This window comes from Lawsonibacter sp. JLR.KK007 (genome assembly GCF_036941135.1).
Lineage (GTDB): Bacteria > Bacillota > Clostridia > Oscillospirales > Oscillospiraceae > Lawsonibacter.
Window position 1 is genome coordinate 1,409,222 of record NZ_JAYWSY010000002.1, and the last position, 222,084, is coordinate 1,631,305.

At 59.1% G+C, this 222,084-nt stretch carries 239 protein-coding genes, 9 tRNA genes, 3 rRNA genes, 1 pseudogene, 1 riboswitch and 2 other annotated features (2 of these 255 only partly in view); of the genes and pseudogenes, 91 read left to right on the plus strand and 161 right to left on the minus strand.

Features of this window, described 5'->3' with window-relative positions; translation table 11 throughout:
• The 24 genes from VV088_RS16850 to VV088_RS16965 all read right to left on the minus strand — a co-directional run.
• Positions 1-181 carry the 5' portion of a cobyric acid synthase gene (locus VV088_RS16850; protein ID WP_334601848.1) on the minus strand. It extends 1,010 nt beyond the left edge of the window, so the window shows 181 of its 1,191 coding nt (coding positions 1-181); it begins with the start codon at positions 179-181; the stop codon falls past the left edge of the window.
• Positions 182-1,234 carry a threonine-phosphate decarboxylase CobD gene (cobD, locus tag VV088_RS16855; protein WP_334601849.1) on the minus strand — a complete coding sequence of 351 codons (1,053 nt, stop codon included), beginning with the start codon at positions 1,232-1,234 and terminating at the stop codon, positions 182-184.
• Positions 1,225-2,175, minus strand: coding sequence for an adenosylcobinamide-phosphate synthase CbiB (cbiB, locus tag VV088_RS16860; protein WP_334601850.1), 951 nt, complete (start codon positions 2,173-2,175; stop codon positions 1,225-1,227). The genes cobD and cbiB overlap by 10 nt, the downstream gene beginning before the upstream one ends.
• A 1-nt stretch (position 2,176) precedes the next feature.
• A complete protein-coding gene (locus tag VV088_RS16865; RefSeq protein ID WP_334601852.1) occupies positions 2,177-2,722 on the minus strand; it encodes a histidine phosphatase family protein in 546 nt (181 codons plus the stop codon).
• Positions 2,716-3,054: a bifunctional adenosylcobinamide kinase/adenosylcobinamide-phosphate guanylyltransferase gene (locus VV088_RS16870; RefSeq protein ID WP_334601853.1), complete on the minus strand. Its 339-nt coding sequence runs from the start codon at positions 3,052-3,054 to the stop codon at positions 2,716-2,718. The genes VV088_RS16865 and VV088_RS16870 overlap by 7 nt, the downstream gene beginning before the upstream one ends.
• A complete protein-coding gene (locus VV088_RS16875; protein ID WP_334601854.1) occupies positions 3,054-3,821 on the minus strand; it encodes an adenosylcobinamide-GDP ribazoletransferase in 768 nt (255 codons plus the stop codon). Before VV088_RS16875 ends, VV088_RS16870 begins: the two co-directional genes overlap by 1 nt.
• Positions 3,818-4,327: a bifunctional adenosylcobinamide kinase/adenosylcobinamide-phosphate guanylyltransferase gene (locus tag VV088_RS16880; RefSeq protein ID WP_334601855.1), complete on the minus strand. Its 510-nt coding sequence runs from the start codon at positions 4,325-4,327 to the stop codon at positions 3,818-3,820. The genes VV088_RS16875 and VV088_RS16880 overlap by 4 nt, the downstream gene beginning before the upstream one ends.
• Positions 4,328-4,336: 9 nt before the next feature.
• Positions 4,337-5,344: a nicotinate-nucleotide--dimethylbenzimidazole phosphoribosyltransferase gene (gene cobT / locus VV088_RS16885; protein ID WP_334601856.1), complete on the minus strand. Its 1,008-nt coding sequence runs from the start codon at positions 5,342-5,344 to the stop codon at positions 4,337-4,339.
• Positions 5,337-6,632, minus strand: coding sequence for a cobyrinate a,c-diamide synthase (locus tag VV088_RS16890; RefSeq protein WP_334601857.1), 1,296 nt, complete (start codon positions 6,630-6,632; stop codon positions 5,337-5,339). Before VV088_RS16890 ends, cobT begins: the two co-directional genes overlap by 8 nt.
• The gene (gene cbiT / locus VV088_RS16895; protein WP_334601858.1) at positions 6,629-7,774 is read right to left on the minus strand and encodes a precorrin-6Y C5,15-methyltransferase (decarboxylating) subunit CbiT; all 1,146 of its coding nucleotides are present in this window, start codon (positions 7,772-7,774) and stop codon (positions 6,629-6,631) included. The genes VV088_RS16890 and cbiT overlap by 4 nt, the downstream gene beginning before the upstream one ends.
• On the minus strand, positions 7,771-8,505 hold the full coding sequence (cobK, locus tag VV088_RS16900) for a precorrin-6A reductase (RefSeq protein WP_334601859.1): 735 nt from the start codon (positions 8,503-8,505) through the stop codon (positions 7,771-7,773). Before cobK ends, cbiT begins: the two co-directional genes overlap by 4 nt.
• Entirely contained in the window at positions 8,502-9,230 is a 729-nt protein-coding gene (gene cobJ / locus VV088_RS16905) for a precorrin-3B C(17)-methyltransferase (RefSeq protein ID WP_334601860.1), read from the minus strand. Before cobJ ends, cobK begins: the two co-directional genes overlap by 4 nt.
• Before the next feature lies 1 nt (position 9,231).
• Complete coding sequence (locus VV088_RS16910; protein ID WP_334601861.1) at positions 9,232-10,143, minus strand: cobalt-precorrin 5A hydrolase; 912 nt, start codon at positions 10,141-10,143, stop codon at positions 9,232-9,234.
• Complete coding sequence (cobM, locus tag VV088_RS16915) at positions 10,140-10,883, minus strand: precorrin-4 C(11)-methyltransferase (RefSeq protein WP_334601862.1); 744 nt, start codon at positions 10,881-10,883, stop codon at positions 10,140-10,142. The genes VV088_RS16910 and cobM overlap by 4 nt, the downstream gene beginning before the upstream one ends.
• A complete protein-coding gene (gene cbiD, locus VV088_RS16920) occupies positions 10,868-12,718 on the minus strand; it encodes a cobalt-precorrin-5B (C(1))-methyltransferase CbiD (protein WP_334601863.1) in 1,851 nt (616 codons plus the stop codon). The genes cobM and cbiD overlap by 16 nt, the downstream gene beginning before the upstream one ends.
• Positions 12,711-13,619 carry a FecCD family ABC transporter permease gene (locus VV088_RS16925; protein WP_442913183.1) on the minus strand — a complete coding sequence of 303 codons (909 nt, stop codon included), beginning with the start codon at positions 13,617-13,619 and terminating at the stop codon, positions 12,711-12,713. Before VV088_RS16925 ends, cbiD begins: the two co-directional genes overlap by 8 nt.
• Positions 13,620-13,660: 41 nt before the next feature.
• Entirely contained in the window at positions 13,661-14,764 is a 1,104-nt protein-coding gene (locus VV088_RS16930; protein WP_334601865.1) for an ABC transporter substrate-binding protein, read from the minus strand.
• Positions 14,765-14,772: 8 nt separating this feature from the next.
• On the minus strand, positions 14,773-15,657 hold the full coding sequence (locus tag VV088_RS16935; RefSeq protein WP_334601866.1) for a hypothetical protein: 885 nt from the start codon (positions 15,655-15,657) through the stop codon (positions 14,773-14,775).
• A complete protein-coding gene (locus VV088_RS16940; RefSeq protein WP_334601867.1) occupies positions 15,654-16,667 on the minus strand; it encodes a sirohydrochlorin cobaltochelatase in 1,014 nt (337 codons plus the stop codon). Before VV088_RS16940 ends, VV088_RS16935 begins: the two co-directional genes overlap by 4 nt.
• A gap of 125 nt (positions 16,668-16,792) precedes the next feature.
• Positions 16,793-16,994: riboswitch (cobalamin riboswitch) on the minus strand.
• Positions 16,995-17,040: 46 nt separating this feature from the next.
• The gene (locus VV088_RS16945) at positions 17,041-17,307 is read right to left on the minus strand and encodes a cysteine-rich small domain-containing protein (RefSeq protein WP_334601868.1); all 267 of its coding nucleotides are present in this window, start codon (positions 17,305-17,307) and stop codon (positions 17,041-17,043) included.
• Positions 17,308-17,646: 339 nt separating this feature from the next.
• A complete protein-coding gene (locus VV088_RS16950) occupies positions 17,647-18,234 on the minus strand; it encodes a hypothetical protein (RefSeq protein WP_334601869.1) in 588 nt (195 codons plus the stop codon).
• Positions 18,197-19,282 carry a hypothetical protein gene (locus VV088_RS16955; RefSeq protein WP_334601870.1) on the minus strand — a complete coding sequence of 362 codons (1,086 nt, stop codon included), beginning with the start codon at positions 19,280-19,282 and terminating at the stop codon, positions 18,197-18,199. Before VV088_RS16955 ends, VV088_RS16950 begins: the two co-directional genes overlap by 38 nt.
• A 128-nt stretch (positions 19,283-19,410) precedes the next feature.
• The gene (locus tag VV088_RS16960; RefSeq protein ID WP_160664829.1) at positions 19,411-19,641 is read right to left on the minus strand and encodes a helix-turn-helix domain-containing protein; all 231 of its coding nucleotides are present in this window, start codon (positions 19,639-19,641) and stop codon (positions 19,411-19,413) included.
• Between the two features lie 47 nt (positions 19,642-19,688).
• Positions 19,689-19,862, minus strand: a complete 174-nt coding sequence (locus VV088_RS16965) for a helix-turn-helix domain-containing protein (RefSeq protein ID WP_334601871.1) — start codon at positions 19,860-19,862, stop codon at positions 19,689-19,691.
• A gap of 209 nt (positions 19,863-20,071) precedes the next feature.
• On the opposite strand from VV088_RS16965, the gene VV088_RS16970 reads away from it, so the two are divergent.
• The 3 genes from VV088_RS16970 (at position 20,072) to VV088_RS16980 (ending at position 22,816) form a co-directional block, all read left to right on the plus strand.
• The gene (locus tag VV088_RS16970; protein WP_334601872.1) at positions 20,072-20,614 is read left to right on the plus strand and encodes a helix-turn-helix domain-containing protein; all 543 of its coding nucleotides are present in this window, start codon (positions 20,072-20,074) and stop codon (positions 20,612-20,614) included.
• Positions 20,615-20,628: 14 nt separating this feature from the next.
• On the plus strand, positions 20,629-21,825 hold the full coding sequence (locus tag VV088_RS16975) for a tyrosine-type recombinase/integrase (protein ID WP_334601873.1): 1,197 nt from the start codon (positions 20,629-20,631) through the stop codon (positions 21,823-21,825).
• Between the two features lie 670 nt (positions 21,826-22,495).
• Positions 22,496-22,816, plus strand: a complete 321-nt coding sequence (locus VV088_RS16980; protein WP_334601874.1) for a hypothetical protein — start codon at positions 22,496-22,498, stop codon at positions 22,814-22,816.
• Between the two features lie 601 nt (positions 22,817-23,417).
• Here the strand turns inward: VV088_RS16980 and VV088_RS16985 are convergent.
• The 3 genes from VV088_RS16985 to VV088_RS16990 form a co-directional block, all read right to left on the minus strand.
• Entirely contained in the window at positions 23,418-23,570 is a 153-nt protein-coding gene (locus VV088_RS16985; RefSeq protein ID WP_334601875.1) for a hypothetical protein, read from the minus strand.
• A gap of 1 nt (position 23,571) precedes the next feature.
• Positions 23,572-23,793, minus strand: coding sequence for a DUF3791 domain-containing protein (locus tag VV088_RS22880; RefSeq protein WP_442913169.1), 222 nt, complete (start codon positions 23,791-23,793; stop codon positions 23,572-23,574).
• Between the two features lie 179 nt (positions 23,794-23,972).
• Positions 23,973-25,223, minus strand: a complete 1,251-nt coding sequence (locus VV088_RS16990; RefSeq protein ID WP_334601876.1) for an S-layer homology domain-containing protein — start codon at positions 25,221-25,223, stop codon at positions 23,973-23,975.
• Between the two features lie 1,266 nt (positions 25,224-26,489).
• Between VV088_RS16990 and VV088_RS16995 the strand changes: the two genes are divergently transcribed.
• The 7 genes and pseudogenes from VV088_RS16995 (at position 26,490) to VV088_RS17020 (ending at position 31,352) form a co-directional block, all read left to right on the plus strand.
• On the plus strand, positions 26,490-27,233 hold the full coding sequence (locus tag VV088_RS16995) for a hypothetical protein (RefSeq protein WP_334601877.1): 744 nt from the start codon (positions 26,490-26,492) through the stop codon (positions 27,231-27,233).
• Positions 27,223-27,942 (plus strand): type IV secretory system conjugative DNA transfer family protein, encoded by a 720-nt coding sequence (locus VV088_RS17000; RefSeq protein ID WP_334601878.1) that lies wholly within the window; start codon positions 27,223-27,225, stop codon positions 27,940-27,942. Before VV088_RS16995 ends, VV088_RS17000 begins: the two co-directional genes overlap by 11 nt.
• Before the next feature lie 66 nt (positions 27,943-28,008).
• Positions 28,009-28,332 carry a hypothetical protein gene (locus VV088_RS17005; protein ID WP_334601879.1) on the plus strand — a complete coding sequence of 108 codons (324 nt, stop codon included), beginning with the start codon at positions 28,009-28,011 and terminating at the stop codon, positions 28,330-28,332.
• Positions 28,333-28,455: 123 nt separating this feature from the next.
• Complete coding sequence (locus VV088_RS17010; RefSeq protein WP_334601880.1) at positions 28,456-28,815, plus strand: hypothetical protein; 360 nt, start codon at positions 28,456-28,458, stop codon at positions 28,813-28,815.
• 123 nt (positions 28,816-28,938) lie between these two features.
• Positions 28,939-29,877 carry a rolling circle replication-associated protein gene (locus tag VV088_RS17015; RefSeq protein WP_334601881.1) on the plus strand — a complete coding sequence of 313 codons (939 nt, stop codon included), beginning with the start codon at positions 28,939-28,941 and terminating at the stop codon, positions 29,875-29,877.
• 149 nt (positions 29,878-30,026) lie between these two features.
• Positions 30,027-30,188, plus strand: a pseudogene (locus VV088_RS22885) (helix-turn-helix domain-containing protein); the annotation flags it as partial.
• Positions 30,189-30,320: 132 nt separating this feature from the next.
• Positions 30,321-31,352 carry a site-specific integrase gene (locus VV088_RS17020; RefSeq protein ID WP_334601882.1) on the plus strand — a complete coding sequence of 344 codons (1,032 nt, stop codon included), beginning with the start codon at positions 30,321-30,323 and terminating at the stop codon, positions 31,350-31,352.
• Between the two features lie 428 nt (positions 31,353-31,780).
• Here the strand turns inward: VV088_RS17020 and VV088_RS17025 are convergent, their stop codons facing one another.
• The 3 genes from VV088_RS17025 to VV088_RS17035 all read right to left on the minus strand — a co-directional run bounded on the left by VV088_RS17025 (position 31,781) and on the right by VV088_RS17035 (position 34,801).
• The gene (locus tag VV088_RS17025; protein WP_334601883.1) at positions 31,781-33,160 is read right to left on the minus strand and encodes an ImmA/IrrE family metallo-endopeptidase; all 1,380 of its coding nucleotides are present in this window, start codon (positions 33,158-33,160) and stop codon (positions 31,781-31,783) included.
• Entirely contained in the window at positions 33,157-33,477 is a 321-nt protein-coding gene (locus tag VV088_RS17030) for a helix-turn-helix domain-containing protein (protein WP_334601884.1), read from the minus strand. Before VV088_RS17030 ends, VV088_RS17025 begins: the two co-directional genes overlap by 4 nt.
• Before the next feature lie 169 nt (positions 33,478-33,646).
• On the minus strand, positions 33,647-34,801 hold the full coding sequence (locus VV088_RS17035; RefSeq protein WP_334601885.1) for a hypothetical protein: 1,155 nt from the start codon (positions 34,799-34,801) through the stop codon (positions 33,647-33,649).
• 269 nt (positions 34,802-35,070) lie between these two features.
• Here VV088_RS17035 and VV088_RS17040 point away from each other — a divergent pair, with 269 nt between their 5' ends.
• Positions 35,071-35,805, plus strand: a complete 735-nt coding sequence (locus VV088_RS17040; protein WP_334601886.1) for a hypothetical protein — start codon at positions 35,071-35,073, stop codon at positions 35,803-35,805.
• 44 nt (positions 35,806-35,849) lie between these two features.
• Positions 35,850-36,137 (plus strand): DUF6809 family protein, encoded by a 288-nt coding sequence (locus VV088_RS17045; protein WP_334601887.1) that lies wholly within the window; start codon positions 35,850-35,852, stop codon positions 36,135-36,137.
• Here VV088_RS17045 and VV088_RS17050 read toward each other — a convergent pair.
• Positions 36,103-36,438, minus strand: coding sequence for a helix-turn-helix domain-containing protein (locus tag VV088_RS17050; protein ID WP_334601888.1), 336 nt, complete (start codon positions 36,436-36,438; stop codon positions 36,103-36,105). The two genes, VV088_RS17045 and VV088_RS17050, sit on opposite strands and share 35 nt — an antisense overlap.
• A gap of 212 nt (positions 36,439-36,650) precedes the next feature.
• Here VV088_RS17050 and VV088_RS17055 point away from each other — a divergent pair, with 212 nt between their 5' ends.
• Both VV088_RS17055 and VV088_RS17060 read left to right on the plus strand, forming a co-directional pair.
• On the plus strand, positions 36,651-38,354 hold the full coding sequence (locus VV088_RS17055; RefSeq protein ID WP_334601889.1) for a hypothetical protein: 1,704 nt from the start codon (positions 36,651-36,653) through the stop codon (positions 38,352-38,354).
• A 58-nt stretch (positions 38,355-38,412) separates the two neighbouring features.
• On the plus strand, positions 38,413-38,889 hold the full coding sequence (locus VV088_RS17060; protein ID WP_334601891.1) for a hypothetical protein: 477 nt from the start codon (positions 38,413-38,415) through the stop codon (positions 38,887-38,889).
• Positions 38,890-39,711: 822 nt separating this feature from the next.
• On the opposite strand, the gene VV088_RS17065 is transcribed toward VV088_RS17060, so the two are convergent.
• The 7 genes from VV088_RS17065 to VV088_RS17095 all read right to left on the minus strand — a co-directional run bounded on the left by VV088_RS17065 (position 39,712) and on the right by VV088_RS17095 (position 45,660).
• Positions 39,712-39,855: a hypothetical protein gene (locus tag VV088_RS17065; RefSeq protein WP_334601892.1), complete on the minus strand. Its 144-nt coding sequence runs from the start codon at positions 39,853-39,855 to the stop codon at positions 39,712-39,714.
• Positions 39,856-39,903: 48 nt separating this feature from the next.
• Positions 39,904-40,689: an ATP-binding protein gene (locus tag VV088_RS17070; RefSeq protein WP_334598923.1), complete on the minus strand. Its 786-nt coding sequence runs from the start codon at positions 40,687-40,689 to the stop codon at positions 39,904-39,906.
• Positions 40,689-42,239, minus strand: a complete 1,551-nt coding sequence (gene istA / locus VV088_RS17075; RefSeq protein ID WP_161845261.1) for an IS21 family transposase — start codon at positions 42,237-42,239, stop codon at positions 40,689-40,691. Before istA (VV088_RS17075) ends, VV088_RS17070 begins: the two co-directional genes overlap by 1 nt.
• 65 nt (positions 42,240-42,304) lie before the next feature.
• Complete coding sequence (locus VV088_RS17080) at positions 42,305-43,438, minus strand: tyrosine-type recombinase/integrase (RefSeq protein WP_334601893.1); 1,134 nt, start codon at positions 43,436-43,438, stop codon at positions 42,305-42,307.
• Positions 43,439-43,518: 80 nt separating this feature from the next.
• On the minus strand, positions 43,519-43,728 hold the full coding sequence (locus VV088_RS17085; protein WP_334601894.1) for a hypothetical protein: 210 nt from the start codon (positions 43,726-43,728) through the stop codon (positions 43,519-43,521).
• Positions 43,729-43,768: 40 nt separating this feature from the next.
• Positions 43,769-45,400 carry a hypothetical protein gene (locus VV088_RS17090; protein ID WP_334601895.1) on the minus strand — a complete coding sequence of 544 codons (1,632 nt, stop codon included), beginning with the start codon at positions 45,398-45,400 and terminating at the stop codon, positions 43,769-43,771.
• 8 nt (positions 45,401-45,408) lie between these two features.
• Positions 45,409-45,660: a hypothetical protein gene (locus tag VV088_RS17095; protein ID WP_334601896.1), complete on the minus strand. Its 252-nt coding sequence runs from the start codon at positions 45,658-45,660 to the stop codon at positions 45,409-45,411.
• 205 nt (positions 45,661-45,865) lie between these two features.
• On the opposite strand from VV088_RS17095, the gene VV088_RS17100 reads away from it, so the two are divergent.
• Complete coding sequence (locus VV088_RS17100; RefSeq protein WP_334601897.1) at positions 45,866-46,138, plus strand: helix-turn-helix domain-containing protein; 273 nt, start codon at positions 45,866-45,868, stop codon at positions 46,136-46,138.
• 146 nt (positions 46,139-46,284) lie between these two features.
• Here VV088_RS17100 and VV088_RS17105 read toward each other — a convergent pair whose 3' ends face one another.
• The 5 genes from VV088_RS17105 to VV088_RS17125 all read right to left on the minus strand — a co-directional run bounded on the left by VV088_RS17105 (position 46,285) and on the right by VV088_RS17125 (position 49,791).
• Complete coding sequence (locus tag VV088_RS17105) at positions 46,285-46,458, minus strand: hypothetical protein (protein ID WP_334601898.1); 174 nt, start codon at positions 46,456-46,458, stop codon at positions 46,285-46,287.
• A gap of 17 nt (positions 46,459-46,475) precedes the next feature.
• A complete protein-coding gene (locus VV088_RS17110) occupies positions 46,476-46,982 on the minus strand; it encodes a hypothetical protein (RefSeq protein WP_334601899.1) in 507 nt (168 codons plus the stop codon).
• A 64-nt stretch (positions 46,983-47,046) separates the two neighbouring features.
• Positions 47,047-47,820: a hypothetical protein gene (locus VV088_RS17115; RefSeq protein ID WP_334601900.1), complete on the minus strand. Its 774-nt coding sequence runs from the start codon at positions 47,818-47,820 to the stop codon at positions 47,047-47,049.
• Between the two features lie 12 nt (positions 47,821-47,832).
• Positions 47,833-48,777 (minus strand): YqaJ viral recombinase family nuclease, encoded by a 945-nt coding sequence (locus VV088_RS17120; protein ID WP_334601901.1) that lies wholly within the window; start codon positions 48,775-48,777, stop codon positions 47,833-47,835.
• Positions 48,778-48,858: 81 nt separating this feature from the next.
• On the minus strand, positions 48,859-49,791 hold the full coding sequence (locus VV088_RS17125) for a DUF932 domain-containing protein (protein ID WP_442913170.1): 933 nt from the start codon (positions 49,789-49,791) through the stop codon (positions 48,859-48,861).
• 35 nt (positions 49,792-49,826) lie between these two features.
• On the opposite strand from VV088_RS17125, the gene istA (VV088_RS17130) reads away from it, so the two are divergent.
• The 4 genes from istA (VV088_RS17130) to VV088_RS17145 all read left to right on the plus strand — a co-directional run bounded on the left by istA (VV088_RS17130) (position 49,827) and on the right by VV088_RS17145 (position 52,732).
• Positions 49,827-51,377 (plus strand): IS21 family transposase, encoded by a 1,551-nt coding sequence (gene istA, locus VV088_RS17130; RefSeq protein WP_161845261.1) that lies wholly within the window; start codon positions 49,827-49,829, stop codon positions 51,375-51,377.
• Positions 51,377-52,162, plus strand: a complete 786-nt coding sequence (locus VV088_RS17135) for an ATP-binding protein (RefSeq protein ID WP_334598923.1) — start codon at positions 51,377-51,379, stop codon at positions 52,160-52,162. Before istA (VV088_RS17130) ends, VV088_RS17135 begins: the two co-directional genes overlap by 1 nt.
• Positions 52,155-52,355, plus strand: a complete 201-nt coding sequence (locus VV088_RS17140; protein WP_334598924.1) for a hypothetical protein — start codon at positions 52,155-52,157, stop codon at positions 52,353-52,355. The genes VV088_RS17135 and VV088_RS17140 overlap by 8 nt, the downstream gene beginning before the upstream one ends.
• Before the next feature lie 83 nt (positions 52,356-52,438).
• A complete protein-coding gene (locus VV088_RS17145) occupies positions 52,439-52,732 on the plus strand; it encodes a tyrosine-type recombinase/integrase (protein WP_334601902.1) in 294 nt (97 codons plus the stop codon).
• 132 nt (positions 52,733-52,864) lie between these two features.
• On the opposite strand, the gene VV088_RS17150 is transcribed toward VV088_RS17145, so the two are convergent.
• The 29 genes from VV088_RS17150 to VV088_RS17290 form a co-directional block, all read right to left on the minus strand.
• A complete protein-coding gene (locus VV088_RS17150) occupies positions 52,865-53,419 on the minus strand; it encodes a hypothetical protein (RefSeq protein ID WP_334601903.1) in 555 nt (184 codons plus the stop codon).
• Positions 53,412-53,636: a hypothetical protein gene (locus VV088_RS17155; protein ID WP_334601904.1), complete on the minus strand. Its 225-nt coding sequence runs from the start codon at positions 53,634-53,636 to the stop codon at positions 53,412-53,414. Before VV088_RS17155 ends, VV088_RS17150 begins: the two co-directional genes overlap by 8 nt.
• A 28-nt stretch (positions 53,637-53,664) precedes the next feature.
• Positions 53,665-54,621: a RelA/SpoT domain-containing protein gene (locus VV088_RS17160; RefSeq protein WP_334601905.1), complete on the minus strand. Its 957-nt coding sequence runs from the start codon at positions 54,619-54,621 to the stop codon at positions 53,665-53,667.
• A 140-nt stretch (positions 54,622-54,761) separates the two neighbouring features.
• A tRNA-Thr gene (locus tag VV088_RS17165) sits at positions 54,762-54,837 on the minus strand.
• 5 nt (positions 54,838-54,842) lie between these two features.
• Positions 54,843-54,919: transfer RNA gene (locus VV088_RS17170), tRNA-Asp, on the minus strand.
• A gap of 37 nt (positions 54,920-54,956) precedes the next feature.
• Positions 54,957-55,032, minus strand: a tRNA-Trp gene (locus VV088_RS17175).
• A gap of 5 nt (positions 55,033-55,037) precedes the next feature.
• A tRNA-Ile gene (locus tag VV088_RS17180) sits at positions 55,038-55,114 on the minus strand.
• 64 nt (positions 55,115-55,178) lie between these two features.
• Positions 55,179-55,254, minus strand: a tRNA-Asn gene (locus VV088_RS17185).
• A gap of 38 nt (positions 55,255-55,292) precedes the next feature.
• Positions 55,293-55,408 (minus strand): 5S ribosomal RNA (gene rrf, locus VV088_RS17190).
• A gap of 120 nt (positions 55,409-55,528) precedes the next feature.
• Positions 55,529-55,603: transfer RNA gene (locus VV088_RS17195), tRNA-Glu, on the minus strand.
• A 3-nt stretch (positions 55,604-55,606) separates the two neighbouring features.
• A tRNA-Lys gene (locus VV088_RS17200) sits at positions 55,607-55,682 on the minus strand.
• Between the two features lie 90 nt (positions 55,683-55,772).
• A 23S ribosomal RNA gene (locus VV088_RS17205) occupies positions 55,773-58,612 on the minus strand.
• 244 nt (positions 58,613-58,856) lie between these two features.
• Positions 58,857-58,932, minus strand: a tRNA-Ala gene (locus VV088_RS17210).
• Between the two features lie 17 nt (positions 58,933-58,949).
• A tRNA-Ile gene (locus tag VV088_RS17215) sits at positions 58,950-59,026 on the minus strand.
• 123 nt (positions 59,027-59,149) lie between these two features.
• Positions 59,150-60,680, minus strand: a 16S ribosomal RNA gene (locus VV088_RS17220).
• Together the 16S, 23S and 5S rRNA genes with 9 tRNA genes alongside form the textbook arrangement of a ribosomal RNA operon.
• Before the next feature lie 430 nt (positions 60,681-61,110).
• Complete coding sequence (locus VV088_RS17225; RefSeq protein WP_334601906.1) at positions 61,111-62,193, minus strand: GerAB/ArcD/ProY family transporter; 1,083 nt, start codon at positions 62,191-62,193, stop codon at positions 61,111-61,113.
• Positions 62,194-62,206: 13 nt separating this feature from the next.
• Entirely contained in the window at positions 62,207-63,286 is a 1,080-nt protein-coding gene (locus VV088_RS17230) for a Ger(x)C family spore germination C-terminal domain-containing protein (protein WP_334601907.1), read from the minus strand.
• Positions 63,283-64,791: a spore germination protein gene (locus tag VV088_RS17235; RefSeq protein WP_334601908.1), complete on the minus strand. Its 1,509-nt coding sequence runs from the start codon at positions 64,789-64,791 to the stop codon at positions 63,283-63,285. Before VV088_RS17235 ends, VV088_RS17230 begins: the two co-directional genes overlap by 4 nt.
• A 217-nt stretch (positions 64,792-65,008) precedes the next feature.
• On the minus strand, positions 65,009-65,521 hold the full coding sequence (locus tag VV088_RS17240; protein WP_334601909.1) for a Gx transporter family protein: 513 nt from the start codon (positions 65,519-65,521) through the stop codon (positions 65,009-65,011).
• Positions 65,505-65,873, minus strand: a complete 369-nt coding sequence (locus tag VV088_RS17245; protein ID WP_334601911.1) for a NusG domain II-containing protein — start codon at positions 65,871-65,873, stop codon at positions 65,505-65,507. The genes VV088_RS17240 and VV088_RS17245 overlap by 17 nt, the downstream gene beginning before the upstream one ends.
• Positions 65,870-66,931: an FAD:protein FMN transferase gene (locus VV088_RS17250; protein WP_334601912.1), complete on the minus strand. Its 1,062-nt coding sequence runs from the start codon at positions 66,929-66,931 to the stop codon at positions 65,870-65,872. The genes VV088_RS17245 and VV088_RS17250 overlap by 4 nt, the downstream gene beginning before the upstream one ends.
• The gene (locus VV088_RS17255) at positions 66,928-67,170 is read right to left on the minus strand and encodes an RNA-binding S4 domain-containing protein (RefSeq protein ID WP_334601913.1); all 243 of its coding nucleotides are present in this window, start codon (positions 67,168-67,170) and stop codon (positions 66,928-66,930) included. The genes VV088_RS17250 and VV088_RS17255 overlap by 4 nt, the downstream gene beginning before the upstream one ends.
• A 72-nt stretch (positions 67,171-67,242) precedes the next feature.
• A complete protein-coding gene (locus VV088_RS17260; RefSeq protein WP_334601914.1) occupies positions 67,243-67,518 on the minus strand; it encodes an HU family DNA-binding protein in 276 nt (91 codons plus the stop codon).
• A gap of 118 nt (positions 67,519-67,636) precedes the next feature.
• Positions 67,637-68,428 (minus strand): nucleoside triphosphate pyrophosphohydrolase, encoded by a 792-nt coding sequence (mazG, locus tag VV088_RS17265; RefSeq protein ID WP_334601915.1) that lies wholly within the window; start codon positions 68,426-68,428, stop codon positions 67,637-67,639.
• Positions 68,429-68,527: 99 nt separating this feature from the next.
• Complete coding sequence (locus VV088_RS17270) at positions 68,528-70,471, minus strand: putative polysaccharide biosynthesis protein (protein WP_334601916.1); 1,944 nt, start codon at positions 70,469-70,471, stop codon at positions 68,528-68,530.
• A gap of 27 nt (positions 70,472-70,498) precedes the next feature.
• On the minus strand, positions 70,499-71,179 hold the full coding sequence (locus tag VV088_RS17275; RefSeq protein WP_334601917.1) for a hypothetical protein: 681 nt from the start codon (positions 71,177-71,179) through the stop codon (positions 70,499-70,501).
• Positions 71,180-72,490 (minus strand): amidohydrolase family protein, encoded by a 1,311-nt coding sequence (locus tag VV088_RS17280; RefSeq protein WP_334601918.1) that lies wholly within the window; start codon positions 72,488-72,490, stop codon positions 71,180-71,182. It abuts the gene before it with no gap.
• Positions 72,491-72,511: 21 nt separating this feature from the next.
• Complete coding sequence (locus VV088_RS17285; RefSeq protein WP_334601919.1) at positions 72,512-73,336, minus strand: purine-nucleoside phosphorylase; 825 nt, start codon at positions 73,334-73,336, stop codon at positions 72,512-72,514.
• An 11-nt stretch (positions 73,337-73,347) separates the two neighbouring features.
• Positions 73,348-73,740 (minus strand): zinc ribbon domain-containing protein, encoded by a 393-nt coding sequence (locus VV088_RS17290; protein WP_334601920.1) that lies wholly within the window; start codon positions 73,738-73,740, stop codon positions 73,348-73,350.
• Positions 73,741-73,959: 219 nt separating this feature from the next.
• Here VV088_RS17290 and VV088_RS17295 point away from each other — a divergent pair, with 219 nt between their 5' ends.
• Genes VV088_RS17295 through murE form a run of 6 tightly spaced genes read left to right on the plus strand, consistent with a single transcriptional unit; the run spans position 73,960 to position 80,288 of the window.
• Positions 73,960-75,027 carry an alanine racemase gene (locus tag VV088_RS17295; protein WP_334601921.1) on the plus strand — a complete coding sequence of 356 codons (1,068 nt, stop codon included), beginning with the start codon at positions 73,960-73,962 and terminating at the stop codon, positions 75,025-75,027.
• A gap of 24 nt (positions 75,028-75,051) precedes the next feature.
• The gene (locus VV088_RS17300) at positions 75,052-76,269 is read left to right on the plus strand and encodes a carboxylate--amine ligase (protein ID WP_334601922.1); all 1,218 of its coding nucleotides are present in this window, start codon (positions 75,052-75,054) and stop codon (positions 76,267-76,269) included.
• Between the two features lie 4 nt (positions 76,270-76,273).
• Entirely contained in the window at positions 76,274-76,993 is a 720-nt protein-coding gene (locus VV088_RS17305) for an aspartate/glutamate racemase family protein (RefSeq protein WP_334601923.1), read from the plus strand.
• 23 nt (positions 76,994-77,016) lie between these two features.
• Positions 77,017-77,649 carry an EcsC family protein gene (locus VV088_RS17310; RefSeq protein WP_334601924.1) on the plus strand — a complete coding sequence of 211 codons (633 nt, stop codon included), beginning with the start codon at positions 77,017-77,019 and terminating at the stop codon, positions 77,647-77,649.
• Positions 77,650-77,706: 57 nt separating this feature from the next.
• Positions 77,707-78,303, plus strand: coding sequence for a DUF1294 domain-containing protein (locus VV088_RS17315; protein ID WP_334601925.1), 597 nt, complete (start codon positions 77,707-77,709; stop codon positions 78,301-78,303).
• Between the two features lie 29 nt (positions 78,304-78,332).
• The gene (gene murE / locus VV088_RS17320) at positions 78,333-80,288 is read left to right on the plus strand and encodes a UDP-N-acetylmuramyl-tripeptide synthetase (RefSeq protein WP_334601926.1); all 1,956 of its coding nucleotides are present in this window, start codon (positions 78,333-78,335) and stop codon (positions 80,286-80,288) included.
• 14 nt (positions 80,289-80,302) lie between these two features.
• Here the strand turns inward: murE and VV088_RS17325 are convergent, their stop codons facing one another.
• A complete protein-coding gene (locus VV088_RS17325; protein WP_334601927.1) occupies positions 80,303-80,473 on the minus strand; it encodes a ribbon-helix-helix domain-containing protein in 171 nt (56 codons plus the stop codon).
• 124 nt (positions 80,474-80,597) lie between these two features.
• On the opposite strand from VV088_RS17325, the gene VV088_RS17330 reads away from it, so the two are divergent.
• Positions 80,598-80,738, plus strand: a complete 141-nt coding sequence (locus VV088_RS17330) for a hypothetical protein (protein WP_334601928.1) — start codon at positions 80,598-80,600, stop codon at positions 80,736-80,738.
• Between the two features lie 340 nt (positions 80,739-81,078).
• Here VV088_RS17330 and pth read toward each other — a convergent pair whose 3' ends face one another.
• From pth to VV088_RS17360, 6 genes are all read right to left on the minus strand, one after another.
• The gene (gene pth, locus VV088_RS17335) at positions 81,079-81,672 is read right to left on the minus strand and encodes an aminoacyl-tRNA hydrolase (protein ID WP_334601929.1); all 594 of its coding nucleotides are present in this window, start codon (positions 81,670-81,672) and stop codon (positions 81,079-81,081) included.
• Between the two features lie 49 nt (positions 81,673-81,721).
• Entirely contained in the window at positions 81,722-82,705 is a 984-nt protein-coding gene (locus tag VV088_RS17340; RefSeq protein WP_334601930.1) for a ribose-phosphate diphosphokinase, read from the minus strand.
• A gap of 77 nt (positions 82,706-82,782) precedes the next feature.
• Positions 82,783-83,460 (minus strand): DapH/DapD/GlmU-related protein, encoded by a 678-nt coding sequence (locus VV088_RS17345; RefSeq protein WP_334601931.1) that lies wholly within the window; start codon positions 83,458-83,460, stop codon positions 82,783-82,785.
• Between the two features lie 177 nt (positions 83,461-83,637).
• The gene (locus tag VV088_RS17350) at positions 83,638-84,150 is read right to left on the minus strand and encodes an HD domain-containing protein (RefSeq protein ID WP_334601932.1); all 513 of its coding nucleotides are present in this window, start codon (positions 84,148-84,150) and stop codon (positions 83,638-83,640) included.
• A 107-nt stretch (positions 84,151-84,257) separates the two neighbouring features.
• Positions 84,258-85,505, minus strand: a complete 1,248-nt coding sequence (locus tag VV088_RS17355) for a glutamate-5-semialdehyde dehydrogenase (RefSeq protein ID WP_334601933.1) — start codon at positions 85,503-85,505, stop codon at positions 84,258-84,260.
• 22 nt (positions 85,506-85,527) lie between these two features.
• Positions 85,528-86,121: a LysE family transporter gene (locus VV088_RS17360; protein WP_334601934.1), complete on the minus strand. Its 594-nt coding sequence runs from the start codon at positions 86,119-86,121 to the stop codon at positions 85,528-85,530.
• A gap of 114 nt (positions 86,122-86,235) precedes the next feature.
• Between VV088_RS17360 and VV088_RS17365 the strand changes: the two genes are divergently transcribed.
• On the plus strand, positions 86,236-87,114 hold the full coding sequence (locus tag VV088_RS17365) for a LysR family transcriptional regulator (protein ID WP_334601935.1): 879 nt from the start codon (positions 86,236-86,238) through the stop codon (positions 87,112-87,114).
• On the opposite strand, the gene VV088_RS17370 is transcribed toward VV088_RS17365, so the two are convergent.
• The 4 genes from VV088_RS17370 to proC form a co-directional block, all read right to left on the minus strand.
• A complete protein-coding gene (locus VV088_RS17370; RefSeq protein ID WP_334601936.1) occupies positions 87,111-87,935 on the minus strand; it encodes a TIGR02452 family protein in 825 nt (274 codons plus the stop codon). The genes VV088_RS17365 and VV088_RS17370 overlap by 4 nt on opposite strands.
• Positions 87,936-87,947: 12 nt before the next feature.
• Positions 87,948-88,715 carry a glutamate 5-kinase gene (gene proB / locus VV088_RS17375; RefSeq protein ID WP_334601938.1) on the minus strand — a complete coding sequence of 256 codons (768 nt, stop codon included), beginning with the start codon at positions 88,713-88,715 and terminating at the stop codon, positions 87,948-87,950.
• A gap of 19 nt (positions 88,716-88,734) precedes the next feature.
• Entirely contained in the window at positions 88,735-89,121 is a 387-nt protein-coding gene (locus VV088_RS17380; protein ID WP_334601939.1) for a hypothetical protein, read from the minus strand.
• A 101-nt stretch (positions 89,122-89,222) separates the two neighbouring features.
• Positions 89,223-90,026: a pyrroline-5-carboxylate reductase gene (gene proC, locus VV088_RS17385; protein ID WP_334601940.1), complete on the minus strand. Its 804-nt coding sequence runs from the start codon at positions 90,024-90,026 to the stop codon at positions 89,223-89,225.
• A 146-nt stretch (positions 90,027-90,172) separates the two neighbouring features.
• On the opposite strand from proC, the gene VV088_RS17390 reads away from it, so the two are divergent.
• From VV088_RS17390 to VV088_RS17405, 4 genes are all read left to right on the plus strand, one after another.
• The gene (locus VV088_RS17390; RefSeq protein ID WP_334601941.1) at positions 90,173-90,544 is read left to right on the plus strand and encodes a GntR family transcriptional regulator; all 372 of its coding nucleotides are present in this window, start codon (positions 90,173-90,175) and stop codon (positions 90,542-90,544) included.
• A complete protein-coding gene (locus VV088_RS17395; protein WP_334601942.1) occupies positions 90,541-91,443 on the plus strand; it encodes an ABC transporter ATP-binding protein in 903 nt (300 codons plus the stop codon). The genes VV088_RS17390 and VV088_RS17395 overlap by 4 nt, the downstream gene beginning before the upstream one ends.
• Complete coding sequence (locus VV088_RS17400; protein WP_334601943.1) at positions 91,418-93,343, plus strand: hypothetical protein; 1,926 nt, start codon at positions 91,418-91,420, stop codon at positions 93,341-93,343. Before VV088_RS17395 ends, VV088_RS17400 begins: the two co-directional genes overlap by 26 nt.
• A 160-nt stretch (positions 93,344-93,503) precedes the next feature.
• Complete coding sequence (locus VV088_RS17405) at positions 93,504-94,760, plus strand: acetyl-CoA C-acetyltransferase (RefSeq protein ID WP_334601944.1); 1,257 nt, start codon at positions 93,504-93,506, stop codon at positions 94,758-94,760.
• Between the two features lie 526 nt (positions 94,761-95,286).
• Here the strand turns inward: VV088_RS17405 and tadA are convergent.
• Positions 95,287-95,730 carry a tRNA adenosine(34) deaminase TadA gene (tadA, locus tag VV088_RS17410; protein ID WP_334601945.1) on the minus strand — a complete coding sequence of 148 codons (444 nt, stop codon included), beginning with the start codon at positions 95,728-95,730 and terminating at the stop codon, positions 95,287-95,289.
• Positions 95,727-95,897 carry a hypothetical protein gene (locus VV088_RS17415; RefSeq protein ID WP_334601946.1) on the minus strand — a complete coding sequence of 57 codons (171 nt, stop codon included), beginning with the start codon at positions 95,895-95,897 and terminating at the stop codon, positions 95,727-95,729. The genes tadA and VV088_RS17415 overlap by 4 nt, the downstream gene beginning before the upstream one ends.
• 105 nt (positions 95,898-96,002) lie before the next feature.
• Here VV088_RS17415 and mnmG point away from each other — a divergent pair, with 105 nt between their 5' ends.
• From mnmG to secG, 4 genes are all read left to right on the plus strand, one after another.
• Positions 96,003-97,877 carry a tRNA uridine-5-carboxymethylaminomethyl(34) synthesis enzyme MnmG gene (mnmG, locus tag VV088_RS17420; RefSeq protein ID WP_334601947.1) on the plus strand — a complete coding sequence of 625 codons (1,875 nt, stop codon included), beginning with the start codon at positions 96,003-96,005 and terminating at the stop codon, positions 97,875-97,877.
• A 12-nt stretch (positions 97,878-97,889) separates the two neighbouring features.
• Positions 97,890-98,573 carry a DUF4304 domain-containing protein gene (locus tag VV088_RS17425; RefSeq protein WP_334601948.1) on the plus strand — a complete coding sequence of 228 codons (684 nt, stop codon included), beginning with the start codon at positions 97,890-97,892 and terminating at the stop codon, positions 98,571-98,573.
• Positions 98,570-99,469 carry an MBL fold metallo-hydrolase gene (locus VV088_RS17430; protein ID WP_334601949.1) on the plus strand — a complete coding sequence of 300 codons (900 nt, stop codon included), beginning with the start codon at positions 98,570-98,572 and terminating at the stop codon, positions 99,467-99,469. The genes VV088_RS17425 and VV088_RS17430 overlap by 4 nt, the downstream gene beginning before the upstream one ends.
• A 119-nt stretch (positions 99,470-99,588) precedes the next feature.
• Positions 99,589-99,825 (plus strand): preprotein translocase subunit SecG, encoded by a 237-nt coding sequence (gene secG / locus VV088_RS17435; protein ID WP_334601950.1) that lies wholly within the window; start codon positions 99,589-99,591, stop codon positions 99,823-99,825.
• Between the two features lie 46 nt (positions 99,826-99,871).
• Here the strand turns inward: secG and VV088_RS17440 are convergent, their stop codons facing one another.
• On the minus strand, positions 99,872-101,320 hold the full coding sequence (locus VV088_RS17440; RefSeq protein ID WP_334601951.1) for a nicotinate phosphoribosyltransferase: 1,449 nt from the start codon (positions 101,318-101,320) through the stop codon (positions 99,872-99,874).
• Positions 101,321-101,477: 157 nt separating this feature from the next.
• Here VV088_RS17440 and VV088_RS17445 point away from each other — a divergent pair, with 157 nt between their 5' ends.
• Genes VV088_RS17445 through rbr form a run of 3 tightly spaced genes read left to right on the plus strand, consistent with a single transcriptional unit; the run spans position 101,478 to position 103,834 of the window.
• Positions 101,478-102,029 (plus strand): RNA polymerase sigma factor, encoded by a 552-nt coding sequence (locus VV088_RS17445; protein ID WP_334601952.1) that lies wholly within the window; start codon positions 101,478-101,480, stop codon positions 102,027-102,029.
• Complete coding sequence (locus VV088_RS17450) at positions 102,019-103,176, plus strand: hypothetical protein (protein ID WP_334601953.1); 1,158 nt, start codon at positions 102,019-102,021, stop codon at positions 103,174-103,176. The genes VV088_RS17445 and VV088_RS17450 overlap by 11 nt, the downstream gene beginning before the upstream one ends.
• Positions 103,177-103,231: 55 nt before the next feature.
• Positions 103,232-103,834, plus strand: coding sequence for a rubrerythrin (gene rbr, locus VV088_RS17455; protein WP_334601954.1), 603 nt, complete (start codon positions 103,232-103,234; stop codon positions 103,832-103,834).
• A 106-nt stretch (positions 103,835-103,940) separates the two neighbouring features.
• Here the strand turns inward: rbr and VV088_RS17460 are convergent, their stop codons facing one another.
• Positions 103,941-104,399 carry a YbhB/YbcL family Raf kinase inhibitor-like protein gene (locus VV088_RS17460; RefSeq protein WP_334601955.1) on the minus strand — a complete coding sequence of 153 codons (459 nt, stop codon included), beginning with the start codon at positions 104,397-104,399 and terminating at the stop codon, positions 103,941-103,943.
• A 52-nt stretch (positions 104,400-104,451) separates the two neighbouring features.
• The gene (gene typA / locus VV088_RS17465) at positions 104,452-106,281 is read right to left on the minus strand and encodes a translational GTPase TypA (RefSeq protein ID WP_334601956.1); all 1,830 of its coding nucleotides are present in this window, start codon (positions 106,279-106,281) and stop codon (positions 104,452-104,454) included.
• 274 nt (positions 106,282-106,555) lie between these two features.
• Between typA and VV088_RS17470 the strand changes: the two genes are divergently transcribed.
• Together VV088_RS17470 and VV088_RS17475 are read left to right on the plus strand one after the other, a co-directional pair.
• The gene (locus tag VV088_RS17470; protein WP_289875442.1) at positions 106,556-106,852 is read left to right on the plus strand and encodes a hypothetical protein; all 297 of its coding nucleotides are present in this window, start codon (positions 106,556-106,558) and stop codon (positions 106,850-106,852) included.
• Between the two features lie 201 nt (positions 106,853-107,053).
• Complete coding sequence (locus VV088_RS17475) at positions 107,054-108,610, plus strand: M23 family metallopeptidase (protein ID WP_334601957.1); 1,557 nt, start codon at positions 107,054-107,056, stop codon at positions 108,608-108,610.
• Positions 108,611-108,784: 174 nt separating this feature from the next.
• On the opposite strand, the gene VV088_RS17480 is transcribed toward VV088_RS17475, so the two are convergent.
• The 4 genes from VV088_RS17480 to VV088_RS17495 form a co-directional block, all read right to left on the minus strand.
• Positions 108,785-109,567, minus strand: a complete 783-nt coding sequence (locus VV088_RS17480; RefSeq protein WP_334601958.1) for a DUF4037 domain-containing protein — start codon at positions 109,565-109,567, stop codon at positions 108,785-108,787.
• Positions 109,567-110,997 (minus strand): glycine--tRNA ligase, encoded by a 1,431-nt coding sequence (locus tag VV088_RS17485; RefSeq protein ID WP_334601959.1) that lies wholly within the window; start codon positions 110,995-110,997, stop codon positions 109,567-109,569. Before VV088_RS17485 ends, VV088_RS17480 begins: the two co-directional genes overlap by 1 nt.
• 21 nt (positions 110,998-111,018) lie before the next feature.
• Positions 111,019-111,402: a DUF7668 domain-containing protein gene (locus VV088_RS17490; protein WP_334601960.1), complete on the minus strand. Its 384-nt coding sequence runs from the start codon at positions 111,400-111,402 to the stop codon at positions 111,019-111,021.
• A 43-nt stretch (positions 111,403-111,445) separates the two neighbouring features.
• Positions 111,446-111,648: a binding site (T-box leader), on the minus strand.
• A gap of 54 nt (positions 111,649-111,702) precedes the next feature.
• Complete coding sequence (locus tag VV088_RS17495) at positions 111,703-111,861, minus strand: toxin-antitoxin system protein (protein WP_334601961.1); 159 nt, start codon at positions 111,859-111,861, stop codon at positions 111,703-111,705.
• A gap of 103 nt (positions 111,862-111,964) precedes the next feature.
• On the opposite strand from VV088_RS17495, the gene VV088_RS17500 reads away from it, so the two are divergent.
• The gene (locus VV088_RS17500) at positions 111,965-112,150 is read left to right on the plus strand and encodes a hypothetical protein (RefSeq protein WP_334601962.1); all 186 of its coding nucleotides are present in this window, start codon (positions 111,965-111,967) and stop codon (positions 112,148-112,150) included.
• A 348-nt stretch (positions 112,151-112,498) separates the two neighbouring features.
• On the opposite strand, the gene VV088_RS17505 is transcribed toward VV088_RS17500, so the two are convergent.
• Together VV088_RS17505 and VV088_RS17510 are read right to left on the minus strand one after the other, a co-directional pair.
• Entirely contained in the window at positions 112,499-113,026 is a 528-nt protein-coding gene (locus VV088_RS17505) for a GNAT family N-acetyltransferase (protein WP_334601963.1), read from the minus strand.
• A gap of 11 nt (positions 113,027-113,037) precedes the next feature.
• On the minus strand, positions 113,038-114,237 hold the full coding sequence (locus VV088_RS17510; RefSeq protein WP_334601964.1) for a vWA domain-containing protein: 1,200 nt from the start codon (positions 114,235-114,237) through the stop codon (positions 113,038-113,040).
• A 196-nt stretch (positions 114,238-114,433) separates the two neighbouring features.
• Between VV088_RS17510 and VV088_RS17515 the strand changes: the two genes are divergently transcribed.
• Genes VV088_RS17515 through VV088_RS17525 form a run of 3 tightly spaced genes read left to right on the plus strand, consistent with a single transcriptional unit; the run spans position 114,434 to position 115,144 of the window.
• The gene (locus VV088_RS17515; RefSeq protein ID WP_334601965.1) at positions 114,434-114,745 is read left to right on the plus strand and encodes a DUF6442 family protein; all 312 of its coding nucleotides are present in this window, start codon (positions 114,434-114,436) and stop codon (positions 114,743-114,745) included.
• 4 nt (positions 114,746-114,749) lie between these two features.
• Positions 114,750-114,959 (plus strand): helix-turn-helix transcriptional regulator, encoded by a 210-nt coding sequence (locus VV088_RS17520; RefSeq protein ID WP_160662676.1) that lies wholly within the window; start codon positions 114,750-114,752, stop codon positions 114,957-114,959.
• 14 nt (positions 114,960-114,973) lie between these two features.
• Positions 114,974-115,144: a hypothetical protein gene (locus VV088_RS17525; RefSeq protein ID WP_334601966.1), complete on the plus strand. Its 171-nt coding sequence runs from the start codon at positions 114,974-114,976 to the stop codon at positions 115,142-115,144.
• A 20-nt stretch (positions 115,145-115,164) separates the two neighbouring features.
• On the opposite strand, the gene rnhA is transcribed toward VV088_RS17525, so the two are convergent.
• The 11 genes from rnhA to dnaA all read right to left on the minus strand — a co-directional run bounded on the left by rnhA (position 115,165) and on the right by dnaA (position 126,530).
• Complete coding sequence (rnhA, locus tag VV088_RS17530) at positions 115,165-115,602, minus strand: ribonuclease HI (protein WP_334601967.1); 438 nt, start codon at positions 115,600-115,602, stop codon at positions 115,165-115,167.
• 418 nt (positions 115,603-116,020) lie between these two features.
• Positions 116,021-118,525: a DNA gyrase subunit A gene (gene gyrA, locus VV088_RS17535; RefSeq protein WP_334601968.1), complete on the minus strand. Its 2,505-nt coding sequence runs from the start codon at positions 118,523-118,525 to the stop codon at positions 116,021-116,023.
• Positions 118,526-118,546: 21 nt separating this feature from the next.
• A complete protein-coding gene (locus tag VV088_RS17540) occupies positions 118,547-119,020 on the minus strand; it encodes a hypothetical protein (RefSeq protein WP_334601969.1) in 474 nt (157 codons plus the stop codon).
• Between the two features lie 12 nt (positions 119,021-119,032).
• Positions 119,033-120,988 carry a DNA topoisomerase (ATP-hydrolyzing) subunit B gene (gyrB, locus tag VV088_RS17545; protein WP_334601970.1) on the minus strand — a complete coding sequence of 652 codons (1,956 nt, stop codon included), beginning with the start codon at positions 120,986-120,988 and terminating at the stop codon, positions 119,033-119,035.
• 46 nt (positions 120,989-121,034) lie between these two features.
• Positions 121,035-121,433 (minus strand): PH domain-containing protein, encoded by a 399-nt coding sequence (locus tag VV088_RS17550; protein WP_334601971.1) that lies wholly within the window; start codon positions 121,431-121,433, stop codon positions 121,035-121,037.
• Positions 121,434-121,508: 75 nt separating this feature from the next.
• On the minus strand, positions 121,509-121,772 hold the full coding sequence (gene remB, locus VV088_RS17555; protein WP_334601972.1) for an extracellular matrix regulator RemB: 264 nt from the start codon (positions 121,770-121,772) through the stop codon (positions 121,509-121,511).
• A 4-nt stretch (positions 121,773-121,776) separates the two neighbouring features.
• Entirely contained in the window at positions 121,777-122,880 is a 1,104-nt protein-coding gene (gene recF, locus VV088_RS17560; RefSeq protein WP_334601973.1) for a DNA replication/repair protein RecF, read from the minus strand.
• Entirely contained in the window at positions 122,871-123,092 is a 222-nt protein-coding gene (locus VV088_RS17565; protein ID WP_334601974.1) for an RNA-binding S4 domain-containing protein, read from the minus strand. The genes recF and VV088_RS17565 overlap by 10 nt, the downstream gene beginning before the upstream one ends.
• A 19-nt stretch (positions 123,093-123,111) precedes the next feature.
• Complete coding sequence (locus tag VV088_RS17570) at positions 123,112-123,861, minus strand: SUKH-4 family immunity protein (protein WP_334601975.1); 750 nt, start codon at positions 123,859-123,861, stop codon at positions 123,112-123,114.
• A 12-nt stretch (positions 123,862-123,873) separates the two neighbouring features.
• Entirely contained in the window at positions 123,874-124,980 is a 1,107-nt protein-coding gene (gene dnaN, locus VV088_RS17575; protein ID WP_334601976.1) for a DNA polymerase III subunit beta, read from the minus strand.
• Positions 124,981-125,216: 236 nt separating this feature from the next.
• On the minus strand, positions 125,217-126,530 hold the full coding sequence (gene dnaA, locus VV088_RS17580) for a chromosomal replication initiator protein DnaA (protein ID WP_334601977.1): 1,314 nt from the start codon (positions 126,528-126,530) through the stop codon (positions 125,217-125,219).
• Between the two features lie 426 nt (positions 126,531-126,956).
• Between dnaA and rpmH the strand changes: the two genes are divergently transcribed.
• The 9 genes from rpmH to VV088_RS17625 all read left to right on the plus strand — a co-directional run bounded on the left by rpmH (position 126,957) and on the right by VV088_RS17625 (position 134,821).
• The gene (rpmH, locus tag VV088_RS17585; RefSeq protein ID WP_040649988.1) at positions 126,957-127,091 is read left to right on the plus strand and encodes a 50S ribosomal protein L34; all 135 of its coding nucleotides are present in this window, start codon (positions 126,957-126,959) and stop codon (positions 127,089-127,091) included.
• A gap of 140 nt (positions 127,092-127,231) precedes the next feature.
• Positions 127,232-127,588, plus strand: coding sequence for a ribonuclease P protein component (gene rnpA / locus VV088_RS17590; RefSeq protein WP_334601978.1), 357 nt, complete (start codon positions 127,232-127,234; stop codon positions 127,586-127,588).
• Positions 127,585-127,803: a membrane protein insertion efficiency factor YidD gene (gene yidD / locus VV088_RS17595; protein WP_334601979.1), complete on the plus strand. Its 219-nt coding sequence runs from the start codon at positions 127,585-127,587 to the stop codon at positions 127,801-127,803. The genes rnpA and yidD overlap by 4 nt, the downstream gene beginning before the upstream one ends.
• A 36-nt stretch (positions 127,804-127,839) precedes the next feature.
• Positions 127,840-129,321, plus strand: coding sequence for a YidC/Oxa1 family membrane protein insertase (locus VV088_RS17600; RefSeq protein WP_334601980.1), 1,482 nt, complete (start codon positions 127,840-127,842; stop codon positions 129,319-129,321).
• 3 nt (positions 129,322-129,324) lie between these two features.
• Positions 129,325-130,332, plus strand: coding sequence for an RNA-binding cell elongation regulator Jag/EloR (gene jag, locus VV088_RS17605; protein WP_334601981.1), 1,008 nt, complete (start codon positions 129,325-129,327; stop codon positions 130,330-130,332).
• A 47-nt stretch (positions 130,333-130,379) separates the two neighbouring features.
• Positions 130,380-131,702 (plus strand): aminotransferase class I/II-fold pyridoxal phosphate-dependent enzyme, encoded by a 1,323-nt coding sequence (locus VV088_RS17610; protein WP_334601982.1) that lies wholly within the window; start codon positions 130,380-130,382, stop codon positions 131,700-131,702.
• A 53-nt stretch (positions 131,703-131,755) separates the two neighbouring features.
• The gene (locus tag VV088_RS17615) at positions 131,756-132,580 is read left to right on the plus strand and encodes a DNA polymerase III subunit (RefSeq protein ID WP_334601983.1); all 825 of its coding nucleotides are present in this window, start codon (positions 131,756-131,758) and stop codon (positions 132,578-132,580) included.
• A gap of 34 nt (positions 132,581-132,614) precedes the next feature.
• Positions 132,615-133,808 carry a PSP1 domain-containing protein gene (locus tag VV088_RS17620; RefSeq protein ID WP_334601984.1) on the plus strand — a complete coding sequence of 398 codons (1,194 nt, stop codon included), beginning with the start codon at positions 132,615-132,617 and terminating at the stop codon, positions 133,806-133,808.
• A gap of 68 nt (positions 133,809-133,876) precedes the next feature.
• Positions 133,877-134,821, plus strand: a complete 945-nt coding sequence (locus tag VV088_RS17625; RefSeq protein ID WP_334601985.1) for an AEC family transporter — start codon at positions 133,877-133,879, stop codon at positions 134,819-134,821.
• A gap of 31 nt (positions 134,822-134,852) precedes the next feature.
• On the opposite strand, the gene VV088_RS17630 is transcribed toward VV088_RS17625, so the two are convergent.
• The 15 genes from VV088_RS17630 to VV088_RS17700 all read right to left on the minus strand — a co-directional run bounded on the left by VV088_RS17630 (position 134,853) and on the right by VV088_RS17700 (position 148,175).
• Complete coding sequence (locus VV088_RS17630) at positions 134,853-136,058, minus strand: glycoside hydrolase family 3 N-terminal domain-containing protein (protein WP_334601986.1); 1,206 nt, start codon at positions 136,056-136,058, stop codon at positions 134,853-134,855.
• 55 nt (positions 136,059-136,113) lie between these two features.
• The gene (aspS, locus tag VV088_RS17635; protein ID WP_334601987.1) at positions 136,114-137,901 is read right to left on the minus strand and encodes an aspartate--tRNA ligase; all 1,788 of its coding nucleotides are present in this window, start codon (positions 137,899-137,901) and stop codon (positions 136,114-136,116) included.
• Positions 137,902-137,937: 36 nt separating this feature from the next.
• Positions 137,938-138,399 carry a hypothetical protein gene (locus tag VV088_RS17640; RefSeq protein WP_334601988.1) on the minus strand — a complete coding sequence of 154 codons (462 nt, stop codon included), beginning with the start codon at positions 138,397-138,399 and terminating at the stop codon, positions 137,938-137,940.
• Positions 138,396-139,766 carry a histidine--tRNA ligase gene (gene hisS / locus VV088_RS17645; protein WP_334601989.1) on the minus strand — a complete coding sequence of 457 codons (1,371 nt, stop codon included), beginning with the start codon at positions 139,764-139,766 and terminating at the stop codon, positions 138,396-138,398. Before hisS ends, VV088_RS17640 begins: the two co-directional genes overlap by 4 nt.
• A 153-nt stretch (positions 139,767-139,919) precedes the next feature.
• Entirely contained in the window at positions 139,920-140,336 is a 417-nt protein-coding gene (locus tag VV088_RS17650) for a methylglyoxal synthase (protein ID WP_334601990.1), read from the minus strand.
• Between the two features lie 44 nt (positions 140,337-140,380).
• Complete coding sequence (locus tag VV088_RS17655; protein ID WP_334601991.1) at positions 140,381-141,115, minus strand: nucleotide-binding protein; 735 nt, start codon at positions 141,113-141,115, stop codon at positions 140,381-140,383.
• Positions 141,116-141,235: 120 nt separating this feature from the next.
• Complete coding sequence (gene rsmG, locus VV088_RS17660) at positions 141,236-141,967, minus strand: 16S rRNA (guanine(527)-N(7))-methyltransferase RsmG (RefSeq protein WP_334601992.1); 732 nt, start codon at positions 141,965-141,967, stop codon at positions 141,236-141,238.
• Positions 141,968-141,981: 14 nt separating this feature from the next.
• The gene (locus tag VV088_RS17665) at positions 141,982-142,347 is read right to left on the minus strand and encodes a hypothetical protein (RefSeq protein ID WP_334601993.1); all 366 of its coding nucleotides are present in this window, start codon (positions 142,345-142,347) and stop codon (positions 141,982-141,984) included.
• On the minus strand, positions 142,348-142,749 hold the full coding sequence (mscL, locus tag VV088_RS17670) for a large conductance mechanosensitive channel protein MscL (RefSeq protein WP_334601994.1): 402 nt from the start codon (positions 142,747-142,749) through the stop codon (positions 142,348-142,350).
• 19 nt (positions 142,750-142,768) lie between these two features.
• Positions 142,769-143,521, minus strand: coding sequence for a PilZ domain-containing protein (locus VV088_RS17675; protein WP_334601995.1), 753 nt, complete (start codon positions 143,519-143,521; stop codon positions 142,769-142,771).
• A gap of 21 nt (positions 143,522-143,542) precedes the next feature.
• Positions 143,543-144,844: a serine--tRNA ligase gene (gene serS / locus VV088_RS17680; RefSeq protein ID WP_334601996.1), complete on the minus strand. Its 1,302-nt coding sequence runs from the start codon at positions 144,842-144,844 to the stop codon at positions 143,543-143,545.
• A 53-nt stretch (positions 144,845-144,897) separates the two neighbouring features.
• Positions 144,898-145,542 carry a hypothetical protein gene (locus VV088_RS17685; RefSeq protein ID WP_334601997.1) on the minus strand — a complete coding sequence of 215 codons (645 nt, stop codon included), beginning with the start codon at positions 145,540-145,542 and terminating at the stop codon, positions 144,898-144,900.
• The gene (locus VV088_RS17690) at positions 145,535-146,428 is read right to left on the minus strand and encodes a ParB/RepB/Spo0J family partition protein (protein WP_334601998.1); all 894 of its coding nucleotides are present in this window, start codon (positions 146,426-146,428) and stop codon (positions 145,535-145,537) included. Before VV088_RS17690 ends, VV088_RS17685 begins: the two co-directional genes overlap by 8 nt.
• 24 nt (positions 146,429-146,452) lie before the next feature.
• The gene (locus tag VV088_RS17695; RefSeq protein WP_334601999.1) at positions 146,453-147,217 is read right to left on the minus strand and encodes a ParA family protein; all 765 of its coding nucleotides are present in this window, start codon (positions 147,215-147,217) and stop codon (positions 146,453-146,455) included.
• A gap of 148 nt (positions 147,218-147,365) precedes the next feature.
• A complete protein-coding gene (locus tag VV088_RS17700; RefSeq protein WP_334602000.1) occupies positions 147,366-148,175 on the minus strand; it encodes a ParB/RepB/Spo0J family partition protein in 810 nt (269 codons plus the stop codon).
• A gap of 344 nt (positions 148,176-148,519) precedes the next feature.
• Between VV088_RS17700 and VV088_RS17705 the strand changes: the two genes are divergently transcribed.
• The 5 genes from VV088_RS17705 (at position 148,520) to VV088_RS17725 (ending at position 154,210) form a co-directional block, all read left to right on the plus strand.
• Complete coding sequence (locus tag VV088_RS17705; RefSeq protein WP_334602083.1) at positions 148,520-149,095, plus strand: xanthine phosphoribosyltransferase; 576 nt, start codon at positions 148,520-148,522, stop codon at positions 149,093-149,095.
• Between the two features lie 66 nt (positions 149,096-149,161).
• Positions 149,162-150,433: a BMP family ABC transporter substrate-binding protein gene (locus VV088_RS17710; protein ID WP_334602001.1), complete on the plus strand. Its 1,272-nt coding sequence runs from the start codon at positions 149,162-149,164 to the stop codon at positions 150,431-150,433.
• A gap of 86 nt (positions 150,434-150,519) precedes the next feature.
• Positions 150,520-152,103, plus strand: coding sequence for an ABC transporter ATP-binding protein (locus tag VV088_RS17715; RefSeq protein WP_334602002.1), 1,584 nt, complete (start codon positions 150,520-150,522; stop codon positions 152,101-152,103).
• Complete coding sequence (locus tag VV088_RS17720; protein ID WP_334602003.1) at positions 152,100-153,218, plus strand: ABC transporter permease; 1,119 nt, start codon at positions 152,100-152,102, stop codon at positions 153,216-153,218. Before VV088_RS17715 ends, VV088_RS17720 begins: the two co-directional genes overlap by 4 nt.
• Entirely contained in the window at positions 153,215-154,210 is a 996-nt protein-coding gene (locus VV088_RS17725) for an ABC transporter permease (RefSeq protein ID WP_334602004.1), read from the plus strand. Before VV088_RS17720 ends, VV088_RS17725 begins: the two co-directional genes overlap by 4 nt.
• Before the next feature lie 75 nt (positions 154,211-154,285).
• Here the strand turns inward: VV088_RS17725 and VV088_RS17730 are convergent, their stop codons facing one another.
• Positions 154,286-155,482 carry a peptidylprolyl isomerase gene (locus VV088_RS17730; protein ID WP_334602005.1) on the minus strand — a complete coding sequence of 399 codons (1,197 nt, stop codon included), beginning with the start codon at positions 155,480-155,482 and terminating at the stop codon, positions 154,286-154,288.
• Between the two features lie 151 nt (positions 155,483-155,633).
• On the opposite strand from VV088_RS17730, the gene VV088_RS17735 reads away from it, so the two are divergent.
• The gene (locus VV088_RS17735; RefSeq protein WP_334602006.1) at positions 155,634-156,419 is read left to right on the plus strand and encodes a DUF6882 domain-containing protein; all 786 of its coding nucleotides are present in this window, start codon (positions 155,634-155,636) and stop codon (positions 156,417-156,419) included.
• Between the two features lie 38 nt (positions 156,420-156,457).
• On the opposite strand, the gene VV088_RS17740 is transcribed toward VV088_RS17735, so the two are convergent.
• Positions 156,458-156,703, minus strand: coding sequence for a helix-turn-helix domain-containing protein (locus VV088_RS17740; RefSeq protein ID WP_334602007.1), 246 nt, complete (start codon positions 156,701-156,703; stop codon positions 156,458-156,460).
• Between the two features lie 119 nt (positions 156,704-156,822).
• On the opposite strand from VV088_RS17740, the gene VV088_RS17745 reads away from it, so the two are divergent.
• Entirely contained in the window at positions 156,823-157,737 is a 915-nt protein-coding gene (locus tag VV088_RS17745; protein WP_334602008.1) for a hypothetical protein, read from the plus strand.
• Between the two features lie 51 nt (positions 157,738-157,788).
• Here the strand turns inward: VV088_RS17745 and mfd are convergent, their stop codons facing one another.
• The 12 genes from mfd to VV088_RS17805 all read right to left on the minus strand — a co-directional run bounded on the left by mfd (position 157,789) and on the right by VV088_RS17805 (position 169,946).
• The gene (mfd, locus tag VV088_RS17750; protein WP_334602009.1) at positions 157,789-161,292 is read right to left on the minus strand and encodes a transcription-repair coupling factor; all 3,504 of its coding nucleotides are present in this window, start codon (positions 161,290-161,292) and stop codon (positions 157,789-157,791) included.
• A gap of 274 nt (positions 161,293-161,566) precedes the next feature.
• Positions 161,567-162,322, minus strand: coding sequence for a DivIVA domain-containing protein (locus VV088_RS17755; RefSeq protein WP_334602010.1), 756 nt, complete (start codon positions 162,320-162,322; stop codon positions 161,567-161,569).
• A 25-nt stretch (positions 162,323-162,347) separates the two neighbouring features.
• The gene (locus VV088_RS17760; RefSeq protein ID WP_334602011.1) at positions 162,348-162,959 is read right to left on the minus strand and encodes a hypothetical protein; all 612 of its coding nucleotides are present in this window, start codon (positions 162,957-162,959) and stop codon (positions 162,348-162,350) included.
• Positions 162,960-162,974: 15 nt separating this feature from the next.
• Complete coding sequence (locus VV088_RS17765; RefSeq protein ID WP_334602012.1) at positions 162,975-163,475, minus strand: cell division protein SepF; 501 nt, start codon at positions 163,473-163,475, stop codon at positions 162,975-162,977.
• Between the two features lie 50 nt (positions 163,476-163,525).
• Positions 163,526-164,239 (minus strand): YggS family pyridoxal phosphate-dependent enzyme, encoded by a 714-nt coding sequence (locus VV088_RS17770; protein ID WP_334602013.1) that lies wholly within the window; start codon positions 164,237-164,239, stop codon positions 163,526-163,528.
• A gap of 32 nt (positions 164,240-164,271) precedes the next feature.
• Positions 164,272-165,546, minus strand: a complete 1,275-nt coding sequence (locus tag VV088_RS17775) for an HlyD family efflux transporter periplasmic adaptor subunit (RefSeq protein WP_334602014.1) — start codon at positions 165,544-165,546, stop codon at positions 164,272-164,274.
• A 28-nt stretch (positions 165,547-165,574) separates the two neighbouring features.
• Entirely contained in the window at positions 165,575-165,802 is a 228-nt protein-coding gene (hfq, locus tag VV088_RS17780) for an RNA chaperone Hfq (RefSeq protein WP_334602084.1), read from the minus strand.
• A gap of 54 nt (positions 165,803-165,856) precedes the next feature.
• Positions 165,857-166,798, minus strand: a complete 942-nt coding sequence (gene miaA, locus VV088_RS17785; protein WP_334602015.1) for a tRNA (adenosine(37)-N6)-dimethylallyltransferase MiaA — start codon at positions 166,796-166,798, stop codon at positions 165,857-165,859.
• A 138-nt stretch (positions 166,799-166,936) separates the two neighbouring features.
• Entirely contained in the window at positions 166,937-167,125 is a 189-nt protein-coding gene (locus VV088_RS17790; protein WP_334602016.1) for a protein CrcB-like protein, read from the minus strand.
• Between the two features lie 118 nt (positions 167,126-167,243).
• The gene (mutL, locus tag VV088_RS17795; protein WP_334602017.1) at positions 167,244-169,169 is read right to left on the minus strand and encodes a DNA mismatch repair endonuclease MutL; all 1,926 of its coding nucleotides are present in this window, start codon (positions 169,167-169,169) and stop codon (positions 167,244-167,246) included.
• Between the two features lie 3 nt (positions 169,170-169,172).
• Positions 169,173-169,685 (minus strand): DUF3592 domain-containing protein, encoded by a 513-nt coding sequence (locus VV088_RS17800; protein ID WP_334602018.1) that lies wholly within the window; start codon positions 169,683-169,685, stop codon positions 169,173-169,175.
• Between the two features lie 6 nt (positions 169,686-169,691).
• Positions 169,692-169,946 (minus strand): helix-turn-helix domain-containing protein, encoded by a 255-nt coding sequence (locus VV088_RS17805; protein WP_334602019.1) that lies wholly within the window; start codon positions 169,944-169,946, stop codon positions 169,692-169,694.
• 47 nt (positions 169,947-169,993) lie between these two features.
• Here VV088_RS17805 and VV088_RS17810 point away from each other — a divergent pair, with 47 nt between their 5' ends.
• Positions 169,994-170,242, plus strand: coding sequence for a hypothetical protein (locus VV088_RS17810; RefSeq protein ID WP_334602020.1), 249 nt, complete (start codon positions 169,994-169,996; stop codon positions 170,240-170,242).
• Here VV088_RS17810 and mutS read toward each other — a convergent pair.
• Positions 170,239-172,857, minus strand: coding sequence for a DNA mismatch repair protein MutS (mutS, locus tag VV088_RS17815; protein WP_334602021.1), 2,619 nt, complete (start codon positions 172,855-172,857; stop codon positions 170,239-170,241). The two genes, VV088_RS17810 and mutS, sit on opposite strands and share 4 nt — an antisense overlap.
• Positions 172,858-172,981: 124 nt before the next feature.
• Entirely contained in the window at positions 172,982-174,394 is a 1,413-nt protein-coding gene (miaB, locus tag VV088_RS17820) for a tRNA (N6-isopentenyl adenosine(37)-C2)-methylthiotransferase MiaB (protein ID WP_334602022.1), read from the minus strand.
• Positions 174,395-174,465: 71 nt separating this feature from the next.
• Between miaB and VV088_RS17825 the strand changes: the two genes are divergently transcribed.
• The 3 genes from VV088_RS17825 (at position 174,466) to VV088_RS17835 (ending at position 178,539) form a co-directional block, all read left to right on the plus strand.
• A complete protein-coding gene (locus VV088_RS17825; RefSeq protein ID WP_334602023.1) occupies positions 174,466-174,588 on the plus strand; it encodes a hypothetical protein in 123 nt (40 codons plus the stop codon).
• A gap of 42 nt (positions 174,589-174,630) precedes the next feature.
• Positions 174,631-175,785: a stage II sporulation protein P gene (gene spoIIP / locus VV088_RS17830; protein ID WP_334602024.1), complete on the plus strand. Its 1,155-nt coding sequence runs from the start codon at positions 174,631-174,633 to the stop codon at positions 175,783-175,785.
• 111 nt (positions 175,786-175,896) lie between these two features.
• The gene (locus tag VV088_RS17835; protein WP_334602025.1) at positions 175,897-178,539 is read left to right on the plus strand and encodes a cation-translocating P-type ATPase; all 2,643 of its coding nucleotides are present in this window, start codon (positions 175,897-175,899) and stop codon (positions 178,537-178,539) included.
• Positions 178,540-178,628: 89 nt separating this feature from the next.
• Here VV088_RS17835 and VV088_RS17840 read toward each other — a convergent pair whose 3' ends face one another.
• The 14 genes from VV088_RS17840 to VV088_RS17905 all read right to left on the minus strand — a co-directional run bounded on the left by VV088_RS17840 (position 178,629) and on the right by VV088_RS17905 (position 194,747).
• Positions 178,629-180,482, minus strand: coding sequence for a glycoside hydrolase family 13 protein (locus VV088_RS17840; RefSeq protein WP_334602026.1), 1,854 nt, complete (start codon positions 180,480-180,482; stop codon positions 178,629-178,631).
• Between the two features lie 28 nt (positions 180,483-180,510).
• Positions 180,511-181,449 (minus strand): uridine kinase family protein, encoded by a 939-nt coding sequence (locus tag VV088_RS17845; RefSeq protein WP_334602027.1) that lies wholly within the window; start codon positions 181,447-181,449, stop codon positions 180,511-180,513.
• An 18-nt stretch (positions 181,450-181,467) separates the two neighbouring features.
• Positions 181,468-182,970 (minus strand): coproporphyrinogen dehydrogenase HemZ, encoded by a 1,503-nt coding sequence (gene hemZ / locus VV088_RS17850; RefSeq protein WP_334602028.1) that lies wholly within the window; start codon positions 182,968-182,970, stop codon positions 181,468-181,470.
• On the minus strand, positions 182,967-183,188 hold the full coding sequence (locus VV088_RS17855; RefSeq protein ID WP_334602029.1) for a helix-turn-helix domain-containing protein: 222 nt from the start codon (positions 183,186-183,188) through the stop codon (positions 182,967-182,969). The genes hemZ and VV088_RS17855 overlap by 4 nt, the downstream gene beginning before the upstream one ends.
• Before the next feature lie 207 nt (positions 183,189-183,395).
• On the minus strand, positions 183,396-183,998 hold the full coding sequence (locus VV088_RS17860; protein WP_334602030.1) for an MBL fold metallo-hydrolase: 603 nt from the start codon (positions 183,996-183,998) through the stop codon (positions 183,396-183,398).
• A gap of 14 nt (positions 183,999-184,012) precedes the next feature.
• Positions 184,013-184,414 (minus strand): hypothetical protein, encoded by a 402-nt coding sequence (locus VV088_RS17865; RefSeq protein ID WP_334602032.1) that lies wholly within the window; start codon positions 184,412-184,414, stop codon positions 184,013-184,015.
• Between the two features lie 12 nt (positions 184,415-184,426).
• Positions 184,427-184,870, minus strand: a complete 444-nt coding sequence (gene dtd, locus VV088_RS17870; protein WP_334602033.1) for a D-aminoacyl-tRNA deacylase — start codon at positions 184,868-184,870, stop codon at positions 184,427-184,429.
• 76 nt (positions 184,871-184,946) lie between these two features.
• The gene (locus tag VV088_RS17875) at positions 184,947-187,184 is read right to left on the minus strand and encodes a RelA/SpoT family protein (RefSeq protein WP_334602034.1); all 2,238 of its coding nucleotides are present in this window, start codon (positions 187,182-187,184) and stop codon (positions 184,947-184,949) included.
• A gap of 26 nt (positions 187,185-187,210) precedes the next feature.
• A complete protein-coding gene (locus tag VV088_RS17880) occupies positions 187,211-187,678 on the minus strand; it encodes a hypothetical protein (protein WP_334602035.1) in 468 nt (155 codons plus the stop codon).
• Positions 187,675-189,741: a single-stranded-DNA-specific exonuclease RecJ gene (gene recJ, locus VV088_RS17885; RefSeq protein ID WP_334602036.1), complete on the minus strand. Its 2,067-nt coding sequence runs from the start codon at positions 189,739-189,741 to the stop codon at positions 187,675-187,677. The genes VV088_RS17880 and recJ overlap by 4 nt, the downstream gene beginning before the upstream one ends.
• Positions 189,742-189,977: 236 nt before the next feature.
• Entirely contained in the window at positions 189,978-190,586 is a 609-nt protein-coding gene (lepB, locus tag VV088_RS17890; RefSeq protein ID WP_334602037.1) for a signal peptidase I, read from the minus strand.
• Between the two features lie 70 nt (positions 190,587-190,656).
• Entirely contained in the window at positions 190,657-192,897 is a 2,241-nt protein-coding gene (locus VV088_RS17895) for an ATP-binding protein (protein WP_334602038.1), read from the minus strand.
• Positions 192,894-193,967 carry a metallophosphoesterase family protein gene (locus tag VV088_RS17900; RefSeq protein WP_334602039.1) on the minus strand — a complete coding sequence of 358 codons (1,074 nt, stop codon included), beginning with the start codon at positions 193,965-193,967 and terminating at the stop codon, positions 192,894-192,896. Before VV088_RS17900 ends, VV088_RS17895 begins: the two co-directional genes overlap by 4 nt.
• Positions 193,968-193,970: 3 nt before the next feature.
• Positions 193,971-194,747 carry a TIGR00282 family metallophosphoesterase gene (locus tag VV088_RS17905; protein WP_334602040.1) on the minus strand — a complete coding sequence of 259 codons (777 nt, stop codon included), beginning with the start codon at positions 194,745-194,747 and terminating at the stop codon, positions 193,971-193,973.
• 195 nt (positions 194,748-194,942) lie between these two features.
• On the opposite strand from VV088_RS17905, the gene VV088_RS17910 reads away from it, so the two are divergent.
• Entirely contained in the window at positions 194,943-195,161 is a 219-nt protein-coding gene (locus VV088_RS17910; protein WP_334602041.1) for a helix-turn-helix domain-containing protein, read from the plus strand.
• A 437-nt stretch (positions 195,162-195,598) separates the two neighbouring features.
• On the opposite strand, the gene VV088_RS17915 is transcribed toward VV088_RS17910, so the two are convergent.
• The 3 genes from VV088_RS17915 to VV088_RS17925 form a co-directional block, all read right to left on the minus strand.
• Entirely contained in the window at positions 195,599-197,749 is a 2,151-nt protein-coding gene (locus VV088_RS17915) for a polyribonucleotide nucleotidyltransferase (protein WP_334602042.1), read from the minus strand.
• A 177-nt stretch (positions 197,750-197,926) separates the two neighbouring features.
• Positions 197,927-198,193, minus strand: coding sequence for a 30S ribosomal protein S15 (gene rpsO / locus VV088_RS17920; RefSeq protein ID WP_251317204.1), 267 nt, complete (start codon positions 198,191-198,193; stop codon positions 197,927-197,929).
• A 183-nt stretch (positions 198,194-198,376) separates the two neighbouring features.
• The gene (locus tag VV088_RS17925) at positions 198,377-198,523 is read right to left on the minus strand and encodes a hypothetical protein (RefSeq protein ID WP_334602043.1); all 147 of its coding nucleotides are present in this window, start codon (positions 198,521-198,523) and stop codon (positions 198,377-198,379) included.
• Between the two features lie 165 nt (positions 198,524-198,688).
• Between VV088_RS17925 and VV088_RS17930 the strand changes: the two genes are divergently transcribed.
• Positions 198,689-198,838 (plus strand): ribbon-helix-helix domain-containing protein, encoded by a 150-nt coding sequence (locus VV088_RS17930; RefSeq protein WP_334602044.1) that lies wholly within the window; start codon positions 198,689-198,691, stop codon positions 198,836-198,838.
• A 51-nt stretch (positions 198,839-198,889) separates the two neighbouring features.
• The gene (locus tag VV088_RS17935; protein ID WP_300692229.1) at positions 198,890-199,045 is read left to right on the plus strand and encodes a hypothetical protein; all 156 of its coding nucleotides are present in this window, start codon (positions 198,890-198,892) and stop codon (positions 199,043-199,045) included.
• 34 nt (positions 199,046-199,079) lie between these two features.
• Here the strand turns inward: VV088_RS17935 and ileS are convergent, their stop codons facing one another.
• The 8 genes from ileS to VV088_RS17970 all read right to left on the minus strand — a co-directional run bounded on the left by ileS (position 199,080) and on the right by VV088_RS17970 (position 207,386).
• Positions 199,080-201,863, minus strand: coding sequence for an isoleucine--tRNA ligase (gene ileS, locus VV088_RS17940; protein WP_334602045.1), 2,784 nt, complete (start codon positions 201,861-201,863; stop codon positions 199,080-199,082).
• Between the two features lie 27 nt (positions 201,864-201,890).
• Positions 201,891-202,334, minus strand: coding sequence for a PF20097 family protein (locus VV088_RS22890; RefSeq protein WP_442913172.1), 444 nt, complete (start codon positions 202,332-202,334; stop codon positions 201,891-201,893).
• Positions 202,220-202,975 (minus strand): hypothetical protein, encoded by a 756-nt coding sequence (locus VV088_RS17945; protein ID WP_334602046.1) that lies wholly within the window; start codon positions 202,973-202,975, stop codon positions 202,220-202,222. Before VV088_RS17945 ends, VV088_RS22890 begins: the two co-directional genes overlap by 115 nt.
• A 19-nt stretch (positions 202,976-202,994) precedes the next feature.
• The gene (locus tag VV088_RS17950) at positions 202,995-203,585 is read right to left on the minus strand and encodes a hypothetical protein (RefSeq protein ID WP_334602047.1); all 591 of its coding nucleotides are present in this window, start codon (positions 203,583-203,585) and stop codon (positions 202,995-202,997) included.
• Positions 203,586-203,644: 59 nt separating this feature from the next.
• Positions 203,645-203,868: a binding site (T-box leader), on the minus strand.
• A gap of 173 nt (positions 203,869-204,041) precedes the next feature.
• Positions 204,042-204,950, minus strand: a complete 909-nt coding sequence (locus tag VV088_RS17955) for an RluA family pseudouridine synthase (RefSeq protein WP_334602048.1) — start codon at positions 204,948-204,950, stop codon at positions 204,042-204,044.
• On the minus strand, positions 204,925-205,416 hold the full coding sequence (gene lspA, locus VV088_RS17960) for a signal peptidase II (protein WP_334602049.1): 492 nt from the start codon (positions 205,414-205,416) through the stop codon (positions 204,925-204,927). The genes VV088_RS17955 and lspA overlap by 26 nt, the downstream gene beginning before the upstream one ends.
• 13 nt (positions 205,417-205,429) lie before the next feature.
• Positions 205,430-206,434, minus strand: a complete 1,005-nt coding sequence (locus VV088_RS17965; protein ID WP_334602050.1) for an ATP-binding protein — start codon at positions 206,432-206,434, stop codon at positions 205,430-205,432.
• 1 nt (position 206,435) lies between these two features.
• Entirely contained in the window at positions 206,436-207,386 is a 951-nt protein-coding gene (locus tag VV088_RS17970) for a DnaD domain protein (protein WP_334602051.1), read from the minus strand.
• A 174-nt stretch (positions 207,387-207,560) separates the two neighbouring features.
• Between VV088_RS17970 and VV088_RS17975 the strand changes: the two genes are divergently transcribed.
• From VV088_RS17975 to VV088_RS18090, 24 genes are all read left to right on the plus strand, one after another.
• Positions 207,561-207,812, plus strand: a complete 252-nt coding sequence (locus tag VV088_RS17975) for a helix-turn-helix domain-containing protein (protein WP_334598898.1) — start codon at positions 207,561-207,563, stop codon at positions 207,810-207,812.
• Between the two features lie 21 nt (positions 207,813-207,833).
• On the plus strand, positions 207,834-208,058 hold the full coding sequence (locus VV088_RS17980) for a hypothetical protein (protein WP_334598897.1): 225 nt from the start codon (positions 207,834-207,836) through the stop codon (positions 208,056-208,058).
• Positions 208,031-208,315 carry a hypothetical protein gene (locus VV088_RS17985; protein ID WP_334598896.1) on the plus strand — a complete coding sequence of 95 codons (285 nt, stop codon included), beginning with the start codon at positions 208,031-208,033 and terminating at the stop codon, positions 208,313-208,315. The genes VV088_RS17980 and VV088_RS17985 overlap by 28 nt, the downstream gene beginning before the upstream one ends.
• Positions 208,312-209,010 carry a DUF5131 family protein gene (locus VV088_RS17990; protein ID WP_334598895.1) on the plus strand — a complete coding sequence of 233 codons (699 nt, stop codon included), beginning with the start codon at positions 208,312-208,314 and terminating at the stop codon, positions 209,008-209,010. The genes VV088_RS17985 and VV088_RS17990 overlap by 4 nt, the downstream gene beginning before the upstream one ends.
• Before the next feature lie 21 nt (positions 209,011-209,031).
• Complete coding sequence (locus VV088_RS17995; protein WP_334602052.1) at positions 209,032-210,669, plus strand: hypothetical protein; 1,638 nt, start codon at positions 209,032-209,034, stop codon at positions 210,667-210,669.
• Between the two features lie 4 nt (positions 210,670-210,673).
• On the plus strand, positions 210,674-211,426 hold the full coding sequence (locus VV088_RS18000) for a DNA cytosine methyltransferase (RefSeq protein WP_334598893.1): 753 nt from the start codon (positions 210,674-210,676) through the stop codon (positions 211,424-211,426).
• 11 nt (positions 211,427-211,437) lie between these two features.
• Positions 211,438-211,788, plus strand: a complete 351-nt coding sequence (locus VV088_RS18005; RefSeq protein ID WP_334598892.1) for a hypothetical protein — start codon at positions 211,438-211,440, stop codon at positions 211,786-211,788.
• 248 nt (positions 211,789-212,036) lie between these two features.
• A complete protein-coding gene (locus tag VV088_RS18010) occupies positions 212,037-212,282 on the plus strand; it encodes a hypothetical protein (protein WP_334598890.1) in 246 nt (81 codons plus the stop codon).
• A 107-nt stretch (positions 212,283-212,389) separates the two neighbouring features.
• Positions 212,390-213,169, plus strand: coding sequence for a radical SAM protein (locus tag VV088_RS18015; RefSeq protein ID WP_334598889.1), 780 nt, complete (start codon positions 212,390-212,392; stop codon positions 213,167-213,169).
• An 11-nt stretch (positions 213,170-213,180) separates the two neighbouring features.
• Complete coding sequence (locus tag VV088_RS18020) at positions 213,181-213,366, plus strand: hypothetical protein (protein ID WP_334598888.1); 186 nt, start codon at positions 213,181-213,183, stop codon at positions 213,364-213,366.
• The gene (locus VV088_RS18025) at positions 213,363-213,548 is read left to right on the plus strand and encodes a hypothetical protein (protein WP_334598887.1); all 186 of its coding nucleotides are present in this window, start codon (positions 213,363-213,365) and stop codon (positions 213,546-213,548) included. Before VV088_RS18020 ends, VV088_RS18025 begins: the two co-directional genes overlap by 4 nt.
• A gap of 273 nt (positions 213,549-213,821) precedes the next feature.
• A complete protein-coding gene (locus VV088_RS18030; RefSeq protein WP_334598886.1) occupies positions 213,822-214,076 on the plus strand; it encodes a hypothetical protein in 255 nt (84 codons plus the stop codon).
• The gene (locus VV088_RS18035) at positions 214,073-214,303 is read left to right on the plus strand and encodes a hypothetical protein (protein WP_334598884.1); all 231 of its coding nucleotides are present in this window, start codon (positions 214,073-214,075) and stop codon (positions 214,301-214,303) included. Before VV088_RS18030 ends, VV088_RS18035 begins: the two co-directional genes overlap by 4 nt.
• Entirely contained in the window at positions 214,300-214,707 is a 408-nt protein-coding gene (locus VV088_RS18040; RefSeq protein ID WP_334598880.1) for a hypothetical protein, read from the plus strand. The genes VV088_RS18035 and VV088_RS18040 overlap by 4 nt, the downstream gene beginning before the upstream one ends.
• Complete coding sequence (locus VV088_RS18045; RefSeq protein ID WP_334598879.1) at positions 214,691-214,891, plus strand: hypothetical protein; 201 nt, start codon at positions 214,691-214,693, stop codon at positions 214,889-214,891. Before VV088_RS18040 ends, VV088_RS18045 begins: the two co-directional genes overlap by 17 nt.
• 137 nt (positions 214,892-215,028) lie before the next feature.
• On the plus strand, positions 215,029-215,778 hold the full coding sequence (locus tag VV088_RS18050; protein ID WP_334598877.1) for a hypothetical protein: 750 nt from the start codon (positions 215,029-215,031) through the stop codon (positions 215,776-215,778).
• Between the two features lie 71 nt (positions 215,779-215,849).
• Entirely contained in the window at positions 215,850-216,251 is a 402-nt protein-coding gene (locus VV088_RS18055; RefSeq protein ID WP_334598876.1) for a hypothetical protein, read from the plus strand.
• A gap of 65 nt (positions 216,252-216,316) precedes the next feature.
• A complete protein-coding gene (locus VV088_RS18060; protein WP_334602053.1) occupies positions 216,317-216,577 on the plus strand; it encodes a helix-turn-helix domain-containing protein in 261 nt (86 codons plus the stop codon).
• 96 nt (positions 216,578-216,673) lie between these two features.
• Positions 216,674-216,973, plus strand: coding sequence for an HNH endonuclease (locus VV088_RS18065; protein ID WP_334598874.1), 300 nt, complete (start codon positions 216,674-216,676; stop codon positions 216,971-216,973).
• A gap of 306 nt (positions 216,974-217,279) precedes the next feature.
• Positions 217,280-217,669 (plus strand): hypothetical protein, encoded by a 390-nt coding sequence (locus tag VV088_RS18070; RefSeq protein ID WP_334598872.1) that lies wholly within the window; start codon positions 217,280-217,282, stop codon positions 217,667-217,669.
• Positions 217,666-219,318: a terminase large subunit gene (locus VV088_RS18075; protein WP_334598871.1), complete on the plus strand. Its 1,653-nt coding sequence runs from the start codon at positions 217,666-217,668 to the stop codon at positions 219,316-219,318. The genes VV088_RS18070 and VV088_RS18075 overlap by 4 nt, the downstream gene beginning before the upstream one ends.
• Before the next feature lie 4 nt (positions 219,319-219,322).
• Positions 219,323-220,648: a phage portal protein gene (locus VV088_RS18080; protein ID WP_334598869.1), complete on the plus strand. Its 1,326-nt coding sequence runs from the start codon at positions 219,323-219,325 to the stop codon at positions 220,646-220,648.
• 1 nt (position 220,649) lies between these two features.
• A complete protein-coding gene (locus tag VV088_RS18085; RefSeq protein WP_334598868.1) occupies positions 220,650-221,270 on the plus strand; it encodes an HK97 family phage prohead protease in 621 nt (206 codons plus the stop codon).
• Positions 221,271-221,275: 5 nt separating this feature from the next.
• On the plus strand, positions 221,276-222,084 hold the start of the coding sequence (locus tag VV088_RS18090) for a phage head-tail connector protein (protein WP_334602054.1). 883 nt of this gene lie beyond the right edge of the window; 809 of the gene's 1,692 nt are visible here — the first part of the coding sequence; the start codon lies at positions 221,276-221,278; the stop codon falls past the right edge of the window.

The following is a 222,084-nucleotide window of genomic DNA, read 5'->3' on the forward strand; positions in this document are numbered from 1 at the left end:
CCGCCTGGGCCCGGCTCATCTCCAGACCCTCCGGAGTGAGATAGCTGTTCAGCGCCATGTTCTGCCCCTTGAATGGAGCGGCTTTATAGCCGTCCTGCCGGAAAATCCGGCACAAAGCGGTGACTAGCAGGCTCTTGCCCACGTTGGACATGGTCCCCTGAACCATGATGCATTTTGCCATTTACAGTACCTCCCTCATGGTCCGCAGAAGAACCTGATTTTCTTCCCCCGTCCGCACTGCCGCCCGGTACCAGCCGGGGCCCAGACCGTGGTAGTTAGAGCAGTCCCGGAGCAGGACGCCCCGCTCACGCAGCCGCTCCCCCAGGTTAGACGCAGGGGAAAAGAACAGCAGATAGTTGGCCTCCCCCGGGCAGACCTGAAATCCCAGCACCTCCAACCCCGCCGCCAACCGGGGGCGCTCCCGCTGAATAAGCCGGCGCACCTGGGACAGATAGCCGTCTTCCTCCAGCGCCGCCAGCCCTGCCGCCTGCGCCGGGCCGGACACCGCCCAGGGCGGGCCGCTTGTCCGCATTTGCTCCAATAAACGTACATTCCGGCACAGGGCATACCCCAGCCGCAGACCGGCCATACCGTAACTTTTGGTAAAAGCCCGCAAAACCAACAGATTAGGAAAGCTGGAAAGCAGTTTCACCAGGGAGTGTTCCACAGGATTGTCCAGCAGATCGTTGAAGCATTCATCCACCACCAGCAGGGCACCCTGAGCAGCGCACCGCTCCAGGATTTTGACCAACAGCCGCCGGTCCGTGGTCCGCCCGGTGGGGTTGTTGGGCTCGCAGAGGAACATCATGTCCAGGCCGGGGGCAACTGCCGTCAAAATATCCTCCGACACAGCGTAATTATTATTATGGCGGAGCGGGAAGCGTGTCACGGAGCAACCGCACAGGGTCAGGGCGTTTTCGTACTCGGAAAATGTCGGGGCTGATACCAACGCCGTTTTGGGCCCCTTCGCCAGCGCCAGCCGGTAAATCAAGTCGGAGGCCCCGTTCCCGCACAAAATCCAGTCCGCCGGGACGCTGTGCCGCTCCGACAGCTTTTCCCGCAGTTCCCGGCACAGAGGGTCCGGGTAGCGGTCCGCCCTGTCCAGCGCCCGGACCGCCGCCTGCCTTACTTTTTCCGGAATCCCCAGCGGGCTGACATTGGCGGAGAAGTCCAGGAGCGGGACAGAGTACTCCCGCTCATAGCCCGCCCAATCGCCGCCGTGGCTCAGTTCCATACAAGAATCCCCCTCATCAGCGCCAGCAGAGCCATGCACAAAAAACTCCCCACGTACAGCATCCGGATGGCCCGACCAATATCCGACCGCTCGATCTTCCGCAGAGAGTCGCCGATAGTTGGTTTGTCGTGCAATTCCCCGAAGTAGAAGGCTGGCCCGCCCAACTGCACCCCCAGCGCCCCAGCCATGACGGCCTCCGTCTGGGCGGAGTTGGGGCTAGCGTGGTTCCGTCGGTCCCGTCGCCAGACACGCCAAGCCCCGAAGGCACTCTCCCCGGTCAATGCCGCCGCCAGAATCAGCAGGAGAGCGGACAGACGGGACGGAATATAATTTGCCAAATCGTCCAGCTTCGCCGCCGCCCGCCCGAAGTACAGATAGCGGTTATTTTTATAGCCAACCATGCTGTCCATGGTGTTGATCGCCTTGTAACACAGGGCCAGAGGCGCGCCGCCCAGGAACATGTACGCCATGGGGGCCGCCACGCCGTCGGAAAAATTCTCTGCCACCGTCTCCACAACGGCCCGGGCCACTCCTTCGGCGGACAGATGTTCCGTGTCCCGCCCCACGATCCGCCCCACTGCCCGGCGGGCCTTCTCTAGCGTCCCTGCGGTCAGCACCCGATAGACGTTTTTCGCCTCATCCCCCAGCCCCTTGACAGCCAGACACTGCCAGCACCAGACCGTCTCCAAAGCGAACCGCAGAGCTGGGTGGACCAGCCCGCACAGCCGCAGGGCCAGAGCGGACAGAGCCAGCGTCCCCAGAGGGAGGGTGATTGCCAGGATGCCCCCGCCCAGCAGCTCATTGGGGCAGATTTTCCGCAGAAAACCCTCCAATTTCGTGATGTACCGGCCCATGAACACCACCGGATGGGGCATCCAGGCCGGGTCCCCCAGCAACAGGTCCAGACCGAAGCCGCCCAACGCGGCATAAAAAATCCTCATTTTAAAAATGTACCTCGTCAATCAGTGTTTGCCCGTCCAGCACAAAACCGCCGCCGCAAGGGGATTGCCAGTGGAAGTAGCCCCGGTGGGGTCGGGCATACCGCTCCAGAATCGCCATCTGGACGCCTCCGTGGGCCACGATCACCAGCCGCTCCGCCTCAATTTCCAACAGGGGGACAAAGGCATCCCACACCCGGTCGGAAAACTCCGCCAGGCTTTCCCCGCCGGAGCAGCGCCCTGTACAGCCGCTTTCCACCCAGGCGCGATAGACCGAATCGTGTTCCATCTCTGCGGCGGTGCGGCCCTCGAAGACGCCGAAGTCCATCTCCCGAAAGCCCGGAACCACGATCTGCTCCGCTGTTGGAAACAGGATGGCGGCAGTCTCCCGGGCCCGGGAGAGGGGCGACACATAGACCACCTCCGGGGAAAAATCCGCCTGTCTCAATGCCGCCCGGCCTGCCGGGGAGAGGGGAACGTCGGTAAGGCCTTGGTAGCGGTGTTCCTCGTTGTATCGGGTGGCGCCGTGGCGGATCAGGTAGATCAGCACAGCAGTTTTCCCTTCAGTACCTGGGGCAGACCGCAGTACACCCGGACCACTGTGTCCGCACAACCGGCCAGCAGGCAGGCCAGCCGCCCCGCCGCCTCCCGTGCCGCCCGCTCTGCCGGGTCAATGGGCACCACCCCGCCGCCGATCTCGGTAGCAATGACGATTTCCTTTTGGGACAGCTCCTCCGCCAGGGTGGACAGGTTGGGGGCTTTTGCCGCCAAATCCTGCACGTCCCACACGGCCTTTTCGGCAAATTCCTCCCGAGACAGGCCCAGAGCCTGACGGATATACTCCCTTTTTCCCGCAAACAGCGGACCGGTGACGAAAATCATTAAAACGCCTCCCAATACTGCGCCAGACACACCACCCCCAGCATCCACAGTTCGGCTGTCTGTAAAAACCACCCCGCTAGGTCGCCAGACAGCCCGCCGAACTGCTTTTTCGCCATTCTGTGGTAACAGGCAAACACGCCGAGGGCCGCCAGGACCGCCGTTCCGCCATCCAGCCCCCGCAGACACAGCCCTCCGCCGAGAAGGACAACCAGCACGGTCAGCAAAAATTTCAGCCGCCCCCTGTCCGCCGCTGTGGCGAAGGCGTGGGCCAGCCCGGCGTCCTTTGCCAGGGGAAAGGCCACCACCGCCAGAGCGGACAGGGTCCGGGACAGGGGGAACATCAGCAGAAACAGCGGCCCGTCATACCGTGGCAGGGCGGTCCAGAGGGCGAAGGCCGTCGTGAAGTACCCGCACAGGTGGATGGCGGCGAAGGCCCCCAAGCGGGGGTCCTTTAAAATCTCCTGCTTTTTCTCCGGCGGGGCGTGGCTGGACAGAGCGTCCCAGGTGTCGGCATAGCCGTCCAGGTGAACGCCCCCGGTGAACAGGACGGGGATCAGGGTTAGCCCCGCCCCCCGCAGGATGTTGGGCAGGGCCAGCGTTCCGCATAGCGTGGCCCAGCCCCAGCAGGTTCCGCCGATGACTATCCCCACCAGTGGAAAGGCCGCCAGCAGCCAGCGGGTATTTTTCTCCGTCCATGCCACCTGTGGGGCGGGCAGAGCGGAAAACATGGAAAAGGATACCGCTATCGTCTCTAAAATTGTCCTCATATCGCTCCCTTCCAGAAATAGGGCAGGCCGCAGGCTACCTCCACCACCCTGTCCGCCTTTGTGGCCAGGGCGCGGTTGATTTGAGCCAGCTCCCGCATATAAGACAGCGTGCTCCCGTCGTAATCCGCCCCGCTGGAACACACCTCATTGGTTACCACGGTCAGGTGTTGGCACCGGGACAGCAGAACGCCGATACCATCCAGCACCGCATCCGAACCGCCGCCCCCGGGGCTGTATAACTCATTTGCCAACAGATTGCCCAGACACTCCAGCAGGATGTTGGCACCGTCCGGAATGGGCACACCCGACAGGTTTGTGTACCGTTCCACCGTCTCGAAGCCTTTGCCCGCCCGCTGGAGGTGGTGCTTTTCGATCCGGGACAGGCACTCTCCGTCGGAGGGCTGCATAGTTGCCAGATAGACCCGCCGCCTAGGGAGGGACAGGGCGTGGGCCTCGGCGTATTCGCTCTTTCCGCTAGCCGCGCCGCCAATCACAAGGGTGAACATGATTTCCTCCTAATTTTGTGGGATGTAGGGCTCCATCCCCATTTTTCCAAAGGTATGGCCGCTGTGGTAGACCGCCAAGGCCATATCCAGCAGAGGGAGGGCCGCTACCGCGCCGCTGCCCTCGCCCAGACGCATTTCCGCCGTGATGAGGGGCTTCAGTCCCAGCGCGTCCAGCACCAGCCGCCCCGCCGGCTCGGCGGAGACGTGGCTGGCCAGCATGGCGCTCCCGGCCTCTGGCTTCTGACGTACCGCACACAGGGCCGCCACGGCGCTGATGAAACCGTCCACCAGGACGGGAATGCGGTACTCCGCCCCGCCCAGAAACACCCCGCACAGCCCGGCAAGGTCCAGCCCGCCTAACTTGGACAGCACGTCGACAGGGTCGGCGGGGTCGGGACGGTTAATTGAAACGGCCCGCTCAATGGCAGCGATCTTCCGGGCCAGTCCCGCATCGGACAGCCCCGCCCCCCGGCCGGTCACCTGAGCGGGGGGCAGCCCCAGCAAGACACTGGCCACGGCACTGGAGGTGGTGGTGTTGCCGATACCCATCTCCCCGGTAGCCAGAATATCCGCCCCCGCCGCTTTCTGTTCTCTGACCAATTCCATACCAACCTCAATGGCCCGGAGACACTCATCCCGGCTCATGGCGGGGCCTTGGGTAATGTCGCCGGTACCGTTGCGGACCCTCCGGTCCAGCACCCCGGCGGTGCCGGGGAAGTCCAGAACGCCTATGTCCACTGGGACGACCCGGCAGTCGGCCGTCCGGGCCATGTGGCACACGGTGCTCTCCCCAGCCCCCAGGGTCCGGGCCACGGCGGCGGTGACCAAGCTGTCCGTCTGAGTCACCCCCTGGGCCACCACACCGTTGTCGGCGCACAGCACCAGCAAGGCGCGGTTGTTCAGATGCACGTCCGCATTGCCCGTCAATGCGGCGATTCTGACGACCACGTCCTCCAGCAGCCCCAGGCTTCCCAGAGGTTTTGCCAAGCTGTCCCAGCGCTTTCTTGCCTCATCCATGCTCTTTCCTCCATCGGACGACCCCCGCCACAAACCGCTCCGCCAAGGGCAGCACCCCGCCGAAGTGGAGGTGAGGGAAGCCAGCGTACATTGTCTCCGACAGCACCGTCCCGGGAACGGTGCTGTCCCAGTAATGGAACTCGTGGACGGGGACGGATTCCCCCGCCCGGAGCAACAGACTGTCCCCATCCGCCGTCAGGCTCTTGTACCCGAATCGCTGGAGGCAATTCGTCCTATATCCAGCCCCAAGCAGAGCGCCTGCCATGGGCCAGAGCTTTCCCTGTTCACCCTCCAGCGCCTCCTGCAAGTAGAGAAACCCGCCACATTCCGCCACAGTGGGCAATCCCGCTGTCACCGCCTGGCGGACGCGCTCCCGCATGGAGGTGTTCTCGCTGAGCGCTTGGGCGTACAGCTCCGGGTAGCCCCCCGGCAGATAGAGCCCGTCCACGCCGAGCGGGAGGTTTTGGTCATAAAGAGGGCTGAAAAATGCCAGTTCCGCACCGTTCTCCCGCAGGAGGTCTAAATTATCTTCATAGCAGAAGCAGAATGCCTCGTCCCGGGCCACCGCGATTTTACAGCGCACAGGCGGCAAAACGGACGGAGTCTGTCCCTCTGGAGCCTCCCCGGCTAGGGCCAGCAGAGCGTCGATGTCCACGGTCTGTTCCATCTGTCGGGTAATGGCCTCGAAACGGGCAGTCAAGTTTTCAATCTCCCCGGCGGTGAGCAGCCCTAGGTGGCGGCTTTCTAAAACAGCCTCCTCCATGGGCGGAAGATAGCCCACTACGGGCAAACCGGTTTCTCGCTCCAGGATGGGCTTGAGATAAGCATAGAGGGAGGGTTTACAGTCGTTGAGCAGCAGGCCCGCGATGTGGCTGGGGGTACGGAAGCTCTGCAATCCTCGGATTTGCGCCGCCAGGGTCAGGCTGGCTCCTTTAGGACGCAGGATCAACACCACGGGGACATCCGCCGTGCGGGCTATGTCCCAGGCGCTGGCCCGATCCGTCCCCTTCACGCCGTCGTAAAAGCCCATGGCCCCTTCAATCAGGGCCAGCTCCGCACTCTGACGGCCCAGCGTCCGGCGGACACCGGCCTCCCCCTGCAAAAACAGGTCCAGGTTCCGGCTGGGTACGCTCAGTACTCGGCTGTGAAACATGGGGTCGATGTAGTCCGGGCCGCATTTGAAAGACTGGACTGAAATCCCTTGGGCCTTTAGCGCGGCCAGCAGGGCGCAGGTGACCACCGTCTTGCCGCTGCCGCTGTTCATGGCGGCCAGCATCAGCCGCCTCATGATAGCGCCCCCGTGACGAGGAACACCGGATTCTGGGCGGTCAGCAGGTGGAGCTGTCCCGCAGGCTTGGAGCGACTGACGGCAATCTGGGTGATCTCCGGGTCCCGCAGCTCCGTCATGACAGTGTGGAGGGTTTCCAAAGAGATGGCGGAAACGCACACCCGGGCCTTGGGATTAGCCCGGCGGACAGCCCCCAGAATCTCGGGCAGTTCTCCGCCGCTGCCGCCGATAAAGACCGCGTCCGGGGCGGGAAAACCGTCCAGGGCTTCGGGGGCGCGCCCCTCTGTCAGGCGGAGGTTCCAGGCTCCAAACTTCTCCCGGTTGGCCCGGGCCAGGGACAATGCTTCCGGCTGGCGCTCCACCGCCCATACTGCCCGGCACTGGAGGGCCAGCTCCACGCTGACGCTCCCCGTCCCTGCGCCAATGTCCCAACAGGTATCCTCTGGTCTCACTGCCAGCTTGGACAGGATGGCCGCCCGGGCCTCCTGCTTGGTCATGGGGACACCCTCCGCCCGGAGAAATTCCCTGTCAGGGATACCGGGAACCCTGCGGGGATACCGGAGAGCCGACTCCGCCAGCAGAACGTTGAGGGGGGCAAATGGTTTCCCCGCACACTCCGCCGCCGTCATAAAGGAGACGGCCTCCCCATCAAATCCCAGGCTTTCACCTACAGTGACGGACAGCTCCCCCAGCCCCGCATGTACCAGTTCCTGACATAGAGTTGCCGGGCCGTCCGGGCCGCCGGTGAGGAAAAAAGCGGGGTTCCCCTGACAGACCGCCGCCACCGGGTCGCAGCTGGTCCCATGGGCGGAGTACAGCTCCCAGTCCTGCCAGGGCCGGCCCAGCCGCGCCGCCAGAAGCTGCACACTGGACAGGCCGGGCTTGACTTCCGTCTTGATGCCCCGCTCCTTTAACAACGGGAGCAGCGCCCGGGCCCCGGAGTAAAAGCCGGTGTCCCCGCTGTACAATACGGCGCAGTGCTCACAGCCAGAGTCCAGCAGCAGACGCAGAATGTCCTCCGCCTTTGTGGCCGCGTCCTTCCGTCCGGGAATCCCCTCCAGCAGACGTGCCGCGCCCACCACATAGTCTGCTCGGATTTCCGGGACAGGGCCGCAGCCCGTACCCATCAGCGTTACCTTCATTCTATCAGCTCCTTGATGCGGGCTAAAATCTCATCCAGGTTCTCCCCCTGATCCGAGGGACGCTCCACCAGTACCGTTTGAACGCCCACGGCCTGTGCGGCAGACAGCTTTTCCTCAAACCCTCCGGCTCGCCCGCCATCCTTGGTCACCAGCCAGGCGATCTGATATTGCTCTAAAATGGCCTCGTTCAGCTTTTGGGAAAAGGGCCCCTGGAGGGCTAGAATGTGGCTGTGGGGGATGTCTAAATCCTCACAGGCGGACAGCCCCTCGTGGGTGGGCAGGATTCGGATATACAACCGCTCCCTGTCCAGCTCTCCGAAGGCGGACAGTTCCTTAGCTCCGGTGGCCAGCAGGATATTCCCCGGCCTGTCCGTCAAAAACTCCGCCGCCGCCCGGCAGCTGGTGACGGCAATCACGCCCTCTGTCAGGCTGGCCGGGCGCAGGAGACGGAGCAGAGGCGTCCCCACACCCTCACAGGTCGCCCGGATTGTAGTGGTGGCAATATTTGCGTAGGGGTGGGTGGCGTCCACGCACAGGTCGAAGCGGGGGAGCAGGGCCTCCATCCCAGACTGATCCAGCCGCCCGGTGAGGACCTGGACATCGGATAGGCCGTCCAACTCCTCCGCGCCCAGTTCCGTGGCCACGCTGACGGTCACCTCCACCCCCAGCACACCGGCCTGTTGCGCCAAGACCCGGCCCTCGGTGGTGCCGCCGAATATGAGAAGTTTCATGGCTGGTAGCCTCTCGGCGTGACCATCCAGCCGTCCATACTCCGGGTGGTGCTGCTGCCGATGAAGACGGTGGTGAACATGTCCAGCCGCTCCTCCCGAAGCTGAGCTAGGGTGAGGATTTTTCGATTCTGACCCGTTCGACTGATGTTCCGCACCCAGCCGCACACCGTTTCAGGGCTTTTGTCCCGCAGGAGAATGTCACAGGCCCACCTCAAATGGTCCGCCCGTTTTTTGGACGCGGGGTTATAAAGGCAGATTGCAAAATCGCCTTTGGCGGCGCACGCCAGCCGCCGCTCAATGACCTCCCAGGGGGTGAGCAGGTCGGACAGGGAAATCACACAGAAGTCGTGGCCCAGGGGCGCGCCCAGCAGGGCTCCGCCGGACAGGGCCGCCGTCACGCCGGGGACAATTTCCACATCCACCTCGGGAAACTCGGGAACAAGCTCCAGCAGGGGGCTGGCCATCCCGTAGACGCCGGGGTCGCCGCTGCACACCAGAGCCACCGTCCGGCCGGACCGGGCCGTCTCCAACGCCCAGCGGCACCGTTCCAGTTCCTGCCGCATGGGAGTGGTGTAAGTCTCCTTACCGGGGTACAGCCCTTTTACCAGGTCAACATACACGGGATAGCCGCACAGCACCTCCGCTTGATCCATAGCCGCCCGGGCCTGTGGGGTAATCCCGTCCTCTCCACCCGGGCCGATGCCCACCACATAGACCTTATTCATTTTACCACCTCCAATCCGGGGTGAAGGGCGCCGCCGCCACAGCCATAGTGACCCCGCCCATTGCCCGCTTTTTCAAGCACAGCGTCCCGTTGCTGCCCAGCACCGCCGCCCGCTCGCAGACATTGTCCACGCCGGTGACCTGTTCCACAAACTCCGATGCTGAAAATTCACCTGTGACCGCTCCCAGCTGAGCAGCGGAGAAGGTCTCCAGCTCCAGCCCATGGGCACGGCAAAAGTCCAGCAGTCCGGGTTCGTTTCGCTTCAAGTCAATCGTACACACCTTGCAAAAGGAGGCCGGATGAACCGGCAGGGCGGCGAAGGCCTCCTCCAGCGCTTCTTGACTTGTTCCCCATTTACAGCCCACGCCCAATACAGCAATTCGGGGCATCAGGCGCAGAGACACCCCTGCCGGAGGCTCTCCCGTCACCGGCCAGGGAGAACAAATTTCCACCCTTCTGCCCGCCAGCAGAGCCCCAGACACCTTTTTAATGCTTTCCGGATTCAAAATGGCGCAGTTTTGCTTCTTGGCCCACTGGTCCACAGCGAACAGGCCATGAAGATCGGTGGCGGTGGTAATAACCGGGACGGCCCCGCAGACTGCTTCAATCTTCTTGGCCAGCTTATTGGCCCCGCCCAGGTGCCCGCTAAGGATGGGGATGGCAAACCGCCCCATTTCGTCCACCACCACCACGGCGGGGTCGGTAAGCTTACTGTCCACATAGGGGGCAATGGCCCGGACGGCAATGCCTACGGCCCCCACGAAGATCAGGGCATTTCCCGGCTGAAAATACTCTCGCGTCCAGCTGCCCAGGCTTTGCTTTTGGCCACATCTGATAGCCTGCCCGTCCAGTCTCCGGGCAAGTATTTCTGCCAGGGTTTGCCCCTGACCGGTGAAGGAAATCAGGAAAATCACGGCTGTCCCTCCCGAAAGCCGGTGGTGAAAGACGGGTCGTAGAGCTTACTGCGCCGGTAGTCCCTGCCCAGGAAATCTCCCACCAACACCAGGGCGGTCTTGCTGATCTGATGGTCCCGCCCCGTCCGGGCCAGGGTCCCCACGGTACAGCGCACCGCTCTTTCCTCCGGCCAGGTGGCCCTATACACCAGCGCCGCCGGGGTGTCCGGGGTGTAAGCTCCTTGTAAAAGCTCCGCTTGCAGCTCCTCCAGCATTCCCGCCGACAGAAAAATGACCATGCTGGCTCCGTGGGTGGCCAAGGCGGCGACGGACTCCCCCTCTGGGACTGCCGTCCGCCCGGCCATGCGGGTGAGGATTACGCTCTGGCTCACCCCAGGCAGGGTGTACTCCGCCCCCAGCGCCGCAGCCGCCCCGCAGAAGGAAGACACCCCGGGGGTGACGTCGTAGGGGATGCCCAGCTTATCCAGAGCGTCCATCTGTTCCCGGATGGCCCCATAGAGACAGGGGTCCCCAGTGTGGAGACGGACGATGTTCTCCCCCGTCTGCATGGCCTCCAATATCTGCTCCAGGGTCATTTGGGCGCTGTTATAAATGGCGCAGTCCGCCCCGCACAGCTCCAGCAGGGCGGGATTCACCAGACTGCCGGCGTAAATCACCACATCCGCCTGTCTGAGCAGTTCCGCCCCCCGGAGGGTGATCAGGTCCGGGGCTCCCGGCCCCGCCCCTACAAAGTGGACCATCTGTCCATCAGCTCCTTTGCCTGAGAAGTCTGGCCCAGCAGGCCGTATTGGTTGGAAAATACCACCGCTCCCATGGAAAATGTCCCGGAAGCCCGGCGGTCCAGGTGGTCCTGAATGGCAGACAGCAGGCTGCCCAGCACCGCCCTCCGCAGACCGGCCCCGTCCAGGACAGCAATACAGGCGTCGGAGGTGGGACAGTCCATCAAGGCCCGGCAGACCTCTCGCCCCGCCCCGCACAGGGCGGCGTGGGTGCAGAACAGCTCCGCGCGGCAGTCGGCGGTACGGCTGTGGGTGTTCATCACGCCTCCGGCCAGCTTGACCAGTTTTCCTATGTGCCCCACCAGCAGGACGCCCTGAAATTGTTCAGCGGCGCAGGCGTCCAGCGCATCCCCAATAAAATTGGAGCACTTCACCACCGGGATGCCCCAGCGGTCCATTCCCTGGTCCTGGAGGAAATCCAGGCCATAGTTCCCCGGGGTCAGGATGACATTTTTGTGCCCCTGGGCGGCCTTCTGCCTGATCTCCAGCGCGATGGTGTCAATCAGGGCCTGGGCGCTCATGGGCTCCACAATGCCGGAGGTGCCCAGGATGGAGATACCGCCATCGATCCCCATCTGGGGGTTGAAGGTCTTTTTTGCGGCCTCCTCCCCGCCGGGGACATGGATGGTCACCCGGAAGCCGCCCTCATAGCCCAGCTCGTCCCCTATGGACAGCACTTCCTGCTCGATCATCCGCCGGGAGACCCGGTTGATGGCCGCCGCCCCCACAGGTTGATCCAGACCTGGCTTCGTCACCTGGCCCACCCCCGCGCCGCCTTCAATGGACACGCCGGGTTCGTCCTGCCGCTCCACCTGGGCGGTAATCAGCAGGCCGTGGGTGGCATCTACATCGTCCCCGCCGTCCTTCCGGACGGAGCAGAAAGCGGAGCTGCCCTCCATATGGCAATCCTCCAGGGGCGCTTCGATTCTCGTCCCTTTGGGTGTAATGAGGGAGGCGGAAACCGGAGCCTGTCCGGTGAGCAGCAGCCGCGCCGCCCCCTGAGCCGCCAGGGCGGCGCAGGTTCCAGTGGTGCGCCCGCAGCGCAGACGTTTCCCGCCCCGGAGGACGAACAGGTCTTGACTTTCCTCCCGGATATCAAACAGCTTTTTGATGTAGTCCTCTGTAATGATTTCCTCCGGCGGGCCTGCGTGCTCAATCCTCCCGTTGTGGACGCAGACTACAACGTCGGAAATTTTTTCCGCCAGCTCCAGCTCGTGGAGGGACAGGAGCACCGCCAAATTACGCTTTTGGGCCATCTCCCGCAGGACGGACAGCAGCTCCAGCTTGTAGCGGATGTCCAGGAAGGTGGTGGGCTCGTCCAGCACAATCACCTCCGGCTCCTGGCACAGGGCCCGGGCCAACAGCACCCGCTGGCGCTGGCCGTCGCTGATCTGGGAAAAATCCAGAGGGGCCAGCTCCTCCCCGTGGACCAGAGCCAGAGCCTCCCGGACCTTCTCCCGATCAACCTCTGTCAGCAGGCCCAGCCGGCCGGTGTAGGGGTAGCGGCCCATGGCAACCACATCCCAGCAGGTCATCAGCTCCGGACGCACCCGGCCGGTCATAAGGACGGCCAGCTTTCGGGCCCGCTCCAGCGGGGACAGGTCCACTTTGCCGTCCAGAAAAACCATCCCCCGGAGGGGAGAGAGCTGGCCAATAATTGTTTTCAGGATGGTGGATTTCCCCGAGCCGTTGGGGCCGATGAGGGTCATGATCTGTCCCGGCTTCAGGTGGAGGCATATCTCTTCAATCAGGGGCGTTTTGCCGTAGCCCACCGACAGGTTTTCCGTCCTAATCATGCTCCCGCCTCCTCCCGGCCAGCATGGCAATCACTACCGGCGCGCCCAGCAGGGCAGTTACCGAGCTGATGCTCATCTCACGGGGTGCAAAGGCGGTACGGGCTATCAGGTCGCAGAACAGGCAAAAGGCCCCGCCCCCCAGAAAACAGGCGGGGATCATCAAAATGGGCCTGGCCGTCCCGAACAGCCGCTTCATCAAGTGGGGGACGGCGATGCCCACGAAGGACACCGGTCCGGCAAAGGCGGTGACGCAGGCGGACAGCAGGCTGGACAGCAAAATCAGCTCCACCCGGAACCGCCGGATGTTCACCCCCATGCTCCGGGCGTAGACCTCCCCCAGCTGGTAGGCCCCGATGGGCTTGGACAGCGCAAAGGCCAGGACCAGCGCCGCCCCGGTTACCAGGGCGATCACCCCCACGCTGTCCCAGTAGATGCCGGAAAAGCTGCCCATGGACCAGTTGTGGAGGTTGACAATGTTGGAGTCCTCGGCGAAGGTGACTACAAAGTCGGTGATGGCGGAGCAGATATAGCCGATCATCACTCCGCACACCACCAGCAGGGACATCCGCCGTACCCGCCGGGAGATGAGCAGGATGAAGCCCATGGACAGCATAGCCCCCAGAAAGGCCGCGCCGATGAGGGCCGCCGAGGTGGACGCCAGCCCCCGGCTCAGCAGGAAGATCATGGTCAGCGACACCGCCAGCTTGGCCCCGGAGGAGATACCCAGCACAAAGGGCCCGGCGATGGGGTTGGCGAAAAAGGTCTGGAGCAAAAAGCCGGACAGGGACAGCCCGCCCCCCAGGATGGCCGCCGCCAGCATCCGGGGGGCCCTCAGCCGCCAGACGATGGCCCCGTCGGGCTGACGGACGCTCCCCACCCTCAGATTCAGCACGGCCAGCAGGGCCAGCAGCCCCGCTAGCAGCAGAAAACAGACCGCGTATCTCAGGCCAGGGGATGGAGATAGGTCAGCGGCGGGTCTTCCTCCGTCATGACCCGGTGCAGGTCCACCATGAAGTCCCCCAGTCCCAGGCTCTCCTGGAAGAAATTTTTTCCGGTACACCACACGTTCCCCTCCTGTACGGCCTTGAAATCCCCCAGCACGGGGCTCTTTTCCAGCAGCTGGCCCAGCGTCTCCAGCTCCCCATCGATGGTGCTGTTGTAGATCAGGATATCGGCGTCCCGGGCTTTCTGGTAAAACTCCTCCGTCTGGATGTTCATGGTGGACTGGACGCCCCCCTCGCTGGTCAGCTCCGGGAAAGCGTAAACTCCCCCAGCCAGGCCGATGGCCTTGGCGATGTAGTCCCCGGAGCAGCGCACGTTTACCCCGCCGTTGGCGGTGATGAAGAAGAAAGCCACTCGCTTGCCGGTGTTCTCCTGCTCCAAAATGGGAGTGAGGCGCTCCAAAAGGCCGTCAAAATAAGTCCGGGCCTCGTCCTCCCTGCCCAGCAGGGCCCCGTAAAGCTTGACCCACTCCATCCGCCCTAGGGGGTGGCTCTCATAGCTGGAACATTCCACCAGTACGGGGACGCCGAAGCGCTCCAGCTGCTCCTTCACCTCCGGGCTGTGGTAGATCATGGTGGATTCAATGGCCAGATCACAGCCCTTGTCCAGAATCAGCTCGTAGTCTGGGGCGCTGTACTTACCGGCATAGACCATAGCGCCCGACCCCATGGCCTGTTTTGCCTCGTCGATGTACCAGCCGTTGACGTCGGTGCCCGACAAAGTGATCGCCCCGATGCCGTCCAACTCCCGAAACAGGTCCATGGCCGAGGTAGCCACCAGGTAGATGCTGTCCAGGGGCTGCTGGAGGACGGTGATGTCTTCCGGGATGCCCTCCGGGACCTTGCCGCCCTCCGGGATTACCAGATAGGCACCGTCCGTCCCGATGGTGATCTTCTGATAGCCGCCCTGGTAGCAGCTGATGGAAAACTGATCCGCATAGCGCAGCTCTACGCTGTGGTCCAATTCCAGGGCGTCCCAGGTCCCGCTCCACTGTTCCTGCGGGGCACAGGCACACAGAAACAGCAGAAGCAAGAAAAACCACATTCCTTGCTTCATGACGCGCTCTGGATGGTCCCGGAGTCGAACCGTAGGGCATATTCGATCTCGTGGGGGGTGCTCATGGCGGTGGTGTCGGCAAAGACGGTGAGCTTTCGGTCAAAAACGGGGACGGGAAGCTCAAAGGTGGAATTGCCCTCGGTCTGAACCGGAAAAAACTGTTTCTCTCCGATGCGCATATAGTCGTAGTTGGAGCTTCCCCACACGATGGTGGCCCAGGCCTGTCCGCCCTCCACCCGCAGGACGGCGGGGGACTGGACACTGGCCCGGCCCGAACCGCCGGACAGCTCCACCTCCACGGTGTAGCCGCCGTTCTCCAGCTCCAGGCTGTCCGCAGTGGGGTAGACGCCCTCCCGGAACGCCTCCAGGGGCAGGGAGTCCGCCCGGAATACCAGGGTGCGGTCGTACCAGATCTCTTTGTTCTTGCTGAAGGCCGCGCAGGGTATCCCCATGTCCAGGGCCTCTACCGGAATGGTGAAGGTGTGGTTTCCCGCCTCGTCCTCCTGGAAAAGAATTTCAGCGTCTCTGGAGGCCTCCGCTCTGGTCCCCATAAACACACTGAGGTAGCCTTTGCCGCCCATATGCATGACGGCGGTCATTTGGCCGTTCTCCACACTTAGCTTGCAGCTCTCGATCTTGAACATGGAGGAGCTGGAGTCCACAGTAATGGGATAAGTACCGTCTTTCAGGGAATCGCCGTAGATGGGGACCATGTTCGGGTCCACCACGTCCTCCACCGGAGCCATCTGGCTGGAGGAGGCCACCTGTCCCTGATTGGAGACGGTGGGCGGCTCTGATTGAGAGAAGCTCGCCGGACTTTTTCCCTGCTCGCAGGCGGTCAGGAGCAGGAGCAAGGCGCAGATGTAACACAGCTTCTTCATTTGGCGACCGCATCCTTTACATGGTCCACCAGCAGCTGCTGGATGGCCTCATACTCCCCCAGGCCCTTGAGGACGCACTCCACCTGATAGCCCGCCCCTTCAAAGGCGGTCTTCCAGGTGTCCTCGTCGTCCCCGGCCATATCGTTGTTGGCATGGTCCCCGGCCACGATCATCATGGGCTGAAGGATTACTTTCTCATAGCTGCCCGCTTTCACCAGCTCCAGCACGGTATCCAGGGAGGGCTCGGCCTCTATGGTGCCCACAAAGTAATTGGTGTGTCCGCCATCGGTGAGGACTTTTTGCATCTTGGCATAAATAGCATTGGATTCCGCCTCGGTGCCGTGGCCCATGAAGCAGATAGCGGTCTTGCTATCATCATACTGAGCGGTGGCGTCCACCATGGCCTGGGCAACGATCTGAAAATCCTCATCCGAGGTGAGCAGGGGGGCACCCATGATGATCTCGTCGAAAGCGTCGGCGTACTGGGCGACCTCATCCACCACGTCGTTGTATTCAAAGCCGTTCATCAGGTGGGTAGGCTGGACGATCAGCGTCTTAACGCCGTTGTCCACCGCCCGGTCCAGGGCCTGAGTCACGTTGTCGATGACCTCGCCGTCCCGGCGCTGAATGTGGTCGATGACGATCTGGGCGGTGAAGCCACGGCGGACAGAGTAGCCAGGAAACGCCTGCTCCATGGCCTCCTCAATGGCCCCGATGGTCAGACGGCGGTTGTCATTGAAGCTGGTGCCGAAGCTGACCACCAGCAGCTCGGTCTCCCCAATGCCATCCTGGTTGCGGGGGTTGTCCAGAGAGGCGTCGCCGGTGGTGTAGTCCTCGTCGTCCTCCGGCTCGCTGGCGGAGCCGGACGGGACCTGGGGCTGACTCTGGGACGCGTTCCCAGGGGCCTGGCTGGAGCTTCCGGGCGTGTTCTGCTTCCCGCTGCAGGCGGACAGCAGGGACAAAGTCACAGCCGCGGCAAGGGCCAGCGCAAGGATTTTTCTCGTTTTCATCTTCTTTACCTCCTGAAAATGCACAAAATAAAACGCAGTCACCCGAAGATGACTACGCCGCAAAACCCTGGGAATTTCCCAAGGTAAAACGGTACAGCCAATACCTCGTGGCCTGGAGCATACGCTCCTGTACCAGCAGTCCGGCAGGTCTCCTGACTCGTAAGTCAACACGCACCGCCGCCTTCCCGACTTTCGCCAGTGGCTGTCTTTTCCGACTCAGACGGCGCGCTCATTACATACAGTGACGAGATCGTACAGGCCTTTCACCTGTTTCCCTATTATCCGTGCCCCCCAAAGGAACACGGCACCGAACGCTTTCTATATTCAATTTTTCCGTATCATATCACGCAGCGACAAGATTTGCAACAGTTTTTTACTCGCTGGGCATAGCCTCCGCAATCTCACTGTACCGGCAGACGATCTCCCCATAGCTTTCCCGCTGGTGGGGGTAGAGGCAGCCGGTACAGTCCTTGCGGCCATCAGGGCGGATTACGAAGTTTCCTCCGCACCTGGGCCCCAGCAGGTATAGCGGGCACCAGCAGAACAGGCAGTTGAAATTCTCCGGGGCCGCGCCCGGATGGCAGGGGAAGTATTCACATTCCCGGTTGGAGAAATAAGAGCACTTTTTATCCGCAGACAAATATCTCAGTCCTTTGCTGATGAACGTGACAACAGTATAATCGACCTGTGTAAAAAACGCAAGGCAAAAAATATATGAAGCCTTGGCGCGAAAAAGGTATTTGTGTCGATGCCGACACAAATACCTTTTCCGCGCCTTCTCCCGTTCTGCTCGTCGTGTCTGCCCAGGCAGACACGACGAGCAGAACCCCTCTCTGTACCTGTTCCACCATGGCCAGTTTTGCTTTCGATTCACAACACAGCACAACCGATGGAGGTCCAAAAGAATCATACATTTTGCGCTTCGCCTCATTCACCATGACAATTTTCTAATCTCATAGTTTTACCCAAAAATCGACGTTCATGTGATGCCTCTGATTTGCCGTGATTTGTCAAAGTCCAAAATACGGATAATTGTGGCACCTTTTTCTCCCCACCTCCCGACCACCGAAAAGGCCATATGCTCCATATTGTCATCCTCAAAAAAGATCCCTTTCAGGTTGTTGATAATGACGTTGATGGCCCGATTAGAGGTATCCCACAACCTGGCATTGTCGCTCCCTCTTGGAGTGACTATCTCGATCTCAACCATCGCTTTATCAAAATAGAGGAGGGGCTCCTGCCGTGCTGCCTCCTCAATAGCTGCATGAAGCATAGCCTTCCAATGCTCCTCAACCGCCTCGGTCAGTCTCTTCATAGAAGGAAGCGGCTCGTTTATAATCAATGTAACGGATGTCCCGTTGTTCCTGCCGTTGATCTGCTCCTGGGCAAGACACTTTTCTGTATCGTTGCCGTCAAAGGTCTCCATATCGTAAATCACCGACAGCAGCTGGCTTTGTAGCCGCAGTGTCAAATCGTACATTTTGCGGAGCTGATTGGCGTCTGCTGCACTGTTATCCGGTAGGCATCGCTCAATCTGTGCTATCGTTTTCTTCAGACTGATATTCATAAAATTGCAATCCTTCCAACTCAAAAATATCCGGATACATTCGCAGAATCGGTCTGTCCAGTTTCCGATAGCAAATCGCATATCGAACCTGTGGCGGTGCCGGCATATCGCTTTTAAGCAGTTTAATCAGTCCCTTTACTGCTGAGAAGAAATAGACATATTTCAGCAAATCAGTTGCCGGGTTGACAAAAAAACGGTAGGGCCACTTTTCATAGTCGCCCTGGGCCGGGTCATGTAATCTGGTTCCATTTTTGCTTTGTGTACATACCTCGTTTTCCGCAGTCAATATGGCCTGTATATCTGTTCGAAACCACTTCGGCGTGGTCAGATAGACATGCTCATACTGCGCCCTTAGCTTGATGGGCGAATGGGACCAACAGGTAGGCTTGTTGCGTTCCAGACAAATATCGGAGAGGAGCTGCCGTCGGCTCCACATCGTCTGACGGATAATATTTTTCGCCGCCTTGTTTCCCTTTCCGTCCTGACAAATCAAGATCATTCCAGTAGCTTTTGTCTCATAGCTGCCATATTTCGTGTAGAACAGCGACCCCTCCGCCCGCACCTGCCACTCCATACTTCCATCCCCAATGTCGTAGACGGCCAGCCGTTCCTGCCCTGCCAGCACCATCCCGGTAAAGCGGGTGGTAGATAGGATACCCGATGCGATGTTCCGCCAACACGCTGAGGGAATAAAAACCGGATTCGGTGATTTCGGTATTTCTGCAACAGCGGGAATACCATGTTCCTCCATGAGCGCCGCCATGCGGGACACTTCTATCACGCGCTGAACAGACTGCGCCCCGCCTCCCGCAGAAATCAGAGGTTTGATATCGGGGAACAGCGCCTTTCCCTTCGCCAAAATCGCCACGCTTCCGTCTTTGCGCTTGATGAGGTACTTGTTCTTTGTCAGAGGCCGGAACACATAGGACAGCGCCACCTGATCCCCGGTTTCTGTCTCATCCAGCATGTGCAAACAGCCGGAATAATCCAGGAGATTGAACCGGGCTAGGTGATGGATAAGTTTTAATTGGTTTTCATGCAATCTCATTTGTTTCCTCCAAATAAAAATGTTGGGCGGTCAGGCCAGCGGCTTCTCTTAAAGCTGTTGACCTGCCGCCCGATTTTGTGACTGCCTTCACAGAAAACAATCACCCCCTCAATCACCAAAGCATTCGCTTAGTCCTCCAGAGAGTTGCCGTTGAGATATGCGATCAACCGCTCCGTGTAGATGCGGATATACCGCTGCCGGGTCCCGATGTTGGCACCCAGCAAACAGAAGGGCTCCCGGCCCTCTGCCACCAGCTTGGAAAGTTGACGGGGCGAGACACCCAGCAGCTCCGAGGCTACTTTCAGGGGTGTGAAGTTGGGGTATTCCCGACGCAGCTTGTTTGTCGCTTTGTTGTCCAAGACATTTACCTCCTTTCTCCGCGCAGCGCGATATTTTCCGCCGATATTCAATCGGCCTGTTCCTTTTGGCCCAACTGCTCCACAAGCGCCTGGACATTGATGTAGTACACGCCGCCACTCTTAATGTGCGGTATCGTGCCATTCTTACATCCCTGCCGCAAAAAATACTGCGATAGTCCTGTGGTCTTGCAAGCTTCTGTAATTTTCTGGAATGGAACCATAGGCATTACCTCCTTTCTCTGTTTTTGCATATTCGCTCCATATTTCTATATTGCCTATATGCGATATTCAAATCATACACCTGTACAGTGTCGCTGTCAATACTTATTTTTCTTATTTTGAAACTATTTTATTTCTATAAAATTTTATATTGCTTTTCCGCGACTCCCGTGGTATAATGAAGCCCTATTACAAAACAGGAGGGAACACCATGACGACTGGAGAAAGAATCCGCACCCGCCGTAAGCAGCTTGGTATGTCGGTGGATGACCTCGCCGCCAAGCTGGGCAAAAACCGCGCCACCATCTACCGCTACGAGAGCGACACCATTGAAATGCCAGCCAGTCTGCTGAAGCCTCTGGCGGACGCGCTGGATACCATCCCCGACGAGCTGATGGACTGGGGCGACCTGCTGGTCAGCGAAATGGAGCGTCAGGACAAAATGAACGAGTTCTTGCCGCTAATCGTGGACGGAATTTCTGTTGAGGGCAAGAACCAGAAATATATCTTGTTCAAGGCTCCCACACACGGCGGCCAACTGGAATCCAATTTCCGCTCCTTGCTCTCGACGCTCTATCATATCAATTTGGCTGATCAAGGCTCCAAAATGCGTACTATGCGGATTTTAAGCGAATTGGTATCCTCCCTCGATACCAAAACTCAGGAAAAACTGGTGTCCTACGGAGAATTTCTGGATGCACAGGACCAGAAAAAGAGAGGAACCTCTATTGAGCACCCTTACCAACGCGAATAAAAGAAAGGAACACTATGGCATCAACCAGAAAACGAACAACCAAAGACGGACAAACTTTTTATGAAATCCGGGTCAGCCGTGGACGTGGAAAGTCCTACCTGACCACTCGCTGGTATCCTCCGGAGGGATGGAGCCAGAAAGCTGTCGAGCGATCCCTAGCAAAAGAAGCTGCGGAGTTTGAGCGCCGTTGCCGGGAGGGTGAAGTCGTCAGCCGGGCAGAGCAAAAAGAAAGCGACCTCCAGCAAAAGCGGGAGGCCGCAAAAGTTCAGACACTACGCCAGTACGGCGAGACAGTCTTCATGCCTGCCAAAAGTGTCACCATGAGCGAAAATGGCCGCTGTACCTACCAGAGCAATCTCAATCACTGGATATATCCCACCTTGGGCGATTTGAAGATGCCCGACATCACCCCGGCCAATATCTCTGCTCTGCTGCTGTCCATGCAGTCTGCTGGCAAGGCCCACGCCACCTGCGTCAAGGTCTATACAATCTTACGCAGCCTGTTCAAGATGGCGTATATGGCAGATGTGGTCTCCATCAACCCGATGGACAAGGTGGAGCGGCCCAAACCGCGAAAAGGTGAAATCAAAGACAAGGATGTGGATGCCTACACAACTGATGAGGTCCAGCGTATTTTTGCTGCTCTGGAGCATGAGCCGCTGAAATGGCGTGTCCTGATGCGGCTGCTGATCGATACGGGTATCCGCCGGGGCGAGTGCTGTGGGTTACAGTGGAAAGATATCGACACCAAGTCTGGAACGATCACGATTCGAGGAAATCTCTGTTATACACCCCAAAAGGGTATCTACCTGGACACCCCCAAGAGCGGCAAGGTGAGAATGATTGACGTTGACCCGGAGATCATCGGCCTGCTCCAGCAACTCAGGTTAGAACAGGCAGGCCACGCCATCAGCACCTATGTCTTTACCCAGCAGGGTAGCCCGGAGCCCATGCACCCGCAATCTCCAGCCAGGTACATGCAAAAGTTCTCCAAGAAGTATGATGTACCGGGGCTCCATCCACATAAACTCCGTCACACATTCGCCAGCATCGCCATCACCAACGGTGCCGATGTCGCCAGCGTATCAGAAAAGCTGGGCCACAGCGACAAGGCCGTTACCCTCCGCATGTACACACACGCAGACCAGGAAAGCATGAAACGGGCCAGCCAGATCTTCAGAGATGCTTTGAAAAAAGCCGGTCAGGCGTAGTATGAATCAATCCCTAAAAACCTGTCGGTATGGGTTTCTGTATGGGTTTCCTGCCGGGTAGTTTCTTCTCTAGTCAAAAGTAAAAACCCGCTATCCCTTGCGGGACAACGGGTTTGAGTGGAGCTGCTACCCAGATTTGAACTGGGGACCTCATCCTTACCAAAGGAGTAAATCAAACATTTTCGCCCAATAATAGGCCAAAAACAAAAAATTTCGGCGTACAATCCGATTTTTGCGGTGTCAAAAAATTTGCAGGCGGGGGACCTCGGCCCCCTGTTTTTTCATGCCATTTTCCGCAAGGATACGCCCGCTACACACGGCATGACACTTGTACCAAAAGGCACAAAATAAAGAATCTGTGCAAAACAGACAAAATTAGCTCAGAGAATCAAGAAAGTTTAGCTAATATTGAAATAAATTTCTACTTGACATTCCCTGTGGGGGCTAAAACGTGTTTTTTCTTTTAATATTGGCAGGTTTTTTCGTCTGTTGAAAAAGAGCAAAATTGAGAATGCCCTCATGTTATTGATATTCTAATGAAAATACATATAGTTGGGCAGTAGGCCAAGCCCATTGCTAAATTTCGATTTTGCTATAATAGGAGTATAGCGAAATAGCGGTAAGTGTGCACTATGGGGAAGGAAACATATAATTATTGGAGGCGTTTTTTATGTATGAAAATATGATAAACCAAAATTTGTATATTCGAGAAATTGTTGACCCTGACAGCAAAAAACACTATCTTATTTACATCTATTTGTCAAGTGAAAAATATGGGCCGTTTAAAGATTTTCATTGTGCGGAGTATTATATTACGGACACCTACCCACATCATGATGTGCTTGTCAGATATAATCGGATAGAATTTTTGCCCGAGGAATATGACGAGGAAGAAGAGATTTATATTTTGACGGAGTGGCTGTTCTCAGCACTATCCGAAGGAGTCAAGCGTTTTGAGGCTATTATGTCTCAAGGGATAAAGGGAATCTAAGGAAAACCGCTTGCATTATTTCGCTATACAAGAAACAGGGAGCCAGCCCCGGCCCCCTGTTTTTTCATGGTCCCGATAATCCGCACCCGGCCCCGGAAGGAAATGCGAGAGCGTCAGCGGGTCGCATCGGAGCGACGGCAATTCCCACGGGGGCCAGCTATCAGGTTTTGCCAGCCTATCGGCGGGGAATTGCCATGGAGCGGAACCAACCTTTGACCCCGCCTTGCTCCCAGCCGCCGACAACCGCCCAGCCGCCAGCCGTGGCGGGCCACCCAGCCGCCGTCACCCCAGCAACGCCACTTTCAATACAAAATCTTGTCTTTTAGCGACATACATAACACACCTCTCTGCCGCTGATTTCTGCGACAACCGATATATATATACCACAACTCGGACACACCACACAGCCCTCTACTACCTCTGAGCCACAAAACTGACAAAACCGTTTCTCAGCATGGGGGGGGGGGGCTTGGTATCCGTCACTGTTATACACATTCTGAGTTTCCATGCGAAGTTCCTCCTTTATATAATAGGTTTGTTCAGTGAATATATTGAGATATGACGCTTTAGAATAAACGTATCATAAGTCAGAGTTACACAGTCATGGAATACGGGGTCTATACTGTGCTGGCCCATTATCCAGTACATCAACAACTGCAATGTATGCTGTATTATAATCTTTCGACAAAATCGTGACAACCATAGAAACTAAGTTACTTATGCAATACTGCTTGCCAGCCTTATCTACAGCCATACTAACGCCCTCCTACTATACCATCCAAGTGCTTAACTATATAATCTACCCCCATCAGATGAAGGTACTCAAAATGCTCCCGTATATAGCCAAAAAGACCGTATGCCTGAAATACCTTGGACGCACTAAAATTATCAAGTTTATACTTCTCCATATAGGCCATAAAACAACTGTTTTGCAGGAAGATAATATCATCGACCACTAAACTCACCTCACATACCATTAGTATGATAAATAGTTACCAGCTTAAACTGCAATTCATACGGAGGAATACAAAACTTTCTATACATTTCTCCCGAATAGTGATAAACACTATCCCACCTATATCAAGAAAGGGCGGCCCCAGCACATATAGTGCTGGGGCCTGTCGGCATATTACTGATTCCAACCTGTATTGCTAACTTACGCGCCCTCCAGCAGACGCTGAATCTCTTCCTCTGACAACTTATTGAAGCCAGAATTCTTGTCCTGCTCAGCCTGCCACTCATCTGGATAGAACTGTTTCATAACGTTAGTCCTATAAAGGGTCTCGTTGATAGAACCGTCAGCATTTCTTGTAGACCCATCTCCATTAGTAACATCAATCTTATACTCTACACCATCTAAGATTACTATATTCCATGCGTGTACAGCATCAATGTCACAAATAATCCTAACAGAAATTCCCTCAGCCTCTAGCAACATCGCATAAGCACCGGCTAAACCATCGCACACGCCCTTACCAAGAATCAACGGGCCAAAAGCAGTATGGGACTCCCAAGGAAGCTCGCCTGGAGAATACAGATGAAAGTCAATACTCACATCGGGATTTTCAGATGAGATGCAGCCATAGGTCGTATTCTCAAGCATCCAACGGAAATAAGCAATTGCCTTTTCCTTCTCACTCATACTTGAAGTGATTTTGCCAGAAGCCCACAACTCATCATGGACGGACTTCACTTTTGCTTCGACCTCAGCACCATGATATGCTTCATACATTTCTTGACTAATGTCATTCTTATCAGCTGTCGGATATACCCCCATGCCTGTGGACTGCGCTAAGCGAACTAAGGATACCGTACACTCAGACCTCGTGGCCTGCTTATGAGGATTGATATTACTGGCGGCATCTACCGGAAGGAGATTGTACTTCGCCATTGCTTCTACCCCAGATACCGCCCATGTGGATACAGAGGACATATCACTGTAGACCACAGGAGCCGCCTTCGGAGACAGAGACAGCTTGCTGATACAGTTGCTCACCATAACCGACATCTGCTCGACCGTGATTTTGTTGTCAGGGGCGAACTGCTTGGAACTGACACCGTTCACAATGCCAGTAGACCTCGCCCACTCCACATAGGGGCCATACCAACTCGTGATGTTCACATCCTCGAACTGAGTGGTCTTGAACTGGCTCACGTCAGCGTTGACCATTCTTCCCAGAATAGTGACAAACTGTCCACGAGTCACCAGCGCATCAGGAGCGAATGTCGTCTCGCTCGTCCCGCTGATATAGCCGTTGTGCAATGCGTAGGCCAACTCGTCCCTGTACCACGCATCCGCCGGAACATCAGTGAACTTGTCCACCGAAGCACCCTCCGCCGCAAACGCACTCGGCACCAGCGACAACGCCAACACCAACGCCAGAACACACGATATTAACTTTTTCATAATGTCCTCCCCTTTTTATTAAGGTTGTGTCTCAACGGTCTAGCCTTGGGGGTGGGACTTCCCGGCCCCCGTAGGCTTTTCCGTGAGACAACAAAAGCGGCGCAGGGGTTTTAATCCCTACACCGCCGAAGCTACGCACACAAGCCATAGATTTCCCCATTGATTATTGCCGGGAAAACCGTTATAATGGGCCTTGGGCGCAGAAAATTTCTGCTGTGTGGGACTGGACCTTAACGGGGTTTCCTGCATAGGGGCGTGGGGAGTTGGCCCTCTCCACGTCCTGCCTTATTGCTTCTGCTGTCTCTTAATCCTTATATTACACTAAACCGCTTGATTGTGCAAGCGGTTTTTTTATTTCTGCTCGCCTGTGCTATGCCCGTTGTACTGCGGACTGTTAGCGTGTTCGCTGGCTTGCACCTTATATGCCGCTCAACTATATCAGCTGCGATTATCCGTTTTGTCAGAATGATTTCTGGAACATTGATATCGCAGTACTCTTTGCGTCGGCCAGAAGTGTTTGTTTACACAGCAATCTCAAAATACTCCCAAATATGCGAATTGGCCTTGTTTTTGGGGCTGTCTGTCTCCGAACCCCTGAAACTGTCTGTAACGCAGAAGTTAGCCGCCTTTTGGGACAGAGTAGCTAGTCTGCGTCTTAACGTCTTTCAACTATATCATCTGCGGTTTTCAATTTGGTCAAAATTGATTTCTGGAACATTGATATCGCAGTACTCTTTGCGTCCGTGGGGATAGTGTTTGCTTATGCTGTAATGAGCGAAGCTTAAAAGTGCACTTTTAAAAAAGTCGTCGCTGTCAATCAGTTGTTCGAATACATCCACCATAATGGGCATGACAAGTAAATATCATCTTTTCTTCGTTATTTTGCCGAAATTAGATTTTAAAAAAAGAAAGAGAGCACCAAACCCCTCAGAAAAATTACCAAAATCAACACTGTTCAACGTGTGAAAAAGATGAACAAAAGATGAACAGAAATCATATGAGCAATTTTCAGCGTCAGCTTAAATTTTAGATGCTGACTTATGCAGTACCCGAGAGCAGTTGAAAGAATGTTAAAAAGTTATGAATTACTTATAATTTTGCGTAAAAACGGCAATTTGACATCAGAAAATGTTCATAGTAATATAAAGACAACAAGGGCCCTTGTTTAAATATAGTACCTATTCACTTTTGCCATCCGTTCGGGGACGCCCGGACAGAAGGCCCGCCATTAGAAAATATTTTTTTATTGTTAGGAGGCATTTTTCCATGAAAAATTCCAAAAAAAGGGAACTGTTCATTGCTGTTATGCTGTTAGTTTTTTCCTTTGCTTTTGCGGCGGTCATTATTGCCCTCGAAGTTGGCAACTTACTTATCCCTTTGGACGTGCTATTCATCAATACTTTTTGGATTCTTGTTTGTGAAGTTGCAATAACAGCTTTGACTGTATTTTTGATTATCTACGTTCATTGGTTGCAACGGCATCCATCATTTGGAAATCTCGAAACATCGGTAAATCTTTTCTTCCAGAAAATGCGGCAAAAATTAGCTTTGAAAAACGCACAGTATATTGCTCCTCCTCTCCAATTTTTCCTCTGGCAGACGCTTAATCGCAACAAATCCCTTTTGGGTATTGACCCCGGCCCCGACATGGGGTCACTTTCTCCCAATGGCTGGCGTACTGTCTATCGGAATAGAACGGTCTATTATGTGTTCGAGCTGGTAACGAAGAATGTGCCGGAACAGGACGAAAAAATCTTACAGCAACTTATTAACCAGTTTATCGTTGCTGAATTGAACAATCATGGTATCGTCAATCTTTCAGCAACATTCAACGGTTATTATTCCGTCTATCTCGACCGCCTGACCTATGACGATGTGCGCCATGTTCTGGTGTTCGATGTTCTCTATGTGGCCTCCGACAAGGCGGTGGCGGCTCTCGCCAAAGCCTGGGAGCGTGACCGTCCCAAGGCCGCCGCGCCAGAAATGGATGTTTTTGACGATGAACTGTGAAAATCAGAAGCCAGATTTAAAGCTCTGTGTAGGAGTGGAGCAAACCGCGCTGACCGCTGGCCTTAAAATCCCCGTATGGGTGGACTTCTGTAATCCCCACCTGCTCCTGTCGGCTCCATCTGGAAGCGGAAAAACCTACTTACTGACTTGGTTATTGTCCCAGCTTGCCCAAAAACCCGGACAAGTAGTTTTAGCGGACTTCAAAGGAATTGATTTTATTGAAATGGACGGCTGCAAAAACTATTTCCGGCATGATGCAGTTGCCGAGGCTCTGAATATCGCTTTTGATACCCTTCAAGCGCGGATGCACGACCCCGGCAAGGCCACCGAACCGTTGTTCTGCGTAGTGGATGAGTGGTCTGGGTTTATCTCGTTTTGTCAAAAGAAGGAGCAGACGGAGTATTTACAGAAAATGGCAAGTCTGTTAATGCTTGGCAGGGGCGCCGGGGTATTCGTCATAATGGCACTTCAAAGGGCAGATGCCAATTATATCACGGGTAGAGACAACTTCGGTAATGCTCTGGGCCTTGGCAGACAGTCAAATGAAGCAATTAGAATGCTCTTCCAAGATGAGGCTGACCAAATCCAGCCCAAAGGTAGAGGGCACGGATATCTCCGAACGGATGGCAAGCCATTGCGGGAAATTGTGGTGCCACGGATACGGGACATGAAAAAGCTAAAGGAGCAAATCAGGGCAAAGCTGCAATAACAGCGGGGAGCGGCGACCCCCAAACGCCGCCCCCATTCAGGGGTATCATCGGAAGGAGGAATCACGGTGAGCAGACAAGCTTTGCATAATTTTGTTAGAGAACTGGAACGGCTCTACAATGGCGAGCTGACCGAAGCCGAGAGACTGGCCCAGGCATATTCCCGCGAAGTCAGCGTAGCTGATGCTATTGGCTCATTTACTGATGTGCGCTATATCTCAGACCAGTTTTGCAATCTTTTAGGCGTGCAGGTCGATTGCAAGAACGATTACGGGGAAATTTCCATAGACACTTTGGAACAGTCTGCCGCAAGCGGATGCGAAAAGGTCAGATTGCCCGAGGAGATAGCCGAAGAAATTACGAATCTGTTTGCAGAAATTCGTTTCGTCTGACTGCTTGAATGAAAGACCTCCCATTAACTATCTCCGCAGACTATTATCCCCCAGTATGGGTCCATTTGTCTATTAAATTCGAGGAGCTGACCTAACGGCTATACGGGGAGAAAGGGGCCATATATGGCGTACAATCTAAATGTAAATCTCGCCGGAGTAAACGGCGGCGCAGACTATGCGATTTTGAGCGCGAAGAACGAAATTTATCCCTATGCAGACGGGAAACGAACGTCTGACACGCCCATCGGGGTCAAATTAACCCTGGCCCTCCAAAATTCCCGTCTTTCAGCACTGGTCGTCAAATTTGACCATGACCCTATACCCAGCGTAGAGGACGCGCAGATCGAAGCAGCTTGCAGCGCGTGTAAATTTCTTTTCGTAAGAATCCCCGACTGCAAAGTCAAAGTCTATTCCAGCTCCGGCAGTGGGCTTGGGATGAGTGCAACGGCAGAAACCGCGGAACTCGTAAATCAGAGCAAGTAAGTTGGCTGGGGTGGGTGGCAGCGAAGCAGAGCGAGAGCTGTCCACCCACCCGCCGCCCCAAGGGGGCGGCTTGACTTGATATTAATTTGAAGAACATTGGGCCGCGAGGTTGGAAAAGCAACGATGAAAGTAGAAAAAATACCAGACGTAAGACCAGCGCCCAAGGACGAAGTGACATTAAAGACTGCTGGAAACGTTATGGAAATACGCTATGCCAGCAACACGGCAGGCTCACCAATTCAAAAGCTGGATAAAGACCATGGGCTGGACACACGAACGGGAGAGGTCATAGACTACCAGCACAACCAAAACCGCGCCGGGGATATGGCCAGCGTAGCACAAAGCCTGAAACGGCTGCGAGACTTGATAAACGCGAATCTGGAAAACCCAGACACAGCCCTGTGGGTGACGCTGACTTATGCGGAGAACATGACCGACACGAAACGGCTATACAAAGATTTTCACGCCTTCTGGAAACGCTTTCTCCGTTACTTGAAAAGAGAGGGCCACCCACGCGCAGAGTACATAGCCGCTGCCGAGCCACAAGGCCGTGGCGCATGGCATCTGCATCTTTTGGAAATATTTCCCAGCAAGGCCCCCTTCATCCCAAACGCACATATGGCAAAGCTATGGGGCCACGGCTTCACCAAGACCAAGAGCTTAAAGGGAGTGGACAACCCCGGCTTGTATCTGACGGCCTACCTGGGCGATATGGAATTAACAGAGGCATTGAGCAGCGGCATAAAGCGAGGGAAACTGGTGAAGGTAGAAGTAAAAGGCAAGCAAGAGAAAGCGATTGTAAAAGGGGCGCGATTGAAGTTATACCCGCCGGGCTTTAATCTGTACCGCTGTTCCCGAGGGGTAAAGCGCCCGGAAGTCTGTCAAATGACGGAACAAGAGGCCCAAGCAGAGGTCAACGGAATGTCTCTGACCTACGAAAAGACCATATCAATCACCGATGAGGGGGGGACGTTGCGAAATATCATCAATTACCGTACCTATACCAAACCAGCGGAGAGCGACAACAAAACACCTACTAAAACCGAACAAGAAACAAAATAAGCTGGAACTATCAGAAAAGCGAACAAAATCCGCCCGCCCACAAGGGCGGGCTACCTTTGAAAAAAACGAATCAAAAAAGACATATCATATAACTATCAAGAACAATCTGAAATAATAAAGACCTCCGCACCGTAACAAATGGAGGTTATATGAGCCTATTAGAGCACCGGCCCGACCTGTTGACAGTCCAGGAGGCCGCCGAGATACTACGGGCAGACCCCGCCCAGGTGGGCAGCTTCATCAGGTCCGGGGAAATCAGTTGTGCGGAAATCGCAGGAAAAACGTTAATCCCAAGGGCGTTTTTAGAGGATTTCATTGCAAAAAGTTGCAAGGTGTGTTATAATAAGGGTGTAGAGATAAGCACCCCCGCCCCTGACAGCCAGGAGGCACAGCACCTTGACAACTGCAAAGCGGATTGTACGCCATTTCAAGGAGAGATTGAGATGGCAAAAATCACCCGTACCGTCACTATAAACGGCGTTAAACACTGGATAAGGGCCAGCACAGAGCAGGAATACGCTGACAAGCTGCTGAAGCTGGTAGTCCCTCAGAGCGCCCCCAGCGCCGCCCCGGAGCCAGTCAAGCACCCTTTCGCTGATTACGCTATGACCTGGTTTGAGACCTACTCCAAGCCCAATATAGAAACCGTGACGGCCACCACCTACAAGCGGCAGCTCACCGGTCACATACTCCCCGCCTTTGAGGGGCTGGCCGTGGAGGACATCACCACCGATGACGTGCAGCGGCTCTTTAACAGCATGACCGGGGCCAAGACCTCCAAGGACAAAACTAAAATGGTCCTGAATCAAATCCTGGACGCCGCCGTGGAAGATGGCCTGATTGTCAAAAGTCCGTTGAAGTCTAAAAGAATCAAAATCACGGGCAAGGCCAGCCAGCCCACGGCCCCCTATACGGTGGAGCAAATGCGCTACCTTGTCCAGCATATCGGGGACATTCAAGATCCCGCAGACCGGGCCTATCTGGCGATCCAGGCCCTACACCCCCTACGCCTGGAAGAAGTGCTGGGACTGCAAGGGGCCGACATTGACCCAGAGAATGGAGCCATACATATTTGCCGGGCCGTGACCCACCCAGACCGCAACCAGCCCGAAGTCAAGGACACCAAGACCCGGAGCAGCGCCCGGACGATTGGCCTGTCTGCCCTGGCTGTCCCCTATCTTCCCCAAACCAAACCGGGAGAATTTGTGTTTGGCGGCAAGCGCCCCCTGTCCTATACCCAAGTTAGAAAGATGTGCAACCGAATCAAGCGGGACACAGGCTTTAGTGAGAACATCACGCCTATTCGTTTCCGTACTACCGTACTCACCGACCTGTACGACCAAACCAAGGACATAAAGCTGGCCCAGGCAGCGGCAGGACATACCACCTCAGCCATGACCCTACGCTACTATGTCAAGGGCCGGGAGACCATCAGCAAGGCCGCCGCAGTCGTTGACCGGGCCTACTCCGCATAGTTGCAGGAAATTTGCAGCGGCCCAAGCCTGGAAACCCTTGCGGCACAAGGGTTAGAAGCCCCTTGACCCCCTCAAAAATTGCAAAATCTTTTGCAAAAAGCCCATTTTTTCAGTAACGAGGTCTTTTGAGAAATTCAAATACCCCGAAAAAGTTGCATAAACAAAGAAAAACCGCCTAAATCTCTCGATTTAAGCGGTTTTTTGTGGAGCTGCTACCCAGATTTGAACTGGGGACCTCATCCTTACCAAAGGTAACTTTGAGGTCTTTTTTCGTTTTATAGCTCAAAAAAGGTTTCTATATCACACCTCAATCGTTTTATATTACCATCTATCGTGTGTAATTTATCATACCTGCTCACAGCTTTAGTAGTCAAATAGTAGTCAAGTCTATACGCATATTCTTTGCACTCTGTGTACCTCTTCAAATATTACAGTGGCGGTGCTTCTGTCAACTCAGCCTGTGCCCGTAAGATGGCTTTGAAAACAACTTCATACAATGACTCACAGTGGGCATTATCTCTATCGGCTTGCGCTAGTGCCTCTAAATACACTTTCTTCTCTTCAACTTTGAAGTATATTGGAGGCAGTTTCCTCCGAATGAGCAATAAATTCATAAATGCACGGAGAGTTCTTCCGTTTCCGTCACCAAACGGATGAATAACAGTTAATTTGTGATGAATTATGGCTACTTCTTTGACATATTGGCTCAAGGAAATGTCAACTGATCGTTCCAGCAGTCTTTGCACACTAGGCGACAATTCCAGTAAAGCCGGAATAACCTTCGAACTATCTATTGTTTCAAATTTTGCCCCCATTACAAGTGGGTTGGATTTTCTAAAAGTCCCTCCAAATTCTGGTGATGGTGCACAGGAAAATAGTTGACGATGCAATGAAACCAAGCCGGAAAAAATATCAACATTTTTATCTTCTGGAATTGAGAACAGGTAGTCATACATAAGGGCATGTCCAGCTATAGCAACTTCATTTTCGTGTTGTTCGGTACAATATGGACTGTCTACCTTGTGAAGTTTTATATCTGTAACAATTTCAGCTACTTTTTCCCGTCCAATATTGATTCCTTCCATACGAGCATCGTTATATACATACTCATTACAATACTTCCTCTTAACAAATTCGCTGGGTTCTACATACAAGCAGTCCTCTCCAGCATCTATTACTTGGGCATATAAATCTGCATATGTATAACCTAGCACTTTTCGTTTTTTATCTGCACCAAATTTCTCTGCTCTTTTCTTCAGTGAAGATGGTTCGCATTTGCCCTCAATCTTGTGAAATGAAGAAGCCGCTCGTATCAAACAAGAGGAAAAACTCACTCCGAAGTAATCAGCAATTTCTAGGACTTGATCGAATGTCAAATAGCCAGTTGGAGCACGCTTCATAATTTGCTGTTTCATTTCCATATATGGCATTAGAAGTTCTGCGGCAAAACTCTCTGCATACCGCTCAATAGGTATATTGCTACCAAGATTACAAATATATGTACTACGACTATCCTTAATATGATGGCAAAGTTCATGAGCCGTTGTATACCGCTGTCTTGTAATGGGGCGCTTTATATTAATCCCCACAATCGCTACATCATCTTTTCCTTGGGCTGGCAGATACATGCCCTCACAACTTTTATTAGAAAATGCACGAAAAACAAATGGCACACCCAAGTCAGTCAACATTTGGAATGGATTGATTGGGTATGTCACTTGTCTTTCATGAAAATATTCTGTGAGAAATGCCTGTGCAAGTATGCGCGCTGAAGCCCCACTTCGCACAGCTTCTTCGACACTAATCATTGGGCTTTTCGTTCCTTCATCATTCGTTTGAATTCCATTAGGTTTAAGATTTCTTGTTGATCCAATGCGTCTAACTCGCTGAACTTGCGGGCAAACATTTGTGATGGCATCTCTACTGGCCGCCCAGAAAGTAATTCGTCAGCTGAGATTCCATAAATCTTGCTGAATTTTTCCAATTCTTCACAAGAAACCTTCCTGTTTCCTAGTTCAATTTGTGATATGGCTGCCCGGCCAACATTCAGTTGTTTGGACACATACTCCTGCGATAATTGAAGTGCAGTTCGAGCCTTCTGAAGTCTTTTCCCCAATTCAGTCATATGGACACCTCCTCTCACACAATGTAGTATATACTCTTCCGATGGAAATTGCAACAAAAATGATTGAAAATCTATCAGTCACTTTCACTAAAACTCTGTAATCCATAAAAAGTTGTACAAACTAATACACCAAACTAATTCTTCTGGCCTAAAACAACACACAGGTTCCCTATTTATATTTCACCTTAACATATTCCACCTTTACTTTGCCCTCCGAAATATCCCGTAGTAACTCCACTGGCCCCGGCAAACTCTCTGCACAGAAATTTTTTCGTAATGGAATCGGACTGATTCCCAACTTAGCGAATTTATCCAGCAGTCCAGCCGTACTATACCCTTGCTTCTCCATCTTTTGTAACGCCTTATCCGCCGATTGGGTACGCTGAAGTCGGGAGGCCAGTTCTAACATCGCTTCCTTATTTTCTTTCTTGAACCCGGATTGTTTGATCTTTTTTTCCAATCTTTCCATTTGAACAAATTCAGTATCAGGAAAACACCTGCTGAAATGCCCGATGATTCTATCTTCGCTCTCCTGCACCATTGTCCACAGCACTTTCATAGGAGAATCAGAATTCATCTCCTTTTCAATCTTGCGTATGTATTCACGTTCGCAGTGAATCTCAAACCGCAGTACGCCTTCCGGCAATTTCTCATAGGCGATTGCCAGATTTCCATTCCTAATCTGATAGGTCTTATCATAGATCACCAGTTCATGAGTTCCGCAGACAAACCGCAAATAGTGCTTATTATAACGGTTCGCCTTTTTCTTATCGCTGTTTTTATAGAATTTGCGTTCATATTTCAGAGGTGTAGGCAGCTTGCGCAGGACACGTACCAACTCGCGGAACAGCTTATTGTTGCTGCATCGTATATTTGTGCATAAATCCAGCCGGGAAATGTAGTAATTATTGAGGTTGTTATCAAAAACCGTGCCTTCAAACAGGTCTTTGAACGCTTTTTCCAGCTTTTCCATGCTGGATTTCTTTGGTGGCAGGATGCCCAGGTATGAGCACCCCGGCTCTATCAGAACACGGGGATTGATAATCATCCGTACATAGTAAGTGTCGAACCCATTTTCTCCCTGGTTGTGTTCCAGGCAGATACGTACTCCATGTTTACCGTATTTCATACAGCAATGACGGCCTTTACGCTCCTGATAGATAACAATGTTCATTTTGCCCTCTTGGCTGCGATACAATGTGTCTTTTATATGATGATATTCATGCCTGGTCAGCCGCATAGATAACTCAAATGTATGGCTGGAAAATCTATCTGTCTCCAGTTCAAACACGGCGGTTTTCTTCGATTCGATACGTTTAGTCATACATAACACTCCATTCATCCTAAAGATTATAGGAATGTTATGCGAGTATCAAAAAATACACCCCTCTATTTTCCCTTAACATAACTATAAGGACAGTACACAAGAAAAAGCAGAAAATCATACTGGGGGGTTGTTGTTTATTCAATGGGGCAAATGCAAAATGTCTTCAGGTTTGATTGACATACCCGCTTTCGTATTGTCTTGAACTATATATTATAGCTATAGAGGCAAGAAAGCCACCAAACAATCTGAAAAAGGAGATGTCTCAAATGGATGAAGAAAACAACTTCTTGAAGGAACAGGAAGAAACGGTAGCGGCAGAGAACCCCCGTACCCCTGTAGCGGATTTTGCCTTTTGGCTGCGGGACTTGGGCGGCTGTGCCTCTTTCCGAGGGAACTTTGTTTCTCTGGACCGGGCAAAGGCCGATGTCATAGCCTCCGATGCGGGCGAGGCGTTCCAGTCCAAGGCAAAGTGCCGGGATGCTGCGAAAAAGCGTGTGGATGAGGCAATCCACGAGGCCGAGCAGAAAACGGAATGCCGCATGAGCGTTTCAGGAAGCAGCAGCTTTTATCAGGAGTTCCGGCAGCGGTTTGACCATCGGCTGGACGCTTTGAGGGAAAAGCTGGAGCTGCTGCGCACGCCTGAAAACGCTGCGATTATAAACAAGATAGCCAGCCACCTGATAGCCTCTGAAATTCACCGGAAGGCGAAAAAAATCTGTGGTGATCTCTCTGCAAAGTATCTACTCATGCCAACCAGCACATATTACAGTGAAATTAGCTATGATGCGTGGGATTCCTCGGACTATGAGACTGGGGTTGCAAAGCTCATTGCCAAATGTTTTATGCGGCATGGATTTAATTGCTATGAGGTAATTCAGAGCATTGAGCGAGACGCACAAACCGCTCTCGACAGTTTTCAGGCAGACTTCAACGCACAGATTCAGGATGAAATCTTGTCCTGCATAATAGAGCCAACTCAACAGTTGCTTTCTCACCTTTGAGATTTTAAGGCTCCGCTCCTTGCATTAAGAACAGAGGTGAGATTATGATCGAACGGCTTATGAATCTGGAACACCCTTATGGGGAACCTCAATATCGCAACCTGTCAGAACAAATCATTTCGCTAAAGCAACAACTTTTTAGTCAACTAAATCGACAGGGGAAAGACCAACTGGATCAACTGACAGATAACTATTTAGCGCAGCTTGCCGCTCTGCGGGAAGCTGCGTTTTTTGATGGTTTCTGTTCCGCCGTTGATCTGATGGTAGACTATCTGGAGCATAAAGCCCCTGGCCGCTCTAAAACAAATCAAGAACAGCCTCCAAAAGCCTAACAACCTGAGTTACTTTGCTCGGCGGTATCCTCTTAATCAACTGTTTTATATATGCATTCATGTCCTCAGAATCAGTGGCTGGGGTATCAAAACGGAGCAGGTCGGGTAAAGGAACCTCCAATCCAACAGCGATTTTATAGAGGGTATCTACTGTGGGGCATTTCTGGCCCCGCTCTATCTGTCCATAATACACTGTGTTAATTCCGGCACGCAAGGCCAATTCCTCTTGGCTGATTTCCTTTTGCTTTCGCAGATGCCGAATCCTGTCGGCGGTTGCCTGCATGATCTGTTGTTTTCGCATAGTTATCGTATTCCCGCCTTTAGATTATTTCTCCATAACTTTATACAATATTTTATGAGCATTCAACAGTCTAAAGGCTATTGAAAAGAGCATATGGACTTGCTTTTGATTCCTATGTATGCTATACTGCCTCACATGAGCGAAGTACACGATACTGTAGATACAACTTCATTCCCCAGCACTCCAAATTCTTACGAAGGAGAGATTATATTATGCTCAAATATGACTTTCTGGGCCAAACAGTCATTTTTGAGGATGCCGCAGAGCGATACTATGATATGTGGTATGCCTCAAATCAGGCTTGTTTGGCAGCGGCCCAACGGTTCAACGCATGGTACAAAGAGTGTGGAAATATTCAAGCTGTTCTGGACGGCTACCTCCCGTTTGCAGAATCGCTGCTTGGCCAACTGGCCTTCCGTTCCCTGTTCGGTCAACTCGCCGCCTATGAAATCTATGATATGAGCGAGGAAAGCTATTGGAAATGCTGCATTGGCTTAGGAGAATCTGAATCTGCGCTGGAAACGATAGAGAAGCAGTATAACGCTATCCTGAAAAAACAAAACGCTGAAAAGGAGTATCGCGCTGATCGAAAAGCCGGCCGCAGCCATTACAAATCTTATACCAGCTTTCACAGTGATTATTGGCTGAGGAATCAAGCAGAGGCTGGAATGAAAAACCTTGCGTCATTTGCGGGTCATACGTTGTGGAATGCTGTTGGTAATAGCGGCTCTGCAATATCAGCTTCTATGGACAAAAGTGCGCTTTACAAAAATTCTGCTACCCAAGACACCCTGTTGAACGGCATCCTTGCTGATCTTTTCACCGCGTATTATGCCCATATAGACTTTCTGAATGAGCGCAAGGAAAACTATGTTCAATCTATATTTGATGAAGATAAGTCCAATGCACTCTTTGAAAATGCAAAAAATTTGCCGGAAAAGCAAAATGAACTACTGCCCCAGGCATTTGTACTATGTCCTTGGAACGAAGATTTGGTGAAATATATCTTTATCCACTTCCCCAAAGACAGAAAGACTATGTATGCCGCCGCTCAACGCTTCTCCGTTGATTTATCCAACACAGTAGAAGAAATCTTGTCGCAGGAATACAATGAAGAGGCACAGTCCTCCGAACAGGCGGCGCAAGCGGCAAAGGAGCGCATTTTGACATATATGCGGGAATATGGTGTGTCAGAGAGCGCAACCCTTGATCGGTTGGAGACTGACTGCTTACGAAGGCTCTGTGAAGGGTATCAGACAGCGGGCGAGGAAAGTTGCAATCGGCTTGCAGATAAAGTACGTCAATACCCGGCACAGGAAAAGATGAAGGAACCATTCTTAGAGTTGCTGCAAAAGCGTGTAGAGTCCATTTGGCTGGAAGAACTGACCCAAGCCTGCCAGGGCTATGAAACGGCAGATGAATCTGCTTGTGAGGAGTTTATCGCCGCAATCAAAGCGCATAAGGCCCCCGATGTACTGAAAGCCCCATTCTTGAAAAAGGTACAAGCCCGGATCGAAAATATCTGGTCTGCGGAGGACGGGGAAATTTTTGATAACCTTTACATGAAAACCGATATTACAGATTCCAAAGCTGTTGCGGAGGCCGTGTCCTATGTGCAGAACAAGGGCCGTACTGATTCTTCCAAAAAGTATCTTGACGCATTGAACGCCTGCACGCCTAAAAACATTGAACTTGCCCAGCTATATCAAACCACAAGCCGCTATAAATCGTATATAATTGCGGCCATCGTCTGTCTTATCGCCACTTTTGTATTTATTATACCAATTCTGGTCGCAATTCCGCTTTTCATCAAGGCATGGAGTATGAAAAAAGCGTGGAAGTTACTTACTATCAATGGTACGATGATTCACCCTGCGCTGCTTTCCACGCGGCCTAACATCAAATCCAGCAAATAAATTCACTTTTCCACTACAATGCACAATTTAATTCCATGAAATAGAGGACGTGAACTATATGAAAGCACAAAGATGGTTATTCATCTTTGCAGGAATCTGCGTATTGTTTCTGGCAACGGGGTGCAGCGGAGAGTCTACCATAGATGCCATCGTTCCCGTTAGCCAGGAAACAGCCTCCGAAAATGATGTGGATATCTTGAACGATGAACAGTCCACAGTGGAGGTTGGGGAGTGGCAAAAGGCGGTGGGGGTATGGGAAGACGAAAACGGTCGTGGATATACCATGCACGTATCTGTAAATGAATCCGAAACAGATATTCTATTTTCTATTTCCTTCGTCCCCCACGGAAGTGTGTTCCTGAATTGGGTACTCCCTTGTAAATTGGATGGTGAGATACTTCATTATGATAAAGGTGTCATGAGTTTTATGGAGATTTTACCAGATGAAAATGGGGAACCAATATCCGATTCATCGGTGGAAAAGGACTTGATTGGAAACTTCTCTTTCGATTCTGACCAAGATATTTTGATTTGAAATGATGAATCGAATGAGTATGGTGATTCGACCAATTTTGTTCGTTCTCAAACCCCCGAAAGCGAACTTGGCGAAGTAGAGGACAATCCCACCAACTTAGCCGACGGCGGCTACGATCCCTATTACGGAGATGGATACTCCGACCCCTTTGAGCAGGAAAACGATTTCAACACGACCCTAAGTAATACAGAATTGATTAGACTCAATGATCCGATCAGTGTACAACTTTCCAGTGAATGGAAAAACGCTTATAATCAATCTGTATCGCGGGACTTTAGAATTTCAAATGTTCATGTGAGAAATGTATTCCCGACGATTGAACGGCACGAACAGCTTGCGGCTGTTATAACAGAGGTCGAATTTTGGTTTGTAAATCAAGGTGGTTCCTCAGCTGGCTCCGTATATACTGTCGTAATAATTGATGCAAGCAGTGGGGACATTTTATCGGCGTGCATCACCGCTTAGTGTAAAGTTTCCGATTCAGATTGCAACAGAAACACATATTATAACTACGAAGGCCTCGGGGTAATTCCCCGGGGCCTCATTCTGCTTTAAGGAGGAATTTATCTATGCCCGCAAACGTTGAAACCATGTTCTATGTTCGTGAAAAGCCTTGGCATGGCCTGGGTACGGAAGTGCAGGAGGCGCCCACCTCCGCTGACGCCCTAATTTACGCTGGCCTTGATTGGGATGCATATACCGGACCGAGAGCCCCGTCTGCACGGAGTATTAGCCCCACCCTGCCGGAAAGGAGCCCCACTATTCCACGAGCAGTTTTAGAGGAAAGGCCCTGCCAGCCGAGGCGGCGGGCAGAGCCAGGGATCAGTGATCGCAGTCGGGGATGGGGATACCGTTGGCAGTCAAAACAGTCTCCAGTAATTGAGTGCGATTCAGGTAAAAGTGTAATTCCTCCCGCATGGCATAGAAGATTTCCAAGGATTCCCGTTCCGCTTCACGCAGGATCATCAAATCCAATTCAAGGTCACAGGGGAATCGGAGGGATTGAAGGGGCAGTCAGGCATCCTGCTCAGCGCCTTTGGCGCGGGAAGACTTCAGGCCATTACGTTCCCGCATGGAGACGCGGCCTTCAACCAGGACCTCATAGGCGTTGTGGATGATGCGGTCCATGATTGCCTCGGAAACGGGGCTGCCGGAGTCAGGATTGGGATCAATGCGTGTATACCAGCCCTCAGACTGGTACTGGGTGCAGAAAATCATGGAGCGCTGGCAGCGGGCCTCCACGATTTCCAGCAGGTCATAGGACTCCTGGGGGGAGAGCGGCCGGATGAGCCACTCGTCCAGAATGAGTAGATCCACCTTCTTGTAGGAGGCCAGACACTTCTTCAATTCGCCGCCGCTGCGGGCAATGCTCAGCTCGTCGAGGAGCTCCGGCATACGGACATAGCGGACCTTCTTGAACCGGCGGCAGGCGGCGTTGCCCAAGGCGCAGGCAATGTATGTCTTGCCGTTGCCGGAAGCGCCTTTGAGGATGATGTGGTGGCCCTCGTCCACAAATTTGCAGGTGGAGAAGCGCAGCATCTGAGCCTTGTCCAGCTTTCTGTCCTCGTAGTACGAAATCTCTTCCACCGCAGCGAACGGGGCGGCGAAGTGGGCGTTGTGAATGAGCCGCTTCACCGTGTTGGTCTGGCGGCGGTTCCACTCGGCAGTCACCAGCAGCCCCAGCCGGTCCTCAAAGCCGAGTTCATTGAATGAGGAGTCCTGTAATTGGCTGGACAGCTCCGCCGCCATGGCGGTCATCTTCATTCCAACCAGCATGTCAATGGTTGCCTGGAGTACCATCAGCCCTCGCCTCCCTTCCGGAAATAGGAGGCTCCGCGTGTAATGCCGAAGCGGTTGGAATCGTTGGGCTTGTCCTGCGGGGCTGCTTTCGCGGGCCGGTCCTGGCCGTTTTTCAAGAGGCTGCTAATGTTGCGGACAGAGGGCGCTGCGCTGTACGCAAGGATCCGCCCACAGGCGTTTTCCAGACGCTCTCTGCCATAGCGCTCTCCCAGCTTTGTCAGGCTGGCACAGGCTTTGTAGCCCTGCTCCGGGGCTGTCCCGGAGGTCAGGAAGTGTTGGATCACCTTCTCCGTCATGGGTCCCACAGACATGGCCCAGCGGCTGAAATCGCCGGCGTTATATGTCAGATACTTCTGGTGCGCCAGCGGCATATGCTCCAGCTTTACCAGCGGCTCGCGCTGGATCGTCTGCAAGCGGCGGTGGCTGGCGACACGACTGCCATGGTAGAATACCTCCACCGCAGTCTTTGTCACACGAATATCCACTTTTTCGCCAATCAGGTTGTACGGCACAGAGTACTTGTTCCTGCCGTCAGATACCAGATAATCGTTGGGGACCTTGGCAACGGACCAGACAGCCGCTTCAAAGGGCACAGCAGGCAATGGCAGCATGTACGGTTTCTCTTCCTCCAGCCAGGCGCTGCGGCGTGTGCCCGCCATCCGCTGGAACGGGCGGTTGTTCAGTTCCTCCAGCTTTTCCGCTATGGCCTCGTTCATCTCGCGGATGGAGAAGAACTTCCGCTCACGCAGCGCCGCAATGATCCATGTCTGGGCAAAACGCACAGATGCTTCCGCTGCGCTCTTGTCCTGGGGCTTGCGGACGCGAGCCGGAACGATTGCCGTGCCGTAGTATTCGGCCAGCTCCTGGTAGCTGCGGTTGAGCACAGTCTCGTATCGGGTGTTAGCCGTAGTGGCTGTCTTGCAGTTGTCCGGAATCAGCAGCCGTGTCACACCGCCAAAATACTGGAAGGCATGGACGTGGCAGGACAGCCAGTTCTCTGTCTTCATGTCCTCACAGACCTCCGCATAGGTGTAGCAGCTGCACGGCAGCACGGCCATGAACAAGTACGCCGGGCTCTGTTTACCGGTTACCAGATCATATACCGGAAGGGTATCGCCCGCCCAGTCCACCTGCATGGCGTCTCCCGGCTTGTGCTGGATGCGCATGGTGGCCTTCGTCACCCGCGCCCACCTCCGGTACTTGTCCCCAAACTGCGTGCTCATGTACGGCGTTTCCCCAGCCTCATGGCACTTCCGGCAGTATTCCTCCCACAAAAGCGCCATGGTCACCCCAGGCTTCGCCAGCTCCCGGTGAATGTACGGATAGTCCGGCTCCACATACCGGCACCCGCTCTTATACTTACCAGGGAACAGAATCTCCTCCAGCTCTGCGTTGGTGATGTCATCATCCAGCGGCCACGCGATTTGCTTCTCCTTTGCTGCTTGCAGAACGCTGCGGACGGTGTGCCGCGAACAATGTACCGTTGATTCGATTGTTCGTTGGCTGTGGTTGAGGCTATCCAGTCTCAAGATCTCCAGATAGTTTGGCATGGTGGGACCTCCAATTGATATAGTCACAGTTTCCTGTGCTACGCCAATTATACAGGTCCCTTTCTTTACTTTCGTGGAGTGGGGCTCCCTTCCGGCAGGGTGGGGCTAAAATTCCGTGCAGATGGAGCTGCTGGTCCGGTGTATGCAATGGTGTCTTGGAGGGCCTGATATGGAGTGCTATAATTCATCATTCTTCCGTTGTCTTGGGTGAATATCCAATTTTCTCCTTGCCAGTAATCCCCGACTTGTGAGTGAAACTCGTCTTGGGACTGCCTTAGAGCCAAAAGCCGTTCTGTCAGAGAATGAGGAATAGAGACGGAGCGGCGGGAGGTTTTCGTCTTGGGGATCTTGCACACGGGCTTTCCCGCTACAATGGTTACAGCTTTGGAAACTTGAACAATATCCGTGTCGAAGTCCACATCGCTCCACTGGAGGGCCAATAGTTCCCCCTTTCTTAGCCCGGTGTATATGGCAAGGTAGAACATCACCTTGATTTGCTCTGGAATAGACTTTTCGATTTCATAATCGCCTACAGTATAGGGGATACCAGTATCATCAACCCGTTTATGGCCGCCTACTTGAATTATGTAAGGCTTTTCGATATAATCAAGGAAAACTGCCGTTTGTTCAGGAGTGAAGAACTTCAACTTTTCAGCAGCGTCCTCGCCTTGGAGTCGCACCTTATCGCAGGGATTTGTGTCAATGATCTCCCATTCTGTCGCCGTTCTCAGCATGGAGGAAAGGACATTGCGGGTTTTCATAATGGTGGCTTTGCTGTATCCCCCAGCCTTTCCGTCCTTCCTTGCCCCGTCACGGGTGAGGGAGGCGAAAAACGCATTGATGATATGCGGTTTCAATTCAGACAGCTTCAGATGTCCGAGGGCAGGGAGAATTTTATCGTTCAACTCTTCGGCATACTTTGTTGCGGTGCCTGGTTGTAGGTTTATCTTGGCGTATTCCTCCATCCAGCGGTCAGAAAAATCTTTCAGGGTAATTTTTCGACCATCCATAGCGAAGCCGTTTTTTACACGGCTTTCAAACTGTTGGGCGTACTCCTTCACAGCCTTTTCCCGTTTCTTGGGCGTAAGGCATGGATCGGGCGTGAAGGTTGTGGTTTCAAGTATCTTCTTGCCGTTGATGTCATATCCGCAGGATACGGTGATTTGGTAGCTACCGTTGCGCTCCCGTATGCTGGCCATGATGGATACCTCCGATTTTCGAGTGATAAAGGATCGTCCCCGCCTCGCAGGAGTTCCGCAGGGTGGGGACGGTGACAGATTCAGATTATAGCGGCTGTAAATGTGGTGGAAGAGATTCCCTCCAGAATTTCCAGAACCTTGTTATAGGAGATCAGCGCCTTGTTGCCTGTATGGATAGCGGGAAGTTTCCCTTCCTTTATCCATCTGCGCAGGGCGCATTCGCTGACCCGGTAGCCCTCTTGCATGAGCCGATGATGAACCTCACGAATTGTACCGACTTGACAGACCATAGAATATCATTCCTTTCTCATTGCGTTTTGGCTTATGTGTTTAGTAGTGTTTGGCGCCGTTTTGCAGAGCGGCAAAAGGAAGCTCCAGATAACGCTTTCCATGAATCCTTTTTGCGGCGTTCCGCATTTCTGAGCGGCTTTCCAACACACCTTCTATACAGAGTTCCTTTGTCATTTCTTTACTGGACAGGGAGCCAAGGCTTGTCTTTCTCCGCAGATAGGACAACAGGGTTTCTGTACGGATACATAGGGCGTCCTTTTCAACTACGCAATCTTCGTTGCTGTTCAGCTTCTTGCGTGGTACGATATGAAACGCTCCGTTATGATAGCCTTGGAGGATATACCAGCAAAGATTGCCCTGGGGTACGCTGTTTTGAATACAGCTGACCTTTTTTGCTTGAGCGGACAGTAAGTTTTCAAAGACCTGGGTGGCCTCGCAGATAGCGGATTGATAGTAGGACTGGCTAACAATATCTGCCTCCAAAGCAAACCGATAAAACAGTTCCGTACTCCACAGCAGGAGTATTTTGGAGGTTTCCAGCCTGGCTTCGTCATTACCTGTTATGGAAGCGAGCTGACGGCTAAGGGCCAGCAACTCGGCGTCTATGTGAGGCAGGAGCCAAACCATCCAGGCTCGAAACGCTTTGGCTGCGGCTATTCGGTCTGTTGCCAGACCATCACGCATTGGTTTGGTTAGTTGCACTTCAATGATGCGGGTCAGATCAGAGGCCGCTGTCAGGGGGATTTCCCCTGTAAAAGCGACACCGCTTTGACAGTCATAGGTTCCGCCGTCTGGAAGCATGGCTGCGGTTTTTCGTGTTCCGCCGTTTGTGGCAAAGCGCAGCACCTCCGCCATGAGTTTTTGCCGTTCCCGCTGAACGGATGGGGTGCTGCCCTTTGCCAGATCATCAACTAATATTACCTGATCCCGATACTCGCTGATTTCTCTGATTACGCCTTTAGCGGTCGAATTGGCGTCCAATTTGCCGCAGGGCTTAGATAGAACACCGTCTGTTATGTCATACAACAGGCAATAGCGGGAAACCAACATGGTCTTGCCATAGCCCTGCTGTCCTGCGACATACAAGGCCGGGAAGGTTGTCAACCCGAGGGCGGTAACTTGGGAACGCATGGAGCAGAGTAGCGTGTATGAGAATGTGGGCCAGACCGTGAGGGGGGTGCGTTCGATCTCCCGAATCAACCTTGTAATTGCTGACTTCTCACTTTCAACCCTATCACCGGCCAGATGAATTGAGGAAATTGCCGGGTGAACTGTGATAATGTGTTCGCTGCAGTTGCCTAATATCTCGCTCCCAGCTACGAATATCCATGTGCCATCGTATAGCTGGTTTAGACCAAAGCTACGGCAAAATAACCCATGGTCTTTTGATGTGGTTGCCATGTGGATAATATGAGCATCGATTGAACTGTAATTGCTTGTGCTTAGAACACGGCAAGTTGGGATAGAGCTGAGGATTTGCGCCGAAATAGATTGGCGGGGGTCTACGATTAGATCGTAAGTACAGTCGGGTGCTTCAATGCGTAGTTCAATGGCCTCCAACCGGGTGCAAGTGCTTATATCGCGCAGCGGCTTTGCATGGGTAACGTCAAAATTGGCAATCGGGAATCCTCCAGACTGCAATCCTTCCTGTGGTAAGGTAATGTCAGTCACTCAGATCATCACCGCCTTTTTCGTAAGACGAAGAATGATTCGGGCGGGTTGCCATTGTTTTGAAGAAGCATTTTTGTAAACTGGAGTTCGGTTTCCGCCTTACAGCGTTTGTTATGCTCCTTAGCGAGTTTTTTCTGATATTTCAGTTTGTATTCCATCTCCCTCAGTTTTCGTTTGAGCTTTTTTGTTTTTCCCTTTTTTTGGCCGCTTTTCTTGTTTGGTTCGGTATATCTGGGAAACTCGCCATTTATTTCTGCCATAGAATCTCCTCCCTCAAATTGGCGTACCTCAATATTACACAAACATCCGCCCAATGTCAAGACATTGAATTACACAAGAATACAAGTAATTTCAAAGTGTAAACTTGTACAATATTACTTTGCTTTCTGTGCAAAAATATGATATGATATATGTACGGTAGGGAAGTGAACTTAGAAAACTGCTATTAAGGGAGGAAACGAAGATATGCCGATTGCATACAAGAAAAATATTTTGGAAGAACTGAAGAACCATGGTTACAATACGAATAGATTGCGTAAAGAGAGGTTGTTAGCGGAAGGCGTGCTTCAATCCTTGCGTGAGGGCAAGGCGATATCATTGCAAAATATTGGTAAGATTTGCGATTTGCTAAAATGTGAACCGGGAGATATTTTAGTAATGGTAGATGAAGAAGGCCGTGATGCGGATGGTTTTTTACATTTAAACTACAGACAAGGTATAAGGAAAAACAAGGAGTAGATATTTACCGCAACGTTAGAGAGTTGAGTACAGGTGTGGTAGTGTTGTGAAAACGTGGGAAATGTGGGAGTTCCCCACGTTTCCCACATTTTTATGGCAAAATTGCTGGCTACACTAAATTTTCTATCGGATGAATCCCATACACATCATCGACATAATAAGCCCCGGTGAAGAAATTGAAGATCCGCCGTACACCGAACGCCGTTGACCTCGGCCAGATACAGGTTATCGCCAATGCACCTGATAATCTCGGCCTCGCCCAGTACATGACAGTCATGCTCCTTGTCCTTCAGACTGTGGATATACGCCTGGACTTTCATGGCCAAATCCTCCCGTCTCAGTCGTTAGCAGCTTTGGCCCGACAATAAAAGTTTTCCATGCAGCTAACGGCAACAGCCTTCGGCATCTTCAAACGTTGGGCGGCCTCACGCAGCGCAAAGCCATCCACCAGGAAGCTAATAATTTTTGCCTCTTTCGGCGTGGCAACGCTCACCACCTGCTCCAGAAGGGCCTTGTCCTCGATCTGCCGCTCCGTATCCTGCTTTGGGTCTTGGACATTCATGTCGTCCAGGCTGATAATGTAAGCGCAGCGTTTGGCACATGCATTGTACTCGCCATCCCGGAGGATGGAATCCTTCATGGCCTGGAACGCCATCGCCTTGAACTTCACTCCGGCGGGCGGGTTGCGGAAATACTGCTGCACAGCGGAGAGATAGCCGAAAATCACGATGTCATAAAAATCATCCATCGGGAGGCGTTTACAGCGGAGAAAGTCAATCACCAGTTCATGGTGCTGCTCCGCAAACCCCCGTTCCTCTTTTATCATAGGACGCAAGGCTCTCATTGTGTTCAACTCCTTTCAGTGATAGGGCATAAAGGGCATAATAAGAGGGCATAGCTTGTTTTATTTAGCTGGCCTCCGCCAACTCCGGCACCAACTGAGCGGCGTTCACGATCTCCATGAACTGCTGTGCGTAGGTTTTGGCGTTGGCGGCCTCCTCCGGGGTGAGGACGCTGACCGCCTCGAAGTTAAACAGGGCGTATGGCTTGCCCTGCTTGCTGGTGGCTTTCTCCAAGGTGATCCTGGTGACAATGCTGTTGATAGGCCGCAGGGTACTCAGCAGCCGGGTAGAGTATTTCAGGAACCTGGGCTTGCTGGTCACGGGAACCCGTACCAGCAGCGGGATGATATTGTCGGGCCGCAGCAGGAACAGCAGCACCGATTCCTTGCAGGCTTTGGCGTTGCTCTCGCCGTCCTTGGAACCGAAGTCGTTGTAGGGACAGTGAGCGCACGCTTTTCCGTCAAAGGAAATAATGCTGTTCTGGCTCATGCAGACGGGCGGCGTACCCTCCACCGGGTCAGGGGTATCCCAATAGGCCCGGGGCGTGGTGTAGTCCAGGACGATCCCAACCAGCTCCTTTTCCGCTTCATTCCCGGCCAGCCCCGGCACTTCAAACACCGTGGAGCCACCGGACGGACTTTTGACCAAATCGAACAGGTCGAGGGTCAGGGGCTGGCTTTTCAGGTTGGCCCGGATGATGTCAAGAGCGTTGCTGGTCAGGGCCAGATAAGCGGAGTTCGCAGGGGCCAGCGAGGTATCGGGAGCAGCGGCCACTTCTCCGGGCTGCTGCAACTCCTGAATCTTCCCGCTTATGCGGCCTTTGAGTGCTGTGTTGTCCATGATGAACCTCCTTTAGCTTGCCGCTTTGATGGTGAAACGGCGGTACGATGATTTGTTGGCGTACTTCTTATACAAAGTCGGGTGTTCCGCTTTCAGGGTCTTACTGTCCAACCGCTCCTGAGACACGCTTTTCCAAGTGATGACACGGCCCCCGGCGGTGCCGACCTCATTCTCGCCCATCATTTCTTTCAGCAGATTTTCGGCCTTATGCTTTTGCTCGGTGACGATCTCCAACTGTTCACAGGCATCGTCATACTGGGCCAGAAGAGCGGAGGCGGCGTCGGGGAGCGTAATTTGAGACTTGGGCTTGCCGTTGGGGAATCGCTCGGACAGGAACCTGGTCGAAGCGTCCGAGCCGTCCAGCGGCGGGGGCGTGAGGTCTTGCACATGATTCCAGAAAGCGGCCTCCAACTCAATGAGCATGGAGATCAATTCCTCGTCACGCTCCACGAATTTCCAGCGGAAGGTATTGCCGCCGATCAGCACGGCGATATAGGCCCCGGCATACCCGGTAACGGCCATGTAGTGCTGGATTTGAAGTTGGTATTCATCCGGGATGGTGTCCTCCCATTCGCCAGCCTTGTAGGCGGAGGCTGTCTTGGCCTCGAAAATACACGTCCCAACGTCCGGGACTTCACAGATACCGTCCAGATTCGCCAGCATGAAGGGGTGTTCCTCGCTCTGGAGAAGATGCTTGAACTGCTTGACCTCGATTCCGGTGCGCTTGGTGAACTCGGCCCGGACAAACGGTTCCAACTGCGTACCCCAGTAAGCGGCCTCCCCGGCCTCCTGGGGCGGGAGCTGGTCGGTCTTATCCAGCCACAGCTCCACGGGGGACTTGTAGCGGTTGATCCCGCAGACTACAGAAGCGTCCGAACCGCCGATGCCCTGCTTGCGGTACTCCAGCCAGTCCGCATAGGGCAGATTTTCGGTAGAAACTAAAATGTTCGCTGGCATATCAAAACCTCACTTTCATCAAAATAGGGACAGGGGACGCACAGCCACAGGCCGCACGCCCTCTATATGTCCATTTACACATCATGCCGCCGCCAGCACCATTTTGTATGCCTTGTCGATCATGGGGTTGCCCTCCACCGTCCGCAGGAACAGGTTCTCGTTGTAGTTCTTGGTCTTGCGGATGGGATTAGAGTGTGTGGCAAAATCGCTGACAGCGTTGACAAAGCGGTAGCCATTCTTGCCCACGCTGGACAGGTCGGGAGCGTCCCAGTACCGCATTTTCATGTCCTCCAGCAGACGCAGATTGTTCTTGCGCTGGACTTCCGGCATATCAGCAGTGACAGGGAAGAACTCCTGCATGAGCTCCATGATCTTCCGGTCAGGCAGTTTGATCTGGGACAGGGTATCAATGCCCCGGCCCAGCTCGCTCATGTACTTCTCGGCCAACCCAAGGGTTTCCTCGGCCTCATGGACACGGAGCATGACGTTCTCGGTGTGCTTGGTAGTCCAGATACGCTTTGCGCTGTTGAGGGCCAGATTAAGGGTGTTCTGGCAGACAACACGGATGGGGGTCATAGCGACTTTGATACCGGAGCTGCCATCGTGGGAGTTCATCACCACCAGATAGGGGGCAATCTCGTCCCCTGCGATGATGTAGCGGTGGGACATACGAGCCAGCATCCAGACCTTGCGGCCTCCCTGCAAGGCCCCGGCAGTCTCGTAGGTCACGCCAGCCCCCAGCAGGTCATCGGTAAACTGGAAAGCGTCCTCGTTCTGCACCACTTTGTAGCGGTCGGACACGATACCCAAGGGAGCGTTGTCGGTGCTGCGGAGATTGGCCTTGTAGCCAGCGATCAGGGAGCCATCTCCAGTGTAAACGTCCGTCTGGACGACCTCCCAATTGCATACACCGGACCAGCAGCTCCATCTGCACGGAATTTTAGCCCCACCCTGCCGGAAGGGAGCCCCACTCCACGAAAGTAAAGAAAGGGACCTGTATAATTGGCGTAGCACAGGAAACTGTGACTATATCAATTGGAGGTCCCACCATGCCAAACTATCTGGAGATCTTGAGACTGGATAGCCTCAACCACAGCCAACGAACAATCGAATCAACGGTACATTGTTCGCGGCACACCGTCCGCAGCGTTCTGCAAGCAGCAAAGGAGAAGCAAATCGCGTGGCCGCTGGATGATGACATCACCAACGCAGAGCTGGAGGAGATTCTGTTCCCTGGTAAGTATAAGAGCGGGTGCCGGTATGTGGAGCCGGACTATCCGTACATTCACCGGGAGCTGGCGAAGCCTGGGGTGACCATGGCGCTTTTGTGGGAGGAATACTGCCGGAAGTGCCATGAGGCTGGGGAAACGCCGTACATGAGCACGCAGTTTGGGGACAAGTACCGGAGGTGGGCGCGGGTGACGAAGGCCACCATGCGCATCCAGCACAAGCCGGGAGACGCCATGCAGGTGGACTGGGCGGGCGATACCCTTCCGGTATATGATCTGGTAACCGGTAAACAGAGCCCGGCGTACTTGTTCATGGCCGTGCTGCCGTGCAGCTGCTACACCTATGCGGAGGTCTGTGAGGACATGAAGACAGAGAACTGGCTGTCCTGCCACGTCCATGCCTTCCAGTATTTTGGCGGTGTGACACGGCTGCTGATTCCGGACAACTGCAAGACAGCCACTACGGCTAACACCCGATACGAGACTGTGCTCAACCGCAGCTACCAGGAGCTGGCCGAATACTACGGCACGGCAATCGTTCCGGCTCGCGTCCGCAAGCCCCAGGACAAGAGCGCAGCGGAAGCATCTGTGCGTTTTGCCCAGACATGGATCATTGCGGCGCTGCGTGAGCGGAAGTTCTTCTCCATCCGCGAGATGAACGAGGCCATAGCGGAAAAGCTGGAGGAACTGAACAACCGCCCGTTCCAGCGGATGGCGGGCACACGCCGCAGCGCCTGGCTGGAGGAAGAGAAACCGTACATGCTGCCATTGCCTGCTGTGCCCTTTGAAGCGGCTGTCTGGTCCGTTGCCAAGGTCCCCAACGATTATCTGGTATCTGACGGCAGGAACAAGTACTCTGTGCCGTACAACCTGATTGGCGAAAAAGTGGATATTCGTGTGACAAAGACTGCGGTGGAGGTATTCTACCATGGCAGTCGTGTCGCCAGCCACCGCCGCTTGCAGACGATCCAGCGCGAGCCGCTGGTAAAGCTGGAGCATATGCCGCTGGCGCACCAGAAGTATCTGACATATAACGCCGGCGATTTCAGCCGCTGGGCCATGTCTGTGGGACCCATGACGGAGAAGGTGATCCAACACTTCCTGACCTCCGGGACAGCCCCGGAGCAGGGCTACAAAGCCTGTGCCAGCCTGACAAAGCTGGGAGAGCGCTATGGCAGAGAGCGTCTGGAAAACGCCTGTGGGCGGATCCTTGCGTACAGCGCAGCGCCCTCTGTCCGCAACATTAGCAGCCTCTTGAAAAACGGCCAGGACCGGCCCGCGAAAGCAGCCCCGCAGGACAAGCCCAACGATTCCAACCGCTTCGGCATTACACGCGGAGCCTCCTATTTCCGGAAGGGAGGCGAGGGCTGATGGTACTCCAGGCAACCATTGACATGCTGGTTGGAATGAAGATGACCGCCATGGCGGCGGAGCTGTCCAGCCAATTACAGGACTCCTCATTCAATGAACTCGGCTTTGAGGACCGGCTGGGGCTGCTGGTGACTGCCGAGTGGAACCGCCGCCAGACCAACACGGTGAAGCGGCTCATTCACAACGCCCACTTCGCCGCCCCGTTCGCTGCGGTGGAAGAGATTTCGTACTACGAGGACAGAAAGCTGGACAAGGCTCAGATGCTGCGCTTCTCCACCTGCAAATTTGTGGACGAGGGCCACCACATCATCCTCAAAGGCGCTTCCGGCAACGGCAAGACATACATTGCCTGCGCCTTGGGCAACGCCGCCTGCCGCCGGTTCAAGAAGGTCCGCTATGTCCGTATGCCGGAGCTCCTCGACGAGCTGAGCATTGCCCGCAGCGGCGGCGAATTGAAGAAGTGTCTGGCCTCCTACAAGAAGGTGGATCTACTCATTCTGGACGAGTGGCTCATCCGGCCGCTCTCCCCCCAGGAGTCCTATGACCTGCTGGAAATCGTGGAGGCCCGCTGCCAGCGCTCCATGATTTTCTGCACCCAGTACCAGTCTGAGGGCTGGTATACACGCATTGATCCCAATCCTGACTCCGGCAGCCCCGTTTCCGAGGCAATCATGGACCGCATCATCCACAACGCCTATGAGGTCCTGGTTGAAGGCCGCGTCTCCATGCGGGAACGTAATGGCCTGAAGTCTTCCCGCGCCAAAGGCGCTGAGCAGGATGCCTGACTGCCCCTTCAATCCCTCCGATTCCCCCTGTGACCTTGAATTGGATTTGATGATCCTGCGTGAAGCGGAACGGGAATCCTTGGAAATCTTCTATGCCATGCGGGAGGAATTACACTTTTACCTGAATCGCACTCAATTACTGGAGACTGTTTTGACTGCCAACGGTATCCCCATCCCCGACTGCGATCACTGATCCCTGGCTCTGCCCGCCGCCTCGGCTGGCAGGGCCTTTCCTCTAAAACTGCTCGTGGAATAGTGGGGCTCCTTTCCGGCAGGGTGGGGCTAATACTCCGTGCAGACGGGGCTCTCGGTCCGGTATATGCAACCATTACTCGTTACAATAAGGACAAGCCCACCGAACAGCAGCTTCCCCACATTCCTTTCCATGGGTTGCGTCACACTTCGGCCACGCTCTTGATTGCCAGCCAGCAGGATGTTAAAACTGTCTCTACACGGCTTGGACATTCACAGACCTCTACAACCATGAATATCTACGCTCACGCTCTCCAAGAAAGTGACCGCAAGGCTGCCGATGCCCTTGAAACTTTGCTGGAAAAGCACTCTCAGTAGCCAAAAATCCCGCTGTAGTAGTCAACCGAACTCTACAGCGGGATTTATTTAATCAAAAGCCTCGAAGGCTATTGGCACTAAGAACTTTTCTGGAAACTTTTTAAAGTTGAATTGGAGTTTTACCCTCAACATTCACCGTGTAGATTTTCCTTCATCTTTTCCTAGATGGCGCCCCGCACAAAATCCAAGAATTAATAACTCAATAGCCTGGGCATCCAAATTCCGGAATTTAAGTGCATAAAAGAAACTATTCAGAAAATTCCGGTAAATAGTAAGGGTTTCGTCTACTATAGGTGCCGCTACATCATCTGACAAAAAGTACGATGAAATCAAGGACATAATAAACTTTTCATTTATAAACGTTAAGGTATCATCCTCTTGACTATCTACAGAAATTTGCAATGGTCTTCTCTTCAAAATCCAATGTGCCTTATAAGCAAGGTCTTTAATATCATTGATATTTTGAATCTTATGAAAAGACTTTAAGCGAGAAACATCAGAGTAATAATCCAAAACAGCGTGGGTAAGCAGTCTAGTATTAACAACCACTACATCTTCTGCGTGCAATCTTCTTATAAATTCTTTACATTGCAACAACAGACATGAAATCTGTTCTTGAATCTCCTGCTCCCCAAATTCTGCAATCAGCTCATCATATTTCCCATAAACAGCCTGAATATTAATCATAGATTTCCGCACCTTCACACTCCATTAACAAGGAAAAATTGCGGGTCTTTAAATATCGTAAATACTGTTGCAAATACATCCCTCGTTTGCGGACTAAATCAGGATTATCATTATGCAGAGTATGCCGTCTGATGTTTCCATTTTTTATCTGTTCCATCGACTTAGTCCCTTGATTTTTGAGTTCCTCAGGGACAAGATCTAAAACCCGCTCTTTCATTGTTACCCCTCCTAATATAATTTAGTTTCTACTGTTCCAACACTTCATCTTCCACTCCCTTTAATGTTTTTTGATTCACCGATATATTCAGTTGCTCATCAACATTCTCAATTTTAATTGCTGATTGAGTCTCCCGATCTTCTCGCTCTTCCATCAAAAAATCAGGCACGTCCCTATACGAAAACCCTCCACTAGGCTCTTTCTTCACTTCATGCTTAAAATAATCACTCATTTCATCCGCAAGCCCAGCAAGCCTATTCAGCAACTTCGAGTATTGAACCAAACATTTACTATCCTTATAGAGGGGGTAGAGGACATCGTGATCAACCTCACCCCAAGCTTCCTCAAAAATACTACGCACTTGAACCTCTATATAATATCCGCCATATTTTATGATATAATGTATCGACCGATAATAGCCTCTCTCACTTTCTAATTTTATCCCGGAAATCCCTACATAAAAATGCTCATCATCTCCGGGACGAATATACACTTTCGGTCGCTCTGCGATATAAGTACGGCTTATATCTTCAACAAATGAACTTAAATAAGTATCATCAGACAGATAGTTTGCCTCATTGTTTTCAAATTTACTCAACAAAAAATTATGAACTTTAATCCAATCTGACTTATAAACTATCAAAAGCCGCACACCAATTAAATCAGTAATAAACTTATAGTAATTCTCGGCATTAAGCCCTCGATATTTTGCATCATTGTTACTTTTTTTCCGAATAATCTTTTCGATCAGGTGATAGGCATCTTTACATCGGGAGGAGACAGAATGAACACCTGGCACATTTTTTAAAAAAACTTCGGATAAAAAATCATTTCTAACACGCTCAATTTCATCATCATAAATAGAGAGATAATGCCTATAAATCTTCGTGTATTCATCAACCGTCAAACCAGATGCACGAATATTATCATCTGTAATATGAAACCTCCGCTTCAACTCTTCAAGAGAAAACTCTTGTTGATTCAATTATAGCCACCACTTTTCTCTCTAACTCATACATAAAATTTCATCGAACTTAGTAGTCAAATAGTAGTCATTCAACAGTACCGCAAAGAAATTCTTATAAATCAAAAGCCTTGTATCTGCTAAGACACAAGGCTTTTAGCTGGAGCTGCTATCCAGATTTGAACTGGAGACCTCATCCTTACCAAGGATGCGCTCTACCGACTGAGCTATAGCAGCATAAATGGCGACGCGGAAGGGACTTGAACCCTCGACCTCCGGCGTGACAGGCCGGCGTTCTAACCAACTGAACTACCGCGCCATTTCTAATATTGAAACAGAAAAATCTGTAACTCACATGGCAGGGGCAGAAGGAATCGAACCCTCGGCACGCGGTTTTGGAGACCGCTGCTCTACCTGCTGAGCTATACCCCTAAATATGGTGGGCCTTCACGGGCTCGAACCGTGGACCGGCCGGTTATGAGCCGGCTGCTCTAACCAACTGAGCTAAAGGCCCATGGCCGTGACACCTTATTTTGGAAAGAACGGCTTGCCGTCAAAATCTGGCGGCAAGCCGCTTTTGGCGCCACCTGTTGGACTCGAACCAACGACCCTGCGGTTAACAGCCGCATGCTCTACCGACTGAGCTAAGGAGGCATAAGAAAAGGGTCCGGCCCAGCGGGCTGGACCCTTTGTGTTGGCATTACCTATCTTCCCGGTCCGTCTCCAGACAAGTATTTTCGGCAGAAACGAGCTTAACTTCCGTGTTCGGAATGGGAACGGGTGGACCCTCGCCCTAATCAACACCAACTACACTTTCTTCGAAAAGAAAGTAAGCAAAGAAAAAATCTATTTTTCTCTCCTTACCGTCTTTTCAACAGTAAACATTATACCCAATTCTCGCAAAAAGTCAAGAAAAACTTTTTAAAATTGGTGACCCGTACGGGAATCGAACCCATGTTTGCGGCGTGAGAGGCCGCCGTCTTAACCGCTTGACCAACGGGCCATATGGTGCGCCTTCAGGGATTCGAACCCGGGACCCACTGATTAAGAGTCAGTTGCTCTACCAACTGAGCTAAAGGCGCATCTGCGCTTCCTGCGCCCTGAAAACCGAACAGTGAAACAACTTTCCATCGCTTGCAAGCGCCTGCATTCTCCATGCTCATAACCAATTGTAGGTCAAGCCCTCGGCTTATTAGTATCGGTCAGCTACACACGTTACCGTGCTTCCACCTCCGACCTATCAACGACATAGTCTACGTCGAGCCTTACTCCTTAAAGGATGAGAGATCTTATCTTAGGGGGAGTTTCACGCTTAGATGCTTTCAGCGTTTATCTCGTCCAGACGTAGCTACCCAGCTGTGCCCTTGGCAGGACAACTGATGCACCAGAGGTCTGTCCATCCCGGTCCTCTCGTACTAAGGACAGCTCCCTTCAAATCTCTTACGCCCGCAACAGATAGGGACCGAACTGTCTCACGACGTTCTGAACCCAGCTCGCGTGCCACTTTAATCGGCGAACAGCCGAACCCTTGGGACCGAATTCAGCCCCAGGATGTGACGAGCCGACATCGAGGTGCCAAACCTCCCCGTCGCTGTGGACGCTTGGGGGAGATCAGCCTGTTATCCCCAGGGTAGCTTTTATCCGTTGAGCGACGGCACTTCCACTTGCATACCGCCGGATCACTAACTCCAACTTTCGTTACTGCTCCACCCGTCGGTGTCGCAGTTAGGCTCGTTTATGCGTTTACACTCACTGCACGATTTCCGTCCGTGCTGAACGAACCTTTGAGCGCCTCCGTTACCTTTTAGGAGGCGACCGCCCCAGTCAAACTGCCCACCTAACAGTGTCCCCCGACCGGATTCACGGCCGCAGGTTAGAAAACCAGTAAATCAAGGGTGGTATCCCAAGGTTGACTCCACGCGACCTAACGGCCTCGCTTCCAAGTCTCCCACCTATCCTGTACATCATTTACCAATCCTCAGTATTAAGCTACAGTAAAGCTCCATGGGGTCTTTCCGTCTAGTTGCGGGTAACCGGCATCTTCACCGGTACTACAATTTCGCCGGGTGGGCTGTTGAGACAGCGCCCAAATCGTTACGCCATTCGTGCGGGTCAGAACTTACCTGACAAGGAATTTCGCTACCTTAGGACCGTTATAGTTACGGCCGCCGTTTACTGGGGCTTCAATTCAGACCTTCGCTTGCGCTAAGCCCTCCTCTTAACCTTCCAGCACCGGGCAGGCGTCAGCCCATATACGTCATCTTTCGATTTAGCATAGACCTGTGTTTTTGGTAAACAGTCGCTTGGGCCTATTCTCTGCGGCCCCCATTACAGGGGCTCCCCTTATCCCGAAGTTACGGGGTAATTTTGCCGAGTTCCTTAACAACCCTTCTCCCGTTGGCCTTAGGATCCTCTCCTCATCTACCTGTGTCGGTTTGCGGTACGGGCACCTTAGCATTCCCCAGAACTTTTCTCGCCTCGTCATTCTCCGGCTTCCCTACTTAATTTCGGTCCCTTTCGCCCGGGTCAACCAACGCCCGGGTCCGGATAGCTCCAAGTGTCCTTCTGGTTTAAGTTTCGGTGGCTACGGAATTTCAACCGTATGTGCATCGACTACGCCTCTCGGCCTCGCCTTAGCCCCCGGCTTACCTTGGGCGGACGAACCTTCCCCAAGAAACCTTAGATTTTCGGCCATTATGATTCCCACATAATTCTCGCTACTCATTCCGGCATTCTCACTCGAATACAGTCCACCAGTGCTTCCGCTCTGACTTCACCCCGTATTCGACGCTCCCCTACCACGCATTGCTGCATCCCAAGCTTCGGTTACATGCTTAGCCCCGTTACATTTTCCGCGCAGAGTCACTCGACCAGTGAGCTATTACGCACTCTTTTAATGAGTGGCTGCTTCTAAGCCAACATCCTGGTTGTTTTCGCAACTCCACATCGTTTTCCACTTAGCATGTATTTGGGACCTTAGCTGTGGGTCTGGGCTGTTTCCCTTTTGACCACGAGACTTATCTCACGTAGTCTGACTGCTGATCATCAATTAGCCGGCATTCAGAGTTTGATAGGGTTCAGTAACTTTATCAGCCCCTAGCCCATTCAGTGCTTTACCTCCGGTAATCTAAATCAACGCTAGCCCTAAAGCTATTTCGGGGAGAACCAGCTATCTCCAAGTTCGATTAGAATTTCTCCGCTATCCACAGGTCATCCGCCACCATTGCAACGGGGGTCGGTTCGGTCCTCCATGGAGTTTTACCTCCACTTCAACCTGCCCATGGATAGGTCACCTGGTTTCGGGTCTATTGCACACGACTTTTTCGCCCTATTCAGACTCGCTCTCGCTTCGCCTTCAGTGCTTAACACCTTAAGCTTGCCACGTACAATAACTCGCCGGACCGTTCTACAAAAAGTACCTCATCACACCTTAACGTGCTCTGAGTGCTTGTAAGCACAAGGTTTCAGGTTCTATTTCACTCCCCTCCCGGGGTCCTTTTCACCTTTCCCTCACGGTACTGCTCCTCTATCGGTCATCAAGTAGTATTTAGGGTTGGAGGGTGGTCCCCCCTGTTTCCCACAGGGTTTCACGTGTCCTGCGGTACTCTGGATCCTGACTGGTCTAAATCAGTTTTCGACTACGGGGCTCTCACCCGCTATGGCCGGCCTTCCCATACCGTTCGTCTAACCTATTAAACCGTTATATCAGTCCACAACCCCGGAGGATAAATCCTCCGGTTTGCCCTCTTCCGCGTTCGCTCGCCACTACTAGCGGAATCTCTGTTGATTTCTCTTCCTCGCCCTACTTAGATGTTTCAGTTCAGGCGGTTCCCCACCTACGCCTATTTGATTCAACGCAGGTTGACAGAGTATTGCTCTGCCGGGTTTCCCCATTCGGTGATCCGTGGATATAACGCTTATGTGCAGCTCCCCACGGCTTATCGCAGCTTGTCACGACCTTCTTCGGCTCTTGATGCCAAGGCATTCCCCTTGCGCTCTTTATAGCTTGACCTATCATCTCTTTTCAGAGATATTGGTTCTCACAAGAATTATGCAGGCCTCAGATTTGGTTCATTGTAGTTTTTGTGTTACCCTTTTTTAAAGTTCCACGTTTAAAACTTTGTTACCTCTCTGTTGCTTGCTCGCAATTTCTTGCTTTGCTTCACTGTTCAGTTTTCAAGGTGCAGGCTCCAACCTCTTTCGAGGTCAGATCGAAATGCTCACCCTATTGGACGAACACTTCGATCCAATCTCAATGGTGGAGGTTATCGGATTCGAACCGGTGACCCCCTGCTTGCAAAGCAGGTGCTCTACCAGCTGAGCTAAACCCCCGTACCGCTTAAGTTGGGTGGTGGGCCCAAGTGGACTCGAACCACCGACCTCACGATTATCAGTCGTGCGCTCTAGCCAGCTGAGCTATGGGCCCGTCGGACACCGCTCTCCTGTGCGGCGTGCGCCCTCTAAATTAAACAACGTGACATCCACTCTGCTCCTGAAGGCTGACCTAGGATTTTTACGAACAGCTGCTTGCTGCTCGAGGTCTCCTTAGAAAGGAGGTGATCCAGCCGCTCGTTCTCGAACGGCTACCTTGTTACGACTTCACCCCAATTATCGAACCCACCTTCGGCCGCGCCCCCCTTGCGGTTAGGCTACGGACTTCGGGTGTTCCCGACTCTCATGGTGTGACGGGCGGTGTGTACAAGGCCCGGGAACGTATTCACCGCGGCATGCTGATCCGCGATTACTAGCGATTCCAACTTCACGCAGGCGGGTTGCAGCCTGCGATCCGAACTGGGATGGCTTTTAGGGATTTGCTCCGCCTCGCGGCATTGCTTCCCTCTGTTGACCACCATTGTAGTACGTGTGTGGCCCAGGACATAAGGGGCATGATGATTTGACGTCGTCCCCACCTTCCTCCGTTTTGTCAACGGCAGTCTCGCTAGAGTGCTCTTGCGTAGCAACTAACAATAAGGGTTGCGCTCGTTGCGGGACTTAACCCAACATCTCACGACACGAGCTGACGACAACCATGCACCACCTGTCACCACAGTCCCCGAAGGGAAGGATGTATCTCTACATCTGTCCGTGGGATGTCAAGCCCTGGTAAGGTTCTTCGCGTTGCTTCGAATTAAACCACATACTCCACCGCTTGTGCGGGCCCCCGTCAATTCCTTTGAGTTTCAACCTTGCGATCGTACTCCCCAGGTGGGATACTTATTGTGTTAACTGCGGCACGGAGGGGGTCAGTCCCCCCACACCTAGTATCCATCGTTTACAGCGTGGACTACCAGGGTATCTAATCCTGTTTGCTCCCCACGCTTTCGCGCCTCAGCGTCAGTTGCTGTCCAGCAGACCGCCTTCGCCACTGGTGTTCCTCCTAATATCTACGCATTTCACCGCTACACTAGGAATTCCGTCTGCCTCTCCAGTACTCAAGAAAAACAGTTTCAAATGCAGGCCACAGGTTGAGCCCATGGTTTTCACATCTGACTTGCTTTCCCGCCTACACGCCCTTTACACCCAGTAAATCCGGATAACGCTTGCCACCTACGTATTACCGCGGCTGCTGGCACGTAGTTAGCCGTGGCTTATTCCTCAGGTACCGTCACTTGCTTCGTCCCTGAGAAAAGAAGTTTACAACCCGAAAGCCTTCTTCCTTCACGCGGCGTTGCTGGGTCAGGCTTGCGCCCATTGCCCAATATTCCCCACTGCTGCCTCCCGTAGGAGTCTGGGCCGTGTCTCAGTCCCAATGTGGCCGGCCAACCTCTCAGTCCGGCTACTGATCGTCGCCTTGGTGGGCCGTTACCCCGCCAACTAGCTAATCAGACGCGAGTCCATCTCAGAGCGATAAATCTTTGGCAGCCAGAGCCATGCGACTCAGCTGCATTATGCGGTATTAGCACAAATTTCTCTGTGTTATTCCCCACTCCAAGGCAGGTTACTCACGCGTTACTCACCCGTCCGCCACTAAACAGTCCTCTCAGTTGTCCGAAAACTCCTTCAAGGGTGTTCCGTTCGACTTGCATGTGTTAAGCACGCCGCCAGCGTTCATCCTGAGCCAGGATCAAACTCTCAATAAAATGGTATCTATACGGGCCTTTCAGCCCGAATAAATCACTCTTATTGAAGCTATTCCTTGCTTCTTAGAAATTAATTGACGTTGTCCAAACAAGCTTTTTTCAAAGCTCACTTAACAACCAATCCTTCTGGTGCTTCGTGTTTGTCTCGTTGTTTAATTTACAAGGTGCACACCGCTCTCGTTCGGCGGCGGGGATTATCTTACCACATCGTTTTCGCTTTGTCAAGCACTTTTTTCAGATTTTTTTAATCTTTTTTGCGCTCTCATTCGCTGCTCCGCTGTGGCTGCCGCTCTTGCCGGGCGACTTGCATAGATTACCACTCCTGCCGCTTTTTGTCAAGCGTTTTTTTCAGGTTTTTTTATTTTTTTTCAGATTTTTTCTGTTCATCAATATCTTCGGTCCGAATCAGAACGCACCCACAAGATATGCCTTATTTCGCCCTTTTTCGAAGCAGCCTTTCCACTGCCAGCAGCAGCGCTGGCAGGAGGACGCCCAAAATCAAATTGACCGCAGGGACCAACTGCCGGTTCCAGGTTTCCGCATCTCCCAGAGCGGGAAACAGCAGCAGCGCCCCCGCCGTACCCAGCACAGCCGCTCCCCAGGGGACCCAGGGCAGCGCTCTCCCTGGCAGGAACTCGGCCGCCATTGCCCGGACCGCGAAGATCAGGATACCTCCCATAGTCAGGTCGGCAAAGGTCCACAGGGCGGTGACCACCCCCTCCACCCGCTGGAAGGCCCCCTCCACACCTATGCTTTTGGCCAGCGCGAAAAAGGGATTGTCCAGGCGGGCCGCCAACCGCACCCCCAGATTGCCCAGGATCACGGCCTGCGCCGCCGCCAGGAGCAGAGCTCCCCCCAGTCCCCAGAACAGCCAGTGCCAATTTTTCTTCTCCCCTTGGTCCCGCACGTTCCCCATCAGGAAGGGGAGGAACAGTCCCCAGCCCATTACGCCGGCGGCGGACAGGGCCGCCTGAAGCACTGGCCCGGCCGGCTGCCACCACAGCGGCAGGAGCCGTTCCGGTTTCGCCTGAACCAGCGAGAGCAGGAGCACCGTCCCCGCCGTCACCAGCAGGGCCGCTAAAAAGAGCTGTCCCGCCCGGGCAAAGGCGGCCAGCTTCCCCCGGCCGATCCACAGCAGTACCGCCGCCGCTGCCAGCAGAAAAAACCACAGCGCGCCGTCCCGCTCCCCCGAGTTCAGCAGCCGCTGGGCGCACAGCCGCAGGCGGAGGGCCAGCAGGAGCAGCCCCCATACTATATATAATAGCAGCGCCGCCCCGCCGGCCCATTTCCCCAGCCCTCCGGTTATGCTCCGGGCCAGACCATCTTGGCCCGCCAGCGAGCCCATGATCCACCCCGCCGCCAGCACCAGCGGCGCGGCCAGCACTACGGCCAGCCACGCGCCCTTTCCTGCTCCCGACAGGAGCAGGGCTGGCAGCAGCTCCGCGGCGGGCGCCATGACCCCGGCCCACAGCAGGGCCATAAGCTGTGTCCTGGAGATTTTTTCCTCTTCCATAGTTCCTCCCGCTTTATTTGTGGACGGTCACCTGGACCTGAAGCTCCACCGGCAGCTCTGCGAACCGGTCCGCCCAGTCCCTTTGGACCCTCTGCCACAGCGCCGGGCGGGCGATGCCAGCCCTGGCCCCCAGGCCGGTGCAGTCTGTCCCCAGCTCCTGCAGCCGCTCCAGCGCCGCCTCCAGGCGAAGGCGCTCCCGCTGCTCCAGCCCGGTCTTCAGGGCCTGCACCGCCGCCTCGTCCGGATGCCTCTGATACTCCGACAGGCGCGCTTCCACCCTGCAGGTCAGCTTCAGCCCCGAGAGGACGCCTCCCTGCACCTCCAGCTCACTTTTGGTGCTGGCGGACACGACCTTGACGGACACCCGGTTTTGGGCCAGCTCTGCCTCCAAAACATCCGCCGAGGGGCCTCCGGCCAGCAGCTCCAGCCCCTTTGCCGCCTCACCGTCCAGAAAGCCAACCAGTCTGTCCCCGTTCAGGACTCCGTAGCCCCGCTCTGTCAGGACGGCGGTCTCATCCCCGGCAGGGGAGAGGGCGGGGACAAAGGCGGACCCCAGCTCCAGCAGGTCGGTGTAGACCTCCCCGGCGGTCCGCGTTATGGAGGCGATCCCCATATCGCTGTCCGTCTGGAGGGTCTCCAGACGGCTGTCCACCCCCTTGTCTCCGCCGGAGGAGACCGCCTCGCGGGCCGCGGCCCCCCGGACCAGCCACAGCTGCGCCCCCAGGCCCAGCTCCGCGTCCCGCGAAAAGTAGTCCAGCACCGGCTGGACTCCCCGCTCGGCCAGCTCCTGTCCAAGGAGGAGCTGGTCCACATAGCCGAAAAAGACGTAGCTGTCGCTCTGACCCTGCATGGCCAGGCAGGCCCCGCTGAGGGACTCCCGGTCCGCTGACAGAATCAGGGCGGGCTCGTCCTCCGCCTGGAGACCCTTGGCCCGGGGGCCGGTGGAGCCGGTGACCGCCACACCATTGGCCGCCGCGTCGATCCCCATGGTGCGCAGAAGTGCCATGTCCCCCATTTCCCGAGCGGCAGGCAGTCCGGAGCAGCCAGTCAGCAGCAGGCTCAGCGCCAGCGGCGCCATCCACCCTCGTTTCATCGCTGATTCCTCCTGTTTTGGGTCTTCACCGCGCCGTCCCGCCACTTCATTCTGGGCAGAGGCAGGCGGAACAGGCTGGGGTGGCCTCTGGGCACCCGGGTCCCGGTGGTGAAGGGCGCCAGATAGGGCACGCCGAAGGACTCCAGTCCCGCCAGATGGTAGATGAGGGCGGCGCAGCCCAGGGCCAGGCCGGTCAGTCCGCCCAAGCTGGCCAGAATGGCCAACAGGAACCGCCACAGCCGCAGGGCGCTGCCGAAGTCCTGGGAGGGCATGGTGTACCCTGCGATCCCGGCGATGGCCACTGCTATGAGGACGGCGGGGGAGACGATGTGGGCATCCACCGCCGCGTTGCCCACCACCAGTCCCCCCAGGATGGAGACAGTGGAGCCGATGGGGGTGGGCAGACGGAGGCCCGCCTCCTGGACCACCTCAAAGGCCAGGAGCATGATGAGCACCTCAAAGATGGTAGAGAAGGGGACCTCCTGCTTGGCGGCCACAATGGACAGGGCCAGCTTGGGCGGGATGGCCTCCGGGTGAAAGGTGACCAGGGCGATATACAGCCCCGGCACCAGCAGGGTGATTAGGGCGCACAGCCAGCGGACGACGCTCAGGGCGGAGGCCGCCAGCCAGTGGTAGGCCCGGTCCTGTCCGGTCTTGAAAAACTGGTCGATGGTGCCGGGGAGCACCCAGCCCAGGGGGATGCCGTCGGCAAACAGGCCCACCCGGCCCTCCAGAAGGCCCTGGCAGAAGCGGTCGGGCCGCTGGGTGTAGGGCATGAGGGGGAAGGGGGATCGTTCGCTGTCCACCAGATATTCCTCCAGATTCCCTGCCGCCTCCACGCCGTCGATGTCGATGGCGTCCAGCCGCTCCTCCAGCAGGGCCACCGTATCCGGGTCGGCGATGCCGTCGATCCACAGCACGTCCACCGGGGTGAGGGACTGCCGGCCCACAATGTGCTCCCGGATCTTCAGCTCCGGGGCCCGCAGGCGGCGGCGGATCAGGGAGGTGTTGGTGCGCAGGCTCTCCACAAAGGAGTCCCTGGCCCCCTTCAGGGCGGGCTCATTCTCCGGCTCGCCCACCGACCGCTTCTCCTCGGTGGCCACGGGGAAGACCAGGCAGTCGTCCCTGCCCTCCAGGAAGAGGGCGCAGCTGCCGTTGATCAGGGCGAAGACCACCGGATCGGCCTCCGTCTCCCGCTTGGCCCCGTGGGCGTAGAGCGCCCCCTTTTCCAGCAGGTCGAAGAGCTGGCTCTCGGGGACGGTGGCCAGTGCGGGGTCCTGGGCCAGGGGGCGCAGGACATAGTCGTTCAGCCGCTCCGACCGGGCTTGGCCGTCAATGTAGCACACCACCGCCTTGCGCCCGCTGTCCCCGTGGAGGTAGACCTCCCGCTTGGAGAAGTCCGCGCAGTCCGAGAAAACCTCCTCCAGCCGGGCCAGGGACAGTGGGCCGGGAATGCGGGGCTCCTGCCTGGGGTGGGGCGCGTTGGCTTCACGTTGTCTGGACATAAAAACGCCCTCCTTTTGGCTTAGTGTACCGTGCAGAACAAAATTTATGCGCCGCAGTCCGTTTTTCAAACCTCTTGCGCCCCAAGGGCCGCAACGCACGGTTGACAAAAAGAACCCGGCGGCTGGTTGTCAAATCACAGGGAATCGGGTATGCTGAAGGCAAACGAAAAGGAGGCGGTCATCTGACGCAAAACAGCGGACCGCCATGAGCGGTCCGCTATTTTTCCAGCGTTTTCAAGCGTTTGATCAACGCCTGGGCCGCCGCGCCGGTGAACAGTCCGGCCAGAACGGCGGCGATAATGAGGTAGGGGAGGTAGGCCATCACCGCCCAGGTGCGCATCACCGCGGCGGCAGCGAGAAGCTGGCCCAGGTTGTGGAAGACGGCGGCCGCCGGGCTGGCCAGCCAGAGCTGCTCCCCGGTGAGCAGCTTGTTCAGCAGGCACAGGACGCACCAGCTCAAAAGGCCCCCGGCGGCACTGTAGATGAGGGTCATCGGCCGCCCGGAGAACACCGCCCCCAGAAACACCCGGCCGGACAGCACCAGCAGGGCGTCTCCCGGCCCCAGGTCGAACACGGCATATACCGTGACGATGTTCGCCAGCCCCAGCTTGATGCCGGGGATGGCGGTCAGGGCGGGAAGCTGGGCCTCCACCAGAAAAATGGTCAGGGCCATGGCGGTGAGCAGGGCCAGCCGGGTGATCCGTCCCGCCCCCTTAACCGGCCCCGCCATCCAAGTCACCCTCCGCGCCCACGATCTCGACGAGGAGCCTGTGGGGCAGACAGACAATGGGGACCGTCCCGTCAGAGATGAACCCCTGATTCACGCAGACCTGATCGGGGCAGTCGGCCTCCGAGATGCGGATGCGGCCTGGCTCCACCAAAACGGTGTTGGTCCCCCTCTCGTCCTCAAAGGTGAGGGTGTAGGACTCCTCCACCTGATTCAGGTCGATCTCCTCCAGCAGTACGCCTTCTCGGGAGATGCGGGCAATGGGGGAACCGGTGCTCTCGCCGCAAAACAGGAGCCAGGCCACCGAGGCGGCCACTGCCGCCAGAAGGCAGAACACTATCACCTTGGTCCTCATTCCAGCACGGTCACCTCCCGGTCCTCAAAGCCCTCCGCCAGGGTGAAGCGTCTCTCCAGCCCGGCGGTGCAGTAGATTTCCCCGTCCTCCGTCACGAAGACCGCCTCAAACTCCAGCTCGGGGTGGTCTCGCCAAAACTGAGCGCCCTCCTCCAGGCCCATGACAAACAGGGCGGTGGACAGGCCGTCGCAGATGAGGGCGGAGGGGGACACCACCGTCACCGAGGCCAGCCCGGACCGGGCGGGGGCGGCGGTGTCCGGGTCCAGGATGTGCCAGTAAGTGATTCCGTCCTGTTCAAAATACCGCTGGTAGCCCCCGGAGGTGCCCATGGCGCAGTCCTCCAGCTCCACCACAGCGAAGCAGCTCCCCGGCTGGGCCGGGTCCACCACTCCAATGCGCCAGGGGGTTCCCTGGGGCTTGCTCCCCACGGCCACGATGGTGCTCTGACCCAGGTCCAGCAGGGCGGAGGTAATGCCCACCTCCCGCACCTCCCCGGCCAGCAGGTCCCCCGCAAAGCCCTTGGCCACCGCGCCCAGGTCCATCTCCATGCCCTGGGGCAGGGCGGCGCCGCCCCGGCGCCCCTCTCCCGCCCAGTCCGACAGCGCCACCGCAGTGTAGTCAATCTTTTCCGCCAGTGCCTCCAGCTCGGCAGGGGAGGGCACCCGGCGCTCCTCCCCGGTAAAGCCCCAGGCTTTCACTGCCGGGTATGTGGTAATATCCAGCGCCCCGCCGGTGACCTCGCACAGGGACAGGGCGTCATGCAGCAGGGCAAGGACCGTGCTGTCCGGCACCTCGACCCACTCTCCGCCGGCGTGGTTGACGGCATAGACAAAGCTGTCCTCCCGGGTGGCGGACAGCTGGCTGTCCAGCTCCGTCAGCCTGGCGGTCAGCTCCCCTAAAAAGGCTCTGGTCCCCCCTGTGTCCCCGCTGCAGGCGGTCAGCTGCATGACGGTGTCCATGGCGAAGGCCGTGACCTCCACCGGCTCCGGGTCCCTTTTGCAGCCCGGCAGGGTGAACAGGCTCAGCGCCAGCAGGGCGCACAGCAGCCTTTTTTTCATAAGATCTCCCGGTACATGGCGGCGGCGTCCGCCTTGCCCACGTTGTCGGCCACCACCAGCACCTCCACCTTCACAGTGTTGGCGCCGAATTTCAGTTCCAGCTTATCTCCCACCTTCACGTCGTAGCTGGCCTTCACCGTCCGGCCATTGACGGACACCCGGTCGTTGTCGCAGGCCTCGTTGGCCACAGTGCGGCGCTTGATCAGGCGGGATACCTTCAACCATTTGTCCAATCGCATAGCAGTTCCTCCAAAAAACAGGGGAGCGCCGCGGCGCGGCGCCCCTCTTCTTCTTGTATCATCTGGTTCCTTTTAGCGAGCGACCGCGTCCTTCAGCGCCTTTCCGGCCTTGAACACCGGGGCCTTGGAGGCGGGGATGGGGATGGGTTCCTTAGTCTGGGGATTGCGCCCTGTCCGCTCAGCACGGGTCTTGACCTCAAACGAGCCAAAGCCCACCAGCTGTACCTTCTCCCCCCTGCGCAGGGATTCTGAAATGACGTCTATGGTGGCGGTCACCGCCGTTTCGGCGTCCTTCTTGGACATCTCAGCCTTTTCAGCCACCGCCGCAATGAGTTCAGTTTTGTTCATAGTTTCTCCTCCTGTGCATTGTACGGGCAGCCCGCATCCCAGACTGCCATTTTAATATATACTTAATGCCCTTCGGAACCCGCGCTCACAGCTGCAAACGCAGGACCATCCCGGACATTTAAGCCCTCTTCTCTTCCTCCTTGGCCTGCCGCCACAGCGCCTCCAGCGCCGGGAGGCCCAGCCCATCCATCGGACCCTCCGCCAGCTGCTCCACCCGCCGGAACCGGCGGATGAACTTCTCGCAGGCGCCCTGCAGGGCCTGCTCCCCGTCCACCTGGACAAAGCGGCCAACCTTGACGGCAGCAAACAGCAGATCGCCCAGCTCCTCCTCCACGTTGGAGCCCTCCCGGATGGCGGTCTTCAGCTCCTCCAGCTCCTCCGACAGCTTGTCCAGAGCGGGAGAGACCTCCTCCCAGTCGAAGCCGGCCTTGGCCGCCTTGCTCTGAAGCTTGGAGGCCCTCGTCAGCCCAGGCAGGGCGCGGGCCACGCTGTCCAGGGCGTCGGCGGCGGTTTTCTGGCCCTTCTCCGCCCGCTTCTGGGCGTCCCAGGCGGACAGCGCGCCCTCCGGGTCCCTGGCTTCCACCGTCCCGAAGACGTGGGGGTGGCGGTAGATCAGCTTTTTGCAGATCCCGTCCACCACGTCGTCAAAGGTGAAGTAACCGGCCTCCTGAGCCATGCAGGCGTGGAACACCACCTGGAGCAGGACATCGCCCAGCTCCTCCTTCAGATTGTCCATGTCCATGCAGTCAATGGCGCCGGCGGCCTCATAGGCTTCCTCCAGCATGTTGGCCCGGATGGACTGATGGGTCTGCGCCATATCCCAGGGACAGCCGCCTGGAGCCCGGAGCAACGCCATGATTTTGCGCAGATCTTGGATGTTATAGGATTCCGCTCTTTGAAAATCTACCACAATTCCGCTTCCTTATCAAGTCTTTTTTATTGATTTTCCAGGTACGCAGGAAAACTTTCATATTTTTGCAGTCCAATTTTTGCTTTCTGCATATTTCCGTCACAGCCGGAGCAGGCGGGCGATCTTATCCCCCTTGGGCATCAGGGACAGGTCGTCCCGGGAGATGGCCCGCAGGGCAACGACCAGCACGCCGTAGACCACCACCGCCACGCCGATGGCCCCCAGGGTCAGCAGCGCGTTGCCGGTGCGGCTCAGGTCCAGCACCAGGCCGGCGGCCTGGTCCAGTACGCACAGCCTCGCCCCGAGGCCGCCCGGCTCCACACCGGAGGCCAGCGCCTCCTTCAGGCTCTGCGCTCCCAGGGAGAAAAACAGCTTGGAGCCCAGCCCGTACACTGCCCAGGCCGCGCCCCCCATGAGGGCGGAGGCCAGGAAGGGCTTGAGAAAAATCTCCAGATACCGGGGCCGCCGGGGGATCACCCGGGCTATGAGGAACAGGTCCAGCGCCAGGCACAGCCCAAAGCAGAGGATATTCCCCGCCGGAGCGCCGTAAATGCCCACCTTGGGCATGGCCACCACATGGTAGTTGGTAAAAATCTTCAGTCCGCCCCCCACTACCATAACCAGGATGGGGAGGTTGACAAAGCTGTGCGCCTGCAAAACGGAGTTGCACACCAGCATCATGCACACAAAGACGGTGGCCAGCCCCAGGGTGGACAGCAGCGGCCCGGCCAGGTCCTTCTCCAGGGCGGGGTAGAGCAGCTGCATGATGGGCTTGCCCATGACGAACAGCCCCACCCCCATAGGGAAGGAGAGCAGAGCGGTGATCCGCAGGGCGGAGCTGGACACCTGGCTGGCCCCCCGGCGGTCCCGCCGCGCCAGCGCCCCCGAAACGGCGGGGATGACCGAGGCTGTAATGGCCGCCATCAGGGAGGTGGGCAGGTTGTAGATGTTCAGCGCGCCCCCGTAGTTGCCGTAGAGGGAGCGGCTCATGGACTCCAGCAGGGCGTGGACCTCCAGGGCCGCGTTCTCCAGTCCGCCAGGGGCCGCGCCGGAGGCCAGAGCCTTCTGCGCCAGGTCCACCTGCCCGGACAGGGTGGACATGACCGCCGCCGTCCCGGTGGGGAGGAGGGCCTTCCAGTTGGCGATGGCCTCCTCCAGAGGGGCAAAATCCACAAAGGCGAAGCCGGAGTACAGCTCCCAGCAGTCCTGGTTCTCCAGCAGCACCCGCTGAAGCTGGCCCTGGACCAGGGAGGAGTCGATCACCGTTACGATGCCCACCATGGAGGAGCTGAGGGTGATGGGGATGGCAATGCGCAAAATGTCCCGGATGATGTCGCCGGGGGCATCCGGCTCGTCCCGGACCGGAGCGCTGTGCTCCCCCTTGAAGGTGTAATCCAGCACCATATAGACCAGGGCTACCATGGTGCCCACCGTCACGCCGGTGATGGCCCCGGCGGCGGCGGTCTCAGGCGCCTGGCCGTTCTTCACCAGCCACCAAGCCAGAGACAGGCCGATGGCCAGCTTGCACAACGCCTCAATGATTTGCGACACCGAGGTGGGCGTCATGTTCAGGTGCCCCTGGGTGTAGCCCCGCAGGGCAGCCAGACAGCCCACGCACACCACCGCTGGGGACAGGGCCCGGATGCCGGCGGCAGCCTTGGTGTCGTGCATCATCTCGGCCAGCAGATCGGCCTTGAAGTACATCACCAGGAAGGAGACCACTCCCAGGATCAGGAACATCCCCAGGGCCAGCTGGAAGGTGCGGCGCATCTGGCCGGGGCGGTTTTGGGCGCTGGCCTCGCTCACCAGCTTGGACACCGCCACCGGCAGCCCGGCGGTGGAGATGGTGAGCAGCACGGCGTAGATGTTATAGGCGTTGGTGAAGTCGGTGTTCCCCTGGGCGCCAATGATGTTGACCAGAGGAATCTTGTAAAACATCCCGATCAGCTTCACCGCCAGGATGCCCACCGCCAGGATTGCCGCCCCGCCGAAGAAGGTATTCTGTTTTCCGCTCCCGCGGGAGGGCGCGTCATATCTGGCCATAGGCCGCCTCCTAACAATTGAAATCCGCTATCGTCCACCCCGCTCCTCCAGCCGAAGCGGCCCGCCAAAGGGCGCCTCGATCACCGGACCGGACAGCTCCTCGTTATCCAGCAAAAGCAGCCCCGGCCGGCCCTGGGTCAGCTCTATGACCTGGCTCCCGTCGTCGCAGGGGTGGCAGTCCCGCTCCACAACGGCCAGGGGACTCAGATCGGGGGGCAGTCCCCGGCGCAGCTCGGCCAGGCTGAGGGGAGGGTCCGCCATCTCCAGCCCGGTCTGGATCGCGCGGACCAGCGGGAACTGCCACAGCCCTTTGGCCAGCTCTGTCAGCTCCGCCGCCGCCTGGGGCCGGAAGATTGAAATCCCCTCCTCCAGCACCTCGCTCTCCGGGATGATGATCAGATAGGTGAAAGCGCCCTCCGCCGGATACTGGTTCATCCAGTATCCCCGGACCTCCTCATAGCCCCCGAAGCTGTACAAGGTTTGCTTGTAGTCATTGGAACAGTGGGTGGTATAGCCCAAAACAAAATCGCTGTCCAGCTTCTTCTGGTTCCAGGCGGCGATCTCCGCCTGAGACAGCCCCGCGTCCTCCCAGCAGCCGGAAGAAAACCGCAGGCCGGACCGCTCCAGATGGGCATCGAAGTTTGCGATGAAGTCCGGACCGAGGTCCTTCCTCAGAAATTGGAGGGACATCTCAAAATAGGCGGGCATTTACTTCCCTCCGAAGATATGGGGCAGGGCGTAATCCTTCACCTCGGCCCTGATCTTTTCCAGGTCCAGAGTGAGGAACTGTCCATTCTCATATATGATTTTTCCACGAGCCATATTCATCACCACGTTGGAGGGGGCGGCGGAATAGACCAGGTTCTCCATCACATCGTGGCAGGGGAAGAGATTTTCCATGGTGAAGTCCACCAGGATCAGGTCGGCGGTCTTGCCCGGGGCGATGACGCCGGTGTCCCGGCCCAGGGCCCTGGCCCCGTTGACGGTGGCCATAGCCACAATGTCCGCAGCTTGAAGCTGGCCGTGCTCCTCCCCAAAGTTCCAGTTCTGGGTCAGGGCGGCCACCTTCATCTCCTCGAACATGTTGTGGCTGTTGTTGGAGGCCACCCCGTCGGTGCCCAGGGCGACGTTCATCCCCTGATCCCGCAGGAAGAACAGGGGGGCCACCCCGGACATCAGCTTCAGGTTGGACACCGGGTTGTGGACGGCGGTGACCCCTCGTTTGGCCAGCAGCTCTGCGTCCCCGCCGGACAGGTAGACACAATGGGCGGCAATGCCTCCGTTGGCCCACACGCCGTACTGGTCCAGGATGGCGGCAGGCGTCTTCTCATAGCGCTGGCAGCACTCCCAGTGCTCCCGGTTCGTCTCAGACACATGGACGTGCATCCGCAGGCCGTGCTTCTGGGCAAAGTCCGCCACCCACTTCCACGCCGGAGCGCAGGAGGTGTACTCCGCATGGATAGAGGCGTCCACCTTGATCTGTCCCTCCCCAGCGTTGTGCCAGTTCTCATAGAGGCGGATGTGGTTGGCGCAGTCGCTGCATTGTTCCGGGGAAAAATCCGCTGGATCTCCGAAGTACACCGCTCCGCAGGCCAGATTGGCGGAAATTCCCGCCTCCAGCACCGTTTGGGCGATGGTCTCCGTCTTCATGTACATGTCGGCAATGCAGGTGGTGCCCGAGGCAATCATCTCGGCCAGGCCCAGGGCCGCCCCGGCGGCGACGCACCGCTCGTCCAGCTTGGCCTCGGCGGGGAAGATGTAGTCGTTGAGCCAGTGCTGGAGGTCACAGCCCCCGCCGTAGCCCCGCAGCAGGGCCATAGGCACGTGGGTGTGGGCGTTGACAAAGCCGGGCATCAGCACCTTGCCGGTGCAGTCGACGACCCGCTCAAACTCCCGGTTGGGGCGGTCCGTCCCAACCGAGGCGATCTTGGTCCCCTCCACCGCCACAAAGGCGTTTTTCAGCTCTGGCCGGGCCGGGTCCATAGTGACGGCGGTGACGTTTTGAAACAGAATTGCCATGTTCAGGTTTCCTCCCAGCAGTTACATCTTATTCAGGCAGGCCCGCACCAGGCCGGAGAATTTCTCCCGGGCGGCGGCGGCGGCATCCAGCACCTCCTGCTCGGACAGAGGCTGGTCCAAGATTCCAGCGGCCATGTTGGACAGCAGGGTCAGGCCCAGCACCTCCATGCCGCAGTGGGCGGCCGCGATGACCTCGGGGGCGGTGGACATGCCCACCGCATCGCCCCCCAGCAGGCGGACGGCCCGGATCTCCGCCGGCGTCTCGTACTGGGGGCCGTAGCAGTAGAAGTAGACCCCCTCCCGCAGGGGGATGTGCCGCTCCCTGGCGGTCTGGCGGGCCAGCTCCTGGAGGCGGGGGGTGTACAGGCGGGAGGCGTCCGGGAAGCGGACGCCGAACTCGGGCAGGTTCTCCCCTCGAAGGGGAGATTCGGAGAACATCTTGATCTGGTCGGTGATCAGCATCAGGTCGCCGGCCTTCCAATCGGTGTTGACGCACCCGGCGGCGTTGGTGACGATGAGGGTATCGCACCCCAGCAGGCGCAGCACCCGCACGGCGTAGGACACCTCCTCGTAGGAGTAGCCCTCGTAGTGGTGCATCCGGCCCTGCATCACGGCCACCCGCTGGCCCTCCAGCATCCCGAAGACCAGACGGCCCTTGTGGCCAGGGGCGGTGGACGCCTTGAAGTGGGGGATGTCCTTATAGTCGATGGCGATGGCGTTCTCCACCTCGTCCCCCAGGTAGCCCAGCCCGGAGCCCAGCACCATGGCCGCCCTGGGGACAAAGTCCCCAAGCCGGTCTTGAATGGCCCGGGCGCTGGCCCGGTATTGCTCCATGGTGTAATCCATACGCAGCCTCCTTACAGGGTTCTGCCGCACTGGCGGCAGAATTTGTCCCCCTTGCCGCAGGGCGCGCCGCAGTCGGGGCAGACCTGGGCCTGCTTCAGGTCGGAGATGCGGCCCTTCAGCTCGGCGATTTTCAGCGCCTTCTCGTCGGCCCGGGCCAGCAGCTCGCTGACCTGATCGTTTTCGGGCACCTCGCCCTTGTGGGTGTCATACATCACCTGGCCCAGCTGGCGCAGGATATCGTTGTACTCCCCGTTCAGGTCGAAGAGCTGGACGTTCAGCTTGGCCACGTCCACCATCTGGCCCGCCCGCTTGCCTGCCGCCCGGGCGCCGTCCGCCGCGGCATCCGCCGCAAAGCTGGCCGTTCCTCTTACCCGCTCCAACAGAGCCTTTACCTTGTCGTCCATGATCATACTCCTCCAATCTAAAAATATAGTACCTGTATTTTACACCAATTATTCCCGGATTGCAACCGGCAAGCACACAAGTAACCGGCCGTTTTCCCGGCTGAGTTTCCATTGCTATTTTCCCCAAGGAGTGGTAAAATAATAAGAATCCATTCCATGCTGCCCCTGACCGGGCAGACAAGCCAGGTACTCCCAGAGAGACAGAAAGGAGCTATCCTTATGCGCAAGCTGGTCATTGAGCGCGCCGCCGTCAAGCACAATCTGTCCGTCATCAAGGAGCGGGCCGCCGGCGCCGTCATTTACGGGGTCCTCACCGGCGACGGCGGCGGAGCGGGCATCGTCTCCATGGCCAAGCTCCTCCGGGCGGAGGGCATTGGCCGCTTTGCCGTCTACGAGGTGCAGGAGGCCAAAAAGCTGCGGGAAGCCGGGTTGACCGACGAGGAGATCCTCATGCTCCGCTCCACCACCGACCGGGAGGAGCTGGAGCAGCTGGTGGACCTGAACGTGGTGTGCACCATCTCCTCGGTGGACACAGGGCTTGCCCTCAACGCCCTGGCGGAAAACCGGGCCACCGTGGCCTGCGCCCACATCCAGGTGGACACCGGCATGGGCTTCGGCGGCTTTCTGGTCAGCGAGCCGGAAAAGATCCTGCTGGCCTACCGCTCCCTGCCCAATGTGGCCCTGGAGGGCATCTACACCCAGCTCCACGCCATGAAGGTGGGCGACCCGGAGTGCGCCCACCAGCTGGAGCAGTTCCGCCAAGTGCTGGACACCATCCACTCCGCCGGGTTCGAGACGGGCACCGTCCATGCTGCCGGCTCCTTCGCCCTGCTCCACAACGACAGCGCCCGGCTGGACGGCGTGCGGGCCGGGTCGGCCATACTGGGCCGCTGCCGCCGCACCCGGGACGACCGGCTGAAAACCGTGGGCTATGGGGAGGTCCCCCTGGCCGAGGTCCGCTGGCTGCCCAAGGGCCACTCGGTGGGGACGGACAAGCCTGTCCGCCTGAAAAGGCCCACACGGGTGGCGGTGCTCCCGGTGGGCTACCAGAACGGCCTGGGGCTTGTCCGGCCCCGGGAGATCGGCCTCCGGGCCCTGTGGCGGCAGTGGAGGCAGGCCCAAAAGCGCACCGTCCGGGTGGGGGACCAGCGGGTCCGGACGGTGGGCCCCATCGGCGCCACCGAGACGCTGCTCAACGTCACCAACGTGAAGTGCTCCGCTGGTGATCTGGCCGTCTTTGATATCGACCCCATCTTTGCCCGGGGCTTCGTCCGGGAGTTCCGATGATCTTGATAAAGCGAGGTTTCCACTATGTCTGACCTGCCCTTCCAGCCGCTGCTCTTCGGCGGCGACATCAACGTATACAGCGTGGCCCGAGCCTTCCACGAGGCCTACGGGGTGCGCTCCGTGGCCTTTGGCAAGTACCCCTCCTTCCCCTGCCACGGCAGCGCCATCCTCGACTACCGGGTGTGCCCGGACAACGAGGACGAGGCCGCCTTCCGGCGCAACGTCCAGGCCGCGGCGGAGGAGTTTTCCGGCAAAAAGGTGATCCTCCTGGGCTGCGGGGACAGCTATGTCCAGCTGGCCGCCCATTGCAGGGATTCTCTGCCGGAAAACGTCATCGCCCCCTACATCGGCGGGGCGCTTCTGGATACCCTCATCAACAAGGAGAAATTCTACCAGCTGTGCGACCAGCACGGCATCGACCACCCGGCCACCTTCATTTACGACAAGTCCATGGGCCACCGCTTTACCCTGCCCTGGGGGCCGCCCTATATCGCCAAGCCCGCCGACAGCGTGGCCTACTGGGCCTGCGGCGACCACTCCCTGGCCAAGGTATACATCTGCCAGAGCTGGGAGGAGCTGCTGGCCAGCCTGGACCACGTCTACGCCGCCGGCTACTCGGACCACATGGTGCTCCAGGAGTTCATCCCCGGGGACGACAGCTATATGCGGGTACTCACCAGCTACTCCGACCGGAACGCCCGGGTGACCACCATGTGCCTGGGCCACGTCCTGCTGGAGGAGCACTCCCCCCACGGCATCGGCAACCACGCCGTCATTCTCACCGAGTGCGTCGGGGAGCTGGAGCTGAAGATCAAAGACCTGCTGGAATCGCTGCACTTTGTGGGCTTCTCCAACTTCGACATCAAGTATGACCGGCGGGACGGCAAATACAAAGCCTTTGAGATCAACTGCCGCCAGGGGCGGAGCAACTACTATGTCACCGGCGCGGGGCACAACATCGCCAGAATGGTGGTGGAGGACCGGGTGGAGGGGAAGGACCTGCCCTTCCAGATGACCAAAAACCGCTCTCTGTGGCGGATGGTGCCCAAGAGCGTGGCCTTCAAGTTCACCCCCAAACAGTATCATGAGGAGATGCGCGCCCTGATGAAGGCCGGGGCGGATTCCCACTCCCTGGTCTACGCCAGGGACGCCTCCCTCAAGCGCCGCCTGCGGGTGTGCAAAAACCACCTGGGCAATATCAAGCGGTTCGACCAGTACAACAAAGTACCCACCGAGGAGTGACCCCATGAAGCAATACCGTCTCGGTGTTCTTGGCGGCATGGGCCCCCAGGCCACCAACACCTTCTACCAATTTGTCATTGACCGCACCGCCGCCCGGTCTGACCAGGAGCACGTCAACGCCCTGATTCTGTCGGACAGTGATATGCCTGACCGCACCGCCGCTATTTTAAGCGGAGGAAAGGCCCAGGACGCGGTCTTTCAGCGGCTGCTGGCAGACGCCAAGCTGCTGGAGCAGGCGGGGTGTACCTGCATCGCCGTGCCCTGCAACACCTCCCACTTCTTCCTGGACCGGGTGCAGGAGTATATCGGCATCCCCATCCTCCACATGATCCGGGAGACCGCCCGGCTGCTGGCCGCCCAGGGACTGAAGCGCCCCGGCATCCTGGCCACCGACGGCACCATCCGGACCGGGCTGTACCAGAGGGAATGTTCCGCCGCCGGAATCCAGGCTGTGATCCCCTCGCCGGAGGCCCAGAAGCTGGTTATGTCCCTGATCTACGACGACGTGAAGGCCGGTCGGGACGGCGACCCCCAGAAATTCGCCGCCATCCACGAGGACCTGCTCTCCCAGGGCTGCGACTGCGGCGTGCTGGCCTGCACCGAGCTGTCCGTTTTTGCGGACAAGCACCACCTGCCCCCCTTTTACACCGACGCCATGGCCGTGCTGGCCCAGCGGGCGGTGGAGGCATGTCACAAGCCTCTGCGGCATATTTTTATCAAATAAAAACAATAGTCAGGAGTATAATCGTGAGCAAAAAAACTTTACCATCACAAGAAGAACGTCAAAATGTTTTGGAGCAGGTTATAGATCATGTAATATCTACGGATTTCACTTCTATTGAAAACTACGTAGATAAGTTACGTAAACAGAATCCTGGTATTAGTTGTGATAGATTAGCAAAAAAAATAACATCTCGTAAAGCAATTAAAAATGGCCTTGTAGGTGCCGCTACCGGTCTAGGCGGATTTACCACATTAATACCCGCTACTCTTGCTGATGTAGCTTCCTCTTGGCGAATTCAGGTATCAATGGCCTTTTCTATCGCTTATGTTTATGGTCATACTACTGATACTACTGACTTAAAAACTGACCTATTTTTAATTCTTGCAGGCGACTCTGCAAAAGAGGCCTTAAAGAGAGTCAGCATTGAAGTTTCAAAAAGCATGACTAAAAAAGCGGTTGAAAAGTACATAACACGAGATATGATGGTGAAAATTTGGAAAGTTGTTGGTCAAAAAATTATTACTAAGGCAGGTGAAAAATCTTTGCTCAGTTTTATCAAAATGGTTCCTCTAATTGGTGCCCCAATTGGATTCTTCTTCGATTGGACTTCGGCACGTATCGTAGGAAAAGTTGCAATAACATATTATCGAGGATAATTCTTAAGTTTATAGGTATACCTCATTTGAAATTCATTACTCTTGGGGGCGATTATAATGGGTTTAGCTTTAGGTTATTTTGATTATTACCTGATTATAATCAATATTGTCGGATTTATATTGTTCACATTCAATACTTGGCTTTATTCTCATACTGAGGATCAACAAATAGATACTATATTAACTATTGTCTCTCTACTAGGCGGTACATTAGGCATCGTCCTCTCAATTATGGCCTTTGACCGAAAAGCAGTAAAAGGAAACATGATGTCACGAGTTTTTGTATTTTGCATACTCGCTATTCAAATTGTGGTTGTTTTAGTAATGAAAGGAAATATTAAGGAAAATATAACCTTCGCTTTTTGGAATTTTTTCGACAAATATAAAATCCTCATCGTATATCTGCTCATTATAAACTTTGCTACTCTGATAGCATTTGGTATTGATAAAATAAATGCCGTAACACACAGATCTAGGATTAGAATTGTTACTCTACTCGGATTAGCATTTGCGGGTGGCTCAATAGGTGCATTATTAGCTATGTATTTTTTTAGGCATAAAACAAAGCAAGACTATTTTGCTGTTGGAGTTCCGTTAATCATCGTTATGCAAATTGTTGTAATCTTCTATCTAATGAATGCCAAACAATTATGATTTAATAGCAATAAAACGAGGTAATCTCTATGGAGAAACACACCCTTAACGACTATATCGCCCTGTTGGAGGAGCGCTCCCTGCTGGCCGCGCCGGTCCCCGATTCCTTGGACCGGTCCGCCGCCGTGGAGCTGGTGTCCTACGACTCCCGGGAGGTGGTCCCCGGTACGCTGTTCCTCTGCAAGGGGGCCCACTTCAAGGCGGAATTTCTCCAAATGGCCCAGGAGAAGGGGGCCATCGCCTATGTGAGCGAAAAACCGTATCCGGAATCGCCCCTGCCCTGCCTCCTGGTCAGCGGCATGCGGAGCACCATCGCCCCCCTGGCTGACCGCTTTTATGACCACCCCTCCGGGAAGCTGAAGGTCATCGGCCTGACGGGGACCAAGGGGAAATCCTCCACAGCCTACTACCTGAAGTATATCCTGGACTCCTGTCTGGCGGAGCAGGACAAGCCGGAGAGCGGCATCATCTCCTCCATCGACACCTACGACGGGGTAGACCGCTTCGAGTCCCACATCACCACCCCCGACGCTTTGGACCTGCAGCGCCACTTCCACCACGCGGTCCAGTCCGGGCTGGAATACCTGACCATGGAGGTGTCCAGTCAGGCGCTGAAGTACCACCGCTCCCTGTGCACCGACTTTGCCGCCGCATGCTTTCTCAACATCGGCTACGACCATATTTCCCCGATCGAGCACTCCGACTTTGAGGACTACTTCTCCTCCAAGCTGCGGATCTTCCGGCAGGGGGCGGTCAACTGTGTCAACCTGGACTGCGGCCACGCGGACCGCATCTTTGCCGCCGCTTTGGAGGCGGGCCGGCCGGTCTACACCTTCTCCCAGCGGGACAAGGAGGCGGATGTCTTCGCCTCCCAGGTGCGCAAGCGGGGGGGCGACATCCTGTTCCAGGTGCGCACCCGGCGGTATGAGCGGGAGTTCCGCCTCACCATGCCGGGGCTGTTCAACGTGGAAAACGCCCTGGCCGCCATCACCGTGTGCGAGGCGCTGGGGGTCCCCCAGCGGCACATCTACGCCGGGCTGGAACGGGCCCGTGTGCCGGGGCGGATGGAGGTCTACTCCAACGCCGGCGAGACGGTCACTGCCATTGTGGACTACGCCCACAACCGCATGAGCTTCGAGACCCTGTTCCGCTCCGTCCAGGCGGAGTACCCCGGACGGCGGATCGTGACGGTCTTCGGCTGCCCTGGCCTGAAGGCTCTGGACCGGCGGCGGGACCTGGGAGAAATTTCCGGGAAATACTCCGACCTGGTGGTCCTCACCGAGGAGGACAGCGGGGAGGAGGACACCCTGTCCATCTGCCAGGAGATCGCCGGACACGTGGCGGAGCAGGGCTGCGCGTATATCATCCAGCCCAACCGGGGGGAGGCCATCCGGCAGGCAATTCTGAGCTGCAAGGAGCCCTCCATCCTGCTGATCACCGGAAAGGGTCAGGAGACCCGGCAGAAGCGGGGACGGGAGTATGTGGAGGTGCCCACCGATGTGGACTATGTCCACGCCTTCCTCCGGGAGTACGACGCGGCCCGTCAGCTGGACGGCCTGGAAAAGGTGCGGAGCCTGCTGGCCCTGCTGCCCGCCCTGGAAAAGCACCGGGGAAGGAAGGCAGCAGTCTGGAGCGCCTCCCCCGGGGAGGACCTGCGCCAGGACGCCAGCGCCCTGCGGACGGTGGGGATGGAGGTATCCCTGGTTCAGCCGGGCGGCGATTTCCCCGCAGATGCAGATTATGTGGTGTATCTCGCCCCAATGGGGGAGGGCAGCCGTCTTGGGGGCCGCATGGATACCAGGCGGGTGGAGGAGCTGCTGTCCGCCGGGGCGGTCCCCCAGGAGCTGACCCCCATGTTGGAGCACTGCCTGACCGCCCTCCGCGCCGGCACGGAGGAGGCCGCCCTCCTGGACAGCACCGCCGAGCACGCCCTGCTGCTGTATATGCTGGACCAGCATACGCCGGGGATAATGATAACACCATAACAAAAGAGGATGGCTCACTCAGCCATCCTCTTCTCGTACTTTTTCAGAAGGTCCTCTACCGCTTCATCTAACAGCCTCGATTTGGGAACCCTTGTTTTCTTTGACAGTTCATTGAACGGCCCGACTAATTCGTTAGCCAGAGAAGAAATCAATTTGGTTCGATTTACAAGCTTTGTATCTGCCATCCTGCCCGTCTCCTATGCACTATATGGTGACTATTAAGTTACCATTAAAATTTCTTTTCGTCAATTGCTCACCACCTATTGACTAGGTAGTTACCACTTGGTATACTGTAGGTGGGGTGATAATATGAAAAAGGCGGACAAAAAGGTAACCGTTGGAATGTCGCAGGAACTCTATGACACGCTGAAACAGCTGGCAACAGAGGACTCCAGGTCTGTTCCCAGCTATATCCGGCTGCTTCTGCGGGAACACACAGAGAAAAAATAATTTCACCCTTGCATATACCGGGGCAGCTGTGGTATAATCAACCTAGCCAGTAAGTCTATCAAAACGTACTGTTTCCACAGCAAAGAAGGACCCCGCAGAGAGAGGCCACTCTCCGCGGGGTCCTTCCAGGCTTATCTGCCCTTGTCGTGACGGTCAAGCCATTTGCAAACGCAATAGCCAACTACGTTTGCCATAACCGACACCAAAAAGTCTATCAAAACATTCACTGTTTCCACCCCCTTTCTGTTGCCACAGATTGGGTAATGTAGGGCAGCACGGTGATTATATCAAAATTCGACCGTATATGCAAGCGGCGGGGGAGACCCCGCCGCACTTGTATTTATCCGTTAAACTTCCCCATCCCCCGGTCGATGCCCTCGGCCAGGATGCACTCGATGGCGTCGGCGGCCCGTTTGACGGCCCCGTCAATAGCTTTTTTGTCCTCGCCCACGAACTTGCCCAGCACCCAGTCAGCCAGATCATAGCCGGGGTGGGGCTTTTCGCCCACCCCCACCCGCAGCCGGGGGAACTGGTCGGTACCTAGGTGCTGGATGATGTTTTTCAGTCCGTTGTGCCCTCCGGCGGAGCCCTTTGTCCGGATACGCAGCCGTCCCACGGGCAGGGCGGTGTCGTCGGACACCACCAGCACATGGTCAGGGGGGATCTTGTAAAAATCCGCCGCCTGACGCACCGCCTCGCCGGACAGGTTCATATAGGTGATGGGCTTCATCACCAGCACCTTTTCCCCGGAAATGGACAGCACATTGGTCAGCGCCTTGAATTTCAGCCGCTGGATGGGCTTGCTCTGCCGCTCGGCCACCTCGTCGGCCACCATAAAGCCCACATTGTGCCGGGTATTTTCGTACTTGTCCCCCGGATTGCCCAGACAGACCAGCAGCCAGCTCACCCCTCCGGCGTCTTGTTTGAAAAACATGGTCGTCACCTCATGAAAACGGGGCGGGCATCCGCCCGCCCCGCATGGTTTACAGGAACAGGGGAGACACGGAGGTCTCCATGTAGATGTGGCTGATGGCCTCGGCAAAGAGGTGGGCCACCGAGATGTAGCGGATCTTGTCGCAGTGCACGTCGGGCTTGGCGGGGATGGTGTTCAGGAAGACCACCTCGTCCAGCACACTGTCCTGAATGCGCTGGATGGCGGGGCCGGACAGCACGCCGTGGGTGGCGCAGGCGGTGACGTCCTTGGCGCCGCCCAGCTCCACCAGAGCCTTGGCCGCGTGGCACAGGGAGCCGCCGGTGTCCACCATGTCGTCCAGGAGGATGACCCGCTTGTCCCGCACATCACCGATGATGTTCATCACCTCGGAGGAGTTGGCCTTCTGCCGCCGCTTGTCCACGATGGCCAGAGGCATATTCAGCTTCTGGGCGAAGGCCCGGGCCCGGGCCACCGAGCCCACGTCGGGGGAGACCACCATGGTGTCGTCCCGGTTGTCCTTGAACTTTCGGTTGAAGTAGTCCACAAAGAGGGGGGAGCCCAGCATATTATCCACCGGAATGTCAAAAAAGCCCTGGATCTGGTTGGCGTGGAGGTCCATGGTCAGCACCCGGTCGGCGCCGGCGGTGGTGATCAGGTTGGCCACCAGCTTGGCGGAGATGGGATCGCGGGGCTTGGTTTTCCGGTCCTGGCGGGCGTAGCCGAAGTAGGGGATCACCGCGGTGATCCGGCCGGCGGAGGCCCGCTTCAGCGCGTCAATGATGATCAGCAGCTCCATCAGCGAGTCGTTGACGGTACTGGTCTTGCCATCCTTGACAAACGCGCAGGTGGACTGGACCACGAAGACGTCTGAGCCGCGGACCGTCTCATAGATAGAGACAAAGTTCTCCCCGTCGGAGAATGCGCCCACCTCTGAGTTCCCCAGGGGGATGCCCAGCTCCTTGCAGATGTCCCTGGCCAGCGCGGGGTTGGAGTTGCCCGTGATGACTTTGATGTCCTTGCCATGTGCGATCATGTATGATATCCTCCCATTTTTCATATCGGCTCACAGCCGTTTCTTCTCTCGTATCCCTTACGTGTGAGGCCGCTCCCTCACGATTTTTTTTGCCGGTTCCGCTCTGCCCAGCCCTCCTTCACCTGCTGGCGGGTCCGGCCGATGACCATGGCGTCCTCCGGAACGTCCTGGGTCACCGTGGTCCCGGCGGCGATAAAGGTCCCGTCCGCCACCGCCACCGGGGCGACAAAATTGGTGTTGCACCCCACAAAGACATGGCTGCCGATGGTGGTGCGGTGCTTCTGGAAGCCGTCGTAGTTGCAGGTAACGGTGCCGCAGCCGAAGTTGCAGTCGTCCCCCACGTCGCTGTCCCCTACGTAGGTCAGGTGAGCCATCTTGGTCCCCCTGCCCAGATTGCAGTTTTTCAGCTGGACAAAGGCCCCGATCTTGGACCCCTCTCCCACCACGCAGTGGGGCCGGAGGTGGGCGTAGGGGCCGATCTGGCAGTCCCGGCGGATGGTGCTCTCCTCGCACTGGGAGGCGTTGATGGTGCAGCCCTCCTCCACCGTGCAGCTGGTGATCATCACCTGGGGGCCGATGGTGCAGTTGGCTCCGATGGTGGTCGTCCCCCGGAGGATGGTGCCGGGGAGCAGGATCGTACCCGCGCCCACTGTGACGCTGTCCTCCACGTACACGGCGGCGGGGTCCATCATAACCACCCCGTCTGCCAGCAGCTGTTCCCGCTTGGCCTGCAGCGGGGCTGAATAGTCGTTCATTGAATTCCTCCTGAATCAGGCTCTGTTATGGCATGGTCATTATACCATACAATTTTCCATTTTTCTACCATTAGAAAATTTTTTTCGAGGGACCTAAAATGCGGCTTTTTCATCAAATCCATTCAAAAGCCGACAAAAACCGCCCTCCTGGTCTCAGAGAGGGCGGCAACATGTCTTTTATTGACAGACCGGAGCCATCGGCCGCACCCCAAGCCGCTCCCGCAGGCGGGACGGCCGGCAGACCCGGGACATCTCCAGCCCGGCGCAGATGGTGTCCACCAGGTCCACCATCCAAGCCTCAAGGGAGCGGGGCAGGGCGCCCCCCAGGGGCCACATGTGGGAGAGGATGATGTTCCGCTCCTTGGGGGTGAGGGGGGTGAGGGCAGCGGCGTTCCGGGCGGCAAACCGGGGGTGGTCAAAGCACTGGTTGCCGGGGTGGGCGGTCTTGTCGCGGGAGTCGTACAGGTACAGGTCGTGGAGCAGCGCCCCCCGGACGGCGGACCGCACATCCAGGTGAAGCATCCGGGCCACACGGTAGGTGGAGAAGGCCACAAACAGGGAGTGGTCCAGGGTGGTCACCGGGCCGTGGTGCTTCCACCGGCCCATCATCCGCACCGGCTCGGAGTCCAGCAGTTCCCTGGTCAGCTCCACAAACTCCCGTTCCCGCAGCTTACGGCTTAAACGGCTCATTGGAATCAGTCCTTTCGTCGTAATCGCAGGGTGTTCCCTGCGCAGTTGATTCTGACCCCATCATACACTATCTTCGCACCGTTGTCATCTGAGAATTTTTTACAATTTTACCGGGTCTGCCCCGCTCCTTTTATCACAAATTTGAAGGAACAAAGCTCTCCCAGGCCCAAAGGCCCCCTTGCGTGCAACTTTTGGGTGGAAATCCCCATCTCGCAGCCCAGGCCGAACTCCCCGCCGTCGGTGAAGCGGGTGGAGGCGTTCCAGTATACCGCCGCGCTGTCCACCTGGTTCAGGAAGGCATGGGCCGCCTGCTCCTCGCCGGTGACGATGGCCTCCGAGTGGCCGGTGGAGTGGGCGGCGATGTGGGCGACGGCCTCCTCCAGACAGTCCACCACCTTAACGGCCATAATGTAATCCAGAAATTCGGTGTCAAAGTCAAGGGGCCCGGCGGGGGTGCCGTCGATGATTTTGGCCGCTTCCGGGTCCAGCCGCAGCTCCACCGGGTGGCCAAAGCGGTTGTGCTCCAGCCGGTCCTTCAGCTTGGGTAAAAACTCCCCGGCCACGTCCCGGTGGACCAGGCAGACCTCGGCGGCGTTGCACACGCTGGGCCGGGAGCATTTGGCGTTTTCGATGATGTCCAGGGCCATACCCTGATCCGCGTCCCTGTCCACGTAGATGTGGCAGATACCGGTCCCCGTCTCCAGCACGGGGACGGCGGCGTTGTCCACGCAGGCCCGGATCAGTCCCGCTCCGCCCCGGGGGATGAGCAGGTCCACCAGCCCTCTGGCCTGCATCAGCTCATTTGCCGAGGCCCGAGTGGTATCCTCCACCAGCTGGAGCGCGTCATGGGGCAGTCCGGCGGCGGACAGACCCTCCTTCAACGCGGCCACAATGGCGGCGGCGGAGCGGTGAGCCTCCTTGCCGCCCCGCAGGACGCAGGCGGAGCCCGCCTTCAGGGCCAGGGCGGCGGCGTCGGAGGTGACGTTGGGGCGGCTCTCGTAGATGATGGCGATCACCCCCATAGGCACGGCGGTCTTCTCAATGACCAGCCCGTTGGGCCGCTCCACCCGGCGGAGCACCGCCCCCACCGGGTCGGGCAGCTCCGCTGCCTCCCGGATTCCCTGGGCCATCCCGGCGATCCGGCCTCCGTCAAGGGCCAGCCGGTCCAGCATCACCTCGGAGACGGTCCCCTTGGCCGCCTCCAGGTCCAGGGCATTGGCCGCAAGGATGTCTGCGCTGTGGGCCTCCAGGGCGTCCGCCATGGCCAGCAGGGCCTGGTTTTTCGTCCTGGTATCCGCCAGGGCCATCCTTCCCTTGGCGGCCTTTGCGTTCTGTAGCAGTTCCTGTGTCGTCATATTGATTACACCTCAGTTTCGTTTAATGGGGCCACACCATGCTGACCGCGCACAGGGCCAGGGAGAGGGCCATTACAAGATCCACCGTCTTCCGGTAATTGGCAAACAGCCTTTGCAGAGAGACTCCGGCAAAGAGCCACACCAGGTTGCACGCCGGACCGGTGAAGGGGAGAAACAGTCCCACCGGCAGCAGCGCCCAGAGGGAGCCATTGTAGGGCAGCACATATCCAGCCAGGGCGGTGATACAGAAGATGATTACCTTCACGTTGGTCAGATTAACCAGCAGCCCCATACGGAAGGAGGGGGCCGCCGGGTCATGGTCCGGGTCCGCGCCGCTGGAACGGAGCATATGCCAGGCCATCCACAGCAGATAGGCCGCCCCCACCCAAACGAGCATTCCCACATACTCGCTCAGCGCCGCTCCCAGCAGCCAGGTGAGGGCCACCGCCCCCATGCTGTCCAGAAAGAAGCCGCAGAATAACCCCCGCCACTGCCGCAGAGCGGGGTCCCGTCCGTACCGCAGGGCGGCGCTGAGGGAACAGAGGTTGGCGGGTCCGGGGGTGATGCCCCCCACAAAGCAGTAAATCAAAAAGCTGGGAATCAATGAAGCTGGCATGACCGCCACCATCCTTTCCTTGGATGGCTCTATCCTACCAGAAAAAATAACATTTGAAAAGCAAATGTTTTTGAAGTATAGTATTGATATTATCAATACTTCGGAGGAAGCGCTATGGAACTGAAAAATCTCCGCACCTTTCAGGCGGTGGTGGACCAGGGCAGCTACCAAAAGGCGGCAGAATATCTGGGCTACACCCAGTCTACCATTACGGTTCAAATCCAGCAGCTGGAGGAGGAGTTGGGCGTTCCTCTTTTTGAGCGGGTGGGCCGGCGGATGGTACTGACCCAGGTGGGGGAGAAGGCCCTGGAACAAACCAGGGATCTGCTTCTGGCCGCCGGCCGGCTGGCCGCGGTGGGGCAGAAGGACAGCGCCCTCTCCGGCACGCTGCGGATCGACATGGCGGAGACCCTGCTGTGCTACAAGACCCAGCCGGTGATCCAGAAGTTCCGGAAGCTGGCTCCCCAGGTGCGGCTCATTATCCGCAGCCGCAATTGCCTGGACATCGCGGAAAATGTCCGCTCCGGGGCCTGTGACCTGGGGGTCGGCTACGACATGGACTGGAGCCGGGACGTGCTGGAGGTGGAGCCCATGGGGGAGTACGAGGTGATCTTATTGGCCTCTTCGGAGTTCTGTCATCCGGATTTTGTAACCCACAACCAGCGCAAGCCGGTGTCCCTGGTCACCGACGAGCCGGACAGCATCTTCCGCCGCCGTCTGGAGGAATACCTCCGGGAGCGGAACATCACCCTGGACGCAACCCTGGAGCTGTGGAGCATCGAGACCATCAAGCGGTGCGTCATGTCCAACCTGGGTTTTACCTATCTGCCCCGGTTCGCCGCCCAGGGGGAGCTGGCAGACGGGAGGCTGGTAGAGCTGATTGCCCCCATCTCCGGCGTCCGGTTCCCGACCCTGTGCGCCCGGCACAAAAACCGCTGGGTCACGCCAGCTATGGAGCTGTTTATGCGGCTTCTGCGGGAAACCTTGAATTAACTGAACCGGCGGCGGAAGGGGGCGATGTTGCCGTCCCGGCCGGGGCGCTCCAGGATGGAGAAGGTCACCGCCTCAAAGAGACGGCCCCAGCCCTCCTCCAGAAGCAGCTCCTGCCAGAAGCGGGCCACATCCTCCGGGTCGTTGCGGAACACGCCGCAGCCGTAGGCCCCCAAAACCAGTTCGGTGCAGCCCCATCTGGCGAACAGGGCCAGAACCTTCCGCATCCGGCCCTTCATGACCGCCTTGGCCCGGTCCGCGCTGTCCCCGTTGCGCAGAACAATCCCCATGTTGACGGCGGGGGCGGTAATCACCGGGCAGGTGATGCTGTGCTCCGTCAGGGCGTAATCACTGGTGCGGAAGAAGGTGACGTCGCCAATGAGCATGGTGTCGGTGTACACCGGGTCCCGGTTGGCCCGGTTGATCTCGTAGTATCGGGGCCCCTGGCCGGTGGTCTGGGTCTGGTACAGGTTGGAGCATAAGGCCAGGCACTCCTCCTGGGCTACCGAGCCGTTGAGGAACCCGCCCCCAGGATTTTTGGCGGAGGCGAAATTCAACACCCCGATCTTAGGGCAGAGGGTCTCCCCATCAGCCAGCCGGAAAACAGCGTCTACCGTCCCCTCGCCCCGGACCTCCAGGGCGGCGGAGGAGCCCTCCGCTGGAAGGACCGTCTCCTCCACCAGCTTATCCAGCGCCCCGGCGGTCCACAGCTCAGCAGGCCGGCAGGCGTCATACAGGATGACCTGACCGTTTACCGAATAGCGCCCCGCCCGGCTGATTTCCAGCGTCTCCTGGGCCAGGACCTGTAATTGTGTCCGGTTCATGGCATATCCTCCCTATTTTGCGCCCAAAAATCGGGTGCCCACTGCTTTTCCCTCGGCGATGTCGTAGAGCCGCTCGGGGTGTTCGCCGTTGGTGATCACCATATCGCAGCCCCGGGCGGTGACCATCTTGGCCGCCCGCAGCTTGGTCTCCATGCCGCCGGTGGCCAGGTCGCTGCCCTTGCCCCCCGCCAGGGCCTCAATCTCCGGGGTGACCGCCTCCACTGTGGGGATGAGTTGGGCGGTCGGGTCCTTCCGGGGGTCGGCGGTGTACAGGCCCTCGATGTCGCTGAGGAGGACCAGCAGGTCCGCCCCCACCGAGCAGGCCACGATGCCGCCCAGGGTGTCGTTGTCCCCCACCTTGATCTCGGCGGTGGCTACCGTGTCGTTCTCGTTGATAATGGGCAGGGCTCCCAGCTCCAGCAGCCGGGCCATGGTGTTTTCAAAATTCTGCCGGCGGCCGTCGTTGTCCACGTCCTCGCTGGTCAGCAGGATCTGGGCCACCGTGTGGTTGTACTGGGAAAAGAGCTTGTCATAGGTGTACATCAGCTCGCACTGGCCCACCGCCGCCGCCGCCTGCTTGGTGGGCATGTCGGAGGGCTTGCCGGGCAGGTTCAGCTTGCCCACCCCCATGCCGATGGCCCCGGAGGACACCAGGATCATCTCATGCCCCGCGTTTTTCAAATCGGACAGCACCTTCACCAGCTCCTCCACGTGGCGGATGTTCAGCCGTCCGGTGGCGTGAGCCAGGGTGGAGGTGCCTACTTTTACTACAATACGCATCTTTTTCACCTCAAAATTATTACGATCTCCAGTTTGCCAGGGGATAGTCGTTTTTGCAGCTCTGAAACGCCTCCAGCAGCGCACGCTCCTCCTGCTCCGGATCTTGACATACAGCCCAAAGCACCAGAAGCTCCTGACAGCCTGACACCTGCCAGACTGCCCGGCCTCCCAGATGGTTTCCGCTTTCCCCCCACCCATGCCGGATGTACTGTCTCAACCGCTGCCGCAGCCCCTTTTGTCCGTCGGCCTTCCCAATATACAACAGACAGGGACAGCCCTGGCACATATACTTTTTTTCCAGCGTCTCCACTGGATAGGGGGTGGACTGATTGGGATTTCTTGCAGGTCGCCAAAAAAACGGTTGGAAGGCCACCTCTTTCTCCGGAGGGATACAGATGAAATACACACCCCGTTCCTCCGGGACCTGGGCACAGTCAGAACAGTACAGCTCCATCGCTGTAGGCCAGCGGCCTGCCTCCGGGGGGAAGAAGCTTTTGTAATCAATTATCATTTCAGCTTCAGCGTCTTCTCATAGGCGGCGATCACCGCGTCCATGGCGGCGGCGCGGAAGCCGTCCTCCTCCAGGACCCGGACCCCCTGGATGGTGGCTCCGCCGGGGGAGCAGACCGCGTCCTTCAGCGCGCCGGGGTGCTGGCCGCTCTCCAGCACCATGCGGGCGGCCCCGGCCAGCATCTGGGCAGCGTAGCTGAGCGCCTTGTCCCGGGGCAGGCCGCAGGCCACGCCGCCGTCGGCCAAAGCCTCCGCAAACAGATAGGCGAAGGCCGGCCCGCAGCCAGAGACGGCGCTGGCCGCGTCGATCAGCCCCTCGGGCACCGGGTCCACCAGACCGGCGGGGGCCAGCAGGGCGGCAAAGGCGTCCAGCTCCTCCACCGTCACCAGCTGGCCGCAGTACTGCACCACCCCCGCTCCAATGGCGGAGGGAGTGTTGGGCATGATGCGGATGACGGGGCAGTCCATGTCCAAAAAATCCTGAATCCGGTCGCAGGTCAGGCCCGCCGCCATGGTGACCAGAATGAACCGGTCCTCCCGCTTGCGCAGGATGGGCTCCAGGGGGTCCAGCACCAGCTGCATCATCTGGGGCTTCACCCCTAAAAAGATGAGCTTGGCGGTGCGGGCGATCTCCTCGTTGGTGGACAAGGTCCCGCCGGGCAGCTCCGCCGCCAGGGCCGCCGCCTTGGCCGGGGTGCGGTTGGCCAGCAGGATGGTCTCTGCCAGCCCGCTTTTGGCCGCCGCCTTGGCGATGGCGGAGCCCATATTTCCGGTGCCGATAAAGCCGATGGTCTGATCCATAATAATTCCTCCTTAAGTTGGGACATTTTGTCCGATTATATCACTTTAAGAAATCTTAATCAATTCTTAATTGTATTTTTTCCGCTCCCGCTATATACTGACCGTACTAACACGCTTAGTACAGTATCCGGAAAGGAGGAGCTGTTATGCTGAACCTGGACTACCGGGACGCCCGTCCCATCTACGAACAGGTGAAGGACGGCCTGCGGCGGCTGATGGTCACCGGGGTCATCCAGGAGGGGGAGAAGCTCCCCTCTGTGCGCACCATGGCCGGGACGCTGGCCATCAACCCCAACACCATCCAGCGGGCCTACGAGGCCCTGGAGGCGGAGGGCTATGTCTACTCGGTGCCCGGCAAGGGCTCCTTCGCCGCCCCCAACACCGGGGTGGACGAGGGACGCCGGCAGGACCTGCTCCAGACCTTTGACCAGACGGCGGGCGAGCTGCTGTTTCTGGGGGTCAGCGGGGAAGAACTTTGGGCCCGGGTCCGGGCTCTGGAAGGGGGAACGGCAACATGATCAAGGTAATCAACGTGGTAAAAACCTTCGACGGCTTTCGGGCTCTGGACGGCCTGACCTTGACGGCGGAAAAGGGCTCCATCTACGGCCTGGTGGGGCCCAACGGCGCGGGCAAATCCACCATCCTGCGGCACATTATGGGCATCTGCCGCCCGGATTCCGGCTCCATCCTGGTGGACGGGGACCAGGTCTACGAAAACCCGGCGGTCAAGGCCAAGATCGCCGCCATCCCCGACGACCTGTACTACTTCAACTCCGCCTCCACCCGGGACATGATGCGGTTTTACCGGGGGATGTACCCCAATTTTGATGTAAAGCGGTATGAGGCCCTGGCCGAAGCCTTCCCTGAGGTGGACGAAAAACAGCCCATCCGCCGGCTGTCCAAGGGCATGCAGAAGCAGTCCGCCTTCCGGCTGGCCCTGTGCTGCAATCCGGAGGTGCTGGTGCTGGACGAGCCGGTGGACGGCCTGGACCCGGTGATGCGCCGCCAGGTGTGGACCCTGCTCATGGGGGATGTGGCCCAGCGGGGGACCACGGTGCTGGTGTCCTCCCACAACCTGCGGGAGCTGGAGGACGTGTGCGACCATGTGGGCATCCTGTCCCACGGCAGGGTCCTTCTGGAGCGGTCCCTCACCGACCTGCAGGACAACGTGGTCAAGCTGCAGATCGCCTTTGCCGACGGGAACCTGCCCGAGCTGCCCCGCGACCTGAACGTGCTCCATACCTCCCAGATCGGGCGGGTGTTCACCCTCATTGTCCGGGGCAGCCCGGCGGAGATCAAGACCCGCATGGCCGGCTTCGCCCCCATTCTGATGGAGGCCCTGCCCCTGACCTTGGAGGAAATTTTCATCTATGAACTGGGAGGTGAGAACTATGCGGTCCACGACATCGTACTTTAACGGCGCCCTCTACCGCAAGACTCTGGCCCGCTTCTGGCCCCTGTGGACGGGCTACGGGGTGATTTGGCTGTTTTTTATCCCGCTGAACATGCTCAACACCTACTTTAGCCGCTATATGAACCGCGATCCCCAACAGCGTCTGCTGATCCGCGCGGTGAATCTGCCTGAAATGGCCACCTTTGGCCTGTATCTGGCTGCCTTCTTTGCCATTCTCTGCGCTATGGCGGTGTTCGGCTATCTGTATAACAGCCGCTCCTCCTGCTGGTTCCACGCCCTGCCCACCCGGCGGGAGGCCCTGTTCACCACCCAGTACCTGGCGGGGCTGTCCTTCCTGCTACTGCCCCAGCTGATAACCGCCGTACTGACGGCCATGGTGGAGCTGGCCTTCCTGCCCATGGAGCACTGGGGCGCGGCGATGTCCGCCCTGCTGATGTGGCTGCTGGGTCAGAGCGGCGTGTGCCTGTTCTTCTTCTCCTTCGCCGCCTTCTGCGCCATGTTCACCGGCCACATCCTGGCCCTGCCCGCCTTCTACTGTATTTTCAACGTGCTGGCCGACGTCATCTACACCCTGCTGGACGGCCTGTTCCACGAGTTCTTCTACGGCTACGCCGGGTCCGCCGGGACCGCTCAGATCGTGGAGTACCTCACCCCCGCCTACGCCCTGAAGGACGCGCTGGCGCTGTTTGGCAGCAGCGAAGAGGGGCAGCGCTTCCGCTCCCCGGGCACGGTGGCCGTCTACGCCGCCGTGGGTGTGGCGCTGGCCCTTGTATCCCTGTACGTCTACCGCCGCCGCCATGCGGAGACCGCCGGCGACGTGGTGGCTATCCCCCTGGTGCGCCCCCTGTTCAAATACGGGGTGTCCTTCTGCTCCGGGCTGTGCCTGGGCATGTTCTCCGCAATGTTCTTCGGCTGGACGGACGGCATGGCTGTCCTCATCGCCAGTATCCTGGTCTGGACGGTCATCGGCTGCTTCGCCGCCGAGATGCTGCTGAAAAAGTCCTTCCGGGTGTTCAAGGCCTGGAGGGGGGCGGCGGTCATGGCCGCTGTGATGCTCCTGCTGTGCCTGGGGTGCACCATGGACCTGTTCGGGGTGGAGACCCGGGTGCCTCAGACGGACGGGGTGGAAAGCCTGAATGTCACCTTGGATTTGGGCTATCCCGGCGACAGCGGCAGGGGCTACTCCGCCGTCCTCACCGAGCCAGAGAACATTCAAAAGTTCATCGACCTCCACCGGGCCATCGTAGCCGACCGGGACCGGCTGGACGAGAGCAGCGGAAGCTATCAGACCGGGGACGAATACACCTACCTCCATCTGCACTACACCCTGAAGGGGGGCTCCACCCTGAACCGCTACTACGACAGCTTCCCCGTCTACCAGGAGGACATCGACCAGGAGGGCAGCGTCACCAATCTGGTAAAGGGCCTCTATAAGGACCGGGAATTGGTATCTGACGCCTATGGCTTTGAGAATTTCCTGGAAAAGGGCCGCCTCACCGGGGCCTGGCTGGACCGGGTCAATAACGCCAAGGGCGAGATGGAGTACAACATCTATGTGGACGACTACGCCCAGGAGCTGTGGGACGCGGTACAGCAGGACTTTGCCGAGGGGACCGTCGGCGTGCGTTATCTCTTCGACCACGGCAGCGACCGCCTGAAGGACACCTATCGCACCGATCTGACATTCAGCCTTACGGCTTACCAGCATCCCGGCTCCAACCAGGAGGACTACTCCGTCCAGGCCAGCCCCGCCAGCTACGACATCGACGAGACCCTCATCGTCACCCTCACCCCCAACGCCAGACACACCTTGGCTGTGCTGGATCAGACCGGCATCTTTGAGGAGGGGTACAGCCTGGCGGCCCATGAGCCGGACTATTATCCTGACACCCATACCTGGTAAGCGGCAAAGCCCCCTTTGCAAGGGGGCTTTGCCTTCGCCCAAAAATGCCAGAAAATTTTATTGCTTTTTAGATAGCTCTCCGGTATAATGAAAGGCAAGAGCGGTTATCCCGGGCATTTCGTTGAAATGTCCTACCAAATTTTAGGAGGTAACACCCATCATGAGAGAAGTTTATGTCGTCAACTGCTGCCGTACCGCCATCGGTTCTTTTGGTGGTTCCCTGAAAGACGTCCCCGCCGCCGACCTGGGCGCCGCCGTCATCAAGGAGGCCCTGAACCGGGCAGGCGTCAAGCCCGAGAACGTGGATGAGGTCATGTTCGGCTGCATCCTTACCGCCGGCCTGGGCCAGAACCCCGCCCGTCAGGCCAGCCTGAAGGCCGGTATCCCCACCTCCGTCCCCGCCTACACCGTGGGCATGGTGTGCGGCTCCGGCATGAAGTCCGTTATTGAGGCCGGCCGCACCATCGGCTGCGGCGACGCTGAGATCGTGGTCGCCGGCGGCATGGAGAACATGTCCGCCGCCCCCTTCGCCATCCCTGCCGCCCGCTGGGGCGCCCGCATGGGGGACAACAAGATGGTGGACACCATGATCAAGGACGGCCTGTGGGACGTGTATAACAACTACCACATGGGTACCACCGCCGAGAACATCTGCGACGTGTGGGGCATCACCCGGGAGGAGCTGGACGAGTTCGGCTACAACTCCCAGAAGAAGGCCGCCGACGCTATTGCCGCCGGGAAGTTTGACGACGAGATCGTCCCTGTCATGGTCAAGCAGAAGAAGGAAATGGTGGAGTTCAAGGTGGACGAGTTCCCCCGCCTGTCTCCCGTTGACAAGCTGGCCAAGCTGCGCGGCGCTTTCCCCTGCGGCCCCGAGGGCGTAGAGGACTCCATCGTTCACACCTTTGAGCCCACCCAGATCCACGAGGCCGACGCCAAGAAGCACGTCCAGCGGGTCACCGCCGGTCAGGCCTCCGGCATCAACGACGGCGCCGCCGCCATCGTGCTGGCCTCCAAGGAGGCTGTTGAGAAGTACGGCCTGAAGCCCATGGCCAAGCTGGTCAGCTGGGGCCAGGGCGGCGTGGACCCCAAGATCATGGGCGTGGGTCCTGTGCCCGCCTCCCGTCAGGCCATGGAGAAGGCCGGCCTGAAGATCGAGGACATGGACCTGGTGGAGGCCAACGAGGCCTTTGCCGCCCAGTCCATCGCTGTGGCCCGTGAGCTGAACTTCGACATGAGCAAGGTCAACGTCAACGGCGGCGCCATCGCTCTGGGTCACCCCGTGGGCGCTTCTGGCGCACGGATCATCGTCACCCTGCTCCACGAGATGGCCAAGCGGGACGAGGCCAAGAAGGGCCTGGCCACCCTGTGCATCGGCGGCGGCATGGGCGTTGCCACCATCTTTGAGAAGTGCTGAGTTATTAACACGCCAACCGGCCCGGGAATTATCCCAGGCCGGTTTTTTACTGCCTTTTTTCGACTTGCTCTTTCAGGACCAAATATCCATCCAAAATTCAGTAAAATTCTGCAAGCACTATGGTGTCAGCGCCGATTATATTCTCGGCTTAGGCCGGGATATGAGGTGGTCAAGACAGAACGAAAAACCCCGGATACCTGCTCCAAGGTATCCGAGGCTTCCCGTTGAAAAAGAGGATTAAAATGAAACGAACTGTCTCTTGCAGATGTTATATTACAGGAAACTTATTAACAAATCCAACGTCAGTTGTTACAAAAGGATTAAATCGTCCAAAAAAAATTGGGGAGCGGAGGGCTTTTTGGTGTATTTAGACAGGCCCTCGGACAGAGAGAAAGGCCAACGGAGCGACCCGTCAGCCTTTCAAAAAATGGAGGATAGAATGAAAAGATGTTCTTGCCTTGCGAGTATGAGTATAGACAAAAGATTTTACAAAAGTTCTCGCCAGTTGTTACAAAAGCTTTAAATATCATCGCAAACTTTGAAAAAACGTTTGGAGCATCCCCTCGCACTCCCGCTCCAGCGGCCCCTGGTAGATGCGGGGGTGGTGGTTGAACCGCTCTTCAAACAGGTTGAGTACCGACCCGCAGCACCCGGACTTCCCCTCCCGCGCGCCGTAGCGCACCTCTCTGATCCGGGCGTTGATGATGGCCCCGGCGCACATGGGGCAGGGCTCCAGGGTGACGTAGAGGGTACAGCCCTGGAGCCGCCAGCTCCCCAGCCGGGCGCAGGCCTCCCGGATGGCCTCCACCTCCGCGTGGGCGGTGGCGTCCCTGTCCGCCTCCCGCCGGTTGCGGCCCCGGCCGATAATCTGGCCGTCCTTCACGATGACACAGCCCACCGGCACGTCGCCGTCGGCGATGGCCTCCCGGGCCAGGCGCAGGGCCTCGGCCATGAAATATTCGTGGTTCATTCCTCGATTTCCCGCATAAACACGATCACGCCGTCGCCGTGCATACAAAACTGCCAGCCCTCCCGGCCCAGTTCATTCCACCGGGCTTCCGCTTCCCGGATTTTTTTCTGCCAATCAAAGCCCAGCGACGTTTTGATTTCTGCCATCTTATACTCAAATTTTTTCACGCTGCTTCGCCTCCTTTTCTTCCATTCTATCACAAGTTGCCCCTTGCCGCAATGTGAATCCCGTGATACAATATCCGTCGAATTCATTACAGAGGGACACGTTCTATGAAAACTTATCACGCCGGACAATTTGATATCGCCGTCATCGGGGCGGGCCATGCGGGGATTGAGGCCGCTCTGGCCGCCGCCCGAATGGGAATGAAGACCCTCTGCTTCACCGTCAACCTGGACGCGGTGGGCAACATGCCCTGCAACCCGGCCATTGGAGGCACAGGGAAGGGCCATCTCGTCCGGGAACTGGACGCCCTGGGGGGGGAGATGGCCAAGGCCGCCGACCGGGCCTGCATCCAGTACCGGCTGCTCAACCGGAGTAAGGGTCCCGCCGTCCAGTCTCTCCGGGCCCAGGCCGACCGCCGGGAGTACCAGAAGGTGATGAAGCACACCCTGGAGCGGCAGGAAAACCTCTGGGTCAAGCAGGCGGAGGTCGTTGAGATTTTAACGGAAAACGGCGCAGTATCCGGGGTGGTCACCCACACCGGGGCGGTTTACGGAGTAAAGGCCGCCATCGCCGCCACCGGCACCCATCTGGGGGGCCGCATCGTGGTGGGGGAGGTGGTCCGGGATTCCGGCCCCGACGGCCTGTCCGCCGCCCTGCCCCTGACAGACAGCCTGAAGCGGCTGGGGCTGTCCATCCGCCGGTTCAAGACGGGCACCCCTCCCAGGGTCAACGCCCGCAGCGTGGATTTTTCCAAAATGGAGCTCCAGGAGGGGGACCGGGACAGACTGGCCTTCTCCTTCCAGACCGGGACGCCCCCGGAAAACCGGGCGGTGTGCTGGCTGACCTACACCAACGAGCGCACCCACGAAATTATTCGGGCCAATCTGTCCCGCTCCCCCCTGTACGACGGCACCATCGAGGGGGTGGGTCCCCGGTACTGCCCCTCCATTGAGACCAAGGTGGAGCGCTTCCCCGACAAAGCCCGCCACCAGCTGTTCATCGAGCCAATGGGGCTGGACACGGAGGAGCTGTATATCCAGGGCTTCTCCTCCTCCCTCCCGGAGGAGGTGCAGGTCGAAATGCTCCACACCATCCCCGGCCTGGAACGGGCCGAAATGACCCGGTGCGCCTACGCCATTGAGTACGACTGCGTGGACCCCACCGGGCTGGAGGCCACCCTGGAGACCAAGGCCGTCCCCGGCCTGTATGGGGCGGGACAGTTCAACGGCTCCTCCGGCTATGAGGAGGCCGCCGTCCAGGGCTTTGTGGCCGGGGTGAACGCCGCCTTGAAGATACAGGGAAAACCGCCCCTCATTCTCCGCCGGGACCAGGGGTATATTGGGGTGCTCATTGACGACCTGGTCACCAAGGGCACCAACGAGCCCTACCGCATGATGACCTCCCGCACCGAGTACCGCCTGCTCCACCGCCAGGACAACGCCGACCGGCGGCTCACTCCCACCGGCTATGAATTGGGGCTGGTTTCTCGGGAACAATATGAAGCGGTGCAGGAGAAGTACAGGGCCGTGGACCGGGAGGTCCGCCGCCTGGAGCGCACCGGCACTCCGCCTACTCTGGAACTCACCGCCCTGCTGGAGGAGCGGGGGGAGCCTCCCGTAAAGGACGGCGCCCGGCTGGCCGATCTGCTCCGCCGCCCCCGGCTGAGCTACGCCGATCTGGCCCCCTTTGACCCAGGCCGGCCCGATCTGCCCCCCGCCGTGGCCGGTGAGGCGGAGATCACCATCAAGTACGCCGGTTATATCGACCGCCAGCTGCGTCAGGTGGAGGAGGTCAAGCGCCTGGAGGAGCGGCCCATGCCCTCGGACATCGACTACCTGTCCATCAAGGGCCTGCGGCTGGAGGCCCGGCAAAAGCTGGCCGCCATCCGCCCCAAAAACCTGGGCCAGGCCGGGCGGGTGTCCGGGGTGTCCCCGGCGGACATGGCGGTGCTGATGGTGTATTTGAAGCAGAGAGAGCAGTAAGGGGTGCAGTCTATGAATTTGCTGGGCAAGATACAGGAGTTTATCGACCCCACGCCCATTGAGGACAAGTACACTCAGCTGTTAAATCGGGCGTATACAGAGATTTTTCAGCCCATGGGCTTCAAGCGGGCAGGGCAGAATTTCCGCCTGTTTACTCCGGACGGCCTGGGGAAAATCGTCAATTTCCGCAAGGACAAGTGGAATCAGAAGGACCGCCGGCTGGGCTTCTACATCAATACCGGCGTCTATTTTGAGCCGGAGCCGGTTATCAAGGACCGAAAATTCAAGGAATATGACTGCCAGATCAGAAGCAGCGGGGATAACCCGACCCCTACCGATCTTTATGGGAAAAAGGGGGAAGAATTTTCCTATAATAAACAGTTCTGGTACATCTTCAAGCGGACCGACATGGAGGCAATGTATCAGGACCTGAAGCGGTCGATGGAGGAGGTCTTTGCCTGGTTCGCGCGTTTTGAGAGCCGCCAGACCGTCATCAACATGATTCTGGACGGCACGGCCGAGCAGTATTCTTTTACAATTGTCATGCACTACGGAACGGCAAAGATGCTGGCCGAAATGGGCTACCAGGCCCAGGTCTACGAGCGGATCAAGGGCACCCGGACCACCAACCCCCAGGCCTGGGCGGTGATTCGGCTGGCGGAGGACCTGGAGAAGGAGCTGGGAGGAATTTTATGAAATTATCGCAGGTCAAGGGAAACACCTGGGTCATTGAGGCCAACCAGCTCATCCCTCTGTACAAGCTGGGGGATGGGCGATGCGTTCTGCTGGACACCGGGCTTTTTGAGGAACGGGAGGAGCTGGAGGAAACCCTGCGGGGGGCGGGGCTCACCCCCGCGGGGGTGCTGTGCTCCCACGCCCATGTGGACCACTGCGCCAACAGCGGGTATTTTCAGAAAGAATACGGCGCGAAGATCGCCCTTACCTATCCTGAGGCGGGGATGTGCGCCTCCCTGCTCAATTTAAAGTGCTACTTCCTCACCCTTTCCCCAGGCACGGTAGAGCGGGAAGCCTCCTGCATGATCCATAAGCCCGACCTCCTTCTCCCTGTGTCAGACGGCCCCTTCGACGCCTGGGGGGTCCGCTTCCAAATCGTCCACACGCCGGGGCACTCCGCCGGGCATGTCTGCACCGTCACCCCGGACAACGTGTGCTATACCGCCGACGCCCTGCTCAGCTCGGAGATGCTGGGGGCCAAGCTGCCCTACAACCTGAGCCAGCAGATGGCCCTGGCCAGCCGGGAGAAGCTGCGCCATCTGAGCTGTGACGCCTACATCATGGCCCACCGGGGGGTCTGCTCTGGCGGGGAGATCGGGGCGCTCATCGACGCCAACCAGGCTTTGATCCGCCGCCGGGCGGAGGAGATTCTGTCTTTCGTGCAGGAGCCCATGACCGCCAGCCAGATCGACGAAGCGGCCTGCATCTTCTACAAGCTCTTCACCCACAAGCCGCCCCGCTCCCTGCGCTTTGAGCGGAACGTCCGCTTCTTCATCGAGTATCTGGTGGATACCGGGCGGCTGAACGAAGTGTGCCAAAATGGGGCCACTTATTATGTCCGGGCGGAAAATTCCTGAAATTTGCGGAAACCACTTGCAATCTGATTCGGATTGTGGTATGCTTTTGGGTACTTCCGGGTTTTCCCGGCTGAACTTGTAAATTTACGGCCTCCGGGGCCTTGAAAGGAACGAGAAACATGAATACGCTGAATCTGATCCTCACCATTGTCCAGGTCCTGTGCGGTCTGGCGGTCATCGCGGTGGTCATGCTCCAGTCTGGCAAGAGCGCCGGCCTGTCCGGCGCCATCGCCGGCGGCGCGGACACCTTCCTGTCCAAGAACAAGGCTAAGACCCTGGACGCGAAGCTGGCCAAGATGACCAAGTGGGTGGCCATCCTCTGGATCATCATCACCCTGGTCCTGAGCCTGATCTGATCAAACTGCAAAAATCAGCCCCCGCCATCCGGCGGGGGCTGATTTTTTAGTTCATCTCGTGGCTGTTGAGCAGGGACTGCTTGATGTCCCATAGCTTTTGGGACAGGTCCACATAGTAGTTATGGGGGTTCTCAAACCGCTTGACTTCGTCCCACAGGGAGTCCACCTGCCGCTGGCAGTAGGCTCGGCTGGTCTGGAGGTCGGGCACCTGATAGACCAGCTCGCCCCCCTGGAACACCGGCACCATCAGCTCTCTGGCCTCAATGTCGGTGTACACCTTCCGCTTCCAGGTGGCGTCCGGGTCAAAGAGCTCCAGGGGCTGGGTGAAGTCGAACTCTTCGTCGTGGAGGCAGATCAGGTCGGCCTCCGCCTTGCTGGTGTCCTTGGAGAAGATGCGGTAGATCTTCTTAAAGTGGGGGGTAGTGATCTTGGCGGCGTTTTCGCTGATCTTGATCTTGGGGATGATGGTCCCGTCGTCCCCTTCGATGGCGGCCAGCTTATACACGCCGCCGAACACCGGCTCGGACCGGGAGGTAATCAGCCGCTCGCCCACGCCGAAGGAATCGATCCGCGCCCCCTGGCGGACCAGGTCCCGGATGATGTACTCGTCCAGGGCGTTGGAGGCCACGATCTTGCAGTCGGGGAAGCCCGCCTCGTTCAGCATCTCCCGGGCTTTTTGGGACAGGTAGGTCAAATCGCCGCTGTCCAGCCGGATGCCGCACTTGGTGATCCCCTTGGGGACCAGCACCTCCCGAAAGGCCCGGATGGCGTTGGGCACGCCGGAACGCAGCACGTTGTAGGTGTCCACCAGCAGGGTGGCGTTGTTGGGGTACAGCTCACAGTAGGTCTTGAAGGCGGTGTACTCGTTGGGGAACATCTGCACCCAGGAGTGGGCCATGGTGCCGGTGGCGGGGGAGCCGTACCGCTGGTCGGCCATGGTGCAGGCGGTGGCGGAACAGCCGGCGATGTAGCTGGCCCGGGCGCCCAGCAGGGCGCCGTCCGCCCCCTGGGCCCGGCGGGAGCCGAACTCCGCCACCGGCCGGCCCTCGGCGGCCCGGACGATGCGGTTGGACTTGGTGGCGATCAAACTCTGGTGGTTCAGGGTGAGGAGAAGGAAGGTCTCGATAAACTGAGCCTGGATGGCGGGGGCACGGACGGTGAGGATGGGCTCGTTGGGGAAGACCGGGGTGCCCTCGGGGACGGCCCAGATGTCGCCGGTGAACTTGAACTTCCGGAGGAAGGCCAGAAACTCCTCGCTGAAGCAGCCCTTGGTGCGCAGATAGGCCACATCCTCCTCGTCAAAGCACAGCTCCTGGATGTACTCCACCACCTGGGCCAGACCGGCCGCGATGGCAAAGCCCCCCTTGTCAGGGACGGAGCGGTAGAACACGTCAAAGTAGCAGATACGGTCCTGTAAGCCGGTCTGGAAATAGCCGTTGGCCATGGTCAGCTCGTAGAAGTCGCAGAGCATGGTCAGGTTTGTCTTCGCTTTCATAGGGAAAGCCTCCTTTATCGGGGTGACAAGACACCCCTTGTTAGCCCTTATTATACTCCCCCTGGAGAAAAAAGCAAGGGGTTCTGGTGAAACCAAATGGCTCCCAGCTGTGATAATATAAGTGAAAGCGGCTTTCAAACAAGGTTAGGTGATACATATGCGGGACGAAGTGATCTTGCAGAAAATACGGTCCGGCGACCCCGCCGGGCTGGAGGCGCTGATGGAGCGTTACCTCCCCTATGTCTCCGCGGTGGTGTGGAACATCCTTCGGAACGCCATGCCCCCCGAGGACGGGGAGGAGGTGGTATCTGATGTGTTCCTGGCCGCCTGGCGGCAGCCGGAGGCCCTGCGGCCAGGACTGGTAAAGGGCTGGCTGGCGGCGGTGGCCCGGAACAAGGCCAAAAACCGCCTGCGGCAGATGGGCCAGGACCTGTCCCTGGAGGAAAACGCCCTGGACATCCCTGGCCCGGACGATCCCCCCAGCGACTTTGAGCGGGCGGAGGAGCGGCGGCTGGTGCGCCAGGCGGTGGACGCCCTGCCCAGCCAGGACCGTGAGATCTTTCTGCGCCACTATTACTACGCCCAGACTGTACAGGAAATTGCGGACCTTATGGGCCTGAACGGGGCCACAGTCAAGACCAAACTCCGGCGGGGCCGGATGAAGCTGAAACAAATACTGACGAGGGAGGGCTATCTCCGTGAAGCGTAACATTTCCGATCTGCTGGACCGGTATCCAGCGGAAAACCTGGAGTTAGACGGGAGGACCCCCTATTCCCCGTCGCGGATTAAGGAGATCACAATGAACAACGTCAATCAAACAAAATCAAAGGACCTTAAACCCAACCGGACTGCTAAGCGGTTCAAGCCTGCCCAGCTGCTCATCGCGGCTGCGGTGGTTGCGGCGCTGTCCGTCTCCGCCCTGGCGGCGGGCCGGGCGTTCGGAGCCGGTGAACTGTTCCAGGACTTCTTCTCCACAGAGGGGAATCCCCTCTCCCAGGGCCAGCTGGACACCATTGACCGGCTTGGACATGCCGCCGGTGAGGCCACCGCCCAGCTCCCCGCCGCCGTCACCCAAAACGGCGCCACCATTACCCCGCTGGCTGTGATCGCGGACGAAAACGTCTACTATATCCGCTTGCGGGTAGACGCCCCGGCAGGAACCACTTTGCCCGACCTGGACGGCGACACCCAGGGCTATTATCAGCTCCCTGCCACTCTGGAATCCCCGGAGGGCGCTTACACAGAGTTCGGCTACAATCAGGTAAAAACCGACCTTACCGACAATGACCCCACCGACAACTGCAAGGAGTTTGTCCTGTGTTTCTGCACCCTGGAGGGGGAGACCGACCTTCAGTTTAACGACGGCAGGGCAAAAACCCTCACTATTTCCGGTCTGTGGATTCAGGCGCCCGACAAGGAATACACCCCCATCTTTACCGGAGACTTTGTCTTTGACTTTGGCCTCAGCTTCCAATCCCGGACCATCGACTTGGATGCCGGGGGACTCACCTGGCATGACGAGCTGCTGGATTACTCCAACACCATCCAGTCCATGTCCCTGTCTCCCCTGAGTCTGACCTACCGCGTTGACTGCTCCCTGCCTGTCAATGACCATATCGGCCCCGCTTTTGGAGACATTAAGATCGTTTTGAAGGATGGTACTGTGTTCTTCTCTGAGGCTCAGGACTATGATGCGATGCAGCAGTATATTCAGTCCCAGCCTGTCACCCTGCCCATCACCGGCGAGCCTATAGGCGTTTTCCGGAATTACATCCCCTTTGACCAGCCCCTGGACCTGACCCAGGTGGACTATGTGCAGTACGGTGACAACAAAATTCCCGTCAGTGTGGAATAATCCCCGTTCTCCAGGGCATAATGGACCCATCCGATGATTGACAGGAGGGTCCATTATGTCCGACAAAACCGACGCCTTTCTTCACAGCCAGACCCGGGAAAACCTGATGCGGGCCTTCGCCGGGGAGAGCCAGGCCCGGAACCGCTACACCATCGCCGCCGGGGTGGCCAACAAGGCGGGGCTGGCCGTTATCCAGGGAGTGTTCCTGTTCACGGCGGAGCAGGAAAAGGTCCACGCCAAGCAGTTCTACTCCGCTCTGGAGGACTGCGCCGGCCAGACCGTCAAGGTGGACGGCACCTATCCGGTGGACATCTACTCCGGGGTGCTGGATTACCTCCGGGCCGCCCAGCACAACGAGTATCAGGAGTGGGAGCACGACTACGACCACTTCGCTAAAACGGCGATGTCCGAGGGCTTCCCCCTGGTGGGCAAGCTGTTTGAGAACATCGCGCGGGTGGAGAAGACTCACGGCGACCGCTTTGGGAAGTTCGCCAGCCTGATGGAGAAGGACCAGCTGTTTTTCTCCGATGTGGAGGTGCAGTGGATGTGCCTGCACTGCGGCTTCGTGGTGGAGGCCACCGCCGCCCCCGCTCACTGCCCCGTCTGCCGCCACCCCCAGGGGTACTTCGTGCGGTTCGAGCTGGCGCCCTGGAGCTGAGGCAAACATATCCCCACCCCGGATCATTTGGGGTGGGGATATGTATTTTCTTTGCTTTGGTCGAATAAAACATACTGTACTTATTATCAAATAAAATACATATAGTTTATTCGAATCTCCCAGAAATACTGCCGCTTTGGATAATATGCCCCTCCGCCGCCCGCAGAACGGCCTTTTTCCTTGACGCAGGGGAGAGGTCCAGGGCGCAGTCCAGGGCGCAGACGGTGAAGCGGTAGGTATGAGTCTTCCCCTTTGGCGGCTTGGGGCCGACGTAGCGGTGGAGGCCGTAGGCCACCCCCTGAACTGCGCCGTCCAAAACCGTCCTTCCCGCTGGGATGGCCCCCGGAATCCGGTCCGCCGCCGGGAGGTTCCAGATCACCCAGTGAGTGAAGTCCTTTATGGGGTGGCTCATGTCCTCCAGGGTAACGGCCAGCGTGACCGCCTCCGGGGACAGATTTTCCAGAATCAGCTCCGGGGACAGGTCCCGCCCCCGACCGGTGTGGTCCAGGAGAAATTTGCTGTTTTGGATACCGGGGCAGCGGACCTTCAGAATCCTTTCTTCCATATGTCCTCCTAAAACGCGGGCCCTCCGAACACTCGGAAGGCCGCAGAAAACCTTATCCCTTTTTCTTGGACGCCTCCCGCATCCGGGCGCCGTGGTCCAGCAGGCGCTTGCGGAGCCGGAGGTTTTCCGGGGTACACTCCAGCAGCTCGTCGTCGGCCAGGAACTCCAGACACTGCTCCAGGGAAAGCTGACGGGGGGTGACCAGGCGGAGAGCCTCGTCAGAGCCGGAGGCCCGCATGTTGGTCAGCTGCTTCTTCTTGCACACGTTGACCGAGATGTCCTCCGCCTTGGGGCACTCGCCCACGATCATGCCGCCGTAAACCGGGGTGCCGGGGCCGATGAACAGCGCGCCCCGTTCCTGGGCGTTGAACAGGCCGTAGGTCACCGCCTCGCCCGTCTCAAAGGCCACCAGGGAGCCGGTGGACCGGCGGCTGATCTCCCCCTTGACAGGTGCGTAGGAGTCGAAGACGGAGGCCATGATGCCCTCGCCCTTGGTATCGGTCAGGAACTCGCTGCGGTAGCCAAACAGGCCCCGGGAGGGGACCAAGAACTCCAGCTTCATCCGGCTGCCCACCGGGTTCATCTCCAGCATGTCGCCCTTGCGGGAGCCGATCTTCTCGATCACCGCGCCCACGCAGTCGGCGGGCACATCCGCCACCAGCCGCTCCAGCGGCTCGCACTTCACGCCGTCGATCTCCTTGTACAGCACCCGGGGCGGGGAAACCTGAAGCTCGTAGCCCTCCCGGCGCATGGTCTCGATCAGGATGGACAGGGACATTTCTCCCCGGCCCGCCACGTTGAAGGAGTCGGTAGAGCCCTCCACCTCGGAGACCTTCAGGGACACATCCTTCAACGTCTCCCGGAACAGCCGGTCCCGGATCTGGCGGCTGGTGACAAATTTGCCCTCCCGCCCGGCGAAGGGGGAGTCGTTCACCGAGAAGGTCATCTCGATGGTGGGGGCGGAGATCTGGACAAACTCGATGGGCTCCACCTTGTCGGGGACGCAGATGGTGTCCCCGATGGTCACGTCTCCGATGCCGCTCATGGCGATGATGCTGCCGGCCTCCGCCTCCTGGACGGGTACCTTGGCCAGACCGTCGAACTCGTACAGGGCGGTGGCCTTGGCCTTTTTGGCGGGAGCGTCGGGGTCGTGGTAGTTGCACACCGCAATCTCCTGGTTCTGCTTCACCCGGCCCCGCTCAATGCGGCCGATGGCGATGCGGCCCACAAACTCGTTGTAGTCGATGGAGGACACCAGCATCTGGAAGGGGGCCTCCAGATCCACCTCGGGGGCGGGGATATAGTCCAGGATGGTGTCAAACAGGGGCTTCAAATCGCTGCCCGCCACGTCGGGCTGGACCGAAGCGGTGCCCTGACGGCCGGAGCAGAACAGCATGGGGGAGTCCAGCTGCTCGTCGGTGGCGTCCAGGTCCAGCAGCAGCTCCAGGCATTCGTCTACTACCTCGTAAACCCGTTGATCGGGACGGTCGATCTTATTCACCACCACGATCACCCGGTGGCCCAGCTCCAACGCCTTGGACAGCACGAACCGGGTCTGGGGCATAGGGCCTTCGGCGGCGTCAACCAAAAGGATGACTCCGTTGACCATTTTCAAAATGCGCTCCACCTCGCCGCCGAAGTCGGCATGGCCCGGGGTGTCTACGATGTTGATCTTCACATCGCCATACTGCACCGCCGTGTTCTTGGCCGTGATCGTGATCCCCCGCTCACGCTCCAGATCGTTGGAGTCCATGACGCGGTCCACTACCGCCTGATTCTCCCGGTAGACGCCGGACTGCTTGAGCATTTCGTCCACCAGAGTGGTCTTGCCGTGGTCCACGTGGGCGATGATGGCAATATTTCTTAGGTTCTGATTCTGCATGGGAAGTACACCTCAAATCTGTGTTTTCCGAATAGGACAGGGTATTATACTCCCATTCCTTAAAAAAATCAACACCTAAAACGCAAAGCGGATGGGATTTGGGACTGTGCAATTCAACTCGAACAGATTTTCGTTTTTTTCTTGACAAGCTGGAACATATGTTGTATTATCGAGTAGAACAAACGTTTTTTACCGGCCTGCGGCAATAGTCCGGTTTTTGGGACAGTTTTTTGGCTAAACTTATCCTGCCATCAAAACTACGGAGGGATTACATATGCAGACCACCTACTATAAATCATACCGCTCTGCGCCCCATGCCGGGAACATCATCCATCTGTCCCAGCTCCGCCGCCGCCAGGACTTGGCTCAGCGGGACAGTCTGGCCCGCCAGCCGGAGGAGGAGAGGTGGGCTTCGGAGACGGATTCTCTCTTCCGGCCCGTGGTGCTGACCATCACCCCGGAGGAGCGCCGCCGCGCCCGTCAGGAACGCCGCGCCTGGCGGTTGGACGCCTGCGCCAGCTTGGCCGTAATTCTGATGACGGCAGCCTTTGCCCTGCGGATGCTGTTCTGACCACAACATCTTGCGTTTTTTCCAAAGAACACTGTATTTTTTTCTGCAGTGTTCTTTTTTTGTGCACTTTTTTGTTAACTTTTTGTTTCAGAACAAAAAAAGGGGTTGACGGACGGCAGGAAAACATGTATATTGTTGTTACCGTTTTGTAACTCTTATTTCACAATTGTCATTTTTCCCTCAGAACAAGAGGTGATTTCCATGGATCAACCCCAGGATCAAAGCTGGACCGCCCGGCTCCCTGTGGCGGAGCTGGAGCAGGAGCGCGCCAAAGCCGCCAAGCAGGCGAAACCTCCGGAGCAGAGCCAGCCGCAGCAGCCCGCCACACCCGAATGGCAGCTCTATCTCAAGGGCATGCGGGAATGGGCCCGCATCCATTTCCGCCGGTGGGCCCATCTGTTTCACGGCGCAGCCGCCGGAACGCTGGCGGTGGGACCGGTCTCCTTTCTGCTGGTCGCCGGGGCGCTGGGCACCGCCCTCACCTTGACCACCCTCTACTCCACCAGCTACGCTGTCATTGTGGACGGCCAGGAGGTGGGCATTGTCGCTGACCAGAGCGTGGTGGATCAGGCCATTCACACGGTCGAGACCCGAGGCAGCCAGCTGCTGGGCTACGACTACCGGGTGGGCGGCGAAATCGATTACGCCTTTACCCTCACCCTGAAAAGCGACCTGAGCCGGGAGCAGGACATCAGCAACTTCTTCTACGGCCAGCTCAATGAGCTCAGCGACCAGCTGCGGGCCTATCAGGTCATGCTGGGCAGTCAGGTCGTCGGCGTGGTGAAGGACGAGACCGCCCTCAACGCCATGCTGGACGGCATCAAGGCCGAGTATGTCACTGACGCCACCACCTCTGTGGAATTTGTGGAGGACCTGTCCGTCACGCCGGTCTACGCGGTGGATACCCTGATGAGCGTCGGCCAGATCGAGGAGGCGCTGAAGGCCAACACCACCGGCGAGACCACCTACACTGTGGTCAAGGGCGACACCTACAACGGCATCGCCTACCGCAACGACATGTCGCTCAGCGACCTGATGGCCCTCAACCCGGACGCCAATATCAACCGGCTGATGGTGGGCGACATCCTCAACGTCAAGCAGATCATCCCCGCTCTGTCCGTTCTGACCACCGAGCATGTCACCTATCTGGAAGCCATCCCCTGCCCGGTGGAGGAGGTTAAGGACGACTCCATGTATGTGGGCGACTCCAAGATCCTGACCCAGGGCGAGGAGGGGGAGGCGGAGATCCAGGCGGATGTGGTCTATATCAACGGCTACGAGCAGGAGCGCACCGTCACTGACAGCCTGACCCTCCGGGAGCCCACCACCACCGTGAAGGCCGTTGGCACCAAGGAGAAGCCCAAGACCGCCTCCAAGGGCAACTATATCTGGCCCACCAGCAGCCACCGAATCAACTCCTACTTCGGCGGACGGACCATTTTTGGCAGCTACAGCTACCACTCCGGCATTGACATCCACGCCACCTACGGCGAGGCCATCAAGGCCGCAGACGGCGGCACTGTCACCTTCGCCGGGTACAAGGGCAGTTACGGCTATCTGGTCATCATACGCCATGACAACGGCACTGAGTCCTACTACGGCCACAACTCCAGTCTGGTGGTTTCCGCCGGACAGAAGGTCTATCAGGGACAGACCATCGCCAAGGCCGGCTCTACCGGCCGCTCCACCGGCGTTCACTGCCACTTTGAGGTCCGCGTGGGCGGCACGGCAGTCAACCCGCTGAATTACCTGAGATAAAGTACGAACGCCCCCGGCCAACCACCGGGGGCGCTTGTTCTGTTTTATTTACCTTTTGCTATGCTAAAGGCAGACAGAGGGGGAGTGCAGGATGGTGAAGCCTGAAACGGTTGGCCGTGTCTTAAATATAAAACGTCTCGTATTTTACCAGTAATAAAATACGAGACGTTTTTATTATTTCGATGGACGAACGGCCTCCAAGGCGCGGAGGATTGCGTCAATGTCCTGAATGGTCCGCTCCGGGCTTGAGAACAGGTCCTGGAACAGACGCTCCAGGTTCTCCTCAAACCGGTCGGGCAATATCCGGCAGCACTCCCGGCATAGCTGAACCAGTCGTTTTTCTCCCGGATGGGGGAGACTGTTCAGCGCAAAGAGGAAGTCAAAGTAGGATTCCAAAAAGGCTGCGGTCCGGTGGTTGACGCTGACCAGATCCCCCCGCTTCAGCGCCTTTTGAATCTGCCCCTCATAGGCTGGCATGGAGGCGTGGAGCAGCTGCCAGCTGCGCTCCAGGATATTGGCGCGCAGCTGAGGCGGATAGGGCACGTCAAACCGCTTTTTGGCAGCGGTCAGGCGGCCGTCCCGGTCGTAGAGCACCCTGCAGGTCAGCAGATTGTGCCACATGCAGGTGGTGTAGCCGTTTTGGGGCTGGAACTGCTCCACCACCCGGGCCAAGTCCTCTGTGAACCCGTCCAGATTGCGGTACAGAAGGTCGATATCCCTCCCGCTGTTCAGGGTGCAGTTGTCCTCATACTCCCAAAAGTGGTTGCCGATCTCCATCCGGCCGCAGTACCGGGATAAAAGGGCCCGCCGAACCTCCTCCGGCACCGGGGCGGTGCAGTAGAGGTAGACGTCGTAGTCAGAGGCTTCGTCGAAGTGTTCCCCCGCCCGGGAGCCGCCCAGGGCCAGAGCCTCTACCTCCTCCAGGGCGCACAGCTCCTGAATGAAAGCCTCCACCATCAGTAGGCCAGCTTCTGGTCCAGCCAATCCTTCAGCTGATCGATGGGCACCCGGACCTGATCCATGGTGTCCCGGTCCCGGATGGTGACGGCGTGGTCGGCCTCGGTCTTGTCGTCGCCCACGGTCTGGAAGTCCACGGTGATGCAGTAGGGGGTGCCCACCTCGTCCTGGCGGCGGTACCGCTTGCCAATGGAACCGGCATCGTCAAAGTCCACCATAAAATACTTGGACAGCTGGGCCTGAATCTCCCGGGCCTTTTCGCTCAGCTTCTTGGACAGGGGGAGTACGGCGCACTTGAAGGGAGCCAGGGCGGGGTGAAGGCGCAGGACGGTACGCACGTCGTCCTTGCCGTCCTTGTCCTGTCCGACCACCTCCTCGTCGTAGGCGTCCACCAGGAAGGCCAGGGTGACCCGGTCGGCGCCCAGGGAGGGCTCAATGACATAGGGGATATAGTGCTCGTTGGCCTCCTGGTCGAAGTAGGTCTGGTCCTTGCCCGAAGTGTTCTGGTGGGCGGTCAGGTCAAAGTTGGTCCGGCTGGCCACCCCCCACAGCTCGCCCCAGCCGAAGGGGAAGACAAACTCAAAGTCGGTGGTGGCGTTGGAGTAGTGGGACAGCTCCTCGGGGTCGTGGTCCCGCAGGCGGAGGTTCTCGTCCCGCAGGCCCAGATTCAGCAGCCACTCGTGGCAGAATTTCTTCCAGTAGGCGAACCACTCCAGCTCGGTGCCCGGTTTGCAGAAGAACTCCAGCTCCATCTGCTCAAACTCCCGGGTGCGGAAGGTGAAGTTGCCCGGAGTGATCTCGTTGCGGAAGGATTTGCCCACCTGGCACACGCCAAAGGGCAGCTTTCTTCTGGTGGTGCGCTGGACGTTCTGGAAGTTGACAAAGATACCCTGGGCGGTCTCGGGGCGGAGGTAGACGGTGTTCTTGGCGTCCTCTGTGACCCCCTGGAAGGTCTTGAACATCAGGTTGAACTGGCGGATGTCGGTCCAGTTGAACTTGCCGCAGGAGGGACAGACGATCTGGTGCTCCTCCACAAAGGACTTCATCTCGGCCTGGGACATAGCGTCTACGCTGTGGCCCAGGTCAAAGCTGTTGGCCTGGCACCAGTCCTCAATGACCTTGTCCGCCCGGAACCGCTCCTTGCACTCCTTGCAGTCCATCAGCGGGTCGGAGAAGCCGCCCACATGGCCGCTGGCCACCCACACCTGGGGATTCATCAGGATGGCGGCGTCCAGGCCCACGTTGTAGGGGTTCTCCTGGACGAATTTCTTCCACCACGCCTTCTTTACGTTGTTCTTCAGCTCCACGCCCAGGGGGCCGTAGTCCCAGGTGTTGGCCAGGCCGCCGTAGATCTCAGAGCCGGAGAAGATAAACCCCCGGCCCTTGCACAGGGCCACAATCTTTTCCATAGTCTTTTCGGTGTTCTTCATGTTGGATAAGCTCCTTTTCATTTATTGTGGGTCAATCGTGTGGAAAATTCGTTTTAATCCTCCGTTTTCGTACAAAAACTCAAGCTGTAACGTCAGATAGGTCAAGTCTCCGCCGGAGGTCAGCTCGTAGTCCGCCGCGAAGCCGCTGCCGTCCTTATACTCAAAAAACATGATCTCATGATGATACTCATATTGAGGCTTAAAGTTACAGGGGACGCCATATTCGTCAAAAACATCGAAGTCATTCATGTCCAGCGTGCCCTGGATGCACTCCCGGATTTCCTCGGTGTTGTCCCACTCCATCTCGTCCACGCAGGAGGGCAGATCCTCGTACCGCTTTTCGTGAAGGACGTGGCAGATGTTCTTTACCACCTCAATGGCCTGTTCCTTGTGCTGTTCCGTCATCAAAACACCTCCTTTACAGACAAAAACGCCCTGAGCCGGTTTGGCTCAGGGCGAACAAAACTTGTCCGTGGTTCCACCTGAATTTCCCCATGGGGGACACTCTTGCCCGGTAACGGCGGGGGACCGGCGGACCATTTCCTGTCCGCGCTCCAAGGCGCCTTCCCGCCGCGCCTTCGGAGGATTTTCACCTGCCATCCTCTCTCTGCCGCCCGGCTGCGGGGTACTGTTCCCTGTCTTCGCTTTGTGGTTCTCTATTGTATGCCAGTTTTCTTCCCCTGTCAAGGGGAATTTTAAGAGTTTTTACCTCTTTTCCTTCTGATTGACTTCTTTCAGATGAGCTTTCAAAACCTGATTGATATAGCTGGACAGAGAGCGGTCCTCCATTTCTGCCAAATACCTCACCCGATCCAAAATGGGGGCATCAATGGTAATGCTCACCGATGTTTTCAATGGCTTCACAGAATCACTCCTCAATTGGAATGATACTATTTTCTCCCGTGTTACGTTGACAAATCGTGGTTTATCGTGTAAACTGGTCTAAATGCATCGTGGGAGGAATACCATGTACAGCAATGATTTTGAATCTGCATTCTCCCATTTCTTAGAGACGCGCGAATATGATGAAGCAGAAAACATTCTGTTCTCCGCCATGCGTCAGGCGTTCATTGCCGGCTGGCTGGCCGCGGGGGGCGAGCCACCCAACAAAGGGCGGATCTTTCAGCTGTTTTCCTCCGAACAAGAAATGTAGGATTTCCTCTTGCATATGATAAACCGGTTGTGGTAAAATGTTTTCAGCCGATAATCCACCAAACGGCTCATCATCTTCACGCAAAACTGAGCCCCACAGAGAGGTCGCATCTCTCTGTGGGGCTCGATTTAACTTTGGTTACCTTTTGTTGTGACGGTCAAACCATCTGCAAATGAGTCCGCCGATAACATTTGCAGTGACAGCCACGATCACATCCACCAATACGCTCATCTCTTCACCTCCTCCCTGTTGCCAGGGTAGGAAAGGCAATCATCTACATTGTACCAAAATTCGACCAAAGCTGCAACAAAAATCCCTGGAGGATCACCCTCCAGGGATTCGTTCTGTTCAGCCCAAATATTTCTCCAGGCAGACCAGCTGTACATCGGGGATGCCGTTAAACACACAGGGGACGATCCCCGCCTCCCAGTAGCCCAGGCCGGCGTACAGCCTCCGGGCGGCGGCATTCCGGGCGTTGGTGTCCATCCGCAGATCGAGACAGCCCTGGTCCAGGGCGTACCGCTCATAAAACCGGACGAACTCCCTCCCGCAGCCCTTTCCCGCCTGGACGGGGTCCACCACCAGGGTGTGGATCACCATCACCTGCTCCGGCGGAATATCCCCATGCCGCCAAGGGACATTGGCGTATTCTGGGACCTGATTCTGGTCGATTTTGGCCGCAGCGGCAACCGCTCCGTCCCGCTCCAGGACAAACAGGGTCCCTGCTTCCAGAGCGTCCAGCGCAGTCTGCTCGGTGGGGTAGACCCCCCGGATCCATCCGACCACCGCACGGCCCTGCTCCTCCTCGGTCAAAATGCGGTCGTAGATGGCCGTGATCTGGGGGATATCCTCCCTAACTGCCCTTCGAACCGTCATAGCGATGCCTCCTATCTGGTGAGAAGTTTTTTCATGCCCTCCTCCAGGCCGTCCACGGTGAGGGGGAACATGGGAAATTCATTGGCGATCGTGTCGTAGGTCTGGGACCAGTAGGCGCCCCAGTCGGGACGGCGGCTGGGGTTGAGCCAGACCGTGTGCCGGAACCGGCCCTTCAGCAGGCGCAGCCAGTCCATACCGCACTTGGGGCCGTCCGCCCGCTCACTCTGGCCGTAGTAGCCGCTCATCAACTCGTAGGGAGCCATCTGAGCGTCCCCCACCAGGATCAGCTTGTAGTCGCTTGGGATGTTGGACAGCACCCAGTCGGTAGAAATGCTGTTTCGGTAGAGCAGGGTGGGGTCCAGATACAGCTTGCTGTAGGGACAGTTGTGAAAATAGTAGACCTTCAGGTCCTTGAAGTGGCCTGACTTGGACACTGCCTGAAACAGGGCGGAGCACAGCTGAGCGTAGTAGTCCATGGAGCCGCCGGAATCCATCAGGAGGAGCACCTTTACCGTGTTCTCCCGGGGCCGTTTGTAGCGCACCTTCAGAACACCGCCGTTGTCCGCGGTGTCCTTGATGGTGTTGTCCACATCGAACTCGGTAGGGGGGAGGTCCACCAGCCCGGAGTACTGCCGCAGGTGGCGCAGGGCCACTTGGAACTGACGGGTATCCAGGGTGTTGTCCCGGCGGAAATCCCGGAATTTCCGCTCCCCCGCCACCCGGAAGGCCCGGCGGTACATGGACTGTCCTCCCACCCGGATGCCCTTGGGGGACAGACCGGAGTTGCCGAACATGGACATGCCGTGGGTACCCACCCAGTAATTGCCGCCGTTGTGCTCCTCGGTCTGCTCCCGCATGCGCTCCTGGAGCATCCGCTCGACCTCCTCCTCGGAAAAACCCATGTTCTTCAGAGCCTGCGCCTCATCCCAGTTGGCGTAATCGGATAATACTTCTGGTTTATTCAGCCAGTCCAATAACTCTTTGGATATCTCCTGCTGGAAGGGGACGTCCCGAAAATACTCCAGAAAGGTGCGGTCGAAGGCGTCGAAGTCCGCCTCGCTCTTCACCAGCAGACAGCGGCACAGGTGGTAGAAGCCGGTAAAGCTGGCGTTGTGGAGATTTTTGTGCAGCCCCTCCATCAGAGCCATCCACTCGGTGAGGGACACCTTTAAGCCGTTTCGCCGCAGCAGATACAGCAAATTCTCAAACACGGCTTCACCTTCCTTCCATCGTCTTTGATGATTGTATCGTCTTTTTATTGAAAAGGCAAGCATATTCTGTTCTGCCAAGTTTCATTATTTTTTTGACAAGTATACTTGACAACATGGTCCCACCGTGCTATGATACCTTCAACGGAGGAGGTCACGGCCGGACCGAGGCCGGGAAATCTTAGAAAGGATCTTTCTTATGGACAAAGACAAAATTCTGGAAAAGAGCCGCAAAGAAAATGAAACGCAGGACGAGATGGAAAAAACCATCCGCGTCGAAGGGGAGTCCTTCAGCCTGGCTCTCACTCTGTTGGTGGGACTTCTTCTGTTTTCTTACAATCGATTGCATGATCTGCCCTCTGACACTATATTCATCATGTTCTGGACCTCCTGCGTTAGTAACCGGCTGTACCGGCTCACCAAGCGGAAGAGTGCCTCTGATCTGATCACCATGATAATCTCTCTTGTCATCCTGGTGTTCTATGTGGTAAAATACTTCTCACAGGGGTGAGGGCATGGACGACCAGTTGGTCCTGAAAAATCGGTTAAAGGTGGCCCGGGCGGAGCGATCCCTGTCCCAGGGGGAGCTGGCCAAACTGGTGGGCGTCTCCCGCCAGACCATCAGTTCCATCGAGACAGGCCAGTTCAATCCCACCGCCAAGCTGGCTCTGGTGCTGTGTGTCGCCCTGGACAAGAAATTCGAGGAGTTGTTCTATTTCGACTGAGAGGGGGCCTGTTAATGGAGGTGTTCGCCATAGGGTTATTCGCCGTGGCAGTAATTGGCATTCCCATCGCCATCCTGCTGCTTAACAACTACGGTTCCAAGCGGGGATGCGGCCGGGGGTGCGCCACCTGCGGCAACCGGGAGATCTGTTATCGGAAGAGGAAAAAGAGGTCACAGGACAAATAATTGTCCTGTGACCTTTTTGTTTATTTAAACTTCTGGCTCTCCGCCACCGCCAGCTGATCACAGCGGTTGTTGAACTCGTTTTCCGCGTGGCCCTTCACCCAATGTAGGTTGACGGTGTGCTTCTCGCACAGGTCCAGCAGCCGGCCCCACAGGTCGGGGTTGAGGGCGGGCTTTTTGTCCGACTTCACCCAGCCCCGGGCCCGCCAGCCCTTGGCCCAGCCCTTGCCCAGACCGTCGATGACGTACTTGCTGTCGGAGTACAGCTCCACCGCGCAGGGTTCCTTCAGGGCCTCCAGGGCGGCGATTACTCCGGTGAGCTCCATGCGGTTGTTGGTGGTCTGGGCCTCGCCCCCGGACAGCTCTTTCCTGTGGCCGTTGTACATCAGGATGGCCCCCCAGCCCCCGGGGCCGGGGTTGCCGGAGCAGGCCCCGTCGGTGTAAATGGTAACTGTCTTCATAGTTAATTCCTTTACAGTTGATTTCTTTTCTCTTTCATCTCCAAGGGTACATGATATCCGCGAAAAAGTCAAATGTCTTTTTGCTGCATCCCATCCCTCTGCCGTAATAATACAGAGCGCAGAAGACTGCAGCTGCGGCAAATAACGGAAAGCCAAAGTACACAATGACAGCTGTGAGTAAAATCTCCACAATTTTAAACTGTGTCATAATACCGCCCATCAAGAGGTATTATAGCATAATTTGTTTGTGTTCAAAGATTAAGCGCGGTCGAAATCCCAACCGCGCTTTTTATTTCCCCAGGCTGTCCAGCTGCTCCAGCCGCCGCTTAGCGCCCGGAACGTTGGAGGGGATATGCTCTTCCTCACTCTGCTTGCTGATCTTACGGGGCAGATTCCATCAGCAGCATATTCATTGGAATTACTCCTTCGGCTGCTCCTCACCAGCTTCCGCGGCTTCTTCCCGTTCGGCCAGGGCCAGGGAGATCACCTTGTCGCCGTCCTCCTTGAAGCGCATGACGATGACCCCCTGGGTGGCCCGGCCGCACTGCTTGATGGTGTCCACATGGGTGCGGATCAGGATGCCCGACTGGGTGACCAGCAGCAGATCCTCGGAGCCGTCCACCACCTTGACCCCTACGATGGGACCGGTCTTCTCGGTGACCATATAGTTCTTGATGCCCATGCCGCCCCGGTTGGTGATGCGGTACTCCTCCACGGGGGTGCGCTTGCCAAAGCCCTTTTCGGTGATGGACAGCACTGTTTTCCCCTCCGCGGCCCGGGCGGCGCCCACCACATAGTCGCCCTCCCGCAGGCGGATGCCCCGGACGCCCACCGCGTCCCGGCCCATGGGCCGCACGTCGTTCTCGTCGAAGCAGACCGCCATGCCGTCGTGGGTGGCGATGAGGATCCGCATAGTCCCGTCGGTCTCCCGGACGGAGACCAGCTCGTCTCCCTCGTCCAGGCGCAGGGCACGGATGCCGTTGTTGCGCAGGTTCTTCAGGGCCTGCACCGGCAGACGTTTCACGGTGCCCTGGCGGGTGACCATGAACAGGAACAGCTCCTTGCCGCTGGTCTCCCGGAAGTGGAGCATGGTCTGGATGCGCTCTCCCTGCTCCACCTGGAGGATGTTGACAATGTTGGTGCCCTTGGCGGTCTTGCCGCTCTCAGGAATCTGGTAGCCCTTCTTCCGGTAGACCTTGCCGGTGTCGGTGAAGAAGAGGATATAGTCGTGGGTGGAGGCGGTGAACACGTCCACCACATAGTCCTCCTCCCGGGTGGTGATCCCCTTCTTGCCCATGCCGCCCTTGGACTGGGCGGCGTACTCGCTCACCGGGGTGCGCTTGATATAACCCGCCTGGGTGAGGGTGAAGACGCACTGCTCCTCCGCGATCAGGTCCTCGATGTCGATCTCGTCCTCCACGTCCTGGATCTCGGTGACCCGGTCGTCGCCATATTTGTCCCGGATGGCGATGAGCTCCTCCTTCAGCACCCCCCGAAGCATCTCCTTGCTGGCCAGCAGCTGGTTGAAGTAGGCGATCTTCTTCTCCAACTCCTCATACTCCGCCTCCAGCTTTTCCCGGTTCAGCCCCTGGAGGGAGATCAGCCGCATGTCGCAGATGGCCTGGGCCTGGGGTTCGTCCAGCTGGAAGCGCTCCATCAGCCGCTCCTTGCCGTTGCTGTAGCTGGTGCGGAGGATGTGGATGACCTCGTCGATGTTGTCCTGGGCGATGAGCAGGCCCTCCAAAATGTGGGCCCGTTCCTGGGCCTTTTTCAGGTCGTATCTGGTGCGGCGGATGATAACCTGCTCCTGGAAGGCGATATACTCGTCCAGCACACCGCGCAGGGACAGCACCCGGGGCTGGAGCTTACCGTTGACCTCCACCAGAGCCAGCATGATGACGGAAAAATTGGTCTGCATGGCCGTCTGCTTGAAGAGCTTGTTCAGCACCACCTGGGCGTTGGCGTCCTTTTTCAGCTCAATGACGATGCGCATGCCGTTGCGGTCCGTCTCGTCCCGCAGGTCGGAGATGCCCTCCAGCCGCTTGTCCTTCACCTGGTCAGCGATGTTTTTGATCATCTGCCTCTTGTTAACCTGGTAGGGAAGCTCGTTGACAATGATGCGGATACGGTCCTTTCCAAACTCCTCGAACTCCGTTCGGGCCCGCAGGACCATCTTGCCCCGGCCGGTGGCGTAGGCCGCCCGGATGCCCGACCGGCCCATAATGATGCCCCGGGTGGGGAAGTCCGGGCCCTTGATGTGCTCCATCAGGTCGGACAGATCGGCCTCCGGATTGTCCAGCACGCAGATGGTAGCGTTGATGACCTCCTTCAGATTGTGGGGCGGGATGTTGGTGGCCATGCCCACGGCGATGCCGCTGGAGCCGTTGACCAGCAGGTTGGGGAACCGGGAGGGGAGCACTCGGGGCTCCTGCCGGCTCTCGTCAAAGTTGGGGTCCCAGTCCACGGTGTCCTTGTCGATGTCCCGCAGCATTTCGTTGGACAGCTTGGACATGCGGGCCTCGGTATAACGGTAGGCCGCCGGGGGATCGCCGTCCACCGAGCCAAAGTTGCCGTGGCCGTCCACCAGCATGTAGCGCATGGAGAAGCTCTGGGCCAGACGGACCATGGCATCGTAAACGCTGGAGTCGCCATGGGGGTGATATTTACCCAAAACGTCACCCACGCAGGTGGCCGACTTTTTGAAGGGCTTATCGCTGGTCAATCCGCTTTCGTACATGGTATACAAAATGCGGCGGTGGACCGGCTTCAGGCCGTCCCGCACGTCGGGCAGGGCCCGGCCCACGATGACCGACATGGCGTATTCAATATAGCTCTTTTCCATCTCCCCGACCAGCTCGGATTCGGTGATCGCCTGGTTGGGGAACGCGATGTCCTCCGGTTTATAATCTCGGTTGTGTGCCATATTTTACCTCATTTCCTCCCGTTACCAGGTCAGCTTCAGCCAGTCCATCCCTGGGTAGGACTCTCCTGTATGGATATACCACTCCACACACTTCGCCGCCAGCTCCCGGTCCCTCATGGTGGTTTTCATGGGGATCTCAGACTGTCCGTCGCTGCATTCTATGGGAGATTCTTCGTCGGAATCCAGATACTCTGGGTCGAAGCAGGACCAGGCCGTGTGCTCCTCATCGTTGGCAATCTGCAAAAAGATCCGCCCGCCGCCTTCGGCGCTCTCCAACTGAAGGAAACCCTCCTCAATCTCCCCATCCTCGTTGGGGGTAAGATACAGGCTCTGGTAAGTCCCATTTCGGACCTTTTCCACCAAATCCTGCACACCAGCTTCGGAAAGGTCCTTGATCTCTGTATCCTCACCGGTGTTGAACTCCTGATTTGCGTAATGGACCCAAATATCCTCCGGCATTGCCGGAACAGGACCTTTTTTGATGATCTCTTCCATGGCAAAATCTCCTTAAAAGTCCAGATTGTCCACATACTGGGCATTTTTTACGATCCAGTCCTTCCGGGGCTCCACCTCCTCGCCCATGAGGACGGTGAAGATCTGATCGGCGGCTACAGCATCGTCCAGGGTGATGCGGCGCAGGGTACGGCGCTCCGGGTCCATGGTGGTCTCCCACAGCTCGTGGGGGTCCATCTCGCCCAGGCCCTTAAAGCGGTTGATCTCCACCTTCACATTGGAGTTGTCTCCCCGCATCTCGGCAGAGATGGCGTCCCGCTCCGGGTCGGAGTAGGCCACCCGCTGCTGTTTACCCCGGGTCAGCTTATACAGCGGCGGCACGGCGGAGTAGACATAGCCCCGTTCAATGAGCGGACGCATATACCGGAAGAAGAAGGTGAGCAGCAGGGTGCGGATGTGGGCGCCGTCCACGTCGGCATCGGCCATGATGATGATCTTATGATAGCGCAGCTTGTCAATGTTGAACTCCTCACCGATGCCCGCGCCCAGGCCCAGCACCAGAGGATAGAGCTTGTCGTTGCCGTAGATTTTGTCCGCTCGGGCCTTTTCCACGTTGAGCATTTTGCCCCACATGGCCAGAATGGCCTGGAACCGGCTGTCCCGCCCCTGGATGGCGGAGCCGGCGGCGGAATCGCCCTCGACGATATACAGCTCGCACAGGGCGGGGTCCCGCTCGTTGCAGTCCTGGAGTTTGTCTGGCATCTGGCCCGATTCCAGCACCGTCTTGCGGCGGACGGACTCTCGGGCTTTCCGGGCGGCCTCCCTGGCCCGGCTGGCCATGAGGGCTTTTTCCAAAATGGCCTTGCCCACGCCGGGATTTTCCTCCAGGAAAATTTCCAGCTTCTCGCTGACCACGTTGTTTACCAAGGTGCGCATTTCGCTGTTGCCCAGCTTGGCCTTGGTCTGGCCCTCAAACTGGGCCTCGGTGAGCTTGACGGAAATAACCACCGTCAGGCCCTCCCGGCAGTCGTCGCCGGAGACCTTTTCCTCCTCCTTGAGCACCTTGATCCTTTTGCCGTAGGCGTTAAGCACGTTGGTCAGCGCCCGCTTGAAGCCCTCCTCGTGCATGCCGCCCTCGGCGGTGTGCACATTGTTGGCAAAGGACACCATAATTTCGTTATAGCCGTCGTTGTACTGCATGGCGATCTCAGCCATGGAGTCCTCACGGGCGCCAGACATATAGATCACATCGGGATGGAGAGGCTCCTTGTTCTGATTGATGAAGGCAACAAATTCCTTGATGCCGCCCTCGTAGCACATGTCGTCCTCCTGCTCCATACCGGGGCGGAGGTCTACCGTCTGAATGCGCAGGCCGGCATTGAGGAAGGCCTCCTCCCGCATGCGGGTGTGGAGGGTGTCGTAGCTGTATTCCAGCGTATCGAACATTTCCGGGTCAGGTTTGAAGGTGACCGTAGTGCCGGTATGGTCAGTTTTGCCCACCACCTTCATCTCCTGGGTGATCTTGCCCCGGGAAAACTTCATCTCATAAATTTCCCCGTTCTTGTGGACCTGGACCTCCAGCCACTCGGACAGGGCGTTGACCACGGACGCGCCCACGCCATGCAGTCCGCCGGACACCTTGTACCCGCCGCCGCCGAACTTGCCGCCGGCGTGGAGGATGGTGAAGACTACCTCCAGGGCTGGTTTTCCCGTCTGGGGCTGGATGTCCACGGGGATGCCCCGGCCGTTGTCGGTGACGGTGATGGTGTTGCCCGGATTGATGGTCACGGTGATATCGGTGCAGTGGCCGGCCAGGGCCTCGTCGATGGAGTTGTCCACGATCTCATACACCAGGTGGTGCAGGCCGGACTCCGAGGTGGAGCCGATATACATGCCCGGGCGCTTGCGCACCGCCTCCAGGCCCTCCAGGACCTGGATCTCCGACCCGCCGTACTCATGGTTGGTCTGGGTGGTGCTCAGTTCGTTCCGCTGGTTCAATTCTTCAGACATAGTTTACCTCCGCGATGTGTTCTCCTGATCTCTTCTCCGCAAGCAGTTATTCGTTCAGATCGTCGTCCGGGTCATAGGAGCCGTCATCTTCGCCGCCGCCCACCAGCTCGGTCGCTCGCATGCGGTGCTTGTCCTTGGCCTCCTCCACATGCTTGTGGATCAGCTCCTTCACCTCCCGGGGGCGCTTTACATGTTTCAGGTCCAGGTGGGGGATACTCTTGTCCGAGGACACCACAGACACTGTCCCCACCCCGAATATGCGCTGGCCCAGGGACATGGTCAGCTGAAGGTCCCGCACCCGGTACAGCAGGACTTCGTCGGATTTCAGATTGAAAAAGCCCGTCTCGCAGAACAGCCGGTCCTCACTGAGGCGGTACCGGGTGAAGGAGAGGGGCAGCCCCAGGCGGCGCTTGCGGTCCTTCCACAGATATTCGATGGATTCCATATTGCAACCTCCTTGTTCCTAAAGCCTCCCTTCGCAAAGGAAGGTGGTATTTGCTACGCTTTTCGTCGCTTGTTTCTACTCTAAGCCGCCCCGTTCCGCCCTGCTTGCCAGGGTGGCGGAGGAGAGGGGGGACATATAGACCACCGGCTCTCCCCACCGGCTGTCCGCCAGGATGAAGGACCGGGGGAGGTCGCTGGTAAGCCAGATGGTCCGGCCTTCCGCCTCCGCACGCTCCAGAAATTCTCGCGTCTTATAGGCCCAGCTGGCGTTATCCAGGTCGAAGACGCCCAAAATATCCCGGTCGGGGAGCATAAAGGACTGGCCTAAATGCAGGTACATTTTTCTACACCAGCTTTCCTTCCCGGATATGAAAGGCTTTTCCGCCCTCCAGGCCCTCCAGCTTCTCCTCCTCGCAGCAGGTGATGAATACCTGTCCCCCCCGGATACGGTTGAGGACGAAGGACTGCCGCTTGGCGTCCAGCTCGGAGAGCACGTCGTCCAGCAGGAGGACGGGCCATTCGCCGGTCTCCTCCTGGCAAATCTCCCGCTGGGCCAGCTTCAGGGAGAGGGCCGCCGTACGGGTCTGGCCCTGGGAGGCGTAAGTTTTTGCGGACTGTCCCCCGACGACAACCGCCAGATCATCCTTGTGGGGCCCGGACAGGCACTGTCTGGAATCGATCTCCGCCTGACGGTGGCTCTCCTGATGGTCCAGCAGCTGGGGAAGCAGGTCCTTGGGCGGACGCTGGGGATCGGTGATCGTAGACACCGTCTCATAGCCCAGCTCCAACCCCTCCCGGCCCCCGGAGAAGTCGGCATGGATGGCGGGTGCGTGCTCCCGCAGCCGCTTGATAAAGTGGGCCCGGTAGTGGATCACAATGGCCCCGGTCTGGGCCATGCGGAGATTGAAGTCGTCCAAGGTCTGGAGCAGGGAGGGGTTGTCCGGCCAGTCCCGGAGGATGCGGGTCTTGTGGTCGTAGAGCCGGTTGTACTCCCCCAGAGCCTGGGCGTACCGGGGCCGCAGCTGGCAGATGGCTCCATCCAGGAATTTCCGCCGCTCCGCCGCCCCCGCCTTAATCAGGGACAGGTCCTCCGGGCAGAACAACACTGTGTTCAGGATCCCGGCCAGCTCCCCGGCGGTCTTCAGCTTGACTCCGTTGGAGTACAGCTGCCGTCCCCGGCCCCGGAACAGCTTGGCTTCCAGGGAAAAATCCCGGTCCCGGCTGAAAACCTCTCCCTTGATGAAGGCGGAGTCCACGTCCAGCATAATCATCTCCCGGTCGTACCGGGCCCGGTGGGACCGGGCGGCGGACAGATAGGCCACCGCCTCCAGCAGGTTGGTCTTGCCCTGGGCGTTGTCGCCGTAGATCAGGTTCACCCGGGGGTCGAACTCCGCCTCCAGATGGGGGTAGTTGCGGAAAAAGTCCAGCTCCAGCCTTTTTACAAGCATGTGACTACAAGCTCCGTCTCGCCGTCGATCACCGCTCTATCCCCAGGACGCAGCTTCTTCCCCCGCATGGCGCAGGGCTCCCCGTTGACGGTTACCCGGCCCTCCTGGATGATAAGCTTGGCGTCTCCGCCCGTCTCCACCGCCCCGGCAAACTTCAGCAGGTCCTGAAGTTTGATATATTCGGTGTGTATCTTGATCTCATGTGATTCCATATAGTAATAATTACCTTCCTTAGTACAAAGACAAATCGCACATAAACTTCCAATAGGTCATTCTCTTTCTCAGCGCAGCCGGGTCCAATGCCATGAGGCAGCTGCGGAACGAACGGTAAAGCCGCTTGTCATTTCTGAAAATGTAGTCCAATTCTGTTTTCTCGGGGTTTCGTTTCAGATAATTGGTCACCTTTGCCGCAAACTCCAGGTAAAACGCCTGCCAGTAGGCCATAGACAGCAGATACTGTTCCAGGCTGCTGTTTACAAACGTAAGCATATCCTCATCCGAGTAGTGCATCCATCTCCAGACGCTTCCGGTTTTCAGTTCCACAATCACCGGCACCAATTCCTCCAGCTTGTTCCACTTGTCGGTTTGGTCCGGCTTGCCAAAGTTGGTCGTGGTGCAGGTGCGGCTCAAACCGCGGGACTCCCCAATCACCAGATACTGTTTCCGTTTGACTGTTTCAATCCTCAAACAGCTGACCCAGAATATGACTCCTGCATAAACGTCCTTTTTGTACTCTGTTTCCTCTTCCGGACTGCGGAAGTCTAAAAATTGGTCCGGCAGGCCCACCTCCATGAGAAAATTCTTGATATTCTGGGGAATCTCCAGGTCTTTCAGCTGATATTCCTCATACCGGCCCAGCTTCGGGTCCTTCAAAAATTCCGGGTCGGGTTCCAATTCCACTTCCGCCTCCCGGACCTGCTGGTAAAGTTGAAGCAGGGAGGGATACTTCATCCAGTTGGGGGTCTGTTTTTGCTGTTCCACGTGAAACCTCCGTTAATTTGCCTTCAGCCGCACGGGCAGAACCATATAGACAAAGTTTTCCTCTCCCTCGGCGGGCAGGATGACGCAGGGGGCCACTCCGGAGGTAAATTCCATACGCAGCCTGCCGGCGGGGGCGGCCTTCAGGGCGTCCATCAGGTACTTGTTGTTGAAGCCGATCTCCAGCCCGCCGCCGTCTCCGCCGGTGGGGCACCGGTCGGCGGCCTCTCCGATGGCGGTTTTGGTGGTGATGTCCACCGCTCCGTCCCCGAACATGCAGCGCAGGGGGGACTTCAGCTTCTCACTGATGATCAGGGATACGCGGTCGATGGAGGACAGCAGGGTGCGGGCGTCCACCTCGATTTTGATGGGGTTGTTCCGGGGAATGGCGTTGCGGTAGGCCAAAAAGTCCCCCTCCAGCCGGCGGCAGACCAGTACGGTGTCGCCCGTCTGGAACAGGATATGCCGCTCTCCCTGGATGATGGTGACCGCGTCCTCCCCGGAGCAGATCTTTTCCACCTCGCTGAGGGCGGAGCCGGGGACGACAAAGGAAAAGGTGTCCGCACCCTTTTTTTCCTCCAGCTCCTCGTGGCGCAGGGCCAGGCGGTAGCCGTCCACGGATACAATGGTCAGCCCGTTCCCCTCCACCTCAAAGAGGGAACCGGTATGGACCGGACGGCTCTCGTTGTCGCTGACGGCAAACAGCGTCTGGCTGATCATGGACCGCAGGACGGGCTGGGCAACAGTCAGTGCGTTCTGCTGGTCCACCGAGGGCAGCTCGGGGAACTCCTCCGGGTCGGTGCCCAGGATGTCGTACTTGGCCAGGCCGCATGTGATATTGACAGTGTAGTTCTGGGAGGTAACGACCACCACGTCGTCCGGCATTTTGCGGATGATCTCGCCAAACAGCCGGGCGGACAGCACCAGGGAGCCGGGCTCCGTAACCTCTGCGGGAACGCTGGCCTGGATGCCGGTCTCCAGGTTGTAGCCGGTGAGGCGCAGGGTCTCGCCGGCTTCGATCAGGATGCCCTCCATGGCGGGGATGGAGCTCTTGGCAGCCACCGCCCGGGAGGTGGTAGATATGGCGCTGGACAGAAGTGCCTTTTCACAGGAGAATTTCATAAACGGTCCCTCCGATTTCGTTTTCTCTCTTCCGGAATAGAAGGAGAGGATTTATAGTTCGTAATAGTAGACAGCAGGCGAAAAATTTGTGGAAAGAGTCCCGAATGCCTTGAGGCTGTAAGGAAAGCGCCTCAACAGGGGGTGTGGAGAACGGGGAGGGGTTTTCCACAGGTCCGCTGTTTTTCCACTGTTCTCCACTCACATTCCACAAAGAACGGTGGAAAACCGGGGCGGCTCTACTCGTACCGGCTGTTGATGTTGGTGGTGATATCCTTGATGATCTCCGCCTTTTCCGGGTCGTTTTTGACCAGGTCCTCAATGCGGTTGATGGCGTTGAGGGCGGTGCTGTGGTCCCGGTTGCCGAACTCTTTGCCGATCTCCTTCAGGGAGAGGTTGGTCATGCGGCGGATCTGGTACATGGCGATCTGCCGCGCAAGGGAGATGTCCTTGGAGCGGCTCTGGCCCCGAAGGATGGAGGGCTCCAGGTTGTAGAACTTGCAGACCTCCTCGATGATCACATCGGCGGTGGGGAGGATGTCGGATTTCTCCTTAAAAATATCCTTTACCGCTCGGATGACGGTGTTTTTATCCACCGCGTCCCCGTTCAGGTCCTGGTAGGCCATAATCTTGTTGACGGTTCCCTCAATCTGCCGCACATTGGCGGTGATGTTCTCAGCGATGAGCTGGATGATGTAGTCGGGCAGCTCCATCCCCATGCGGATGGCCTTGTTTTTGATGATGGCCGTTCTGGTCTCGTAGTCCGGAGGGACGATATCCGCCAGGAGTCCCCATTCAAAGCGGGTTTTCAGCCGGTCTTCCAGCCGAAGCATCTCCTTGGGCGGCCGGTCGGAGGTGAAAACGATCTGCTTTTTCAGCTCGTACAGGGTATTGAAGGTGTGGAACATCTCCTCCTGGGTGGAGTCCCGTCCGGCGATGAACTGCACGTCGTCCATAAGGAAGACGTCCGCTCCCCGGTATTTTTCCCGAAACTCCTGGTTCCGGCCCTCCCGGATGGCGGCGATCAGTTCGTTGGTGAAGGAGTCCCCCTTGATGTAGATGATCCGGTAGTCCGGGTGCTCGGTGTGGATGGTGTGGGCGATGGCGTAGAGCAGATGGGTCTTACCCAGGCCGGACTCGCCGTAGATGAACAGGGGGTTATAGCTCAGCCCCGGGTTTTCCGCCACCTTCCGGGCAGCGGCGTGGGCGAATTTGTTGGAGGAGCCCACCACGAACCGGTCAAAGGTGTACTCCTCCGTTCCGGGGAGGAAGCCGCCCATTCTGGGCTTCTCCAGCTTGTTTCGTTCCCCCTCGCTGAGCACCGTGACCTGAAAGTCGGCGGAAAACAGCTCATGGAGGGCGTTCTGGATGGGGGGAAGATAGCGGGCGGTGATGATCTCCTGCTTGAATTTGGTGGGACTATATAAGACCAGACGGCTCTCCTCCAGAGCCAGGGCCTCGGCGTCGTCGAACCAGGTGTTCAGCGTGGTGGCGGTCATCTCCGCCGACATGAGGGTCTTAACTTTTTCCCAAACTTCCGCGGCGGGATTCATGGCGCTCCTCCTTTTTATTCATTCAAAGCGCCCTCCCCGCTCTGGGCGGAGAAGGCACGAAATCACGTGATTTTCCACACCCTACATTATACCAAAAAACAGACGGGACAGCAAGGTTTTTCCACATTTTTTATTTTAAATGTATGGCCTGAATGGGGCTGGCCTTGTGTGCGAAGAGGAGGGGAACTACAAAATGTGGGAGCTTTGAGGCGGGACCCAGCCATAAAATCATAAAAACTGAAAATCATGGTTGACAGAATCGGTTTTCATCCGCTATAATGTTGGACGTATCTTTCTGCAGAGGCGCTGTCCGCCCTCTGCTGCGCCGTTCGGTCAGGACGGCTGTGACCGCAGACCGCAGTCCCAGCGGGACTGTTGTTGGGCCGGGAGAGCCGGCTTAAAATCTAAACTGAGGAGGTGTCCCCCATGCTTCGTACCTATCAGCCCAAAAAGCGTCAGCGCTCCAAGGAGCACGGCTTCCGCAAGCGTATGGCCACCCGCAATGGCCGCAAGGTGCTGGCCCGCCGCCGCGCTAAGGGCCGCGCCCGTCTGACCCACTGAGGAAGGTGAGGCGGCCAGGCCGCCCCTTTCCCAGTCGTAAAGCGGATCAGACCTGGAACGGGGACGTACAGTTTAGATAGCGCACAAACCAGGGGCGTGGGAGCAATTCCTCCGCCCTATCTGTGCATACGGAGGAAATCATGGAGCATACCATCCCCTTAAAACAAAATCATGAGTTTCGCCGGCTGTACCATAAGGGCAAAAGCGCTGTCTCCCCCTACTTTGTCATCTACTGCCGGAGAACGGGCCGTCCGGTGAGCCGGCTGGGCATCACCACCGGCGTGAAGCTGGGCAACGCGGTGAAGCGCAACCGCGCCCGCCGCCGGATCCGGGAGCTGTACCGCACCCATGAGCGGATGGTGTCCGCCGGGTACGATATCGTCATTGTAGCCCGCACCCGGGTCATGTTCGGCCAGTATGCCGAGCTGGAGCGCAGCTTCTGCCAGCTGATGAAAAAGCTGGGCCTGCTCCTTCCAAACGGGGACAAGCTCCCATGAAACAGGTTCTTTTGGCGTTGATCCGATTTTACCGGCGGACTCTTTCCCCCCTGCGTCCCCCCTGCTGCCGGTTCATCCCCACCTGCTCCCAGTACGCGCTGGAGGCGGTGGAGAAGTACGGCGCCCTGAAGGGAGGCTGGCTGGCTCTGCGCAGGATCGCGAAGTGCCACCCCTTCCACCGGCAGAAGTCCATTGAGTATGACCCTGTCCCATAGGGCTCTGCCGCAATTTGATATGCGGAGGTATCTTTAGTGGGTATTATTTTACAACCCTTTGCCTGGCTGCTGCTGTTTTTTTATAATTTGTTCAGCAGCTATGGTCTTGCGCTGATTCTGTTTGGAATTGTTATTAAGCTGGTGCTCTTTCCGGTGACACTGAAGAGCAAGAAGAGCATGATCCAGACTACCATGCTTTCCGGAAAAATGCAGCAGCTGCAAAAGCAGTACGGCAAGGACAAGGAGCGCTATAACCTGGAGCTCCAGAAACTCTATGAGCGGGAGAAGGTCAACCCTATGGGTGGCTGTCTCTGGTCCCTGATCCCCATGATTGTGCTGATCGCCCTGTTCGGCATCATCCGGGAGCCATTGACCTACTTTATGCACCTTTCTGTGGAGCAGATTCAGGCTCTGGCCGCCCATCTGAATTGGGAGACTGTGTCTGTAGCCAACGGCTGGCTCTCCCAGGCCGCCATGGACCGGCTGAAGGAGCAGTTGGCGGATGGGAAAATCACCAGCCTGTTCCAGCACAATTCCGGCTATAACCAGCTGTATCTGGTCTCACTCATCAATCATGAGAACCTGCCCTCTCTCCAGTCCTTCCTCAATGCGCAGTTTGCCGGGGCGGGGGATCACCTGTTTGTAATGAACTTCCAGTTCCTGGGCCTGGATCTGTCCAGAATTCCAAACTGGAAATTTTGGGCTGGAGGGGTGACCCCCAGTTCCGTCGGCCTGTTTATCCTGCCTATTATCTCGGTGTGCGTGTCCTGGGTGTCTATGAAAGTGTCTATGGCCACCAACCAGATGAATAACCAGACGAAAAACGCTCAGATGGACCAGACCAACAAGATGATGATGTGGATGATGCCGCTGATGTCCCTGTGGATCGGTTTCACCGTTCCCGCCGGTCTGTCTGTATACTGGATCTCGCAGTATTTCATACAGATGATCCAGGAAATTATCTGCGGAAAAATGCTGAAGAAGGACTACGAGGCCGCCCGGGAGGCCGCCGCCAGGCGGGAGGCCGAGGAGAAGGAAGAGGAGAAGCGCCGCAAGGAGGAGGCCCGTCTGGAGCGCCAGCGCCGGATCGAGGAGGAGAAAAAGAACCGCGGCAAGAAAAAGCCTGGCCAGAAAAAGGACAAGGAACCTGACCAGGAGGGGATCAACCGGGAGGACAGCCGGGAAGGCATCCGGGCCTACGCCAGGGGCCGCGCCTATATTCCCAACCGGTACGGCGGCGTGACTCCTTATACCGACCCCAATCAGCTGTTCCGGGCCATTGAGGCCGCCGGAGCGGACAAGAAGGGAAAGAAAAAATCCGCCAAGACCGAGGAGAAGGTGGATGCCTTCCAGGCTGGAGCCATCCAGATTCCGGAGAGCAAGCCCACCGAGCCCGTGTCCCCGGCCGAAGAGACCGCCCCCGCCCCCATTGAGGCTCCCGTGGAGACTGAGGAGATCGAAGTGGAAGTGGAGGAGATCGAGGTCGAGGTGGACGAAGATGAAAATAAGGAGGGCTAAGTGATGTTAAAGTGGATCGAAACCACCGGGCGCTCCGAGGAGGACGCCATTGCCGCCGCCCTGTTCCAGCTGGGCCTGGAGCGTGACGACGTTTCAGTAGAAGTGATCGAGCGGGCCAAGTCCGGCTTCCTGGGCTTTGGCAGCAATCCGGCCAAGGTCCGGGTGAGCTACAACGAGGTGGATGGCAAGGCCCGGCCCATCAGCGACGAGTCCCTGCTGGAGCCGGAGGCGCCCCAGCCGGTTCCCGTGTTCAAGGTGGAACAGCCCGCTCCGGCGAAGGAGGAGACGGTGCTTCCTGCGGCCAAGCCGGCAGCGAAGCCGAAGGCTCCCGTAGCCAAGGCGGAGGCCCCCGCCGCCCCTGTGGAGGAGGAGACCATTCTCTCCGCAAAGCCGGGAATGGCTCCCCCCAGGGCGCGTCACTCCAAGCCGGAGCGAAAGGAGCGTCCCCGTCGGGAGAACCGGCTGCAGGAGGGTGACGAGGTCCTGATTGGCGGCCCCTCCAAGCCTGTATCCCATGAGCCGGTCACGATGGAGCCGGTCAGCCCTGAGGATGAGAGGGCCGGTCAGATTCGAACCTTTCTCATGGGACTGCTCTCCCACCTTCAGGTGGAGGCTTCTCCGGAAATTTTCATCACCAACGAGGGCAATTATAAGGTGATCCTTCAGGGGAAGGACCTGGGCGCCATCATCGGCCGCCGGGGGGAAACTCTGGACGCTATTCAGCAGCTCACCAGCTACACAGTGAACAGGGGACAGTCTAAGCGGGTGCGCATTCACGTGGATGCCGAAGGCTATCGGGCCAAGCGGGAGGAGTCTCTCCAGCGGCTGGCCCTCAAGGTGGCGGGCAAGGTGGTCAAGTATCGGAAGAATATGACTCTGGAGCCTATGAATGCCTATGAGCGCCATGTCATCCATACTGCGCTTCAGGACTTCAAGGGCGTTACCACCTACTCCACCGGCGTGGAGCCCAACCGCCGCACCGTGGTGGCCTACGCCCCCCATCAGAGATAAATTTTTGGCGGAAGGGAGGACCCTTCCGCTTTTTTGAAGGTGATTCTATGCCAACCCCCCTTTATGACGCCCTGAACGAGTATGCCGCCCGGCGCCCCGCCCGCTATCACATGCCGGGACACAAAGGAAAATTTCTGCCCCTTCCGGAGCTGATGGGGCTGGCCCCGCTGGATGTTACCGAGCTGACTCCTACCGGGAATCTGTACACCGCCGGGGCCCCCTTCGATGAGGCCCAGCGGCTGTGGGCGGATCTGTTCGGATTTGAAGTCTGCCAGTTTTTGACCGGCGGTTCCACCATGGGTATCCACACCGGACTGGCTCTGTGCGCCCAGCCAGGGAGCCGGGTGCTCGTTGACCGGAACTGCCACCGGGCCGTCTTTCACGCTCTGGCCCTGCTGGACCTGGAGCCGGTCTATCTGGAGCGGCCCTGGCTGGAGTCGGAGCAGCTGATCGGCCCTGTTTCCCCGGAACTGGTGGATAAAATGCTGTGTCAGAATCCGGATATTAAAACGGTCTGTATTACTTCTCCGACCTATGCCGGAGTGTTGTCAGATATTAAGGCTGTTTCCCGCATGGTTCACGCTCACGGTGGAACGCTTTTCGTGGACGGCGCACATGGGGCGCACCTGCCCTTTCTAGGAGAGGCGACCTGCTATTGGGAGGCGGACGCTGTGGTGGTCAGCGCCCACAAGACCCTCCCTGCTATGGGGCAGTCGGCCCTGCTGTTTGTCAACTGGATGGAGTTGGACCGGGTGAGGCAGATGGCCTCGGTGTATGGCAGCTCCAGCCCCTCCTATCCGATGATGGCCAGTCTGGACGCAGCCCGTCAATGGCTTGTGGACGGAGGGGCGCTGGATTATATGCGTACGGCCAGCCGCGTGGCCCGGCTGCGGGAGAGGTTTCCTGCGCTGCAAAGCGGCGAGGTTGTGCAGCTGGACCCCTGCCGCTTTACCCTCAGGGTCAAGGACGGCCCCGCCTTCGCGAAGGAGCTGGAGGCGCGGGGGATCTACCCTGAGATGGTGGACGGCGGCCATGTGGTTTTCATCTGCACCGCTCAGGACAGCGATGAGGATTTTGACCATCTGGAGCAGGTGCTGGAGGAGCTGCGGGATGGAATGGGGGATTGCCCAGCCATCCCTGCGCCCCCTCTGCCAAAGCGGGTACTCTCTCCGCGGCAGGCGCTCTTTGCGGGCAGCCGGACCTGTCCGCTGAGGGACTGCGAGGGGGAGGTCTCCGCCTGTCAGATCGCTCCTTATCCCCCTGGTGTGCCTGTGGTTGCGCCTGGGGAGCATATTTCAAAAAAAGAGCTGGCCTATTTACAGGAAATAGGGTATAATATGCTGTCAGATATACGAGTTGTTTCCAGATAGACGGGCAGTTTTCTTCACGGCCTCGATGGAAACGGATGCCGGGAGGTTACAGCATGAACCTTACAGCCCTCAAAGGAAATGAGCGGGTCAAGGAGCAGCTCTCTCAGCAGGAGCGGGGGAGGGGACTGTCCCACGCCTATATCCTCTCCGGTCCGGGGGGATCGGGGCGGCATACCCTGGCCCGGCTGCTGGCGGCGGGACTGCTCTGTGATTCCCGGGGGGAAAAGCCCTGCGGACAGTGCGGGTCCTGCCTGAAGGTGGGGAAAGGTGTGCATCCCGATGTGTCTGTCATCGCCGGGCCCGGGAAAGGGAAGTCCATTACGGTGGATCAGGTGCGCGCCCTGCGGAGCGACGCTTATATTCGTCCAAACGAGGGGAGCCGGAAGGTCTACCTTCTGGAGGATGCGGATCAGATGAACGCCTCCGCTCAGAACGCGATGCTGAAGCTGCTGGAGGAGGGCCCGCGCTACGCCTCCTTTCTGCTCATTGCCAACAACGCGGATGCCCTCTTGGAGACGGTGCGGTCCCGCTGTGAGGAGCTGGATCTGCTCCCGGCCGGCCGGCCGGCGGAGGCCGCTGGCGGTCCGGAGCGTTCTGAGTTGGTGAGCAGAATGGCCAATGCCCTGGAAGGGACGGATGAGCTGAAGCTGCTGGAGATGGCGGTGGAATTTACCGCAAAGCAGAGTCAGGACGATCTGCTTACCCTGCTGAACGCGCTGGAGGAGGAGCTGTGCGCCAGGGCGGTCCGGAGGGGCGGGGGGAGCCGTCTTCTGCGGGCGGTGGAGCTGGTAAAGCAGCTGAGAGGCGCGGCCCGGCTCAATCTGAATGGCAGTCAGCTGTCCGGCTGGCTGTGCGCGGGAATGTTTGAGGACCTGTAATAACAGGATTTAATATATCAAGGAGAATATACGAATGGTAGAGATCATCAGTATCCGTTTTAAGAGCGGAGGCAAGGAATATTACTTTAATCCAAACGGCATTCAGTTCCAGGTTGGGGATGGCGTGATCGTGGAGACGGCCCGTGGGACGGAGTACGCCCAATGTGTGCGGAGCAACAACATGGTGGATGAGATCGACCTTACGGCTCCGCTGCGTCCGGTGGTGCGGAAGGCCACCCAGGAGGACGCGCGGTTGATGGAGCGGAACAAGGATCGGGAGAAGCACGCCTTTTCGGTCTGCCAGGCGAAAATCCTGGAGCACGGCCTGGATATGAAGCTGGTCAGCGCCGAGTACAGCTTTGATGGCAGTAAGATTCTCTTCTTCTTCACTTCTGAGGGGCGGGTGGATTTCCGCGCCCTGGTAAAGGACCTGGCTGGCGCCCTCCATACCCGCATCGAGCTGCGGCAGATCGGGGTGCGGGACGAGGCCAAGCTGCTGGGCGGGCTGGGTATTTGCGGAAAGCCCTTTTGCTGTTCCCAGTTTTTGGATGATTTCCAGCCTGTTTCCATCAAGATGGCCAAGACTCAGAACCTGTCTCTCAACCCCACCAAGATTTCCGGAACCTGCGGGCGGCTGATGTGCTGCCTGAAGTACGAGCAGGAGGCTTATGAGGATCTGGTAAAAAAAGCGCCCAAGCAGGAGTCCTTTGTAGAGACCCCTGATGGAGCAGGCACCGTTTCCAGCGTAAATCTGCTGCGTCAAACGGTGCAGGTCCGGCTGGAGTCCGACCCCGACACCCCCAGATGTTATCACAACTGTGAGCTGTGCGTGATCCGCAGCGGCAAGGGAAAGCGTCCCGAGGGCTATGTGGAGCCCCCTCTGGAGGAGCTGGCCAAGCTGCGCCGCCAGGATGCCGGCGCTTCTGCTCCGGTGACCGAGGAGGCCAGTCTGGCCGCCGCCATTGAGGCGGCCTTTCCCAGCCGGGAGCGGAAGCAGCCCGTCCCCCATGAGGAGCGGGAGGAGCGCCAGCCAAATCACCGCCGCCGCAGGCCCAAGGGCGAGGGTGGCGAACAGCGTCCCCCTCGGGAGGGAGCGCCGGAGTCCGGGGGGAAGGAGGAGCGGCAGGATTCGAAGCCCCGGGAGGAGGGCGGTGAGTTCCGGCCCAACCGCCGCCGCCGCCGCAGGCCCAGAGGGGGCGGAGGGAAGCCCTCCTCGCCTCAGCAGTAGAGAATAAGATGGGGCCCGGCCGTGTATTTGCGTCCGGGCTCCGGATTTTTGTAAAGGAAGTGGAGCGGATGGCCGGTTTTTGGAACGCGGTCTCAGCCTGTGTAGTGCTGCTGATGCTCATGTCGGTGGGCTATTTCATGGGCGTATGGGGTTGGCTGACCTCAAAGGAAAAAAAGTTTATCAGTAAGTTTATTGTGAACATTGCGGTGCCCTGCAACTGTCTTGTGGGTCTGTTGAACAATCTGGACCGGGGCAGCCTGGTCCAGGCGGGCGGCATGGTGCTGGCCGGGGTGCTGGCGGTGGTCTGCAGTCTGCTGCTTTCCGCGCTGGCGGCCACCCTGCTCCGCCTCCCTCGGGAGCGGTGGGGAGTCTTTGTGGCGATGGCGGGCCTGTCCAACACGATTTTTATCGGGATACCGGTGTGTACACAGCTGTTTGGCGAGGTCAGTATGCCCTATATCATGCTGTACTATCTGGGACATACCTCCTTCCTCCAGTCGGTGGGGGTCATGCTGGTGGGGCGGGCGGGCACCAGATCCAGGGGGAGGACCGGCGCGGCAGCCTTTTTTAAGGACTTGTTTTCCAAGCCCCCGATCCTCTCGGTGCTGCTGTCCATCCTTCTGCTGGTCCTGGACCTGCGCCCTCCCGCCACGGTCATGAAGTTTGCCAGCTACATCAGCGGGGCAGTGTCCCCTCTGGCTTTGATCTACTGCGGATTCATTGTCTATGAGGTGGGGCTGAAAAACCTGCACTTCCTGCGGGGGCTGCCCACTATGCTGGTGATGCGGCTGGCGCTTTCCCCTGTGATCTGCCTGGCCTGCTGCTCCCTGCTGGGCATGGAGGGCCTGCCCCTCCAGGTGTTTGTGGTGGAGAGTGCTCTGCCGGTGGTCAGTCAGGTGCCGGTGATGGCGGGAGAGTATGGCGCTGATGAGAAGTATGCCGCCACCGGCTCCTGCCTGTCGATCTTGGCCAGCTTTCTTACGATCCCAGTTTTGATGCTAATTTTGAGTTGAACAAAGGGCTGCCAGAAATGGCAGTCCTTTTTCATGAAAGCAGTCCCAGGTCGTATTTCCAGCCCAGCACCCGGGAGACAGCCTCGTCTACCCGGTCCGGCGGCAGGATGCCCTCTTCAATTGCGGTCAGCACTTGGGAAAACTCCTTTTGAAATTCGGATGTGACCACCATATCGCATCCGGCGGCCAGGGCCAGCACAGCGGGGCTTTGCTCCTGTTTCTTGGCAAATTTGGTGATTGCGTTCATAGCCAGGTCGTCTGTGAGCGTGGGGCCATAGAAGCCCAGTTCCTCCCGGAGTATGTCATAGACGGCGGGGGAGAGGGAAGCGGGCCGGTCCGGGTCCATGCAGGTGACGATGTTGTGGGAGACCAGTACGGCAGCGGTTCCGTCGCTGGCCTCAATTCCGGCCTGGAAGGGGAGAAAATCGCTGGTGCGAAAGGTTTCAATGGGCCGTTCGTCTATGGCAATTCCGGTGTGGGTGTCGGTGTTGTCTCCGTAGCCTGGGAAGTGTTTCATGACGGTGCCCACGCCGATTTGTGCGCCGTTGCTGCCCCTTATCACAGCTGCCACATAGTCCGCTGTCGCGGCGGCGTCCTTGCCAAGGGTGCGGTCATAAATGAAGCTGTTTGGGTCGGTGGAGACATCGCACACGGGAGCGAAGTTGACGTTGATGCCGAAACGCAGCAGATTGTTGTTTTTCTCAAAACTATCCCTGGCGAAGACATTGTACTCTGTGGATTGGTGCTTGTCCAGCCACTGAGGGGATTTGCAGCGCTCCTCAAAGAGGTTGGGGTTCCGGCTGGCGCGGATTACAACGCCCCCCTCCTCGTCGGCGCCAATCAGCATGGGGATGGCGGAAGCGTCCTGACAGGCTTGGATGGCCTGTGTCACCTCTTCCGCGGTGAGCCAGTCGCCCAGGGTGTTTTTGAAATTCTGCGTGAAGAGAAGATATCCCCCCAGGTGATATTCCGCCGCCAATTCCGGGGCATTGACGGTGGGACAGCGGACAAAGAAAAGTTGTCCCGCCTTTTCCTCCACCGTCATAGTGGACAGCAGGTCATCAATGGTTTCCTGTCTGGGGTCGGGTTCCGGCTCCGGGATTGTTACAGGCGCGAAGGCGGACTGGTCCTCTTCTGCCGGAGGGGAGGGGGGAGGCGTGCTCGCGTCCTCCACAGGACTGGCGGCACATCCCGCCAGCAGCAGACCCGTGAGCAGGAGTATAAGATATCGTTTCATATTGCATCCTCGCATAGGAAAGCTGCCCCGCCCGAGAAAGGCGGGGCAGTCCTGTTTATTCTTCGCTGTGGGTGATTGCGATAGACAATTCGTCCAGCTGCTTCTGCTCCACCGTGCCAGGCGCGCCCATCATCAGGTCCTGGGCGTTCTTGTTCATGGGGAAGGGGATGACCTCCCGGATGGAGTCCTCTCCGGACAGCAGCATGACCATCCGGTCCACGCCGGGGGCGATGCCCGCGTGGGGGGGCGCGCCGTAGGTGAAGGCGTTGTACATGGCGGGGAACTTATTCCGCACGTCCTCCTCCTTCAGGCCCACCATCCAGAAGGCTTTGATCATGATCTCCGGATCGTGGTTGCGCACCGCGCCGGAGGACAGCTCTACGCCGTTGCACACCAGATCGTACTGGTCGGCGGTGATGGACAGGGGGTCGATCTCCCCCTTGATAGCCTTTTCAATGGTCTCCAGACCGCCGGCGGGCATGGAGAAGGGATTGTGACAGAACTCCAGCTCGCCGGATTCCTCGCCAATCTCGTACATGGGGAAGTCTACGATCCAGCAGAACTCGTACCGCTCCTTGTCCATGTGGTTGGGGCAGAAAGCGCCCAGCATTTTCAGCAGCACACCGGCGGTTTTCTGAGCGGCCGGCTTGGCCCCGGCGGTGAGGCCAACAAAGCAGCCGGGGGTCAGCTTCAGCGCCTCTGCCGCCTGCTCCTTGATGGGCTGGACAAACTTGGCGATGCCGCCTACGATCTCGCCCTTCTCGTCATAGCGGAACCAGTAGGCTTTGTTCCCCGACTGGACCTCCACATCGGCGCACAGCTTGTCGATCTGCTTTCGGGTGCCTTCAAAATCGGAGACAACGACCGCCTTGACCGTCTGGTTCTCAAAGGGGCCGAAGCCGCAGCCAGACAGCAATTGGGTGGCGTCGGTGACGGTCAGGTCAATGCGCAGGTCGGGCTTGTCGGAACCGTATTTCTCCATGGCCTCCAGGTAGGGGATGCGGGTGAAGGGGGCGGCGGAGGCGGTGTTATATTTGCCGTATTTGGCGAAGATGGGCGGGAGTACGTCCTCCAGTACTGCGAACACGTCCTCCTGGCTGGCGAAGGCCATCTCCATATCCAGCTGGTAGAACTCGCCGGGGGAGCGGTCTCCGCGGGCGTCCTCATCCCGGAAGCAGGGGGCGATCTGGAAATACTTGTCAAAGCCGGAGGCCATCAGCAGCTGCTTGAACTGCTGGGGCGCCTGGGGCAGGGCGTAGAATTTGCCGGGGTGCTTCCGGGAGGGGACCAGGTAGTCCCGGGCCCCCTCGGGGGAGGAGGCAGTGAGGATCGGGGTGGTGATTTCCAAAAAGCCGTGATCCGTCATGGCGGCTCGCAGAGCGGACACCACCTGGCACCGCAGGACGATGTTGCTCTTGACCTCCGGGTTGCGCAGGTCCAGATAGCGGTACTTGAGCCGGGCGGATTCGTCCGCCTCCCGGCTGCGGGTGATGGGGAAGGGGAGCTCGTTGTGGCGGCAGCGGCCCAGCACCTGGATTTTGGCGGGGACTACCTCAATGTCGCCGGTGGGCAGCTTGGGGTTTTTGCTGTCCCGCTCCCGGACTGCGCCAGTGACCTGGATCACCGTCTCCTTATTCAGCTCCTTGACGGTTTGGATGGTATCCTCCGTCTCCAGCACAACCTGGGTGGTGCCATAGAAATCCCGCAGGACCAGGAAGGCCAGGCTTTGACTGACCTCCCGCAGGTTTTCCATCCAGCCCGCCAGGGTCACTTCCTGGCCTGCCTGCTCCATGCGCAGCTCGCCGCAGGTGTGGGTGCGGTAAAAGGTGGTTGTGTCACCCATAAGATCAACTCCTATTTGTATTATTGTTTTTGAATATTACTGATCGCATATGGATTTCAGCGTTTCTTGAAGTTTGTCTGGGTTGGAGGGGGCGTAGCCCTGCCACTGGTTTTCCTCCTTCCCGGAGATCCACAGATGCTTGCCGTCCCAATAGGCGATATAAAAGGAGGAACAGCCGCTGACCTCACGGACTGCAATCCCGTTCGTGCCGGGTCTCTGGAACGGGAGAATCCGGGTGTACCTCTGCCCACGCAGGGCGTTTAATGCAGCCCGCCCCGGTGCGGCCTGCTCCGCTGAAACGGGGAAGTCGCTCATACCGGGATAATCACCCTCGTGGAGAATGGTGATGGTATGGGCCGCTATTTCCGGTATCCCACAGCCGGAGTTCTTAATTTGGTCGTAGGTAAGCTCCTCCGCCAAATAAGCCGCAGTCAGGCCAAGGCCGAAGGCGGTCAAAAGGACAAGGAGGGTGCAAAGGGGCCAGAGCAGCTTTTTCATAGAGCTCCTTTGTCCAAAATGGGAGTTTCGCCGCTCTTGGCGGTAATGGCGGCAACGATTTTGCCCACAGCCTCGCCGGTGGGAATCAGCTCCTGCTTGCCGGAGCGCATATCCTTCAAGGACACCTTGTCCTGTTTAATCTCGTCGTCCCCCAGGAAGACCACATAGGGGACCCCCAGCTTATCGGCGTAATTCATCTTCTGCTTGAACTTCTTCTGCTCGCCGTAGATCTGGGTGCGCACCCCAGCCGTCCGCAGGTTGGTGGCCAGCTGAATGGCGGGAGCCATATCTTCGGTCATGGGGAGGATGAGTACATCGGCGGGAGCGGTGTTCAGGCTGTCGTTGAGGTAGCCCTGGTCCTCCAGCACAAAGAACAGGCGGGTCAAACCGATGGAAATTCCAACTCCGGGAAGTTGTTTATCGGTATAATATTCCGCTAAGTTATCATATCGTCCCCCGGAGCAGATGGAGCCGATCTCCGGGTGGTCCAACATGGTGGTTTCGTAGACGGTGCCGGTATAGTAGTCCAGTCCACGGGCGATGGTCAGGTCCAGCACAAAGTGGGTCTCAGGCACACCAAAGGCGGCCAGATGCCTGGCCACGGTGCCCAGCTCGTCCAGGCCCTTGTCGAACATGGGGTGGCTACCCCGGTAAGCCTCCAGGGCGGAGAGAACCTCGGCGTTGCTCCCTTTGATGGCGATGAACTTGAGAATCTCCGCCGCCTGTTCATCGCTCAGGCCGATGTCGGGGGCGGTGAGCAGGTCTCGGACGCTCTTTTCCCCGATCTTTTCCAGCTTGTCCACCGTGCGCATGATGGCCCCCGATTGCTGGGTCAGGCCCAGGGAGGCGTAGAAGCCGTTGAGGATTCTCCGGTTGTTGACCCGGATCTGGAACCGCTTCAGGCCCAGTGCGGTAAAGGTGCGGTAGATGATAGCGGGGATTTCCGCGTCGTTGGAGATGTCCAGCTGGCCGTCGCCAATGACGTCAATGTCTGCCTGATAGAATTCCCGGAACCGGCCCCGCTGGGCCCGCTCCCCCCGGTAGACCTTGCCGATCTGGAAGCGGCGGAAGGGGAAGGCCAGCCTGGCGTAGTTCAGGGACACGTACTTGGCCAGAGGGACCGTCAGGTCGAAGCGGAGGGACAGGTCATTGTCCCCCTTGGTGAAGCGGTAGATTTGCTTCTCCGTCTCCCCGCCGCCCTTGGCCAGAAGTACCTCGCTGGCCTCGATGAGGGGGGTGTCCAGGGGGGTGAAGGCGTAGAGGGAAAAGGATTCCCGGATGATGGCCGCCATGCGGTCGAACTGGATCTGCCGGGCTGGGAGGAGCTCCATAAAGCCAGACAAAGTGCGGGGTTGAACCTTAGCCATAGTCAAAATCCTCTCTTTCTCAATTACACACAGTATTGTTTGCTTCTGATATTACAAAATAAAGAAGAATTGTCTTGTTCAGGAAAAAGGAACAAAGCGCCCCCATCCACGAGGTCGGGACGGGAGCGCGCACATGCAGCAGGGGACCGCCGCTTACAGGGCAAAGGGAACCCGATTGGGGTTCATGCCTTCGCGCCAGTCCAGATCGCCCCGGGCCAAGCCATGGATGAGCAGCTCGGCGGTGGCCACGTTGGTGGCTACGGGGACGGAATGCTGGTCGCACAGGCGGGTGATGTACAGCACGTCCTTGTCCATCTCATTATCTTGGGGGGAGTTGAAAAAAAGCACCATGTCGATCTCGTTGTAGATGATGCGCTGGCCGATTTGTTCGATGCCTCCATGCTCATGGGACAGGAAGAGCTGGACAGGCAGACCGGTGGCCTCCGCCACCATGCGTCCGGTGGCGTTGGTGCCGCAGACAGCATGCTTGGACAGGACACCACAGTATGCGGTGCAGAACTGCACCATCAGCTCCTGCTTTTTGGTGTGGCTCATAATGGCGATGTTCATGGCGGAAATACCTCCTCAAATCGTTTCGGATGGGGTCGGTGGAGTTAACGGATGCGCATGATCGGCACCCGCTGTCCCTCCAGCCGCTGGGCGATGTTCCAGCAGGCCAGGGCGGCGCCCCGTTTGCCCCGGGTGGTGAGGGGCTGCCCCAGGTTGGCGCACAGGATGACCTGGGGATCCTCCGGCACCACGCCGATGAGGGGCAGTCCGGCGGCATTCATAGCGTCGTCGATGGTGGTGCGCAGCTTGCGCAGCAGCTTGGTCTGGATGCGGTTCATGACCAGATGGATCGTTCTCAGGTGCTCCAGCTCTGCCACGGTCCGCTGGGCGTCCCGCAGGGAGGAGGCGTCGTTGGTTGCGATGACGATAGCGCGGTCCACCCCTCGAGTGGCCAGCTGGAAGCCGGAGCCCAGTCCGGCGGGGGAGTCGATTAGGATGTAGTCATAGCCGTCGCGGGCCTCGTTCAGCAGGGCGCGCACCTTCTCTGAGGTGAGGCTGGCGGGCATGGTCATGGGGGCGGAGAGCAGAGAGAGCCCCTTCAGGTCGGGGTGCTCCACCACGGCCCGGGCCAGGGGACAGCGGCCCAGCGCCACATCGGAAAAATCCATCAGAGCCCGGTCACTGAGTCCCAGCGAGATATCCAGGTTCCGCAGGCCGATGTCCATGTCGATGCACAGCACGTTCCGGCCCATCAGGGCCAGGGAAGCGGCTATGCCGCCGGTGACAGAGGTCTTTCCAGTACCGCCTTTGCCGGAAGTGATCGCGATCACAGTGCCCATGGAAGGAACCTCCTAACCTTACTGTTTAGTGTACCACAAATCTGCCGCTCGTCAACCATTTTTGGCGGAACTTTTAGAAAAAATTTACAAATTCCCATCGGATTCGAGGAAACTGCCCTGTCAGAGGGGATCTTTTTGTATTTTTGCCCATCGCCTGGGGTAGCCCTTCAGGGTAGGAGCCAGCTTTTCAATGACGATGAGGCGGTGGGTGACATCGGTCCCTGGCAGGGAGTAGTCCTGCACCTCGCTGACCCGGCCGCCCAGCAGCTTGATGGCGTGGGCGGCGTCCTCCAGCTCCTGACCGCTGTTGGTGGACTTCATAGCCAGGAATTTGCCTCCCACCTTTACATAGGGGAGGCACAGCTCGCACAGCAGCCGCAGGTCGGCCACCGCCCGGGCGGTGGCGAAGTCGAAGCTGTCTCGGAAGCCCTTTTTCAGGGCCTGCTCCTCCGCCCGGGCGTGGACGGTCCGGACTCCGGAATACAGCCCCGCCGGCAGTGCGCCGCTGGTCTCCAGCAGCCAGTCCAGCCGTTTGTTCAGCGAGTCCAGAAGGGTGACCTCCAGGGAGGGGACCAGCAGCTTCAGCACCATTCCTGGAAAGCCCGCCCCGGTGCCCACGTCGATGAGAGTTTTTCCCTCAAGGCTGCAGAACTTGAGGAGGGCGGTGCAGTCCAGGAAGTGCATCCGGGCCACCCCCTCCGGGTCCCGGATGGCGGTGAGGTTCATTACCTGGTTCTTTTCCAGGAGCCGCTGGCAGTATTCGTCCAGACTGGTGATTGCCCAGGGATCGATCTTGTCCGTAAGACCGTACTCCTCGAAGCCCTGGCGGAGAATCTCTGTAATGTGTTCCATAGCCTATCCTCTTATCACTGTGACGCGATGACAGCGGCCAGCTCAGGAAAATTGGACATGAGTCCGGCGATGCCGATGGGCAGGGTGGCCAGGGCCAGCAGCCAGCAGAAAACAGCCAGACCGATGGCGGGCCATTTCCCTGGCCTGCCGGTGCTCTTCCAGGACACCAGCGCCAGCGCCCCCATTCCAATCAGCCCCGGAAGGGTGAGCAGGGGACCCAGGTTGTGCAGTCCTGCGCCGTTGAAGTAGATATAGGTGGTCAGTATCAGCAGAATCAGAGCGTAGGCCAGGCCGGTCCAGGCCAGGGTCCGCTTGACAGGGGAGGAGGGGGTAAAGCCGCTGTTCTCTTGCTCCTCGGGGGAGCGTTTGTCCTCAGCCATTTAGTGCTTCTCCTTTAAAAGGTCCCGGATCTCCATCAGGAGTTTCTCCTCAGGGGAGGGTTCCGGCGGGGCGGGAGGGGCGGCGGGCCCTTCCTCTTTGCGGTGGAATTGGTTGATGGCCTTCACCAGGCAGAAGACTACAAAGGCCATGACCAGGAAGTTCAGTACTGTATTGAGAAAACTGCCCAGCATGATCTCGCCGCCTCCCGCCAAGCGGATGGTTAAAGAGCTGGCCAGTGCCCCGCCGTCCTCAGTGAACGTCCCAAGGATGGGGTTGAGAATGTCATCAATAAGAGAGGTGATTATGTTGGAGAAGGCCCCGCCGATGATGACGCCCACCGCCATGTCCATCACATTGCCCCGGGCAATAAATTGTTTGAATTCCTTGAAAAAGCTTCTCATATGTGCCTCCGGCGGTGAGTTACCAGCGGTCGTCGTCGCTGGCGCGGATGCGGGTCTCTTTGATGCCCATCTGAAGGTTGTACAGGGTCTTGTTCAGCGAGGTGATCTCCTGCTCGGTCAGTTGGGCGAAGAGGATGCCGTACCAGAACTGGCCCCGGCCATGCTCCACGCACCGGACGATCTGCCCCAGGAAGTTCAGCGGCGCGTATTCGTCCAGCTTGATCCGGATGCGCAGCACTTCGTCTTCCATGTGGATATACTCCGACTGAATGCAGCAGCCGCCGGTGCTGATGTTGATGAGCTGGCACTCCTCCGGATTTTTGTAGCGGTCGTCGTCGTTCCGGTAGAGGGACACGGGTGCGGAATAGGGGAGGCGGAAGGTCTCCCGGTTTTCGGCATGGCTCTCCACCTTCAGGTTGGTCGCCTTCAGGACCGTGCGGGTGGATTCGGTCACCGTGGCGCTGAGACTGATGGGGATCAGCTTTTTGTCGTAGCCGCTGAGGCTAACCGAGGTGTTGAGAGGTGCGATTTTAAAGGACAGCTCGCCGGGGAGCCGGCCCAGAGTCAGGTTGTCCTCCGAGCACTCGGTGATCCGTCCGGAGAGCAGAGGGTCCCCCTCCTTGGACATGACGTCGATGCGCATGCCCTCGAACAGCTCGCCGGTGGGGGCGCTCTCCTGCTGGCGGCCAAGGACCAGTGTGGATGACTGTTCCTGTTCCAGCTCCTCCTCTTCCTCGTCCTCGTCCCTGGAAAAGAATGAAAAAATACCCATAGTCGATCTCCTTTCCCGAAATTAGTGCTTAGGGACCATGACCTCCAGGCCGCCCATATAGGGCTGGAGCACCTTGGGGATCACAACGCTGCCGTCCGCCTGAAGGTTATTTTCCAGGAAGGCGATGAGCATGCGGGGGGGCGCCACAACGGTGTTGTTCAGGGTGTGGGGAAGGTAGGTGCCCTTCTCGCCCTTGACCCGCATCTTCAACCGGCGGGCCTGGGCGTCCCCCAGATTGGAGCAGGAGCAGACCTCAAAATATTTCTGCTGCCGGGGGGACCAGGCTTCGATGTCGCAGGACTTCACCTTCAGGTCGGCCAGGTCGCCGGAGCAGCACTCCAGCTGCCGGACGGGGATGTCCAGGGATCGGAACAGCTCCACCGAGTAGCGCCACATTTTCTCGTACCACTCCATGGAGTCCTCGGGCCTGCAGACTACGATCATCTCCTGCTTCTCGAACTGATGGATGCGGTAGACGCCCCGCTCCTCAATGCCATGGGAGCCCTTTTCCTTGCGGAAGCAGGGAGAGTAGGAGGTGAGAGTCTGGGGCAGGCTGGCTTCGGGAATCATCTGGTCGATGAATTTGCCGATCATGGAATGCTCGCTGGTGCCGATGAGGTAGAGGTCTTCGCCCTCAATTTTGTACATCATGGCCTCCATGTCGGTCTGACTCATAACGCCCTCAACCACATTGCCGTGGATCATGAAGGGGGGGATGCAGAAGGTGAAGCCCTTTCCGATCATAAAGTCCCGGGCGTAGGCCAGCACCGCCTCGTGGAGACGGGCCACGTCGCCCAGCAGGTAGTAGAAGCCGTTTCCGGACACCCGGCCGGCGGAGTCCATATCCACACCGTCAAACCGCTCCATGATCTCCGTGTGGTAGGGAATCTCAAAGCTGGGGACGGCGGGCTCGCCAAACCGTTCCACCTCCACGTTGGCGGAGTCGTCAGGGCCGATGGGCACGGAGGGGTCGATGATGTTGGGGATGACCAGCATGATCTTTCGGATCTTTTCCGCCAGCTCGGCCTCCTTCTGCTCTAGCTCGGCCAGCCGGTCGGCGTTGGCCTTCACCTTGGCCTTGGCCTCCTCGGCCTCCGCCAGCTTGGAGGGGTCCTTCTTGGCCTGGCCCATGAGCATGCCCACCTGCTTGCTGAGGGTGTTCCGGGCGGCCCGGAGCTCGTTGGCCTCGGACATGGCGGCCCGGTTCTCTGTGTCCAGAGCCAGCACCTCGTCCACCAGGGGGAGCTTCTCCTCCTGGAATTTTTTCTTGATGTTTTCCTTTACTGCGTCCGGGTTGTCCCGGATAAAGCGAATGTCGAGCATATCAGATTCTCTCCTTATTAAAGATATCATGGATGTTTCACGTGAAACATTGCTTACTTGATGACCTTCCCCCGGATCTCCATATATCGGTCGTAGGGGGAGTAGCGGTCAGTGCCGGTGGAGTTCTCCTTTGGGAGATACTCCATCAGCGGGCCTGCGGCGGGAGTTGTCTCCGGGCTTTCGAGTTGGGTGATCAGCTCGCGGCACAACTGGGTCCTGCCGCGGACGTAGGCGTCGTTGATCTGCCAGAAATAGTCCATGGCCTGGGTGGTCCAGGCGAGCAGGTTCTCCGTGTGGCTCAGCGTATCGGTGACGCCATCCAGGCTGACTGTAAGATCGCCCGCCGCTGACTTCTGCTGTTCCAGCTGCTCCTCCAGTTCCGCCAGCCGAAGCTTCAGGCTGCTGTTCTCGTCTATCAGCCCCTGGAGGGTCTGCACGGTAGAGGCGGACTGCTTCAGGTCGTCGATCTGCTGCTGGCTCTGCCGCCGCTCCATCATAAAGGTGAACAGCAGTAGGACAAAGGCGGCCATGAACAGGACGGCGATATACTGAAAGACGGAGTTGCGGCGGCGGCGCTGCTGGGTCTTGCGCCGCCGGGTCTCCTGGTCGGGGGAGGGGGGACGGCGGGTTCGGGTTCCGTCCTCTGGAAAGCGGTCGGCGTCCTCAATAAAGGGCTCGCTGCGGTTCCGCTCAGCCATCCTGCCCACCTCCCTGCGATGTCAGGCGCTGCAGCAGGGCCAGCAAGGTCTCCAGATCCTGCTCGTTGTAATACTCCAGCTCGACGCGGCCCTTCTTGCCCTTGTGAGCGATCTTTACCTTCCGGCCCAGCCGTCCGGCCAGGTCCTTTTCCAGTTCGCCCAGATAGAGGGAGAGGTCCGGTCCCTGTTCCTTGGGCCGTTCCTTCTTCTCCTTTTGGAGGGCTTTGATCAGAGCCTCGGTCTGCCGTACTGAGAGCTGCCCCTCTACAACCTGCTTAGCAGCCTCCTTTTGGAGGGCGGCGGTGGGAGCGCCCAGAATGGCCCTGGCGTGTCCAGCGGAAAGGGCGTTCTCCTCCACCAGGGTCATAACCTCCTCGGGAAGGGCCAGCAGCCGCAGGGTGTTTGTGATGGCGGGACGGGATTTCCCCATCTGCTGGGCCACCTGCTCCTGGGTCAGGCCGTACTCCTCCATCAGAGTCCGGTAGCCCCGGGCCTCCTCAGCGGGATTCAGATCCTCCCGCTGGAGGTTTTCGATTAGTCCAAGCTCCATCACCTTGCGGTCGTCCGCCTCGATGATGACGGCAGGGACCTCCTGAAGTCCGGCGGCCTTGGCCGCCCGCCATCGCCGCTCGCCGGCGATGATCTGGTAGTAGCCGGTAGCCAGACGGCGGACCGTCAGCGGTTGGATGATACCGTGGACACGGATGGACTCCGCCAGATCGTCCAGCGCCCCCTGCTCAAAGCGTTTTCGGGGCTGATTCAGACCTGGCTCCACCTGGGAGATGGGCAGGGCGACGGAGCCTTCCCCCTGAGCGGGCAGCTCCGGGTCGCCCAGCAGAGCGTTCAGCCCCCGGCCCAGGCCCAGTTCGGTTTTTCGTTTTGCCATATCCTTACCTCTTTAATCAGATTGTCACAGCTGAGCCAGAGCCGCGGTCATCTCCTCGGCCAGCAGCTTGTAGGCCTCCGCGCCGCGGGAGTAGGGATCGTAATCGGAGATGGGCTTGCCGTGGCTGGGCGCCTCAGAGAGGCGGACGTTCCGGGGGATGACGGTGGCATACACCTGGCCGGGGAAGTGGCGCTTGACCTCCTCCGCCACCTGGAGGGAGAGGTTGGTGCGGCTATCAAACATGGTGAGCAGAACACCCTCCATGGTCAGGTTGGGATTCAGCTTCCGCTTCACCAAACGGACGGTAGCCAGCAGATCGCTCAGCCCCTCCAGGGCGTAGTATTCGCACTGGACCGGCACCAGCAGGGAATTGGCGGCGCACAGGGCGTTGACCGTCAGCAGCTCCAGGGAGGGGGGGCAGTCGATAAAGATGAAGTCGTACTCGCCGGACAGAGTGTTGAGCGCGTTTTTCAGCAGCTCCTCCCGTCCGTCAATGCCAATCATCTCGATCCCCGCGCCGGCCAGCGCCTTGTTGGAGGGCAGTACGTCACCATACTTGGTGGATACCACCGCCTTGGCCGGGTCAGCATCGCTGACCAGCAGGTCGTAGACGTTGGGAGAGGCGGTGTTTTTGTCCACCCCCATACCAGAGGTGGCGTTGGCCTGGGGGTCGAAGTCACACAGCAGGACCCGTTTGCCCAGGGAATGGAGGGCGGCGGTGATGTTGACGGTGGTCGTGGTCTTGCCCACGCCGCCCTTTTGGTTTACGACGGCGATGATCTTTGCCATGAGGATGGCCTCCTTGCGGAAATAAAAAATATAGGTTGTGCAATTTCTCATTATATCAACCGCCGTCATGGATTTCAACTGTTTTTCAAGAATTCCTGGAAAAGAAACGCGGGAGCCGCAGAGCGGCTCCCATGTTTCACGTGAAACATCACCCCGCCCGGCGGGGGATGTGGATGGTGAGGGTGATCTCCTCGTCGGAGTCCTGACGGCGGCACTGGGCGTCCACCCCGGCGGAGCGCATGATGTCCAGGCTGCGGGTGATGGTGTTCAAAAACAGACGCACATCCTTAATCACGAAGGTGGGGCGTCTCCGGTCGGGGGGAGCCTTGGCCATGAGCATGCTGTCCACCAGGGCCTCGGTTTGGGCAACCGTGAGGTTGTCCGCAACGACCAGCCGGGCAGCCTCCAGCTGCTGCTCCCCCTCGCTGAGCCGGAGGAGGGCCCTGGCGTGGCGCTCGGTGGCGCCGTGGTCCCGGAGCAGCTCCAGCACCTCGTGGGGCAGCTTGAGCAGGCGCAGCTTATTGGCCACCGCAGACTGGCTCTTGCCGATGCGCCGGGCGGCGTCATCCTGGGAGATGTGATAGGTATCGATGAGGCGGCGGAGGGCCAGGGCCTCCTCCCAGAAGTCCAGGTCCCGGCGCTGGAGGTTCTCCACCAGAGCCAGCAGGGAGGAGGACTGGCTGTCCGTCTGAATGGACAGGCAGGGGACGGTGTCCAGACCGGCCAGCCGGGCCGCCCGAAGGCGGCGTTCGCCGGCCACCAGCTCCCACTGGCCGTCCCGGCGGCGGACGGTCAGCGGCTGGAGCACCCCCAGCTCCTGGATGGAAGCGGCCAGCTCCTCCAGCTCGGGCTGGGTGAAGGTGCGCCTGGGTTGGTTGGGGTTGGGGTGAATGGCGTCGAGGGGGAGGAAGAGCACCCGTCCGGTCTCAAAAATCCCCTTTTTCAGCAGCGGCCACATAGAGATTACCACCTTTCTTATGTACAGCAAATGGAATGGTTACAGCTATAGTTTACCATAAATTGGAAATCAAAAGGTCGAAGCCCGTCGCCCAGGAAAAATTTCCCGGGGAAGCCTGCGCCGCAGGGGACTGAGCGCTTCCAGCGGGCGGAGGACTGGCAAACTATGGAGAAAAAAGGAAAAATGCCAGAAAAAATTATGGAGAATGTGAGGAAAAACCCGAAAAAAGGGGATTGAAAAACGGGGGGATTTCTTGTACAATGTAGTTGTGGCATTTTTTGCAGAAGGACGTGGCCCGGACGATTCGGGCCATCGTTTCGTTTCAGAAAGGCGGTGGAGTCCCCATGGAGCTGCTGAAGCAGCGAATCCGGAAGGATGGAACGGTGAAGGGGAACGATGTGCTGAAGGTGGACAGTTTTCTGAACCACCAGATGGATGTTGCCCTTTTTGAGGAGATCGGCAAGGAATTTCTGCGCCGGTTTGACGGCTGCGGTGTGAACAAGATTTTGACGATCGAGGCCTCCGGCATCGGGATCGCTTGTGTCACAGCGCAGTTTTTTCATTGTCCGGTGATCTTTGCCAAAAAGAGCAAGACCAAAAACATCGCCGGCGAGGTGTACACCACCAAAGTCAGGTCCTTTACCCATGGGAATGTGTCTGATGTGATCGTGTCCACCCGGTTCCTGGGTCCGGGGGACAAGGTCCTGATCATCGACGACTTCCTGGCCAACGGCGCGGCGCTGGAGGGGCTGATCGATCTGGTGAGCCAGTCCGGGGCGGAGCTGGCCGGGGCGGGGATCGTCATCGAAAAGGCATTCCAGCCTGGTGGAGACCGGCTGCGCGCCAAGGGAATCCGGGTGGAGTCACTGGCTCGGATCAAGTCCATGAGCGAGGAAACCGGCGTGGAATTTATGGATTAAAGCCGGACTGGTCCGGTTTTAATATATAAGGTAGAAAGAGGAAGAACAACTTAAGGAGGAACTAGAATGAAAAAACTTCTTGCGCTGGCTCTGGCTGCGGCTATGAGCCTGTCCCTTGCCGCCTGCGGCGGCGGCAGCACCAGCACCCCTGCCGCCAGCAGTCCCGCCGCTTCCGGGAGCGGCAGTGATGTGTCTGCCCCCACCGGCGGCGACAGCTCCGACTTCAAGGTGGGCGCCATCTATATCACCAGCCAGAACGATGTGGCCGGGTATACCTTCCAGCACCACAACGGCATCACCACCGCCATGAAGGACCTGGGCATGGACCCCGCCACCCAGCTGCTCATTGTGGACAAGGTGGATGAGGACTATGACGCTGTGTGCAGCGCCATCGACACCCTGGCCAACCAGGGAGCCAACGTGATCTTCGGCATCTCCTTCGGCTACATCGACGCCATGAACGACAAGGCCGGGGATTACCCCGAGATCATCTTCTCCCACGGCACCGGCTATCTGGGCAATGACACCAACTTCAACAACTACTTCGGCCGCATCTATCAGGCCCGCTACCTGGCCGGCATCGCCGCCGGGCTGAAGTCTCTGGAGACCGGCAACAACTCCATCGGCTATGTGGCCGCATACAACACTGAGTACGCCGAGACCTGCTCCGGCATCAACGGCTTTACCCTGGGTGTTCAGTCCGCCAACCCGGACGCCACCGTCTATGTAAAGAAAATCAACATCTGGGGCAACGAGAACCTGGAGCGCCAGGCCGCCCAGGCCCTCATCGACACCTATAACTGCGGCGTCATCTCCCAGCACTGCGACTCCGCCCAGCCCCAGCTGGTGGCCCAGGAGAACAACGCCTTCGGCTGCGGCTACAACTCCGACATGACTGAGCAGGCCCCCAACGCCCACATCACCGCCGCCATCTGGCACTGGAACGTCTACTACCAGACCGCCATCGAGGCCGCCATGGCCTGCAACGGCGATGCCTCCAAGTTTGTGGAAAACATGGACGGCAACGCCTACTACGCCGGCCTGGCCGAGGGCCTTGTGGACACCTCTCCCGTGAACGAGGCCACCGCCGCCCCCAACACCACCGCCGTGATGGACGCGGTCCGGGAGCTGATTAAGTCCGGCGAGTGGGACGTGTTCACCGGTGTGAAGCTGAGCTATAACATCGGGGAGGACGGCTCGGTAGAAATCGTCAAAACCGAGGCCGACCTGGTGGATACCAACGGGACCGTGATTGTCCCCGCCGGCGGTCCCTCTGTGGACGACGGCGTGATCAAGGGCAGCATGGATTACAATGTAGCTGGCGTGGTGGAGGGCTGACCCTCCCGCCCAATCAACGCAGACCCGAACCGGGCCGGCCGGATACCACCGGCCGGCCCGCGTGTTTTTGGAAGAGGAGAGAAGGTATGGAGGAACGGTATGCCATTGAGATGCGGGGCATCTGCAAAAGCTTTGGCAGCGTAGCGGCAAACAAAAATGTCAACCTGAACGTCAAACCGGGGGAGATCCTGGCCCTGCTGGGGGAGAACGGCTCGGGCAAGACCACCCTGATGAACATGCTGTCGGGCATCTACAAGCCGGACAGCGGGTCCATCCTGCTGAACGGGCAGGAGGTGTCCATCAACTCCCCGGAGGACGCCAAGCGGCTGGGGATCGGCATGGTCCACCAGCACTTCAAGCTGGTTGACGTCTTCTCCGCCGCCGACAACATCTGGCTGGGGGACGACAAGTCGGGCGCGGTGCTGAAAAAGGACCGGTACAACACCATTGGGGAGATGGCAAAAAAGTTCGGCTTTGATATAGATCCCCGGAAAAAGGTGTACAACATGGCGGTGTCAGAGAAGCAGACCCTGGAGATCGTCAAGGTGCTGTACTACGGGGCCAAGATCATCATCCTGGACGAACCCACCGCCGTCCTCACCGTGCAGGAGACGGCCAGGCTCTTCGATGTGCTCCGCCGCATGAAGGGATCGGGCCACGCCATCATCATCATCACCCACAAGCTCAACGAGGTGCTGGAGATCAGCGACCGGGTGGCCATCCTCCGAAAGGGGGAGTACATCTGTACCGTGGACACCTCCTCCACCGGCGAGCAGCAGCTCACCGAGTACATGGTGGGCCGGAAGGTGGAACTGAACATCGACCGCCCCGTGGTGGAGAAGACCCGGCCCCTGCTGGAGATCCGGGACCTGACCATCCGCAATGACGAGGGGGCGGTGGCCATCGACCGGGTGAACTTCTACATCCGGGGGGGCGAGATCCTGGGGGTGGCCGGCATCGCCGGCTGCGGACAGAAGGAGCTGTGCGAGGCTATCGCCGGCCTGCGGCCGATTGAGAGCGGCATGATGATCCATAAGGGGGACAACATCGTGGGCCTCAGCCCCAAGTCGATTTTGGAAAAGGGCATCTCCATGTCCTTCATCCCCGAGGACCGGCTGGGCATGGGCCTGGCTCCCTCCATGTCGGTGACCGACAACATGCTGCTGAAAAAGTACGACCAGTCCAAGGGGCCCTTTGTGGACCGAAAGACCGGTCGGGCGGAGGCCCAGCAGGTCATCGACGAGCTGGAGATCGTCACCCCCTCCACCGAGACGCCGGTGCGCCGCCTGTCCGGAGGCAACGTGCAGAAGGTGCTGCTGGGCCGGGAGATCAAGGCCGGCCCCAACGTGATTGTCACCGCTTACCCCGTCCGGGGGCTGGACATCAACTCCTCCTACGCCATCTACGACATCCTGAACAAGCAGAAGAAGGACGGGGTAGGCATCCTCTTCGTGGGGGAGGACCTGGACGTGATGATCGACCTGTGCGATAAGATCATGGTGCTGTGCCACGGCAGAGTGATGGGCGTGGTCCACGCCCACAAGACCAGCAAGGAGGAGCTGGGCCTGATGATGACCGGGGCGCTGGACCTGACCAACAAGTATGAGGACAAGCCCGCCGGCATCGCCCGGGACAGCCGCATCGAGGAATCCGAGGAGGTGGAGGAATGAAAAACCGTCAGCCTCTGTTCCACGTGGTCAAGCGGGACCACGCCGGACCGGGCCGTCAGGCCGCAGCCTATGTGGCGGCGGTGGTGCTGGCGCTGCTGGTGGGCGCGGTGCTGCTGATGGTCCAGGGGGTGGAGCCCGTTACCTTCTATAAGCAGCTGCTCACCATGGGCATCCCCGGCAGCCGCTACCCCTGGCGTTCAGTGGAGAATTTCATCAAGCTGTTCGTCCCGCTGCTGATCACGTCGATGGCCCTGGCGCTGGCCTTCAAGATGCGCTTTTGGAACATCGGCGGCGAGGGACAGTTCATTATGGGGGCGTTCTGGGCGGGCTTCGCTGCCATGAAGCTGGGCGGGACCCTGCCCCAGCCCTTGATGGTGGTGGTCATGGCCCTGTGCGGCGCCCTGGGGGGCGGACTGTACGGTGTGTTCGTGGCGGCGCTGAAGGTGAAGTGGGGGACCAACGAGACCCTCCTCACCCTGATGCTGAACTATGTGGCCCTATACTTCCTGCAATATTTTGCCGAGACAAAAACGGACTGGAATTTTTTCCTGGACCCGGATTCCGCCCGGCCCAAGTTCGCCAAGTTCCCGGCCAACGCCCAGATGATCACCATCCCCATCGGGCCCTTCAACCTGAACCTGTCCCTGGTGATCGCCGCCGTTCTGTGCGTGCTGCTGTACATCTATCTGAACTACACCAAGCGGGGCTATGAGATTGCCGTGGTGGGGGACAGCCCCAACACCGCCCGGTACGCCGGGATGAAGGTGGGAAAGATTGTCATCCGCACCATCTTCCTGTCCGCCGCCCTCATCGGCCTGGCGGGGGCCTTCCAGGTGTCCTCCGCGGGCATCCTGTCCACCTCCGTCACCAACGACGTGGGCTGGACCGGCGTGGTGGTGGCCTGGCTGGCCAAGCTGAACATGGTGGGCATTGTGGTGGCCTCTCTGCTGATCACGGTGCTCCAGTTCGGGTGCCAGACGGCCAGCACCACCTACCCCTCCATCGACGCCAACTTCGCTAATCTGCTTCAGGGAGTGATCCTCTTCATCGTGCTGGCGGCGGACTTTTTCACCCGCTTTCGCCTGGCGCGGACCAGAAAGGAGGCGGCAAAATGAACGATCCCATCAATGTATTGACGCTGTTCCTCTTTAACATCGTCCTGGTGAATATCCCTCTGCTCTACGGCACGGTGGGAGAGATCGTGGTGGAGAAATCCGGCAGCCTGGACCTGGGCGTGGAGGGCACCATGGCCATCGGAGCCATTTTTGGCTATCTGGCCGGGTGCGTGGCCAACAGTCTGGCGGTGGGCCTGCTGGTCTCCTTTCTGGCGGCAGGGCTGTGCGGACTGCTCTTCGCGGTGCTGACCGTCTCCCTCCAGGCCAATCAGAACGTCACCGGCCTGACCATCACCACCTTCGGCCTGGGCCTGTACTTCTTTGTGGGCAAGGGCCTGGGGGAGCGGTGGCCCGCCATGACCGGCGCCGGGAGTCTGGTGAAGGGATTTTCCGCACTGGAAATTCCGGGCCTTTCTAAACTCCCTGTAATCGGAAAGGCCCTGTTTTCCCACAATCTGCTGGTCTATCTGGGGATTGTCATCGCCGTGCTGGTGTGGTGGTATCTCAACTTCACCAAGACGGGCCTGCGTCTGCGGGCGGTGGGGGAGAACCCCGGCGCAGCTGACTCGGTGGGCGTGAACACTCTGATGTATAAGTACATCCACCTCATTGGAGGTTCCGGCATCATGGGCCTGGGCGGGTTCTACATGGCCCTGTATATGAGCGGCTCCTTTGAGGGCTCCAACTGCTGGATCAACGGCTACGGCTGGATCGCCATCGCCCTGGTGATCTTTGCCAACTGGAACCCGGTGCTGGCCATTTTAGGCACCCTGGTCTTCGGCTTCTTCAACACCTTGCAGATCTACGCCGGGTCGCTGGCCGGAGCTTTCCCAGGATCGCTGGGCTGGCTCAATACGGTCCCGGCTCAGCTGTACAAGGCCCTCCCCTTCCTGATCACTGCCATCGTGCTGATTGCCTCCTCCATCCGCAGGAGGGAGGGGTCCGGCCAGCCCGCCGCTCTGGGCCTGAACTACTTCCGCGAGGAGCGGTAATTGATCACGAACTGTATAATAGAGCGAAAAAATAACAGGAGCGCCCCGGTTTGGGGCGCTCCTTTGTGTTGCCTGTCAGTCGGCCAACTCAGTCTGAATGGCGAGCTGCAGGGACTGCATATTGTCCCAGAAGGAGCTCACATCCAGCGTGTCAAAGGCGGCGGTCTTTTCCAGGCCCAGCCGGTCCCGTTCCTGGTCGATCTTCTCTCTCAGCAGGCTGGAGATGCAGGCCGCCCGGTATTCGGCAGGGTCGATGGGCAGGCGGAGCATGATATGATAGCCGTAATCTGTCTCCACCACATCGGAGATCTCGCCCACAGACAGCTCCAGCGCGGCCTCCCGGAAGCCGCCCACCAGAGAGTCGGAGGCACTGAAGATGTAGCCCTCCGGATTGAGGAGCAGACCGCCGTCCTCGCTGTGCTGGTTCATCAGCTGGTCGAAGAGGGTGATGGGGTCCTCCGACGCCTGAAGCTGAGCCAGCAGATCGTCGGCAGTGGCTTTCTTCTGGGCGATTGCCTCCTCCTCCAGCGGCTCGCTGGTGTCCTGATCGATGGTCATCAGAAGAATATGCTTCACATGGAAGTAACCGTTTTCGTCCAGATAGGCGTTCACCTCAGCGTCGGTGGGGTAACTGCCGCTGTCCTCGCCGAAGTAGAGCTCCTGCAGCTGGTCGTAGAGGTCGTTGTTCTCGTTGAGCTTGATCAGCAGGTCCTTGGTGAGCATATTGCCCCAGAAGGTGTAGATCACCTGGGACTCATCCGAGCCGGCCTGCACCACCATGTCGGCATACTGCATATCCATATCGGCGGCAACGGAGGGGTCGGGGGTGAGTCCCTCCTGACGGGCCAGCTCCCGCAGCATGGCGTGGAAGACAGCGATTTCTGTGGCCTGATCCAGCATATACTGGCCGAAGGTGAGGCCGTCGTCCGTCATCTGAACGTCCCAGGGCAGGGTGGTCATCTGGCCGCCGAACTGATCCAGGTAGTTCTCAATGACCCAGTCAAGCCAGTAGAGATAGTCTGCGGCAGTGATCGCCGTCTCGCCCAGCCTGGCGAGAGTCTCATCCCCGGCCAGTCCGGAGACCGCCAAATAGGGGTCGGTGATCTGGGACAGGTCCATAGGTTCTGCCTGGGAAGCGGAGCCGGAGGCGCTGCCAGAGCCAGAGGCAGAGCTTCCATCGGGACCGGCAGAGGTCCCGCCGCAGCCGGTCAAGGCGGTAAGGGTCATGACAAGGGCCAGCGCCAGGGCCCCAAAACGTTTGGTATGATTCATAAAGTGCTTCCTTTCGTAAGATCTAAGAACATGATAAATAGGGAACAGCCCCTATCATATCACAGTTTCCGGTCCAGGGCAAGCCTGATTCTCGCTTGCAAACCGGTGCGCATTGTGGTAAACTGTCCCAAAATAGAGAGGAGTGACTGCGATGTCCTTATTTGGAACGCTGTTTGGAAAAAATGCTGCGCCGAAGCAGGAGCCGGAGGCCCCCAAGGGACCGGGTGCGCCGGTGTCCTTTTTCCCCGACGGTGTGAATATGTCCGACTGGGATCAGGTGTTCTCCGCCTGCCTGGGCAAGATGTACACCGCCCAGCACGCCTTTCTGGATCTGGTGAGAGGCGAGGAGGGCTGGTATATCGACTTTGAGAAGGGCGCCCTCACGCTGGGCAAACAGGAGTTCCGGGTCCAGTTCCTGGGCAGTGAGTCCTATGCCTCCAACTCCTGGCTGTGGGGCTGGGAGAATATCAACAATTTCCCCAACAGCGTGCTGGGCCAGGCCCAGATCGCCCGGACCTACGGCCAGACCTGGGGTCTGGAGCCGCTGATGCACCCCCAGTGTGAGCTGAACGGCACCTTCAACGGCCACAACTTCTCTATGGTGGTCTGCGGAGCTCTGGCGGAGGACCGCTGCTACTACCGCTGTCCCACCGCCGGCGGACAGGGGGCCGCCTTCGTGGCCCTGTGTGACATGCCCAAGGAGCTGTTCGCTCCGGTGGACGGCATCACCTTCATCAACAGCGTGAGCCAGTGCATCCAGCAGTTCTATCTGGACCACAAAATCTTCGTGGAGGCATTCCTGCGCTGGAACAAGACCCCCTTCGACTGGTCCGGCGACATCCTCACCGCCCACTTCGACGCCGATGTGGCGGTGGAGTTCGAGCAGGCGGGGGAGAATTACCGGACCAAGAATCTGAGCCAGACAGTAAAACCGTAAAAGAGATGGCCGCCCCTTTGGGCGGCCGTTCTGTTATGTTAACCTGATAATCCCAGCAGCCAATCGACAGAGACGCCAAGAACCTTCGCAAAGAAGGGCAGCTCGTAGTCGGGGATGAAGCGTGTGCCAATCTCAATGCGGCTGACACTGTCACGCTCGATCATGATTCCCTCCACCTGCATTTGCGCCGCTAGATCAGACTGTGAAAGCCGCCTTTTCAGCCGGGCCTCCCGGATGCGATCGCCAGATATGTTCTTTTTTCCGTTAAAGTCATAAATCTTCAAAGTAAAACCCCGATATGCTAAAGATAAGTATTTTTCTTGACTTTAACATATAAAGATGCTATCATTGTGTTAAAGATCAGCAGCCTTGGAGAAAGATCAACAATAAAAGGAGAGATACAATGAAAAGAAAGATCAGTATTCTGCTTGCCCTCCTGCTGGCGTTCTGCCTGACTGCCTGCGGAGATACACAGAGCGGCGGCAAACCCTCAAGCACCTCGACATCTTCCCAGGGAAAGCCCGACGTGGAGAAGCCAAAGCCGGAGGAGAAAGGCCCTGAGATTACTTTTCAAGAGCTCACCGTGATAGACAACGAGGCCTGCACGGTAAAGATTACAGGTATTGATCCAGACGATATGTGGGGCTTTACATTGAAGGCCAATCTAGAAAACAAATCCAAAGACAAAACATATATGTTTGCCGCTCAGAGCGCCGCTGTGAACGGCGTTCAGAGTGACCCGCTTTTTGCGAAAGAGGTTGCCCCCGGAAAAAAGGCCATTGAGGACATCAGCTTTATGGACTCCGCGCTCCAGGAAAATGAAGTTGGGGAATTTACGGATATTGAATTGACCATTCGGGTATACGATTCCAATGACTGGCTGGCAGAGGAAACGGCACTGGAGACAGTCCACATTTACCCCTATGGAGAGGATAAGGCTTCCACCTTTACAAGGGAGCCCCAGCCGACAGACCAAGTTCTTGTTGATAATGAGTATGCCACAGCAATTGTGACCGGATACACCGAGGACAGTATTTGGGGTTATACTGTGAATTTGTTCTTTATTAATAAGAGTGACAAAGAGGTTATGTTCAGCGTAAACGACGCATCTGTAAACGGTTACATGGCTGATCCATTTTTTGCTAAGGCTGTAATGGCTGGAAAATGTGCCTTCGCTTCCATGTCCTGGTCCGACAGTACATTGGAAGAAAACAGCATTGCAGAAATAGAGGAAATTGAGTTTACACTTCGTATCTATGATAATAATGACTGGCTAGCAGAAGCATTTGCCGAAGAAAATATCACATTGAATCCATAAAGAAAGCGGCCGCCCTTGGGCGGCCGCTTTCTGTTCATGTCAGTATTTCTTTTATGTTTCCAGCGCCTCGGCGTAGTTCTCCACCACCTGCCGGGCGGCCCGGAGGGGGTCCTCCCCCTTGGCCAGACGGAAGGAGAACCGGGGCGTGTCGCCGGGGATGAGGAGCAGGCGTTTGGTATACTTTTCTTGGGCGCACAGGGCGGAGAAGGGCTCCAGGCGGAACTCGTCCAAGGTAAAAATCAGCCGGTCCCCCTTCTGGGCCAGGTCGTTAATGCGGCACCGAGCCGCCGCCGCACGGAGAAGCGCCACCGAAATCAGGTTGTTCACCGGCCGGGGAGGCTCGCCGTAGCGGTCAATGAGCTCGTCCACCAGCTCGTCGGCCTCCTCCTCGCCGCGGATGGCGGCGATGCGGCGGTACAGGTCCATCCTCTGCTCCGGAGAGGGGACGTACCGGTCGGGGATGGAGGCGGACACGCTGAGGTTGGCTGCACACTCGGTACGGGTGGGCAGAGGCTGGCCCTGCTCCAGCAGGACGGCCTCTTCCAGCAGTTTCAGATACATGTCATAGCCCACGCTGAGCAGAAAGCCGCTCTGCTCCGGCCCCAGCACGTTGCCCGCCCCCCGAATTTCCAGGTCCCGCATGGCGATTTTGAAGCCGGAGCCGAACTCGGCAAACTCCCGAATGGCCTCCAGTCGCTTAGAGGCCACTTCGCTGAGTACCTTCCCCTTTCGATAGGTGAGGTAGGCGAAGGCCCTCCGATTGGACCGGCCCACCCGCCCCCGGATCTGGTGGAGCTGGGCCAGTCCCAGCTTGTCGGCGTCCTCCATGATGAGGGTGTTCACGTTGGGCAGATCGATGCCCGTCTCAATAATGGTGGTGCAGACTAAGACATTCAGCTCCCCGTCGGTCATCTGGGCCATCACGTCGTCAATGGCCTCCTGGGTCATCCGGCCGTGGGCCACGCCGATGGCGGCCTCCTCCCCCAGGAGCATTTGAATGCGGGCGGCACAGCGGTCAATGGTCTCGATACGGTTGTGAAGGTAAAATACTTGCCCCCCTCGATCCAGCTCCCGGCTCATGGCGTCGGCCAGCAGGCTCCAGTCGTGCTCCAGCACGTAGGTCTGCACCGGCTGACGGTCGGCGGGAGGTTCCTCCAGGGTGGACATGTCCCGGATGCCGGACAGGGCCATATTCAGCGTCCGGGGGATGGGAGTGGCGGACAGGGTGAGCACATCCACCTGCTTAAAATTCTCCTTCAGCTTCTCCTTGTGCTGCACGCCGAACCGCTGCTCCTCGTCCACCACAAGAAGTCCCAGGTCCTTGAAGCGCACGTCCTTGTTAAACAGCCGGTGGGTGCCGATGAGGATGTCCACCTCCCCCGCCTCCACCCGGCGGAGGGTCTCCTTCATCTGGGCGGAGGTGCGAAAGCGGGACACCACGTCGATGTTGACGGGGTATTTCTGAAACCGGCGCAGGGCGGTGAGGTAGTGCTGCCGGGCCAGCACGGTGGTTGGCACCAGAATGGCCGCCTGTTTGTTGTCCAGCACGCACTTCATCATGGCCCGGAAGGCCACCTCCGTCTTGCCGTAGCCCACGTCGCCGCACAGCAGGCGGTCCATGGGGGTGGGGCGCTCCATGTCCCGCTTGATCTCCTCAATGCACCGCAGCTGGTCGTCCGTCTCGGTATACTCAAACTGCTCCTCAAATTCCCGCTGCCAGGGGGAATCGGGGGCAAAGGCGTAGCCCGGCTGGCGCTGGCGCTGGGCGTAGAGCTGGATCAGCCCCTTGGCCAGGTCCTGCACCGCCTTTTTAGCCTTCTTCTTGGCCTTTTCCCACTCCTGGCCCCCCAGACGGTTCAGCTTTTTTGTCTCATTGGCGTCCTCTCCGCCGCCGATGTACTTGCTCACCAGGTCCAGCTGGGTGGCGGGTACGTAGAGCACATCGGTGCCTGCGTAGGCGATTTTTACATAATCCTTCTCAATGCCGTCCACCGGCATCTTCACCATACCCACGTACCGGCCCACCCCATGGTGCTCGTGGACCACCAGATCGCCGGGGGTCAGGTCGGCGTAGGACTTCAGCTTCTGCCGGTTGGTAGCCTCCTTCTGGCGGCGGGGCTTTTTTCCGGCGGCCTTCTCCCCCTCGGTGAGGACGGCCAGCTGAATAGCCGGATACTCGAACCCGCTGGACAGTCCGCCCACGGTGATAACCACCTGTCCCGGCTGGGGCAGGGCGGTCAGGCGGAAGTCCACCGCGGCTTTCACCTTCTGCTCCCGCAGGAGGGTCTGCAGGTCCAGCGCCCGCTGCTCGCCAGACACCAGCACCAGCGAGGCGAAGCCGCTGTTCTGGTAGTGGGCCAGGTCCTGGACCGCCGTCTCCAGGCTGGCCAGGAAGGGGGGCAGCTGCTTGGCCGTGATGGACAGCAGCGCCTTGGGGGGGATGGGATAGCTGGCCGTGGTGAAGGAATCCAGAAACACCAGGGGCCATTCCTCCAGGCGGTTGAGGAACTGGGGGAAGGTAAGGGCCAGCTCGCCGCAGGAGGGGTCCAGCTCTCCCTGCTCCAGCAGGGTTTTTATGTCCTCCTCCAACTGCCACTGCCAGGATCTGGCCCGCTCCGCCGCCCTTGGGCCCTGGTCGAAGAGGACGCAGGCGTCGGGGGGCAGATAGTCCACCGCCCCGGCCAGCTCCGGGTAGATCAGGGGGAGGTAGCGGTCCAGAGCGGGAAAGGTCCGCCCCTGGGCGATGGCCTCGCCGTCGGCCTCCAGGGTGGCGGCCAGAGGCTTGTTCCCCCTTTGCAGCGCCTTGGCCGCCAGCTTGGACAGCTGCCTGCTCAGCCCGGCCAGCCCCTCCGGGGCCAGCTGGGGCAGGACCTCAGCGGCGGGGAGGAGAAGGGCGGTTTCGATGTTCTCGGTCCGCCGCTGGGTGGCCGGGTCGAAGACCCCCATGGCGTCCACCTCGTCCCCGAAAAACTCCACTCGGACGGGCTGGGCCATTCCTGGTGAGAAGACGTCCAGAATGCCGCCCCGCAGGGCGAACTGTCCCACGCCCTCCACCTGCTCGCACCGGACATATCCGGCGGCGGCCAGCCCCTCGGCCAGCTCGTTCAGATTATAGGCCCCGCCGGTCTTCAACTCCCGGCAGCAGTGCTCCAGCGTCTGAGGGGGAATGGTCCGCTGGAGCAGGCCCTCCACGGTGGCCACCAGGAAGGGGTACTTCCCGTCCGCCACTCCCTTCATCAAGGCCAGCCGCCGGTGCTCCCACTGGCGGGAGACGGAGGAGGCGTTGTGAAAGGTGAAGTCCCGGGGGCCCAGCACGGGAACCGCCGTCCCGGCAGCGAAAGCCCCCAGGTCCCGGGCCAGCTTCTCCCCCTCGCTTTCACCGGCGCAGATCACCACAACAGGACGTTGGGTGGTCAGCCCGATGGCGGCGGCGGCGTGGACCCGGTGGATGGCCGCCGCCCCGGACAGGGCCATAGGGGAGCGGCCCCCCTCCAGGGCGGAGAGGAGCTGCTGAAATTCCGGAAGACGGCTGAAGGCGGCGGTAAGCAGTTTCATGGAAAAAACCTCGATTTTCAACAGGGTTTGGGAACGCGGCAATGCCCCTGCCCCCAAAAGGGGGAGGGGTCGGTCAGGTACCCTTTAGTATACCGGCAGGCGGGAGCGCCGTCAAGGGGAATTTTGGCAGGCGTTCATATTGGAAGATTTTATAGTTGGTCCGCAATGGAATGAATATCAGCCTTTCCATGAAACAGCAGCAGCGACACGGGATTACGAAGGGACAGGGATAAAACCGGCCTGGAGCGTCGTTGCTCCAAGCCGGTTTTTCCAGTCAGGTAATCTCGTAGTCCTGTCCAAACTGAAGCTCACCGAAGTTGATGCGGCTCCCGGTGGGGGGACGGCGGTGGTCCTCCTCGCCGTAGTCCTCCTCGGGGGGAAATTCCTCATCCTCGTAGGGGCCGTCCATGGGGAACTCGGCGGTGTCGGACAGATCCGAATCCTCCTCCTGCTCCGCCCGGGTCCGCCGATTCTCTGCGGCGGCGGCCTCCATGGCCTGGGCCAGCAGGCGCTGGACGTTGTCGTCAATCTCCGAGGCCTTTTCCGCCACCGGGTCGGGGGCGGGGGCCAGATCGGCGGGACACAGCTCCTCCAGGTGGGAGAGGTACTCCGCCTCCTGAGCGTGGAGGGCGCGCACCTTGGCCACAAAGGCGGCGGTCTCCTCCTGAGCCTTTTTCAGCCGGTACTCCTCCGCCTCCAGCTCGCGGGACAGCTCCGCCCGGCGGGCGTCCACGTCCTTCTCCGTTTGGGCCAGCATGGCGTCCTTCTTCTGCTCGGCCTCCCGCACCAGGTCGTCCGCCATCCGCTGGGCGGCCAGCAGAGCCTTTCGCATGGCCTCCTCGGTGGAGCGGTACTCCTCTACCTTGTCCACCAGCACCTTCATCTTATTTTTCAGCACCGCGTTCTCGTTGAACAGCGCGGAGTAGTCTCCGGTCAGGATGTCCAGAAATTCGTCCACCTGGCCCATGTTATAGCCGCCGAAGGACGCCTTCTGAAAGGCGCGCTCGGATACCTCCTGTGGCGTGAGCATATGCAAAGCCTCCCTTCTCTATCTTCTAAGTATACCATTCAGACCAATGGTCCGGCTCGGCCTGAAACTCGCCCTCGGGGACGGGCAAAAGAACCGGTTTCCCTCCTTGAAGTCCCAGAGCGTAGATGTCAAGCACCCGGGAAAAGGAGTCAAACCAGAGGACCAAAACCGGTCGCCCGGCCCGGTCCTGGGTCCAGCCCCGCCCGGTCCGCTCCTCATCCCAATAGATGGGGCGCAACGGAGGAGAACCGTTGTCTTCCCAGCCCAGGGGCAGTTCCCAGACGGTCTCCCCCTGGGTGACCACCAGGGTGTAGGGATGCATTACCCCATCTCCCTCAAACCACTTGTCCGGCTCGGATTCGTTGCCGAAGTAGGTCTTCTCCGCCCGCAGCTCCACCAGCTCGTCCACGCCGTCCCCGTCCAGGTCCACCGACCAGCTATCCACCACCATGGGGTAGGGGGAGGCGGGGTCGTCCACGAAAAGCACCTCTGCGGGCTTGTCCGACACCGTCTTCAGCGCGGGAGCGGATCGATCCGCCGCGGGAGACTGGTCCGGCTGAGAAGCGGTCTCCCCGGCGGCGCACCCGGCCAGCAGGGCGGCGGCAAGGAACAAAACAGCGGGCGATTTCAGTCTCATAAGTAATATTCCTCTTTAGAAATACAATCCGTTGTTCTCCAGCTCGTCAATCAAGTCGCCCAGAATGTCCACGTTGTAGGGGGTGATGATGTAGGTGGAGATGGCCACCTTCTTGATTTTGCCCTCGTTGGCGTAGGAGACGCCGGCCAGAAAGTCCAGCAGGCGGCGGGCGATTTCGCCGTTGGTGGACTCCAGGTTGAGCACCACAGTGCGCTTTTCCCGCAGGTGGTCAGCGATGGAGGAGGCGTCCTCAAACCGCTCGGGCTTCACCAGCACCACCTGCAGCTGGGTGGCCGCCCGGATGTTGACCACCTTGTTGGAGCGGCGGTCGTCGTCAGGCGGGGAGGAGCTGTAGCTGCTGTAGCCGCCGCTGTAGCTGCTGTCCCGGGGAGGACGTTCGGCGGCGCGCTCCCGGCGCTCTACCGGGCGGGGGGAGACATCAAAGTCATCATAACCGTCATCTTCCTCGTCCTCGTAGGGGTGGGCCAGGCGCTTGAACTCGTCAAAAATTCCCATCAATGAATCCTCTTTTCCTCGAAGTAAATGAAATATGGGCAGATAGCCGCTCAGTGGGCGGACCCCGTCATGGGGGGACGGGGCCCGAAGAGAGCGGTGCCCACCCGAACCAGGGTGGCGCCCTCGGTGATGGCGTCCTCATAGTCGCCGCTCATGCCCATAGATAGACAGTCCACAATACTATGATTATCCGCTATTTTCCCTATTATGTCAACAAGAAAATGGCGCATTTGGGCAAAATATTTTCGGTTATCCCCCGAAACCGCTGCAACAGGCGGGATTGCCATCAGTCCCCGCAGCCGGACGTGGGGGCAGCTCAGGGCTGCCTCCGCCAGGGCGGGCAGCTGCTCGGGCAGGATGCCCCCCTTGCTCTCCTCCCGGGCCACGTTCACCTCCAGCAGGATGTCCTGGACCAGGTCCAGCTTTTCCGCCTGTCCGTCGATGGCCCGAAGCAGCTTTTCCGAGTCCACCGAGTGGATGAGGGCCACCTTGCCCACCACCTGCTTCACCTTGTTGGTCTGGAGGTGGCCGATAAAGTGGACCTCCGCCCCGGCATAGGCGCCGGCGGCCAGATGGGCGGTGAGTTCCTGCACCCGGTTCTCGCCGCAGACTCGAATCCCGGCGGCAATGGCGGCGCGGATGGCGCTGTCGGTCTGCACCTTAGTGGCGGCGCACAGCGTGACTGAGGCGGGGTCCCGCCCGGCGGCGAGGGCGGCGGCGGCGATCTTGTCCTGCACCGCCTTGACGTGTTGGGTCAGATCCATAAAAAATTCCTTCTCTCTATCTGGAATGGAGGTTATCCCTCCAGGCGCAGTCCGTCCTGGAGGCCGGTACCGTGGATGATGATGGCGTCTCCGTCCCGCAGGACCTTGCGTCCCGAGCCCACGGGGCGGATGACGTAGTAGTGGTCGCCCTCGTGTACGATGGCCGTCTCACGGAATTCGGCCCGGCCGTTGACAAAGGCGTACACGCCAGTTTTGGTGGTGGTGACCGGAGGCTCGCTGGAGTCCTCGCCGGGCTCCTGGGTGAACTCCACCAGATGGAGGGCCTCCTTGGGGATGCGCAGGCCGGACCAGCTCTCAAAGATGAGCTCTACCGTCTGGCGGCGCAGAAGGGTGGTGAGGGTCAGGTAGCGGTTGGAGGAGAAGACCACCAGGGTGAGCCCCCCCTCAGTGGGACCGATGCGGTCTACCGACATCTCCACATCCCGGTTCAGCTCCCCGGAGAAGCGGAGGACGGCGGTCTCCCCCTCCTTCAGCCGGCCGGCCGCCTCCTTGGGCAGGTTGGCGGCGAAGTACCAGGTGTTGGAGGTGATCAGCTTGCCCATGGAGCCGCCGTCCTCCCCGGCGGGCAGGTCGATCAGCTCCTGCAGGGCGGAGGGGGTGAGCTGGAAGACGCTCTCCGAGGTCAGGCGGCTCTCGTAGCCGTCGACCAGGCTGGAGAAGACGCCGGGCACCGGAGCGGTGATCCGGGTGGTGGCGCTGGCGGACTGGCGGGTGAGCACGGCCAGCTCGGCCCGCAGGGTCTGCAGCTGGGTGGACAGGCCGGCGGAGGTGAGGTCCTCCCCGTAGGTGTAGCCCCGCTTCAGCACTCCGCTCTTGACGGCCATGGCCTGGGCGCGCAGCTGAGTGTAGTCGCCCAGGGCGTAGGAGGCCCGCAGGTCCACCACCGACTGGAGGATGTCCTCATCCAGCCGGGCGGCGGACTCCAGGTCGCCGGGCTGGGCGATGGCCTCCTCCAGCAGCTGGATGTCCATCTCCAGCTCCTCGATCTGGGCCTGGCTGGCCTGGGCCTGGCTGTCCCGGTAGACCAGCGCCACCTGCTGGCCCTTGCCCACCTTCTCCCCCTCGGCCAGGGTGATCTCCAAAATGCCGTTCTGGGCGGGGAGCAGCAGAGCGTCCCGCACCACCAGGCCGTCCGCAATGACGCTGTCGTTGGCGGTGTAGGAGTAGACCTGGGCAGTGCGGTAGGGCTCGTTTAACACATGAAAAACGTAGTAGCCGAAATAAAGGGCCAGCACGGCGGTGAAGGCCAGAATAACAAAGGTGATCAGGGATTTGCCTTGCTTCATAGGGGTTCTCTCTTTCTGTGGGGATGGGTCACTCCTCGGTCAGGGGCACCGGGCGCTCGGGCACAATGGTGGAGATGGCGTGCTTGTAGATGATCTGCTGCTTGCCGTCGCTGGTGAGGACGACGGTGAAGGCATCAAAGCCGGTGATGCAGCCCCGCATCTGGAAGCCGTTCATCAGGAACATGGTGACGGTCCTCCGCTCCCGGCGGACCTGGGTGAGGAAGATGTCCTGGAGGTTGTTGATTTTCTGCATAATATGTAGCACTCCTTTTTCTTTACGGCGGGAGCCTGTCCCGCCTGAGTGCTGTTATCATATACCAAATTCTTCCAAATATGCTGTCGAACGGTGCAGGACGTCCGCAAAATTTGGCTCGGCTTCCCACAAAAGGGGCTTGGCCGCCTGATTACGCCGGAACCAGGTGCGCTGCCGTTTGGCATACTGCCGGGAGCGGAGCTTGATTTCCTCCGCAGCGGCGGCGGTATCGCCGTCCCCCAGGAGGGCGGCGGCCATCTCCTTGTAGCCAATGGCCTGCATGGCGGTGCAGGTCAGGGGGACGCCGCTGTCCAGCAGTCCCTGGACCTCCTCCGCCAGGCCGTCCGCCATCATCCGGTCCACCCGGCGGCCGATACGGTCCCACATGTCCTCCCGGCGCTGAAAATCCAGGTTCAGGGTGAGCGCGTCGTACCGGGGCGGAAGGGCTTTGGTCTCCTTGTTGTGCTGGGTGATGGTCGTTCCGGTGGTCTGCCACACCTCCAGCGCCCGGATGATCCGTTTGGCGTCGTTGGGGTGGAGGCGGGCGGCGGAGTCCGGGTCCACCTGGGCCAGCTCCGCCAGCAGGGCCTGTCCCCCCTTCCGGGCGTAACGCTCCTCCAGTCCCGCCCGGAGGGGACTGGCTTCGTCAAAAGCGGCGAAGGTCCGCCCGGACAGCAGGGAGTCGATATACAGCCCCGTCCCCCCCGCCAGGATGGGCAGTCTGCCCCGGGACAGCACTCCGTCCACACAGGCGGCGGCCATGTCCACGTAGCGGGCCACAGAAAAATCCTCCCCCGGGTCGGCCACATTGATCATGTGGTGGGGGATATTTTGCATCTCCTCCGGGGTGGGCTTGGCGGTGCCGACGTCCATGCGGCGGTAGATCTGCATGGAGTCGGCGGATACCACCTCACCGCTGTACCGCTTGGCCAGCTCCACCGCCAGCCAGGTTTTCCCCGAGGCGGTGGGGCCGGTGATAACTAAAATTTTGGGGGGCATGGTATCACCTCCAATGCTTCTGCCCGTTTACCCTCCGTGTTGATAAAGGCTTATCAACTTTTTTCGTCAAAATGACTGAATGGACAGTTGCTCATAATGAGCGATTGCCAGATAAACTGAAATTTCAGATTTGGATGTTTATGCTAAGAAACTTACAACAATAGCAAACGTACAAACTACTAATGTTCCCACACCAAACACGACTATCACGTTCTTTGCCTTTTTATCTCCGTTAACAGCCGTATCGATTCTATCAGCCAATAACACACACACGATAGATGCTATCATTAACGGTACAGAAATTAACAACACAGAAAATTTTACCATACGTTTCCTCCCAACAATTTCCAATTATTGTCAGTGTCCGGCTCCATCAATACAAAAGGTAAAAGGGACCATGCTTCTGCGGGGTTCCGTCTGGGGGGCCGGCTGATGCTGGAGGCCCTCACGCCCGCTTGAACTGCTTTTCCAGCTCCTTTTTGGTCAGCTCGATGGCCACCGGCCGGCCGTGGGGGCAGTATTTCACCTGTCCGGACATGACGGCGGCGGCCACCCGCTCCAGCTCCTGGGGGGCGGAATGCCAGCCGCCCTTGATGGCCGCTTTGCAGGCCATGGTGTGGAGCAGCTCGTCCCGTGCGGCGGCGGGGTCGGCGGAGCCGGTGGCCAGCAGCCTCTGGGCCAGCTCCTCCAGGGCGGCGGGGATATCGGCGGCGTCCAGATAATCGGGGGCCTGGCGTACCGCCAGGTCGGCCCCCAGCTCGTCCGCCTCAAAGCCGAACTCCTCCAGCAGCTCCCGGTGGGCCAGCAGCACGTCCCGCTCCTGGGGGGACAGGCGGCAGACGGCGGGGGAGAGCAGGGTCTGGGCCATGGGGTCGTAGCCCTCCGCCTTCATCCGGTCGAAGTTCATCCGCTCGTGGGCGGCGTGCTTGTCGATGAAGCAGACCGTCTCCCCCCGCTCTACAATGATGTAGGTGTTCAGCACCTCTCCGGCCAGACGCCAATCCGGCTCCTTGTAAGGGAGGAGGCTCTGCTCCTCCGTTCCGGACGCTGGCGCAGTGTGCGGAGCGGGCAAGTCTTGGGAGACCAGGGTTACGCTGCATCGCTCCCTTTGTGAACTGTGCTCCTCCGCCCTCTGCGGGAGCGCCTCCCTTTCAAAGGAGGCTTTCTCCCCTGTGGGGGGACGGGAGATTGTCTGCCCGCCAGAGGGCGGCGTATAGGTGCTGTCGTGGACCTGGACCACAGTGGGAACGGGCGGCGGGACCGGAGGGGGAGCCTGGGCCGGCCTCACCGGCGTGCTGATCGGGATCTGGTTGGGGGTGACGGAATCCTGCCTCCGCACCCCGGGAAGCTCGGTGTTTTTCAGCACCGCCTGGGGGTGGGAGGAGTCCCCCTCCAGGGCGGACAGCACGGCGTGGTAGACAGCGGAGAACACTGCCCGCTCCGCGCCGAACTTTACCTCGGTCTTGGCGGGGTGGACGTTTACGTCCACCGCGTTTAATTTTGTCTGGAGATGGAGGACACAGCCGGGGAATCTGCCTACCATCCGCTGGTTTTTGTAGGCCTCCTCCAGGGCGGCCATCATCAGGGGGGACTTCACCTGCCGTCCGTTGACGAAGAAGAACTGCCAGCTCCGGCTAGCCCGGCAGCAGGCGGGCATGGAGGCAAAGCCGGTGACGGTCATGTCCTCCCCGCTGGCCTTCACCTCCCGGAAGCCCAGGGCCAGCTCCCGGCCCAGCACGGCGTAGACGGCGCTTTTCAGCTGCCCGTCCCCGGGAGTGAGCAGCTCCTGCCTGCCATCCCGGATAAACTTGACGGACACCTCCGGGTGGGACAGGGCCACCCGCTGGACCACCGCGAAGACGGCGGCCCCCTCGGCGGCGTCCTTTTTCATAAACTTCAGCCGGGCGGGGGTGTTGAAGAACAGGTCCCGCACCACCATGGTGGTGCCCAGGGGACAGCCCGCTTCCTCAAGCTCACCGGAGGCGCCCCCCTCCAGCCTGAGAGAGGCCCCCAGCTCAGCCTCCGCCGTCCGGGTGAGCACCTCAATGCGGGACACAGCGGCAATGGCGGCCAGAGCCTCCCCCCGGAAGCCCAGGGTGCCGATGGCCTCCAGGTCGTATTCGGTGCGCAGCTTGCTGGTGGCGTGGCGGAGAAAGGCAGTTTTCAGCTCAGAGGCAGGGATGCCCTTCCCGTCATCGGTCACCCGGAGGAAGGTCAGCCCGCCGTGGGCGATTTCCACCGCCACCGTGGAGGCTCCGGCGTCGATGGCGTTCTCCATCAGCTCCTTGGCCACGGAGGCGGGCCGCTCTACCACCTCACCGGCGGCGATCAGGTCGGCTACATGGGGGGCTAATATTTGGATGTTTGGCATAGTTCACCTCAATTTTATCTCATTTTGCAGGGACCTGGGGTCCACCCAGGCCTGCCCGGGCCGCTCCTGGTCCAGAAAAATTTTTGCGGTAGAGCCCACCGGCTCGTCCCACAGGAAGGTGCTGCGGACCGTGTAGGTCTGCCCCTCGTAGCGGTACTCGCACAGGACGGTCCAGGGGTGGCGCTTGCGTCCGTCCGCGCTGCCGCAGCTGACGGTGATATGGCGGGTGGTCTTGACTACCAGCCCCTGCACCGGAAATCCCCCGCAGCGCAGCCACTCCCGGCGGCGGCCCTGCAAATTGGCGATGAACATGCAGGGCATGGCGGCGAAGAACAGGAGCAGTCCCGTCACCCCCAGCATCCAGGGTTCCCCGCTTCGCATAGGGATGGCAATGACATACCCCAGCCCGAAGAGCAGCACGAAGAAAAAGGCCAGCGCGGACAGCACGATGGTGACAATCTCCAGCCGGCTGGCCGGACGGCGCAGGTCCATAAAGTAGTGGGTATGGAGATACACGGCGGATCACCCCCTGGGTTCCTTTGACTTTAAACGGTCCCTGGGGTCGTCCACCAGGCCCAGCAGGTAGTCGGAGGACACCTGGTAGTGCTCGCAGATTAGGGCGATCTTTTCCGCTGTGGTGGTGTTGATGCCTTTTTCCATGGCACTGACGCGGCTCTTATTAATAGAAAGAACCTCACATAGTTGCGCCTGCGTTTCTCCGGCGTTTAAGCGAATTTCTTTTAATCGTTGTCCGAAAAGTTCTTTTGAAAACATCATAAACTCCCTTGACAAGTTTCGAAAAACGTACTATCGGAGGGTTGTGCATGAAAAACATCTTACGTGAAATATTCGATGATGAATACGATATTACCCTGAAGCGGGACAAAAGGCAACGGGAATTGGATTTGGAACCCTGTGAAGAGTGGGATAAGGTGAAACGAATGTTTGGAGGTGAATTTGTGGACCGTCTCCTGGAGCTGGAAGGAGAACGGGAGGACTTCCAGGCGTTCCACTATTATCAGGCGGGCTTTCGCCTGGTGGTCCGGCTGATGCTGGAGGCCCTGGGGGTCTAGCCCCCGTTCAAATCCTGCTTCAGCTCGGCCAGCAGGTTCAGCGCCTCGATGGGGGAGAGGATGTTCACATCGGTCATGCGCAGCTTTTTCAGAACGGTCTCCCCGCCCAGGTCCATCAGGGACACCTGGTCCTCAGCGGGGGCTGAGGCGGTGGGAGCGGGACGCCAGTCCTGGCTCTCCAGCTCCTCCAGAATCGCCCTGGCCCGTTTGACCACCCGGTCGGGCACCCCGGCCAGCTTGGCCACCTCCACGCCGTAGCTCTCGTCCGCTCCGCCCCGGACGATTTTTCGCAGGAAAATCACGTCGCTGCCCCGTTTTTTGGCGGCGATGTTGTAGTTCTTCACCCCGGGGACGGTCCCCTCCAAGGCGGTAAGCTCATGGTAGTGGGTGGCAAAGAGGGTCTTGGCTCCCAGCCGCTTCTTGTCGGCGCAGTACTCCAGTACCGCCCGGGCAATGGCCATCCCGTCATAGGTGGAGGTCCCCCGGCCGATCTCGTCCAGAATGAGGAGGGACTTGCGGGTGGCATGGTTGAGCAGGGCGGCCACCTCGGTCATCTCCACCATGAAGGTGGACTGGCCGGAGGCCAGATCGTCGCTGGCCCCGATGCGGGTGAACACCCGGTCCACCACCCCGATGTGGGCGGAGCGGGCGGGGACAAAGGACCCCATCTGGGCCATGAGGGTGATCAGGGCCACCTGGCGCATGTAGGTGGACTTGCCCGCCATATTGGGGCCGGTGATGATGGCGGCCAGGTCGTCCCCGCCGTCCATATGGGTGTCGTTGGGGACGAAGGGGGCGCCCTTCAGCATTTTCTCCACCACCGGGTGCCGCCCCTCCACAATGGTCAGCGCGTCGGAGCTGTCCACCTGGGGCATACAGTAGTGGTTGGCGGCGGCCACGGCGGCGAAGGAGCACAGCACATCCACCTGAGCCACGGCGGCGGCAGTCTTCTGGAGCCGGTCCACCTGCTGGCAGACGGCCTGCTTCAGCTCGCAGAACAGCTGATACTCCAGGGCGGTCACCTGGTCCTGGGCGGAGAGAATGGCATGCTCCAGCTCCTTCAGCTCGGGGGAGATGTACCGTTCGGCGTTGACGGTGGTCTGCTTCCGGGTCCAGTGGCCGGGGACCAGCCCGGTCTGGGACTTGGCCACCTCGATGTAGTAGCCAAACACCTTGTTGGAGGTGATCTTCATGTTTTTGATGCCGGTCTGCTCCTTGGTCTTGACCTCCATATCGATGATATGGCCGTTGGCGTTGTCCAGCAGGTCCCGCAGCTCGTCCACCTTGGGGTTGTAGCCGGAGCGGATGAAGCCCCCCTCCCGCACGGAGAAGGGCAGGGCCTTTTCCGCCTCGTCCCGCAGGCCCCGGTCCAGCAGGTCCCGCAGCTGGGGCAGGTCGTCCAGCTGGCCGCGCAGGGACTGGAGCAGAGGGGAGGGGCAGTGGTCCAGCAGCTCTCGGATATGGGGCAGCCGTCCCAGTCCGGCGGACAGGGCGGCCAGGTCCCGGCACCCGGCGGAGCCGTAGACCACCCGGCCGGTCAGCCGCTCCAGGTCGGTGACCTCCCGCAGGGCCAGGGCCAGCTCCTCCCGGGTGATGGCGTCCTCCACCAGATCGGCCACCCCCTGCTGCCGCTTTGCGATCCTGGCCGGGGAGAGGAGGGGCCGCTCCAGCCAGCCCCGCATGAGCCGTCCGCCCATGGCGGTTTTGGTCTTGTCCAGCACCCACAGCAGCGAGCCCTTCTTGTCCTTGGACCGCATGGTGGCGGTGAGCTCCAGAGTCTGCCGGGCGGTGAGGTCCAGCTCCATGAACTGGCCGGCGGTGTAATAGGTGAGGGCGGAGATGTGGCTCAGGTCGGTCTTCTGGGTCTCATACAGGTAGGCCAGCAGGCCGCCGGCGGCCTGGATGGCGGCCTCGTCCCCCTGGGGGATGCTGTCCAGGCCGGTTTTGAACTGCTTTTCCGCCAAGGGCCGGGCGGTTCCGGCGCGGAAGCGGGCCTCGCCGCCGTTTTCGCACAGGCAGCCCAGCCGCTCCTTGAGGAAGGGCACCAGCCCTTCCCGATTCCAGGCGCGGTCGGACAGAACCGCCTCGGCGGGGTGGAAGCGGCCCAGCTCGTTTTGCAGATGGCCGAAGCCCTCCTCCCCCGCCGGGAAGGAGGAGGCGTACACCTCGCCGGTGGAGATGTCGCACAGGCACAGGCCGCAGGCGGCGGAGTCCATGTAAATGGCGCAGATGTAGTTGTTTTTCCCCTCTTCCAGCATGGAGGAGGCAATCACCGTGCCGGGAGTGACCACCCGGATGATGTCCCGGTCCACCAGCCCCTTGGCCTGGGCGGGGTCCTCGGTCTGTTCGCAGATGGCCACCTTGTAGCCCTTGGCGATGAGCCGGGCGATGTAGCTGTCGCAGGAGTGGTAGGGAACGCCGCACATTGGGGTGCGCTGTTCCGCCGGCTTGTTCCGGTCCCGGGTGGTGAGGGTCAGGTCCAGCTCCTTAGACACCAGCTTGGCGTCCTCGTTGAACATCTCGTAAAAATCTCCCAGCCGGAAGAAAAGGATACTGTCCGGGTTCTGGGCCTTGATGTCCAGATATTGCTGCATCATAGGGGTGATTTCCGGCATGGGAAGTTACCTTCTTTCTCTTTGAAAGGCCGCGCGGCAGGCGGCACGTTTACCCTTACGGCAATGTTTATGGTTACGTTCATGAGGCTCTAATTGCACGGAACCGTACAACTAAGGCGCCAGATTATGCCAGCTCCCCGAACAGCGACCACTTGTTGCTGCCGGTAATCTTCACCTCCCGGAACTGGCCCAAGGCGGAGGGGTCCCCCGCCACCCGGACCAGCCGGTTGCCCGGGGTGCGGGCGGTCAGGCCATACCGGGCGTCGTCGGACAGGCCGTCGATGAGGCAGCGCAGGGTTTTGCCTGTATAAGCGGCGTGCTTCTCCTCGGAGATGGCGTCCTGGAGGGCGGTGAGGCGGTTGAAATTGGCCAGCTTCTCCTCGCGGGACATGGGGTCGTCCATGGAGGCGGCGGGGGTGCCATGGCGGGGGGAGTAGATGAAGGTGAACAGGGCGTCGAAGCGGACCTCCTCCAGCACCTTGAGGGTGTCCTCAAATTCCTCCGCCGTCTCCCCGGGGAAGCCCACAATGATGTCGGAGGTGAGGACGATGTCGGGGATCAGGGCCTTGAGGGCCTTGATCTTTTCCAGATACTCCGCCCGGGTGTGGCGGCGGTTCATCACCTTCAGGACCCGGTCGTTCCCCGCTTGGAAGGGCAGGTGGAGCACCGGGGCCACCTTTTCGCACCGGGCCATGGTCTCAAAGAGTTTTTGGGTGGCGTCCTTAGGGTGGGAGGTCATAAACCGGATGAGGAAGTCGCCGGGGATGGCGTTGACCTGCTCCAGCAGGGCGGAAAAGTCCATGGGTTTCTCCAGGTCCTTGCCATAGGAGTTCACGTTCTGGCCCAGCAGGGTGATGTCCTTATATCCCTCCTCCACCAGCTGGCGGACCTCGGCCAGGATATCCTCCGGCCTGCGGGACCGCTCCCGGCCCCGGACGTAGGGGACAATGCAGTAGGCGCAGAAGTTGTTGCAGCCGTACATGATGGACACCCAGGCCCTGATGCTGTCCTGACGCACCACCGGGATGCCCTCAGCGATGGAACCGGCCTCGTCTTCCACGGAGAAGGTCCTTCCCCGCTGGGTGAGGAGCGCGTGGACCATCTCGGGAAATTTCCACAGGGCGTGGGGGCCGAAGACCAGGTCCACATGGCGGTAGGATTCCCGCAGCTTTTTGGCCGCGTGGGGCTGCTGCACCATGCACCCGCACAGACAGATGAGCTGCTCTGGGTGCCGCCGCTTCACGTGGACCAGTGCGCCCACGTTGCCGAACACCCGCTGCTCTGCGTGCTCCCGGATGGCGCAGGTGTTGATGACAATGATCCGGGCCCGCTCCTCGTCGTCGGTGAAGCCGAAGCCCATCTGCTTCAGATAGCCCCGGATGCGCTCGGAGTCGGCCTCATTCTGCTGGCAGCCGTAGGTGTCCACAAAGGCCAGACGGGTTTCCTCCGGCCACTGGGCCGCCAGCTGGGCCACCGCCCGGCAGTGGGCCAGCTGAGCCTGGACCTCGGCGGAGGAAATAACAGTGGTGCGATCCATAAAAAACCTCCTGCGGAAAAAGCTTGATAACAATGTATTATACTATTTTCCACCGAAAAACACAAGTGGCTGTGAAAGGGAAAAAGGGAGGGATCACCCAGGTGACGGCGCGGCTGGAGCAGGGAGCTTTGGGCCTGGCCGGCGGGGAGCTGTCCTTCCAGGGGGGTGTCATATCCGTCCTGCGCTCCTCATAGACTGGGTACAACAACAGCTTACGCAGGATAAGGAGTGATACCATGGGGAACAGGATGGGACGTGCCCTGCGCCGGGGTACGGCGCTGGGGCTGGTACTGGCGGCGGCTTGGGGGGTGAGCCTGACGGCGGATCTGAGGGGCGTCAACAGCAGGCTGGCCGCCCTGGGGGAGGAACCCGCCCTGGCGGCCGCCCTGATGGAGGCCCAGCTGGGGGAGCTGCCCGGCCGGGAGAAGGGACTGACCGGCTGGGGCCGCCTGCTGCTGCGCAGCTCCCCGCTGCTGGCGGCGGGGGAGGAGCCGGTGCTGGACCTCCGGGCCGGACAGGAGGAGACGGAGCCTCCGGAACCCCCCGATGAGCTGGACAGCGGCGGCGAGGACGAGGAGCTGCCCGATCTGGAGCCCGCTCAGAACGGCGAACGGATCGTGGAGATGACCGGCCAGGGCAAGGAGGGCAGCCTGTACCTCCGCGACGGCGGGGTGTACGTCTACAACCGCACCGGCCAGGAGCTGGACTCCTCCCTGCTGGGTGAGGGGTCGGTGGACGTCCCCCTGGGGGAGGGGCCGCAGATCCTGATCGTTCACACCCACGGCAGCGAGGCCTACTCCATGAGCGACGGGGACGTCTATGAGGAGAGCGATCCCTACCGCACCACCGACTGCACCCACAACATCGTCCGGGTGGGGGAGGAGATGGCCACCGTCTTCCGGGCCTACGGCTTCCAGGTGATCCACGACACCACCCTGTGCGACTACCCCGCCTACAACGGGGCCTATGACCGATCCAAGGCGGTGGTGGAGCAGTGGCTGGAGCAGTACCCCACCATCAAGGTGGTGCTGGACGTCCACCGGGATGCTTTGGTGGGCAGCGACGGGGAGATCTACAAGATGGTGTCCACCGAGGCGGGGCAGAAGGTGGCCCAGGTGATGATGGTGCTGGGGACCGATACCAAGGCCGCACACCCCCGCTGGAAGGACAACATGGCCTTTGCCCTGGTCCTCCAGCGCAATCTGGTCAGGGGGTATGCCAGTCTGGTCCGGCCAACGGTGCTGCGCACCAGCCGGTACAACCAGCAGCTGTGCCCCGGCTCCATCCTGGTGGAGGTAGGGGGCCACGGCAACACCCTCAGCGAGGCCATCGCCGGGGGACGGCTGTGGGCGGACAACGTGGCCCGGACTCTGCTGGAGATGAAGGGATGACAAACCCGCCGGGAATCCCCGGCGGGACATTTTTTATTCCTCGACAAGTTTCCGCAAAAAAATGGACAGGCCCCCGCTATACTGGAAGAAATTGGAATGGAGGGGAACGATATGGGAGACTGGCACAGCCGCTCGGCGGCCCAGGTGATGAACGAGGTGAACAGCCGGTCCCAGGGCCTCACCGAGCGGGAGGCCGCCCAGCGCCTGGGAACGTACGGCCCGAACCAGCTGGCCCAGCCCCAGCCGCCCAGCCTGCTGATCCGCATCCTGGGCCAGCTGAAGGACCCTATGATCCTGGTGCTGCTGGCGGCGGCCGCCCTGTCCCTGCTGGCCAGCGGCGGGGAAGACTGGCTGGACGGGGTGATTATCCTGGTCATCGTGGTGGTCAACGGCATCATCTCCATCACCCAGGAGGACCACGCCCAGCAGGCGCTGGAGGAACTGCGGCGTATGTCCTCCCCCCAGGCCAGCGTGCTGCGGGAGGGGGTGCCCCACCGGGTGGCGGCCTCGGCGCTGGTGCCGGGGGACGTCATCCTCCTGGAGGCCGGAGACCAGGTCCCGGCGGACGCCCGCATTTTAGAATGCAGCCGGCTGCAGGCAGACGAGTCCGCCATGACGGGGGAGTCTGTGCCGGTGGAAAAGCAGGCTGTGGACCGCCTTCCGGCGGACACCGCCCTGGGGGACCGGAGCAATATGCTCATCTCGGGCACACTGATCACCGCTGGACGGGGGACCGCAGTGGTGGTGGCCACCGGCATGGAGACCCAGATGGGTCAGATCGCCGGGCTGCTGCTGGAGAGCGGCGAGGGGGACACCCCCCTCCAGAAGCGGATGGGGGAAATTTCCAGATCCCTGTCCTTTCTGTGCCTGTCCGTGTGCGCGGTGATGTTTGGCGTGGGCTTGTTCCAGGGGAAGGGCCTGCTGGATATGTTCCTCACAGCCGTCTCCCTGGCGGTGGCGGCCATTCCGGAGGGTCTGCCCGCCATCGTCACCATCGTACTGGCCCTGGGAGTTCAGCGGCTGGCGGACCGGAACGCCATTGTGAAAAAGCTTCCCGCTGTGGAGACGCTGGGCTGTGCCGGGGTGATCTGCTCCGACAAGACAGGCACCCTCACCCAGAACCGGATGACGGTCCAGCAGGTGTGGCTCACCCCCGGCGCCCGGCGGCGGGACGCCATGCTGGCGGGAGCCCTCTGCTCCGACGCCCGGCTGGCCTGGAAGGCCGGGGCGCCCACCGCCTCCGGCGATCCCACCGAGGGGGCGCTGGTGGTGGCCGCCGCGCGGGACGGGGTGGACCAGGCCCGGGAACTGGAGCACTGGCCCCGGGTGGGGGATATCCCCTTCGACTCCAGCCGCAAGCTGATGACCACCATCCACATCGATCCGGAGGGCGGCTGGGTGGCGCTGGTGAAGGGGGCCCCCGATGTCCTGCTGGACCGGTGTGTTAGCACCCCCAAGGGTCCCATGACGCCGCAGGACCGGGCCAGGGCGCTGGCTGCCAACGAGGAGATGGCGGGCAAGGCCCTGCGGGTGATCGCCGTAGCCCGGAAGAAGCTGCGCAGCCTGCCCCAGGAGCTGGAGCCCCGGATGGTGGAGAGCGGACTGACCTTTCTGGGGCTGTTTGGGTTGATGGACCCGCCCCGGCCCGAGGTGAAGGCGGCGGTGGCCAAGTGCCATCTGGCGGGGGTGCGTCCGGTGATGATCACTGGCGACCACCGGGCTACCGCCATCGCGGTGGCCAAGGAGCTGAGGATCGCCCAGCCGGGGGACTGGTCGGTGACCGGCGCGGAGCTGGATTTCATGCCCCAGGATCTGCTGGAGCAGGACATTGAAAAGTTTGCCGTATTTGCCCGAGTCTCCCCGGAGCACAAGATGCGCATCGTCCAGGCCTGGCAGAAGCGGGGACAGGTAGTGGCCATGACGGGAGACGGCGTCAACGACGCCCCCGCCCTGAAGGCCGCCGACATCGGCTGCGCCATGGGCAAAACGGGCACCGACGTGGCCAAGGGAGCGGCGGACATGATCCTCACCGACGACAACTTCTCCACCATCGTCGCCGCCATTGAGGAGGGCCGGGGGATCTACTCCAACATCCGAAAGGCCATCCATTACCTGCTCTCCTGCAACATTGGAGAAATTTTTACCATCTTCGCCGCCACCCTGCTGGGCTTTGGACAGATGCCTCTGGTCCCGGTGCAGCTGCTGTGGCTCAACCTGGTCACCGATTCCCTCCCCGCCCTGGCCCTGGGGGTGGAGCCAGTGGAGGAGGGGGTAATGGAGGAGGAGCCCCGCTCCGCCAGCGCCGGGCTGTTTGACAAAAAATTCTCCCTCCGCCTGGCCTGGCAGGGGCTGATGGTGGGCGGGCTCACCCTGGCGGCCTACTTTTTGGGCTTCACCCGGCTGGCCGCCCCAGGTATGGAGGGGGCGGCGGCCAACACCATGGCCTTCGCCACCCTGACCCTGTGTCAGCTGTTCCACGCCTTCAACGTCCGCAGCGAGGACCGCTCCCTGTTTGATCAGGGGATGCTGTCCAACCCGGCGATGAACCGGGCCTTTCTGGCGGGACTGGCCATGCAGCTGTCTGTGCTGCTCATCCCGCCTCTTCAGGGGGTATTCTCCGTCACCCCCATGACCCCCGCCCAGTGGTGTACCGTTCTGGCCCTGGCCGCCGCGCCGGTTCCCATCTGCGAGTGGGCCAAGGCCGCCGGCCGCAGACGGGCGGAGGAGCCGGAAAAGAGACCGGCCATAAAATAGCTGGAGCACAGCCCCACCGGCAAGCGCCTGGTGGGGCTGTTGTGATTCAGGGGAAGAAAACCGCCTCCCGCTCCCGGGAGGCAGTTTGCTTATTCCATAAAAAACACCGAACCTGACCGGGGCGGGAGGAGAAGGAGATAGGAGTCGTCGTCCTCCGACCGAAGGAACCCGGCCTGTCCCAAAACGAGGCGGGGCCTGCCCTCGTCCAGGGGGAAGAGCTGCTCCGTGTCGCCGGCGTTGAAGACGCACAGCAGCCGCTCCTCCCGGCTCTCCCGGAGGAAGGCCAGCAGCGGACCCTTGCCGCAGACGTACCGGATGGAGCCCCGGCGCAGGGCCGGGTGCTGGCCGCGCAGCCAGCCCAGGGCGCGGTACCACTCCAGAAGGTCGGTATCCTCGTGGCCCCAGGGGTAGGTCTGGCGGTTGAAGGGGTCCTCAAAGCCCTCCATGCCCGCCTCGTCTCCGTAATATATCGTGGGGGAGCCGGGAAAGCAGAACATCAGCAGGGCGGCGGCCTTCAGCAGCGCCCGGCCCCGGCAGCGCTGCCGGGCGGACAGCCGGAACTGAGCCCGCCACTCCCGGGACTGGTCCCGGTACTCGCCCCCTGCCCCCAGGAGGGTGATCAGCCGGGGGGTGTCGTGGGTGTCCAGGGAGTTCATGGCGGAATAGAAGGCGAAGGGGGGATAGTTTTCCCGGATGGCCTCCATCACCTTGACGAAGCCTTCGCCCCCGCCCCCCTGGAAGAAGGAGAGGATGGCGGAGCGGAGGGGATAGTTCATCAGCCCGTCGCAGTGCCCGCCCAGAATGTGCTTGCGGCGAACTCCGTAGGCCACCTTGGTGGAGCCGTCCTCCCACACCTCGCCAATGACCACCGCCTCCGGCTTTTCCGCCCGGGCGGCCTCGTGGATGCCGTGGACAAAGTCGTCCGGCAGCTCGTCGGCCACATCCAGCCGCCAGCCGTCCGCCCCGGCCCGGAGCCAGCGGCGGACCACGCTGTTCTCGCTGCCGAAGATGAAGTCCCGGTAGCTGGGATCATTTTCGTTTACGGCGGGCAGGGAGTAGATGCCCCACCAGCTGTCGTACTTCTGAGGCCACTGGGTGAAGCTGAACCAGGGGCGGTAGGGGGAGTCCCAGCTCTGGCAGGCCCCCGTCTCGGGGTAAAAGCCGTCCCCGTTGAAGTAGCGGCTGACAAAGCCGGTGTGGTTGAACACGCCGTCCAGCATCACCCGCATGCCCCGGCGGTGGGCCTCGCCGCACAGGCGGGAGAAGTCATCGTTGGTGCCCAGCATGGGGTCCACCTGGCTGTAGTCGGCGGTGCCGTAACGGTGGTTCTCCGCCGCCTCGAAGATGGGGTTGAAGTAGAGGGTGTTCACCCCCAGGCTTTTCAGGTAGTCCAGCTTGTCGATGATCCCCTGAAAGTCCCCGCCGAAGAAGTCCCGGTTGCGCACCTCGCCCCGGTCGTCGGGGCGGTACTCGGGGAACTCCTCCCAGCTCTGGTGGACCCAGCGGCCCCCCACCAGCCCCTCCGGATCGGGGACCTGGCTGCGGCAGAAACGGTCGGGGAAGATCTGATAGGTCACCCCCTCGCCAAACCAGGAGGGGACTTCCTCCGTCCCGTCATAGACCGTGAGCTGATAGGGGCCCAGGTCCTGGGTCCCGCCGTTCAGCTTGACCAGACGGAAGGAGTACCAGACCAGTCCCACATAGCCGGTGGTATCCAGCTCGGCGGAAAACAGATCCTGGCCCAGGTCGTGGCCCTGCCAGGGCATTTTCAGGATGACGGTTTCGTCGTACCGGCTCTCGAACCGGGCCGTCAGACTGGCGTGGGAGAAGGTCTCCGTCCGGGGCGGACGGAGGGTGAACTGCACCTGCGTTCCCGAGGCCACTGCGCCGTAAGGGGTTTTGTAACGGGGATCTCGGGAATCGTAGGTTGGCAAATATGGCATTGGTATCACTCCGCGTTCAGGGTAGGGATCAGTGGTAATGGTAGCTCCCGCCGCCGATGAACTCCCGCAGGAGGGAATCCCTGGCCACCAGGGCGGGGTCGATGGCCTCAAAGTGGTCAAAAGCGGCCACCAGGTCCAGCAGCTCGCGGTGGCGCTCGTTGTCCTCGGGGAGGTTTTTCAGGAGGGGAACGGCGTAGTTCTTCATCACCGGCACCTCATAGGGCAGGGAGGAGTCGAACACGATGTCGGCCCTGCTCTTGAAGGGGGAGATGTACAGCTTTTCTCCCCGGCGGACGTTGGCCCACATGTCCAGGGTCTGGGCCACCTCCTGGCCCCGGAAGCTGTAGTCCCGGACGGCCCGGCGGGTCAGCCGCATCCAGGTGCCCTTGAAGCGGAGGACCGCGCCCTCGTTCACATTGGAGCGGGCGGAGATGTACAGCTTGGCGGCCTCGGGATGGCGGCCGGTGATCTCGTCGTTCAAGGCGTGGATGCCCTCAAAGATGGCGATCTCGTTTTTTTCCAGCTTCAGGGGGGTGCCCAGGCTGTCGTTGCGCATCTGGCGGGCAAACTCGAACTTGGGGATGAGGATCTCCTCCCCCCGAGACAGGGCGGTGAAGTGCTGATCCAGCAGCTCGGTGTCCAGGCACCGGGGGGACTCGTAATCGATGGCGCCCTCCGGAGTGCGGGGGGCGGTCTTGGGGTTTACGGTGAGAAAGTAGTTGTCCATGGTTACCGCCCTGGAGTGTACCCCCCGGCGCTGGAGCTCCTCGGCGATCTTCATGGCGGTGGTGGTCTTGCCCGAGCCGGAGGGGCCGGACAGCAGCACGATGGGGCTGCGCTCCAGGTTGGACAGGATTCTGTCCGCCGCCAGAGACACCCGCTGGGCGTAGTTTTCGTCGCACTCGGCCAAAAATTCCGTCACGTCACTCCTGACGCGCTTGTTGATCTCCTGCAGCTGGTAGGCCATAGTATCCACTCCTCTAGTCTAGCGATAAAACGTCCGGATCTCCTTTTTCTGCGAAAAAACCTTGTCCAGGCTGGACAGATAATCCTGGGGGTACTTGGGATTGGTGAGGCGGAGGATCTCTCCGCCCCGGACGAGCTTGGTCACTCCGCCTGCCCCCAGGGAGACGACGGTGTGCAGCTCCTCCATCATGATGACGTTGTACAGGCTCTCGGCGCCTGGCTTGGCCCAGCCCACGTTCTCCAGCGAGCCCGACATGTACTTCTGCCGGTATAAATAATATGGGATATAACCGTGCGTTATGAGCGCCTGCCGGGACCAGTCCAGCATTTCGGCCACCTCCTCCCCGCTGGGAAGGGAGCCCCCCTCCTCCATCAGCCGGGAGCCCTTTTTCAGCGCCAGGGTGTGGACCGTAATGTTTTGGGGGTCCAGGGCAAGCACTCCGTTCAGAGAACTGCGGAAGCCGTCGAAGGAGTCCTGCGGCAGTCCAGCGATCAGGTCCATGTTGATGCAGGGGAACCCGATCCAGCGGGCCAGCTCATAGGCGGTTTGGATGTCCCCGGCGGAGTGCTTCCGGCCGATGGCCTCCAATACGTGGTCCTCCAGCGTCTGGGGGTTGATGGAGATGCGGTCCACGCCATGGGCATGGAGGGTCCGCAACGCCTCCTCGGTGATGGTGTCGGGCCGCCCCGCCTCCACGGTGTACTCGGTACAGCCGTCCAGGGGGAGACATTCTTGGCACTTGGACAGCAGCCGGTCCATCTGGCCCGCGGACAGGGTGGTGGGGGTGCCGCCCCCCATGTAGAAGGAGCGGATGGTCAGCCCCGCATCCTGGAGAACCTGGCCGGTCTCCTCCACCTCCCGGAGCAGCCCCTCCAGATAGGGCTCCACCAGATGCAGGGTTTTCCCCACGTCGGCGGAGACAAAGGAGCAGTAGACGCACCGGCTGGGACAGAAGGGGATACCGATATACAGCGACACCTGGCCGGGCGTCAGAGACCGCTGTACCTCCACGCTGGCTTTGGCGCAGTCCACCGCCAGCCTGGCCCGCTGGGGGGAGACAAAATACTCCTTCTTCAGCTCCGCCTCCGCCTGTTCCGGCGTCTTCCCGGCCAGGAGCGCGCGGGTGGGCAGCTTCACGGGCCGCACCCCGGTCAGCGCCCCCCAGGGGGGATGCACCCCCAGCAAGGCGGCACCCGCCTTGTAGAAGGCCAGCTTCAGGGCGTGCTGGACGGTGTGGTAGACCTCTTCCGGGGGCCGGTCCAGCTCCTCGGAGGGGAAACGGCTCACACCATTATAATATCCCCGGGGACGGAAAACCAGAACACTGATGTTGGTCAGCTTCTTCCCCCGGTGGAGAGTGAACACCGCCGCGTTGGCCTCGCCGCTCAGGTCCCGGGGCAGGGGGCCCTCCGGGTACTCGGGTTTCTCCCCCGGAAAGAGGGTGAGCATCATCTGCTCGGCGGCGTAGTGATACCGCTCCGGGGACCAGGGGAAGTTGGAGGTCTCAAAGTATAGCTTCATGGCTGACGCTCCCTTGTCTCGCTGCGGCCCACCAGATAGTCCAGGCTGACGTCAAAGAAGTCGGCCAGGGCCAGCAGATGATCGTATTCGGGATGGCGGCTACCCGCCTCGTAATATTGATATGCCCGCAGGCTCTGACTGAACTGTTCGGCCATTTCCACCTGTTTCAGGCCCTTCTCTTTTCGCAGGAGTTTCAGCCGTTCTCCTATATTTGCCATAAAATCCCCCCTGATATGAACATAACTTGCAAACACAATGGAGACGAACATAAATTGCGAATAGAGACAACGCCATGAATCAGACTATACTACAAACTTTATATCTTGACAACCTGGAAATTCCCGCTGAAATCGCGAAATTCTGCACTGCGATCCCGGAAGACGTCCAGGCGGAGCAGGAATATAACAGGGCAACAGCGGGGTGATTCACTTCAGCTCCATGCCCTGTTTCAGGTAGGGGTTGATTTTCCGCTCGGTGTCCAGGTCGGAGGTGTCCCCGTGGCCGGGGAGGACGTGGAAATTGCCCTCCAGCTTACCCAGGCGGCCCAGGGAGACCAGGATCTCCTCCCAGCTGCCCCCCCGCAGGTCGGTGCGGCCGCAGTCCCCGGCAAAGAGGGTGTCTCCGGTAAACAGCACGTCCCCCGCCTTAAGGGTGACCGAGCCGGGGGAGTGGCCGGGGGTGTGGAGCACCTCGATGGTGAGCGCCCCCAGAGGGAGGGCGTCCCCCTCGTCATAGAGCAGCAGGTCGTCCACTTGCCCCGCCAGGGGGAACAGACGGCTGCCCGCCCCGTTGGCGTCGGCCTGGTGGATGTAGATCTTCGCGCCGGGCAGTGCCTTGTGCAGCTCAGGCACGCCGGTGGTGTGGTCGTAGTGGCCGTGGGTGAGGAGGATATACTCCACCTGGACGTCCAGCTGGGCCAGAATGCGGTCCGCCTCGTCGCCGGGATCAATGACGGCGGCCTTTTTGCCGTCCTCCAAAATATAGCAGTTGGTGCCAATGGGGCCCACCTGCATCATGCTGACCTTCATACTTTACCTCCTGCTCAGTCAAAAAAACTCTCGTATCCGGAAAGGTCCAAACACTTTCCTTGAAATGCCCGTTCAAAAATCCCGATGACGGTGTCCAAATCCTTCCAGTGGTAGCACCGCTCCACCAGCGCCGGGCCGGATTCCCCGCTCCAGCCGACGCCGACGGTATAGTAGTCCTTGTTAGGCCCCTTCAGGGCGATGGCGCTTTGAATATACCAGTAGCGCTCGTTGTTTTTGGGGTCCTTCTGCTCCAGAATCAGGAAACTGTCGCCGTCCGGATACAACTCGGCCAAATCGTGTTCAATGTTCTCCCAGGTGAATTCCTGCAGGATGTTTCCGCCCTCGCTGAGCGTCCAGGGCCAGTCCGGATGGGGCTGGCTGGGGTCGAGCTTCTTTTTGCCGAAGAAAAATCCCATGAAAAGACCTCCCTATGGTTTCTCGGTGTCAAACAGGATGGTCACCGGCCCGTCGTTGATGGAGGCCACCTGCATATCCGCGCCGAACTGGCCGTGCTCCACCTGGAAGCCCCGCCTGCGGCACTGGTCCATGAACCGCTCGTACAGCGGGACGGCCAGATCGGGCTTGGCGGCATGGGAGAAGCCGGGGCGGCGGGAGGAGGTGTCGGCGTACAGGGTGAACTGGGACACCACCAGCAGCGACCCCCCTGTCTGTTCCAGGTTCAGGTTCATTTTGCCGTTTTCGTCCTCAAAGATCCGAAGATTGCAGATCTTTTCGGCCAACTTGTCGCAGACCGCCTCAGTATCCTCCGGGCCGACTCCCAGCAGGATCAGAAAGCCCTTCTCGATGGCGCCCTCCACCTGACCGTCAATAGTGACGGAGGCGGAGTTGACCCGGGTAACGACTGCACGCATGGAATCACATCCTTTTGTAATATATGCTGCTGGCGGGCTTGCCCCCGAAAGCCTCCCCCTGGGAAGGGAGCCTTTCCTACTTCCCGGACGCCCGCGCCACGTGGTACACGCCCTGAATATTGTTCAGCTTGTTGATGACCCCCTCCAGCTCGCTCTTGTCCTTCACCTCCACCACCATGGAGATGGTGGCGTGGCCGTCGGGCATGGAGCGGGCGGACAGGGCGGACACCTTCACCTGGGCGGTGGACAGGGCCATGGCCACATCCAGCGTCAGGTTGTCCCGGTCCTTGGCGGACAGCTCCAGGGAGGTCTTGTAGTTGGGCAGCTTGCTCTCCGCCCAGGACACCTTGACCCACCGGTCCCCCTCCTCCGCCTTGCGCTTGTCGGAGCGGGCGTTGGGGCAGTCACAGCGGTGAACCGAGATGCCGTAGCCCCGGGTGATGAAGCCGATTACCGGGTCGCCGGGGACGGGGGTGCAGCACTTGGCGAATTTTACCAGACAGTTGCCCAGCCCCTCCACAATGATGCCCGAGTCGGAGTGCTTGGGCTTGACCGGCCCATGGCTGTCTGAGGCGGCGGAACTGCCGGGCATGATGACGCTCTCCTCCAGGGTGCGGGCGGCGGCGGCCGCCTTCTCCGCCTGGAGGCGGCCCAGCCGCTGCAGCTCCTCCCGGATGCGGGCCACCGACTTGGAGGCGGTGGTGCCCCCATAGCCGATGGCGGCGTACAGCTCGTCCAGGGTGCCGCAGCGCAGCTTGTGGAGGATGTGGGGCAGGGTCTCCTCGGCGGTGATGGAAGCTAGGGGAATCTTGGCGTGCTTCAGCTCCGCGTCGAAGGCGGCCCGGCCGGTGGCGATGTTCTCCTCCCGGCGCTCCTTCTTGAACCACTGGCGGATCTTGTTCCGGGCCTCGTTGGACTTGCACAGCTTCAGCCAGTCCCGGCTGGGACCCTTGGCGCTCTTGGAGGTGAGTACCTCCACAATGTCGCCGTTGGACAGCTGGTAGTCGTAGGGGACCATCCGCCCGTTGACCCGGGCGCCCACCATGGTGTTGCCGATGGCGGAGTGGATGTTGTAGGCAAAGTCGATGGGGGTGGCTCCGGCGGGCAGGCTCTTCACGTCGCCGTTGGGGGTGAAGACGAAGACCTCGTCGGCGAACAGGTCCACCTTCAGGGTGCTTACGAACTCCTCCGCGTCGGCGTCCTGCTGGCTCTCCAGCAGCCTGCGCACCCACTCGAACTCGTGCTCCGTCCCCAGGTTCTTGTTGGCCATCCCCTGTTTGTACTTCCAATGGGCGGCGATTCCGTACTCGGCGGTCTGGTGCATCTCCCAGGTGCGGATCTGCACCTCAAAGGGAATGCCCTCCCGTCCGATGACGGTGGTGTGAAGGGACTGGTACATGTTGGGCTTGGGGGTGCCGATGTAGTCCTTGAACCGGCCCAGCACCGGCTTGAACATGTCGTGGATGCAGCCCAGCACGTTGTAGCACTCCGGGATGTCGCTGACGATCACCCGGAAGGCGTACAGGTCAAAAATTTCGTCCAGGGTCTTGTTCTGGGCGAACATTTTTCGGTAGATGGAGTAGATATGCTTCACCCGACCGTAGATGGTGCAGTGGAGTCCCTCCTGGGACAGGCGCTGCTCGATGCGCTGCTGGATGCCGGCCAAAAACTCCTCGTGGGCGGAGGAACGCTCAATCAGCTCGTCCTCGATCTCCTTGTAGCCCACCGGGTCCAGATAGCGCAGGGACAGGTCCTCCAGCTCCCACTTGACCTTCTGCATGCCCAGGCGGTGGGCAATGGGGGCGTAAATCTCCATGGTCTCCAGGGATTTTTCCCGCTGCTTCCGGGGGGACTGGTACTCCATGGTGCGCATGTTGTGCAGCCGGTCGCACACCTTGATGAGGATCACCCGGATGTCCCGGCTCATGGCCATGAGCATTTTCCGCAGATTCTCCATCTGCTCCTCTTCCTTGGTGACGAACTGCATCTTGGTCAGTTTGGTCACCCCCTCCACCAGCTCGGCCACCGTGGGGTTGAACTTTTTGGCGATCTCCTCGTGGGTGGAGGCGGTGTCCTCAATGCAGTCGTGGAGCAGGGCGGCCACCACCGAGTCCAGATCCAGCTCCAGATCGGCCACGATCTCCGCCACGGCGATGGGGTGGATGATGTAGGGTTCGCCGCTTTTGCGCAGCTGGCCATGGTGGGCGGTGTCCGCGTAGGTGAAGGCGTCAAACAGCCGCTGGGTGTCCAGGTTGGGCATGTAGGTGAGCACCTTTTTTTCCAGGCTGTGGTAGCGTTCTAAAATGGGGTCCATAAAATCACCTCGGTGTGAGTTGAGATTTAAGAGAGGGGAGTCCAACGCCACCAGACAAAGTGCCCCCACTCCTGTGTCACCTGAAATAATCTGCCGCACCTGGCGCACTGCACCGGATAGTCTCCGGTGTAATGCTCGTTCACCGTACAGTCCAGGATGCGCACGCGGCCCCGTTCCGCCTCCTCCCGGGGGTCAAAGATGCAGTCGCCTTGGGGGAGGGGGTACAGGCAGCAGGGACAAGCCTCGCTGTCCCTGTGAAATTGAATCGTTTGCAGGGCCAAATCGACAAACCGCCGGTTGGGGGCCAATCCGCCTCCCAGTACAATATGCTCAGCTGCCTGCCTGATCTCTGCCAGGTGGGGTACAAGGGGAAGTATCCGCGTCCGCTCTTGGCCCAGATGGATGACCTCGCAGGAGGCATACCATATCCTCTGGGGGTCCTGAGACAGCAGGTCCTCCAAAATCATTTCCGCCGGCCGTGCTGATCGGTTCATAACTCCTCCAGTACCCTCCGCAGGCGCTTGATGATCTCTGAGGCCTCCAAATCCACCTTATGCTCCACCTGGCACAGGGTGATCTGGATGCGGTCCACCCGCCGGTTCATGTTAATGAGCCCCCGCTCCTCCAGCACCTCCAGACAGAGCATGGTGCGGGCGGGCACCTCCCGCTGGCGGGTGGCCCGGGCCACCGACCGGGCGATGCGGGCGGGGGTGTCCTCCACCACGGTGCAGGCGGTGGACTGCCGCTCCAGCCAGCGGTACAGGCCCACGAAGTCCCGGCGCTCTGGCAGCAGGAACCGGGCCTCCTCGCAGGTGAGGGGGTCGCCCCGGCTGTACTTGTCGTAGATGGCCTGCTCCAGCTGGGCCCGGGAAGGGGCCAGGCGCAGGTCCACCACCTGAAGCTGGACGGAACGGGCACCCCGGAAGTCATTGATCTGGGGATAGAAGACCACGTCTACCCGGCAGCCCGGGTACAGGCCAAGCTCACTCCCCTGGCTGGAGAAGTAGATGGCGTCCAGCGCGGCGCCCCGGCTCTCCAGCTTCAGCTTCAGGTGCCGGCCCCGGCCCACCTGGGACATGGTGTGTACCTGAGCCCCCTGGAGCAGAAAGACGGGCCGGGGATTGCCGGTGCCGCAGGGCTCCAGCCGGTCCAGGGACTCCACCGCCTCCACCGTCAGGTGCTGGGGAGCGACGGCCATATCCACCTCCAGGACGGAGGGCAGGGCCTGGCCCTGACAGCTGTCCGCAATGGCCCGGCGCAGGGCCAGGGCCAGGGCGGGGATGTTCTCCTCCCGGACGGTGAAGCCGGCGGCCAGGGCGTGCCCGCCGAAGTTTTCCAGCAGCCCGGAGCAGGAGGACAGCAGGGCAAACAGGTTGATGTCCCCCCAGGAGCGGCAGGAGCCCTTGCCAATGCCGCCGTCCAGGCAGATCATAAAGCAGGGGCGGGCGTACCGCTCCGCCAGGCGGGAGGCCACAATGCCCACCACCCCCTGGTGCCAGTGGTTCCCGGCCAGAACGATGGCGTCTTCCTGGGGATTTTCCTCCAGATAGTGGACGCACTGCTGAAAAATGTCCCCCTCAATGCCCTGGCGTTCCCGGTTCAGCTCGCACAGCTGGACCGCCAGCTCGTCCGCCCGGATGGGGTCCTGGGTGAGGAACAGCTCCACCGCCACCTCCGCCATGCCCATCCGCCCGGAGGCGTTGATGCGGGGGGCCAGGGTGTAGCCCACGGAGACGGAGGTCACCGGCTTGTCCTCCAGCCCGGCGCAGCGGATCAGGCTGGCAAAGCCTATCCGCTGGGGCGGGTCCAGCTGGGCCAGTCCCAGGCTGACGATGGCCCGGTTGGCCCCGGTCATAGGCATCACGTCGGCCACGGTGCCCACGGCGGCCAGATCGCAGAAGCGATGAAACACCTCCTGCGCCTCCTCCGGCCCGGCCACCGCCAGGGCCAGCATCAGCGCCACCCCCACTCCGGCAAGACCCTTGAAGGGGTAGGGGCAGCCGGGCTGGTGGGGGTCCACCACAGCGGCGGCGGGAGGGAGCTCCTCCTTGCAGGCGTGGTGGTCGGTGATGACCACGTCCATGCCCAGGCGGTTGGCCAGGGCGGTCTCCTCCACGGCGGTGATGCCGCAGTCCACGGTGATGATCAGCCCTACCCCCTGTCCGGCCAGGAGCTGGACCGCCTCTGGATTCAGGCCGTAGCCCTCCCCCAGGCGGCTGGGGATGTAGGGGACGATCCGCCCGCCCCGGGCGGTGAGGAACTGGGTGAGCAGGCAGGTGGCGGTGATGCCGTCCACGTCGTAGTCGCCGTAGACGGCGATGAGCTCCCCCCGCTCCAGGGCAAGCCGCACCCGCTGGGCGGCCCGGTCCATGTCCTTCAGCAGGGAGGGATCGGGGATGGGCTCGCTGCCAGGGGAGAGCAGCCGCCGGGCCTCCTCCGGGCGGACAATCCCCCGGGCGGCCAGCAGTCCGGCCAGCAGAGGGGGCAGACCGGCCTCCTCCAGCTCCTGCTGTCCCGCCGGGCAGGGCAGGGCCACCTGCCACTGTTTGTATTTCACTGGTGGTCACCTCCCCAACCCGGCCTGCACACCTGCAGAGCATATTATCACATGTTAACTTATCTATTATATCAGAGAATGGGCCCGCTTTCAAGATAAAATCCCAAAAGTCCCAGTTTACGTCTGCCGCCGGGCAAAGGAGCTTGGGGCGGACCGCAGAGAATAAAAACCGCACCCCGTCTGCCGGACAGGACGCCATGCCTGTCTGACAAACGGGGTGCGGCTTTGCCCAGCGCTTATACCGCGCCGAAGCGTTCCATGGGCCACAGGGCCAGTACGGCCTTGCCCAGAATGTAGTCGGTATCGATGGGCCCAAGCTGCAGGTCCCGGCTGTCGGTGGAGTTGTTGCGGTTGTCCCCCATGACGAAGATGGAACCCTCAGGGACCACCCAGTGGGTCCCCTGCATGGTGGGGGAAAAAGGCAGATACATCTCCTCCGGGAGGTAGGGCTCGTCCAAGGGCTGGCCGTCCACAAAGACGGTGCCGGCGGCGTAGTCGATGTCCACCGTCTGCCCGCCGGTGGCGATGACCCGCTTGACGATGGCTCGGGGCTCCAGCCAGCCGGAGAGGACCACAGGGGTTTTGTTCAGCACCACGATGTCCCCCTGCTGGGGGGTGTAGCCCAGGGACCAGATGAGCATGATCTCCCCGTGCTGGAGGGTGTTGTCCATAGAGGCGCCGTCCACCCGGGTGAGCCGGGCCACGCAGTTGAACAGCACCACCGCGGCCACCACACAGCCCAAAAACAGCTGCAGCCACTCATACAGCTCCGCGCCTGGACGGCGGGGCTCTTCCTGCTCCTCGTGTTCCTCCCCGTCCTGGGGGAGCGCGTTATACTCATCCATTGGGACACCTCGTTTCATTGGGTCGTGGTTGGTATTATAACCGGTTTCGGGAAAAAATGCAACCGCTCTCTTACAGGGTGAGCTTGGTCACGCCGGGGGTGCCGGCCAGCACCTCCCCCTCCCGCTTCTGGCAGGTGAACAGGAGCAGCTGCTGCTCCCCGGACAGCTCCCACAGCAGCTCCAGGGCCGCCTCCAGGCGGGAGTCGTCGAAGGAGGCCAGGGCGTCGTCCAGCAGGATGGGCGGCTTTTCCGGCAGGCACAGCTGGCACACCGCCAGACGCAGGGCCAGATAGAGCTGGTCCGCCGTCCCCCTGGACAGGTACAGGGCGGCGCGGGGCAGGACCCCGTCCGCCGTCCGGACAAAGCCCTCCAGCTCCCGTGTCAGGGTGACCGCCGGGTATTTTTCCTGGGTGAGCCGGGCCATGTACTGTCCGGTGAGCCGGTTCAGCTCCGGGGAGAACCGCTCCTGGAGCTGGGCGTTGGCCTGGGTGAGGGCGTCCATGGCGGCGGTGAGAGCGTCGCACTCCAGCCTGCGGCGGGCCAGCTTCTCCTCCAGCCGCTCCGCCTGGGCGGACAGGGCGGCGGGGTCGCCCATGGCCTGGAGGGTCCCCCGGACCTGATTCAGCTGGGCGGTGATCTGCTCCAGCTGCTCTCCGGTCCGGGCCAAAGCCCGCTCGGTCTCCTCCAGCCCCGCAGTTGGAACGGGCAGCGGGAGGGTGGCCTCCTCCCCCGGTTTGGCCCCCTGGGCAGCCAGATCGTCCAGCCTGCGGCGGCGCTCCTCCGCCCGCTCACGGGCCAGGGCCAGGTCGTGGTCGATGCTCAGCGCACGGGACAGGGCCGCCGAGCAGCCGAACATGTCCTTGACCTCCGGGGCGAAGGGATGGACAAAGTCCAGCAGCCCGGCCCTGGCGGCCTCCCGCTTGGCCTCCCGCTGGGTGACGGCGTTCTGGATGACCTCCACCTCGTGAGCAGCCTTGTCCGCCGCCTGACACCGCTCCCGATAGCCCTGGGCCAGGGCGGTGAGCTCCTCCGGAGTCTGGACGCCATAGCGGTTCAAAATTTCCTCCGCCTGTTTTTTTGCGGTTTTCCCGCGAAAGAGCGCCCAAAGAGACACGGAAACCAGCAGGATATAAAAGCCTCCGCCCAGTCCGATGAAGAGGGGTCCCATCTGGGAGATTCCCAAAAATACCAGCGCGGTAAACCCTAACACTCCTAAAAAGTGAAGGAAAAGGTGCCATTTTTTCAGCCTTTTGCTGTTCTCGGAGGCGATTTGATGTCCGGCGCAGTCGGCGGCGGCTTTGGCTGCGGCCTCCTCCCCGGTCATATTGGGGAAACGTTCGTCCCTGACCGCCTCTTTGGCCTGGGCGGCGGTTTCCTTCCGCTCCTCCAGGGCGGCGGAGCCCTGCTTGATCTCCTCCTCCAGTACCTTCAGATACTGCAGCTCCCCCTGGGCCTGCTTCAGGGCCTCCCGGTCGGGGACGGGATGGGCGGCCCGCTCCGCCTCCAGCTGGTCCAGCTGCCTCCGGGCGGACTGGAACTCTTCCTCCGCCTGGGCGTAGCGGTCGGACAGCTTCTGCCGGGCGATGGCCCGGTGGGCCTCCAACTGCCGGGACAGCTCCTCCTGATCCCGGACCAGAGCAGCCCGCTCCCCCTCCAGCTGGGCGGTCTGGGCGGCGACCGCCCCCAGCTGGTCCAGGGACTCCCGGATCTGGGCCAGCTCCCCCTCCAGCTTGGGAATCTCCCCCACGCTCTTGTTGACCTGCCGCCGGTTTTTCCAGCTCTTCAGCCGGTCCATGGCCTGGGAGAAGGACACGTCCTCCTCCCCCGAGGTGACCAGGGCGGCGATGCGCCGCTCCAGCTCCGGGGCGGTGGTGAGGGACAGGTTCCCGTCCCCCAGGAAGGCGGAGCGGGAAAAGACCTCCGCCCCCACGCCAGTGAGCAGCTCGCCGCAGTTGGAGGCGGTGAGGCCGGGCACCGGCTCCTGGGTGCCGGTGTAGACGGCGGAGAAGGCGCCGAAGGGGGTGTTCCCCCGCGGACCCCGGCGGATGGTGATGTCCCGGCCCTCATACTCCAGGGTGATCTCCCCCTCCAAGGGGGCGCCCGACCAGGGCTGGTAGTGGTTTTTGTCGGCCAGATAGCCCTTTTTGTCCCGGCCCCTGGTGTCGATGCCATAGAGCATGGTCCGCCAGAAGGCGGCCCAGGTGGACTTGCCCCCCTCGTTGGGGGCGTGAATCAAGGTCAGGCCCGGCCCCGGCTCCAGCCGGGCGTGGTCCAGCTTGCCGAAGGTGGCGGTCATGGACTTGATCCTCATACCTCCTCGCCTCCCTCCAGGGCGGCCAGCCCGTACCGGGCGGCCAGCTGCCACAAGGGATTGTCCGGCTCCCCCTGGCACTTGTCCCACATGGTCCGCAGGAACAGCCCCGTGAGGGCGTCCTCCTCCCGCCGGGCCCACAGGTCCTGGGGCAGACGGGTGCGGTCGATCAGGGTCAGTCCGTAGAACTCCGGGGCCAGCGTTTGCTGCAGATTGGCCAGATTGGGGGCGTCCCCCTCTCCGGTGAGGATCAGGCGGCAGATCAGATCGCTGGTTTTGCCGGGCAGAGCCTCCAGGATGTTGAACAGCGCCCCATCCGGTCCGGTGATATCCGCCGTAATGATCTCATAGCGGACCTTGGCCAGAGGGACGAATTGGGCGGTCACACGGCCCGGCTCCGCCTCCACATAGAGGACCCCCTTCTCCCCCGTCTCATCGAAGCCCCGTCCCTCGGGACAGCCGGGGTAGGCCCACCAGGTTCCGCCCTCCCGCTGCAGGCCGCTGCCCTGGTGGACGTGGCCCAGGGCCAGATAGTCCAGCCCGCTGGCGGCGATCTCTCCGGGTGTGATAGGGCCGTAGTCGTTCCCGGTCCCCACGCAGCCATGGACACAGGCGATGTGGAGCCTCCCGTCGCCGGGGACGGCCAGCCCCTCCAGGGGGCAGGCCGTCTGGTGGGCGTCGGAAAAGGCCCGTCCCCACAGGGTACAGCCGGGCAGCTCCACCGCTTCCAGGGCGTCGGAGGTGAAAATATGTACGTTCTCCGGCCAGTCCAGGGAGGTCCAGACCGAGCGGGGGCTGTAGAAGTCGTGATTGCCTGGGGCGATGAACACCGGGCAGGGGATGGCCGCCAGGGCGGCGCGCAGGGCCTGGGCGGTCTCCCGGAACACCCGCTCCGAGTCCAGCAGGTCCCCGGCCAGCAGCACCAGATCGGCCTGCTTCTCCCGGGCCAGCCCGGCCAGACGGTCCAGAAGCTCCCGCTGTTCTCCCCGCCGCTGGGCGGCCCGCTCCGGGCTTAACCCGGCGAAGGGGCTGTCCAGGTGGAAGTCAGCTCCGTGAATGATTTTCAGCATGGCTTACTCCTCAATGTCCGTCCGGCGGACGGACCGGCATGTTTTGGTTTCGGTGTCGATGGTGAACAGGCAGGCGTTGAGCTTGCAGTTGCCCTCCGCCTCCTCATACCGGCGGGGCAGCCCGCCCAGGAACAGGTTCAGAGAATTTTCCACCTTGATGCCCAGTACCGAATTGATGGGCCCGGTCATGCCCAGGTCGGAGACAAAGCCGGTGCCCTTGGGGAGCACCCGGCAGTCCGCCGTGGGGACGTGGGTATGGGTCCCCCAAACCGCCGCCGCACGGCCGTCCAGGTGCCAGCCCATGGCCCCCTTCTCGCTGGTGGCTTCGGCGTGGAAGTCCACCAGGAGCAGGTCGTATTCCCCCCGGTTGGCGTAGAAATTGGCGGCCTTGAAGGGGCTGTCCAGGTTGGAGTTCAGGTCCACCCGGCCCATGATGTTCAGCACCCCCAGGCGCAGTCCCTGGCAGGGGTAGACCCCGAAGCCCCGGCCGGGGACCCGTCCAGCATAGTTGGCGGGGCGGAGGATACGCTCTTCCTTGTCCAGGAAGGCCCCGATCTGGATGCGGTTCCAGGTGTGGTTGCCCAGGGTGATGACGTCCGCCCCGGCCTCCAGCATCCGCCGGGCCTGGGCGGGAGTGATGCCCACCCCGGAGGCGTTTTCCCCGTTGACCACACAGAAATGCACCGCCGTCTCCTCCCGCAGTCCGGGCAGACGGCGGGACAGGATGTCCTGCCCTCCTTCCCCCACTACGTCACCGACCGCTAATACATTCAGCAGCATAGAATATCCTCCTTGCTGACCGTTGTTTTGTTTCCTGACTATTATAGTGCATTCCAATGAAAATCGCAACTGTTTCTGAAGTGTTTGAATTTCTTAGTTCATTTAGAACCCATGGGGTCTAAAATCAACACATTTCAAAAACTGGTGGTAAGATACAAAGGCAGGTAAAACAAATTACTTGTGAGGGGTGCAGATATGGAAATTACAAAATATATAGAAACCTTTTGCAACAATATTCACAGGCTGCGAGAAAGAGCAGGAATGTCTCTTGACGAACTGGCCGAACGTAGCGGCATTCCGCTGAACATGCTGGAGCAGTTGGAGCAAAACATTTTGCCGGAAGAAATGATGGTAGATGACGCCTGTGCACTGGCAAGAGTGCTTCAGTGTGAACTATATGAGTTGCTGAAATGAATAAGCTGCTGCCGCACTTGACAAGGCGGCGGAAAATGGTATAATAAAAACAGAAAGGGCGCTGTACACGACGGTTAGCCCAGGATAAAAGCTAACAAACCGTTAGCCGCTCGGGGCCAATCCGGGCGGCTAACAAGCTTTTGGGGCAGTGAGGAGCATTACCAAAACGGTAACGACTACACACACCACGAAACGCAGGACGTTCGTCCAGCGACCGTTTCCCATCTGCACCACCTCCCCCTTGTTGGATTTCGCTTCGGGGTAATAACGGTGGGCCAACCGCCAATATGTAACAGCGCCTTCTTTCTGTCCCCTCCGGCGGAGGGGCAGTTCAATCATACCATGCCAAGTCGTATATTGTCAAATTCTGCCGCCTTTTGGGCGGCTTTTTTGCGCAAAAAAGCGGGACGGCTGCAGCCGTCCCGCCTGGATGCAATTTACTTGATGGGCTCGCCGGCCTCTTTCTTGGCCTTAATCTCCCGCAGGGCGTCCCGGTAGGAGAGGTTGACCCGGCCCTTGGCGTCGATCTCGATGACCTTGACCCAAATCATGTCGCCGATGTTGACCACGTCCTCCACCTTCTCCACCCGGCGCTCGGACAGGTAGCGGATGTGGACCATGCCGTCCTTGCCGGGGGCCAGCTCCACAAAGGCGCCGATGGGGATGATGCGCACCACTTTTCCGTAGTACAGCTCGCCCACCTGGGGAACGAAGACGATGGCGTCGATCATCTTCTTGGCGGCGTCGCAGGAGGCGGCGTTGGGGGAGGCGATGTGGATGGTGCCGTCGTCCTCAATGTCGATCTGAGCGCCCGACTCGGCGGTGATCTTCTGGATGACGGAGCCGCCCTTGCCGATGACCTCCCGGATCTTGTCGGGGTCGATCTTCATGGTGACCATCTTGGGAGCCCACTTGCACACCTCGGGGCGGGGGGCGGAGATGCAGGGCAGCATCACCTCGTCCAGGATGGCGAACCGGGCGTCCCGGGTGATGTCCAGGGCCTCCTTGATGATCTCGTGGGTGAGGCCGTCGTTCTTCAGGTCCATCTGGATGGCGGTGATGCCGGCTTTGGTGCCCGCCACCTTGAAGTCCATCTCGCCGTGGAAGTCCTCCACGCCCTGGATGTCGATGAAGGTGGTGAAGCCGCCGTTGTCGTCCTGGATCAGGCCGCAGGAGATGCCGGCCACCGGGGCCTTGATGGGCACGCCGGCGTCCATCAGGGCCAGAGTGGAGCCGCAGATGGAACCCTGGGAGGTGGAACCGTTGGAGGACAGCACCTCAGAGACCACACGGATGGCGTAGGGGAACTCATCCTCGCTGGGCAGCACGGGGGCCAGAGCCCGCTCGGCCAGGAAGCCGTGGCCGTACTCCCGGCGGTTGGTGGACCGGGGAGCCCGGGCCTCGCCCACGGAGTAGGGGGGGAAGTTGTAGTGGTGCATATACCGCTTCTCGGTCTCCTCCCAGATGGTGTCCAGCTTCTGGGAGGCGGCCAGAGTGTTCAGGGTGCACACGGACAGCACCTGAGTCTGCCCCCGGGTGAACAGGCCGGAGCCGTGAACCCGGGGCAGCACGCCCACCTCGGCGGCCAGGGGACGGATCTCGTTCTGAGCCCGGCCGTCCACCCGGTGGCCCTCCAGCAGCCAGGCCTTCACGATCTTTTTCTGGAACTTATAGGTGAACTCCTCCAGGTACTGGTCCATGTCGGGGTACTGCTCCAGATATTTCTCGTGCCAGTGCTCGATCATCTCGTTCCAGCGCTTCTCCCGGACGGTCTTGTCATCGGTGTCCATGGCGGCCTTGGCCTCGTCCATGAAGTTGGCCACAATATCGTCGAAGAGCTCCTGGTTGAACTGGGCATGGTCGTACTCCATCTTGGGCTTGCCGATCTCCCGGACGATCTGGTCGATGAAGTCGATCTGCTTGCGGATCTCCTCGTGGGCCTTGACGATACCGGCGTACATAATCTCGTCGGGGATCTCGTCGGCCCCGGCCTCGATCATGACTACCTTCTCCCGAGTAGCGGCCACGGTCACGTCCATCCGGCTGGTCTTGCGCTGCTCCTGGGTGGGGTTGAGGACGATCTGGCCGTCGCAGAAGCCCACCTCCAGGCAGCCGATGGGGCCGGCAAAGGGGATCTCGGAGTAGCTTACGCAGGCGGAGGCGCCGATCATGGCGGCCACCTCGGGGGAGCAGTCGTAGTCCACGCTCATGACGGTGCACTGGATGCACACGTCGTTGCGGAAGTCGTAGGGGAACAGGGGGCGCATGGGCCGGTCGATGAGGCGGCTGGCCAGCACGGCGGGCAGGGAGGGCCGGCCCTCTCTGCGCATGAAGGAGCCGGGGATGCGGCCCACGGCGTACAGCTTCTCCTCAAACTCCACGGACAGGGGGAAGAAGTCGATGCCGTCCCGGGGGCGGGGAGAGACGGTGACCGCCACCATGACGGTGGTCTCGCCGTACTTCACCAGGGCGGAGGCGGAGGCCAGCTCGGCCACCTTGCCCACCTCGATGGTGAGGGGACGGCCGCACAGGTCCATGGTCCAGGTCTTGAATTTGTCGAACTGCTTGCGCTTGATAATGGTTGACATGGTTGACACTCCTTTTCTTGTCGTGTCCCGGCGCCTTAACTGCTCTTTAGCACTTGAATACAGGCTTGAAAGAGCTTCCAAACCCAGATTCAACTGCTAAAAAAGCGGAAAAAACGGCGGGGTCTATATGCGAACATAGGGCGGAGCGCAAAAACGCCCGCCCTACAATTCACGATGTTACTTCCGGATGCCCAGCTTGGCGATGATGGCGCGGTAACGCTCGATGTCCTTGGCCATCAGGTAGTCCAGCAGCTTGCGGCGCTTGCCGATCATCTTGTACAGGCCGCGGCGGCTGTGGTTGTCGTGGATATGCACCTTCAGGTGCTGGGTCAGCTCGTTGATGCGGGCGGTGAGGATGGCGATCTGCACCTCGGGGGAGCCGGTGTCGGTCTCGTGGGTGCGGTTGGCCTCGATCACGGCCGTCTTTTCGTCCTTGCGGATCATGAGGGGTTCCACCTTTCAAAATGTTCTCTCCAAAGGCCGGGTATCGGGCGGGGGTGTCCCCGCGCACCCGCGCGGGCCGTATCCCGAAACCAAGCGATGGATGGCGCATATTTCATGCCCGGATAATATATCATAGTTCTTTTCGGATGTAAAGGGAAAAATCCGCCTTTCAGGGAAAAATTTTTATTCGTCCCCCATCTCCAACTGGAGCTCCTCCAGCTCTTTCATGGCCTGCTCCGCCATAGTGCATAGTTCGTCCAGCCTTGCAAAGGCTTTGCAGTAAAGCGTGTTGTACTGCTGTGCAGTTAGTGCGTTTTTATTGATCTTCATGTATACGACCTCCTTTCCTTCATTTTTGCATAAGCGGAACAATTAAAATGTCGAAAACGGTCGATTTTTGAGACAGTCATTGACACGCATTGATATGCAATGTTTTACACCCGAAATGTCGAATTTTGTTGTACAATGGTAGACGATAAGCAAGGGGGCGCTCGCATGGCAAAAACGGAAACACAAATTGCCGTCCGTGTAACCAACAGCTTCAAAGAACGTTTGGAAGCGCAGGCGCAAAAGGAGCGCCGCAGCGTCGCCAGCATGGTCCGCATCGTGATGGAGGATTACCTTGCGGAGAAAGAGACGGAATGATTGGACAAACGGGCTTTCAGGCGGTATAATGGGCCTGAAGGAGTGATCGTCATGCCGAAAATCGACGCCCAGCTGGGTATTCGGGTGACCAAAGACCTGAAGGCCCGCCTGACCGCCCAGGCCAAGAGCGAGATGAGGAGCGTTTCCGCCCTGGTGGTCCAGGTGATGGAGGAATATCTGGCGTCCAAAGGAAACGGGAAGACGTAGAAAATCCGGCCCGAACAGGCCGGATTTTCCATGGTCAGATTTCGATTGCGGGGACAACGCTGGCGCACCGGGGGCAGAGGGCGGGGTGCTTGGCGTCGGAGCCCACGGTGGGCAGGACCTTCCAGCACCGCTCGCACTTCTGGCCCTGGGCGGGGAGAACGTCAAAGGACAGTGTCTGTCCGCCCATGAGGCCATCCTGGCTCAGGGCGGTCTCCGCCTGGGAGACGATGAGCAGATCGGCCAGCTCCTCCTTGTCCATGCCGTCTACCCAGGCGAAGTCCTTGGGCAGGGTGAGGGTGACGGCGGCCTCCAGGCTCTTGCCAATCTTCTTTTGGCTGCGGAGCCCCTCCATGATCGAGTTGACATTGTCACGCAGGTAGATCAGCTGCTCCCAGCGCTCCATAGCGGCCTGATCCAGGGCGTAGAAGGGGAAGGGGCTGTTCATCTCGTTGAGCAGGACGTTGCGTCCGTCATCGCCGGTGCGGTGAGGCATGGCCAGCCAGATTTCGTCGCAGGTGAAGGCCAGAATGGGGGCGAACAGCTTGGTGATGGTGTCCAGAATGAGCCACAGGGCGGTCTGGGCGGAACGGCGGAGCAGGCCGTCCTTCTCCTCACAGTACAGCCGGTCCTTGATGATGTCCAGATAGAAGCTGGACAGCTCCACCACGCAGAAGTCGTTGATGGCGTGGGAGACCACGTGGAACTCGTAGTTGTCATAAGCGGCAAAGCACTTCTCGATCAGGCCGTTCAGCTTGGTGATGGCCCAACGGTCCAGTTCCGTCATCTCCTGAGGGGTGACCAGGTTGTTGGGGTCGAAGCCATCCAGGTTGCCCAGGCAGTACCGGGCGGTGTTGCGGAACTTCAGGTAGTTCTGGGAGAGTTGCTTGAAGATCACCTCGGAGCCGCACACGTCCACATGGTAGTTGGCGGAGCCGGCCCACAGGCGGATCAGGTCCGCGCCGTACTTATTAAAAATGTCGGCGGGGTCCACGCCGTTGCCCAGGGACTTGTGCATGGCCCGGCCCTGGGTGTCCACGGTCCAGCCGTGGGTGACGCACTCCTTGAAGGGCGCGCCCTTGCCCAGCGCGCCCACGGCGGTGAGCAGGGAGGACTGGAACCAGCCCCGATACTGGTCCAGGCCCTCCATATAGACGGTGGCGGGCCAGAAGCCCTGGTCCTTCTGCATGGAGGCGAAGTGGGTGGAGCCAGAGTCAAACCAGCCGTCCAGGGTGTCCTCCTCCTTGGTGAAGCCGGACTTGCTCCCGCAGTGGGGGCAGGCGAAATCCTTGGGGAGGATGTCCGCCGCCTCGGTCTCATACCATGCGTTGGAGCCCTTCTCGCCAAAGAGCTTGGACACGGCGGCGATGGTCTCATCGGTGCAGATGGGCTTGCCGCAGCCGGCGCAGTAGAACACTGGGATGGGCAGGCCCCACCGGCGCTGGCGGCTGATGCACCAGTCGGCCCGCTCTTGGATCATGGACTTCATCCGGTCGATGCCCCAGCCGGGCAGCCAGCGCACGTCGTCACAGGCGGCCACGGCCGCGTCCTTAAAGGACTCCACCGAGCAGAACCACTGGGGGGTGGCCCGGAAGATGATGGGGTTCTTGCACCGCCAGCAGTGGGGGTAGGAGTGGACAATGTCCTCGCTGGCGAACAGCGCCCCGCTCTCCTTCATGTCGGCCAGGATGACGGGGTTGGACTCGTCGGTCTTCATGCCGGCGTACTTGCCGGCGTAGTCGGTGTGGCGGCCCCGGTCGTCCACGGGCACCACCATCTCGATCTTATACCGCTTGCAGGTCTCGTAGTCGTCCGCGCCGAAGCCGGGGGCGGTGTGGACGCAGCCGGTGCCGCTGTCCATGGTGACGTACTCGGCGGTCACAAGACGGCTGGTCTTGTCCAGGAAGGGGTGGTTGGCCTCCATGTTCTCAAAGAAGCTGCCGGGGTGGGTCTCCAGAATCTTATAGTTCTCCACGCCGCCCACCTTCATGACCTTCTCCACCAGGGCCTCAGCCAGGATATACTGTTCTCCGTTGTCCGCCTGGACGATGGCGTAGCTCTCCCTGGGGTGGAGGGCGATGGCCAGGTTGCCCGGCAGGGTCCAGATGGTGGTGGTCCAGATCAGGAAAAAGAGGTTTGCGGGGGCCAGGTGGGTCAGCTTGGCGTTGTCCATCAACATGGGGAACTTCACATAGACGGTGGTGCAGGGGTCGTCCTGGTACTCGATCTCCGCCTCGGCCAGGGCGGTCTCGTCGTGGGGGCACCAATACACCGGCTTGAGGCCCTTGTAGATATAGCCGTTTTTGTACATGGCCCCGAAAATTTTCACTTCCTCCGCCTCAAAGGAGGGGGACATGGTGAGGTAGGGGTTCTCCCAGTCGCCGATGACGCCCATCCGCTTGAAGCCCTCCCGCTGCACGTCCACATAGTGCTGGGCGAACTCATGGCAGGCGGTGCGGAACTCGGGGACGGACATGGCTTTGCGGTTAAGCTTGTTCTGTTTGATGATGGCGGACTCAATGGGCATGCCGTGGTTGTCCCAGCCGGGGATATAGGGGGTGAGGTAGCCCCGCATGGCGGCGGCGCGGGTCATGAAGTCCTTGATGGACTTGTTCAGGGCGTGGCCCATGTGCAGCGCGCCGTTGGAGAAGGGAGGGCCGTCGTGGAGGCTGTAAAGGGGTTTTCCCTCATTCTTTTTCAGCAGCTCGTGGTAGAGGTCCATGTCCTCCCAGCGTTTCAGCATGTCGGGCTCCCGCTTGGGCAGGCCGCCCCGCATGGGGAAGTCGGTCTTGGGCAGATTGATGGTCTTGTTGTAGTCCATTTTGTGTTCCTCCTTTATAGTAAGTGGTCATTCTTTGGTTTCAAAGGAAAATAGTATGGCGCCACAGCTCCGGCAAATCGTACCGGAGTACTGGGGAAGCGCGGAGAGGGCTTGGGGCGAAAAAGCGGACTTGGTGTGGTCTCCGACGGGACGCAGACGCACGGCATCCTTTGGCCGTTGGAAATGTTTCAATTTCTCCTGTTCGGATGTCCACCACAAGTAGCTGCGTGGGGAATACACGGCTCCCGGCTCCATTTCCTTGCCACAGTTTGGACAGTTCATCTCAGGATCCCTCCTTACACATAGTGCTCCGCATGCCAGTTGTCTACAATTTTGATGTCCATAAGCGTTCCCGCTCAGTCCACCAGCACCACCCGGTCCCGGGCGGGGAAGTGGATGTGCAGGCCCAGCTTCCACAGATCGAAGTACCCCCGGAAGGGGTTTTCCCGCTGGGTGTCGAGCATGGGCCATTGGAGGTAATAGGACAGATCATAGTCGCAGCTGATGTGGTACAGAGCTTCGGACAGCAGCCCGATATCCTCGCATCCCTTCCGGTATTGCAGGTCCTCCTGATACCACTCGGTCAGGTCGTCCAGGTCCACCGTCTGAATGCCCTCTCCCGTGATCCACACCTGACGGACCTGCTCCTCAAAGTCCCGGCCCTCCTGGCCGGAGAGGAACTGGATTTCAGCGTCCTCGTCCAGAGGCGGGTCCTCGTCAAATTCCTCCACATAGATGCGGTTGATGGCCTTGACATAGGTCCGGGCGGCGTCGATGGCGGCCGGTTTGTTTTCCTCCGAGAACCGGGCGAAGAAGTAGGCGGCAAAAGCGGTCTGGCCGGTGGGGGTGGTGCTGGTTGCCGTGTCCCGGCTGGCCGCGTCAATCTCCAAAAGCCCCTGGAGCATATCCAGTCCTGGCTGGCCGTAGAGACTCAAAATGGGCCGCAGGCGCTCCAGATTGCCGCCCCGCAGGTCCTGGATCAGGAAGGGCGGCACCGCCTCCATCTCCAAATCGTACTCGTGCTCCTCAAAAATTTCCTTCAGCACCGGGTCCTGCTGGATGATTTCCGTCCAGCCGTCGGGCAGGTATTCCCGGCATTCCTCCAGCGTCATAAAAACAACCTCCTTCGGGTTAAAAGTAATAGTCCCGCCGCCAGCGGTCCCCATGCAGACTGTCGCAGGACGCCTCGTCAATGTGCCACTCCTCCGCCTGGCGTTTGAGGACAAAGCGGTATTTTTGAAAATAGCCATAGTATTGGGCGCTGTGCCCGCCGCGTTTCGCATCCTCCACCAGATAGCGCACATCCGGGTCGGACAGGTCAAAGGGCACGCTGTCCTCGTCGGGGACCAGCTGCGCCACAGCCTTTCCGGCGCTTTTCATGGTGACAGACAGCGTGCAGCCAGTATTCACGCAGCTGAATGAGGAGGGAAAGTGATCCGCGTGGAGACAGTCCCGCCGCTGGGCAATCAGTTTTTGGGTGCAGTGTGGGTCCAGCAGGGCGGCGAAGCGGAGCTTCATCTCCTCTTTCCAGTCTTGGATGTCGGTAAATTCCCTGCGCACACCGTCCTTAAACTCGATCACCCGCCCCTTTTTGCACAGGCGGGTGTACTGTGCAAAACTCTTATTCTCCATGGCCGCCAGTTCCCGCAGCAGGGACGTCAGCGCCTGGGCGGCCTCCTCGGCCGCAGGGTGGAATTTCTCAGGGGTGTCAACAACTTGCATAGCGACCGAATTCATTTTTGACCGCTCCCTTCTCAAAAATAAAAACGCCTCTGTCCCTGTAAAGAGACAAAGGCGCAAACCTCTGCGGTACCACTCTTTTTGCCGGGGCGCAAAGGCCCGGCCGCTCAAGTCTGCCCGGTAACGGGGGCGTCCGGAGGGGCCTACTGTGGTTCAGCCCTCCGCTCCAAGGTGATGTTCGCCGCTCCCTCCCGTCCGCCTTTCACCAAACGGCGGCTCTCTTTGCGTCTCGGAGGCGGGGACTTGTCCTTTTCCAAGCGTTTTGTGTATTCAGGACACTATCTTATCCGGTTTTTCAAGGGTTGTCAAGGGGGAAGCTGCACTTTTTCCACCATCCCACCTTGTGAACGGGGCGGGAGGGATTCCGTGAACAGCATCCCTCCACCGCCGGGCTGCCTCCAGCACCCTCCTCTTTTTCACATGGGAGGCTGTTGTGCGCTACCGGTCAATGTTCCGCAAAATTTTCTGAAACCACTCCGGGAGGGGGCACTCCAGCTCCACAAGCTCCCCGGTGGAGGGGTGGACAAACCGCAGCCGCCGGGCGTGAAGGCACTGCCCCGCCAGGCCGGGGACGGGCTTTTTGCTGCCGTAGACTGTGTCCCCCAGCAGGGGGTGGCCGACGGAGGCCAGATGGACCCGGATCTGATGGGTGCGGCCCGTCTCCAGGCGGCACTCCAGGTGGGTATGGCCGGGGTACCGGGCCAGGACGGACCAGTGGGTGATTGCCTCCCGGCCGTTTTTTTGTTCGATGGCCATTTTCTTCCGGTCCGTTGGGTGGCGGCCGATGGGAGCGTTCACTGTGCCGCAGTCCTCCTTGAAGCCTCCGACCGCCACCGCCTCATAGGTCCGGGCCAGACTGTGGTCCTGGAGCTGGGCAGCCAGAGCCAGGTGCGCCTTGTTGTTCTTGGCGGCGATGATGAGTCCGGAGGTGTCCCGGTCGATGCGGTGGACGATGCCGGGGCGCAGCTCGCCGTTGATCCCGGAGAGTGATTTTCCGCAGTGATATAACAGTGCGTTGACCAGAGTGCCGTCGGGATGGCCGGGGGCGGGGTGGACCACCAGTCCCGCCGGCTTGTTGACCACAATCACGTCGCCGTCCTCATAGACCACGTCCAGGGGGATGTCCTGGGGGATCAGATCAATGGGCTCCGGATTGGGGAGGGCAACCTCCAGCCTCTGACCAGGGGCGGGCCGGTCGTTTTTCCGGACGGGCTTCCCCTCCGACGTGACCGCCCCCCGTTCCAGCAGCCTCTGGGCGGCGGAGCGGGTCAGATCAGGGACCAGCCGGGCCAGCAGGGCGTCCGCCCGCTCTCCCTCCCGGTCAGCGGTCAGCGTCAGCGCCGTCATGGGCGGCCTCCCCCTTGTTCTCCAGCTTGTCCCACAGCAGAAGATAGTACAGCCCGGCGGAGATGCCCCCCACCACCACGCAGATGTCCGCTACGTTGAACACAGCGAAGTGCATGAATAACACGTTGAACATGTCCACCACAAAGCCCCGGAAGGCCCGGTCGATGAGGTTGCCCACCGCCCCCGCCAGCAGCAGGGTGAGGGGGAGCTTGCCCAGAGGGTGGCGGAAGAGGTTCATCCACAGGGCGGCCGCCAGCAGGATGGACATGACCAGCGACACCACCGCCAGCGCCCAGGTGTGCTCCGAAAAGATGGAGAAGGCCGCCCCGGTGTTGGTCACATAGGTCAGGTCCAGGATATAGGGGATAAAGGGGACGTGTTCCCCCAGAGGGATGCGGGTCATCACCAGATATTTCACCAGCTGGTCCACGGCGACGAGGACCGCGGCGATCAGTCCGTACATCATGAGGCTACTCCTTTTACAGTTGGTTTTTCCGCAGCGGCCGGATATCCGCTCCGAAAAATCCCAGAAATTCGTATTCCCCCTTCAAGCGGGACAGAATGGGGGGATCGTAACGCTGCTCCAGCTCCTCCAGAGACAGGTTGGTGGAGATGACGGTCTGCCTGCCCGCGACCAGCCGGGTGTTCACCAGCTCATACAGGGAGGACTGGGTCAGCCGGGTGGTCATCTCCCGGCCCAGGTCGTCCAGGATGAGCAGGTCGCAGCTGAGGTAGCGCCGGGTCTCGTCCCGGGCGTCCAGGCCGTCGGCGCTGTCCCGGCGGAACCGGCGGGTCTCGAACTGCTCAAAGACGTTGACCGCAGTGTCGTACACCACCGAGAAGCCGTTTTCCGACACCGTACGGGCGATGCAGGCGGACAGGAAGGTTTTGCCCAGCCCCGGCGGTCCGGACAGGAGCAGGTTTTTGGTGGAGGTGCGGCCGAATTTGGTGGCGTAGTTCCAGCACACGCTGCAGTTCATGTCCATGTTTTCCCGGGGGGATATCCCGTGCTGAGGATCGGGGGCCGGGCTGTAGTAGTCCATAGAAAAGGTGTCGAAGGACTGCTCCCCCAGGTCCAGCAGCTTGGACAGCTCCTTGATCTGCTCCTGGGCGCACAGCTGCTGCAGGCAGCGGCACATCCGCCCTCCCTGCCAGCCGCTGTCCCGGCACAGGGGACAGGCGGGCTTGCCGTCCAAAGAGTCCTCGGCCAGGCCCATGTCCGCCAGGAGGGCGGCCCGCTCCCGCTGGAGGCTCTGGTTCTCCTCCCGCACCGACCGGACCGCCTGGACCGGGTCGCCCCCCTGGCGGAGGGCGGCGGCCACCAGGCCGGCCATGGTGCCCTGGATGCGGCGGTCCAGCTGCTCCAGCTTGGGCTGCCGGGCGTAAACGTCCTGACGCAGGCGCTCGGCCTGATCCCGGCGGCGGCGGTTCTGGTCCTCCAGCCGCTGGTTGGCCCGGCGCAGCACATTGGCGTCGTATGACATATCAGTTTCCCTCCTGTTTCAGCTGCTCCATCAGGCGGCGGGTGCGCTCCACGTTCTCCTTGGCCCGGCGCTCCTGCTCGGCGGAGGGCGGCGCGGCCTGGGCGCCGCCGGCCGTTCGGGCGGGACGGGGGCGCTGGTCCCCGGTGCGGATGGCGGCAGCGGTGTGCAGCCCCTTCTCGTGCCAGCGGCGCAGGATGCCGTTCATATAGCTCCAGTCCATGGACTGCTTTTTCAGCACCGTCCGCTCGTAGGCCATGCGGATGGCCTCGTCCTCAAAACCCATGCCGTCCCAGGCGGCGATGTAGTCCTTCTCCCGCTGGACCAGGGGGCGGGGGGAAATGTCCAGCAGGCGGAGCACCTCCGTCTCCCGGCCCCGGAGGCGGGTGAGCTTGGCGATGTGCTCCTCCGCCCGCTCCATGGTGTCGATCCCCCGGCGGGCCCAGGCGAAGCCCTCCTTCCGGATCTGGGAGAGGAAGGGCTTGCGCCCCGGACCGTATTTTTGGGCGATCTCCTCGGTGCACCAGCCCACCAGCATGAGGATGACCTCGGCGGGGAGGGCCAGATGGTCGTAGAGGGTGTACAGGTTCCTCAGATCGGAGGAGGACAGCCGCTTGCCCAGCCGCCGCTCCACCTCGCCCGCCAGGGCGGGGAAGGTGGAACCCTGGTCCGCCAGGGCCTGGGTGATGTCCTCGGTGGTGTACTCCGGGGGCGGAGCCTCCTGGACGGGGGATTCTGCCGGGGCGGGCAGCTCTGCCGGAGCCATGCCCTGGTCCTGCAGCTGGCCCAGGGCGCTCTGGAGGCGGGCGGGCGTCCACTTCAGCTGGTCCGCGCTCCGGTGGCGGAGCAGGTGGAGGTAGAGGAGGGCGGCGTCGCCGCTGTCCAGCTTCAGCAGGCGGTCCGCCGCCTGAGCGGTGATGGCCAATATCTCGCCGGGAAACAACCCCTGCTGCACGGGAACACCTCCTCCTGAAAATCTGTTCCCCTATTCTACAACAAAATCCCTTCCGCGTCCATCTTTTTTCAGGGGATGCGGAACGAATGTTGATTTACCATTGAAGTGCGAAAGCTCGAAAGAGCTCGACGCACTTCAATTTTTTTATGCTTTTGGGAAAGGAGGACGGGGAACATGGGCCGAAAGCTCCGCTATCTCGGGCCGACTGAGCGGGCAGAAATTGAGAAGCTCCACAACGGAGGAGCCCCGGCGGCAAAGATTGCCGAGAGGATCGGCTATCACACGGCGACGATTTACAGAGAACTCCCCAACGGATACACCGGGGCCGTAGACGAGTATGGTCGGCGGGTGTATAGCGCCGAGGTCGCACAGCGGACCTTTGAGAGGAACATCAAGCGCCGGGGCGAGCGGGCCCCGGTAAACTAAAGAAAAGGAGATTGCTATACCGTGAAGAATACCGACAACAACATTTTGACCACCCTCCGGGGCTATTTCCTCCTCGCGGCGGCGGACCTCGCCCTCTATCCCGAGGGATCGCCGGAACATATCCGGGCGGAGCACTCGGCGGCGAACACCTCACGGACGGTTTTCGAGCTTTTCGGGGCCGCGGCGGCGGAGGCTTTGAGAGAGGAGGCGGTCCAGAAATGGCCGAAACTCGGCGGGATCGCGTGACCCTGGCCGCCCTCCTTGCCGTCCTCCAGGACGGGGACCGCGTCTTTATAGTCCACCGCATGGGCCCGCATGAGTGCGAGGGCGTGGCCGGAGGAACAGCCCAGGAGCTCCGCTCTACCCGTTGCGTGGAGGTATGCGGGGACAACATGGTCGAGCGCATCGCCCTGGACCTGGACGAATGGCCGGAGGTATGGCCGAGCGACGACCCGGCCCCGGTCCTGGTTATCACCATCGGCGGGAAGGAGGCGGAGAGGTGAACCAAACAAAAATTGAGTGGTGCGACAAGACCTTAAACCCGGTTGTCGGGTGCTCCTATGGTTGCCCGTACTGCTACGCCCGGAGGATCAACGCCCGTTTTCACTATGTACCGGATTTTTCGGAGCCGCAGTTTTTCCCGGAGCGCCTGGAGCAACTGAAAAGCAAAAAGCCCGCGAAAGTGTTCCTCACCTCTATGAGCGACCCGGCGGACTGGAGGCAGACATGGGCCGCCGCCGTCTTGGACGCGATCGAGAAAAATCCACAGCATGAGTATTTATTGTTATCCAAACGCCCGGAGGCGTACATGAATTTATTCCCGATATGGCGGCACATCTACGGGGACCTCAAAAATATATGGTACGGCGTCACCGTGACGAGCTATCGGGACCTCCACAAGATCGCAGACCTCCCGCTCTACGGAAAGCGGTTTATCAGCTTTGAGCCGCTCCTCGGCTCGGCGGACCCTCGGCTCCGCCCGGTAAAATGTGCGGTCCCGTGGATAGATTGGGCCATCATAGGAGCGGAGACCGGGCCGGGAGCAAGCGCCCGCCGCCCTCGGCGGGAATGGGTGGAGGAGATTGTTTCCTATTGCGACGAGACGGGTGTCCCCGTATTTATGAAAGATTCCCTCCTCCCCGTGGTCGGGACGGAAGGAATGAGGCGGGATTTTCCAGATCCCCTAATGTGGATATAAACGAAAGGAGATTGCTATACCATGAAAGCTCTTGTAATGACAGCCCAGGACGCCCGGGAGTTTGAAAAGCTCGGCGGCCTCACCATCACGAAACCGATCAAGCCCGCGCCCGCCGCCTATGTTGAGGGGGCAAAAATGGAGGAGGCGGCCCCCGGGCGCTGGAACCTGATCCGGGAGGGCGTGATCTACGCACACGACGGCGGGGCCACCTTTACGACGCCCGTCAACGCCGGGGACATTGTTTTCCTCCGGGAGCCGTGGGCCCGCCTCAAGAACCCGGCGAACGGGGAGCCCTCGGACCGCGTGATCCTCGCGGCGGATTCCACCGTTGCGGAGGGACAGACCGCCTATAAGTGGGCCTCCCCCGTATCCATGCCGGAGTCGGCGGCCCGCCGCTTTGCCGTTGTGAGCAAGGTCGAGCCCATCTATAACGAAAATGTCGCCGTTTGGTCTATCACGCTGGAGGCCGTCACAAAGGCCGCGGCGGAGGCCGGAGAGGCCGGGGCGCTCCCCTACTCCGACGCGCCCAGCCCGGAGGAGGGCTCCAGCTATTACACATACGCCGGGGACATGAGCCCGGAGGATCACGAGCGCATGATCGCCGCGATCAACCAGGACCGGGCCCGCCTCGCCGAAGTGCAAGATCGGTTAATCAGGATTGACAACCGCCGCCGGGAGCTGGCCTATCTCAATTTCGAGGGCCGGGACAAGGTGGACCCGAACGACCGCGCCGCCCTCCAGGAGGAGGACGCCACCCTGGACGCCGAACAGGCGGAGCTTGCAAGAGAGGAGGCGGAACTCCGCCACGCCCTGGAGGACGCCGGAGCCCCGGCACCTACCACAGCAGACCGCGCCCGGGAAAAGCTCGCGGCGATCCGCTCCCGCCGCGGCGAGATCGCTAATTTCGACGCCGAAACGAAGGTATCAAACAATTACGATATTGAGGAGGCGCGGCTAATCCAGGAGGAGCGGGACCTCTCCGCATACCTGGAGGGGCTCACTGCGGCGGAGGGTGGTCCGACCGGGGAGGAGCCGCCCGCCGGGGAAAGCGAACAAACCACGCTTGACGCCCAGGAGGACGAGGAGGTCGGCTCCTTCACCTTTGGCAAGTGTAACTATTGCGGGCGAGAGTGGGGCGTTACCCTGGAGGGCGCAAAGGGCGGCGGTTATCCCACACAGCGGACGGCCAACGCCGCCGCGACCCGCGTTTGTGATTGCCCGGAGGCCGTGGAGAACCGAAAGCCGGAGGTCGGCGTCGCCTTTGCCGTCACGACGGGGGCGTGTAAGTATTGCGGCCAACTCCAGGAGGTGGGCCCCCATCCGTCCCAGGCGGCGGCGGACGAGACGGCGACGGAGGTTTGCTCCTGCCCGAGCGCCCGGACGGCCCGCCGCACGGCGGAACAGATCGAGGACGCCCGGGACCGTGTAAACCGCCTTTTCGGGGAGAGGGCCGAGGACCTCGGCTTTAAGCCGATCGCCGGGGACGGCGCGATCGAACTCCTGGAGCGTGTGGTCGAGCTGATCGCCCGGGGGCCGATTTCCTCGGCGTCCCTCAATATCCGGGGCCAGTGTAAAGCGAAATTCTCCATTACCAGCAAGGGCAAAATCAAGGTATCCAGGAGCGAAACCCGCTCTTGCGATCTTGAGGCCGGAGAGTGATCTCATGGAAAACCTCTCTATATTTGATTTGACGCCGGGAGGGGAGCAATTCAAGCCGGAAAAATCGACGGATTGGAAATGGAGATTTTCAGACTATCCGAGGGAAAAGAACGGGTTAAAAGTATTTTCGTGTTTCGCTTGTGGCGGCGGGTCGACTATGGGCTACAAGCTCGCCGGGTGCGACGTTCTCGGGTGTGTGGAAATTGATCCCCGTATGAATGAGGTCTATGTGAGGAACCACGCCCCAAAATACAACTACCTCATGGACATACGGGAGTTTAACCGGCTCCCGGCCGAGGAGATTCCCGGGGAGCTTTTTGAGCTGGACATTCTGGACGGCTCCCCGCCGTGTACCACATTCTCCGTCGCCGGGAAAAGGGCGGAAACATGGGGGAAAGCGAAAAAATTCCGGGAAGGACAAAAGGAACAGACCCTCGACGATCTCCCGTTTGTATTCATTGAGACGGTAGAAAAGCTCCGCCCGCGGTGCGTGATCCTGGAAAACGTCGAGGGGCTGATTATGGGCGAGGCGTGGGGGTATGTCCAGGAGATTTACAAGCGCCTCAAGAAAGCGGGGTACAAGGTCCACCATTGGCTCCTCAAGGGTGAAAACATGGGAGTCCCACAAACGAGACATAGAGTTTTTTCGTGGGAATACGGAACGACCTCGGCGTCGATCCGGTCGATCTCGATATGTCATTTTATTATGAGCCGGTGCGTTTTCGGGAGATCAAGTCGGGAGAGGGCGGAGCGGTAGGACGGGAAAGTATGTCGTTTCGGGCCTTGCAAAAGGCGACACCGGAGGACAAAGACCTCGCCGCCGTATATAAGCGGATCGGGGAGCGGGAGCGTTGCTTTACGACCCGGATCGTATGGGAGGACGATATACCGCCAACGCTCACAGCGAGGACGGACCAATACCGGGGAGAGGAGAAAACACGGGTAAGCATTGAGGACCTGATCCATATACAGACATTCCCGGAGGATTTCGACTTTATCAGAAATACCTATTACCGGGCCCTCTATGTTTGCGCTATGTCCGTCCCGCCCGTAATGATAAAGCGGATCGTATCCAGGTTAATTGAGGCCGGGGTATTTGAGAAGGGAGCGACGCCGTGATTTGGGAATTGAGCTATAAAGCAGACCCGCGGGCCCGGGAAGTGGCGGACCGACACTATAACAGGCAAAAGCCGGGGACACCTCAATTTGTGCCACCGGGCCGCGCCCTTGTGCTTTACACGGAGACGGAGACCGGGAGGGCATTTTGGGTAACGTCCTACCCATTCGCTCAATATGTGCGCCACGCATGGGCGGGCGCGTGGGTATGCTCGGCCTTTAGGAATGAGGGCGCAGGCGTGGCCTCCGAAATGATCCGGGACGCAGTAGCCGCGACGCGGGCTTATTTCGGAGAGCCGCCAGACCTCGGCCTCGTGACCTTTATCGACCGCCGAAAAGTGCGCCCGACAATGGTCCACGGCCTCAAGACATGGGGGTACACCTACAAGCTCGCCGGATTCCGGGAAGTCGGAGAAACAAAAGGCGGCCTTCTCGCCCTCCAGTTACTTCCGGGGGATATGCCGCCGCCGGAGGCGGCGAGGGAGACGCCGCCGTGAGAATTGGCTTAATCGACGTGGACGGCCACAACTGGCCGTCCCTCCCGCTTATGAAAATATCCGCATACCACAAGGCGAAGGGCGACAAGGTCGAGCTGTGGTTTCCTATGAACCATTACGACAAGGTCTATATGAGTAAGGTTTTCCCAGGCTCGGCGGACGTGGACTCCGTCATATACGCCGGCGAGATCGAGCGGGGCGGGACGGGCTATTTCTATCCAGACGGCGGCCCGCCCCTACCGGAGGAGATCGAGCACATATTCCCGGACTATGGCCTATATCCAGAGGCCACGGCGGGGCGGGCTTATGGATTCCTGACCCGCGGCTGTCCCCGTCAATGCAGATTCTGCATTGTGGGAAAAAAGGAGGGGACAACCTCCCGGCAAATCGCCGATCTCTCCGAGTTTTGGAACGGACAACGGGAAATTAAGCTCCTCGACCCTAACATTTTAGCGTGTAAGGATCGGGAACGGCTTCTCCAAGAGCTCGCCGCCTCCGGCGCGTGGGTGGACTTCACCCAAGGGCTCGATATTCGCTTGATCGAGGGCGTCGAGGACCTCGTAACAGCTATAAAAATAAAACGGATTCATTTCGCGTGGGACAACCCGGAGCAGAATTTGAGGCCGTATTTTGAAAAATTCCGTAAAAAGTGCGATCTCAACTATTCAAAACTCGGCGTCTATGTCCTTGTAAATTTCAACTCAACACAGGAGCAGGATTTAGAGAGGGTCTATTTTCTCCGCGATCTCGGATATGACCCCTATGTCATGGTGTACGAAAAAGAAACCGCTCCGCGGGAGATAAAGCTCCTCCAGAGGTGGGTAAATAATCGGTTTATTTTCCGGTCGTGCCCGCGTTTTGAGGACTACGACCCGCGGCGGAGATAGGAGGGAACCGCTTGAAAATCAAGATTACAAAGAAGCTCCCGACCGATCCAGAAAACCGCCCGGAGGTGGGCGGCGTGTACGAGGTTGTCCGGCAAGCGCCGGGGCAGTATGGGCCGATCCTATTTATCAAGGTCGGCGGCGTGGAGGTCGGCGTTTTGGGCGGGGAGTATGAGCCCGCGGCGGAGGTGGAACCGTGAGCCGCCGGGTCTATCGCTGGAGGGTCTCCCCTCCTCCCGGCTCCGGCTTTGAGACGGTCGAGGTCCTCGGGGCCTCCCGCTATGAGGCTATGATCGCCGCCGCGAAATTGTGGCGCACTCCCTGGACGCAGATCGCCTGCGCTTGCACCTTTGAAAGGCTCGGGGAGGTAGCGGAGAAATGAGAGAAGCGGACATTTATAGAGCCGCCCTCGAAAATGGGGCGCAGACGCTCAAACCCTCATGGTATTTGAGGAAATGGCAGAACTACAAAAAGAACTTTGCAAAAATGCCAGGGGGAAAGACAACCGCGGGAGTATTGCGGAGGAGATCGCAGACGTTCAAATTATGCTGGAGCAAATGATTGCCCTCCATAATTGCCGCGCTATGGTTAGGACATATAAGGCCGCAAAACTTGACCGATTGAAAGAGCGGTTAGGTCTCGGGGAGGTGGAGACGTGAACGATCTCCCGGTTTGGCAACTTCCAGTAATGAGCGAAACGGGCGCAAGTGCAAACGCCTACATACCAAAAACGGCAAAATACCATTGTTTCATTGACAACGCCTCTCTTTGCAAGAGATACACCCAGGATACGGACTATTACGAGACAGGGATCGAAAGCGGAGAAATTCTCCGCAGACCGGAAATAGCTTGTAAAAAATGCCGGAAAATGTGGTTACGGCGGTATGTGCCGGAGGAGGCGGAGCCGTGAAAAAGGGAAAGAACCGGGCCGCGGCGGCGGTCGAGCTGGTCGCCGTCCTCCTGGCAACCGCCGCCGCCTTTGCGTGGGGACAGCGGGCCGCCCTGATAGAGCGAGGCTATACTGCCCACGGCGGGGAATACCTCCTCCTCGTAATTCCTTTTATCTACTACACCGGGAAACGGATCGCCGAGGACTGGATTGTGGAGCTCCGGGAGCTATGGAGGGGCAGACAGTGAAGGAAACGATAAAAAGGCTTGAGATCGCGTTCATGGGATACGACACCCAACAGACAAAGGCGGCGTTTCAACGGTTTGCAAGAGACAATCAGGAGGAAATAAGAACCGATTTATTGAAAATGGGGCTTTTGACCCTAAAGGACGGGACGCGGATCACGGCAATAACTCCAGGGACGGCGGGCTCGGGAATTTGTGCATACAAATACGACCAACTGATCCTCGCAGACGACAGCAGAAAAAGGATATACTCCGCACGGTGGAGGGAAATAAGCCTATTTTTACAAACGGCTATGGATCGCTCGTGCGTCCCGGAAGGATACAAAATTTTATTTTATGATCTCGACGCCCCGGAACCGCGGAGCGAGACCAGGAAAGGAGCGGGAAAACATGGGGAGGAATTATAAAATTTGTCCCAGGTGCGGGGACCACCTGGACCACGGCGAGCGGTGCGAGTGCATGGACCGCCGCCCGGAAACCGCGGAGACGGCCAGAGCCACGCCGACCGAGCGGGCCCGGGGCTATGTGATCGGCGTCGACCTCGCCCAGGGGAAGGACCGCACGGCGAAAGCCTACATTTCCAGAGCATAAAAAAGAGCCCCGGACGCTTGACGAGAGCGTCCGGGGCGCAACCGCCCGGAGGGCTGATTGCTATACCACTATTATATTACCACCTCCGGGCTAAAAAGGCAAGAGCCACAGGCCAAAAGAAAAGGCGGTTTTTTGATATGCAAAGAGTCAAAAGGCGAATTTTTTCGGGGGCCGTATGCGAGCAAGTGGTTTTCAATGTCCCGGACAGAATAAAAAACCTGGACAAGGCGGAGCCGCGGCCCCGTTTCAAAACAGAGGAGGAGCGGGCCGCCCACAAGCTCGGAATTTCCCGCCGAAAACACGCCCGGATCGTAAATAACAATTTCGGGCCTACATCTAAATATAGCACCTTAACCATGGACGACGAGCACGAGGTCCACACCTTCCAGGAGGCGAGGCGGGTCCGGGATAATTTCTATAATCGCCTCATATACCACGCCCCAGGCGCTAAAATCATGCTTTACATGGGCCGGGGCAAAAACACTCACCGGATACACTTCCACATGATAAGTGAGGGCATACCGGAGGACCTGATCCGCCGACAATGGACCTCGGGCTCCGTCCTACGGATCGAAAACCTCCGGGAACATAACTATTACGACGGCGTAGACCGGGGGCGGGACTATACGGGCCTCGCCAACTACTTATTTAATCACTGGACGCCGGAGGTCGGCGGCCACAGGTGGAAGGGCTCCCGGAAAACCCTCCAAAAGCCGGACTATGAGGAACCGACCACCGTCAAGCGAAACTACACAGAGGACAAGCCGCCCAGGCCGCCGAAAGGCTATATTTTCGTAGAGGCCACGGCGACGAAATACGGATACCTTTATTATAAGTATGTCCTCAAACCGCCGCCGAGAAAGCGGCCCAAAAAGAAGCGGGAATAAACCCGCCTCGAAAGCCTTGTAAATGTGTAAAGTTTTGAACCCAAACCACAGCAGGAAGGAGATCGCAAAAAATGAACATCAACCAGTTAGCGAAAGAGGTCCACGACAACGCCGTCGCTCATGGATGGTGGGACAAGCCGCCCGCGCTCCCCGAGGCGCTTTGTCTGATCCATGCCGAACTCTCCGAGGCCCTGGAGGAATACCGGAACGGGGCCCCGCTCGTTTATGGGACGTGCGCCCTCGCTGAGGAGGATTGTCAGTATTACGCCATATGCGACAGAGCGGGCCAACCAGGGGCGGAGGGCGCGGACGGTCCTTGCAAGCCGGAGGGGATCGCCGTCGAGCTGGCCGACGTCCTCCTCCGCACTCTGGACCTCATGGCCGCCCTCGGAGTGGACGTGGACGCCGTGGTTATGGCAAAGCACAAATACAACCTCGGGCGGGAGTACAGACACGGAGGCAAAACCGTATGATCGCCCCAGGACGCCCCTCGGCGGGGGGGGGGTAACTGATCGCAACAGTGGAGGAGGTGGACCCCGTGGCAAAGAGTGAATTTCCGAACCAGCTCCGCAAGCTCCGGGAACGCCGCCGGATAAGCCGCCGGGTCCTGGCCGAGCTATGCGGAATAAGCAAAAGCGCCCTCTCCAGGTACGAGCGGGGGGAGCGTGTCCCCACCCTCACAGACGCCGAGGCGCTGGCCGACTTTTTCGAGGTCTCCCTTGACCGCCTTTGTGGCCGGGAAAAAATATTTTCGGAGCGTCCCCGAACGGGGACACCGGCGGCCGTGGCCGTGGTTTAATTACCTTGTGGACATATAGCCGCCTGGAGCGGGACCACGCGCCGGGGCATGGGGCCCGGTCCCTCGGCTCCAGGCAAAGACGGGAGGGCGGCGGCGGTGCGGGACTTTGCGAAAGCGTTCTATCTCTCGAAAGAGTGGCGGCGGGCTCGGGCCTATGTATTCAACCGGGACGCGGGCCTATGCGTAAGGTGCGGGGCCCTCGGGGAGATCGTTCACCACAAGGAGCACCTCACGCCGGAGAATATCAGCAATCCAGAAATTGCGCTCAGCGAGGACAATCTCGAATTGCTTTGCCGAGAGTGCCACGCCCTCGCCCACGCCGGGGAGCTGGCAACAGACAGCGGGCTCACGTTCGACGACGAGGGAAATGTTGTCAAGCGTGAGTTACTGTCATAGCAAAAGCGGATCACAACGCAAGGGAAAATAAACCACAGGTGAAAGCAAGCCCAGCAGAAAACGCCCACCCATCCCGACCCCGGGCCGCCCATCCGTCCGGCCACGCGGGGCCAGCGCCTCGGCGGCGGTCGAGCGGGAAAAGAAAAGCGAACAGCCGCGGCGAGTCCTCGGCGCTCATGCCTCCCCCCCACCTCGGACCCCCGGGGGTGGGCTTTTCCGAACCGCGTCCCATCCCCGTCTATAACCCCCCGGGCGCACACATAAGGGGGGGGGTACAGCCCGCCGGAGAGGAGGTTTATACATCTTATGGCAAAACCAAAAACTTCCTATGAAAGCCTCTCAACCGCTGAAAAAACGGAGGTAAAAAAGCGAAAAATCGCTAAACTTTTCCGAGAATTGCCCGCCGAAAAGAAACAGTTTGCCGACGGTTTGATCTATCAACTGGCCGTGACAACTGTCACCCTGGAGCGCCTTGTGGAGGAGATCAACAACGGCGAACTGATCGAGGATTTTGTCCAGGGAACCCAAAAGCTCCGGCGCGAAAATCCGGCCCTCAAAAGCTACAATACCACGATCAAGTCGTTTACTGCCCTCTCGAAAAGCCTCCTCGACCTCCTCCCGGAAAAGACCCAAAAACAGGCCGGGGAGGAGCTTATGAATTTCGCAACTAAGCCCCCGGGGGCGGGTAGAAAATGAATTATATCCTTGCCTATTGGGAGGCAATCGAGAGCGGGAAGGTTGTCACAAGCCGCCGCGTCCGGGCCGTTTACAAGCGCCTCGCCCGGGAGATACAGGAGCCGGACCCGGATTCCCCGTATTATTTCGACGAGGAGATCGGGGAGCGCCCGATTATATTCGCCGAGCGGTTTTGCAAGCAATCCCAGGGCGTGATCGGGGCCCCGCTCGTGCTGGAGCTTTTCCAAAAGGCATATATTCAAGCTCTTTTCGGATTCCTGGAGAAGGAGACCGGATTCCGGCGTTACCGGGAGACTATGTTCCTCGTGGGCCGGAAAAATGGCAAGTCGACCCTCCTCGCCGCGATCGCCTTGTATATGCTGATCGCAGACTATGAGGGCGCGGCGGAGATTTACAGCGTAGCCACGAAAAAGGACCAGGCGAAAAAGGTCCTCACCGAGGCTATCAACATGGTCAAGCAATCGCCGGAGCTCCGGGCCGTTCTCAAGAAGCGGCGGAACGACCTCTATTTTGCGGCCACGGCCTCCATTTTCGAGGCCCTCGCCTCGGATTCTAACACCCTGGACGGCCTCAACGCCCACGCCGTCATTATTGACGAACTCCACGCAATCAAGGACCGGAACCTCTACGAGGTTATGAAGCAATCCACCTCCAGCCGCCGCCAGCCCCTTGTCGTTATGATTACCACGGCGGGCATGGTCCGGGAGAGCGTGTTCGACGAAATGTATGAGCTCGCTTGTAAGATCGCGGACGGCGTCGAGGAGGACCCGACTTTCCTCCCGATCCTCTACGAGCTGGACAGCCGGGACGAGTGGACCGATCCGACGAAGTGGCAAAAGGCAAACCCGGGCCTCGGGACCATCAAGCAATACAAGACCCTCGCGGCCTTTGTCCAGAGGGCAAAGATCAAGCCGGAGGACCTCCCCGGCGTCCTCTGTAAGGATTTCAACATCCGCGAGGTATCCGCCGCCGTCTGGCTATCCTTTGAGGCGATACAAAGCGAACTCCGCTTTGAGCTCCAGGACGTTTATAACACCTACGCCCTCGGCGGGTGCGATCTCTCTGCAACAACGGACCTCACTTGTGCGACCCTTCTCATACGCAAAGCCGGGGACCCGATCGTCTACGTTCTACAGCAATATTTCCTCCCGGAAAAACGGGTGGAGCACCTGGAGGACAAGAACACAAACGAGGCCCCATATCGGAAATGGGCGGACCGCGGCCTCCTCACCATCTGCCCGGGGAACCGCGTCAACTATTCCGACGTGACGGCGTGGTTTTGCCAAATGCGGGACGAGTGGAAGATCGACGCGATCAAGGTCGGCTATGACCGGGCCCTCGCCGGGTATTGGGTGGACGAAATGAAGTCGAACGGCTTTGACATGGAGGCCGTCGCACAGGGCCCCTACACCTGGAGCCAGCCAATGCGGGAAATGGGGGCCGCCCTGGAGGCGAAACAGGTCAACTATAACGGGAACCCGATCCTTGTTTGGTGTCTGACAAATACCGCCGTTAAAAAATCGGGATTGAACAACATCCAGCCCGTGAAAATCACGGACAAGCGGCGGATCGACGGCGCGGTCTCCCTTCTCAATGCGTGGGTTATGTATGTGAAATATTTCGAGGACTTTATGTATGCCGTGGGGTGAAACAATGGGATTTTTGAATATTCGCGGACTTTTTGAGTCCGTATTCGGTAAACGGCCAACGAGCGGGAGCAACCTCCCGGCGTTTCGGCTCCTCTCGTCCTATGACTCCAGCTTTACGCCATTTAATGGGCGGGCGTGGGACATTGGAACCGTCCGCGCCGCCGTGGACGCATGGGCCAGGAACGCGGCAAAGATACAGCCCCGGCACATCCGCCGCGCCGGAGGGCGGCGGGAGACCGTTTCTGACAGCTTAGAGCGGATTCTCCGGGTCCGGCCTAATCCGTATATGACCGCCTACGCCTTTTATTACCGCGTGGCCGCTCAATTCGTTGTGTATAATAACGCCTTTATCCTCCCCATGTTCGACGGCGGCAAGCTGACCGCCCTCTATCCGATCAACGCCTCCCGGGTGGACCTCGTGGAGGATATGGGCGGTATGTATGCCCGCCTCACCTTTGCGACGGGGAACGTCTACACGGTCCCCTATGAGCACCTCGTCCACCTCCGCCGTCACTACCTGGACAATGATATTTTCGGGGACGATAACCGCCCCCTCCTCCCCGCCCTGGAGACCGCGGACGCCTTTAACCAGGGAATGAGCAAATTTGCGAAACTCGTCTCCGTGATCCGGGGGATTCTGGAGGCCCCGACCGTCACAAAGCAAGAGGACCTCGCGGCTCGGCGGGACGCCTTTGTCCGGGATAATTTCAGCATGGAGGCCAACGGCTCCGGCGTGATTATCACGGACAGCAAACACAAATATACCCCCATCCAGCAGAAGGAGACGCCGATCCCCACCGGGCAACTCGAATTTGTCCGGCGGGAGATTTACGACTATTTCGGGATGAATGAGGCGATCGTCCAGAACAAGGCCACGCCGGAGGAAATGGACGCCTTTTATCAGGGCCAGCTCGTCCCGTTCTATATGCAACTCGCCCAGGGCCTCACCGATGCCATTTTTACGGAGCGGGAACAGGGTTTCGGGAATGAGGTCCTTTGTGAAATGGATCGTATTCAGTTTGAGACCCTGGACAAGCGGGTCGAGGCCGCGCAGTTTTTGGCACAGATCGGGGCCCTGGAGCTGGATCAAGTGCTGGATATTTTCGGATTCCCGCCCATCGGCGGCGACGAGGGAAAGCGCCGGGTCCAGACGTTGAACATGGTAAACGCCGAGATCGCGGACAAGTACCAAATGGGGACAACAGGGCAAAAGGCGGAGGAGACGCCGAAAGAGCCCCAGGAGCCGCCCTCCGGCGGCCCACAGGACACGCCGGAGCCCGAGGAGGGGCAGGAACCCACAGAGCCGAAAGACGGAAAGGAGGGCGCTTAAAATGCCCATTAAGAAGGGGCGCGAGTATCGCGCATTGCAGGGCTTTTCCCTCGTCCCCCGGGAGGGGGAGTCGGACGCCTACAAGGTGCGGGGGACGGCGATCGTGTTCGATACCCCGACCGTCCTCTTTGAGTGCGACGGCGTCAAGTATTACGAAGTGATCGACCGCCACGCGCTGGACGGGTGCGACCTCTCCGACGTGATTATGAACTACAATCACGGCGGGAAGGTGGTCGCCCGCCTCCGCAACAAGACCCTCACCCTCAACATCACGGACCGGGGCCTGGACATAGAGGCGGACCTCTCCGGCACAGTAGCGGGCCGGGACCTTTACGAGGAGATCGACGGCGGCTATATCGACAAAATGAGTTTTTCCTTTGCGGTGCAGGAGGCGGAGTATGACGCCGCCACCCACACCCGGAGAATAACTAAATTCCGCAAGCTATACGACGTTTCGGCGGTGGATATTCCCGCCTATGAGGAAACGGACCTCTCCGCCCGATCCTTCTTTGAGGTGGAGCACTCGAAGGAGGTCAAGGCTTTGGAGCAAGCCGCGAGGCGGCGGAGGCTTTTAGCGCGGACCCGTACCTATCCACACACCACACAGAAACAGGAGGAATAAAAACTATGTTTGAGAAAAGACGTAAAGAGATCGCCGCCCGCCGCGCCGAGATTCGGGCGCTTTTGGCCGGGGAGGGGGCCGTCGATATGGACGCCATGGAGAAGGAGCTCGACGCCCTGGACGCCGAGGAGCGGGACCTCGACCGCCGGGAGGCCGCGACCCGCCGCCTCAATGGCGGGGCGGGCCTGGAGGGCCGGAACGGCCAGCAGGGCGGCCACGGCGACCGGGGCTCCGGCGATCCTACCCCCGGCCCCGTGAACCCGATCGCCGGGGGCGGCGAGGCCCGGGGCGGCCTCCCCGTGGGCGTGGAGAGCCGCGCCGCCTACCTCGCCGACCTCCAGGGGATTCCCCTCCAGGACGTGGAGGCCCGCGCCCAGCGTTTCGCCGAGGGCGGGCGTATGGAGATCACCACCGACGCCCTTTGCCGCTCCCTCACCCTCACCAGCGGGAATATTGCCCAGCCGACCCGCGTCTCCGGGATTAACCCCGGCCAGAATATCGTCTCCGGGATCGTGGACATGGTCCGCGTCGTGGACGCTAACGGTATGGGCGAGGATTCCGTGGCCTATGAGGTAAGCGGCGGCCAGACGGCGGCCACCAAGAAGGACGACGGAACCGCCCCCGCGACCACGGACCCCGTCCTCCGTATCGCCAAGATTACCCCCGTTTTGATCTCCACTCTGTCCTATGTCTCTCGGAACATCCAGCGCACGACCCCCCTCAACTACCAGGGGCGGGTCTCCGAGGGCGCTTTGACCGCCCTCCGCAAGAAAACCGGGGGCCTCATTGTCACCGGGGACCCCGCGGCCACCAT

Bases quoted from the DNA above. Each gene is read 5' to 3' on its own strand.
- VV088_RS17630 (WP_334601986.1), bottom strand. From the start codon at position 136,058: ATGAAACGATATCTTATACTCCTGCTCACGGGTCTGCTGCTGGCGGGA.
- recF (WP_334601973.1), bottom strand. From the start codon at position 122,880: ATGCTTGTAAAAAGGCTGGAGCTGGACTTTTTCCGCAACTACCCCCAT.
- tadA (WP_334601945.1), bottom strand. From the start codon at position 95,730: ATGAACCACGAATATTTCATGGCCGAGGCCCTGCGCCTGGCCCGGGAG.
- jag (WP_334601981.1), top strand. From the start codon at position 129,325: ATGTTAAAGTGGATCGAAACCACCGGGCGCTCCGAGGAGGACGCCATT.
- VV088_RS18010 (WP_334598890.1), top strand. From the start codon at position 212,037: ATGATCCGGGACGCAGTAGCCGCGACGCGGGCTTATTTCGGAGAGCCG.
- VV088_RS17675 (WP_334601995.1), bottom strand. From the start codon at position 143,521: ATGGGTATTTTTTCATTCTTTTCCAGGGACGAGGACGAGGAAGAGGAG.
- rpsO (WP_251317204.1), bottom strand. From the start codon at position 198,193: ATGATCCGCAAGGACGAAAAGACGGCCGTGATCGAGGCCAACCGCACC.
- rnhA (WP_334601967.1), bottom strand. From the start codon at position 115,602: ATGAAGACAGTTACCATTTACACCGACGGGGCCTGCTCCGGCAACCCC.
- VV088_RS17445 (WP_334601952.1), top strand. From the start codon at position 101,478: ATGCGGGACGAAGTGATCTTGCAGAAAATACGGTCCGGCGACCCCGCC.
- secG (WP_334601950.1), top strand. From the start codon at position 99,589: ATGAATACGCTGAATCTGATCCTCACCATTGTCCAGGTCCTGTGCGGT.
- VV088_RS18070 (WP_334598872.1), top strand. From the start codon at position 217,280: ATGGCAAAACCAAAAACTTCCTATGAAAGCCTCTCAACCGCTGAAAAA.
- VV088_RS17340 (WP_334601930.1), bottom strand. From the start codon at position 82,705: ATGATCGCACATGGCAAGGACATCAAAGTCATCACGGGCAACTCCAAC.
- VV088_RS17930 (WP_334602044.1), top strand. From the start codon at position 198,689: ATGGCAAAAACGGAAACACAAATTGCCGTCCGTGTAACCAACAGCTTC.
- gyrA (WP_334601968.1), bottom strand. From the start codon at position 118,525: ATGGCACACAACCGAGATTATAAACCGGAGGACATCGCGTTCCCCAAC.
- VV088_RS17470 (WP_289875442.1), top strand. From the start codon at position 106,556: ATGCAGACCACCTACTATAAATCATACCGCTCTGCGCCCCATGCCGGG.
- VV088_RS17900 (WP_334602039.1), bottom strand. From the start codon at position 193,967: ATGCTGAAAATCATTCACGGAGCTGACTTCCACCTGGACAGCCCCTTC.
- VV088_RS17805 (WP_334602019.1), bottom strand. From the start codon at position 169,946: ATGATGTTTTCAAAAGAACTTTTCGGACAACGATTAAAAGAAATTCGC.
- VV088_RS17735 (WP_334602006.1), top strand. From the start codon at position 155,634: ATGTCCTTATTTGGAACGCTGTTTGGAAAAAATGCTGCGCCGAAGCAG.
- VV088_RS16990 (WP_334601876.1), bottom strand. From the start codon at position 25,223: ATGAAAAAGTTAATATCGTGTGTTCTGGCGTTGGTGTTGGCGTTGTCG.
- VV088_RS16875 (WP_334601854.1), bottom strand. From the start codon at position 3,821: ATGAGGACAATTTTAGAGACGATAGCGGTATCCTTTTCCATGTTTTCC.
- VV088_RS18080 (WP_334598869.1), top strand. From the start codon at position 219,323: ATGGGATTTTTGAATATTCGCGGACTTTTTGAGTCCGTATTCGGTAAA.
- VV088_RS17710 (WP_334602001.1), top strand. From the start codon at position 149,162: ATGAAAAAACTTCTTGCGCTGGCTCTGGCTGCGGCTATGAGCCTGTCC.
- VV088_RS17730 (WP_334602005.1), bottom strand. From the start codon at position 155,482: ATGAATCATACCAAACGTTTTGGGGCCCTGGCGCTGGCCCTTGTCATG.
- VV088_RS17705 (WP_334602083.1), top strand. From the start codon at position 148,520: ATGGAGCTGCTGAAGCAGCGAATCCGGAAGGATGGAACGGTGAAGGGG.
- VV088_RS17405 (WP_334601944.1), top strand. From the start codon at position 93,504: ATGAGAGAAGTTTATGTCGTCAACTGCTGCCGTACCGCCATCGGTTCT.
- VV088_RS17245 (WP_334601911.1), bottom strand. From the start codon at position 65,873: ATGAGGACCAAGGTGATAGTGTTCTGCCTTCTGGCGGCAGTGGCCGCC.
- VV088_RS17150 (WP_334601903.1), bottom strand. From the start codon at position 53,419: ATGATTAATATTCAGGCTGTTTATGGGAAATATGATGAGCTGATTGCA.
- VV088_RS17395 (WP_334601942.1), top strand. From the start codon at position 90,541: ATGATCAAGGTAATCAACGTGGTAAAAACCTTCGACGGCTTTCGGGCT.
- VV088_RS17720 (WP_334602003.1), top strand. From the start codon at position 152,100: ATGAAAAACCGTCAGCCTCTGTTCCACGTGGTCAAGCGGGACCACGCC.
- VV088_RS17985 (WP_334598896.1), top strand. From the start codon at position 208,031: ATGGCCGAAACTCGGCGGGATCGCGTGACCCTGGCCGCCCTCCTTGCC.
- VV088_RS17070 (WP_334598923.1), bottom strand. From the start codon at position 40,689: ATGGTACTCCAGGCAACCATTGACATGCTGGTTGGAATGAAGATGACC.
- VV088_RS17515 (WP_334601965.1), top strand. From the start codon at position 114,434: ATGGACAAAGACAAAATTCTGGAAAAGAGCCGCAAAGAAAATGAAACG.
- VV088_RS17295 (WP_334601921.1), top strand. From the start codon at position 73,960: ATGCGCAAGCTGGTCATTGAGCGCGCCGCCGTCAAGCACAATCTGTCC.
- VV088_RS17280 (WP_334601918.1), bottom strand. From the start codon at position 72,490: ATGGCAATTCTGTTTCAAAACGTCACCGCCGTCACTATGGACCCGGCC.
- VV088_RS16930 (WP_334601865.1), bottom strand. From the start codon at position 14,764: ATGTGGTTTTTCTTGCTTCTGCTGTTTCTGTGTGCCTGTGCCCCGCAG.
- VV088_RS17100 (WP_334601897.1), top strand. From the start codon at position 45,866: ATGCCGATTGCATACAAGAAAAATATTTTGGAAGAACTGAAGAACCAT.
- VV088_RS17915 (WP_334602042.1), bottom strand. From the start codon at position 197,749: ATGTCAACCATTATCAAGCGCAAGCAGTTCGACAAATTCAAGACCTGG.
- VV088_RS17745 (WP_334602008.1), top strand. From the start codon at position 156,823: ATGAAAAGAAAGATCAGTATTCTGCTTGCCCTCCTGCTGGCGTTCTGC.
- VV088_RS18045 (WP_334598879.1), top strand. From the start codon at position 214,691: ATGGGGAGGAATTATAAAATTTGTCCCAGGTGCGGGGACCACCTGGAC.
- VV088_RS17400 (WP_334601943.1), top strand. From the start codon at position 91,418: ATGCGGTCCACGACATCGTACTTTAACGGCGCCCTCTACCGCAAGACT.
- yidD (WP_334601979.1), top strand. From the start codon at position 127,585: ATGAAACAGGTTCTTTTGGCGTTGATCCGATTTTACCGGCGGACTCTT.
- VV088_RS17725 (WP_334602004.1), top strand. From the start codon at position 153,215: ATGAACGATCCCATCAATGTATTGACGCTGTTCCTCTTTAACATCGTC.
- dnaA (WP_334601977.1), bottom strand. From the start codon at position 126,530: ATGAATCCCGCCGCGGAAGTTTGGGAAAAAGTTAAGACCCTCATGTCG.
- VV088_RS17065 (WP_334601892.1), bottom strand. From the start codon at position 39,855: ATGATCCTGCGTGAAGCGGAACGGGAATCCTTGGAAATCTTCTATGCC.
- lepB (WP_334602037.1), bottom strand. From the start codon at position 190,586: ATGGATGAGTATAACGCGCTCCCCCAGGACGGGGAGGAACACGAGGAG.
- spoIIP (WP_334602024.1), top strand. From the start codon at position 174,631: ATGGGGAACAGGATGGGACGTGCCCTGCGCCGGGGTACGGCGCTGGGG.
- VV088_RS22890 (WP_442913172.1), bottom strand. From the start codon at position 202,334: ATGGCCCATGCTCGACACCCAGCGGGAAAACCCCTTCCGGGGGTACTT.
- VV088_RS17060 (WP_334601891.1), top strand. From the start codon at position 38,413: ATGAAAGCACAAAGATGGTTATTCATCTTTGCAGGAATCTGCGTATTG.
- mutL (WP_334602017.1), bottom strand. From the start codon at position 169,169: ATGCCAAACATCCAAATATTAGCCCCCCATGTAGCCGACCTGATCGCC.
- serS (WP_334601996.1), bottom strand. From the start codon at position 144,844: ATGCTCGACATTCGCTTTATCCGGGACAACCCGGACGCAGTAAAGGAA.
- VV088_RS17095 (WP_334601896.1), bottom strand. From the start codon at position 45,660: ATGGCAGAAATAAATGGCGAGTTTCCCAGATATACCGAACCAAACAAG.
- rbr (WP_334601954.1), top strand. From the start codon at position 103,232: ATGTCCGACAAAACCGACGCCTTTCTTCACAGCCAGACCCGGGAAAAC.
- dnaN (WP_334601976.1), bottom strand. From the start codon at position 124,980: ATGAAATTCTCCTGTGAAAAGGCACTTCTGTCCAGCGCCATATCTACC.
- VV088_RS17840 (WP_334602026.1), bottom strand. From the start codon at position 180,482: ATGCCATATTTGCCAACCTACGATTCCCGAGATCCCCGTTACAAAACC.
- VV088_RS17000 (WP_334601878.1), top strand. From the start codon at position 27,223: ATGAACTGTGAAAATCAGAAGCCAGATTTAAAGCTCTGTGTAGGAGTG.
- VV088_RS16870 (WP_334601853.1), bottom strand. From the start codon at position 3,054: ATGATTTTCGTCACCGGTCCGCTGTTTGCGGGAAAAAGGGAGTATATC.
- VV088_RS17700 (WP_334602000.1), bottom strand. From the start codon at position 148,175: ATGTGGCCGCTGCTGAAAAAGGGGATTTTTGAGACCGGACGGGTGCTC.
- hisS (WP_334601989.1), bottom strand. From the start codon at position 139,766: ATGGCTAAGGTTCAACCCCGCACTTTGTCTGGCTTTATGGAGCTCCTC.
- VV088_RS17845 (WP_334602027.1), bottom strand. From the start codon at position 181,449: ATGGCCTACCAGCTGCAGGAGATCAACAAGCGCGTCAGGAGTGACGTG.
- VV088_RS18055 (WP_334598876.1), top strand. From the start codon at position 215,850: ATGAACATCAACCAGTTAGCGAAAGAGGTCCACGACAACGCCGTCGCT.
- VV088_RS17120 (WP_334601901.1), bottom strand. From the start codon at position 48,777: ATGCCAGCGAACATTTTAGTTTCTACCGAAAATCTGCCCTATGCGGAC.
- cobM (WP_334601862.1), bottom strand. From the start codon at position 10,883: ATGGTCCACTTTGTAGGGGCGGGGCCGGGAGCCCCGGACCTGATCACC.
- VV088_RS17855 (WP_334602029.1), bottom strand. From the start codon at position 183,188: ATGGCAAATATAGGAGAACGGCTGAAACTCCTGCGAAAAGAGAAGGGC.
- cobT (WP_334601856.1), bottom strand. From the start codon at position 5,344: ATGGATGAGGCAAGAAAGCGCTGGGACAGCTTGGCAAAACCTCTGGGA.
- cbiT (WP_334601858.1), bottom strand. From the start codon at position 7,774: ATGAAGGTAACGCTGATGGGTACGGGCTGCGGCCCTGTCCCGGAAATC.
- VV088_RS17350 (WP_334601932.1), bottom strand. From the start codon at position 84,150: ATGAGCCGTTTAAGCCGTAAGCTGCGGGAACGGGAGTTTGTGGAGCTG.
- VV088_RS16940 (WP_334601867.1), bottom strand. From the start codon at position 16,667: ATGAAAACGAGAAAAATCCTTGCGCTGGCCCTTGCCGCGGCTGTGACT.
- VV088_RS17055 (WP_334601889.1), top strand. From the start codon at position 36,651: ATGCTCAAATATGACTTTCTGGGCCAAACAGTCATTTTTGAGGATGCC.
- VV088_RS17430 (WP_334601949.1), top strand. From the start codon at position 98,570: ATGAAATTATCGCAGGTCAAGGGAAACACCTGGGTCATTGAGGCCAAC.
- VV088_RS17345 (WP_334601931.1), bottom strand. From the start codon at position 83,460: ATGAACGACTATTCAGCCCCGCTGCAGGCCAAGCGGGAACAGCTGCTG.
- VV088_RS16995 (WP_334601877.1), top strand. From the start codon at position 26,490: ATGAAAAATTCCAAAAAAAGGGAACTGTTCATTGCTGTTATGCTGTTA.
- VV088_RS17260 (WP_334601914.1), bottom strand. From the start codon at position 67,518: ATGAACAAAACTGAACTCATTGCGGCGGTGGCTGAAAAGGCTGAGATG.
- VV088_RS17525 (WP_334601966.1), top strand. From the start codon at position 114,974: ATGGAGGTGTTCGCCATAGGGTTATTCGCCGTGGCAGTAATTGGCATT.
- VV088_RS17325 (WP_334601927.1), bottom strand. From the start codon at position 80,473: ATGGCAGATACAAAGCTTGTAAATCGAACCAAATTGATTTCTTCTCTG.
- VV088_RS17365 (WP_334601935.1), top strand. From the start codon at position 86,236: ATGGAACTGAAAAATCTCCGCACCTTTCAGGCGGTGGTGGACCAGGGC.
- typA (WP_334601956.1), bottom strand. From the start codon at position 106,281: ATGCAGAATCAGAACCTAAGAAATATTGCCATCATCGCCCACGTGGAC.
- VV088_RS17945 (WP_334602046.1), bottom strand. From the start codon at position 202,975: ATGACGCTGGAGGAATGCCGGGAATACCTGCCCGACGGCTGGACGGAA.
- VV088_RS17035 (WP_334601885.1), bottom strand. From the start codon at position 34,801: ATGACTAAACGTATCGAATCGAAGAAAACCGCCGTGTTTGAACTGGAG.
- VV088_RS17480 (WP_334601958.1), bottom strand. From the start codon at position 109,567: ATGGTGGAGGCTTTCATTCAGGAGCTGTGCGCCCTGGAGGAGGTAGAG.
- VV088_RS17330 (WP_334601928.1), top strand. From the start codon at position 80,598: ATGAAAAAGGCGGACAAAAAGGTAACCGTTGGAATGTCGCAGGAACTC.
- VV088_RS18075 (WP_334598871.1), top strand. From the start codon at position 217,666: ATGAATTATATCCTTGCCTATTGGGAGGCAATCGAGAGCGGGAAGGTT.
- VV088_RS17285 (WP_334601919.1), bottom strand. From the start codon at position 73,336: ATGGATTACACCATGGAGCAATACCGGGCCAGCGCCCGGGCCATTCAA.
- VV088_RS17910 (WP_334602041.1), top strand. From the start codon at position 194,943: ATGGAAATTACAAAATATATAGAAACCTTTTGCAACAATATTCACAGG.
- miaB (WP_334602022.1), bottom strand. From the start codon at position 174,394: ATGGATCGCACCACTGTTATTTCCTCCGCCGAGGTCCAGGCTCAGCTG.
- VV088_RS17625 (WP_334601985.1), top strand. From the start codon at position 133,877: ATGGCCGGTTTTTGGAACGCGGTCTCAGCCTGTGTAGTGCTGCTGATG.
- VV088_RS18015 (WP_334598889.1), top strand. From the start codon at position 212,390: ATGAACCATTACGACAAGGTCTATATGAGTAAGGTTTTCCCAGGCTCG.
- VV088_RS17250 (WP_334601912.1), bottom strand. From the start codon at position 66,931: ATGAAAAAAAGGCTGCTGTGCGCCCTGCTGGCGCTGAGCCTGTTCACC.
- istA (WP_161845261.1), top strand. From the start codon at position 49,827: ATGCCAAACTATCTGGAGATCTTGAGACTGGATAGCCTCAACCACAGC.
- lspA (WP_334602049.1), bottom strand. From the start codon at position 205,416: ATGATGTACGGACTGATCGCCGCGGTCCTCGTCGCCGTGGACCAGCTG.
- rnpA (WP_334601978.1), top strand. From the start codon at position 127,232: ATGGAGCATACCATCCCCTTAAAACAAAATCATGAGTTTCGCCGGCTG.
- VV088_RS17895 (WP_334602038.1), bottom strand. From the start codon at position 192,897: ATGAGGATCAAGTCCATGACCGCCACCTTCGGCAAGCTGGACCACGCC.
- VV088_RS17270 (WP_334601916.1), bottom strand. From the start codon at position 70,471: ATGGCCAGATATGACGCGCCCTCCCGCGGGAGCGGAAAACAGAATACC.
- VV088_RS16880 (WP_334601855.1), bottom strand. From the start codon at position 4,327: ATGTTCACCCTTGTGATTGGCGGCGCGGCTAGCGGAAAGAGCGAATAC.
- VV088_RS17105 (WP_334601898.1), bottom strand. From the start codon at position 46,458: ATGAAAGTCCAGGCGTATATCCACAGTCTGAAGGACAAGGAGCATGAC.
- VV088_RS18050 (WP_334598877.1), top strand. From the start codon at position 215,029: ATGCAAAGAGTCAAAAGGCGAATTTTTTCGGGGGCCGTATGCGAGCAA.
- VV088_RS17050 (WP_334601888.1), bottom strand. From the start codon at position 36,438: ATGCGAAAACAACAGATCATGCAGGCAACCGCCGACAGGATTCGGCAT.
- VV088_RS17110 (WP_334601899.1), bottom strand. From the start codon at position 46,982: ATGAGAGCCTTGCGTCCTATGATAAAAGAGGAACGGGGGTTTGCGGAG.
- VV088_RS17360 (WP_334601934.1), bottom strand. From the start codon at position 86,121: ATGCCAGCTTCATTGATTCCCAGCTTTTTGATTTACTGCTTTGTGGGG.
- VV088_RS17305 (WP_334601923.1), top strand. From the start codon at position 76,274: ATGAAGCAATACCGTCTCGGTGTTCTTGGCGGCATGGGCCCCCAGGCC.
- VV088_RS17540 (WP_334601969.1), bottom strand. From the start codon at position 119,020: ATGGAAGAGATCATCAAAAAAGGTCCTGTTCCGGCAATGCCGGAGGAT.
- VV088_RS17565 (WP_334601974.1), bottom strand. From the start codon at position 123,092: ATGGAATCACATGAGATCAAGATACACACCGAATATATCAAACTTCAG.
- VV088_RS17950 (WP_334602047.1), bottom strand. From the start codon at position 203,585: ATGCAAGTTGTTGACACCCCTGAGAAATTCCACCCTGCGGCCGAGGAG.
- VV088_RS17620 (WP_334601984.1), top strand. From the start codon at position 132,615: ATGGTAGAGATCATCAGTATCCGTTTTAAGAGCGGAGGCAAGGAATAT.
- VV088_RS16890 (WP_334601857.1), bottom strand. From the start codon at position 6,632: ATGAGGCGGCTGATGCTGGCCGCCATGAACAGCGGCAGCGGCAAGACG.
- VV088_RS17505 (WP_334601963.1), bottom strand. From the start codon at position 113,026: ATGACGGTTCGAAGGGCAGTTAGGGAGGATATCCCCCAGATCACGGCC.
- VV088_RS17030 (WP_334601884.1), bottom strand. From the start codon at position 33,477: ATGACTGAATTGGGGAAAAGACTTCAGAAGGCTCGAACTGCACTTCAA.
- VV088_RS17955 (WP_334602048.1), bottom strand. From the start codon at position 204,950: ATGACGGCGCTGACGCTGACCGCTGACCGGGAGGGAGAGCGGGCGGAC.
- VV088_RS17685 (WP_334601997.1), bottom strand. From the start codon at position 145,542: ATGGCTGAGCGGAACCGCAGCGAGCCCTTTATTGAGGACGCCGACCGC.
- VV088_RS17300 (WP_334601922.1), top strand. From the start codon at position 75,052: ATGTCTGACCTGCCCTTCCAGCCGCTGCTCTTCGGCGGCGACATCAAC.
- VV088_RS16965 (WP_334601871.1), bottom strand. From the start codon at position 19,862: ATGGTTCCATTCCAGAAAATTACAGAAGCTTGCAAGACCACAGGACTA.
- mutS (WP_334602021.1), bottom strand. From the start codon at position 172,857: ATGCCGGAAATCACCCCTATGATGCAGCAATATCTGGACATCAAGGCC.
- VV088_RS17485 (WP_334601959.1), bottom strand. From the start codon at position 110,997: ATGAAGAACACCGAAAAGACTATGGAAAAGATTGTGGCCCTGTGCAAG.
- VV088_RS17655 (WP_334601991.1), bottom strand. From the start codon at position 141,115: ATGGGCACTGTGATCGCGATCACTTCCGGCAAAGGCGGTACTGGAAAG.
- VV088_RS17665 (WP_334601993.1), bottom strand. From the start codon at position 142,347: ATGGCTGAGGACAAACGCTCCCCCGAGGAGCAAGAGAACAGCGGCTTT.
- VV088_RS17240 (WP_334601909.1), bottom strand. From the start codon at position 65,521: ATGGCGGGGCCGGTTAAGGGGGCGGGACGGATCACCCGGCTGGCCCTG.
- VV088_RS17010 (WP_334601880.1), top strand. From the start codon at position 28,456: ATGGCGTACAATCTAAATGTAAATCTCGCCGGAGTAAACGGCGGCGCA.
- VV088_RS17460 (WP_334601955.1), bottom strand. From the start codon at position 104,399: ATGGAAGAAAGGATTCTGAAGGTCCGCTGCCCCGGTATCCAAAACAGC.
- VV088_RS17905 (WP_334602040.1), bottom strand. From the start codon at position 194,747: ATGCTGCTGAATGTATTAGCGGTCGGTGACGTAGTGGGGGAAGGAGGG.
- VV088_RS16970 (WP_334601872.1), top strand. From the start codon at position 20,072: ATGACGACTGGAGAAAGAATCCGCACCCGCCGTAAGCAGCTTGGTATG.
- VV088_RS17925 (WP_334602043.1), bottom strand. From the start codon at position 198,523: ATGAAGATCAATAAAAACGCACTAACTGCACAGCAGTACAACACGCTT.
- remB (WP_334601972.1), bottom strand. From the start codon at position 121,772: ATGTACCTGCATTTAGGCCAGTCCTTTATGCTCCCCGACCGGGATATT.
- VV088_RS17440 (WP_334601951.1), bottom strand. From the start codon at position 101,320: ATGAAAGCGAAGACAAACCTGACCATGCTCTGCGACTTCTACGAGCTG.
- VV088_RS17085 (WP_334601894.1), bottom strand. From the start codon at position 43,728: ATGGTCTGTCAAGTCGGTACAATTCGTGAGGTTCATCATCGGCTCATG.
- VV088_RS17790 (WP_334602016.1), bottom strand. From the start codon at position 167,125: ATGGTAAAATTTTCTGTGTTGTTAATTTCTGTACCGTTAATGATAGCA.
- cobJ (WP_334601860.1), bottom strand. From the start codon at position 9,230: ATGAATAAGGTCTATGTGGTGGGCATCGGCCCGGGTGGAGAGGACGGG.
- VV088_RS17135 (WP_334598923.1), top strand. From the start codon at position 51,377: ATGGTACTCCAGGCAACCATTGACATGCTGGTTGGAATGAAGATGACC.
- murE (WP_334601926.1), top strand. From the start codon at position 78,333: ATGGAGAAACACACCCTTAACGACTATATCGCCCTGTTGGAGGAGCGC.
- VV088_RS17690 (WP_334601998.1), bottom strand. From the start codon at position 146,428: ATGGCAAAACGAAAAACCGAACTGGGCCTGGGCCGGGGGCTGAACGCT.
- VV088_RS17235 (WP_334601908.1), bottom strand. From the start codon at position 64,791: ATGTCCAGACAACGTGAAGCCAACGCGCCCCACCCCAGGCAGGAGCCC.
- VV088_RS17045 (WP_334601887.1), top strand. From the start codon at position 35,850: ATGATCGAACGGCTTATGAATCTGGAACACCCTTATGGGGAACCTCAA.
- VV088_RS16950 (WP_334601869.1), bottom strand. From the start codon at position 18,234: ATGAATATCAGTCTGAAGAAAACGATAGCACAGATTGAGCGATGCCTA.
- VV088_RS17040 (WP_334601886.1), top strand. From the start codon at position 35,071: ATGGATGAAGAAAACAACTTCTTGAAGGAACAGGAAGAAACGGTAGCG.
- hemZ (WP_334602028.1), bottom strand. From the start codon at position 182,970: ATGAAGCTATACTTTGAGACCTCCAACTTCCCCTGGTCCCCGGAGCGG.
- cobK (WP_334601859.1), bottom strand. From the start codon at position 8,505: ATGAAACTTCTCATATTCGGCGGCACCACCGAGGGCCGGGTCTTGGCG.
- VV088_RS17995 (WP_334602052.1), top strand. From the start codon at position 209,032: ATGAAAGCTCTTGTAATGACAGCCCAGGACGCCCGGGAGTTTGAAAAG.
- VV088_RS17290 (WP_334601920.1), bottom strand. From the start codon at position 73,740: ATGGACGACAAGGTAAAGGCTCTGTTGGAGCGGGTAAGAGGAACGGCC.
- VV088_RS17255 (WP_334601913.1), bottom strand. From the start codon at position 67,170: ATGCGATTGGACAAATGGTTGAAGGTATCCCGCCTGATCAAGCGCCGC.
- VV088_RS16985 (WP_334601875.1), bottom strand. From the start codon at position 23,570: ATGGCTGTAGATAAGGCTGGCAAGCAGTATTGCATAAGTAACTTAGTT.
- VV088_RS17140 (WP_334598924.1), top strand. From the start codon at position 52,155: ATGCCTGACTGCCCCTTCAATCCCTCCGATTCCCCCTGTGACCTTGAA.
- VV088_RS17080 (WP_334601893.1), bottom strand. From the start codon at position 43,438: ATGGCCAGCATACGGGAGCGCAACGGTAGCTACCAAATCACCGTATCC.
- VV088_RS16955 (WP_334601870.1), bottom strand. From the start codon at position 19,282: ATGAGATTGCATGAAAACCAATTAAAACTTATCCATCACCTAGCCCGG.
- VV088_RS17550 (WP_334601971.1), bottom strand. From the start codon at position 121,433: ATGGAATCCATCGAATATCTGTGGAAGGACCGCAAGCGCCGCCTGGGG.
- aspS (WP_334601987.1), bottom strand. From the start codon at position 137,901: ATGGGTGACACAACCACCTTTTACCGCACCCACACCTGCGGCGAGCTG.
- VV088_RS17025 (WP_334601883.1), bottom strand. From the start codon at position 33,160: ATGATTAGTGTCGAAGAAGCTGTGCGAAGTGGGGCTTCAGCGCGCATA.
- VV088_RS17860 (WP_334602030.1), bottom strand. From the start codon at position 183,998: ATGAAGGTCAGCATGATGCAGGTGGGCCCCATTGGCACCAACTGCTAT.
- istA (WP_161845261.1), bottom strand. From the start codon at position 42,239: ATGCCAAACTATCTGGAGATCTTGAGACTGGATAGCCTCAACCACAGC.
- VV088_RS17115 (WP_334601900.1), bottom strand. From the start codon at position 47,820: ATGGACAACACAGCACTCAAAGGCCGCATAAGCGGGAAGATTCAGGAG.
- mfd (WP_334602009.1), bottom strand. From the start codon at position 161,292: ATGAAACTGCTTACCGCCGCCTTCAGCCGTCTTCCGGAATTTCAGCAG.
- VV088_RS17975 (WP_334598898.1), top strand. From the start codon at position 207,561: ATGGGCCGAAAGCTCCGCTATCTCGGGCCGACTGAGCGGGCAGAAATT.
- VV088_RS17425 (WP_334601948.1), top strand. From the start codon at position 97,890: ATGAATTTGCTGGGCAAGATACAGGAGTTTATCGACCCCACGCCCATT.
- VV088_RS17615 (WP_334601983.1), top strand. From the start codon at position 131,756: ATGAACCTTACAGCCCTCAAAGGAAATGAGCGGGTCAAGGAGCAGCTC.
- VV088_RS17610 (WP_334601982.1), top strand. From the start codon at position 130,380: ATGCCAACCCCCCTTTATGACGCCCTGAACGAGTATGCCGCCCGGCGC.
- mnmG (WP_334601947.1), top strand. From the start codon at position 96,003: ATGAAAACTTATCACGCCGGACAATTTGATATCGCCGTCATCGGGGCG.
- VV088_RS17835 (WP_334602025.1), top strand. From the start codon at position 175,897: ATGGGAGACTGGCACAGCCGCTCGGCGGCCCAGGTGATGAACGAGGTG.
- VV088_RS17875 (WP_334602034.1), bottom strand. From the start codon at position 187,184: ATGGACCCCATTTTAGAACGCTACCACAGCCTGGAAAAAAAGGTGCTC.
- dtd (WP_334602033.1), bottom strand. From the start codon at position 184,870: ATGCGTGCAGTCGTTACCCGGGTCAACTCCGCCTCCGTCACTATTGAC.
- VV088_RS17370 (WP_334601936.1), bottom strand. From the start codon at position 87,935: ATGAACCGGACACAATTACAGGTCCTGGCCCAGGAGACGCTGGAAATC.
- VV088_RS17015 (WP_334601881.1), top strand. From the start codon at position 28,939: ATGAAAGTAGAAAAAATACCAGACGTAAGACCAGCGCCCAAGGACGAA.
- VV088_RS17765 (WP_334602012.1), bottom strand. From the start codon at position 163,475: ATGGGAATTTTTGACGAGTTCAAGCGCCTGGCCCACCCCTACGAGGAC.
- VV088_RS17810 (WP_334602020.1), top strand. From the start codon at position 169,994: ATGAAAAACATCTTACGTGAAATATTCGATGATGAATACGATATTACC.
- VV088_RS17275 (WP_334601917.1), bottom strand. From the start codon at position 71,179: ATGCCCGCCTATTTTGAGATGTCCCTCCAATTTCTGAGGAAGGACCTC.
- VV088_RS17225 (WP_334601906.1), bottom strand. From the start codon at position 62,193: ATGGAAGAGGAAAAAATCTCCAGGACACAGCTTATGGCCCTGCTGTGG.
- VV088_RS18085 (WP_334598868.1), top strand. From the start codon at position 220,650: ATGCCCATTAAGAAGGGGCGCGAGTATCGCGCATTGCAGGGCTTTTCC.
- VV088_RS22880 (WP_442913169.1), bottom strand. From the start codon at position 23,793: ATGGTATGTGAGGTGAGTTTAGTGGTCGATGATATTATCTTCCTGCAA.
- VV088_RS17935 (WP_300692229.1), top strand. From the start codon at position 198,890: ATGCCGAAAATCGACGCCCAGCTGGGTATTCGGGTGACCAAAGACCTG.
- VV088_RS17500 (WP_334601962.1), top strand. From the start codon at position 111,965: ATGTACAGCAATGATTTTGAATCTGCATTCTCCCATTTCTTAGAGACG.
- cbiB (WP_334601850.1), bottom strand. From the start codon at position 2,175: ATGAGGATTTTTTATGCCGCGTTGGGCGGCTTCGGTCTGGACCTGTTG.
- ileS (WP_334602045.1), bottom strand. From the start codon at position 201,863: ATGGACTACAACAAGACCATCAATCTGCCCAAGACCGACTTCCCCATG.
- rsmG (WP_334601992.1), bottom strand. From the start codon at position 141,967: ATGGAACACATTACAGAGATTCTCCGCCAGGGCTTCGAGGAGTACGGT.
- VV088_RS17230 (WP_334601907.1), bottom strand. From the start codon at position 63,286: ATGAAACGAGGGTGGATGGCGCCGCTGGCGCTGAGCCTGCTGCTGACT.
- VV088_RS17865 (WP_334602032.1), bottom strand. From the start codon at position 184,414: ATGGGATTTTTCTTCGGCAAAAAGAAGCTCGACCCCAGCCAGCCCCAT.
- cbiD (WP_334601863.1), bottom strand. From the start codon at position 12,718: ATGATTAGGACGGAAAACCTGTCGGTGGGCTACGGCAAAACGCCCCTG.
- VV088_RS17770 (WP_334602013.1), bottom strand. From the start codon at position 164,239: ATGGATCTGACCCAACACGTCAAGGCGGTGCAGGACAAGATCGCCGCC.
- VV088_RS17355 (WP_334601933.1), bottom strand. From the start codon at position 85,505: ATGACGACACAGGAACTGCTACAGAACGCAAAGGCCGCCAAGGGAAGG.
- VV088_RS17880 (WP_334602035.1), bottom strand. From the start codon at position 187,678: ATGAACCGATCAGCACGGCCGGCGGAAATGATTTTGGAGGACCTGCTG.
- VV088_RS17965 (WP_334602050.1), bottom strand. From the start codon at position 206,434: ATGTCATACGACGCCAATGTGCTGCGCCGGGCCAACCAGCGGCTGGAG.
- VV088_RS17475 (WP_334601957.1), top strand. From the start codon at position 107,054: ATGGATCAACCCCAGGATCAAAGCTGGACCGCCCGGCTCCCTGTGGCG.
- VV088_RS17390 (WP_334601941.1), top strand. From the start codon at position 90,173: ATGCTGAACCTGGACTACCGGGACGCCCGTCCCATCTACGAACAGGTG.
- VV088_RS17695 (WP_334601999.1), bottom strand. From the start codon at position 147,217: ATGGCAAAGATCATCGCCGTCGTAAACCAAAAGGGCGGCGTGGGCAAG.
- VV088_RS17640 (WP_334601988.1), bottom strand. From the start codon at position 138,399: ATGAAAAAGCTGCTCTGGCCCCTTTGCACCCTCCTTGTCCTTTTGACC.
- gyrB (WP_334601970.1), bottom strand. From the start codon at position 120,988: ATGTCTGAAGAATTGAACCAGCGGAACGAACTGAGCACCACCCAGACC.
- VV088_RS18005 (WP_334598892.1), top strand. From the start codon at position 211,438: ATGTCGTTTCGGGCCTTGCAAAAGGCGACACCGGAGGACAAAGACCTC.
- VV088_RS16935 (WP_334601866.1), bottom strand. From the start codon at position 15,657: ATGAAGAAGCTGTGTTACATCTGCGCCTTGCTCCTGCTCCTGACCGCC.
- VV088_RS17650 (WP_334601990.1), bottom strand. From the start codon at position 140,336: ATGAACATCGCCATTATGAGCCACACCAAAAAGCAGGAGCTGATGGTG.
- VV088_RS17315 (WP_334601925.1), top strand. From the start codon at position 77,707: ATGGGTTTAGCTTTAGGTTATTTTGATTATTACCTGATTATAATCAAT.
- VV088_RS17490 (WP_334601960.1), bottom strand. From the start codon at position 111,402: ATGACGGAACAGCACAAGGAACAGGCCATTGAGGTGGTAAAGAACATC.
- proC (WP_334601940.1), bottom strand. From the start codon at position 90,026: ATGGATCAGACCATCGGCTTTATCGGCACCGGAAATATGGGCTCCGCC.
- VV088_RS17755 (WP_334602010.1), bottom strand. From the start codon at position 162,322: ATGCTCACGCCACAGGAGGTATCCGAGCGCGCCTTTCAGAAGGCGTCC.
- VV088_RS17760 (WP_334602011.1), bottom strand. From the start codon at position 162,959: ATGAGACTGAAATCGCCCGCTGTTTTGTTCCTTGCCGCCGCCCTGCTG.
- VV088_RS17520 (WP_160662676.1), top strand. From the start codon at position 114,750: ATGGACGACCAGTTGGTCCTGAAAAATCGGTTAAAGGTGGCCCGGGCG.
- proB (WP_334601938.1), bottom strand. From the start codon at position 88,715: ATGCGTATTGTAGTAAAAGTAGGCACCTCCACCCTGGCTCACGCCACC.
- pth (WP_334601929.1), bottom strand. From the start codon at position 81,672: ATGTTTTTCAAACAAGACGCCGGAGGGGTGAGCTGGCTGCTGGTCTGT.
- VV088_RS17775 (WP_334602014.1), bottom strand. From the start codon at position 165,546: ATGAAGCAAGGCAAATCCCTGATCACCTTTGTTATTCTGGCCTTCACC.
- VV088_RS16980 (WP_334601874.1), top strand. From the start codon at position 22,496: ATGTATGAAAATATGATAAACCAAAATTTGTATATTCGAGAAATTGTT.
- cobD (WP_334601849.1), bottom strand. From the start codon at position 1,234: ATGGAACTGAGCCACGGCGGCGATTGGGCGGGCTATGAGCGGGAGTAC.
- VV088_RS16975 (WP_334601873.1), top strand. From the start codon at position 20,629: ATGGCATCAACCAGAAAACGAACAACCAAAGACGGACAAACTTTTTAT.
- VV088_RS17155 (WP_334601904.1), bottom strand. From the start codon at position 53,636: ATGAAAGAGCGGGTTTTAGATCTTGTCCCTGAGGAACTCAAAAATCAA.
- VV088_RS17020 (WP_334601882.1), top strand. From the start codon at position 30,321: ATGGCAAAAATCACCCGTACCGTCACTATAAACGGCGTTAAACACTGG.
- VV088_RS17715 (WP_334602002.1), top strand. From the start codon at position 150,520: ATGGAGGAACGGTATGCCATTGAGATGCGGGGCATCTGCAAAAGCTTT.
- miaA (WP_334602015.1), bottom strand. From the start codon at position 166,798: ATGCCCCCCAAAATTTTAGTTATCACCGGCCCCACCGCCTCGGGGAAA.
- rpmH (WP_040649988.1), top strand. From the start codon at position 126,957: ATGCTTCGTACCTATCAGCCCAAAAAGCGTCAGCGCTCCAAGGAGCAC.
- VV088_RS18000 (WP_334598893.1), top strand. From the start codon at position 210,674: ATGGAAAACCTCTCTATATTTGATTTGACGCCGGGAGGGGAGCAATTC.
- mscL (WP_334601994.1), bottom strand. From the start codon at position 142,749: ATGAGAAGCTTTTTCAAGGAATTCAAACAATTTATTGCCCGGGGCAAT.